At 74.9% G+C, this 230686-nt stretch carries 204 protein-coding genes and 3 pseudogenes (2 of these 207 only partly in view); 84 read left to right on the forward strand and 123 right to left on the reverse strand.

What is annotated here, in order from left to right; translation table 11 throughout:
- Positions 1-457 carry the final stretch of a M1 family metallopeptidase gene (locus tag ACIBPB_RS08785; protein WP_396838985.1) on the forward strand. 1079 nt of this gene lie to the left of the window's left edge, so the window shows 457 of its 1536 coding nt (coding positions 1080-1536); its start codon lies off the left edge, out of view; its stop codon occupies positions 455-457.
- A 186-nt stretch (positions 458-643) separates the two neighbouring features.
- Here ACIBPB_RS08785 and ACIBPB_RS08790 read toward each other — a convergent pair whose 3' ends face one another.
- The gene (locus tag ACIBPB_RS08790) at positions 644-2257 is read right to left on the reverse strand and encodes an MFS transporter (protein ID WP_396838986.1); all 1614 of its coding nucleotides are present in this window, start codon (positions 2255-2257) and stop codon (positions 644-646) included.
- Between the two features lie 270 nt (positions 2258-2527).
- Here ACIBPB_RS08790 and ACIBPB_RS08795 point away from each other — a divergent pair, with 270 nt between their 5' ends.
- The gene (locus ACIBPB_RS08795) at positions 2528-3508 is read left to right on the forward strand and encodes a squalene cyclase (protein ID WP_396838987.1); all 981 of its coding nucleotides are present in this window, start codon (positions 2528-2530) and stop codon (positions 3506-3508) included.
- A gap of 169 nt (positions 3509-3677) precedes the next feature.
- Here the strand turns inward: ACIBPB_RS08795 and ACIBPB_RS08800 are convergent, their stop codons facing one another.
- Both ACIBPB_RS08800 and gltB read right to left on the reverse strand, forming a co-directional pair.
- A complete protein-coding gene (locus ACIBPB_RS08800) occupies positions 3678-5186 on the reverse strand; it encodes a glutamate synthase subunit beta (RefSeq protein WP_396838988.1) in 1509 nt (502 codons plus the stop codon).
- On the reverse strand, positions 5179-9858 hold the full coding sequence (gene gltB, locus ACIBPB_RS08805) for a glutamate synthase large subunit (protein WP_396838989.1): 4680 nt from the start codon (positions 9856-9858) through the stop codon (positions 5179-5181). The genes ACIBPB_RS08800 and gltB overlap by 8 nt, the downstream gene beginning before the upstream one ends.
- A 146-nt stretch (positions 9859-10004) precedes the next feature.
- Here gltB and ACIBPB_RS08810 point away from each other — a divergent pair, with 146 nt between their 5' ends.
- Positions 10005-10850: a GNAT family N-acetyltransferase gene (locus tag ACIBPB_RS08810; protein WP_396838990.1), complete on the forward strand. Its 846-nt coding sequence runs from the start codon at positions 10005-10007 to the stop codon at positions 10848-10850.
- Positions 10851-10932: 82 nt separating this feature from the next.
- Here the strand turns inward: ACIBPB_RS08810 and ACIBPB_RS08815 are convergent, their stop codons facing one another.
- Both ACIBPB_RS08815 and lgt read right to left on the reverse strand, forming a co-directional pair.
- Complete coding sequence (locus ACIBPB_RS08815; protein ID WP_396838991.1) at positions 10933-12120, reverse strand: FAD-dependent oxidoreductase; 1188 nt, start codon at positions 12118-12120, stop codon at positions 10933-10935.
- Positions 12121-12131: 11 nt separating this feature from the next.
- On the reverse strand, positions 12132-13352 hold the full coding sequence (gene lgt / locus ACIBPB_RS08820; RefSeq protein ID WP_396838992.1) for a prolipoprotein diacylglyceryl transferase: 1221 nt from the start codon (positions 13350-13352) through the stop codon (positions 12132-12134).
- Positions 13353-13455: 103 nt separating this feature from the next.
- Between lgt and ACIBPB_RS08825 the strand changes: the two genes are divergently transcribed.
- The gene (locus ACIBPB_RS08825; RefSeq protein WP_396838994.1) at positions 13456-14013 is read left to right on the forward strand and encodes an NUDIX hydrolase; all 558 of its coding nucleotides are present in this window, start codon (positions 13456-13458) and stop codon (positions 14011-14013) included.
- Between the two features lie 375 nt (positions 14014-14388).
- On the opposite strand, the gene trpA is transcribed toward ACIBPB_RS08825, so the two are convergent.
- The 3 genes from trpA to trpC form a co-directional block, all read right to left on the reverse strand.
- Positions 14389-15192 (reverse strand): tryptophan synthase subunit alpha, encoded by an 804-nt coding sequence (gene trpA / locus ACIBPB_RS08830; RefSeq protein WP_396838995.1) that lies wholly within the window; start codon positions 15190-15192, stop codon positions 14389-14391.
- Positions 15193-15266: 74 nt separating this feature from the next.
- Positions 15267-16496: a tryptophan synthase subunit beta gene (trpB, locus tag ACIBPB_RS08835; protein ID WP_396838997.1), complete on the reverse strand. Its 1230-nt coding sequence runs from the start codon at positions 16494-16496 to the stop codon at positions 15267-15269.
- 35 nt (positions 16497-16531) lie between these two features.
- Positions 16532-17335, reverse strand: coding sequence for an indole-3-glycerol phosphate synthase TrpC (gene trpC, locus ACIBPB_RS08840; protein WP_357326952.1), 804 nt, complete (start codon positions 17333-17335; stop codon positions 16532-16534).
- 452 nt (positions 17336-17787) lie between these two features.
- On the opposite strand from trpC, the gene ACIBPB_RS08845 reads away from it, so the two are divergent.
- Complete coding sequence (locus ACIBPB_RS08845) at positions 17788-18063, forward strand: hypothetical protein (RefSeq protein WP_357326856.1); 276 nt, start codon at positions 17788-17790, stop codon at positions 18061-18063.
- Here the strand turns inward: ACIBPB_RS08845 and ACIBPB_RS08850 are convergent.
- The 6 genes and pseudogenes from ACIBPB_RS08850 to ACIBPB_RS08875 all read right to left on the reverse strand — a co-directional run bounded on the left by ACIBPB_RS08850 (position 18056) and on the right by ACIBPB_RS08875 (position 23080).
- Positions 18056-18634, reverse strand: coding sequence for a Trp biosynthesis-associated membrane protein (locus ACIBPB_RS08850; protein WP_396838998.1), 579 nt, complete (start codon positions 18632-18634; stop codon positions 18056-18058). The two genes, ACIBPB_RS08845 and ACIBPB_RS08850, sit on opposite strands and share 8 nt — an antisense overlap.
- On the reverse strand, positions 18631-20184 hold the full coding sequence (locus tag ACIBPB_RS08855; protein WP_396838999.1) for an anthranilate synthase component I: 1554 nt from the start codon (positions 20182-20184) through the stop codon (positions 18631-18633). Before ACIBPB_RS08855 ends, ACIBPB_RS08850 begins: the two co-directional genes overlap by 4 nt.
- The gene (gene hisI, locus ACIBPB_RS08860; RefSeq protein WP_396839478.1) at positions 20181-20615 is read right to left on the reverse strand and encodes a phosphoribosyl-AMP cyclohydrolase; all 435 of its coding nucleotides are present in this window, start codon (positions 20613-20615) and stop codon (positions 20181-20183) included. Before hisI ends, ACIBPB_RS08855 begins: the two co-directional genes overlap by 4 nt.
- A gap of 180 nt (positions 20616-20795) precedes the next feature.
- Positions 20796-21530: pseudogene (locus ACIBPB_RS08865) on the reverse strand (hypothetical protein); the annotation flags it as partial.
- 159 nt (positions 21531-21689) lie between these two features.
- Positions 21690-22694: an aldo/keto reductase gene (locus ACIBPB_RS08870; protein ID WP_396839000.1), complete on the reverse strand. Its 1005-nt coding sequence runs from the start codon at positions 22692-22694 to the stop codon at positions 21690-21692.
- Positions 22691-23080, reverse strand: a complete 390-nt coding sequence (locus tag ACIBPB_RS08875) for a MerR family transcriptional regulator (RefSeq protein ID WP_357315941.1) — start codon at positions 23078-23080, stop codon at positions 22691-22693. Before ACIBPB_RS08875 ends, ACIBPB_RS08870 begins: the two co-directional genes overlap by 4 nt.
- A gap of 103 nt (positions 23081-23183) precedes the next feature.
- Here ACIBPB_RS08875 and ACIBPB_RS08880 point away from each other — a divergent pair, with 103 nt between their 5' ends.
- The 3 genes from ACIBPB_RS08880 to ACIBPB_RS08890 are packed head-to-tail and all read left to right on the forward strand — an operon-like array spanning position 23184 to position 25257.
- Positions 23184-23909, forward strand: a complete 726-nt coding sequence (locus ACIBPB_RS08880; RefSeq protein WP_396839002.1) for an ABC transporter ATP-binding protein — start codon at positions 23184-23186, stop codon at positions 23907-23909.
- Positions 23906-24661 (forward strand): ABC transporter permease, encoded by a 756-nt coding sequence (locus tag ACIBPB_RS08885; RefSeq protein ID WP_396839003.1) that lies wholly within the window; start codon positions 23906-23908, stop codon positions 24659-24661. The genes ACIBPB_RS08880 and ACIBPB_RS08885 overlap by 4 nt, the downstream gene beginning before the upstream one ends.
- Entirely contained in the window at positions 24661-25257 is a 597-nt protein-coding gene (locus ACIBPB_RS08890) for a TetR family transcriptional regulator (protein WP_396839004.1), read from the forward strand. The genes ACIBPB_RS08885 and ACIBPB_RS08890 overlap by 1 nt, the downstream gene beginning before the upstream one ends.
- A 32-nt stretch (positions 25258-25289) precedes the next feature.
- On the opposite strand, the gene ACIBPB_RS08895 is transcribed toward ACIBPB_RS08890, so the two are convergent.
- Positions 25290-27077 carry an ABC transporter ATP-binding protein gene (locus ACIBPB_RS08895; protein ID WP_396839005.1) on the reverse strand — a complete coding sequence of 596 codons (1788 nt, stop codon included), beginning with the start codon at positions 27075-27077 and terminating at the stop codon, positions 25290-25292.
- Positions 27078-27193: 116 nt separating this feature from the next.
- On the reverse strand, positions 27194-29119 hold the full coding sequence (locus ACIBPB_RS08900; protein ID WP_396839006.1) for an ABC transporter ATP-binding protein: 1926 nt from the start codon (positions 29117-29119) through the stop codon (positions 27194-27196).
- Between the two features lie 218 nt (positions 29120-29337).
- Between ACIBPB_RS08900 and ACIBPB_RS08905 the strand changes: the two genes are divergently transcribed.
- From ACIBPB_RS08905 to ACIBPB_RS08915, 3 genes are all read left to right on the forward strand, one after another.
- Positions 29338-29967 (forward strand): TIGR03085 family metal-binding protein, encoded by a 630-nt coding sequence (locus ACIBPB_RS08905; protein WP_396839007.1) that lies wholly within the window; start codon positions 29338-29340, stop codon positions 29965-29967.
- A 164-nt stretch (positions 29968-30131) separates the two neighbouring features.
- Entirely contained in the window at positions 30132-31082 is a 951-nt protein-coding gene (locus ACIBPB_RS08910; protein WP_396839008.1) for a terpene synthase, read from the forward strand.
- 139 nt (positions 31083-31221) lie between these two features.
- Positions 31222-33048, forward strand: coding sequence for an AMP-dependent synthetase/ligase (locus ACIBPB_RS08915; protein WP_396839009.1), 1827 nt, complete (start codon positions 31222-31224; stop codon positions 33046-33048).
- A 66-nt stretch (positions 33049-33114) separates the two neighbouring features.
- On the opposite strand, the gene ACIBPB_RS08920 is transcribed toward ACIBPB_RS08915, so the two are convergent.
- The gene (locus tag ACIBPB_RS08920; RefSeq protein WP_396839010.1) at positions 33115-34422 is read right to left on the reverse strand and encodes a low temperature requirement protein A; all 1308 of its coding nucleotides are present in this window, start codon (positions 34420-34422) and stop codon (positions 33115-33117) included.
- A 95-nt stretch (positions 34423-34517) separates the two neighbouring features.
- Positions 34518-35975: a PLP-dependent aminotransferase family protein gene (locus tag ACIBPB_RS08925; protein WP_396839011.1), complete on the reverse strand. Its 1458-nt coding sequence runs from the start codon at positions 35973-35975 to the stop codon at positions 34518-34520.
- A gap of 58 nt (positions 35976-36033) precedes the next feature.
- Between ACIBPB_RS08925 and ACIBPB_RS08930 the strand changes: the two genes are divergently transcribed.
- Together ACIBPB_RS08930 and ACIBPB_RS08935 are read left to right on the forward strand one after the other, a co-directional pair.
- The gene (locus tag ACIBPB_RS08930) at positions 36034-36711 is read left to right on the forward strand and encodes a YitT family protein (protein ID WP_396839013.1); all 678 of its coding nucleotides are present in this window, start codon (positions 36034-36036) and stop codon (positions 36709-36711) included.
- Between the two features lie 163 nt (positions 36712-36874).
- Complete coding sequence (locus tag ACIBPB_RS08935; protein WP_357315977.1) at positions 36875-37336, forward strand: hypothetical protein; 462 nt, start codon at positions 36875-36877, stop codon at positions 37334-37336.
- A 60-nt stretch (positions 37337-37396) separates the two neighbouring features.
- Here the strand turns inward: ACIBPB_RS08935 and hisF are convergent, their stop codons facing one another.
- The 12 genes from hisF to hisD form a co-directional block, all read right to left on the reverse strand.
- The gene (gene hisF / locus ACIBPB_RS08940) at positions 37397-38164 is read right to left on the reverse strand and encodes an imidazole glycerol phosphate synthase subunit HisF (RefSeq protein ID WP_357315980.1); all 768 of its coding nucleotides are present in this window, start codon (positions 38162-38164) and stop codon (positions 37397-37399) included.
- A gap of 133 nt (positions 38165-38297) precedes the next feature.
- A complete protein-coding gene (locus tag ACIBPB_RS08945) occupies positions 38298-39296 on the reverse strand; it encodes an NADP-dependent oxidoreductase (RefSeq protein WP_396839014.1) in 999 nt (332 codons plus the stop codon).
- Entirely contained in the window at positions 39293-39718 is a 426-nt protein-coding gene (locus ACIBPB_RS08950) for an organic hydroperoxide resistance protein (RefSeq protein WP_357316565.1), read from the reverse strand. Before ACIBPB_RS08950 ends, ACIBPB_RS08945 begins: the two co-directional genes overlap by 4 nt.
- A gap of 5 nt (positions 39719-39723) precedes the next feature.
- Positions 39724-40170, reverse strand: coding sequence for a MarR family winged helix-turn-helix transcriptional regulator (locus ACIBPB_RS08955; RefSeq protein WP_396839015.1), 447 nt, complete (start codon positions 40168-40170; stop codon positions 39724-39726).
- 82 nt (positions 40171-40252) lie between these two features.
- Entirely contained in the window at positions 40253-40684 is a 432-nt protein-coding gene (locus ACIBPB_RS08960; protein ID WP_357315989.1) for a RidA family protein, read from the reverse strand.
- Positions 40681-41409: a bifunctional 1-(5-phosphoribosyl)-5-((5-phosphoribosylamino)methylideneamino)imidazole-4-carboxamide isomerase/phosphoribosylanthranilate isomerase PriA gene (gene priA / locus ACIBPB_RS08965; protein WP_046563879.1), complete on the reverse strand. Its 729-nt coding sequence runs from the start codon at positions 41407-41409 to the stop codon at positions 40681-40683. Before priA ends, ACIBPB_RS08960 begins: the two co-directional genes overlap by 4 nt.
- A 15-nt stretch (positions 41410-41424) precedes the next feature.
- On the reverse strand, positions 41425-41748 hold the full coding sequence (locus ACIBPB_RS08970) for a hypothetical protein (RefSeq protein WP_396839016.1): 324 nt from the start codon (positions 41746-41748) through the stop codon (positions 41425-41427).
- 7 nt (positions 41749-41755) lie between these two features.
- Complete coding sequence (hisH, locus tag ACIBPB_RS08975) at positions 41756-42379, reverse strand: imidazole glycerol phosphate synthase subunit HisH (protein ID WP_396839017.1); 624 nt, start codon at positions 42377-42379, stop codon at positions 41756-41758.
- Between the two features lie 58 nt (positions 42380-42437).
- Positions 42438-42608, reverse strand: a complete 171-nt coding sequence (locus ACIBPB_RS08980) for a hypothetical protein (protein WP_396839018.1) — start codon at positions 42606-42608, stop codon at positions 42438-42440.
- A 58-nt stretch (positions 42609-42666) separates the two neighbouring features.
- On the reverse strand, positions 42667-43278 hold the full coding sequence (gene hisB / locus ACIBPB_RS08985; RefSeq protein WP_046569734.1) for an imidazoleglycerol-phosphate dehydratase HisB: 612 nt from the start codon (positions 43276-43278) through the stop codon (positions 42667-42669).
- A gap of 55 nt (positions 43279-43333) precedes the next feature.
- A complete protein-coding gene (locus ACIBPB_RS08990) occupies positions 43334-44404 on the reverse strand; it encodes a histidinol-phosphate transaminase (protein WP_396839019.1) in 1071 nt (356 codons plus the stop codon).
- Between the two features lie 61 nt (positions 44405-44465).
- The gene (gene hisD, locus ACIBPB_RS08995; protein ID WP_396839020.1) at positions 44466-45788 is read right to left on the reverse strand and encodes a histidinol dehydrogenase; all 1323 of its coding nucleotides are present in this window, start codon (positions 45786-45788) and stop codon (positions 44466-44468) included.
- A 107-nt stretch (positions 45789-45895) separates the two neighbouring features.
- Here hisD and ACIBPB_RS09000 point away from each other — a divergent pair, with 107 nt between their 5' ends.
- Complete coding sequence (locus ACIBPB_RS09000) at positions 45896-46597, forward strand: LON peptidase substrate-binding domain-containing protein (RefSeq protein WP_396839021.1); 702 nt, start codon at positions 45896-45898, stop codon at positions 46595-46597.
- On the opposite strand, the gene ACIBPB_RS09005 is transcribed toward ACIBPB_RS09000, so the two are convergent.
- The 25 genes from ACIBPB_RS09005 to mraZ all read right to left on the reverse strand — a co-directional run bounded on the left by ACIBPB_RS09005 (position 46563) and on the right by mraZ (position 73245).
- Positions 46563-47405 carry a DUF2567 domain-containing protein gene (locus tag ACIBPB_RS09005; RefSeq protein WP_396839479.1) on the reverse strand — a complete coding sequence of 281 codons (843 nt, stop codon included), beginning with the start codon at positions 47403-47405 and terminating at the stop codon, positions 46563-46565. The genes ACIBPB_RS09000 and ACIBPB_RS09005 overlap by 35 nt on opposite strands.
- Positions 47406-48005: 600 nt before the next feature.
- Complete coding sequence (locus ACIBPB_RS09010; protein ID WP_396839022.1) at positions 48006-49445, reverse strand: ATPase; 1440 nt, start codon at positions 49443-49445, stop codon at positions 48006-48008.
- 140 nt (positions 49446-49585) lie between these two features.
- Positions 49586-50467, reverse strand: a complete 882-nt coding sequence (locus ACIBPB_RS09015; protein ID WP_396839023.1) for a hypothetical protein — start codon at positions 50465-50467, stop codon at positions 49586-49588.
- Between the two features lie 12 nt (positions 50468-50479).
- Positions 50480-51424, reverse strand: a complete 945-nt coding sequence (locus ACIBPB_RS09020; protein ID WP_396839025.1) for an RluA family pseudouridine synthase — start codon at positions 51422-51424, stop codon at positions 50480-50482.
- Positions 51421-52023 carry a signal peptidase II gene (gene lspA, locus ACIBPB_RS09025; RefSeq protein WP_396839026.1) on the reverse strand — a complete coding sequence of 201 codons (603 nt, stop codon included), beginning with the start codon at positions 52021-52023 and terminating at the stop codon, positions 51421-51423. The genes ACIBPB_RS09020 and lspA overlap by 4 nt, the downstream gene beginning before the upstream one ends.
- A gap of 68 nt (positions 52024-52091) precedes the next feature.
- Positions 52092-52511 carry a TraR/DksA C4-type zinc finger protein gene (locus ACIBPB_RS09030; RefSeq protein WP_046569752.1) on the reverse strand — a complete coding sequence of 140 codons (420 nt, stop codon included), beginning with the start codon at positions 52509-52511 and terminating at the stop codon, positions 52092-52094.
- A gap of 224 nt (positions 52512-52735) precedes the next feature.
- Positions 52736-54235 (reverse strand): potassium/proton antiporter, encoded by a 1500-nt coding sequence (locus ACIBPB_RS09035; RefSeq protein ID WP_396839027.1) that lies wholly within the window; start codon positions 54233-54235, stop codon positions 52736-52738.
- Positions 54236-54257: 22 nt separating this feature from the next.
- Positions 54258-54560: a DUF167 domain-containing protein gene (locus tag ACIBPB_RS09040; RefSeq protein ID WP_396839028.1), complete on the reverse strand. Its 303-nt coding sequence runs from the start codon at positions 54558-54560 to the stop codon at positions 54258-54260.
- Positions 54557-55204 carry a hypothetical protein gene (locus ACIBPB_RS09045; protein WP_396839029.1) on the reverse strand — a complete coding sequence of 216 codons (648 nt, stop codon included), beginning with the start codon at positions 55202-55204 and terminating at the stop codon, positions 54557-54559. The genes ACIBPB_RS09040 and ACIBPB_RS09045 overlap by 4 nt, the downstream gene beginning before the upstream one ends.
- Positions 55205-55279: 75 nt before the next feature.
- Positions 55280-56083, reverse strand: coding sequence for a DivIVA domain-containing protein (locus ACIBPB_RS09050; RefSeq protein WP_396839030.1), 804 nt, complete (start codon positions 56081-56083; stop codon positions 55280-55282).
- A 41-nt stretch (positions 56084-56124) separates the two neighbouring features.
- The gene (locus tag ACIBPB_RS09055; protein ID WP_046569758.1) at positions 56125-56430 is read right to left on the reverse strand and encodes a YggT family protein; all 306 of its coding nucleotides are present in this window, start codon (positions 56428-56430) and stop codon (positions 56125-56127) included.
- A 28-nt stretch (positions 56431-56458) separates the two neighbouring features.
- Positions 56459-57154: a cell division protein SepF gene (locus tag ACIBPB_RS09060; protein ID WP_357316048.1), complete on the reverse strand. Its 696-nt coding sequence runs from the start codon at positions 57152-57154 to the stop codon at positions 56459-56461.
- Between the two features lie 198 nt (positions 57155-57352).
- A complete protein-coding gene (locus ACIBPB_RS09065; RefSeq protein WP_396839031.1) occupies positions 57353-58099 on the reverse strand; it encodes a YggS family pyridoxal phosphate-dependent enzyme in 747 nt (248 codons plus the stop codon).
- Between the two features lie 9 nt (positions 58100-58108).
- Complete coding sequence (gene ftsZ, locus ACIBPB_RS09070) at positions 58109-59224, reverse strand: cell division protein FtsZ (protein WP_396839032.1); 1116 nt, start codon at positions 59222-59224, stop codon at positions 58109-58111.
- A 232-nt stretch (positions 59225-59456) separates the two neighbouring features.
- Positions 59457-60275: a cell division protein FtsQ/DivIB gene (locus ACIBPB_RS09075; protein ID WP_396839033.1), complete on the reverse strand. Its 819-nt coding sequence runs from the start codon at positions 60273-60275 to the stop codon at positions 59457-59459.
- A complete protein-coding gene (murC, locus tag ACIBPB_RS09080) occupies positions 60272-61759 on the reverse strand; it encodes a UDP-N-acetylmuramate--L-alanine ligase (RefSeq protein WP_396839034.1) in 1488 nt (495 codons plus the stop codon). The genes ACIBPB_RS09075 and murC overlap by 4 nt, the downstream gene beginning before the upstream one ends.
- 31 nt (positions 61760-61790) lie before the next feature.
- A complete protein-coding gene (murG, locus tag ACIBPB_RS09085) occupies positions 61791-62897 on the reverse strand; it encodes an undecaprenyldiphospho-muramoylpentapeptide beta-N-acetylglucosaminyltransferase (protein ID WP_396839035.1) in 1107 nt (368 codons plus the stop codon).
- The gene (locus ACIBPB_RS09090) at positions 62897-64312 is read right to left on the reverse strand and encodes an FtsW/RodA/SpoVE family cell cycle protein (protein WP_396839480.1); all 1416 of its coding nucleotides are present in this window, start codon (positions 64310-64312) and stop codon (positions 62897-62899) included. The genes murG and ACIBPB_RS09090 overlap by 1 nt, the downstream gene beginning before the upstream one ends.
- Positions 64313-64513: 201 nt before the next feature.
- Positions 64514-65641: a phospho-N-acetylmuramoyl-pentapeptide-transferase gene (mraY, locus tag ACIBPB_RS09095; RefSeq protein ID WP_396839036.1), complete on the reverse strand. Its 1128-nt coding sequence runs from the start codon at positions 65639-65641 to the stop codon at positions 64514-64516.
- Positions 65638-67083, reverse strand: a complete 1446-nt coding sequence (murF, locus tag ACIBPB_RS09100; protein WP_396839037.1) for a UDP-N-acetylmuramoyl-tripeptide--D-alanyl-D-alanine ligase — start codon at positions 67081-67083, stop codon at positions 65638-65640. The genes mraY and murF overlap by 4 nt, the downstream gene beginning before the upstream one ends.
- A complete protein-coding gene (locus ACIBPB_RS09105; RefSeq protein ID WP_396839038.1) occupies positions 67080-68654 on the reverse strand; it encodes a UDP-N-acetylmuramoyl-L-alanyl-D-glutamate--2,6-diaminopimelate ligase in 1575 nt (524 codons plus the stop codon). Before ACIBPB_RS09105 ends, murF begins: the two co-directional genes overlap by 4 nt.
- A gap of 53 nt (positions 68655-68707) precedes the next feature.
- Positions 68708-70912, reverse strand: a complete 2205-nt coding sequence (locus ACIBPB_RS09110; protein ID WP_396839039.1) for a peptidoglycan D,D-transpeptidase FtsI family protein — start codon at positions 70910-70912, stop codon at positions 68708-68710.
- Between the two features lie 3 nt (positions 70913-70915).
- Positions 70916-71506 (reverse strand): hypothetical protein, encoded by a 591-nt coding sequence (locus ACIBPB_RS09115; protein ID WP_396839040.1) that lies wholly within the window; start codon positions 71504-71506, stop codon positions 70916-70918.
- Positions 71503-72606, reverse strand: a complete 1104-nt coding sequence (gene rsmH, locus ACIBPB_RS09120) for a 16S rRNA (cytosine(1402)-N(4))-methyltransferase RsmH (RefSeq protein ID WP_357316574.1) — start codon at positions 72604-72606, stop codon at positions 71503-71505. Before rsmH ends, ACIBPB_RS09115 begins: the two co-directional genes overlap by 4 nt.
- Before the next feature lie 207 nt (positions 72607-72813).
- Complete coding sequence (mraZ, locus tag ACIBPB_RS09125) at positions 72814-73245, reverse strand: division/cell wall cluster transcriptional repressor MraZ (protein WP_046569779.1); 432 nt, start codon at positions 73243-73245, stop codon at positions 72814-72816.
- 355 nt (positions 73246-73600) lie between these two features.
- On the opposite strand from mraZ, the gene ACIBPB_RS09130 reads away from it, so the two are divergent.
- The 3 genes from ACIBPB_RS09130 to ACIBPB_RS09140 are packed head-to-tail and all read left to right on the forward strand — an operon-like array spanning position 73601 to position 76276.
- Positions 73601-74848, forward strand: coding sequence for a MurT ligase domain-containing protein (locus ACIBPB_RS09130; protein ID WP_396839481.1), 1248 nt, complete (start codon positions 73601-73603; stop codon positions 74846-74848).
- The gene (locus tag ACIBPB_RS09135; protein WP_396839041.1) at positions 74838-75560 is read left to right on the forward strand and encodes a type 1 glutamine amidotransferase; all 723 of its coding nucleotides are present in this window, start codon (positions 74838-74840) and stop codon (positions 75558-75560) included. Before ACIBPB_RS09130 ends, ACIBPB_RS09135 begins: the two co-directional genes overlap by 11 nt.
- Positions 75557-76276 (forward strand): TVP38/TMEM64 family protein, encoded by a 720-nt coding sequence (locus tag ACIBPB_RS09140; protein ID WP_396839042.1) that lies wholly within the window; start codon positions 75557-75559, stop codon positions 76274-76276. Before ACIBPB_RS09135 ends, ACIBPB_RS09140 begins: the two co-directional genes overlap by 4 nt.
- 112 nt (positions 76277-76388) lie before the next feature.
- Here ACIBPB_RS09140 and ACIBPB_RS09145 read toward each other — a convergent pair whose 3' ends face one another.
- Both ACIBPB_RS09145 and ACIBPB_RS09150 read right to left on the reverse strand, forming a co-directional pair.
- Entirely contained in the window at positions 76389-77060 is a 672-nt protein-coding gene (locus tag ACIBPB_RS09145) for a CHAP domain-containing protein (RefSeq protein WP_396839043.1), read from the reverse strand.
- Positions 77061-77086: 26 nt separating this feature from the next.
- Positions 77087-77485, reverse strand: coding sequence for a hypothetical protein (locus ACIBPB_RS09150; RefSeq protein WP_396839044.1), 399 nt, complete (start codon positions 77483-77485; stop codon positions 77087-77089).
- A 173-nt stretch (positions 77486-77658) separates the two neighbouring features.
- Between ACIBPB_RS09150 and ACIBPB_RS09155 the strand changes: the two genes are divergently transcribed.
- Complete coding sequence (locus ACIBPB_RS09155; protein WP_396839045.1) at positions 77659-80475, forward strand: BTAD domain-containing putative transcriptional regulator; 2817 nt, start codon at positions 77659-77661, stop codon at positions 80473-80475.
- A 40-nt stretch (positions 80476-80515) separates the two neighbouring features.
- Here ACIBPB_RS09155 and leuS read toward each other — a convergent pair whose 3' ends face one another.
- Entirely contained in the window at positions 80516-83371 is a 2856-nt protein-coding gene (gene leuS, locus ACIBPB_RS09160) for a leucine--tRNA ligase (RefSeq protein ID WP_396839047.1), read from the reverse strand.
- Positions 83372-83765: 394 nt separating this feature from the next.
- Here leuS and ACIBPB_RS09165 point away from each other — a divergent pair, with 394 nt between their 5' ends.
- Genes ACIBPB_RS09165 through ACIBPB_RS09175 form a run of 3 tightly spaced genes read left to right on the forward strand, consistent with a single transcriptional unit; the run spans position 83766 to position 88600 of the window.
- Positions 83766-84818, forward strand: coding sequence for an AAA family ATPase (locus ACIBPB_RS09165; RefSeq protein ID WP_396839048.1), 1053 nt, complete (start codon positions 83766-83768; stop codon positions 84816-84818).
- A 1-nt stretch (position 84819) separates the two neighbouring features.
- Positions 84820-86118, forward strand: coding sequence for a DUF58 domain-containing protein (locus ACIBPB_RS09170; protein ID WP_396839049.1), 1299 nt, complete (start codon positions 84820-84822; stop codon positions 86116-86118).
- 16 nt (positions 86119-86134) lie between these two features.
- On the forward strand, positions 86135-88600 hold the full coding sequence (locus tag ACIBPB_RS09175; protein WP_396839050.1) for a DUF3488 and DUF4129 domain-containing transglutaminase family protein: 2466 nt from the start codon (positions 86135-86137) through the stop codon (positions 88598-88600).
- A 204-nt stretch (positions 88601-88804) separates the two neighbouring features.
- Here ACIBPB_RS09175 and ACIBPB_RS09180 read toward each other — a convergent pair whose 3' ends face one another.
- The 5 genes from ACIBPB_RS09180 to ACIBPB_RS09200 form a co-directional block, all read right to left on the reverse strand.
- Positions 88805-89197 (reverse strand): DUF3040 domain-containing protein, encoded by a 393-nt coding sequence (locus ACIBPB_RS09180; protein ID WP_357316118.1) that lies wholly within the window; start codon positions 89195-89197, stop codon positions 88805-88807.
- 115 nt (positions 89198-89312) lie between these two features.
- The gene (locus ACIBPB_RS09185; RefSeq protein WP_396839051.1) at positions 89313-90572 is read right to left on the reverse strand and encodes a DNA polymerase IV; all 1260 of its coding nucleotides are present in this window, start codon (positions 90570-90572) and stop codon (positions 89313-89315) included.
- 38 nt (positions 90573-90610) lie between these two features.
- Entirely contained in the window at positions 90611-91774 is a 1164-nt protein-coding gene (locus ACIBPB_RS09190) for an alkaline phosphatase family protein (RefSeq protein WP_396839052.1), read from the reverse strand.
- The gene (locus tag ACIBPB_RS09195) at positions 91771-92520 is read right to left on the reverse strand and encodes a methyltransferase domain-containing protein (protein ID WP_396839054.1); all 750 of its coding nucleotides are present in this window, start codon (positions 92518-92520) and stop codon (positions 91771-91773) included. Before ACIBPB_RS09195 ends, ACIBPB_RS09190 begins: the two co-directional genes overlap by 4 nt.
- A 14-nt stretch (positions 92521-92534) precedes the next feature.
- Positions 92535-92711, reverse strand: a complete 177-nt coding sequence (locus ACIBPB_RS09200; RefSeq protein ID WP_357316133.1) for a hypothetical protein — start codon at positions 92709-92711, stop codon at positions 92535-92537.
- Between the two features lie 178 nt (positions 92712-92889).
- On the opposite strand from ACIBPB_RS09200, the gene ACIBPB_RS09205 reads away from it, so the two are divergent.
- Positions 92890-93609, forward strand: a complete 720-nt coding sequence (locus ACIBPB_RS09205; protein WP_396839055.1) for a sulfite exporter TauE/SafE family protein — start codon at positions 92890-92892, stop codon at positions 93607-93609.
- A 36-nt stretch (positions 93610-93645) separates the two neighbouring features.
- Here the strand turns inward: ACIBPB_RS09205 and ACIBPB_RS09210 are convergent, their stop codons facing one another.
- The 5 genes and pseudogenes from ACIBPB_RS09210 to ACIBPB_RS09230 form a co-directional block, all read right to left on the reverse strand.
- On the reverse strand, positions 93646-96933 hold the full coding sequence (locus tag ACIBPB_RS09210; protein ID WP_396839482.1) for an error-prone DNA polymerase: 3288 nt from the start codon (positions 96931-96933) through the stop codon (positions 93646-93648).
- A 420-nt stretch (positions 96934-97353) separates the two neighbouring features.
- A pseudogene (locus tag ACIBPB_RS09215) lies at positions 97354-97695 on the reverse strand (DNA polymerase Y family protein); the annotation flags it as partial.
- Between the two features lie 935 nt (positions 97696-98630).
- Positions 98631-99873: pseudogene (locus tag ACIBPB_RS09220) on the reverse strand (DNA polymerase Y family protein); the annotation flags it as partial.
- Positions 99870-100643 carry a hypothetical protein gene (locus ACIBPB_RS09225; protein WP_396839483.1) on the reverse strand — a complete coding sequence of 258 codons (774 nt, stop codon included), beginning with the start codon at positions 100641-100643 and terminating at the stop codon, positions 99870-99872. The gene ACIBPB_RS09225 and the pseudogene ACIBPB_RS09220, both read right to left, overlap by 4 nt.
- 133 nt (positions 100644-100776) lie before the next feature.
- Positions 100777-101274, reverse strand: a complete 498-nt coding sequence (locus ACIBPB_RS09230; protein ID WP_396839056.1) for an SAV_6107 family HEPN domain-containing protein — start codon at positions 101272-101274, stop codon at positions 100777-100779.
- Positions 101275-101890: 616 nt separating this feature from the next.
- Between ACIBPB_RS09230 and ACIBPB_RS09235 the strand changes: the two genes are divergently transcribed.
- The 9 genes from ACIBPB_RS09235 (at position 101891) to ACIBPB_RS09275 (ending at position 110080) form a co-directional block, all read left to right on the forward strand.
- Positions 101891-103288: a ferric reductase-like transmembrane domain-containing protein gene (locus ACIBPB_RS09235; protein ID WP_396839057.1), complete on the forward strand. Its 1398-nt coding sequence runs from the start codon at positions 101891-101893 to the stop codon at positions 103286-103288.
- Positions 103289-103308: 20 nt separating this feature from the next.
- On the forward strand, positions 103309-103827 hold the full coding sequence (locus tag ACIBPB_RS09240; RefSeq protein ID WP_396839058.1) for an FMN-binding protein: 519 nt from the start codon (positions 103309-103311) through the stop codon (positions 103825-103827).
- Between the two features lie 7 nt (positions 103828-103834).
- Complete coding sequence (locus ACIBPB_RS09245; protein WP_396839059.1) at positions 103835-104659, forward strand: FAD:protein FMN transferase; 825 nt, start codon at positions 103835-103837, stop codon at positions 104657-104659.
- A 158-nt stretch (positions 104660-104817) separates the two neighbouring features.
- The gene (locus ACIBPB_RS09250) at positions 104818-105306 is read left to right on the forward strand and encodes a YbaK/EbsC family protein (protein WP_396839060.1); all 489 of its coding nucleotides are present in this window, start codon (positions 104818-104820) and stop codon (positions 105304-105306) included.
- Entirely contained in the window at positions 105303-106049 is a 747-nt protein-coding gene (locus ACIBPB_RS09255; RefSeq protein WP_396839061.1) for a monooxygenase, read from the forward strand. Before ACIBPB_RS09250 ends, ACIBPB_RS09255 begins: the two co-directional genes overlap by 4 nt.
- Positions 106046-106618, forward strand: coding sequence for a GNAT family N-acetyltransferase (locus tag ACIBPB_RS09260; RefSeq protein ID WP_396839062.1), 573 nt, complete (start codon positions 106046-106048; stop codon positions 106616-106618). The genes ACIBPB_RS09255 and ACIBPB_RS09260 overlap by 4 nt, the downstream gene beginning before the upstream one ends.
- Complete coding sequence (locus ACIBPB_RS09265; protein WP_396839064.1) at positions 106615-107460, forward strand: carotenoid biosynthesis protein; 846 nt, start codon at positions 106615-106617, stop codon at positions 107458-107460. Before ACIBPB_RS09260 ends, ACIBPB_RS09265 begins: the two co-directional genes overlap by 4 nt.
- On the forward strand, positions 107457-108581 hold the full coding sequence (locus ACIBPB_RS09270; protein ID WP_396839065.1) for a glycosyltransferase: 1125 nt from the start codon (positions 107457-107459) through the stop codon (positions 108579-108581). The genes ACIBPB_RS09265 and ACIBPB_RS09270 overlap by 4 nt, the downstream gene beginning before the upstream one ends.
- 11 nt (positions 108582-108592) lie before the next feature.
- A complete protein-coding gene (locus ACIBPB_RS09275; protein ID WP_396839067.1) occupies positions 108593-110080 on the forward strand; it encodes a phytoene desaturase family protein in 1488 nt (495 codons plus the stop codon).
- Positions 110081-110236: 156 nt separating this feature from the next.
- Here ACIBPB_RS09275 and ACIBPB_RS09280 read toward each other — a convergent pair whose 3' ends face one another.
- Together ACIBPB_RS09280 and metF are read right to left on the reverse strand one after the other, a co-directional pair.
- On the reverse strand, positions 110237-110926 hold the full coding sequence (locus tag ACIBPB_RS09280; protein WP_396839068.1) for a CDP-alcohol phosphatidyltransferase family protein: 690 nt from the start codon (positions 110924-110926) through the stop codon (positions 110237-110239).
- 44 nt (positions 110927-110970) lie between these two features.
- Complete coding sequence (gene metF / locus ACIBPB_RS09285) at positions 110971-111888, reverse strand: methylenetetrahydrofolate reductase [NAD(P)H] (RefSeq protein WP_396839069.1); 918 nt, start codon at positions 111886-111888, stop codon at positions 110971-110973.
- Positions 111889-112114: 226 nt separating this feature from the next.
- Between metF and ACIBPB_RS09290 the strand changes: the two genes are divergently transcribed.
- Together ACIBPB_RS09290 and ACIBPB_RS09295 are read left to right on the forward strand one after the other, a co-directional pair.
- Positions 112115-113572, forward strand: coding sequence for a helix-turn-helix domain-containing protein (locus ACIBPB_RS09290; RefSeq protein ID WP_396839070.1), 1458 nt, complete (start codon positions 112115-112117; stop codon positions 113570-113572).
- Positions 113573-113581: 9 nt separating this feature from the next.
- Positions 113582-114664, forward strand: coding sequence for a polyprenyl synthetase family protein (locus ACIBPB_RS09295; protein WP_396839071.1), 1083 nt, complete (start codon positions 113582-113584; stop codon positions 114662-114664).
- A 244-nt stretch (positions 114665-114908) separates the two neighbouring features.
- Here the strand turns inward: ACIBPB_RS09295 and ACIBPB_RS09300 are convergent, their stop codons facing one another.
- Positions 114909-115280, reverse strand: coding sequence for an Rv2175c family DNA-binding protein (locus ACIBPB_RS09300; protein ID WP_396839072.1), 372 nt, complete (start codon positions 115278-115280; stop codon positions 114909-114911).
- 168 nt (positions 115281-115448) lie between these two features.
- Here ACIBPB_RS09300 and pknB point away from each other — a divergent pair, with 168 nt between their 5' ends.
- Entirely contained in the window at positions 115449-117431 is a 1983-nt protein-coding gene (gene pknB, locus ACIBPB_RS09305) for a Stk1 family PASTA domain-containing Ser/Thr kinase (RefSeq protein WP_396839073.1), read from the forward strand.
- Between the two features lie 59 nt (positions 117432-117490).
- Positions 117491-118351 carry a deoxyribonuclease IV gene (locus ACIBPB_RS09310; protein WP_396839485.1) on the forward strand — a complete coding sequence of 287 codons (861 nt, stop codon included), beginning with the start codon at positions 117491-117493 and terminating at the stop codon, positions 118349-118351.
- 169 nt (positions 118352-118520) lie between these two features.
- Here the strand turns inward: ACIBPB_RS09310 and ACIBPB_RS09315 are convergent, their stop codons facing one another.
- From ACIBPB_RS09315 to ACIBPB_RS09330, 4 genes are all read right to left on the reverse strand, one after another.
- Entirely contained in the window at positions 118521-119540 is a 1020-nt protein-coding gene (locus tag ACIBPB_RS09315) for a threonine aldolase family protein (protein ID WP_396839486.1), read from the reverse strand.
- A gap of 23 nt (positions 119541-119563) precedes the next feature.
- Complete coding sequence (locus tag ACIBPB_RS09320; RefSeq protein WP_396839074.1) at positions 119564-120970, reverse strand: class II 3-deoxy-7-phosphoheptulonate synthase; 1407 nt, start codon at positions 120968-120970, stop codon at positions 119564-119566.
- A gap of 117 nt (positions 120971-121087) precedes the next feature.
- Positions 121088-121579: a hypothetical protein gene (locus tag ACIBPB_RS09325; protein ID WP_396839075.1), complete on the reverse strand. Its 492-nt coding sequence runs from the start codon at positions 121577-121579 to the stop codon at positions 121088-121090.
- 215 nt (positions 121580-121794) lie between these two features.
- Positions 121795-123438, reverse strand: a complete 1644-nt coding sequence (locus tag ACIBPB_RS09330; RefSeq protein WP_396839076.1) for a glycosyl hydrolase family 18 protein — start codon at positions 123436-123438, stop codon at positions 121795-121797.
- Between the two features lie 145 nt (positions 123439-123583).
- On the opposite strand from ACIBPB_RS09330, the gene ACIBPB_RS09335 reads away from it, so the two are divergent.
- On the forward strand, positions 123584-124072 hold the full coding sequence (locus tag ACIBPB_RS09335) for a glutathione peroxidase (protein WP_396839077.1): 489 nt from the start codon (positions 123584-123586) through the stop codon (positions 124070-124072).
- Positions 124073-124243: 171 nt separating this feature from the next.
- Here the strand turns inward: ACIBPB_RS09335 and ACIBPB_RS09340 are convergent, their stop codons facing one another.
- The 11 genes from ACIBPB_RS09340 to ACIBPB_RS09390 all read right to left on the reverse strand — a co-directional run bounded on the left by ACIBPB_RS09340 (position 124244) and on the right by ACIBPB_RS09390 (position 133483).
- A complete protein-coding gene (locus ACIBPB_RS09340) occupies positions 124244-125047 on the reverse strand; it encodes an SGNH/GDSL hydrolase family protein (RefSeq protein WP_396839078.1) in 804 nt (267 codons plus the stop codon).
- Between the two features lie 357 nt (positions 125048-125404).
- Positions 125405-125887, reverse strand: a complete 483-nt coding sequence (locus ACIBPB_RS09345; protein ID WP_396839079.1) for a GNAT family N-acetyltransferase — start codon at positions 125885-125887, stop codon at positions 125405-125407.
- 106 nt (positions 125888-125993) lie between these two features.
- Entirely contained in the window at positions 125994-126344 is a 351-nt protein-coding gene (locus ACIBPB_RS09350; protein WP_357316215.1) for a DUF2203 domain-containing protein, read from the reverse strand.
- 57 nt (positions 126345-126401) lie between these two features.
- Positions 126402-128051 (reverse strand): ammonium transporter, encoded by a 1650-nt coding sequence (locus tag ACIBPB_RS09355; RefSeq protein WP_396839080.1) that lies wholly within the window; start codon positions 128049-128051, stop codon positions 126402-126404.
- A gap of 3 nt (positions 128052-128054) precedes the next feature.
- Positions 128055-128912: an urea transporter gene (locus ACIBPB_RS09360; RefSeq protein ID WP_396839082.1), complete on the reverse strand. Its 858-nt coding sequence runs from the start codon at positions 128910-128912 to the stop codon at positions 128055-128057.
- On the reverse strand, positions 128816-129100 hold the full coding sequence (locus ACIBPB_RS09365; RefSeq protein ID WP_396839083.1) for an urea transporter: 285 nt from the start codon (positions 129098-129100) through the stop codon (positions 128816-128818). Before ACIBPB_RS09365 ends, ACIBPB_RS09360 begins: the two co-directional genes overlap by 97 nt.
- Positions 129101-129116: 16 nt before the next feature.
- The gene (locus ACIBPB_RS09370) at positions 129117-130034 is read right to left on the reverse strand and encodes an urease accessory protein UreD (RefSeq protein ID WP_357316226.1); all 918 of its coding nucleotides are present in this window, start codon (positions 130032-130034) and stop codon (positions 129117-129119) included.
- A 276-nt stretch (positions 130035-130310) separates the two neighbouring features.
- The gene (gene proC, locus ACIBPB_RS09375; protein WP_357316248.1) at positions 130311-131129 is read right to left on the reverse strand and encodes a pyrroline-5-carboxylate reductase; all 819 of its coding nucleotides are present in this window, start codon (positions 131127-131129) and stop codon (positions 130311-130313) included.
- Positions 131130-131202: 73 nt separating this feature from the next.
- On the reverse strand, positions 131203-132231 hold the full coding sequence (locus tag ACIBPB_RS09380) for a 6-phosphofructokinase (RefSeq protein ID WP_357316594.1): 1029 nt from the start codon (positions 132229-132231) through the stop codon (positions 131203-131205).
- A 179-nt stretch (positions 132232-132410) separates the two neighbouring features.
- Positions 132411-132914 (reverse strand): pyridoxamine 5'-phosphate oxidase family protein, encoded by a 504-nt coding sequence (locus ACIBPB_RS09385; RefSeq protein ID WP_396839086.1) that lies wholly within the window; start codon positions 132912-132914, stop codon positions 132411-132413.
- Between the two features lie 71 nt (positions 132915-132985).
- Complete coding sequence (locus ACIBPB_RS09390; protein WP_396839087.1) at positions 132986-133483, reverse strand: polyadenylate-specific 3'-exoribonuclease AS; 498 nt, start codon at positions 133481-133483, stop codon at positions 132986-132988.
- Between the two features lie 247 nt (positions 133484-133730).
- Here ACIBPB_RS09390 and ACIBPB_RS09395 point away from each other — a divergent pair, with 247 nt between their 5' ends.
- Positions 133731-134423: a Crp/Fnr family transcriptional regulator gene (locus tag ACIBPB_RS09395; protein ID WP_046571116.1), complete on the forward strand. Its 693-nt coding sequence runs from the start codon at positions 133731-133733 to the stop codon at positions 134421-134423.
- 122 nt (positions 134424-134545) lie between these two features.
- Here the strand turns inward: ACIBPB_RS09395 and ACIBPB_RS09400 are convergent, their stop codons facing one another.
- Entirely contained in the window at positions 134546-134764 is a 219-nt protein-coding gene (locus ACIBPB_RS09400; protein ID WP_396839088.1) for a hypothetical protein, read from the reverse strand.
- A gap of 188 nt (positions 134765-134952) precedes the next feature.
- On the opposite strand from ACIBPB_RS09400, the gene ACIBPB_RS09405 reads away from it, so the two are divergent.
- A complete protein-coding gene (locus ACIBPB_RS09405; protein WP_396839089.1) occupies positions 134953-138534 on the forward strand; it encodes an ATP-binding protein in 3582 nt (1193 codons plus the stop codon).
- 193 nt (positions 138535-138727) lie between these two features.
- Here the strand turns inward: ACIBPB_RS09405 and ACIBPB_RS09410 are convergent, their stop codons facing one another.
- Positions 138728-139420: a lysophospholipid acyltransferase family protein gene (locus tag ACIBPB_RS09410; RefSeq protein WP_357316266.1), complete on the reverse strand. Its 693-nt coding sequence runs from the start codon at positions 139418-139420 to the stop codon at positions 138728-138730.
- Positions 139421-139749: 329 nt separating this feature from the next.
- Between ACIBPB_RS09410 and ACIBPB_RS09415 the strand changes: the two genes are divergently transcribed.
- Both ACIBPB_RS09415 and ACIBPB_RS09420 read left to right on the forward strand, forming a co-directional pair.
- Complete coding sequence (locus tag ACIBPB_RS09415) at positions 139750-140601, forward strand: DUF308 domain-containing protein (RefSeq protein ID WP_396839090.1); 852 nt, start codon at positions 139750-139752, stop codon at positions 140599-140601.
- Positions 140602-140763: 162 nt separating this feature from the next.
- Complete coding sequence (locus tag ACIBPB_RS09420; protein ID WP_396839091.1) at positions 140764-142182, forward strand: trehalose-6-phosphate synthase; 1419 nt, start codon at positions 140764-140766, stop codon at positions 142180-142182.
- A gap of 14 nt (positions 142183-142196) precedes the next feature.
- Here ACIBPB_RS09420 and ACIBPB_RS09425 read toward each other — a convergent pair whose 3' ends face one another.
- From ACIBPB_RS09425 to ACIBPB_RS09450, 6 genes are all read right to left on the reverse strand, one after another.
- Positions 142197-143021, reverse strand: a complete 825-nt coding sequence (locus ACIBPB_RS09425) for an alpha/beta fold hydrolase (protein ID WP_357316276.1) — start codon at positions 143019-143021, stop codon at positions 142197-142199.
- Between the two features lie 40 nt (positions 143022-143061).
- A complete protein-coding gene (locus ACIBPB_RS09430; protein ID WP_357316279.1) occupies positions 143062-144465 on the reverse strand; it encodes an NAD(P)-binding domain-containing protein in 1404 nt (467 codons plus the stop codon).
- 103 nt (positions 144466-144568) lie between these two features.
- Positions 144569-145270 (reverse strand): endonuclease/exonuclease/phosphatase family protein, encoded by a 702-nt coding sequence (locus ACIBPB_RS09435; RefSeq protein WP_396839092.1) that lies wholly within the window; start codon positions 145268-145270, stop codon positions 144569-144571.
- 1 nt (position 145271) lies between these two features.
- Positions 145272-146219 carry an ROK family glucokinase gene (locus tag ACIBPB_RS09440; RefSeq protein ID WP_357316287.1) on the reverse strand — a complete coding sequence of 316 codons (948 nt, stop codon included), beginning with the start codon at positions 146217-146219 and terminating at the stop codon, positions 145272-145274.
- 73 nt (positions 146220-146292) lie between these two features.
- Positions 146293-146946, reverse strand: coding sequence for a hypothetical protein (locus ACIBPB_RS09445; RefSeq protein ID WP_396839094.1), 654 nt, complete (start codon positions 146944-146946; stop codon positions 146293-146295).
- Between the two features lie 41 nt (positions 146947-146987).
- Entirely contained in the window at positions 146988-147443 is a 456-nt protein-coding gene (locus ACIBPB_RS09450; RefSeq protein ID WP_357316294.1) for an SRPBCC family protein, read from the reverse strand.
- A 177-nt stretch (positions 147444-147620) separates the two neighbouring features.
- On the opposite strand from ACIBPB_RS09450, the gene ACIBPB_RS09455 reads away from it, so the two are divergent.
- The 5 genes from ACIBPB_RS09455 (at position 147621) to ACIBPB_RS09475 (ending at position 154592) form a co-directional block, all read left to right on the forward strand.
- Positions 147621-149423 (forward strand): AMP-dependent synthetase/ligase, encoded by a 1803-nt coding sequence (locus ACIBPB_RS09455; RefSeq protein WP_396839095.1) that lies wholly within the window; start codon positions 147621-147623, stop codon positions 149421-149423.
- A gap of 14 nt (positions 149424-149437) precedes the next feature.
- A complete protein-coding gene (locus tag ACIBPB_RS09460; protein ID WP_396839096.1) occupies positions 149438-151129 on the forward strand; it encodes a GAF domain-containing sensor histidine kinase in 1692 nt (563 codons plus the stop codon).
- Positions 151130-151136: 7 nt separating this feature from the next.
- Positions 151137-151805: a response regulator transcription factor gene (locus ACIBPB_RS09465; protein ID WP_007072219.1), complete on the forward strand. Its 669-nt coding sequence runs from the start codon at positions 151137-151139 to the stop codon at positions 151803-151805.
- Between the two features lie 203 nt (positions 151806-152008).
- Positions 152009-152821, forward strand: coding sequence for an SAM-dependent methyltransferase (locus ACIBPB_RS09470; protein ID WP_357316303.1), 813 nt, complete (start codon positions 152009-152011; stop codon positions 152819-152821).
- Positions 152751-154592, forward strand: a complete 1842-nt coding sequence (locus ACIBPB_RS09475) for a putative bifunctional diguanylate cyclase/phosphodiesterase (RefSeq protein WP_396839097.1) — start codon at positions 152751-152753, stop codon at positions 154590-154592. The genes ACIBPB_RS09470 and ACIBPB_RS09475 overlap by 71 nt, the downstream gene beginning before the upstream one ends.
- A gap of 8 nt (positions 154593-154600) precedes the next feature.
- Here ACIBPB_RS09475 and ACIBPB_RS09480 read toward each other — a convergent pair whose 3' ends face one another.
- The gene (locus ACIBPB_RS09480) at positions 154601-155275 is read right to left on the reverse strand and encodes a response regulator (protein WP_396839098.1); all 675 of its coding nucleotides are present in this window, start codon (positions 155273-155275) and stop codon (positions 154601-154603) included.
- Positions 155227-156531, reverse strand: coding sequence for a histidine kinase (locus tag ACIBPB_RS09485; protein WP_357316309.1), 1305 nt, complete (start codon positions 156529-156531; stop codon positions 155227-155229). Before ACIBPB_RS09485 ends, ACIBPB_RS09480 begins: the two co-directional genes overlap by 49 nt.
- Before the next feature lie 160 nt (positions 156532-156691).
- On the opposite strand from ACIBPB_RS09485, the gene ACIBPB_RS09490 reads away from it, so the two are divergent.
- Positions 156692-158809, forward strand: coding sequence for an MMPL family transporter (locus tag ACIBPB_RS09490; RefSeq protein WP_396839099.1), 2118 nt, complete (start codon positions 156692-156694; stop codon positions 158807-158809).
- A gap of 126 nt (positions 158810-158935) precedes the next feature.
- Here ACIBPB_RS09490 and ACIBPB_RS09495 read toward each other — a convergent pair whose 3' ends face one another.
- The 4 genes from ACIBPB_RS09495 to ACIBPB_RS09510 form a co-directional block, all read right to left on the reverse strand.
- Positions 158936-160060 (reverse strand): glycosyltransferase family 4 protein, encoded by a 1125-nt coding sequence (locus ACIBPB_RS09495; RefSeq protein ID WP_396839100.1) that lies wholly within the window; start codon positions 160058-160060, stop codon positions 158936-158938.
- On the reverse strand, positions 160057-161316 hold the full coding sequence (locus ACIBPB_RS09500) for a M48 family metallopeptidase (RefSeq protein WP_396839101.1): 1260 nt from the start codon (positions 161314-161316) through the stop codon (positions 160057-160059). Before ACIBPB_RS09500 ends, ACIBPB_RS09495 begins: the two co-directional genes overlap by 4 nt.
- 429 nt (positions 161317-161745) lie before the next feature.
- Entirely contained in the window at positions 161746-161955 is a 210-nt protein-coding gene (locus tag ACIBPB_RS09505) for a hypothetical protein (RefSeq protein ID WP_396839102.1), read from the reverse strand.
- A 131-nt stretch (positions 161956-162086) separates the two neighbouring features.
- The gene (locus ACIBPB_RS09510) at positions 162087-163523 is read right to left on the reverse strand and encodes an NYN domain-containing protein (RefSeq protein ID WP_396839103.1); all 1437 of its coding nucleotides are present in this window, start codon (positions 163521-163523) and stop codon (positions 162087-162089) included.
- Positions 163524-163649: 126 nt separating this feature from the next.
- Between ACIBPB_RS09510 and ACIBPB_RS09515 the strand changes: the two genes are divergently transcribed.
- The 5 genes from ACIBPB_RS09515 to ACIBPB_RS09535 all read left to right on the forward strand — a co-directional run bounded on the left by ACIBPB_RS09515 (position 163650) and on the right by ACIBPB_RS09535 (position 169623).
- On the forward strand, positions 163650-165407 hold the full coding sequence (locus ACIBPB_RS09515) for a DEDD exonuclease domain-containing protein (protein ID WP_396839104.1): 1758 nt from the start codon (positions 163650-163652) through the stop codon (positions 165405-165407).
- Positions 165408-165536: 129 nt separating this feature from the next.
- A complete protein-coding gene (locus ACIBPB_RS09520) occupies positions 165537-167327 on the forward strand; it encodes a RelA/SpoT family protein (RefSeq protein ID WP_396839487.1) in 1791 nt (596 codons plus the stop codon).
- A 49-nt stretch (positions 167328-167376) separates the two neighbouring features.
- The gene (locus tag ACIBPB_RS09525) at positions 167377-167916 is read left to right on the forward strand and encodes an NUDIX hydrolase (RefSeq protein WP_396839105.1); all 540 of its coding nucleotides are present in this window, start codon (positions 167377-167379) and stop codon (positions 167914-167916) included.
- A gap of 506 nt (positions 167917-168422) precedes the next feature.
- Positions 168423-169283 (forward strand): sugar phosphate nucleotidyltransferase, encoded by an 861-nt coding sequence (locus ACIBPB_RS09530; protein ID WP_396839106.1) that lies wholly within the window; start codon positions 168423-168425, stop codon positions 169281-169283.
- A 52-nt stretch (positions 169284-169335) separates the two neighbouring features.
- Positions 169336-169623: an Lrp/AsnC ligand binding domain-containing protein gene (locus ACIBPB_RS09535; protein WP_357316341.1), complete on the forward strand. Its 288-nt coding sequence runs from the start codon at positions 169336-169338 to the stop codon at positions 169621-169623.
- A 123-nt stretch (positions 169624-169746) separates the two neighbouring features.
- Here ACIBPB_RS09535 and ACIBPB_RS09540 read toward each other — a convergent pair whose 3' ends face one another.
- The 5 genes from ACIBPB_RS09540 to ACIBPB_RS09560 all read right to left on the reverse strand — a co-directional run bounded on the left by ACIBPB_RS09540 (position 169747) and on the right by ACIBPB_RS09560 (position 174929).
- Complete coding sequence (locus ACIBPB_RS09540; protein ID WP_357316345.1) at positions 169747-170427, reverse strand: DUF4142 domain-containing protein; 681 nt, start codon at positions 170425-170427, stop codon at positions 169747-169749.
- Positions 170428-170636: 209 nt separating this feature from the next.
- Positions 170637-172268: a cytochrome b N-terminal domain-containing protein gene (locus tag ACIBPB_RS09545; RefSeq protein WP_396839107.1), complete on the reverse strand. Its 1632-nt coding sequence runs from the start codon at positions 172266-172268 to the stop codon at positions 170637-170639.
- Positions 172265-173356 (reverse strand): ubiquinol-cytochrome c reductase iron-sulfur subunit, encoded by a 1092-nt coding sequence (locus tag ACIBPB_RS09550; protein WP_396839108.1) that lies wholly within the window; start codon positions 173354-173356, stop codon positions 172265-172267. Before ACIBPB_RS09550 ends, ACIBPB_RS09545 begins: the two co-directional genes overlap by 4 nt.
- A gap of 67 nt (positions 173357-173423) precedes the next feature.
- A complete protein-coding gene (locus tag ACIBPB_RS09555; RefSeq protein WP_357316354.1) occupies positions 173424-174257 on the reverse strand; it encodes a c-type cytochrome in 834 nt (277 codons plus the stop codon).
- Between the two features lie 72 nt (positions 174258-174329).
- Positions 174330-174929, reverse strand: coding sequence for a heme-copper oxidase subunit III (locus ACIBPB_RS09560; protein WP_357316357.1), 600 nt, complete (start codon positions 174927-174929; stop codon positions 174330-174332).
- A gap of 108 nt (positions 174930-175037) precedes the next feature.
- On the opposite strand from ACIBPB_RS09560, the gene ACIBPB_RS09565 reads away from it, so the two are divergent.
- From ACIBPB_RS09565 to ACIBPB_RS09580, 4 genes are all read left to right on the forward strand, one after another.
- A complete protein-coding gene (locus tag ACIBPB_RS09565; protein WP_396839109.1) occupies positions 175038-175991 on the forward strand; it encodes a cytochrome c oxidase assembly protein in 954 nt (317 codons plus the stop codon).
- A 78-nt stretch (positions 175992-176069) separates the two neighbouring features.
- Positions 176070-176468 carry a hypothetical protein gene (locus tag ACIBPB_RS09570; RefSeq protein ID WP_396839110.1) on the forward strand — a complete coding sequence of 133 codons (399 nt, stop codon included), beginning with the start codon at positions 176070-176072 and terminating at the stop codon, positions 176466-176468.
- Positions 176469-176603: 135 nt separating this feature from the next.
- The gene (gene trpD / locus ACIBPB_RS09575) at positions 176604-177650 is read left to right on the forward strand and encodes an anthranilate phosphoribosyltransferase (RefSeq protein ID WP_396839111.1); all 1047 of its coding nucleotides are present in this window, start codon (positions 176604-176606) and stop codon (positions 177648-177650) included.
- Positions 177651-177777: 127 nt separating this feature from the next.
- The gene (locus tag ACIBPB_RS09580; RefSeq protein WP_396839112.1) at positions 177778-177987 is read left to right on the forward strand and encodes a hypothetical protein; all 210 of its coding nucleotides are present in this window, start codon (positions 177778-177780) and stop codon (positions 177985-177987) included.
- Positions 177988-178255: 268 nt separating this feature from the next.
- Here ACIBPB_RS09580 and ACIBPB_RS09585 read toward each other — a convergent pair whose 3' ends face one another.
- Positions 178256-178681 (reverse strand): cytochrome c oxidase subunit 4, encoded by a 426-nt coding sequence (locus tag ACIBPB_RS09585; protein ID WP_396839113.1) that lies wholly within the window; start codon positions 178679-178681, stop codon positions 178256-178258.
- Between the two features lie 10 nt (positions 178682-178691).
- Positions 178692-179663: a cytochrome c oxidase subunit II gene (gene coxB, locus ACIBPB_RS09590; RefSeq protein WP_396839114.1), complete on the reverse strand. Its 972-nt coding sequence runs from the start codon at positions 179661-179663 to the stop codon at positions 178692-178694.
- 170 nt (positions 179664-179833) lie between these two features.
- Here coxB and ACIBPB_RS09595 point away from each other — a divergent pair, with 170 nt between their 5' ends.
- Both ACIBPB_RS09595 and ACIBPB_RS09600 read left to right on the forward strand, forming a co-directional pair.
- Positions 179834-180985, forward strand: a complete 1152-nt coding sequence (locus ACIBPB_RS09595; protein WP_396839115.1) for a cysteine desulfurase family protein — start codon at positions 179834-179836, stop codon at positions 180983-180985.
- On the forward strand, positions 180982-181212 hold the full coding sequence (locus ACIBPB_RS09600) for a sulfurtransferase TusA family protein (RefSeq protein WP_396839116.1): 231 nt from the start codon (positions 180982-180984) through the stop codon (positions 181210-181212). Before ACIBPB_RS09595 ends, ACIBPB_RS09600 begins: the two co-directional genes overlap by 4 nt.
- A gap of 37 nt (positions 181213-181249) precedes the next feature.
- Here ACIBPB_RS09600 and ACIBPB_RS09605 read toward each other — a convergent pair whose 3' ends face one another.
- The 3 genes from ACIBPB_RS09605 to ACIBPB_RS09615 all read right to left on the reverse strand — a co-directional run bounded on the left by ACIBPB_RS09605 (position 181250) and on the right by ACIBPB_RS09615 (position 184191).
- Entirely contained in the window at positions 181250-182227 is a 978-nt protein-coding gene (locus tag ACIBPB_RS09605) for a carbohydrate kinase family protein (RefSeq protein ID WP_396839117.1), read from the reverse strand.
- Positions 182228-182429: 202 nt separating this feature from the next.
- Positions 182430-182798: an iron-sulfur cluster insertion protein ErpA gene (gene erpA / locus ACIBPB_RS09610; RefSeq protein WP_107079767.1), complete on the reverse strand. Its 369-nt coding sequence runs from the start codon at positions 182796-182798 to the stop codon at positions 182430-182432.
- Between the two features lie 232 nt (positions 182799-183030).
- The gene (locus ACIBPB_RS09615; RefSeq protein ID WP_396839118.1) at positions 183031-184191 is read right to left on the reverse strand and encodes a glycerate kinase; all 1161 of its coding nucleotides are present in this window, start codon (positions 184189-184191) and stop codon (positions 183031-183033) included.
- 44 nt (positions 184192-184235) lie between these two features.
- On the opposite strand from ACIBPB_RS09615, the gene nadA reads away from it, so the two are divergent.
- The 3 genes from nadA (at position 184236) to ACIBPB_RS09630 (ending at position 187656) form a co-directional block, all read left to right on the forward strand.
- A complete protein-coding gene (gene nadA / locus ACIBPB_RS09620) occupies positions 184236-185411 on the forward strand; it encodes a quinolinate synthase NadA (protein WP_357316391.1) in 1176 nt (391 codons plus the stop codon).
- A gap of 156 nt (positions 185412-185567) precedes the next feature.
- Complete coding sequence (gene murA, locus ACIBPB_RS09625) at positions 185568-186980, forward strand: UDP-N-acetylglucosamine 1-carboxyvinyltransferase (protein WP_357316395.1); 1413 nt, start codon at positions 185568-185570, stop codon at positions 186978-186980.
- A gap of 37 nt (positions 186981-187017) precedes the next feature.
- Positions 187018-187656 carry a DUF3043 domain-containing protein gene (locus tag ACIBPB_RS09630; RefSeq protein WP_396839119.1) on the forward strand — a complete coding sequence of 213 codons (639 nt, stop codon included), beginning with the start codon at positions 187018-187020 and terminating at the stop codon, positions 187654-187656.
- A gap of 152 nt (positions 187657-187808) precedes the next feature.
- Here the strand turns inward: ACIBPB_RS09630 and ACIBPB_RS09635 are convergent, their stop codons facing one another.
- The 3 genes from ACIBPB_RS09635 to ACIBPB_RS09645 form a co-directional block, all read right to left on the reverse strand.
- Positions 187809-188774 (reverse strand): ATP-binding cassette domain-containing protein, encoded by a 966-nt coding sequence (locus ACIBPB_RS09635; RefSeq protein ID WP_396839120.1) that lies wholly within the window; start codon positions 188772-188774, stop codon positions 187809-187811.
- On the reverse strand, positions 188771-189562 hold the full coding sequence (locus tag ACIBPB_RS09640) for an ABC transporter permease (RefSeq protein WP_396839488.1): 792 nt from the start codon (positions 189560-189562) through the stop codon (positions 188771-188773). The genes ACIBPB_RS09635 and ACIBPB_RS09640 overlap by 4 nt, the downstream gene beginning before the upstream one ends.
- A 76-nt stretch (positions 189563-189638) precedes the next feature.
- The gene (locus tag ACIBPB_RS09645; protein WP_396839121.1) at positions 189639-190490 is read right to left on the reverse strand and encodes an ABC transporter permease; all 852 of its coding nucleotides are present in this window, start codon (positions 190488-190490) and stop codon (positions 189639-189641) included.
- Between the two features lie 161 nt (positions 190491-190651).
- Between ACIBPB_RS09645 and ACIBPB_RS09650 the strand changes: the two genes are divergently transcribed.
- Positions 190652-195997, forward strand: a complete 5346-nt coding sequence (locus ACIBPB_RS09650) for a WG repeat-containing protein (protein ID WP_396839122.1) — start codon at positions 190652-190654, stop codon at positions 195995-195997.
- 59 nt (positions 195998-196056) lie between these two features.
- The gene (locus ACIBPB_RS09655) at positions 196057-197055 is read left to right on the forward strand and encodes an aldo/keto reductase family protein (RefSeq protein ID WP_357316410.1); all 999 of its coding nucleotides are present in this window, start codon (positions 196057-196059) and stop codon (positions 197053-197055) included.
- 102 nt (positions 197056-197157) lie between these two features.
- Here the strand turns inward: ACIBPB_RS09655 and ACIBPB_RS09660 are convergent, their stop codons facing one another.
- Together ACIBPB_RS09660 and ACIBPB_RS09665 are read right to left on the reverse strand one after the other, a co-directional pair.
- A complete protein-coding gene (locus tag ACIBPB_RS09660) occupies positions 197158-197955 on the reverse strand; it encodes a site-2 protease family protein (RefSeq protein ID WP_357316412.1) in 798 nt (265 codons plus the stop codon).
- Positions 197952-198152, reverse strand: coding sequence for a hypothetical protein (locus ACIBPB_RS09665; RefSeq protein ID WP_046564471.1), 201 nt, complete (start codon positions 198150-198152; stop codon positions 197952-197954). Before ACIBPB_RS09665 ends, ACIBPB_RS09660 begins: the two co-directional genes overlap by 4 nt.
- Positions 198153-198282: 130 nt before the next feature.
- Here ACIBPB_RS09665 and ACIBPB_RS09670 point away from each other — a divergent pair, with 130 nt between their 5' ends.
- The 4 genes from ACIBPB_RS09670 to ACIBPB_RS09685 all read left to right on the forward strand — a co-directional run bounded on the left by ACIBPB_RS09670 (position 198283) and on the right by ACIBPB_RS09685 (position 204588).
- Positions 198283-200364, forward strand: a complete 2082-nt coding sequence (locus ACIBPB_RS09670; RefSeq protein WP_396839123.1) for a protein kinase — start codon at positions 198283-198285, stop codon at positions 200362-200364.
- A gap of 51 nt (positions 200365-200415) precedes the next feature.
- On the forward strand, positions 200416-202467 hold the full coding sequence (locus ACIBPB_RS09675; RefSeq protein ID WP_396839124.1) for a bifunctional adenosylcobinamide kinase/adenosylcobinamide-phosphate guanylyltransferase: 2052 nt from the start codon (positions 200416-200418) through the stop codon (positions 202465-202467).
- Positions 202457-203230 carry an adenosylcobinamide-GDP ribazoletransferase gene (locus ACIBPB_RS09680; protein WP_396839125.1) on the forward strand — a complete coding sequence of 258 codons (774 nt, stop codon included), beginning with the start codon at positions 202457-202459 and terminating at the stop codon, positions 203228-203230. The genes ACIBPB_RS09675 and ACIBPB_RS09680 overlap by 11 nt, the downstream gene beginning before the upstream one ends.
- A gap of 65 nt (positions 203231-203295) precedes the next feature.
- Complete coding sequence (locus ACIBPB_RS09685) at positions 203296-204588, forward strand: DUF2314 domain-containing protein (protein WP_396839126.1); 1293 nt, start codon at positions 203296-203298, stop codon at positions 204586-204588.
- A 7-nt stretch (positions 204589-204595) separates the two neighbouring features.
- On the opposite strand, the gene ACIBPB_RS09690 is transcribed toward ACIBPB_RS09685, so the two are convergent.
- Entirely contained in the window at positions 204596-204931 is a 336-nt protein-coding gene (locus tag ACIBPB_RS09690) for a helix-turn-helix domain-containing protein (RefSeq protein WP_357316426.1), read from the reverse strand.
- A gap of 67 nt (positions 204932-204998) precedes the next feature.
- On the opposite strand from ACIBPB_RS09690, the gene ACIBPB_RS09695 reads away from it, so the two are divergent.
- Positions 204999-205304 carry a putative quinol monooxygenase gene (locus ACIBPB_RS09695; RefSeq protein WP_396839127.1) on the forward strand — a complete coding sequence of 102 codons (306 nt, stop codon included), beginning with the start codon at positions 204999-205001 and terminating at the stop codon, positions 205302-205304.
- A gap of 79 nt (positions 205305-205383) precedes the next feature.
- Here ACIBPB_RS09695 and gcvT read toward each other — a convergent pair whose 3' ends face one another.
- Complete coding sequence (gene gcvT, locus ACIBPB_RS09700) at positions 205384-206514, reverse strand: glycine cleavage system aminomethyltransferase GcvT (protein WP_396839128.1); 1131 nt, start codon at positions 206512-206514, stop codon at positions 205384-205386.
- A 164-nt stretch (positions 206515-206678) separates the two neighbouring features.
- On the opposite strand from gcvT, the gene ACIBPB_RS09705 reads away from it, so the two are divergent.
- Positions 206679-208247, forward strand: coding sequence for a leucyl aminopeptidase (locus ACIBPB_RS09705; protein ID WP_396839129.1), 1569 nt, complete (start codon positions 206679-206681; stop codon positions 208245-208247).
- A gap of 58 nt (positions 208248-208305) precedes the next feature.
- On the opposite strand, the gene ACIBPB_RS09710 is transcribed toward ACIBPB_RS09705, so the two are convergent.
- Positions 208306-208635 carry a hypothetical protein gene (locus ACIBPB_RS09710; protein WP_396839131.1) on the reverse strand — a complete coding sequence of 110 codons (330 nt, stop codon included), beginning with the start codon at positions 208633-208635 and terminating at the stop codon, positions 208306-208308.
- Positions 208636-208812: 177 nt separating this feature from the next.
- Here ACIBPB_RS09710 and lpdA point away from each other — a divergent pair, with 177 nt between their 5' ends.
- Both lpdA and sucB read left to right on the forward strand, forming a co-directional pair.
- Positions 208813-210204: a dihydrolipoyl dehydrogenase gene (gene lpdA / locus ACIBPB_RS09715; protein ID WP_396839132.1), complete on the forward strand. Its 1392-nt coding sequence runs from the start codon at positions 208813-208815 to the stop codon at positions 210202-210204.
- Between the two features lie 67 nt (positions 210205-210271).
- On the forward strand, positions 210272-212101 hold the full coding sequence (gene sucB / locus ACIBPB_RS09720; RefSeq protein WP_396839133.1) for a 2-oxoglutarate dehydrogenase, E2 component, dihydrolipoamide succinyltransferase: 1830 nt from the start codon (positions 210272-210274) through the stop codon (positions 212099-212101).
- Positions 212102-212159: 58 nt separating this feature from the next.
- Here the strand turns inward: sucB and ACIBPB_RS09725 are convergent, their stop codons facing one another.
- A complete protein-coding gene (locus tag ACIBPB_RS09725) occupies positions 212160-213104 on the reverse strand; it encodes an SDR family NAD(P)-dependent oxidoreductase (protein WP_396839134.1) in 945 nt (314 codons plus the stop codon).
- 150 nt (positions 213105-213254) lie between these two features.
- Between ACIBPB_RS09725 and ACIBPB_RS09730 the strand changes: the two genes are divergently transcribed.
- The 6 genes from ACIBPB_RS09730 (at position 213255) to ACIBPB_RS09755 (ending at position 217809) form a co-directional block, all read left to right on the forward strand.
- A complete protein-coding gene (locus ACIBPB_RS09730; protein WP_396839135.1) occupies positions 213255-213821 on the forward strand; it encodes a TetR/AcrR family transcriptional regulator in 567 nt (188 codons plus the stop codon).
- A gap of 45 nt (positions 213822-213866) precedes the next feature.
- On the forward strand, positions 213867-214529 hold the full coding sequence (locus tag ACIBPB_RS09735) for a low temperature requirement protein A (RefSeq protein WP_396839136.1): 663 nt from the start codon (positions 213867-213869) through the stop codon (positions 214527-214529).
- Entirely contained in the window at positions 214433-215197 is a 765-nt protein-coding gene (locus ACIBPB_RS09740) for a low temperature requirement protein A (protein ID WP_396839489.1), read from the forward strand. Before ACIBPB_RS09735 ends, ACIBPB_RS09740 begins: the two co-directional genes overlap by 97 nt.
- Positions 215198-215342: 145 nt before the next feature.
- Positions 215343-215804, forward strand: a complete 462-nt coding sequence (locus tag ACIBPB_RS09745; RefSeq protein ID WP_396839137.1) for a hemerythrin domain-containing protein — start codon at positions 215343-215345, stop codon at positions 215802-215804.
- A complete protein-coding gene (locus ACIBPB_RS09750; RefSeq protein ID WP_396839139.1) occupies positions 215801-216709 on the forward strand; it encodes an aldo/keto reductase in 909 nt (302 codons plus the stop codon). The genes ACIBPB_RS09745 and ACIBPB_RS09750 overlap by 4 nt, the downstream gene beginning before the upstream one ends.
- A 182-nt stretch (positions 216710-216891) precedes the next feature.
- Positions 216892-217809: an LLM class flavin-dependent oxidoreductase gene (locus ACIBPB_RS09755; protein ID WP_396839140.1), complete on the forward strand. Its 918-nt coding sequence runs from the start codon at positions 216892-216894 to the stop codon at positions 217807-217809.
- Positions 217810-218526: 717 nt separating this feature from the next.
- Here the strand turns inward: ACIBPB_RS09755 and ACIBPB_RS09760 are convergent.
- Positions 218527-218913: a MerR family transcriptional regulator gene (locus ACIBPB_RS09760; protein ID WP_396839141.1), complete on the reverse strand. Its 387-nt coding sequence runs from the start codon at positions 218911-218913 to the stop codon at positions 218527-218529.
- Between the two features lie 72 nt (positions 218914-218985).
- Between ACIBPB_RS09760 and ACIBPB_RS09765 the strand changes: the two genes are divergently transcribed.
- Together ACIBPB_RS09765 and ACIBPB_RS09770 are read left to right on the forward strand one after the other, a co-directional pair.
- Complete coding sequence (locus ACIBPB_RS09765; protein ID WP_396839143.1) at positions 218986-219996, forward strand: aldo/keto reductase; 1011 nt, start codon at positions 218986-218988, stop codon at positions 219994-219996.
- Positions 219997-220097: 101 nt separating this feature from the next.
- A complete protein-coding gene (locus tag ACIBPB_RS09770; protein ID WP_396839144.1) occupies positions 220098-220997 on the forward strand; it encodes a TIGR01777 family oxidoreductase in 900 nt (299 codons plus the stop codon).
- 27 nt (positions 220998-221024) lie between these two features.
- Here the strand turns inward: ACIBPB_RS09770 and ACIBPB_RS09775 are convergent, their stop codons facing one another.
- Positions 221025-222257 carry a PHB depolymerase family esterase gene (locus tag ACIBPB_RS09775; RefSeq protein ID WP_396839145.1) on the reverse strand — a complete coding sequence of 411 codons (1233 nt, stop codon included), beginning with the start codon at positions 222255-222257 and terminating at the stop codon, positions 221025-221027.
- 187 nt (positions 222258-222444) lie between these two features.
- Here ACIBPB_RS09775 and ACIBPB_RS09780 point away from each other — a divergent pair, with 187 nt between their 5' ends.
- The 5 genes from ACIBPB_RS09780 to ACIBPB_RS09800 all read left to right on the forward strand — a co-directional run bounded on the left by ACIBPB_RS09780 (position 222445) and on the right by ACIBPB_RS09800 (position 227092).
- A complete protein-coding gene (locus ACIBPB_RS09780) occupies positions 222445-224268 on the forward strand; it encodes a DUF3488 domain-containing protein (RefSeq protein ID WP_396839146.1) in 1824 nt (607 codons plus the stop codon).
- A 113-nt stretch (positions 224269-224381) separates the two neighbouring features.
- Positions 224382-225026 carry a lipoyl(octanoyl) transferase LipB gene (lipB, locus tag ACIBPB_RS09785; protein ID WP_396839147.1) on the forward strand — a complete coding sequence of 215 codons (645 nt, stop codon included), beginning with the start codon at positions 224382-224384 and terminating at the stop codon, positions 225024-225026.
- Between the two features lie 41 nt (positions 225027-225067).
- Positions 225068-225460, forward strand: coding sequence for a VOC family protein (locus tag ACIBPB_RS09790; RefSeq protein ID WP_357316480.1), 393 nt, complete (start codon positions 225068-225070; stop codon positions 225458-225460).
- A gap of 17 nt (positions 225461-225477) precedes the next feature.
- The gene (gene nadE, locus ACIBPB_RS09795) at positions 225478-226302 is read left to right on the forward strand and encodes an ammonia-dependent NAD(+) synthetase (RefSeq protein WP_396839148.1); all 825 of its coding nucleotides are present in this window, start codon (positions 225478-225480) and stop codon (positions 226300-226302) included.
- Positions 226303-226411: 109 nt separating this feature from the next.
- Complete coding sequence (locus ACIBPB_RS09800; RefSeq protein WP_396839150.1) at positions 226412-227092, forward strand: lytic polysaccharide monooxygenase; 681 nt, start codon at positions 226412-226414, stop codon at positions 227090-227092.
- A gap of 59 nt (positions 227093-227151) precedes the next feature.
- Here ACIBPB_RS09800 and aspS read toward each other — a convergent pair whose 3' ends face one another.
- A complete protein-coding gene (aspS, locus tag ACIBPB_RS09805; protein WP_396839151.1) occupies positions 227152-228438 on the reverse strand; it encodes an aspartate--tRNA(Asn) ligase in 1287 nt (428 codons plus the stop codon).
- Positions 228439-228849: 411 nt separating this feature from the next.
- Here aspS and lipA point away from each other — a divergent pair, with 411 nt between their 5' ends.
- A complete protein-coding gene (gene lipA, locus ACIBPB_RS09810) occupies positions 228850-229896 on the forward strand; it encodes a lipoyl synthase (RefSeq protein WP_396839152.1) in 1047 nt (348 codons plus the stop codon).
- 151 nt (positions 229897-230047) lie between these two features.
- Here the strand turns inward: lipA and ACIBPB_RS09815 are convergent, their stop codons facing one another.
- A protein-coding gene (locus ACIBPB_RS09815; RefSeq protein ID WP_396839153.1) for an AAA family ATPase crosses the window boundary here: on the reverse strand, positions 230048-230686 show its 3' portion. It continues 2334 nt past the right edge of the window; only the last 639 of its 2973 coding nucleotides appear in the window; the start codon falls outside the window, past its right edge — the gene reads right to left on this strand; its stop codon occupies positions 230048-230050.

Below are 230686 nucleotides of genomic sequence, written 5' to 3' on the forward strand. Positions count from 1 at the left end.
GGGCTTCGCCTCGTACGCCGAGTGGCTCTGGTCGGAGGAGCAGGGCGAGGGCACCGCCCAGGAGCTCTTCGACTTCACCTATGCGGCCTACCCGGCCGACGCGGAGTTCTGGCAGGTCCTCCCCGGTGACCCGGGCGCCGACCGGGTCTTCGACGACGCGGTCTACGACCGGGGCGCGATGGCGCTGCACCAGATCCGGCTGGCCGTCGGCGACGAGGCGTTCTTCCGGATCCTGCCGGCCTGGACCGCCCGGCACGCGTACGGCAACGGCACCATCGCCCAGTTCCAGGCCCTCGCCGAGCAGCTCTCCGGCCGGGACCTGGACGACGTCTTCAGTACCTGGCTGTTCACCGCCGGGCGGCCCGAGGTGGCCGCCGCGGCCCGCACCTCGCTCGCGCCGGCGCAGCCCCGGTCCTGGGCGAAGATCCAGGCGGCGCACCGGTTGCTGGACCGCTGATCCTCCCGGCCGGGTCCGCTCCTGCCCGGGCGGACCCGGCCGGTCAGGCGGTCGACGGGGCCGGGAACGGCCGCACCGCGCCGGCCCACAGCCCCGCCGCGGCGTGCCTCGACGGCCACGTCCGCGGCCTGCCGATGGTCTTCGTGCCGCCGGATCCCGGACGTGCCCGCACCGGGCTGACCTCGCTCACCCCGCGGGGAGCCTCAGGCGTGCGGACAGCCTTCGTGGTGCGCGGCCCGCCGGGCGGCGCCGGTCAGCCGGGACCGGCGCGGAGCCCGATGGGGCGCGCAGGCCGCGCAGTCCTGGGCCGCCCGGACGGCCCGGCTCGACCGGAACCGGCCGCTGCCGGGACGGGCCACCGGGGACGGACCGAATCCGGCCAGCGGCGACGGACCGGCCAGCGGCGCGGTGGCAGCCGCCGGCCCCACGCCGGACAGCCCTGCGGGCCGGAGCACGGACGCACGGCGCGGCGGCGCGGCCCACGCCCGCCGGCCACACCACCCGGGCGGCCGTCGAGGCGACCCGGCGTACCGGGCGGCGCACCGCGGGGGCGGCCAGCACCAGGGCGAGCCGGTGGCCCAGCCGGCGCTCCCGCAGCCGGTCCAGCGCGATCCCGGCCACCGCGGTGGCCACCGCCGTGATCGTGCCGGCCAGGACGAGGGTCTGCCGGGGCCCGGCGTGTTCGGAGAGCCAGCCGAGCAGGGGCGCGCCGACGGCGGCGGAGATGGAGCCGGTGACCGCGACGGCGGCCAGCACGCGGCCCCGCATGACGTAGTCGGTGTCGAGCTGGGCGCGGGTACCGACCGTGGTGTCGATGATCACGGCGGCGGCCGCCACCGGCAGGATCACGACGGCGAAACCGACCGTGCCGGGTGCCAGACCGGCCACGATCTGCAGGGTGCTGGCCAGCAGGCCGGCCCCGACCAGGATGCCGTAGCCCAGCTCGCGGCGACGGGCGGCGAGCAGCGCGCCGACCACCGTGCCGACGGCGAAGACCGTGGACAGGAGGCCGTAGCCGGAGGCGCCGGCGCGCAGCGGGCCCTCGCTCATCGCCGCCATGGTCACCTGGTAGTTGCGGCCCAGGCTGCCGAGCACGAACGACAGCCCCAGCGCGACCAGCACCACCGGCTGGCCGAGCAGGTAGCGGAAGCCGGCCCGGATGCCGCCGTCCGCCCGGGCCGAACCGGCCGCCGCCGGCTCGCCGGTGTGCCGCTCCCCCTCGCGTACGGCGAACAGGGCGACGACGACCGCGACGAAGCTGGCGGCGTTGCTCGCGAAGAGCAGCGCCGGCCCGACGGCGGCCACCACGACGGCGCCCAGGCTCATGCCGAGGATCCGGCCGGCGGAGTTGGTGAGCGAGCCGAGCGCCAGGGCGTTGCCGAGGCTCTCCCGGTCCACCAGGGTCGAGGACCAGCGGCCCGCCACCGGCCCCTCGATCGCCGAGACCGCCCCGGTGACCAGGGAGATCACGTAGATCGCCGGTAGCCCGCCGGCGCCGGTCACGGCGACCACGGCCAGCCCGGCCGCGAGGGCCGCGTGGGTCGCCTGGGCGGCGATCAGCAGCGGCTTGGCCGGCACCCGGTCGGCCAGCGCGCCGCCCCAGACGGAGAGCACCAGGGTGGGCAGCGCCTGGAGCAGGACGGTGAGCCCCATGGAGGTCGCCGACCCGGTGGCCGACATGACGTACCAGTTGACGCCCAGCACCTGCATCCAGGTCCCGATGACCGACACGAAGCCGGCACCGGCCCAGATCCGGTAGTTGCGGTGGCGCAGCGCGGCGAACGTGGCGCCGAGGGCCATGAGGATTTCCCCGTCCAGAGATGACACGACGAAGCCGGACCCGCACGGGTCCGGCCAGCGCACAAGTCTGGCGAGGGTCAAACCTCCTGACGACAGTTGGTGAGCGGGTTCACCGGCAGGGCCGGGCGCCGGGGACGGGTCGGCACGAACCGGACCCGGCCGGGCTCACGGTCCGCATCCGAGCACGGTCGACCAGGACGCCCACCGACGCGCCAAGGGCACCCCCGGCGGCCATCGTTCGCCTCCGATGGGTGCCGATATAGTCGCCGAATGGCAACCGAGGCTCTGACCACGTGGCTGCTCGACTCCGACGCGGCGCTCCGGTGGCAGGTGGAGCGCGACCTCCTCGGCGAACCGGCGGAGGTCTGGGAGGCGACCCGCGCGAAGGTCGCCACCGACGGCTTCGGCGCGCGCCTGCTCGCTGTGCAGGACCCGGACGGCCAGTGGGCCGGCGGCTCGTTCTTTCCCGCCGACTTCGACTTCGCGGGCGCGGAGGCGGCCGAGGAGGGCGCCCAGCCCTGGACGCCGACGACCTGGACGCTCAACTCGTTGCGGGAGTGGGGCCTCGACCCGGCCGTGCTGCGCGAGCGCCGCACCGTCGAACTGCTCGCGGAGAACAGCCGCTGGGACTACGAGGGCCGGCCGTACTGGGCCGGCGAGGTCGACTGCTGCATCAACGCTTGGACGCTCGCGAACGGCGTCTGGCTCGGCGCCGACGTCGACGCCATCGTGGATTGGTTCCTGGCGCACCAGATGGTCGACGGCGGTTGGAACTGCGAGTGGGTCGCGGGCTCGACCCGGTCATCGTTCCACTCGACGCTCAACTCGCTGAAGGGGTTGCTCGCCTACGAGAAGGCGACCGGCGGCACCGGCGCCACCCGCGCTGCGCGCCGCCGCGGTGAGGAGTACCTGCTCGAGCGCCGCCTGCTGCGCCGGCTGTCGACGGGCGAGCCGGTCGGGCCCTGGGTCAGCTTCTTCGAGTATCCGATCCGCTGGCGCTACACCGCGCTCAACGCCGCCGACTACTTCCGCCAGGCCGCGCAGGTCGACGGCCGCGCGCCCGACCCGCGCACCGCCGAGGCGATCGAGCTCATCCGCGCTGCCCGGCAGCCCGACGGCCGCTGGCTGCAGGGCGGTCGCCAACCGGGACGCGTCTGGTTCGAGGTCGACGTGCCGGCCGGGCAGCCGTCCAAGTGGCTGACCCTCTACGGACAGCGTGTGCTCGAGTGGTGGGATGCGGGGGCGCGGTAGCTCCCGCACCGGTTGACCGGACATCCGGCACGGCGACGGGTCGGCCGGTCGTCACGGTGCGGCTGCGCCGACACGCCGCACCCCTGCCTGGGTCAACGCGGCCCAGCCGGACGAGGGCGCAGCGACGGCCCGGACCCGTACCCCGGGTCCGGGCCGTCGCTGCTGCTCGTCAGCGGGCCGCGAGCGGCTGCCGCGCCGGGTCGACCGGGGCGGGCAGGCTCCCCACCCCACCCAGGTAGCCGTGGATGGCCGCCGCGGCGGCCCGCCCCTCGGCGATCGCCCAGACGATCAGCGACGCGCCGCGGTGCATGTCACCGGCGACGAAGACCCCGTCGGTGGCGGTCTGCCAGTCCGGCCGGGCGTCGATCGCGCCCCGGCCGTTGCGGGCCACCCCGAGCTGGGCCAGCAGCGGCTGCTCCTCGGTGCCCTCGAAGCCGATGGCCAGCAGCACCAGGTCGGCCGGCAGCTCACGTTCGGAGCCGGGCAGCACGGTGACGACCCGCCGGCCGTCGATCTTCTCCACGGTCACCTCGGCGATCCGGACCGCCCGGACCTGACCGGTGCCGTCGTCGACGAACTCCTGCACCGCCACCGCGAAGACCCGCTCGCCGCCCTCCTCGTGGGCCGGGTAGGAGCGCAGCACCCACGGCCAGGTCGGCCACGGATCGCGGGCGGCGTCCCGCTCGGCCGGCGGCTCCGGGTAGAGGTCCAGCTGGTGGACGCCGGCCGCGCCCTGCCGGTGCGCCACGCCGAGGCAGTCCGCCGCCGTGTCGCCGCCCCCGATGATCACCACGTGCTTGCCGGCCGCGTCGATCGGGGTGCCGTCCGGCAGGGTGGCCAGCGCCGGCCGGCCCGCCCCGGCCGCCGCGACCACCCGGTTGGCCGCGACCAGGTGCGCCATGGCCTGGTGTACGCCGCGCAGCGCCCGGCCCGGGGTCGCCGGGGTGTCCCGGCCCTGCAGCGCGCCGCAGGCGAGCAGCACCGCGTCGTGCTCGGCGCGCAGCTGATCGGCGGTCACGTCCACGCCGACGTTCACCCCGGTCCGGAAGCGCACCCCCTCGGCGGCGAGCTGCGCCAGCCGCCGATCGACGTGCTGCTTCTCCAGCTTGAAGTCGGGGATGCCGTACCGGAGCAGGCCGCCGAGGGCGTCGTCGCGCTCGTACACGGTGACGGTGTGCCCGGCGCGGGCCAGCTGCTGCGCGGCGGCCAGCCCGGCCGGGCCGGAGCCGACCACGGCCACGGAGCGCCCGGTGGGGACCGGCGCCGGCCGGGGCCGCAGCCCGCCGCCGGCCACCGCCGCGTCGGCGATCTCCACCTCGACCTGCTTGATGGTGACCGGCTGCTGCCCGCCGAGGCCGAGCACGCACGCCGCCTCGCAGGGCGCCGGACAGAGCCGGCCGGTGAACTCGGGGAAGTTGTTGGTGGCGTGCAGCGACTCCACCGCCGCGTCCCAGTTGCCCGTACGGACCAGGTCGTTCCAGTCCGGGATGCGGTTGCCCAGCGGGCAGCCGTCGTGGCAGAACGGGACGCCGCAGTCCATGCAGCGGGTGGCCTGCTCGCGGATCAGCTCCTCGCCGGCCGGCGGGTACACCTCCCGCCAGTCGGAGATCCGCACCGGCACCGGCCGGCGGGCGGGCAGCCGCCGGTCGTAGCGCAGGAAACCGTTCGGGTCAGGCACGAGCCACCTCCTGGGCGGCCGCCCGCGGGGCGGGCGGCACCGGCAGCGCCGGTTGGGCCGGCTCAGCCGGCGCCGTCAGTTCCTTCATGACCGCGTCGTCGACGTCGTGGCCGGCGGCTTCGGCGGCCCGCATGATCTCCAGCACCCGGCGGTAGTCCCGGGGCACCACCGCGGTGAACTCCTCCACCGCCTCCGGCCAGCGCTTGAGCAGCGCCTCGGCGACCGCCGAGTCGGTCTCGGCGAAGTGCCGCTGGACCAGCTCGTGCAGGCGGTCCCGCTCCTCCTCGCGCAGCGGCGACAGGTCGACCAGCTCGGTGTTGACCAGCCGGCGGTCCAGGTCGTGCACGAAGGCGGTCCCCCCGGACATGCCGGCGGCGAAGTTACGGCCGGTCGGGCCGAGCACCACCACCGTGCCGCCGGTCATGTACTCGCAGCCGTGGTCGCCGACGCCCTCGACGACGGCCACCGCGCCGGAGTTGCGCACCGCGAACCGCTCGCCGACCCGGCCCCGCAGGAACACCTCGCCGCCGGTCGCCCCGTACAGGATGGTGTTGCCCGCGATGATCTGGTCCTCGGCCCGCTCCCCCGGCCCGGCCGCGTCGTCGACGAACGGCGCGGCGGCGTGCGGGCGCACCACGAGCCGGCCGCCGGAGAGGCCCTTGCCCACGTAGTCGTTGGCGTCGCCGTGCAGGCGCAGGGTCACCCCGCGCGGCAGGAACGCGCCGAACGACTGGCCGGCGGTGCCGCGCAGCCGGAACTCGATGGTGTCGTCGGGCAGGCCCGTCCCGCCGAACCGGCGGGTCACCTCACCGCCGAGCATCGCGCCGACGCTGCGGTGCTCGTTGCGGACCGCCACCTCCAGCCGGACCGGGGTGCCGTCGCGCAGCGCCGGCTTGGCCAGGGCGATGAGCTGGTTGTCCAGGGCGGCCTCCAGGCCGTGGTCCTGGGCGCGGATGCCGCGCCGGGCCGCCCCCTCGGGCAGCTCGGGCAGGTGCAGCACCCGGCTGAGGTCCAGGCCGTGGCCCTTCCAGTGGTCGATCGCCTCGGTGACGTCGAGCAGCTCGGTGTGCCCGATCGCCTCCTCGATGCTGCGGAAGCCCAGCTCGGCCAGGTAGCCCCGGACCTCCTCGGCGAGGAAGAGGAAGAAGTTCTCCACGAACTCCGGCTTGCCGGTGAAGCGCTCGCGCAGCACCGGGTTCTGGGTGGCGATGCCGACCGGGCAGGTGTCCAGGTGGCAGACCCGCATCATCACGCAGCCCTCGACGATCAGTGGGGCGGTGGCGAAGCCGAACTCCTCGGCGCCGAGCAGCGCCGCGATCAGCACGTCCCGGCCGGTCTTGAGCTGGCCGTCGACCTGCACGGTGACCCGGTCGCGCAGCTTGTTCAGCAGCAGCGTCTGCTGCGCCTCGGCCAGGCCCAGCTCCCACGGGGTGCCGGCGTGCTTGAGCGAGTTGAGCGGGGACGCGCCGGTGCCGCCGTCGTGCCCGGAGATCAGGATGACGTCGGCCTTGAGCTTGGCCACCCCGGCCGCGACGGTGCCGACGCCGACCTCGCTGACCAGCTTGACGTGCACCCGGGCGGCCGGGTTGACGCACTTCAGGTCGTGGACGAGCTGGGCCAGGTCCTCGATCGAGTAGATGTCGTGGTGCGGCGGCGGGGAGATCAGGCCGACGCCCGGGGTGGCGTGCCGGGTCCGGGCGATCCACGGCCAGACCTTGTTGCCGGGCAGCTGGCCGCCCTCGCCGGGCTTGGCGCCCTGGGCCATCTTGATCTGGAGGTCGTCGGCGTTGACCAGGTATTCGCTGGTCACGCCGAACCGGCCGCTGGCGATCTGCTTGACCGCCGAGCGGCGCCGCGGGTCGTACAGCCGGTCGACGTCCTCGCCGCCCTCGCCGGTGTTGGACTTGCCGCCGAGGCGGTTCATCGCGATGGCCAGGGTCTCGTGCGCCTCCGCCGAGATCGACCCGTACGACATGGCGCCGGTGGCGAACCGCTTGACGATCTCGGTGGCCGGCTCCACCTCGTCCAGCGGCACCGGCGGGCGTACGCCGGTGCGCAGGGTGAACAGGCCGCGCAGCGAGCCGGCCCGGGCGGCCAGCTCGTCGACCTTGGCGGTGTACCGCCGGAACACGTCGTACTGCCGGCTGCGGGTTGCGTGCTGGAGCAGGAAGACCGTCTCCGGGTTGAACAGGTGCAGTTCGCCCTCGCGGCGCCACTGGTACTCGCCGCCGACGTCCAGCCGGTCGGTGACCTGCCCGCCGGGGGCCGGCCAGGCCAGCGCGTGCCGGGCGGCCACCTCGGCGTGGATCTCGGCCAGCCCGATCCCGCCGATCGTGCTCGGGGTGCCCCGGAAGTAGCGCTCGACCAGCCGGGTGTCCAGGCCGACCGCCTCGAAGACCTGCGCGCCGCAGTACGACGAGACCGTCGAGATGCCCATCTTGGACATGATCTTCAGGACGCCCTTGCCGAGCGCCTTGACGTAGTTGCGGACCGCCTTCAGCCGGTCGACGCCGGCCAGCACGCCGGTGGAGATCATGTCCTCGACCGACTCGAAGGCCAGGTACGGGTTGACCGCCGCCGCGCCGTAACCGATCAGCACGGCCGCGTGGTGCACCTCGCGGCAGTCGCCGGACTCGACGATCAGCGCCGCCTGGGTGCGCGTCTGTTCCCGGACGAGGTGCTGGTGGACCGCGGCGGTGAGCAGCAGCGACGGGATCGGGGCGAGGTCGGCGTTGGAGTCCCGGTCGGAGAGGACCAGGATGCGTACGCCGTCCTCGATCGCCTCCGAGACGTGCCGGCAGATCTCGGTGAGCCGGGCCTTGATCCCGGCGCCGCCGTCGCGGATCCGGTAGAGCCCGGAGACCCGGACCGCCTTGAAGCCGGGCAGGTCGCCGTCCTCGTCGATGGAGAGGATCTTCGCCAGCTCGTCGTTGTCGATCACCGGGTAGGGCAGCACGATCTGCCGGCAGCTCGCCGGGCCCGGGTCGAGCAGGTTGCCCTCCGGCCCGATGGTGGACGCCAGGCTGGTCACCAGCTCCTCCCGGATGGCGTCCAGCGGCGGGTTGGTGACCTGCGCGAAGAGCTGATGGAAGTAGTCGTAGAGCAGCCTCGGCCGGGTGGACAGCGGGGCGATCGGGGTGTCGGTGCCCATCGAGCCGATCGGCTCCGCGCCGTTGCGGGCCATCGGGCCGAGCAGGATCTTCAGCTCCTCCTCGGTGTAGCCGAAGGTCTGCTGCCGGCGGCGCACCGAGTCGTGGGTGTAGACGATGTGCTCGCGCGGCGGCAGCTCGTCCAGTTCGATCAGGCCGGCGTGCAGCCACTCGTCGTACGGCCGGGCGGCGGCCAGCTCGGCCTTGATCTCGTCGTCGGAGACGATCCGGCCGTTGACCGTGTCGACCAGGAACATCTTGCCCGGCTGGAGGCGGCCCTTGGCCACCACGGCGGCCGGGTCGAGGTCGAGCACGCCCGCCTCGCTGCCGAGCACCACCAGGCCGTCGGCGGTACGCCACCAGCGGCCCGGGCGCAGCCCGTTGCGGTCCAGCACCGCGCCGACGATCTCGCCGTCGGTGAAGGCGACCGAGGCGGGGCCGTCCCACGGCTCCATGAGGCTGGCGTGGAACCGGTAGAAGGCGCGCTTGTCGGCGCGCATGTCCGGGTCGTTCTCCCACGCCTCGGGGATCATCATGAGCACCGCGTGCGGCAGGCTCCGGCCGGCCAGGTGCAGCAGCTCGAGGACCTCGTCGAAGTTGGCCGAGTCGGACGCCGCCGGGGTGCACACCGGGAAGACCCGGCGGATGTTGCCGGGGATGCTCGGGCTGCGCAACAGCGCCTCCCGGGCCTGCATCCAGTTGCGGTTGCCGCGGATCGTGTTGATCTCGCCGTTGTGCGCGATGAACCGGTACGGGTGGGCCAGCGGCCAGGACGGGAAGGTGTTGGTGGAGAACCGCGAGTGCACCAGGGCGATGGCGCTTTCCACCCGCTCGTCGGTCAGCTCCGGGTAGAACTCGGGGAGCTGGTCGGGGGTGAGCATGCCCTTCCAGACCATGGTCCGCCCGGACAGCGACGGGAAGTACGCCGGCACGCCCCGCTCGGCGGTCTCCCGCTCGACCTGCTTGCGCAGGCAGAACGCCACCCGGTCCAGGTCGAGCCCGGTCAGCGGCGAGCCGGCCGGGCCGGCCGGCGAGTCGGTGAGCCGGTGCGCGGCCAGGAACAGCTGCCGGACCCGGGGCAGCACCGCGAGGGCGGTCTCGCCGAGCCCGGCCGGGTTGGTGGGCACCTCCCGCCAGCCGAGGATGTCGGCCCCCTCGACCAGCGCATACTTCTCCACCACCCGGCGGGCGCGCGCCTCGGCGGCGTCGTCGTCGGGGAGGAAGACCAGGCCGGTGGCGTACTGCCCGGCGGGCGGCAGGGGGAAGTCGACGACCGCGCGGAGGAAGCCGTCCGGCACCTGGATCATGATCCCGGCGCCGTCACCGGTGTTGTGCTCCGCGCCGCGGGCGCCCCGGTGGTCCAGCCGGCAGAGCGCCCCGAGGCCGTTCGCGACGACCTCGTGCGACCGGCGTCCGTGCAGGTCGGCCACGAAGGCGACACCGCAGGCGTCGTGCTCGTACGCGGGGTCGTAGAGCCCGGCCTGTGGGGCCGACTGCGGGCTGTGAGGGTACGGAAAGGCCACCGGGCCTCCTGTCGTCACTCAGGTTGGATCATGATCGGGACGACGTCGGCCCTCTGGGGTTTTATTGAGTCTACGTTAGGGCGTTGGGCGCAAGGCCAGTTCAGATTGATCACACTTCCAGAATCTGGGACATGTAGTCTCGCGCGGTGGATGTCGTACGCGCTGACGTGCTCGACCGGTTGGAGCGGTTCTACGACGCGGTGCCCCGGGATGCGGCCCGTGCGGAGGAATACGGCCCGCTGGTGCTCTTCGTCCGGGACGGCGACGGTTGGCCGTTCTATGCCCGACCCCGGCTGGACGCCACCGAGCCGCCGTCGCTCGCGGACGTGACCGCGGTCCGGGCCCGGCAGCGGGAGCTGGGCCTGCCGGAGGCGTTCGAGTGGGTGCACGAGGTCACCCCGGACCTGCTCACGGTGGCCCGCTCGGCCGGGCTGTCGGTGCTGGAGGCGCCGCTGATGGTGCTCGACCCGGCGAACCTGCCCGATCCGGCCACGCTCAGCGACGTACCGGTGCGGGTCCTCGATCCGGCGGCGCCCGGTTTCGCGGCCGACGTGGCGGTCCGTCGGGCCGTCGCGGCGGTGGGTTTCGCCAACGGCGGCACCACGCGCGGTGACGCCGGGCCGGCCGACCGCGACGCCGCGATCGCCCACCTCGACGTGGCCGCGCTGGAGGAGGAGGCCGTCCGGATCGGCGACGGCCGGCGGATCTCGGTGCTCGCCGATGCCCCGGAGCAGGGAGCGCTGGCCAGCGGGATGGCGATGCGGGTCGACGACGTCGCGGAGATCGCCGGGGTGGCCACCCTGCCGGCCGCCCGCCGGCGCGGCCTGGGCGCGGCGGTCACCGCCACCCTCGCCCACCGGCTCCGCGCGGCCGGCACCGACCTGGTCTTCCTCTCCGCGGGCAGCGAGGAGATCGCCCGGGTCTATCTGCGGGTCGGTTTCCGCCGGGTGGGCACCGCCTGCATCGCCGAGCCGGCCGCCGTGCTCGGCTGAGCCGGCCGGGTCAGGCCCCGCCCGGTCAAGCGCCCCGGGTCAGGCCCTGCCGGGTCAAGCGCCCCGGGTCAGGTCGGCCGGGTCAGGTCGGTGGCTGCCAGGAGGCCGCGGCGGAGGCGGCGGTGCTGCGCAGCCGGGGACTGATCGTGCCGAGCGCGGCGTCGCGGGCCCGCAGCGCCAGCCGGCCGCGGGTCTGCAGCACCGCCGACATCCGGCGGGTCTGCCGGACCATGGTCGCCGCGCGGGGCCGGCGCAGCCGGTCGTACGCGGTGACCGCGTCGGGGAGTCGGGATTCGCGCAGCAGCGAGGCGAGGGTGGCCGCGTCCTCGAAGGCGAGGCAGGCGCCCTGCCCGAGGTGCGGTGGCATGGCGTGCGCGGCGTCGCCGAGCAGCACCACCCCGCCCGGCCCGGCCGGGAAGCCGTACGCCCGGGGCAGCGGGCGCAGCTCGCGGATCTCCTGCTGCACCAGGTCCGCCGGGTCGGTGGCGTCGAGCAGTTCGGCGATGGGCGCCGGCCAGTCCGCGTACCAGCGCTTGAGCAGGGCCAACTGGGTCTCCGGCGGCTCCGGGCGAGGCGCTCCCGCGGCGGTGGCCACCCAGTAGACGCCGCCGCGGCTGGAGCCGCCGGCCGCGCCGCGCTCGCCGAGGGAGGCGGCCACGAACCGGTAGCCGGCGCCGAGCACCTCCCCACCGACCTGTTGCTCGGCGGCCAGCCGGGGCACCCGGTACCAGGGGATCACCGCCCGCCACGCGGCGCAGCCGGAGCTGACCACCTGCGCCTCGGGCGCGAGCCGGCGGCGGATCTCGCTGTCCGTGCCGTCGGCGGCGACGACCAGGTCGGCCTCGAGGGTGTGCCGCCCGTCACCGACCGCGGGGCGCTCGCCGGGGGTCGCGCGGACGGTCCGCACCGTCACCCCGGTCCGCAGCTCCACCTGGTCGCCGAGCCCGGCGATGAGCGCGTCGTGCAGGTCCTCGCGGTGCACCACGACCGGCATCCGCTCGGCCGGGGCGGGGCGGGGCTGGACCAGCCAGTGCCCGTCGGGGCGGCGTACCCCGCCGTCGGGCAGCGGGGTGGCGATCGCGTCCAGCCCGGCGCCGAGCCCGAGGGCGCGCAGCGCGCGTACCCCGTTGGGCCAGAGCACCACGGCGGTCGGTTCCGGGCGGACCCGGTCGGCGCGTTCGAGGAGGGTGACCCGCCACCCGGAGCGGGCCAGCACGCCGGCGACCGCCAGCCCGCCGAGGCCGGCGCCGACTACCACCGCGGTACGCATCGTCGCCCCGCTCAGCTGTCCCGGTCGGTGGGGCGGGCGCCGCCGGCGCCGGCCCGGTCACCGTCGCCCGGCGTCGCCGGGCCGTCTCCGTCGCCGTCCCGTTCGCCGGCGGTCGTCCCGTCCGTCGCGCCCGCCGTCCCGTCCGTCGCGTCCGCCGTGCCGGCCGCGGCGTCCGCCGACCCGCCGGCCGCGTCGGCGGCCGCCGGCTCCTCGTCGGGCAGGGCCCCGGTCTCCCGGTACGCGTCGAACTGCTCCTCGCTCACCACCCGGTAGCCCTCGGGCACGGCCGGGCGCGAGCCGGCCTCCGCGGCGGCGAGGTCGAGCTGCGACACGTCGCCGCCGGCGGGCGGGACCGGAGCGGCGGGGCCACCGATCGGGATCAGGTACTCGCGGGGCCCACGGACCCGCACGAAGTAGACCAGGGCGCCGAGGAAGACCAGCACCGCGGTCCACACGTTGAGCCGCAGGCCGAGGATGTGGTTGGCCTCGTCGGTGCGCATCAGCTCGATCCAGAACCGGCCGGCGGTGTAGCCCATCACGTACAGGGCGAACGCCCGGCCCCGGCCGAGCCGCAGCTTCCGGTCGAGGGCGAAGACCAGGACGGCGACGCCGACGTTCCAGAGCGCCTCGTAGAGGAACGTGGGGTGGTAGAGCCCCGGCTGGAGGACCGGGCTGCCGGCCTGGTCGCGCAGCGCGTGCCCGGGGTTGTCCGGGTCCATCACGTGCACCTCGAGCCCCCAGGGCAGGCTGGTCCGGCCGCCGTAGAGCTCGTTGTTGAACCAGTTGCCGAGCCGGCCGACCGCCTGCGCCAGCGGCATGCCGGGGGCCAGCGCGTCGGCCACCACCGACAGCGGGATGCCGAGCTGCCGGGCCGCGATCCAGGCGCCGATCGCGCCGCCGGCGACCGCGCCCCAGATGCCCAGGCCGCCCTCCCAGATGGCGAAGGCCTTCAGTGGCTCCCCGTGCGCGCCGAAGTACTTCTCCGGCGAGGTGATCACGTGGTAGATGCGTGCCCCGATGATGCCGGCCGGCACCGCCCAGACCGCGATGTCCAGCACCGCGCCGGGGGCGACCCCGCGGCGGCGCAGCCGGTACTCGGTCACCACGCAGGCCACCACGATGCCGAGGATGATGCAGAGCGCGTACGCCCGGACCGGAACGGGTCCGAGCTGCCAGACGGCGGTGCTGGGGCTGGGCAGGGCCGCCAGTGGGGTCATCGGGGCGAGGGTCACGGGTGCACACGCTACCGCTGCGAGGGCCCTTGGCGGCACCCCGGTCCGGCCGGCTCCGCGAGCCGGATGACTCGGGGTTTGCACCGCCGTACGCTCTTTGTCCATGAGCGCGCTCCGCTGGGCGGTCGCCGCGGTCGTCGTCGACCAGGGCGGTCGGGTGCTGCTCTGCCGCCGGTCCGGCGCCGGCCGACGGTGGGCGCTGCCCGGCGGCCGGCCGCGCCGCGACGAGAGCCCGCTCGCCGCCGCCGTCCGGGAGATCCGGGCGGAGACCGGCTGGGAGGTCGACCTGGTCGACCTCGTCGGCCTCTACCGACTCGGCGCCGCGGCACCCCCGCCCCCGGCCGGCCACTGCGGCGCCCCCGCGGAGGTGCTGGTCCACGTGTTCCGGGCCCGGGTCCGCACCGACCACCCGCCGGCCGCCCCGCCCGGCGGCTGCCACCTGGCCTGGCACCCGCCCGACGCGCTCCCGGCGGCGCTGACCCCGACCACCCGGGCCGCCCTCGCCGACGCCCTCGCCGGCCGCTCCGGCGTGCTCCGCGAGCCACCCCCGGAGACCGACCGCACCGCCGAGCCGGAGCCCACCGCCGGGACGGGGCCGAGCGGCGAGGCGGTTCCGCCTGGTCAGCGGGTCGCCGGCGACCTGCCGACCAGCAACCGCTGACACCCCCGAGGCTGGTCACGGCGGGGAGCCAGGTGCCCCCTTCAGCGCCTGTCGAGCTGATGTCGTGAACGACTCACACCCCCGCCCGCTTCGCCGCTCGACGTCGCCGTCCCCTGCCCGGCCAGCCCAGCACACGTCCGTTGAGCTGCGGATCGACGGCACGGACCAGCGCGGGCGCGCCGGCCCGCGCCCACCGAGCAACGGCCCGCACGCGGATCAACGTGCGCGCGGACCACCCACCTGCAGGTCAACCAACAGCCCACACACACCGAACGATCGTGCGGGCGGGTCGGGGGGCTGCGCGGACAGGGCTGCGCGCGGGCCGACGGCTCGTGCGGAGCAGCGGCCCGGGCGCGGGACGGCCAGGGTGGGGCGTCAGCGGACCGGGGTGCGGACGCCGTCGGCGAGTTCGGCGCTCAGGGTGCGCAGGGCGGCCAGGCCGGCGGACTGGTCGGGAGCGTCCAGCACGCAACGGACCAGGGCACTGCCCACGATCACGCCGTCGGCGTAGCCGGCGACGGTGCCGGCCTGCGTGCCGGTGCCCACGCCGAGGCCGACACCGACCGGCAGGTCGGTGACCTCGCGGAGCCGGGACACCAGGATCGGGGCGGCCTGGGAGGTCTGCGCCCGGGCACCGGTCACCCCCATCACGGCGGTGGCGTAGACGAAGCCGCGGCAGTGCTCGACGGTCATCCTGAGCCGGGCGTCGGTGGAGGACGGCGAGACCAGGAAGGTGCGGTCCAGGCCGTACGCGTCGGAGGCGGCCAGCCACTCGTCGGCCTCGTCGGGGATCAGGTCCGGGGTGATCAGGCCGGTGCCCCCGGCCGCGGCCAGGTCGCGGGCGAACGCGTCCACGCCGTACTGCTCGATCGGGTTCCAGTAGGTCATGGTGACCACCTGGGCGCCGGTCGCGGCGACCGCCTCGATGATGCGCAGCGTGTCGGCGGTGCGTACGCCGCCGGCGAGCGCGATGTCGCTGGCCCGCTGGATGACCGGGCCGTCCATCACCGGGTCGGAGTAGGGGATCTCCACCTCGATGACGTCCACGCCCGCCTCGACCATCGCCTTCATGGCGGCGATGCTGCCCTCGACGGTGGGGAACCCGGCCGGCATGCAGCCGACCAGGACGGCCCGCCCGTCGGCGCGGGCCTTGTCGAAGGCGACCCCGATCCGGCTCACGCCACCGCCTCGTTTCGCCCCGCGGCGGCGCGAGCCGCCAGGCCGCCGAGCTGAAGGGTTCGCTCGCTCACGCCTCACTGCTCCTTGTCGAGGATGCCGAAGTACTCGCCGGCGGTGTGCACGTCCTTGTCGCCCCGGCCGGAGAGGTTGACCACGATGACCGGCTCCCGGCCCAGCTCGGCCGCGAGCTGCGGGGCGATCCGGCGGGCGCCCGCCAGGGCGTGCGCGCTCTCGATCGCCGGGATGATCCCCTCGGTGCGGCAGAGCAGCTCGAACGCGGCCATCGCCTCGTCGTCGGTGACCGGCTGGTAGGTCGCCCGGCCGCTGTCGTGCAGCCAGGCGTGCTCGGGACCCACGCCCGGGTAGTCCAGGCCGGCCGAGATCGAGTGCGACTCGATGGTCTGGCCGTCCTCGTCCTGCAACACGTACGTCCGGGTGCCGTGCAGCACCCCGGAGGAGCCGCCGGTGATGCTGGCCGCGTGCCGGCCGGTCTCGACGCCCTCGCCGCCGGCCTCGAAGCCGTACAGCCGCACCCCGGCATCGGGGACGAAGGCGTGGAAGATGCCCAGCGCGTTGGAGCCGCCGCCCACGCAGGCCGCGACCGCGTCGGGCAGGCCGCCGGCGAGGTCGAGGCACTGCTGGCGCGCCTCCACGCCGATGCCGCGTACGAAGTCCCGGACCATCTCCGGGAACGGGTGCGGGCCGGCGGCGGTGCCGATCAGGTAGTGGGTGTCGTCGACGTTGGCGACCCAGTCCCGCATCGCCTCGTTCATCGCGTCCTTCAGCGTCCGCGAGCCGGTGGTGACCGGGACGACGGTCGCGCCCAGCATCCGCATCCGGGCCACGTTGAGCGCCTGCCGCCGGGTGTCGACCTCGCCCATGTAGACCACGCACTCGAGGTCGAACAGGGCGGCCGCGGTGGCGGTGGCGACGCCGTGCTGGCCGGCGCCCGTCTCCGCGATCACCCGGGTCTTGCCCATCCGCCTGGTGAGCAGCGCCTGACCGAGCACGTTGCGCACCTTGTGCGCGCCGGTGTGGTTGAGGTCCTCCCGCTTGAGCAGGACGCGCGCCCCGACCTCGGCGGAGAAGCGGCGGGCCTCGTAGAGCATCGAGGGGGTGCCGGCGTAGTCGCGCAGCAGGGCCTCGAACTCCGCGAGGAACTCCTCGTCGGTCATCGCCTTGCGGTACGCCGCGTCCAGTTCGTCGAGCGCGGCGACCAGCGCCTCGGGGACGAACCGGCCGCCGAACCGGCCGAAGTGACCGGCGGCGTCGGGAAGCTGGCCGGCCGGGGCGTCAGCGCTCATGGCGTGGTCCTCTCGCTGCGTGTCGGGCCGGAGCGTCAGCGCACCGGGCGGGGGGTGGCCGGGTGGTTACCGGCGTTGACCAGCTCGGCGACCGCCTCGCGCGGGCTCTTCTGGGTGACCAGGCCCTCCCCGACCAGGACCGCGTCGGCACCGGCCGAGGCGTACCGGATGAGGTCGTGCGGGCCGCGCACGCCGGACTCGGCGATCTTGACGACGCTGCTCGGCAGGCCGGGCGCGATCCGCTCGAACACCGAACGGTCGACCTCCAGGGTACGCAGGTTGCGGGCGTTGACCCCGATCACCTGCGCGCCGGCCTCCATCGCCCGGTCCGCCTCCTCCTCGGTGTGCACCTCGACGAGCGCGCACATGCCGAGCGACTCGATCCGCTCCAGCAGCCCCATCAGGACGTTCTGTTCCAGCGCGGCGACGATCAGCAGCACCAGGTCGGCGCCGTGCGCGCGGGCCTCGTGCACCTGGTAGCTGGAGACCACGAAGTCCTTGCGCAGCACCGGGATCTGCACGGCCGCGCGCACGGCGGCCAGGTCGTCCAGCGAGCCGCCGAACCAGCGTCCCTCGGTCAGGACGCTGATCGCCCGGGCACCGCCGGCCGCGTACTCGCCGGCCAGGTCGGCCGGGTCGGCGATCTCGGCGAGCCGCCCCTTCGACGGCGAGGAACGCTTCACCTCGGCGATCACCGCCACGCCGGGTCGGCGCAGGGCCGCGTACGCGTCCAGCGGCGGCGGCGCGGCGGCGGCCAACTCGCGGATCCGCTCCAGCGGAACCTCGGCCTGTCGCCGGGCCACGTCCTCGCGGACGCCGGCCAGGATCTCGTCGAGCACGCTTGCGGACGCCGCCGACCCGGCGTCGTCCCCCTCCGCGTGCGCATGCTCAGCAGTCACCAACGGACTCCCCTCTCCGGGCGTCATGGGCCGATGCTAGGTAACGCCGCCTGACGGCAAGTCCCGGGGGTATGGCGCTCCTCACGAAATGGGCTGTGGCATGATGACCGACTTCTGGTGAACGGGCTGTCACGCAGCGCCACGCTGTGCATCGAACACCCCCCATGCCCTATCTCAGCACGGCCACCCGGCATCCGCAGAACCGACGTCCGTCGATGCTGTGACCAAGCTCAAGGACCATCGACCCTGCCCAGCTCGGACCGGCCGGCAGAGTGTTGACCCGGACGTGACGACGCCGAAACGCGAGCCCGGAAGCATCCTCCTCGGGCAGACTCGACGAGGCGTCCGCCAGCGTCGCCGTACTTCGCCATCGATCACGTGCGGGGTGACCAATGACCAGCAACGGGCCGTACCAGACTCCCGGCATCACCACCATCTCCCGGACCGTCGCCTCGCTCGCGGTGGGCGTGGTGCACACCCTCGAACGCGCCGTGGTCGGCGACGGCCGGGTCCGCACCGCGCGGGGCAACGCGTGGGAGGCGGTCTGCGCCGACCGGGCCCGGGCCGCCCAGCGCCGCGAGCTGGACCGGCTGGTGGCCGAGCTGGCCGCCGCCCGCGCCGCGGCGCGGGAGCGCCGGGACGCGCGGGACGGCCAGCCGGTCAGCTGACCGTCGGGTCCTCGCCACGGTCGAGCGCCTCCCAGGCGTCCCGGGTGCCCCGCTCGACCGCGGGCCGGTCCGCGCCGGCCGGGGTCGCCGCCCGGGTCGGTCGCTCGTAGCGGGCGCCCATCGCCGGCCAGCCGGCGCCGCGCAGCGCGGTGAGCGCCCCGCCGGCCGCCGCGAGCAGCCCACCGGCGAGCACCAGGGCCGGCCACTGCCGGCTCACCCCGGCCGCACCGAGGCCGTAGCCGCCGCCGGCCGCCACGGCCAGCCCGACCAGGGTCAGCAGCGCGCCCAGCAGCCGCCGGAGCCAGCCCCGGGTGGCCAGCACCGCGCCGCCGCCGGCCAGCCCGACCAGCGCCAGCGCGGAGACCCACGGCAGCAGGTCCGCGCCGGTGCGGGCGTGCCGCGCCGCCGGCAGCGATCCCCGGGCGGTCAGCTCGACCGACCAGGTCCGGGTCACCGCCCAGAACGCCAGGCCCGCGCCGGCCAGGCTCAGCAGCACGGCGTACGTCAACTCGCGCCGGCCCCGCGCGGCGGGGGACCGGGTCGGGGTGGTCCCGACGGCGGGCCCGGTCATCGGGCCGGCCTGAGCGTCTCGGCGGCGGCGATGGCCGCGAGCACGGCGGCGGCCTTGTTCCGGGTCTCCTGGTCCTCGGCGGCCGGATCGGAATCGGCCACCACCCCCGCCCCGGCCTGGACGTACGCCCGGCCCTCGCGGATCAGCGCGGTCCGGATGGCGATGGCCATGTCGAGGTCGCCGCCGAAGCCGAAGTAGCCGACGGTGCCGCCGTAGACGCCGCGCCGGACCGGCTCCAGCTCCTCGATGATCTCCATGGCCCGCACCTTGGGCGCGCCGGAGAGGGTGCCGGCCGGGAAGGTGGCGGCGAGCGCGTCGAACGCGGTCCGGTCCGCGCGCAGCTCGCCGACCACGGTGGAGACGATGTGCATGACGTGGCTGTACCGCTCGATGGTGGCGAACTCGGGCACCTCGACCGTGCCCGGCCGGCAGACCCGGCCCAGGTCGTTGCGGCCCAGGTCGACCAGCATGACGTGCTCGGAGCGCTCCTTCGGGTCCGCGAGCAGCTCGGCGGCGAGCCGGGCGTCGGCCTCCGGGGTGCCGCCGCGCGGGCGGGTGCCGGCGATCGGGTGCAGCAGCGCCCGGCGCCGGCCGTCGGTCCCGGTGCTCACCTTCAGGTGCGCCTCCGGGGAGGAGCCGACGATGTCGAACCCGTCGAACCGCAGCAGGTACATGTAGGGGCTCGGGTTGGTGGTGCGCAGCACCCGGTAGACGTCGAGCGGGTCGGCGTGGGTCGGCCGTTCGAAGCGCTGGCTGAGCACGATCTGGAAGCACTCGCCGGCCCGGATCGCCTCCTTCGCCGCCTCCACCGCCTTCGGGTACCCACCGTCGGGGGTCCGGCTCACCACGTCGCCGACGCCCGGCCGGGCGACCGTCGAGATCATGGGCGGAATCGGTCGGGACAGCGCCGTGGTCATCGCGTCCAGCCGCCCCACCGCGTGGTGGTACGCCGCGGCCACCAGCGGCTCGCGGCCGGGCGCGTCGAGCGGGGGCAGCACCGCGTTGGCGACCAGGATCGCCGATCCGTCGTAGTGGTCGAGCACCACCAGGTCGGTGGCGAGCATCATGCCCAGTTCGGGCACGTCCAGCTCGTCCTCGGTCAGCTCGGGCAGCCGCTCGAAGCGGCGGACCAGGTCGTAGCCGAGGTAGCCGACCATGCCGCCGGTGAGCGGCGGCATCCCGCTGGCCGGGTCCCAGGCCGGGCCGGCCAGGGCGGCGACGGTCTCCCGGAGCACCGTGACCGGGTCACCGGCGGCCGGTACGCCGGCCGGCGGCGCCCCGGTCCAGAGCGCCGTGCCGTCCCGCTCGGTCAGCGTGGCCGCGCTGCGCACCCCGATGAACGAGTAGCGGGACCAGGCCATGCCGGCCGAGCCGACGCCCTGCTCGGCGGACTCCAGCAGGAAGGTGCCGGGGCCGCCGGCGAGCTTGCGGTAGACGCCGACCGGGGTCTCCGCGTCGGCGAGCAGCCGGCGGGTGACCGGCACGACCCGCCAGCGGGCCGCCAGCTCGGCGAAGGTGTCCGGGTCGGGGCTGACGCGGCCGTCGGTCATGCCCTCGCCTCCGGGGAGCTGACCGGCAGCTCGGTGAAGAAGCAGGTGCGGTGCCCGGTGTGGCAGGCGGGGCCGACCTGGTCGACGCTGATCAGCAGGGCGTCGCCGTCGCAGTCCAGGGCGACCGAGCGGACGTACTGGTGGTGGCCGGAGGTGGCCCCCTTGACCCAGTACTCCTGCCGGCTGCGCGACCAATAGGTGGCCCGGCCGGTGGTCAGGGTGCGGTGCAGCGCCTCGTCGTCCATCCAGGCCACCATCAGCACCTCGCCCGAGTCGTGCTGGCGCACCACCGCGGCCACCAGGCCGTCCGGGGTGCGGCGCAGCCGGGCCGCGATGGCCGGGTCGAGCCGGGTCGGGCGGGCCGGGCCGGGGGGCGCGGCGGGGCCGGGGTTGGCGGGAGCGCCGGTCACCGGCGCGTCAGAGGCGGGCACAGTGAACCATTGTCCCGCACGCGGCCCGGGCACCGGCGACGCGTCCCGGGTGGCGGGCGCCGGGCGGCCCAGCGCCCGGGTCAGTTGCTCCAGGTAGCGGTCCAGCCGGCCGTCGGCCAGGGCGGCGGCCAGGTCCGCGCCGGCCACCGCGGCGATCTCCTCGGCGTACGGGCGGACCAGCGGGACGATCCCGGTGACCAGTCGCCCGGCGGCGGCGGCCAGCTCGGCGGTGCCGCCGGGGCGCAGCCCGAGGCAGAGCAGCATGTCGTCGCGGAAGCCGGGCGGGGCGACCGGGAGGTCCAGCACGGCGGCCAGGGCGGCCCGGCGGGAAGCGACCCGGACCGACGGGTTGGCCAACCGCAGCACGGACGGGCAGAGCCGGGCCAGGTCCGCGGCGGCGAGCCGGACGCCGACCGGGTCGTCGGCCCAGCGGGCGCCGGCCACCTTGCCCAGGGTGCCGATCAGCTCCTCCAGCCGGGGCTCGTCGGCGGGCTGGCAGAGCACCGGCAGGTCGATCCGGCGGCGCCACTCCGGGTCCGCCCAGAGCAGCTGGGCCGGCGCGGTGACCGGCAGCCCGAACGCCCAGTCCGCCGGCTGGCCGAGCCGGTGCACCCAGGACCGCACGTCGCGGGCGGCCACCGAGACGTGCACCAGCCGCCCGTCGAACTCGGCGAGGTAGGCCAGCCGGGCCGCGTACGCGGCGGCGCCGGCCGGCGCGGGCGGCAGCTCCGGCCGGCCGACGCGCCCCGGGACCGGCTCGGCCCGGGACGGGTCGGCGGCCGGCTGAGCCCGGGGCGGGTCGGCGGCCGGCGCGCCGCCGGCGTGGACGGGCTCGTCGTCCAGGACGACCAGCACGTCCACGTCCACGTCGCTGTGCTCGGTGGCGGCCCGGCGGGCATGGCTGCCACGCAGCATGATCCCGACGACGGGACGGTCCGCGGCCTGCCGGAGACGGGCGGCCCAGTCGTCGAGGAATCCGGTCTCGGGCAACGGAGCGGGACCCACCGCGTCATCGTGCCGGACGTCCGATCTTCACCGCAATGACGGATGCCGGACGCGGTGTCCGGTGCGAACCTAGTGCCCGACCGTTCGCATTCCTGCCGGGGTGTACCTTTCCCCGGCGACCGAGTCGGCCGGGACCGCCGCGCCGAGCCGGTCCCGCTGCTGCGGGGTGAGCCGGATGCCGGTCGCGGCGGCGTTCTCCTCGAGGTGGCGGACCCGCTTGGTGCCGGGGATCGGCAGGATGTCCTCACCCTGGGCGAGCAGCCAGGCCAGCGCGGCCTGGGCGGGGGTGCAGCCGAGCTCGGCGGCCACCTCGCGTACCGCCTCGACCAGCTTCACGTTGGCGTCGAGGTTGCCCTCGGCGAAGCGCGGCACGGTCCGCCGCCAGTCGTCGGCGGCGAGCTGCTCGCGGCTGGTGATCGCCCCGGTGAGCAGGCCCCGGCCGACCGGCGAGTAGGCCACCAGGGACACTCCGAGCTCCCGGCAGGTGTCCAGCATCTCGGCCTCGACGTCCCGGGTGAACAGCGAGTACTCGATCTGCACGGCGGCGATCGGGTGCACGGCGTGCGCGGCACGCAGCGTCGCGGGACTGACCTCGGAGAGGCCGAGGAGGCGTACCTTGCCGGCCCGGACCAGGTCGGCCATCGCGCCGACGGTCTCCTCGATCGGCGTGTCCGGGTTGCGCCGGTGCAGGTAGTAGAGGTCGATGGTGTCCACGTCGAGTCGGCTCAGCGAGGCGTCACAGGCCTGCCTGGCCCAGGCCGCGCTGCTGTCCACGTACGCGCCGGGGGTGCCGGTGCCGGCGAAGCTGTCCCCGCTGGTCCGGTTGCCGAACTTGGTGGCCAGGAAGACCTCGTCCCGCCGCGCCCGCAGCACCGGGGCGAGCAGCCGCTCGTTGGCGCCCAAGCCGTACATGTCGGCGGTGTCGAGGTGGTCGATCCCCAGGTCGAGGGCCCGGTGCAGGGTACGCGTCGACTCGGCGTCGTCGGCGGTGCCGTAGGCGTAGCTCATGCCCATGCAGCCCAACCCGATCGCCGAGACCTCCGGCCCGGTCGCCCCCATCCGTCGCTTGATCAAGACAGCTCCTCCTCCGCCCGTCGGTACGCGTCGATCTTGTAATCGAGCACCTTGAGGTCCTCCGTCAGCTCGGCCATCCGGGCCAGCACCCGCCCCCGGTGCGCCTCGAAGAGCGCGCGCCGGGCGCCGAGTGTCCGGTCGCCCTGCCGGGCCAGTTCGGCGTAGCGGCGCATGTCCCGCACCGGCATCCCGGTGCGGCGCAGCCGGGTGAGCAGGAACAGCCAGTTGACGTCGGACTCGGTGTAGCGCCGCCGGCCCGCCGAGTCCCGCCCCACCGGTGCGACCAGGCCCTCCTGCTCGTACCAGCGCAGCGTGTAGGTGGTCAGGCCGACCCGTTCCGCCGCCTCACCGACGGTGAGGCTCATCTCCCGCGTGCTGATGTCCACCCGCCCAGGCTTCCAGTTCGAGGGCACTCGAAGTCAACCTTGTGCGGCGGGACACAATTCAACTACCGTTGAGTTCATCACCTGATGAGTTTCGGAGGCGGCCATGGACGACGCGGTGTCGGTCCGTGACCTGGTGGTCGACCGAGGGCGGCGGCGGGTGCTCCAGGGCATCTCGTGCGCGGTGCCCCGCGGCACGGTCACCGGGTTGCTCGGGCCCAGCGGCAGCGGCAAGACCACCCTGATGCGCGCGATCGTCGGGGTGCAGCGGGTCTCCGCGGGCACGGTCACCGTGCTCGGACGGCCCGCCGGCGCGGCCGACCTGCGCCGCCGGGTCGGCTACCTGACCCAGGCCCCCAGCGTGTACGCCGACCTCACGGTCCGGGAGAACGCCCGCTACTTCGCCGCCCTGCACGGGCGGGACCACGCCCACGCCGACCGGACGGTCGCCGACGTCGGGCTGGCCGGCGCCGCCGGTCAACTGGTCGGCAACCTCTCCGGCGGCCAGCGCAGCCGCGCCTCGCTGGCCTGCGCCCTGGTCGGCGACCCCGAGCTGGTCATCCTCGACGAGCCCACCGTGGGCCAGGACCCGGTGCTCCGGGCCGACCTGTGGGCCCGGTTCCACGCCATGGCGGCCGGGGGCACCACGCTGCTGGTCTCCAGCCACGTGATGGACGAGGCGGGCCGCTGCGACCGCCTGCTGCTCATCCGGGACGGCCGGCTGGTCGCCGACGACACCCCGGCCGCGGTCCGCGCCAGCACCGGCGTGGCCGACCTGGAGGAGGCGTTCCTCCGCCTGATCAAGGCGAGCGAGCAGGAGGCCAGCTCATGAACCCGGGCATCCTCGCCGCCACCACCGGGCGGATCCTGCGCCAGCTCCGGCACGACAAGCGGACCGTGGCGCTGCTCGTCGTGGTCCCCACCGTGCTGCTCACGCTGGTCTACTTCATGTACGTCGACCAGCCCACCCCGCCGGGGCAACCCACGCTCTTCGACCGGGTGGCGCTGGTCATGCTGGGCTTCTTCCCGTTCATCATCATGTTCCTGGTGACCAGCATCGCCATGCTGCGCGAGCGCACCACCGGCACCCTGGAACGGCTGCTCACCACCCCGCTGGGCAAGCTCGACCTGCTCTTCGGCTACGGCATCGCGTTCGGCCTGGCCGGTGTGGTCCAGGCCGGCGTCGCCTCGGCCGTGGCGTACTGGGTGTTCGACCTGACCACCGCCGGCAGCATCGGGCTCGTCATCATGATCGCCGCCGTCAACGCGGTGCTCGCCGTCGCGCTCGGGCTGTTCTGCAGCGCCTTCGCCCGCACCGAGTTCCAGGCCGTGCAGTTCATGCCGGTGGTGGTGCTGCCACAGCTGCTGCTCTGCGGGCTCTTCGTGCCCCGCGGCGAGATGGCCGGCTGGCTCCAGGCGATCAGCGACGTGCTGCCCCTGTCGTACGCCGTCGAGGCGCTCCAGGAGGTCGGCGCGCACGCCGATCCGACCGCCACGATGTGGCGCGACGTGGCGATCGTCGCCGCGGCCGCGGTGGCCGCCCTGGTGCTCGCCGCCGCGACGTTGCGCCGGCGCAGCGGGTGATGGCCCGGCGCACCGGCCGGCGGCCCGGCAACCCGGACACCCGGGAGGCCATCCTCGCGGCGGCCCGGACGGCGTTCGCCGAGCGCGGCTTCGACGCCGCCTCGATCCGGACGATCGCCACCGCCGCCGGGGTGGACCCCGCGCTCGTGCACCACTACTTCGGCACCAAGGAGGAGCTGTTCCGGGCCACCGTGGCGATCCCGGTGGACCCGGCCGAGCTGGTGCCCCGGGTGTTGGCCGGGGGCCGGGACGAGGTCGGCGAACGGCTGGTCCGCACCTTCCTGTCGGTGTGGGACTCCCCGGTCGGCCCCGCCGCGGTGGCGCTGCTCCGCTCGGCGATGAGCAACCAGTGGACGGCCCGCCTGCTGCGCGAGTTCCTGGTCACCCAGATCCTGCGCCGGGTCGTCGACCAGCTCGACCTGGACCCGGCCGAGGTGCCGCTGCGCGGCGCGCTGGTCGCCACCCAGGTCGCCGGCCTGGCCATGATGCGGTACGTGCTCCGCCTCGAACCGGTCGCCTCCGCGCCGGTGGACACCCTGGCCGCCACCATCGGCCCCACCCTCCAGCGCTACCTCACCGGCCCGCTCGACGCCTGAGGGGTGGCGACGGTCGGCGACGCCACGCGGCGCTAGCGGGTCTGTTCGAGCCAGGAGGCGTAGAGCAGGGCGTAGACGGAGTCCGGATCCCGGAGCAGCACGTCGTGCGGGCCGCGCTGCACGATCCGGCCCCGGTCCACCACGATCACCTCGTCCGCCGCCTGGGCGGTGGAGAGCCGGTGGGCGATGGCCAGCGTGGTCCGGCCCCGGGTGACCGCGTCCAGGGTGCGCTGCAGGCGTACCTCGGTGGCCGGGTCGACGGCGCTGGTCGCCTCGTCGAGCACCAGCAGGTCCGGGTCGGCCACGTACGCCCGGGCCAGCGCGACGAGCTGCCGCTCGCCGACGCTCAGCGCCTCGCCGCGCTCCCCCACCTGGGTGTCCAGGCCGGCCGGCAGCCCGTCCAGCCAGTCGGCCAGGCCCAGCTCGGTGAAGGCCGCGGTGAGCTGGGCGTCGGTCAGCTCCGGCCGGGCGAAGCGGACGTTCTCCCCCACCGTGGTGTCGAAGAGGAAGCCGTCCTGCGGCACCATCACCACCCGGGAACGCAGCGAGTCGAAGCGCAGGTCGCGCAGCGGGACGCCGGAGAGCAGCACGTCGCCCTCGGTGGGATCCATCAGCCGGGTGAGCAGCTTGGCGAAGGTGGTCTTGCCGCTGCCGGTCTCGCCGACCACGGCCACCCGGCTCTTCGCCGGGATCTCCAGGGCCACCTCGTGCAGCACCGGCGGCCCGCCGGGGTAGGCGAAGGTGACCCCGGCGAACCGGATGTCCAGCGGCCCGGGCGGCAGCTCCCGACCCTGCTTTCCCGGGTCCGCCACGTCCGGGGCGACGTCCAGCACGTCCAGCACCCGGCGCCAGCCGGCGATCGCGTTCTGCGCCTCGTTGAGCACCTCGGTGGCGATCTGCACCGGCTGGATGAAGAGCGTCACCAGGAACAGGAACGCGGTGAGCTGGCCGATCGACAGGGTGCGGTCCACGCCCAGGTTGACCCCCACCACCACCACGCCGGCCAGCGCCAGCCCGGCGGCCAGTTCCCCGACCGAGCTGCCCAGGATGCTGATCCGGATCGCCTTCTGCTGGGCCTGCCGCTGCCCCTCGATCGCCGTGTCGAGCCGTCGCGCGGTCCGCCCGGCGATGCCGTACGCCCGGATCACCGGGGCGCCCACCACGCTCTCGCCGATCGTCCCGAGCAGCGTACCCATCCGCTGCCGGACCAGGCCGTACGCGCCGGCGAGCCGGCGCTGCAGCAGCCGGATCACCAGCACCGCCGGGGCGAACGCGACGAGCACCACGAGGGTCAGCTGCCAGGAGTACGCGAGCATCACGGCGGTGGTGACCACGAGCTGGCCCAGGTTGACGATGAGGATCACGCCGCCCCACTGGAGGAACTGGGTGATCTGGTCGACGTCGCTGGTGACCCGGGAGACCAGCGAGCCGCGCCGCTCGGACTGCTGGTGCAGCATGGACAGGTCGTGCACGTGCCGGAACGCCCGGGTACGCACCGCGGCGAGGGCGGTCTCGCTGACCGTGAACAGCCGCCGCATCATCAGGTATCCGCAGGTGGTGGTGACCACCAGCACCGCGGCGGTGGCGATCACGGTCAGCGACACCACGTTCAGGTCGAGCCCGCCCACGATGCCGTGGTCGATGCCGCGCTGCACGGCCACCGGCACGGCGACCCGGCCGACCATGTAGATCAGCGCCAGCACCAGCGTGCCGGCCAGGCCGGTCCGCAGCTCCGGGGAGAGGGCCAGGCCGCGGCGCAGGGTCCGCCAGGTCGACTCGGTCGCCTCGGCCGGCCGGTCCGCCTCCGCACTCGCGCTCACCGTGTTGGTCTCCGTTCGCGACTGCGGGGCTCGCAGGCCCGGCTCACTCCTCGCGCTCACCGGGTCGGTCTCCGTTCGCGACTGCGGGGCTCGCAGACCCGGCTCCCTCCTCGCGCTCACCGGTCAACCTCGATTTCCAGGCCGGAGGTCAGCGGGGTGACCTCGTCGTAGGTGTGCTGCTGCTCGCGTTCCTGCTCGGCCTGCTCGTACGCGGTCACCAGGTCGGCGTAGCCGGGCACGGTGGCCAGCAGTTCGGTGTGGGTGCCGCGGGCGAGCACCCGCCCGTGCTCCATGTAGATCACCTCGTCGGCGAGGGCGATGGTGGCCCGCCGGTAGGCGACCACCAGGATCGAGGCGGGCGCGCCGCCGCCGCCGTGACCCGGCGTCGGCGACCGGTGCTCCGGATCGACCGACGTCCGCCCGGCCGGGGCGCGCAGCCCGGCCAGGATGGCCGCCTCGACCCGCGGGTCGACGGCGCTGGTGGCGTCGTCGAGCACCAGCAGCCGGGGGCGGCCGGCGAGCGCCCGGGCCAGGGTGAGCCGCTGCCGCTGCCCGCCGGAGAGCGAGGTGCCCCGCTCGCCGACCATGGTGTCCAGCCCGTCGGGCAGGGCGGCCACGAACCCGTCCGCCTCGGCCAGCCGCAGCGCCGCCCAGACCTCGTCGTCGCCGATGCCGGGACGGTCCAGGCTGATGTTGGCCCGGACGGTGTCGTCGAAGACGAACGGCACCTGGGCCACCAGGGCCACGGTCGAGGCGAGCGACGCGGCGGTCAGCTCCCGCACGTCGACCCCGTCCACGGTGACCGTGCCGGCGCGCGGGTCGACCAGGCGTACCGCCAGCGAGGCGATGGTGGACTTCCCGGCCCCGGTCGGCCCCACCAGGGCGACGGTCCGGCCGGCCGGCACGGTGAAGCTGACCTCGCCGAGCACCTCGGTGCCGGGCAGGTGCGCCTCGGCCGGCTCGTAGCCGAAGTGCACGTCGTGGAAGGCCAGCGTGGCCGGCGTCGGGGTGCCCGGGTCGAGGGTCCGGGTGCCGTACGGCATCTCGCCGGTGGCGTCGAGCACCCGGCGGACCCGGTCCCAGCCGGCGACGCTGCGCGGCAGCTCGGCCAGCACCCAGCCGATGGCGCGGACCGGGAAGGCCAGCACGGTGAAGAGGAAGGCGACGCTGACCAGTTCGGTGACGTCGATCGCGCCCTGCCGCAGGCGCACCGCGCCGACCACGAGCACGGCGAGGGTGCCGAGGCTGGGCAGGGTCTCCAGCATCGGGTCGAAGACGCCGCGCAGCTTGCCGACCGCGATCAGCGCGTCGCGCAGCTCGCCGGCGCGGGCGGCGAACCGGTCGGTCTCCTGGGCCTCGCGGCCCATCGTCTTGACCACCAGGGCGCCGTCGAAGCTCTCGTGCGCGATGCCACTGACCTCGGCACGCAGCCGCTGCGCGCGGGCCTGGCGCGGGGCCATCCGGCGCGAGTAGACCACGTTGAGCGCGAACAGCGCCGGGAAGACCGCGAGGCCGACCAGGGCGAGCGCCCAGTCGGTGAGGAAGAGCGAGACCACCGCGCCGACCAGCATCACCAGGGTGCCGACCGCGAACGGCAGCGGCGCGATCGGGTACCAGGCCGCCTCCACGTCGGAGTTGGCGTTGGAGAGCAGGGTCCCGGTGGCGTTGCGGTGGTGCCAGGCCAGCGGCAGCTCGAGGTAGCGGCGGGTGACCCGGCGCCGGTACGCGGCCTGGAGCCGGTACTGCATGTAGCCGGCGCCGAGCCGGCGGCCGAAGATGCCGACCACCCGCAGCAGGCTGATCCCGAACAGCGCGGCGGCGGCCAGCGCGAGGGTGCCGCCGGCCACCGAGCCGCGGGCGATGGCCGGCACCACGACCTTGCCGACCACGGTGCCGACGACGTACGCGCTGGCGATGACCATGAGGCCGAAGAGCACGCTGCCGGTCACCGCGACCGCGAAGATCCGCGGTTGTTCCCGGATCGCCCGGCCGAGCACCCGAAACCCGCTGCCGAGGACGTCCCGACTTGTCCCGCTCGCCAACGTTCTCCCCCGCCGTAAGCCGCAATTTTGCCCCCTCATCCTTACCGGTCGAGGCGACATCCGCCGACCCGGCAGGGATATGTCCACCGTCACGTCCCGCCGCGGACCCGCGGCGAGCAGGGCCGCGGGTGCGCCGCCGGGCGCCTGCCCCGATCCGGCGGTGCGGGTGCCGCCGCGCCGGGCGAGCCGCCGGCCCGGTCCGGCCGTACGATCGGTGGATGCCGCGGTACGCCCGATCGGAGCGCGAGGCGCTGGCCGATCTGCTGCTGGACCTGGGACCGGAAGCGCCGACGATCAACGACGGGTGGACCACCCGCGACCTGGCCGCGCACCTGGTGGTGCGGGAGCGCCGGCCGGACGCCGCCGGGGGGATCGTGCTGCCGCCGCTGCGCCGCTACGGCGAGGCGGTCCGCCGGCGGCTGGCCGCCGGGCCGTATCCGGAGCTGGTGGCGCGGGTCCGGCGGCCACCCCGGTGGAGCCCGGTGAGCAACCCGCTCACCGACGAACTGGTGAACACCCTGGAGTTCTTCATCCACCACGAGGACGTGCGGCGGGCGCAGTCCGGTTGGCACCCTCGGGACCTGCCGGCCGGGCTGGACGCGGCGCTCTGGCGGCGGGGGGCGCTGCTGGCCCGTACGGCGCTGCGCCGCTTCCCGGCGGACCTGCTGGTGCAGGCGCCCGGCTTCGGCGAGCGCAAGGTCGGCCGGGGCGGCGAGCGGCTGCGGCTGGTGGGCGCCCCGGGCGAGCTGGTGCTCTTCCTCTCCGGTCGGCAGCGGGTGGCCCGGGTACAGGTGGACGGGCCGGCGGCGCCGGCCGAGCGGCTGCGGAGTGCCCCGCTGGGCTTCTGACCAGGGCGCTCGGGGATCGGCCGGCCGCCGTGGTCGCCGGGTCGGGGGCCGCCGCCCCGCGGCGGAATGTGAAACCACCTCGCCCCCATCGACTGTGCCGAATACCGGTGCCGTACGCTCCTGCCCGGCCGCCCACCGCCGGGCGGCGGGACGAGGGAGCACGGATGCGGAGCTTCGCGGTCTCGGCCCTGCGCGAGCCGCCCTTCCCGGCCCGCCGGCACGCCGCCGTCGAGCTGGTCGCCGGGGCGAGCCTCGGGTGGGCGCGCGACCTGGGCCTGGTCGGCACTCCGGACGCCCTGCGCCGCCTCGGCGGGGCCAGCCCCGCGGAGTTGGCCGCGCGGGCCTGCCCGGACGCGCCGGTGGATCGGCTGTGCCTGCTCAGCGACCTGATCACTTGGCTGTTCGTGCTGGACGACGCCTGCGACGAGGACGGCCTGGCGGCCAGTCCGACCCGGCTCGCGCCGGTGGTGGCGGGACTGCTCACGGTGCTCGACCGGCACGGTGACCCGGACGTGCCGCGGCCGACCGGGTCCGGCCCGCTCGGGCTGGCCCTGGACGACCTCTGCCGGCGGGCCCGCGCCCGGCAGCGGCCCACCCTGCTGCTGCGCCTGGTCAGCGAGCTCCGCCAGTACCTGCTCGCGCTGCTCTGGGAGGCGGCCAACCGGGAGCGCCAGCGGGTGCCCGGGGTGGCCGAGTACGTCCAGATGCGCCGGCACACCGGCGGGGTGGCACCCAGCTTCACCCTCACCGACCTGGCCCACGACGCGCTGCCGGGCGCCGGGCGCCGGGCCGATCCCGCCCTGACCGCCCTGGACGCCCTCGCCGCCGACCTGGTCTGCTGGTGCAACGACCTCTTCTCGTACGGCAAGGAGCGCACCGGGGAGTGGGACGGGCACAACCTGGTCGCCACGATCATCGCCGAGGGCGGGCAGGACGAGCAGGACGCGCTGCACGCCGCGGCCGCCCGGTTCAACGAGGCGCTGGCCGGATACGCCGAGCGCGAGGCCGTGCTGGCCGCCGAGGGTGACGAGGGGGTCCGGGCCTTCCTCGCCACCCGCCGCAACTGGATCCGGGCCACCTACGACTGGTCGCTGGCCGCCACCCGGTACGCCTGATCTGCGCTCCCCGCCGGTGGCGGGCGGTCGACGCAGGCCAGGAGGGCTAGCCGCTGCGCGGGTCGAGGCAATACTCTTCGGTAACCGCAGAACGGCGTGACCCCCGTCACGTCCCTCCACCCTGAAGGCGGCTACAGCGATGGCTCTCGATGTACCGTACCGTTCCGTACCCGATATGTTTCTCAAGCGCGTGGCGGACTCCCCCGACCGGCACGCCTTCGCCCATCCCGCCCCGGACGACTCGGGGCCGGTCTGGCTGACGTGGGAGCAGGTCGGGCAGCGCGCCAAGGCCATCGCGGCCGGGCTGCACGGGCTCGGTGTCGGCCTGGAGGATCCGGTGGCGATCCTGGCGAACACCCGGCTCGACTGGGTGCTCGCCGACTTCGGCATCATGTGCGCCGGCGGCGCCACCACCACCGTCTACCCGACCACCGAGCCGGAGGACGCGGCGTACATCATCGCCGACTCCGGCTCGAAGGTGGTCTTCGCCGAGAACCCGGCCCAGGCGGCCAAGCTCGCCGGCGCGGCCCTGCCGGCGCTGACCCACGTGGTGCTCTTCGACGGCGAGCCGGACCCGGCCGCCGCCGTCGCGCAGCTCACCCTGGCCCAGCTCGAGGAGCGGGGGGCGCAGGCCCTGGCCAACGAGCCCGACCTGATCGACATGCTGGTGGCCGGGATCGGCCCGGACCACCTGGCCACCCTGATCTACACCTCGGGCACCACCGGCCGGCCCAAGGGCGTCGAGCTGCTGCACGGCGGCTGGTGCTGGGAGGGGGTGGCGCAGGCCGAGCTGGGCCTGCTGCACGTCGACGACCTGCAGTACCTCTGGCTGCCGCTGTCCCACTCGTTCGGCAAGACGCTGCTCTGCGGCGCCACCCACGTCGGCCTGCCCACCTACGTCGACGGCCGGGTGGACAAGCTGGTCGAGCTGCTCGGGGTGATCCGCCCGACGCTGATGTGCGGCGCGCCCCGGGTCTTCGAGAAGGTCTACAACAAGGCGGTGACCACCGCGCAGAGCGCCGGCGGCGCGAAGGCCAAGATCTTCGCCTGGGGCGTCCGGGTGGGCAAGGAGAAGGTCGCGCTGGAGCAGGCCGGCAAGCCGGTGCCCGGCGGCCTCAAGCTCAAGTACGCGCTGGCCGAGAAGCTGGTCTTCAGCAAGCTCCAGGCCCGGCTCGGCGGCCGGATGCGGGTGCTGGTCTCCGGCGCGGCGCCGCTGAGCCAGGAGATCGCCACCTTCTTCGCGGCCGCGAACCTGCCCATCTCCGAGGGGTACGGCCTCACCGAGACCAGCGCCGGCGCGTTCGTCAACCCGCCCGACGGGCTGAAGATCGGCAGCGTGGGCCGGGCCATGGGCGACCTGGAGTGCCGGATCGACACCGACGGCGAGATCCTGGTCCGCGGCAAGCCGGTCATGCGCGGCTACCACAACCTCCCCGAGGAGACCGCCGCGGCCTTCACCGAGGACGGCTTCTTCCGTACCGGGGACATCGGCAGCCTCGACGACGACGGCTACCTGCGTATCACCGACCGGAAGAAGGACCTGGTCAAGACCTCCGGCGGCAAGTACGTCGCGCCGTCGCACATCGAGGGCATGTTCAAGGCCGTCTGCCCGTACACCTCGCAGGCGGTGGTGATCGGCCAGGCCCGCAACTACTGCACCATGCTGGTCACCCTCGACCCGGACGCGATCAAGGGGTGGGCCGCCGGCACCCCGTTGGAGGGGCGCGACTACGCCGACATCGTCACCTCGCCGGAGGCGCAGGCGATGGTCGAGGGGTACGTGGCCGAGCTGAACGCCAGGCTCAACCGCTGGGAGACGATCAAGAAGGTGACCATCCTCCCCCGGGATCTCACCATCGAGGACGGCGAGGTCACCCCGTCGCTGAAGATCAAGCGCCGGAGCGTGGAGACCAACTTCGCCGGCGAGATCGACAAGATGTACGCCGGCAGCCTGGCCGAACTGTAGGAAGCGCCACGGCGGCCGTGCCCCTCCGTCCCGGGGTACGGCCGCCGTGGCCTTCCTCGGGCCCGGTCACAGGTTGCGTCGGCGCCAACGGCTCTCCTCCGCCTCCACGGCGAGCCGCTCCTCCAGCGCGAGGTGCCGGACCTGGCGCCGCCAGCCGTCCTCGCGGAACGTCTCGACGATCACCCCGGCGGTGGTGATCAGCGCGAGCAGCGCGAGCGCGATCAGCTCGGGGATCGGGGCGACGATCGGGGCGGTGACGACCAGCACCGCCACGGTGATGACCAGCGGCCAGCGCACCTCGCGCAGCGCCACCAGCGCGCACAGGACCAGGCTGAGCAGGTAGAGGATCACCCCGCCGAAGAAGATGGCGACCCAGAAGCCGCCCAGTGGCGGTCCCCAGGTGGGGGTGGCCGGGTCGGCCGCGTCGGCGAGCAGGTCCTTGAGGCCGAGCGCGAAGAGGATCTCGCCGCTGATCAGCAGCAGGTGCAGCAGCGTGTAGACGTCGCGGGCCAGCCGGCGCCGGACGGCCGGGTCCCGGGCCCGGTGCAGCGCCTGTTCCAGGGCGTCGGCCAGGCTGTCGAAGTAGGCCCACCAGAGCACCACCACGATCGTGATGCCGAGCAGCGCGGCGATCGCCACCGGGCCGGTGAGCGGCAGGCCGGTCTTCGGGCCGAGCCCGAGCGCGATGATCGACTCGCCGAACGCCACGAGCACCATGAGGGCGTGCCGCTCCGCCCAGTGCCCGGCCGACGTCACCACCCACCACCGCCGGGCCAGGACCAGCCCGCCGGTGTATTCCACGGCGAGCGCCACGGTCCACAGGGACAGTTGCAACGGCACGGCGAAACGCTGGTCGGCGAGCCGGGGAGGCACGGTGCCGGCGACCACCAGCAGCGCGCTGGCCGTCGTCGGCACCATGATGCGCAGGGGCAGCCTCCGGAGCTGGACCGGGTCGGCCCGCTCCACCCAGGAGAGGATCGCGATCTGGGTCAGCCGGATCAGGAGGTAGCAGGAGGCGAAGACCAGCGGGCCGTGCAGCCCGCCGGGGCGGTCGACGAACGCCGACGGCACGCTCAGCGCGAGCAGGAAGGTGGCGCCGATCGTGAGGAAGCCGGCCACCGGCAGCACGCCCTCGTCGGCGCGGATCGCGTTGCCGACCCGCACGGAGCTGCTCCACGTCCACCAGAGCAGGGCCAGCACCAGCAGGCAGCGGTAGAGGTTGGCCGGCGAGAGCAGAGTGGCGGTCAGGCTGGTGACGTTGAGGAACGCGAAGACGAAGACCAGGTCGTAGAAGAGCTCCACCCGACTGGTCCGGGCACCCGGCCCGGCGAGCCGCACGACCCGCGACCACCGGCCACCCCCGCCGTTCCCCACCCCGGCAGTCTGCACATCGTCGGCCCCGCCCCGGCGCCGGTGCGGGGAACCGTACCGGAAGGGGGTTCACCGACCGGGCGGAGCGCCGGGTCGGGTCAGGCGATGACCGAGGGTTCCCGCCACTGGGGGCGGCCGGTGCGGTCCAGGTCGTAGCGGACCGCCGCGAGCCGGCCGACCGCCTCCACCAGGTCCCCGGCGGGCAGGGTGAAGGGCAGCCGCAGGAACCGTTCCAGGGTGCCGTCCAGGCCGAACCGGGGTCCGGGCGCCAGGCGTACGCCGACCTCCTCGGCGGCCCGGGCCAGCGCGCTGGAGATCGGGCCGTCCAGCTCGGCCCAGAGCGTGACCCCGCCGCGCGGGCTGCTGACCCGCCAGTCCGGCAGCCGCTCGCCCAGCGCCCCGACCAGGGCGTCGCGCTGGGCGGCGAGCTGGGCCCGCCGGGCGGCCACGATGGCCGGCGCGTCGCCGAGCAGGTGCACCGCGACGAGCTGGTCGAGCACCGGGCTGGCCATGTCGACGCCGACCCGGGCGGCGGCCAGCCGTTGCACCTGCGGCGCGGAGGCCCGCACCCAGCCGATCCGCAGCCCGCCCCAGTACGGCTTGCTCATCCCGCCGATGCTGATCACCCGGCTGTGCCGGTCGTAGGTGGCCACCGGCGGGGGCAGCTCGGTGCCGTCCAGCGGCAGGTCCACGAAGGACTCGTCGATGACCAGGTCGGTACCGGCCGCGTGGGCCGCGCCGACCAGCCGCTCGCGCAGCTCGGCGCCCATCAGGTGGCCGGTGGGGTTCTGGAACTCCGGAATCAGGTAGGCCAGCTTCGGCCGGCCCTGCCGGATGCTGCCCAGCAGCAGGTCGGTGTCCCAGCCGTCGCCGTCGGTGGCCAGCCCGTGGGTGGTGATCCGGGCCCGGCGGGCGGCGAGCGCGGCGAGCGCGTTGGGATAGGTCGGCGACTCCACCAGCACCCCGCCACCGGGCGCCAGGGCCAGCCGCAGCACCAGGTCCAGCGCGTGCTGGGTGCCGTTGGTGACCATGATCTGCTCCGGGCTGGTCGGCAGCCCTCGGGCGGTGTACGACCGGGCCACCGCCTCGCGCAGCTCGACGATCCCGGTCGGGTGGTAGCCCGCGCCACCGAGGTAGCGGGGCAGGTCCTCGGCGGCGGCGCGGGCCGCCGGCACCAGCTGCGGTGGGGCGGCGAGCGCGGCCACCCCGAGGTCGATCATGTCCCGGTCGTCGAGCGGGGTCCACAGCCCGGTGCTGGCCACCCGGTGGGTGCCGGGCAGCATGGTCCAGCTCCCAGCGCCCCGGCGGCTGGCCAGGTGCCCGCTCTCGCGCAGCTCCCGGTAGGCGGCGGTGACCGTGGTCCGGCTGATCCGCAGCGCCTCGGCCAGCTCCCGTTCGGCCGGCAGGCGTACCCCGAGCGGGAGCCGGCCGTCGGCGAGCAGGCCCCGGACGGCGGCGGCGAGCGCCGCGTAGTCGGGGCTGCGCCGGCGGCCCGGGAGCGCATGCCACTGACCCAGGAGCCGCGCCAATTGGCTGCCGCGCACCTGACTGGTCATGGCCACCCCTCCCAAATTGGCTATGTCTCGACCGAGATTGGCACCTAGGGTGGCATGCATGGCAGCGATTGGCAATCAGCGGTACCGGCCGGCCCGGCGGCTCACCCAGCTCTACGCCGGGCTCATCCTGTACGGCGTCAGCATGGCGCTGATGGTCCGGTCCGGTCTCGGCCTCGACCCGTGGGACGTCTTCCACCAGGGGCTGGCCCGCCAGACCGGCCTCACCATCGGCACCGTCACCATCGCGGTCGGCGCCCTGGTCCTGCTGCTCTGGATCCCGCTGCGGCAACGCCCCGGGCTCGGCACGGTCAGCAACGTGGTGGTGATCGGCCTCGTGGTGGACGCCACCCTGGCCCTGCTGCCCGCCGGCGGTGGACTGCCGGTCCGGATCGGCCTGCTGGTCGTGGGGATCGTCGCCAACGGCGCGGCCACCGGGCTCTACCTGGGCGCGGCGCTCGGGCCCGGCCCGCGCGACGGCCTGATGACCGGGTACGTGGCCCGCCGCCCCGGCCGCTCGATCCGGCTGGTCCGCACCGCCATCGAGGTCACCGTGCTCGCGCTCGGCTGGCTGCTCGGCGGCACCGTCGGCGTCGGCACGGTGGCGTACGCGCTGGCCATCGGGCCGCTCGCCCAGCGGTTCATCCCGCTCTTCGCGGTGCCGCCGGAGCCGGCCGGCCCCACCGCCGGGCAGCCCGTGCTGGGCCGGGCCACCCGGCCGGCCGGCGAGGCGGCCTGACCGTCGCGGGCCCGCCGCCGTTTCCGGCGATCGCCACGCTGGGTGACCGCCGGCGGGCCGAACGCCACCGGATGGGACGGCACACACCCCCGGTGAGCTGCGGTGACGTCCCGGGGTGAAACCGGGTGTTTTCTCCGCCGTCAACGCCGGGCATCATTCGTTCATGACGGAGAACGGATGGCGCTGGACCGACGCCTGGATCTTCGTCTCGCTGGTGATCGCGAGCGGAGCCGGACGGCACCGACGCTCGGCCACCACCCGGCGGCCCGAGGGGGTCCGGTTGGCCGACGTCCTCTCCACGGCCGACCATCTCAACCGGGCCATCCCCGAGCGGCACGAGGTGGAGAGCGCGGTCCGCCGGCTGGTCGGGGCCGGCCTGGTCAGCGTCTCGGACGGCTGGTTCCGGATCACGCCGGACGGCGAGCAGCTCTGGCGCAGCCGGCCCAGCGCCGGCTACGGGACGATGGTGGACACGGTGCAGGGTGTGCTCACCCGGCGGCACAGCCCCGGTGAGGCCGACTGGTGCCTCGACGAGGACGACCACGCCGCCGCCGTGCAGGAGTACGCGGTCCGCTCGATCCCGATGCCGCGCCGCTCCCCCGAGGGGCACTCCGGCCGGCCCTGACCCACCCGGGTCCGACACCGCCCCGGCCGCGCCGGCTGTTCACCAGGCCGCGGTACGCGGTCAGCGGACCGGGTGGCCGGCGCCGCGCAGCGCGTCCTTGACCTCGCCGACGGTGAGCTCGCCGAAGTGGAAGACGCTGGCCGCGAGCACCGCGTCGGCGCCCGCGCCGATGGCCGGCGGGAAGTGCGCGACCCGGCCGGCGCCACCGCTGGCGATCACCGGCACGTCCACCACGGCCCGCACGGCCTGGATCAGCGGCAGGTCGAAGCCGGCCTTGGTGCCGTCGGCGTCCATCGAGTTGAGCAGGATCTCCCCGGCGCCCAGCTCGGCCCCCCGCCGGGCCCACTCCACCGCGTCGAGGCCGGTGCCGCGCCGGCCGCCGTGGGTGGTCACCTCGAAGCCGCTGGGCGTGCCGCCGGCCGGGGCGCGGCGCACGTCGAGGGAGAGCACCAGCACCTGGCGGCCGAACCGCTCGGCGATCTCGGCGATCAGCTCGGGGCGGGCGATCGCGGCGGTGTTCACCCCGACCTTGTCGGCCCCGGCGCGCAGCAGCGTGTCGACGTCGGCGACCTGACGGACGCCGCCGCCGACGGTGAGCGGGATGAAGACCGACTCGGCGGTACGCCGGACCACGTCGAGCATCGTCCCGCGGTCGCTGGCGGAGGCGGTGACGTCGAGGAAGGTGAGCTCGTCCGCGCCGGCCCGGTCGTACGCCGCGGCCAGTTCCACCGGGTCGCCGGCGTCGCGCAGGTCGAGGAAGTTGACGCCCTTGACCACCCGCCCGGCATCCACGTCCAGGCAGGGGATCACGCGTACCGCCACGGTCATGCCGGGAAGCCTATCCAATCGGAGCGGGGCGGCGGCCGGCATGGGTGGCCGGCCACCGCCCCGACGGGCGCGCCAGGTGCCTACGGCGGGGCCCCGGCGCCGCCGCGGACGACGAGGCGCGGGGGCCCTTTCCTCACACCCGGACGAGCATCTTGCCCAGGTTCTCGCCGCGCAGCATGCCGAGGAACGCCTCCGGGGCGTGCTCGATGCCGTCGACCACGGTCTCGTCGTAGCTGAGCTTCCCGTCGCGCAGCCAGCCCGCCGTCTCCCGGACGAACTGCTCGCGCAGGTGGTTGTGGTCGCCGACCAGGAAGCCGCGCAGGGTCAGCCGCTTGCCGATCAGCAGGGCCAGGTTGCGCGGGGCGGCGGGCGGCTCGGTGGCGTTGTACTGCGCGATCATGCCGCAGATCGCGGCCCGGCCGTGCAGGTTCATCGCCCCGATGGCGGCCTCCAGGTGCTCGCCGCCGACGTTGTCGAAGTACACGTCGATCCCGTCCGGGGCGGCGGCCTTGAGCTGCCGGTACACCGGGCCGTCGTGGTAGTCGAAGGCGGCGTCGAAGCCGAGCGCCCGCAGCCGCTCGACCTTGGCCGGCGAGCCGGCGCTGCCGATGACCCGGCCCGCGCCGCGCAGCTTGGCGATCTGGCCCACCATGCTGCCCACCGCGCCGGCCGCGCCGGAGACGAAGACGGTCTCGCCGGGCCGCATGGCGGCCACGTCGAGCAGCCCGGCGTACGCGGTGAGCCCGGTCATCCCGAGCACGCTCAGGTACGCGCTGACCGGCGCGAGGTCCGGGTCGATCTTCCGGGCGGCCCTGGCGTCGAGCAGCGCGTACTCGCGCCAGCCGAGACCGTGCAGCACGGTGTCGCCGGGGGCGAAGCCCTCGGCCTCGCTGGCCAGCACCTCGCCGACCGCGGCGCCGTCGAGCGGGGCGTCGAGCGCGAACGGCGGCACGTACGACTTGACGTCGTTCATCCGGCCGCGCATGTAGGGGTCGACGGAGATGAACCGGTTGCGGACCACGAGCTGGCCGGGGCCGGGGGTCGGCACCTCGGTGGTGACCAGCCGGAAGTTCTCCGCGGTCGGCCAGCCCTGCGGGCGGGAGGCCAGGTGGATCTCCCGGTTGCCACTCATCGGGTCTCCCGCAGCGTCAGGGCGACGTCGAGGTTGCCCCGGGTCGCGTTCGAGTACGGGCAGACCTGGTGGGCCGCCTCGACCAGCCGCTCGGCGGCGTCGCGCTCGACGGCGGGCAGGTCCACCACGAGGGTGACGGCCAGGCCGAAGCCGCCGGCGCCGTTCGGGCCGATGCCCACCTCGGCCTCGACGACCGAGCCGGCGACGTCCGCCTTGGCCCGGCGGGCGACCAATCGCAGGGCCGAGTGGAAGCAGGCCGCGTAGCCGGCGGCGAAGAGCTGCTCGGGGTTGGCCGCGCCGCCGGCGCCGCCCATCTCCTTCGGCACCGCCAGGTCGAGGTCGAGCGTGTCGTCGGAGGTGCGGACGTGGCCGTCGCGGCCGTCGCCGGTGGCCCGGGCGGACGCGGTGTAGAGCACCTGCATGGTGGTCACTGCTCCTTCTGTCGGTGGATCGTCTCGGTGACCCGGGTGAGGGTGTCGCGCAGGGCGACCAGCTCGGCCTCGGTGAGGCCGGTGGCGCGGGCCACCCGTCGGGGCACCTCGTCCATCCGCTCGCGCAGCGCCCGACCCGCCCCGGTGAGGTGCACCTCGACCCGGCGCTCGTCCCGGGCGGCGCGGACCCGCGCCACCAGGCCGGCCGCCTCCAACCGCTTGAGCAGCGGGGAGAGCGTGCCGGAGTCCAACCGGAGCCGGTTGCCCAGCTCGGAGACGGTGGGCGGGTCGTCGCCGCACTCCCAGAGCACGAGCAGCACCAGGTACTGCGGGTAGGTCAGGCCGTGCGCGTCGAGGATGGGCCGGTAGACGTCGGTGAGGGCGCGCGACGCCGCGTAGAGGGCGAAGCACACCTGCCGGCGCAGCACCAGGTCATCGATCACCCGACGAACAGTAGTGCACAATCGAGTTGTGCACAACTGATCTGGGCGCGGAGTGACCTCCCCCACCCCGGCGCCGCCCGGCTCAGCGACCGTCCGGCAGGTACGCCTCCAGTTCGACCTCCACCAGGTGATCGGGGTCGATCAGGCCGGCCACCACCACCATGGTCGCCACCGGGCGGACCGCGCCGAAGACCGCGTTGTGCGCCAGCCCCACCTCGTCGGCATAGAGCCGGTCGGTCACGTACATCCGGGTCCGGATCACGTCGCCCGGCTCCGCGCCCACCTCGGCCAGCGCGTCCAGGCCGATCCGCAGCGCCTGGGCGGTCTGCGCCGCCGCGTCCCCGACGTGCGCCACCCGGCCGTCCACCGTGGCCGTGCAGCCCGCGGTGATCGCCAGGTTCCCGACCCGCACCACCCGCGCGTAGCCGTACCGCGCCTCCCACGGGCCGCCAGAGCCGAGCCGGGTCACGATCGCGTCCGCCGGCCCGGCGGCGCCGCCCGCGACGGCGGTCACGCCCCGGCCCGCAGGGTCGCCAGCGCCTCGGCGACGGTGAACGCGCCCGCGTAGAGCGCCTTGCCGGCGATGACCCCCTCCACCCCGATCGACTCCAGGGTGGCCAGCGCGCGCAGGTCGTCCAGGGTGGACACCCCACCGGAGGCGATCACCGGGGCGTCGGTGCGGGAACAGACCTCACGCAGCAGGTCCAGGTTGGGCCCGCGCATGGTGCCGTCCTTGGTGATGTCGGTGACCACGTAACGCGCGGCGCCGGCCTTCTCCAGCCGCTCCAGCACCTCGTACAGGTCACCGCCGTCGCGGGTCCAGCCGCGCGCGGAGAGGGTACGGCCCCGCACGTCCAGCCCGATCGCCACCCGGTCGCCGTACTCGCCGCAGACCCGGTCACACCACTGCGGGTCCTCCAGCGCGGCGGTGCCGATGTTGACCCGGGCCGCCCCGGTGCCCAGCGCGGCCTGCAACGACTCGTCGTCCCGGATGCCCCCGGAGAGCTCGACCTTCACGTCGAGCTGCCGGACCACCTCGGCGAGCAGGTGCGCGTTGCTGCCCCGGCCGAACGCGGCGTCCAGGTCGACCAGGTGGATCCACTCGGCCCCGTCCGCCTGCCAGGCGAGGGCGGCCTCCAGCGGGTCGCCGTACGCGGTCTCACTGCCGGCGGCGCCCTGCACGAGCCGGACGGCCTGGCCGTCGGCGACGTCCACGGCGGGTAACAGGGTCAAGCTCAACGTTCTCTCCTCGCATCAGGTACGACGGTCCAGCGCGATCACCACGATCGCCGGCAGGACCAGCAGCAACAGCACGACCAGCGCCAGACGCAGCGCCAGGTCGTCGACGAAACTCCAGATGCCGGCCAGCGCCGCCGCGGTGAGCAGCACGATGGCGGCCCGTTCCCCCCGGCTGTGCCGGCGCAGCCGCCCCGTCCGGCCACGCCGCAGCGCCGGCGTCAACCGGCGGGCCAGCGCCCGGCGGCGCGCCCGCCGGGCCTCCCGGCGGGCGCGAGCGGCCCGCTCGGCCGCCAACCGGGCCTCGCGGGCCTCCCGGCGGCGGGCCCGCTCCCTGCTCACCGCGCGCTCACAGCGCGGCGAGCCAGTTGCGCAACAAAACGGCCCCGGTGTCGGCCGACTTCTCCGGGTGGAACTGGGCCGCCGAGAGCGCGCCCCGCTCCACCCCGGCGACAAAATCGGCGCCGTGATGCGCCGTGGTGACGGTGGCGCCGGCCGCGGCCAGCCCGGCCGGGTCGGTCACCCCGTAGGAGTGCACGAAGTAGAACCGGGCGTCGGCCGGCAGGCCGGCGAAGAGCACCGAGCCCGCTGGGGCGTCGACGGTGTTCCAACCCATGTGCGGCAGCCGGGCGGCCGGCAGCTTCGTCACGCCACCCGGCAGCAGCCCGAGCCCCTTGGTCACCACGCCGTGCTCGTCGCCGTGCTCGAAGAGCACCTGCATGCCGACGCAGATGCCCAGGACCGGGCGGCCGGCGGCCACCCGCTCGGCGATGACCGGGCCGGCACCCAGCGTCTCGATCCCGGCCATACACGCGGCGAACGCGCCGACGCCCGGCACCACCAGGCCGTCCGCCCGGGCCGCCGCGGCCAGGTCGTCGGTCACGGTGACCTCCGCGCCGGCGCGCGCCAGGGCCCGCTCGGCCGAACGCAGGTTGCCCGAGCCGTAGTCGAGCACCACCACCCGCCGGCTCATCCGGTCACCCCGCTCCGCCCGCCGGCCGCCCCGGCGGTCCGGCCACCACGCCCGCTCATCAGCCCTCCCCGGGCAGCAGCCGGAGCAGCCCGCCGACCGTGGCCAGCACGGCCAGCAGGCCGGTGATCACCACGGCCGCCCGCGGCGCGCCCTGCCGGTACAGCGACCACGTGCCACCCACCAGCACCCCGGCCAGGATCAGCAGCAACGTGGTCAGCAGCGGCGCCATCAGCGCTCACCTCCGTCAGCGACCGCGGGGCTCCGCTGCGCTGCACTCCTCGCGCTCATCAGAGCGCGCCCTTCGTGCTGGGGATCGCGCCGGCGTTGCGCGGGTCGATCCCGGTCGCCTCGCGCAGCGCCCGGGAGACCGCCTTGAACTGCGCCTCGACCACGTGGTGGGCGTCCGGGTGGCCGCCCGGCCGGGCCGCCCGCAACACATCCACGTGCAGGGTGATCCGGGCCGCCTGGCCGAACGACTCCCAGATGTGCCGGGTCATGCTGGTCGGGTAGACCGGCCCGATGTACGGCGCGAGCACCGGCTCGTCGTGCAGCACGTACGGCCGGCCGGAGAGGTCGACCGCGGCCCGGACCAGCACCTCGTCCATCGGGACGGTGGCCGAGCCGTACCGCCGGATGCCGGCCTTGTCCCCCAGCGCCTGGTCGAACGCGGCGCCCAGGGCCAGCGCCGTGTCCTCCATCGTGTGGTGGGCGTCGATCTCCAGGTCGCCGAGGGTGTGCACGGTCAGGTCGAAGCCGCCGTGCCGGGCGATCTGGTGCAGCATGTGATCGTAGAAACCGACGCCGGTCTCGATGTCGGCCTTGCCGGTGCCGTCGAGGTCGATCTCGACGAGGACCTTGGTCTCCTTGGTGATCCGCTCCACCCGGGCGGTCCGGCTCATTGCTCGCCTTTCGGTCGCGACTGCGGGGCTCGCAAGCTCACTCCTCGCGCTCCCACTACAGCTCCTCCATTGCGGACAAGAAGGCATCGGTCTCGGCGGGGGTGCCGGCGGTGACCCGCAGCCAGCCGGGCAGGCCGACGTCGCGAACCAGCACACCGGCGTCGAGCAGGGTACGCCAGGCGGCAGCCTGGTCGCTGCCGACCTCGAAGAGGACGAAGTTGGCGTCGCTGTCGGCGACCCGGTGCCCGCGGGCGCGCAGCTCGGCCACGATCCGGTCCCGCTGCCGCATGATCGCGGTGACGGTGCCGAGCAGGGCTTCCCGGTGCGCCAGCGCCGCCCGCGCGGCGGCCTGGGTGAGCGCGGAGAGGTGGTACGGCAACCGGACCAGCTGCACCGCGGCCACCACCGCCGGGTCGGCGGCCAGGTAGCCCAGCCGGCCGCCGGCGAACCCGAACGCCTTGCTCATGGTGCGGGTGACCACCAGCCGCGGATGGCCGGGCAGCACGGCGAGCGCGCTGACCGTGCCCGGCCGGGCGAACTCGGCGTACGCCTCGTCCACGATCACCATGCCGGGCGCCTCGGCCAGCACGGCGGCGACCACCGTGGGGTCGAGCGCGGTGCCCGTCGGGTTGTTCGGCGAGCAGAGGAAGACCACGTCGGGCCGGTGCGCCCGGACCTGGGCCACCGCCTCGTCGGCGGTCAGCCCGAAGTCGGCGTCGCGGGCGGCCGGGATCCAGCCGGTGCCGGTGCCGAGCGCCAGCAGCGGATGCATCGAGTACGCCGGGGTGAAGCCGAGCGCGGTGCGGCCCGGCCCGCCGAACGCCTGGAGCAGCTGCTGCTGGATCTCGTTGGAGCCGTTGGCCGCCCAGACCTGGTCGACGGTGAGCCCGTGGCCGAGGTATTCCGCCAGGTCGGCGCGGAGCGCCACGGCGTCGCGGTCCGGGTAGCGGTTGAGGTCGCGCAGTTCGGCGGAGAGGGCCTTGCCGATCGCCTCCACCACCGGCTCCGGCACCGGGTAGGAGTTCTCGTTGGTGTTCAGCCGGACCGGCACGTCCAGCTGCGGCGCCCCGTACGGCGTCAGGCCCCGCAGGTCGTCCCGGATCGGCAGGTCGTCCAGGGCGGTCATGCCGCCACCTCGCTCCGGTCGAGGACGCCCGGCGGCGGGCCGGGCCGGCGGGTACGCCCGGTCACGAGCCGGCCCCCGGGAAGCGCGCGCTGACCGCCTGGCCGTGCGCCGGCAGGTCCTCGACCCCGGCCAGGGTGACCACGTGCGGGGCCACCTCACGCAGCGCCTCCTGGCTGTATTCCACCAGGTGGATGCCGCGCAGGAAGGACTGCACCGACAGCCCCGAGGAGTGTCGGGCGCAGCCGCCGGTGGGCAGCACGTGGTTGGAGCCGGCGCAGTAGTCACCGAGCGACACCGGCGACCACGCGCCCACGAAGATCGCCCCGGCGTTGCGGACCCGCAGCGCCCACTCGCGGGCGTCCACGGTCTGGATCTCCAGGTGCTCGGCCGCGTACGCGTCGACCACCCGCAGCCCCGCCTCGAGGTCGTCGACGAGGACCACGCCGCTCTGCTCGCCGCCCAGTGCGGTGCCGATCCGCTCGGCGTGCTTGGCGGCCGGCACCTGCCGGGCCAGCTCGACGTCGACCGCGTCGGCGAGCGCCACCGACGGGGTGACCAGCACGCTGGCGGCGAGCGGGTCGTGCTCGGCCTGGCTGATCAGGTCGGCGGCCACGTGCACCGGGTCGGCGGTGTCGTCGGCCAGGATGGCGATCTCGGTGGGGCCGGCCTCGGCGTCGATGCCGACCACGCCGCGCAGCAGCCGCTTGGCGGCGGTGACCCAGATGTTGCCCGGACCGGTGATCATGTCGACCGGCTCGCAGCGCTCCGCGCCGTCCGGGTCGACGTCGGCGCCGTACGCCAGCATGGCCACCGCCTGGGCGCCGCCGACGGCGTACACCTCGTCGACGCCGAGCAGCGCGCAGGCGGCGAGGACCCGCTGGTCGGGCAGCCCGCCGTTCTCCTTCTGCGGCGGGCTGACCACCACCAGCGAGCGCACCCCGGCCGCCTGGGCGGGGACCACGTTCATCACCACGGTCGACGGGTACATGGCCAGGCCGCCCGGGACGTAGAGACCGACCCGGTCGACCGGCACCCAGCGCTCGGTCACCGTGCCGCCCGGCACCACCTGGGTGGTGTGGTCGGTGCGCCGCTGGTCGGCGTGCACCCGGCGGGCCCGGGTGATCGACTCCAGTAGCGCGGCCCGGACCTGCGGATCGAGGCTGCCCTCGGCGGCGCGGATCGTCTCGGCCGGCACCCGCAGGCGCTCCGGGGAGACGCCGTCGAACCGTTCGCTCGCCTCGCGGATCGCCGGGTACCCATGCTCCCGGACCGCCTCCACGAGCGGGCGGATCCGCTCGACGGCCACGGAGACGTCGAGCTGGGCACGGGGCAGCAGGTGGCGCGGGTCACGGAACCCGCCGCGCAGGTCGATCCGGTTCAGCACCCTTGCGAGTCTAGGCGGCCCGCCGCCGGCGCCGCCCACGCCGCCCGCACGGCGGGACGGTGAGCCGGGACACGCCCGCGCGGCGCGTGCGGGATACCCTCGATCACGTGACCGCACGGCTGCCGGTGTTCCCGCTGGGGACGGTCCTGTTCCCCGGGTTGGTCCTCCCGCTGCACATCTTCGAGGAGCGCTACCGGGCGTTGGTGCGCCACCTGGTCGGCCTGCCGGAGGGGGCCACCCGGGAGTTCGGGGTGGTGGCCATCCGGGCCGGCTGGGAGGTCGCCCCGGCCGGGTCGCCGGACCGGCCGGCGCCCGACGGCGAGGTGACCCTGCACGAGGTAGGCTGCACCGCCGAGCTGCGGCAGGTCACCGAGCTGGCCGACGGCGGGTTCGACATCGTGACCGTGGGGCGGCGGCGGTTCCGGATCGCCGACGTGGACTCCGACGCCGCGCCCTACCTGACCGCCGCGGTGGAATGGCTGCCCGAGCCGGCCGGCCCGGACGAGGGCGCCGGCCTGCTGGCCGCCCGGGTGATCTCGGTGTTCCGGCAGTACCTCGGCCTGGTCCGGCCCGACCCGCAGGAGATCTCCGAGCAGCTGCCGGAGGACCCGACCGTGCTCTCGCACCTGGTCGCCGCGACCGCGGCGCTGACCGTCGACGACCGGCAGCGGCTGCTCGCCATCGACGACACCGCCGCCCGGCTCCGCGCCGAGCTGCGGCTGCTGCACCGGGAGACGGCGCTGCTGCGCCACGTGCGGGCGGTGCCGGTACCGCTCAGTGAGCTGGCCGGTCCTCCGGCCCCGAACTGATCCCGGGCCACCCCGCGGCCGGTTCCGGGCCGGGCGGCGGCCAGCCGGCCGCCGGCTCCGGGCCGGGAGGCGGCCAGGCGGCCGCCGGCTCCGGCCGCAGCGACGGCCACCGCGACCAGCCGGCCAGCAGGGTGTACATCACGGCCGCGCCGAACGCGGCCAGCAGCAGGTCGCCGTGCGGCACGGGCAGCAGCCCGAGATACCAGTCCACGCCGCCGGCGCGCAGGTCGGCGGGCTTGGTGAAGTCCGTCCCGTCCGGCGCGCCGGCCAGCAGCCGCTGGTAGGTGCCGAGCCCGATCCGGCGGCCGACCTGCCAGGCCAGCACGGCCGCGCCGAGCCCGCCCAGCACCCCGGCGAACAGGCCGACCGGGCCGCGCCGGCGGCGCAGCAGGATCCAGAGCCCGATCGCGACGAGCACCCCGAAGCCGAGGCCGAGCAGGCTGAACCAGCCGTCGGCGGCGATCGGCTGCTCGGGCTGGCTGGTGGCGTAGACCGCGCCCTCGGCGGTCTTGCGTACCGGGGTGTCCGGCGCGACGGCCGCCCAGAGCAGCCCCAGCGGCGCGCCGAGCACGCTCACCAGCAGCGCGGCCACGACGGTGGTGGCGACCGCCCGCAGCCGGCCGGTCCGGCGCGCGGCGGTCGGCGCCCCGGGCACCAGGCCGGCGACCCCGGGATGGCCGGCGAGCGGGTCGGCCCCGGGCGCGGTCACCGGGGTGCCGGCGGCCACCGGCAGTCCGGCCGGCCAGCCGGGCAGCTCGGCCGACGCGGACCCGGGCCGCTCGGCCGCCGGGCCGTGCCCCGGCGACAGCTCGGGCCGCTCGCCGGCACCGGGCGCAGCGGCACGGTCGGTCTGGCCCGACGCGCCGACACGGTCAGCGGCGCCGACCTCGCCGGCACGGTCAGCGGCACCCGGCGCAGCGGCACCCGGCGCAGCGGGTCCCGGCGCGGCGGCACGGTCAGTCACGCCCGGCGCGCCGACACGGTCAGCGGTGCCCGGCAAGGCACGGTCGACGGCGTCGGCCCCGCCGGCACGGTCAGTCTCGCCCGGCGGGGCGGCACGGTCAGCGGCACCGGGTCCGCCGGTACGGTCGGCGGCCCGCTCGGGATCAGGGGTGTCCGGACTCACCCGGTGATCCTCTCAGGCGAGCGCCCGCCTCGGGGCCGCGGTGGCGGCGTCGGCGCGGACGGTGGCGTCCCGGGCTGGGCGCGGCGCGAGTTGCGGCAGGTCGTGGCTTCGGGCGGGACGGATACCCCGATCTGCCGCAAGCGGAGTCGATCACGCCAGCCCCGCCGGCAGGGGGACGGCGGGGCGGCAGGGCGGCGGGCGGCGGGGCGGCCACAGCGGGCGGCCACAGCGGTCAGCGGGGTCAGCGGCCACAGCGGGTCAGCGGGTCAGCGGGTCAGCGGGTCAGCGGGTGAAGGGTTCCAGCATCACGGCGGCCGCCTTCAGCCACGCCTCCCGGGTCTCCGCCTGGAGTTGGTGGTACTCGATCGAGGAGCCGGTCTCCAACGCCGGGTCGTACGGCACCACGGCGACTGCCCGGGTCCGGGTGGCGAAGTGCCGCTCCAGGTCGTCCTGGAGCGGGCTGCGCCCCGGCGTCGGGCAGGAGATCAGGGTGACCGCGTTGTCGGCCAGCTCGCCCATGCCCACCTCGTGCAGCAGGTCGAGCATCCAGTCCGCGCTGAACGCGGCGTCCTCGCGCGGCACGGTGGTCACCACGAGCTGGTCGGCGGCCTGCATGACGGTGCGCCAGTTGGCGCTCTCCACGTTGTTGCCGGTGTCCACGCAGACCACCTCGTGGGTACGCCGCAGCAACTCCAGCACCCGCTTGACGGTGAACTGGTCGAGCCGCTGGGCGAAGCGCGGGCTCTCCTCGCCGGCGAGCACGTCGTAGGAGCCGTCGGAGGCGTGCCGCAGGTAGTCGTCGAGGTGGGACAGCAGCGTGTTGCCCTCGAGGATCTCGATCTGGGCGAGATCCTGGACCAGGTGCCGGATGGTGCGGGCGTGCCGGGCGCTGCCGGCGCGCAGCCCGAGGGTGCCGCGCAGCTCGTTGTCGTCCCAGGCGAGCACGCCCCGCCCGCGCACGCTGCCGACGGTGGCCGCGCCGAGCACGGTGGCCGTGGTCTTGTGCACGCCGCCCTTGGGGTTGGCGAAGGCGAGCACCCGGGGGGCGCCCAGCTCGCGGCGGAGCACGCCGGTCGCCCGCTCCAGCTCGGCGTCCGGTTCGGGGGCGCGCCACTCGACCCGGGCCGCGGCAGGGTAGCCCGGGGCGGGGGCGGCCGGCTCCGGATAGGACGGTTCGACCGGCCGGTAGCGGCCGCGCTCCAGCAGCGCGTACCGGGACTCGACCGGGGGCGGCGGCTCGGGCCGGTAGCCGCCGTCGTCGAGCAGCGAGTAGCGGGACTCGACCGGGGCGGTGGCCCGACCGCGCGGTTCCGGCGGCGCCGGCTCGGCCCGGTACGCCGGCTCGGCCCGCCAGGTCGGCTCGGGGCGGTGGTCGGGCTCCGGGCGGTAGGCCGGCTCGGCCCGGTAGGCCGGTTCCCCGGCGTACCCGGGTTCGACCCGGTAGGCCGGCTCGACCCGGTAGCTGGCCTCGACCCGGTACGCCGGCTCGGCGTCGTACGGCAGCTCGCCGGGCGGGGCGGCCGACGCCCGGCCGGTCCAGCCGCTGCCGGCGGGGCGCCGGGGCAGCGGGGCGGCGGGTGGGCGTGCCGGGGCCTCGTCGGGGTGCCGCTCGGCGTCGCTGTGCTCCGCGCCGCGGCCGCCGAGCCGGGCCCGGTCCAACAGCGCCCGCCACCGCGGTGCCGGCTCAGTTTGCCGACCCCAGCCGGTCTCGCTGCCGTCCAAGGCTCCGTCCTCCCCCAGCCCATCGATCTACGCCTGACAGGCTACGAACGAAACCCTATTCGGACCACACCCCTATCCGCACATCCCCCGGGGGGTCTGCGCACCGCCGGCCCGGGTGGCCGGCCCCGAGCAGGCATGTCTCAGGAGGTGGGAGCCGGATTCGGCCGCTCGCGGCCGGTCGACGCCGCGCCGGGGGTGCGTGAGAATCCGCTCACCGTCGGTGCGGCTTCCGACGAATCGCCCACCTCCGGGGCGGCCAGCCCGGTGTCGACCGGGGGCCGGGCCACGTCCCGCTGCTCGGGCAGCGGCGGGGTGAACACCGCGCGGTCCAGCCGGGTCACCTCGGGCGCCGGGTCGACCGCCCGTACGCCGGGCCGGCCGGTGAGGGCCCGCAGCGCGTCCGGGGCGGCCCGCACCACGGCCGCGTACACGCAGGCGCAGCCGGCCCGGTAGGCGGCCGCCTCGCGGGCCGCGACCGCGGCGCCGGTCGCGTACACCCGGCCCGCCTCGGGATCGGCGGAGGCCGCCGGGGCGGCGGCGCGGGCCCGGTAGTCGGCGGCCTCCCGGTCCTTGCGGGTGGCCACCTCGGCCATCCCGGCGACCACGTCGTCGGGCAGCCGCAGGGCGGCGATCCGGACGATCTCGGTCTGCCGGCCGACCAGCGGCACCCGGGCCAGCACCGCGGCGACCGGGGTGTCGCCGAGCGCGGCGGCCGCCCGGGCGGGTGTCAGGTACGTACCGAACGAGACCAGGGCGTAGTCGCCCGGTCCGGGGGTGGCCGGGGCGGCGAGCCCGGTCAGCTCGGCCGCCGCGGCCCGCAGATAGTCCGGGACCGAGCCGCCGTCGGCCACGCCGACCCGGGTCACCTCGCCCACGGTGCGGTCGCCGGTCGGCGCGTCCCGCCGCTGCGCGACCGCGACCAGCAGCACGGCGAACGCGCAGGCCAGCGCGATCCAGGTGAGCGCGGCGGGGCGCCGGGGCGGGCGCGCCGGCGGCTCGGGGGGCAGCGGGTTGCGGGTCATCGGCCGGGCCGGTCAGTCGCGCAGGATCTCCAGCGCCCGGGCCAGGTCGTCCGGGTACTCGCTGACGAAGGTGACCTCCTCGCCGGTGCGCGGGTGCACGAAGCTCAGCGAGCGGGCGTGCAGCCACTGCCGGGCCAGCCCGAGCCGGGCCGAGAGGGTCGGGTCGGCGCCGTAGGTCAGGTCGCCCACGCAGGGGTGCCGCAGCGTGGAGAAGTGCACCCGGATCTGGTGGGTCCGGCCGGTCTCCAGCCGTACGTCGAGCAGGCTGGCCGACGGGAAGGCCTCGATGGTGTCGTAGTGGGTGATGCTCGGCTTGCCGCCGGAGACCACCGCCCAGCGGTAGTCGTGGTGCGGGTGCCGGTCGATCGGCGCGTCGATGGTGCCGCGCAGCGGGTCCGGGTGGCCCTGCACCACGGCGTGGTAGCGCTTCTCCACCTCGCGGTACTTGAAGGCGCGCTTCAACGCGGTGTACGCCTGCTCGCTCTTGGCCACCGCCATGATCCCGGTGGTGCCCACGTCGAGCCGGTGCACCACGCCCTGCCGTTCGGCGGCCCCGCTGGTGGAGATCCGGTGGCCGATCCCGGCCAGCCCGCCGATCACCGTGGGGCCGGTCCAGCCGGGGCTGGGGTGGGCGGCCACCCCGACCGGCTTGTCCACCACCACGATGTCGTCGTCGGCGTAGACCACGGTCAGCCCCGGCACGGCCTGCGGCACCACGGTCGGCGGGGCGGCCGGCGCGGGCAGCGTCACCTCCAGCCAGGAGCCCGCCTTGACCTTGTGCGAGTTGGGCCGGGCGACCCCGTCGACCAGCGCGTCCCCGGCGTCGATCAGGCCGGCCGCGGCGGTGCGGGAGAGCCCGAAGAGCCGGGACACGGCCTGGTCCAGGCGCAGCCCGTCGAGACCGTCGGGCACGGGCAGGGAGCGGTGGTCGCCGCCGGCGGCGAAGGCGGCGGTCACGCGGCCTCCCGCCGGTCGGCCGGGGTCTCGCCGGCCGGCTGCTCGGCGGCGGCCCGGGAGCCGTCCCGCTGCCGGCCGGTCAGCTCCAGGAAGATCGCCAGCAGCACGCCGCAGACCAGCGAGCTGTCGGCCAGGTTGAACACCGGCCAGACCTGCCCGTACGGGTCGAAGAGGCTGACCATGTCGACCACGTGGCCGACGAAGTGGCCGGGCGCGCGGAAGATCCGGTCGGTCAGGTTGCCCAGGGCGCCGCCGAGCACCAGCCCGAGCGAGACGGCCCACGGCAGCGACCGCAGGCGCAGCGCCATCCAGGCGATCCAGCCGACCACACCGATGGTGATCAGCGGGAACACCCAGGTGTGGTCGGAGCCGATGCTCCACGCCGCACCGCTGTTGCGGGTCAGGGTGAGATAGACCGCGCCGCCGAGCAGGGACAGCGGACCCCGGCCGCTGAGCGTGCTGAGGGCGAGCTGCTTGGTGGCCAGGTCGGCGAGGAGCGCGACCACGGCGACGCCGAGAAGGATCCCGACCGCCTTACGGCGGGGGGTACGGCCATCCGATTGCACGGTGCCGGTTCCGGCGGGTGGTGCTGCGGTCATCTGCTCCCCATCGACGCTCTCCGACGGTGGGCCTCACCGTCTGCCGTACGGCCGCCGGGGAGCGGACGTCAGCGCCGCTCCTCCAGCTGCTTGCAGGTCACGCAGAGGGTGGCCGACGGGAACGCGGCGAGCCGCTCCACCGGGATCGGGTTGCCGCACCGCTCGCACCAGCCGTACCCGCCCTCGTCGAGCCGCTCGAGGGCGCGCTCGACCTGCGTGATCCGCTCCTTGATGCTGTTCGCGAGAGAGATCTCCTGCTCCCGCTCGAACGTCTTGGTGCCGGTGTCGGCCTGGTCGTCCCCGGCCGAGTCGGTCAGCCGATCGCGCTGCAGCTCGGTGATCTCGCTCAGCGTCTGATCGTACTCGGCATTCAGCTCGTCCCGCCGTGCCGCCAGGGCGGCCCGGATCTTCTCGGTCTCCGCCGCGCTGCGGGTGGCCTTCGCCACCGGCTTTCGGCCGGCGGTCTTGGTGTCGGCTGGCTTCGCCATCGTCAGCTCCCTCGGCCGCTTGCCGCGGCGGTCGGCGGTGCCCGGGCAGGGGTCACCTGCCGGGGCGGTCCCCATGTACGGAACGGGCGCACGGCATGGACGGCCGTGCACTCCGGAGGGTGGCAAGAATACGGAACGTACAGGCGTCCGACAACGTGCCGCACCGTCGCACCGTTTTTCAGCCCCGAACAGCCACCAATTGGGGCAAAAGGAACGCTAGCAGATCAGGCGTCCTGATCCTCGCCGTACTCGCCAAACCAGCGGGCCAACCGGCCCCGGCGGCTCACCGCGCGCAACCGCCGCTCCGCCTCGTCGCGCACCTCGGCGGTGGCCACGATGAGCAGGCTGTCCCCCACCTTCAGCCGGGTGTCGAGGCCGGGCACGAAGCCGGTGCCGTCGCGCAGCACCAGGGTCACCGAGGCGCCCACCGGCAGCCGCAGCTCGTCCACGTGCACACCGCCCAGCCGGGAGCCCGGCGGCACCTCGACCTGGAGCAGGTCGGCGCGCATCCGCTCCAGCGGCGCGGTGTCGACCCGGATCTCGGCGGCCTCGGCGGGCGCGGTCACCCGGAGCCGGCGGGCCGCCGGGGCGAGCGTCCCGGCCTGCAGCAGCGTGAAGATCACCACCAGCACGAAGACCGCGTCGAAGAGCCGGTCCGCGCCCGGCACCCGCAACGAGAGCGGGATGGTGGCCAGCACGATCGGCACCGCCCCGCGCAGCCCCGCCCAGGAGAGGAAGAGCTGCTCGCGCAGCCCGAACCGGAACGGCAGCGCGGAGACCATGACCGACAGCGGGCGGGCCAGCAGCAGCAGGGCCAGCCCGGTCACCACGGCCGGCAGCAGGGCGGCGTCCAGCCGGCTCGGCGACACCAGCAGGCCCAGCAGCACGAAGAGCCCGATCTGGGCCAACCAGGCCAGCCCGTCGGCGAAGCCGAGGATGGCCTGCCGGTGCGGGAGCCGGGCGTTGCCGAGCAGCACCCCGGCGACGTAGACGGCGAGGAAGCCGGAGGCGTGCAGCACCGAGCCGGCCGCGTACGCCAGCACCGTGAAGCCGACCACCGCGATCGGGTAGAGCCCGGCCGAGGGCAGCGCGGCGCGGCGCAGCGCGTACCGGCCGGTGATGCCGGCGGCCACCCCGACGGCTGCCCCGACGCCAAGCTCGTAGCTGACCAGGGCGACCTCGTACCACCACGGGTGGGCGGTGACGTCCCGGGACAGCAGCAGCACCAGGATCACCACCGGGGCGTCGTTGATGCCCGACTCGGCCTCCAGGGTGGCCACCAGCCGCGGTGGCAGCCGCAGCCGGCGCAGGGTGGCGAAGACCGCCGCCGCGTCGGTGGAGGAGAGCACCGCGCCGTAGAGCAGCGCCAGCCGCCAGTCGAGGCCGAGCAGCAGGTGCACCACCACCCCGACCACCACGATGCTGACCACCACGCCGGCGGTGGAGAGCGCGGCCGCCATGCCGAGCACCGGGCGCAGCGTGCTCCACCGGGCGCTCAACCCGCCCTCGGCGATGATCACGATCAGCGCGCAGAAGCCGAGCACCCGGGTCAGTTCGACGTCGTCGAAGCGGATGCCCAGCCCGCCTTCGCCGATGGCCACCCCGAGCGCCAGGTAGACCAGGAGACTCGGCACGCCGAGCCGGGTGGAGAAGCGCACCGCGCCCACGGCGACGAGCAGCACGGCCGCGCCGACCAGCAGCGCGACGTCGAGCCCGGCCGTCATCGGTTACCGGCCCGCGCGGGCCTCACTCGGCCGATCCGTCGCGCAGCCGGCGCAGCGCCTCGGGCGCCCCGGGGGCCGCCGGCTCGACCAGGAAGAGTTTGTCGCGGCTGGCCGCGCCGGCGCGCAGCGAGACCGCCGCCGGCCGGACGCCCAGGGCGGCGGCCAGCGCCCGGCGGGCCGCCTCGGTGGCCCGCCCGTCCACCGCGGGCGCGTGCACGGCGATCACCAGGGCCGGCCCGTGTGGACCGTCGAAGCGGCCACCGACCCGGGCCCGGGAGGCGCCGGGCTTCACCCGGACGGCGACGGTGAGCGGCTCCCCGGTCACCAGGACCGGTCCCGCGGCGGGTCGGGCAGCAGCGCGGTGGCCGGCGCGCAGTCGGCACACGGGGTGAAGCCCAGCTGCACCGCCTCGCCGACCGGCAACGGCTCGTCGTCGCGGCCGATCAGGTGCGGGCAGTCGGGCAGGTGGAACCGCGGGTGGCCGTCGACCACCTGGACGTCGGCGAAGACCTCGGCCAGGCGTGCGGCCTGTGCCGGCGACAGCGGCTGCGCGGGTGGCTCGCCGTCGAACCCGCCCCCGGCGGCCGGCGAGGTGGGCGCCGGGGCGTCCGACGCCAGGCCGGCGTCGTCGAGGGCCGACTCACGCGGGGAGTACGCCGGCTCCGGCGCCTCGGGTGGTTGCCGCCACCCCGACGTGCCGGTGCCGACCGTCGACGGCGTGTGCTGGACCGGGATCTCCGGCTCCCCCGGCGGGGGGCCGTACCCGGAGTCGCCGGGACCGGTGCGTTCGTGCGGCCGGCCGGTCGTGGCCCGGGTGGCGGCCGCCTGGCGGGCACCCGCGACGAGGGCCACAGCGGCCAGCACGCTGGCCGCGATGGAGGTGATCAGCAGCGGACTGGAGCCACCGGCCAGCCCGGCCACCAGGAGCACGACCGCCACGACGATGAGCAGGATGCTGGCGACTATCACGGCCCACCCCTCGCCGCCTCGTGTCGGTCTGCGCCGTGCCGGCGGCCGCCCGGGGGCGGCCGCCGACGGGCGGGATCAGCGGCCGGACTCGAGCGAGCCGGCGCGACCGCCGCCGCCGTAGGAGCCGGCGAGGCCGGCGGCGGCGAGGCCGTTGCTGCCACCGGCGGCACGGTTGCCCTCGCGGTTCATCTCGACCTCGAGGCCCTGGCCGCGACCGTCGAGGTCACGCAGCTGGCTCTCCAGGTACGCCTTGAGCCGGGTGCGGTACTCGCGCTCGAACTGCTTGAGCTCCTCGATGTGCTTCTGCAGCGCGGTGCGCTTGGCGTCCAGGCCGCCCATCGCCTCCTGGTGCCGCTGGCGGGCGTCCCGCTCGAGGGCGTCGGCCTTGGCGCGCGCCTCCCGGGTGACCTCCTCGGCCTTGGAACGGGCCTCGGAGAGGAGCTGGTCGGCCTCGCGGCGGGCGTCGGACACGTGGTCGTCGGCGGTGCGCTGGGCCATCATGAGCACCCGCAGCGCCTGCTGCTCGCCGTCGGCGCCGGCGGCCGGAACGCCCTGGGTGCGGACCTGCTCCAGCTCGGCCTGCATCGCGCGGGCCGCCTGCTCGGCGGCCGCCTTGTCGCGCTGCACCCGGTCGAGCTGGGCCTTGACGTCGTTGAGCTCCGCCGCGAGCCGGGCGTCGCCGCCGGGGCCGGCGGGCGCGCCACCCCGACCGCCGCGCTCCACCTGGGCGCGCAGCTCGTTGTTCTCCTCGATGAGACGGGCGAGCTCGCGCTCGACCTCGTCCAGGAAAGCGTCGACCTCCTCCTCGTCATAGCCCCGCTTGCCGATCGGCGGCTTTTTGAAGGCGACGTTGTGGACGTCGGCCGGGGTCAGCGGCATCGAAACTCCTCGGGTCAGTTGCGGCCGCGAAAGCAGCCTGATCAGGCAAACGCCTGGATCAGCTGCCCTAACACGAACTCCATCAGCACGAACAGGATAACCAGGAGCACAAGAGAGGCCAGGTCGATGCTCACGCTACCAATTCGTAGTGGTGGAATCACACGCCTCAACGCGCGCAGGGGCGGATCAGTGACGCTCCACACGAGTTCCAATCCGGCCGATGCTCCGCGTCCGGGTTGCCAGCGCCGACCGTAGGCCAGGACGGCGCTGAGGACAAATCGGGCCAACAGCACAAGCAGGAACAGGTAGAGGACCAGGTAGAGCACCTGGAACAGGATCGACAACACGGCAGGCGACGCCCCTCGGTCGTGCGGGCTAGCTCAGGCTGAAAAAGCCGCCCTCAGCGATCTTGGCCTTGTCCTCCGCGGTGACCTGGACATTGGCCGGTGAGAGCAGGAACACCCGGTTGGTCACGCGCTCGATCGTACCGCGCAGCCCGAACGCGAGCCCGGCGGCGAAGTCCACCAGCCGGCGCGCGTCCGCCTCGTCCATCTCGGTGAGGTTGATGATCACCGGCACACCGTCCCGGAAGTGCTCACCGATGGTGCGCGCCTCCCGGTAGGTGGTCGGGTGCAGCGTGGTGATCTGGTAGCGCTGCTCGTCCTCCGGCGCGGCGACCCGCTCCCGCGGCTGCACCTGCGGTGCCAGGGCCAGGTTGTCCCGGGTGTGGTAGGTCAGCGCGCCGGACGACTCCCCACCACCCGATCGGGTGATCGACCGCACGCTGGAGCGCTCGGTCCGCTCCGGACGGTCGTGGTCGGCCCGCTCGGTGTCGACGGCGCGGCTCGAGGCGCGCTCGCTCAGCCGGCCCCGGTCACCCGCGCGGCCGCGGGTCGCCGGCGGCTCCTCGGACTCCTCGTCCTCGTCGTCGGCGAACTCCTCCGCGTACCGGCTGGACCGGTAGCGCGACTCGCGGTAGCCGCCCTTGTCGTAGGCAGCGTCGTCGTACGCCCGCTCGTCATCCTCCTCGACGAGTCCGAGCCATACCCCCGCCTTGCGCAGTGCACCCATCCCCGCGCCCTTCCGTCCGCCGTGCGGCACGCGCCCCCGTGCCGTGTCGCTTTGATCACGAGTGGACAACGCAATGCCCACCGGACCGGATCGGCAATCCCCTGACGGGCGGTTTCGCGGTCCGCCCGCCACGGCCCCCGGCTACGGGAAACGCCGTCCTGAACAACACTGATGTAATTTGCTTCTTTCGCGGTCAGGCTACCGCAGCGTGGGGCGCATTCCGAGCAACGCGCTGCCGACGCGGACATGTGTTGCGCCGTACCCGATCGCGCTTTCCAGATCCCCACTCATCCCGGCCGACAACACGGTCGCGCCCGGATGCCGGGCCCGGAACCGCTCCGCCACCTCGGCCAGCCGGGCGAAGGCCCGCTCCGGCTCCCAGCCCAACGGCGCCACCGCCATCAGGCCGGCCAGCCGCAGCCCGGCCGAGCCCGCCACCGCCTCAGCCACCGGATCCAGCCCGCGGTCCGGATCCCCGGCGCCGGGCAGTGCCCCGCCCCGCGCCGGGTCGCCGTCGATGCTCACCTGCACCAGCACGTCCAGCGGCCGGTCCCGGACGGCCGCCGCGGCGGCGTCCAGGGCGGCGGCCAGCCGGACGCTGTCCACCGACTGGACCACGTCGGCGTACCGGACCACCGAGCGGGCCTTGTTGCGCTGCAACTGCCCGATGAAGTGCCAGCGCGGCGTGGCCCCGGCCGCCGCCACCTCGGCCGCCTTCGCAGCGGCCTCCTGGTCCCGGTTCTCCCCCACGTCGGTCACCCCGAGCCCGCTGAGCGCCACCACGTCGCCGGCCGGATACGTCTTGGTCACCGCGATCAGGGTGACCTCGCCCCGGTCCCGGCCGGCGGCCGCGCAGGCGTCCGCGATCCTGGCCCGGACCTGAGCCAGCCCGGCCGCGAGCTCGGCGCGCCGGTCCGGTCGCACCGCGCCTGGTGTGTCGGTCATCGGCGCCGCTCAGGAACCGTTCTTGAGGAAGTCGGGCACGTCGACGTCGTCGAAGAGCACCCGCCGCGGCGACTGCTGCGGCGCCGGCACGGTGGTCGGCGGGCTGACCGGGGTGCTGGGCTGGGCCGGCTGGTTCTGGTTGGTCTTGCGGGCCGGCTCCACCGCCTTGTACGCGGGCGCGCCCCCGTCGAAACCGGCGGCGATCACGGTGACCCGCACCTCGTCGCCGAGCGCGTCGTCGATGACCGCGCCGAAGATGATGTTGGCGTCCGGGTGGGCCGCGTCGGTGACCAGCTGCGCGGCGTCGTTGATCTCGAACAGGCCCAGGTCGGAGCCGCCGGCGATGGAGAGCAGCACGCCGCGCGCGCCGTCCATGCTCTGCTCCAGCAGCGGGCTGGAGATGGCCGCCTGGGCCGCCTCCACCGCCCGGTTCTCGCCGCGGGCGCTGCCGATGCCCATGAGCGCGCTGCCCGCGCCGCTCATCACGCTCTTGACGTCGGCGAAGTCCAGGTTGATCAGACCCGGGGTGGTGATCAGGTCGGTGATGCCCTGGACACCGGAGAGGAGCACCTGGTCGGCGGTCCGGAAGGCGTCCATCATGGAGATGTTGCGGTCACCGAGGGCGAGCAGCCGGTCGTTGGGGATCACGATGAGCGTGTCGCACTGGTTGCGCAGCTCCTCGATGCCGGCCTCGGCCTGCACCTGGCGCCGCTTGCCCTCGAACGAGAACGGCCGGGTGACCACGCCGATGGTGAGCGCGCCGAGCTTACGGGCGATGTTCGCCACCACCGGCGCGCCGCCGGTGCCGGTGCCGCCGCCCTCGCCGCAGGTCACGAAGACCATGTCGGCGCCCTTGAGCACCTCCTCGATCTCGTCGCGGTGGTCCTCGGCGGCGTTCTTGCCGACGTCCGGGTTCGCGCCCGCGCCCAGCCCTCGGGTCAGCTCCCGGCCGACGTCGAGCTTGACGTCGGCGTCGCTCATCAGCAGCGCCTGCGCGTCGGTGTTGATCGCGATGAACTCGACGCCCTTGAGCCCAACCTCGATCATCCGGTTGACGGCGTTGACGCCGCCGCCCCCGATGCCGACGACCTTGATGACCGCCAGGTAGTTGTGCGGAGGTGTCATCTCCGGTCCTTTCCCTTCGAGATTGGCATGGGCCGACCCCACACGGCTTGGCCGGACCAGCGGCGGAGCACTTCCCTGCGGGTCCTGAAACCCTCACCCTCTACTAGAGGCTTAGAGTTATGTCAACCACTGATCTCTTCGGGGCAACGTATGCGCCACCGCCCGATGAGCCAAGGACCCTTCCGGCGTGTCGCCGGCCGGAGCGGGCCGGCTCACGTTCCGGACCGCCGGCTCACTGGTAGGTGACCACGTCCGGCGCGCTGACGTCGATCGTGTCGACCTTCCGACCGAGCAGGGCGGTGGCCACAGTGGACTTGTCCGCGCCCCGGGTCGCGTCGCCCCAGAACACCGTCCGGTCACCGCGCAGCCGCAGGGTGATCCGGGCCAGCCCGGCCACGTCCACCGAGACCAGCTCGGCGCGCAGCCGCGGGCTGAGCGCGGCGAGCACCGCCAGCCCGGCCCGGGTGCCCGGGTCGTCCGGCGCCGGCGCGCCGACCCGGATCTCCGGCAGCCCGGCGGGGGCCCGGGGCAGATCCTGGAAGACCACCCCGGTGCGGTCCAGCACGACGAACCGCTCACCCTTCGGCACCACCGCCACCGGGGTCCGCTCCACCACCCGGATGACCAGCGTCCCCGGCCAGTCCCGCCGCACCGTGACCCGCTCCACCGGGGCGAGGGCCCGGACCCGGCGGGCGGTCGCGGACAGGTCCACCCGGGCCAGCGGCGCGGCGTCGGGCACCGCCGCGGCGTCGCGTACCTCGACCGGGGTGACCAGGTGCGCGCCGACCACCCGCACCTCGCGGACCCCGAACAGGCCGGTGCCGAGGACGGTCCAGGCGACCAGCCCGGCCAGCGCGAGCACACCCGCGGCCACCGCCCAGGGCAGCGCCGCCCGCATCCGGCGGCGCCGGGCCCGGGCCATGAACCGCCGGGTCGACGGGGGTACGGCGTCCGCGCCGGCCCGGACCAGCTGCCACTGCCGGACCGGGTTGCGCCGGCCGCCCCCGCCCTCCTGGCCGGGGGTCCGGCCGCGGGCCGGGCCGGGGCTCATCCGGCCGTGGCGGCCGCGCCGTCCGGGTCGACGCCGGTGCCGAGCGCCGCGCCTCCCGCGGCGCCGGTGCGGGCCAGCAGGGCGTCGAGGAGCTGGTCGCCCATCAGCGAGATCGGCGGCGCGCCCATGGTGACCACCACGTCGCCGGTACGGGCCCGGCGGGCCACCTCGGCCGGCACGTCGTCCCACGCCTCGACGAAGACCTTCCGGTCGGCCGGCAGCGGCACCGCCTCGATCAGCGCGGCAGCGCCCTCCCCCGGCTGGCGCAGCTCGCCGGGGCCGAAGACCTCCAGCAGTACCAGCTCGTCGGCGATGGCCAGGGCCGCGGCGATCTCCGCCTGGAGGTCCCGGGTGCGGTAGAGCCGGTACGGCTGGAAGACCACGATCAGCCGGCCCTCGCCGGCCACCTCGCGCAGCGTCTGCAGCGCCAGGGTCATCGAGGTCGGGTGGTACGCGTACTCGTCGTAGACCAGCACGCCGTCGGCGACGCCCTTGCGCTCGAAGCGCCGGCGCACCCCGGGGAACGCGCCGAGCGCCGCCTCGGCCGCCTCGACCGGCAGCCCGAGCAGGTACGCGGTGAGCACCGCCGAGGCGCTGTTCAGTCCCATGTGCCGGCCGGGCACCGGCAGCCGGATCTCGCCCAGCGACCGACCCTCGATCTCGGCCAGGAAGCGCACCCCGCGGGCGGAGGAGGCCATCGCGCTCAGCCGCAGGTCGGCGTCGGGCGCCTCGCCGTACGTCCAGACCCGGCGCCCCTCGGCCCGCAGCGTCTCGGCCAGCCGCCGGCCGCCCGGGTCGTCGGCGCAGGTGACGATGAACCCCTCCGGGTCGGTCAGCCGGGCGAACTCGGCGAAGGTCGCCTCCAGGTTGGCCAGGTCGCCGTAGGTGTTGAGGTGGTCCGCCTCGATGTTGGTGATGACCGAGACGTACGGGCGGTAGATGAGGAAGGAACGGTCGCTCTCGTCGGCCTCGACCACGAAGTACTCGCCGGTGCCGTGGTGCGCGCCCGAGCCGACCTCGGAGATCTCGCCGCCGATCACGAAGGACGGGTCGGTGCCGGCCTGCTGGAGCACCATGGTGACCATCGAGGTGGTGGTGGTCTTGCCGTGCGTGCCGGCGACCGCCACGGTCCGCCGGCCGGTCATCGCGGCGGCGAGCGCCTCGGAGCGGTGCAGCACCCGCAGCCCGCGCCGGCGCGCCTCGACCAGCTCCAGGTGGTCCTGCGGGATCGCCGAGGAGTAGACCACGGTGTCCACCCCGTCGAGGTTCGACGCCTCGTGGCTGGAGTGGATGGTCCCGCCGAGCGCCCGCAGGCCGGCCAGGGACGGCCACTCCCGCAGCTCGCTGCCGGAGACCGGCAGGCCCCGGGTGAGGAAGAGCCGGGCCAGGCCGCTCATGCCGACCCCGCCCACCCCGATCAGGTGGATCCGGCCCAGGTCCTCCGCGGTCATCGTGCCGGCGGGGGTGAACTGCGCGGTGTTCATCAGCGGTACCTTCCCGTCGCGGCGCCCGGCGTCATCGGGCCACCGCCTGGTAGACGAAGTTCAGCAGGGCGACGTCGCCGTCGCGCCGGCCGTACCCGGCCGCGGCGGCGCCCATCGCGGCGAGCCGCCGCGGGTCCCGGATCAGCGGGATGACCGTGCGCTCCAACCAGTCCGGGGTCACCTCGGCGTCGTCGACGAGCAACCCGCCGCCGGCCTCCACCACGGGCAGCGCGTTGCGCTTCTGCTCCTGGTTGCTGTGCGGGTAGGGCACGTAGATGGTGGGCAGCCCGATGGCCGCCACCTCGGCGCAGGTCATCGCGCCGCCCCGGCCCAGCATCAGGTCGGCGGCCGCGTAGCCCAGCTCCATCTCGGACAGGTAGGGCAGGGTCACGTACGGCACCGGCAGGTCGGTGGGGACGGAGACCGGCTCGTTGCGGGCGCCGATGACGTGCAGCACCTGCACGCCGTTGCGGGCCAGTTCCTTGGCCGCCCCGGCCACCGCCAGGTTGATCGAGCGGGCGCCCTGCGAGCCGCCGGCGACGAAGAGCACCGGCAGGTCGGGCCGGAGGCCGAAGTGGGCCCGGGCGGCGTCCCGCATGGCGGCCCGGTCCAGCCCGGCGATGCCCCGGCGCAGCGGCACCCCGACCACCTGGGCGTCGCGCAGCGACTCGGCCTGCGCCGGCTGGTGCGGGAAGCCCACCGCGACGTGCTTGGTGAACTTCATCCCGAGCCGGTTGGCCACCCCCGGCGGCACGTTCACCTCGTGGATGACGATCGGCAGCTCGCGCCGCCACGCGGCCAGGTAGCCGGGCACCGAGACGTACCCGCCGAAGCCGACCACGACGTCGGCCTGCACCTCGTCGATCACCTTGCCCGCCGCGCGGGCCGCCTTCCACATCCGGTCCGGGGTGCGGACCAGGCTCATGTTGACCGACCGGGGCAGCTGGTAGGCGGGGATCTGGCGCAGCTCGTAGCCGGCCGGCGGGATCAGCTCGTTCTCCAGGCCCTTCGGGGTGCCCAGGCAGGTGATCCGCACGCTGGGGTCGTGTCGGCGCAGGCAGTCGGCGAAGGCCAGCAGCGGGTAGATGTGCCCACCCGTACCACCTCCGCAGAGCACCACCGAACGCAGCGGACCCATCAGCGTCTCCTCTCGCTCGCCGTGCCGGCGCGGGCCCGGCCCGGCCGGGCGCCGCGGACCGCGGCCTGGTCGTCGGACCGCCGCGTCCGGGACCGGGGTACGGACCCACGGTCCGGCGGTGGCGACGCCGGGCGGCGACGCCGGCCGGGTAGCGGCGGCAACGGGGCCCACACTAGTCGGACCCAGCGCGCCGGGGGACGGGCATGCAGGGCTCGGGCCGCGTCCGGCTCGGCGCGGGCGAAGGAGGCGAGCATGCCGACCGCGGCCAGGGTCACCACCAGGGCGCTGCCGCCGTCGGAGATGAACGGCAGCGGCACGCCGGTCAGCGGCAGCAGCCCGGTCACCCCGCCGATGTTGATCACGGCCTGGCCGACCAGCCAGGCGGTCACCCCGGCGGCGGCGAGCCGGCGGAACGGGTCCTCCACCCGCCGGGCGATCCGCAGCCCGGTGTACGCCAGCACGGCGAAGAGCACCAGCACCACGGCGCAGCCGACCACGCCCAACTCCTCGGCGATGATCGCGAAGATGAAGTCGTTGTGCGCCTCGGGCAGCCAGCCGAACTTGAAGCTGCTCTTGCCCAGCCCGACCCCGAACCAGCCGCCGTGCTCGACCGCGTACCGGGCCTGGACGAGCTGGTAGCAGCCCTCGAGCTGCTCCTCGAAGCAGGTCTTCGGGTCGGGCGGGTCGAGGAAGGAGGTGAGCCGGGTGAGCCGGTAGTTGGTGTCGTCGCGCGCGCCGGACCCGGCGCCGAGGGAGGCGGCGGCGACCAGCAGGCCGACGCCGGCCAGGCCGACCGCGGTGAGGGTGGCGAACACCCGCATCCGCACCCCGGCCGCCCAGAGCATCCCGACCACCAGCGCCAGCAGGCAGAGCATGCTGCCCAGGTCGTTGTAGCCGACCAGCACGAAGAGCAGGCCGACCACCGGGAACAGCGGGGTGGCCAGCTCCTTCCACCAGCCGAGCGCGGCGCCCTTGCGGGCCAGCACGTGCGCGCCCCAGAGCACCAGCGCGAACTTGGCCACCTCGACCGGCTGCACCGAGATCGGCCCGAGGTAGAGCCAGAGCAACTGGGCCTTGAGCGGGCCGATCGACTTCACCCGGAACAGCGACTCCAGCGCGACCAGCAGGTTGAGCACCAGCAGCAGCACCACGGCCACGCCCAGGAAGGGGCGGCTCACCGCCCGGAAGGTCCGGGCCGGCAGCCGCTGGCAGGCCCAGAACGCCACGATGCCGATCACCGCGAAGATCGTCTGCTTGACCAGCGAGGCGGACGCGTCGCCCTGGTCGGCGTAGTCCTTCACGCTGGTCGCCGAGAAGACCATGGTGAGGCCGATCAGCAGCAGCAGGCCGGCGCTGGAGAGCAGCAGGTAGTAGGAGGCCAGCGGCCGGGCCAGCAGACCCTGCAGCGCGGCCAGCCCGCCGGCCGCGTCGAAGCGTGCCGGCGGGGCCGGTGGCTCCGCCGGCCGGTCCTCCGCGGGTGGCCGCCGGGGCGGCGTGTCGGTCGTGCCGTCGGTGTCTCGTCCCTCCCCCACGTGCCCATCATGCTGGCTGCGCCGGCCCGCCCGTGGCGCAACCGCCCGCTCGGCGTGTCGGGCCCGCCGTGGCACCCGGCCGGCTCAGCTGACCGCGGCGAGGAACTCGCTGTAGAACAGGCCGAGCGCGATGGCCACCCCGATGCCCGCGATGATCCAGAACCGGACCACGATGTTGACCTCGCTCCAGCCGGCCAACTCGAAGTGGTGCTGCAACGGCGACATCCGGAACACCCGTTTGCCGGTGGTCCGGAACGAGATGATCTGGATCACCACCGACATCGTGATGATCACGAAGAGGCCGCCCAGGATGGGCAGCAGCAGGATGGTCCGGGTGGACATCGCCATGCCGGCGATCAGGCCGCCCAGGCCGAGCGCGCCGGTGTCGCCCATGAAGATCCGGGCCGGCGAGGTGTTCCACCAGAGGAAGCCGACACAGGCCCCGGCCGCGGCCCCGGCGATCAGCGCGATCTCCAGCGGGTCGCGCACGGTGTAGCAGTACTCCCCGGCCGGGTAGTTCGGGTCCGCGCACCAGTGCCGGTACTGCCAGAACGCGATCAGCGCGTACGCCGCGAGCACCATCACCGAGGCGCCGGTGGCCAGGCCGTCCAGCCCGTCGGTGAGGTTCACGCCGTTGGTCGCCGCCATCACCACCATGATGATCACGATCACCGAGCCGATCTTGCCGATCTCCAGGAACGGGATGTCCCGGATGAAGCTCAGCGTCGTGCTGCCGACGGTCTCGGTGTTGGTGGCCGCGCCGCTGGCGTCGGTCATGCTGCTCGGGAAGTAGAGCGCCACCACGCCGAAGATCGCGCCGACCAGGATCTGGCCGGCGAGCTTGCCGCGCTTGTTCAGGCCGCCGCTGTGCCGCTTGCGGACCTTCAGGAAGTCGTCGATGAAGCCGACCGCGCCGGAGAACACCATCAGCCCCAGCAGCACCAGCGCCGTGATGGTCGGCTCCACCTGGGCGATCTGCGCGTCCGGCAGGGTGGTCAGGGCCAGGTGGCCGGCGACGTACGCGATCACCGTGGCCAGGATGAAGACCACGCCGCCCATCGTCGGCGTGCCCTTCTTGCCCTGGTGCATGGCCGGGCCCTCGGCCCGGATCGGCTGGCCGGCCTTGAGCCGGGTGAACACCTTGATCGCGATCGGGGTGCCGAGCAGGGAGATGAGGAAGGCGACCCCGATGGCGACGATGACCGCCCTCACGCGGCGCCGCCCTCGGTCCCGGCCGGGCCCGACAGCGGGCTTCCCGCGCCGTCCGGGCTCTTCCCGGTGGCCCCGCGCAGCGCGTCGACCACCTCCCAGGTGCGGTACCGGGAGCCCTTCACCAGGACCACGTCACCCGGACGCAGGTCACCCCGCAGCACCTCGACGGCCGCCGCCTGATCGGTGAGCAGCACCGACTCTCCTCCCCAGTTACCTACCGCTGTGGCGCCCTCGTGGATCGGCGCCGCCGGCTCGCCCACCACGAGCAGCCGGTCGACTCCCAGCTCGGCCGCGAGCCGGCCCACCTGCTGGTGTCCCTCCGCCTCGAAGTCGCCCAACTCGGCCATGTAGCCGAGCACCGCGACGGTACGCCCCCGCCCCCGCATGCTCGCCAGCGCCCGCAGCGCGGCGCTCATCGATGCCGGGTTGGCGTTGTACGAGTCGTCGATCACGGTGACCCCGTCGGCGCGCTCGAAGACGTCCATCCGCCGGGTCGAGACCAGGCCCAGCTCGCCCAGCGCGACGGCCAGCTCGGCCAGCGGCATGCCCAGCTCCCGGGCGACCGCCGCGGCGGCCAGCGAGTTGGAGACCTGGTGCCGCCCGGTCAGCCCGAGCCGCACCGGCGCGCTCCCCTCGGGCGTGACCAGGGTGTACGACGGGCGGCCCCGCTCGTCCAGGGTCACCTCCGTGGCGCGCACCTGGGCCCGCTCCGACTCGCCGTACCGGACCACCCGGGCCACGGTGCGCGCGGCCATCGCGTCGACCAGCGGGTCGTCGGCGTTGAGCACGGCCAGCCCGTCGGCGGGCAGCGCCTCGACCAGCTCCCCCTTGGCCAGCGCGATGGTCTCCCGCGAGCCGAACTCGCCGAGGTGCGCCACGCCGACGTTGAGCACCACCGAGATCCGCGGCGGCACCACGTCGCACAGGTAGCGCACGTGCCCCACCCCGCGGGCGCCCTTCTCCATGACCAGGTACCGGGTCTCCGGGCCGGCCTGCAACGCCGTGTACGGGTGGCCCAGCTCGTTGTTGAACGAGCCGGGCGGCGCCACGGTGGGGCCGAGCCGCGTGGTGAGCTGGGCGATCAGGTCCTTGGTGGTGGTCTTGCCGGAGGAGCCGGTCAGCCCGATCACGGTGAGCCCGGGCAGCCGGTCGACCACCGCGCGGGCCAGCCGCCCCATCGCGGCGAGCGCGTCGGCGACCAGCACCATCGGCACGCCGGGCACCTCGCGGGTGCCGAGCACCGCCACGGCTCCCGCCGAGACGGCGGCGGCGGCGTAGTCGTGCCCGTCCACCTGCTCGCCGGGGAACGCCACGAAGAGTCCGCCCGGGGTGACCTTGCGGGAGTCGAACTCCACGGTGCCGGTGACCCGGGCCGCCGGGTCGGCGGCGACCAGCCGGCCGTCGACGGCGCCGGCCACCTCGGCCAGGCTCAGCGGGATCACCGCTGCCCCGCCCGGTCACCGAAGCGGGCCCGCAGCGCCTCCGCCAGCTCCACCCGGTCGTCGAACGGCAGCACCTCGCCGTTGACCTCCTGGCCGCGTTCCTGACCCTTGCCCAGCACCGCCACCACGTCCCCCGGTTCGGCCAACCGGACCGCCTCCTCGATCGCGGCCCGCCGGCCGGGCACCTCGATGATCCGCGCGCCGACGTTCGCGGCGTACGCCCCGGCCAGCACCTCGGCCCGGATCGCGGCCGGGTCCTCGGTGCGCGGGTTGTCGTCGGTCACCAGCACCACGTCCGCGCCGGTGACCGCGGCGGCGCCCATCACCGGCCGCTTGCCCCGGTCCCGGTCGCCGCCGGCGCCGAGCACGCAGACCAGCCGGCCGGCGCTCAGCCCGCGCAGCGCGGCCAGGACCGCCTCGATCGCGTTGGCCTTGTGCGCGTAGTCGACCACGCCGCGTACCGGGGCGTCCCCGCTGACCAGTTCCAGCCGGCCGGGCACCCCGCCGCAGGCGGCCACCCCGGCCGCCGCGGTGGCCGGGTCGACGCCGGCGGCCACCAGCACGGCGATCGCCAGCAACGCGTTGGCCACGTTGTGCCGGCCGGGCAGCGCCACGCCGGTGGGCAGGGTCAGCCCGTCCGGGCCGTGCACGGTGAAGCGCTGGGCGTAGCCCTCGCCGTCGATCCCGTCGGCCCACCAGGTGGCGGCCGGGTCGCCGGCCGCCGAGTAGGTGACGGTGGCCGGTTTCCGCAGCGGCCGCAGCGCCGGGTCGTCGTGGTTGAGCACCTCGACCGCGCAGCGCCCGTCGAAGAGCTTGGCCTTGGCCGCGAAGTAGTCCGCCTCGTCGGCGTGGAAGTCCAGGTGGTCGGAGCCGAAGTTGGTGTAGCCGCCGACGTCGAACCGCACCCCGCCGACCCGGCCCATGGCCAGGGCGTGGCTGGACACCTCCATGACCACGGTGTCGACCCCCCGCTCGCCGGCCACGGCCAGCATGGCGTGCAGGTCGGTGGCCTCCGGGGTGGTCCGGACGCTGTCGATCACCAGGTCGCCCAGCCGGGTCTCCACGGTGCCGATCAGCCCGGTGCTGCGCCCGGCGGCGCGCAGCCCGGACTCGATCAGGTAGCTGGTGGAGGTCTTGCCGGCGGTGCCGGTGACCCCGATCATGGTCAGCCCGGCGGTGGGGTCGCCGTAGACGGTGGCCGCGACGTCGCCGAGCACCGCCCGCGGGTCGTCCACCACCAGCACCGGCAGGCCCGCCGCGGCGGCCCGCTCGGCGCCGGCCGGGTCGGTCAGCACGGCCACCGCGCCGGCCTCGGCCGCGCCGGCGGCGAACTCCGCGCCGTGCCGGCGGGCGCCGGGCAGGGCCGCGTACAGGTCGCCGGGGCGGACCTCCTGGCTGGCGTGGGTCACCCCGGTGACCTCGACCGCCGCCGGGTCGCCCGCGAGGCCGCTCCGCGCGCTCGCCGGCAACCGGACGGCGAGGTCACCGAGCCGGACGGGATGCACGGTACGGGGACGTGGATTGCCGGACACGGCGTCAGACCCTACCCGGTCGTCCGGTTCCGGGCGCACAGCCCGCCCCGGTGGTTCGTCCCCACTCACCGATGATGTCCCGCCGTGCCCGCTCAGCGCGGAAAGACCTCGAACTTGGGCGACCGGTCGGTCGCGGACGGCGGCACCCGGTAGTGGCGCAGGGTGAAGCCCATCATGTCGCGGAAGGCCGGCGCGGCCAGCGCGCCGCCCTCGCCGCCCGGGCTCCAGACGAAGACCGCCACCACGTACCGGGGCTTCTCCGCCGGGGCCATGCCGATGAACGAGGCCACGTCGCCGGGCTGGCGCTTGCCGTTGTCGTACCGCAGGCCGGTGCCGGTCTTGCCGGCCACCCGGTAGCCGGGGACGGCGGCGGCCAGGCCGGTGGCCCGCCCGTCGGGGCCGTCGACCGTGGTGACCGCCTCCAGCATGGTGCGCAGCGCGGCGGCGTTGGCCGGGCTGAGCACCGAGCGGGTGACCGGCTTCGCCGGGGTCGTCTTCTTCCCGTCCGGGCTGATCACGTTCCGGATCAGGTGCGGCTGGACGTACGTGCCGTTGTTGGCGATCGCGTTGTACGCGGCGGCCATCTGCAGCGGGGTGGCGTCCACGCTGTGCCCGATCGGCACCGACCCGTACGACGACCCGCTCCACTGGTCGGCGGGGAGCAGCCGGCCGGGGGCCTCCCCCGGCATGCCCTCCCCGGTGGCCTGCCCGAGCCCGAACCGCTTCTGGTAGTCGATCAGCCGCTCCTTGCCCAGCTTCTCGGCGATCTTGATGGTGCCGATGTTGGAGGAGAAGGCCAGCATGCCGGGAATGCTCATCGTCCGCCCGTTCGCCGGGTGGGTGTCGCTGAACGGGACGCCACCGAGGGTGATCGTGTTGGCGACCGGGAACGCGGTGTCCGGGGTGATCACGCCCTCCTGCAGGGCGGCGCCGTAGGTGATCGCCTTGTGGATCGAGCCCGGGTCGACGATGAAGCTGGTGGCCGCGTCCTCCCGGTCCCGCGGCGAGGCGACCTTCTGCGGGGCGGCGGCGTTGTAGCCGGGGTAGCTGGCCTGGGCCAGCACCTCGCCGGTGGGCACGTCCATGATCACCGCGGCGCCGACGCTGCCCCGGGTCTGGGCCATCCGGCTGGACAGGATGCGCTGCGCCTGGAACTGGAGGTCCCGGTCGACGGTCAGCTGCAGCGAACCGCCCGGCTTGGCCGGGGTGGTCTCGCTGTAGCCGCCGGGGATCGGCGCGGCCAGGTCGCCCTGCCCGATCTCGTAGCGCTTCTTGCCGGGCTTGCCCTCCAGCAGGTCGTCGTACTTGGCCTCCAGGCCCTCCAGGCCGACCATGTCCTGGCTCACGAAGCCGATCAGGTTGGCGGCCAGGTCGCCGCCGGGCACCTCGCGCCGCTCGTCCCGGTGCACGTTGATGCCGACGAGGTCCAGCGCCATGATCTGCTTGGCCTTGTCGATGTCGACGCCGCGGGCCAGGTACTCGAACTGGGACGGGACGCCGGTGGGCAGCTTGCGCGGCTTCATCCGGTCGGCCAGTTCGCTGGCGGGCACGCCGAGCAGCGGGGAGAGCAGCTTCGCGGTGGTGAGGCGGTCCTTCACCCGGGTCGGGTCGGCGAAGACGTACCGGGCCTCGACGCTGTGCGCCAGCGGGGCGCCGGTGCGGTCGTAGATGGCCCCGCGCGGGGCGGGCAGCTCGACCACGGCCAGCCGGCTGTTCAGCCCACCGTCGGCGTACGCCGGGGTGTTGACGGTCTGCAGGGCGACCAGCCGGATGCCGATGGTGGTGAAGAGCGCCAGCGCGAGCAGGGTGCCCAGCCGCAGCCGGCGGCGCGGGTCGGCGAGCTTCGGCGGGCGTGGCGGCTTGCGGGACGGTCGCCGGGCGGCGGCCGGGCGCGCCGGGCGGCGCGGGCCGGGCCGGCGGCGCGGCGGCGGCGCGTCGTCGTCGTCGAAGGGCTCCCGGGCGGGCCGGGCGGAGACGGTCCGCACCACGCCGGCCCGGCCGCCCGCGGCGCTCTCCCGGCGGCCGGCGCGGGCGGCCCCGGCCCGGCCACCGTCGAGCACCTGCAACGCCGGCCGGAACGGGTCCCCGGAGCGGTTGCTGCGCGGGGTACGCCGCTGCTCGGCGCCGGCGCCGGTGCGGGCGGCCGCGCCGCCCTCGCGGATGGTCCGGCCCCGCGGGGTGTACGCCCGGGCGTCGGAGATGCCGCCGACGCCCGGTTCCCGCGGCTCGCCACCCCGCGACGATCCGCGCCGGGAGCCTGTGGCGTCCCGGCGCGGATCCTCCGATCTCGGCGGCATCGATCAGCCTCCGTTGCCCTGCTGGCTGGTGATGGCCGGCGCACCCTCCGCCGGGTGCGGGATGCCGATCGTTTTGCCGTCCGGCAGCCGGATGTACGCCGGGTCGTCCGACTCCACCAGGCCCAGCTTGCGGGCGTTGGCGGTCAGGTTGCCGGGCGCCTTCTGGTCGGCGATCTCCTTCTCCAGCTGCTGCTGGTCGACGTCGAGCTTGGCCTGCTGCTGCTGGAGCTTCTCCAGCTTGAAGGCGTTCTCGTTGATCTTGGTGTTGACCGCCAGGATGCCGAGCACCCCGCCGACCACGAGCACCAGGATCAGCCCGACGAACGGCGCCCGGGGCACCCGGACCGGCGGCGGCGGGGCGACCCGCAGCCGGGGCGCCGGGGCACCGGCGGCGCGGGTCCGCTCGGCCGGCCGCAGGGCGGCGCTGCCCTGGGTGGGGAACTCGCGCGCCCCCCGGGCGCGAGCCTCCCCCCGGCGGTCGAGCCGGTCGGCCCCCGTCGTCGTACGCGTGGTGCGCTGCGCCGTGGTCCGGCCCCCCGACCGCGGTGCGCGCTGCCCGACGGCGTCCCGGCCGTCGCGCTGGTCAACGTTCATGTCCCCTCCCCCTCTTCGTCCGTCCCGTCCCTCGGGGCCGCCCCCGGGTCCCGCTCGGACCCCGGTGACCCCGTCCCCGGTTGGTGCATCGCCTTGACCCGGCGGCGGTACCGTTCGCGGTCGGTACGCCCCTGCCGGGCCGCCTCCGGGTCGAGCCGTTCCGCGGCCCGCAGCCGCACCGAGGCGGCTCGCGGGTTCGCCGCGACCTCGGCCTCCCCGGGCAGCTCCGCGCCCCGGCTGAGCAGCCGGAACGTCGGACCCGACCCGGGCAGTTCGACCGGGAGGTCGATCGGGCCCTTACTGCGGACCCGATCGGCGAGCGCCTGCTTGGTGAGCCGGTCCTCCAGCGAGTGGTAGGACAGGACCACCATGCGGCCGCCCACGGTGAGCTTGTCCAGAGCGGCCGGCAGCGCCGTCTCCAGCGCTGCCAGTTCTCTGTTTACCTCGATCCGTAAAGCCTGAAACGTTCTCTTTGCCGGGTGTCCCCCGGTTCGTCGGGCTGGTGCCGGAATGCTCTCCCGGACCAGCTCGGCCAGTCGCGCCGACGACGTGATCGGCGCGCGCTCGCGCTCGCGGATGATCGCCGAGGCGATCCGCCCGGCGAACTTCTCCTCGCCGTACACCCGCAGCACCCGGGCCAGGTCCGGGTGGGCGTAGGTGTTGACCACCTCCTCGGCGGTCACCCCCCGGGTCTGGTCCATCCGCATGTCCAGCGGCGCGTCCTGCGCGTACGCGAACCCGCGGTCGGGCGCGTCCAGTTGCAGGGACGACACGCCGAGGTCGAACAGCACCCCGTCGACCGCCGGATAGCCCAACCGGTCGAGCACCTCGGGCAACTCGTCGTAGACCGCGTGCTCGAGGTGGATCCGGTCGGCGAACCGGGCCAGCCGGACCCGCGCGTGGGCCAGGGCCTCGGTGTCCCGGTCCAGACCCACCAGGACCGTCTGCGGATGCGCGGCGAGCACCGCCTCGGCGTGCCCGGCCAGGCCGAGCGTGGCGTCGACGTGGACGGTGCGGCCGTTCCGACCCAGCGCGGGGGCCAGCAACTCGAGACACCGCTCGAGCAGCACCGGCACGTGCGTGCCGCGTAGCTCCCCCATCTCGACCCCCACTGGTTGAAACCCGCTTCCGTCCATCTCGCGTCCGTACTCGTCACGGCGCCTCGTCATACCGCCAGATCCCCATCCGCTCCCGCCCGCCGGAGGCCGCGGCCCTCCGTTACGGATCGTGCGCCTGGCACCGGGGAAGGGGTGCCAGGAACTCGAAAGCGGGTGGAGATCTCGCAGTACGTCGGGCGCCGTCACGCCCTACAGACCGCCGGGCAGCACCCCCTCCTCGATGTCGGCGAAGTCGTCTTCGCTGTCGGTGAGGTAGGCCTCCCAGGCCGCCTTGTCCCAGATCTCCACCCGGGTGCTCGCGCCGATCACGACCAACTCCCGGTCGAGCGCGGCGTAGGACCTCAGGTGCGCGGGGATGGTCACCCGGCCCTGCTTGTCCGGCACCTCGTCGTGCGCGCCCGCGAAGAAGACCCGGCTGTAGGCGCGGGCCGCCTTGCTCGTCATCGGCTGCGCGCGCAACTGCTCGGCGATCCGCTGGAACTCGGGCATCGGGAAGACGTAGAGGCAGCGCTCCTGCCCTTTGGTGATCACGACACCCCCCGCCAGCTCGTCCCGGAACTTGGCCGGCAGGATCAACCGGCCTTTGTCGTCCAGGCGCGGAGTGTGGGTGCCGAGGAACATCGGCCCAACCCCCTCGCCCTGAGCGGCGTTCGCGGCGCCGCTGACCCCCCGGGCCGGTGTGGCCCTCCCGGCCTCACCATCGCGCCCCACTCTACTCCACTTCCCTCCACCCGCAACCAGAAACGCCCGCGTGGCGCGGCGTTTCCGCGCGCAAAAGAGCACGTCAGAAGGGGTGGAGCGGAGTGGAGGGCCGCAGCGGCGCGGCGCGCCGGTCCGCTACCCGACATTGATCGACTCCATCCGGCGGACCGCCCGCTGGCCGTCCGCCGGGCCGTCCCGGCCGAACGGTTCGCCGTCGGCGGCGGTCTGGTGGGCCCCGGGGTCCGGTAACCTCGCTCGCGTGACGGACGCGAAGATGCCCATGCGGGCAAAGGTGGCCAGCTCCGTGTCGCGGACCGCCGCGGCGCTGTCGCGGGCCGCGGGCCGTGGCGACGGCTCGGTGATCGGCGGGTGGATCGGCCTCAAGATCGACCCGGACCTGCTCGCCCATCTCTCGTCGGGCCGGGCCATCGCCCTGGTGTCCGGCACCAACGGCAAGACCACCACCACCCGGCTCACCACCGCCGCGGTCGGCGTGCTCGGCCGGGTCGCCACCAACTCCTTCGGCGCGAACATGCCCACCGGCCACACCTCGGCCCTGGCCAAGGCCGGCAGCACCCCGTACGCGGTGCTGGAGGTCGACGAGCACTACCTGGCCCAGGTCCTCGAGGCCACCGAGCCACACGTGGTGGCGCTGCTCAACCTCTCCCGCGACCAGCTCGACCGGGCCAAGGAGGTCGCCATGATGGCGCAGCTCTGGCGCGCCGCGCTGGTCCGGCACCCCGACGTGCGGGTGGTCGCCAACGCCGACGACCCGATGGTGGTCTGGGCGGCCAGCCCGCCGGCCGACCCGGCGCACGGCCACGTCCCGCCGCACGTCACCTGGTTCAGCGCCGGCCAGCGCTGGCACGACGACTCGTGGGTCTGCCCCGAGTGCGGCTCCACCATCGAACGCTCCGGCGAGCAGTGGTGGTGCACCGGCTGCCCGCTACGCCGCCCCGAGCCGCAGTGGACCGTCGAGGACGACGGCGTGCTCGACCCCACCGGCGCCTGGCACAAGGTGCAGCTCCAGCTCCCCGGCAAGGTCAACCTCGGCAACGCGGCCACCGCGCTCGCGGTGGCCGCCGAGTTCGGCGTACGCCCGGTGGACGCGGTCTCCCGGCTCGGCGCGGTCAGCTCGGTCGCCGGCCGCTACGCGCAGGTCGACCGGGACGGGCGCAACATCCGGCTGCTGCTGGCCAAGAACCCGGCGAGCTGGCTGGAGGCGTTCGACATGGCCGACGAGGCGCCGACACTGCTCTCCATCAACGCCCGCGACCCCGACGGGCTGGACACCTCCTGGCTCTTCGACGTCGACTTCTCGCCGCTGCGCGGCCGGCAGGTGCTGATCACCGGCGACCGGGCCTACGACCTGGCCGTCCGGCTGGACGTCAACGCCGTCCCGTTCCAGCACGTGCGGAGCTTCGACGAGGCGGTCCGCGCGGTGCCGCCGGGCCGGCTGGAAGTCATCGCCAACTACACCGCCTTCCAGGACATCCGAGCGGAGCTGGACCGTGTCAACTGAGAGCCTGCGCATCGTCTGGATCTACCCCGACCTGCTCTCCACCTACGGCGATCGCGGCAACGCGCTGATCCTGGCCCGCCGGGCCCAGCTGCGCGGCATGCCGGTCGAGGTGCTGGAGGTCCGCTCCGACCAGCGGCTGCCGGCCACCGCCGACATCTACCTGCTCGGCGGCGGCGAGGACGGCCCGCAGGCGCTCGGCGCCCAGCGGCTGATCGCCGACGGCGGCCTGCACCGGGCGGTGGCCCAGGGCTCGGTGGTCTTCGGCGTCTGCGCCGGCTACCAGCTCCTCGGCACCTCCTTCTTCGCCAAGGGCACCCAGTACGCGGGGCTGGAGCTGCTGGACATCTCCTCCGACCGGGGCCCCACCCGGGCCGTCGGCGAACTGGCCGGCGAGGTCGACCCGCGGCTGGGCATCCCGCACCTGACCGGGTTCGAGAACCACGGCGGGCGGACCCGGCTCGGCGCCGGCGTGTCGCCGCTGGCCCGGGTGACCGCCGGGGTGGGCAACGACGGGGCCACCGAGGGGGCGTGGCGGGGCAAGCTGCTCGGCACCTACTCGCACGGACCGGCGCTGGCCCGCAACCCGGCCCTGGCCGACCTGCTGCTGCGCTGGGCGACCGGCATCCACCAGCTCCCCGCGCTCGACGACACCTGGGCCGACCGGCTCCGGTCGGAGCGCCGCACCGCGGTGGCCGCGGCCGCGAGGGCATGACCGGCGCCGCCCGACTGCGGCGGCGACCACCGGGCCTGCGCCGGTGCGTCCGGTTGCTCCGGCAGCCGTCCGCGCGCCGGTTCGCGCTGCTGCTCGTGCTGCTCGCCGGGTTCGGCGTCGCGCTGCTGCTGGTTCCCCGCCCGGACCTGGGCGAGCTGCCCCGGCTGGCCGACTCGCTCGGCGGGTACGCGCCGGTGGCTGCCGTGGTGGGCGGCGCGCTGCTGCTCGTGGCGCTGGTCCCGCGTACCTTCGTCACGCTGGCCGCCGGGGCGATCTTCGGGCCGGTGCAGGGCGCCGCGTACGCCCTCGGCGCGGCGCTGCTCGCGGCGGCCCTCGGCTTCGCGGTCGGCCGGCTGCTCGGCCGGCAGTTCGTCGCCGAGCGGGTTCGCGGCCGGCTGGCCCGGCTGGACGGCTGGTTCGCCCGGCAGAGCGTGTTCGGCGTGCTGACCGTCCGGCTGCTGCCCATCGCCGGGTTCGGCCTGGTCAGCTACGGCTACGGCACCACCGGGGCGCGGCTGCTGCCGTTCCTGGCCGGCAGCGTGATCGCGGCCGCCCCCACCGCCATCGGCTACGCGGCGATCGGCGCGGCGGTCAGCTCCCCCGACTCGATCAACTGGTACGCCGCGGCCCCGGCCAGCCTCGGCCTGATCGCCAGCGCGATCATCATCCACCGCTGGTGGCGGGCCGAGCGCCAGCGGCGGGCCGGGGCGAGCTGAGGCGACCGGCGCCGGGCAGCGGCCGGCCGGCGGCGTCCCGGCCGGCGCGCCACCCACGCGGGACCGGCCCGGGCCACCAGGCACCGGACCGGTCGCGCGTTCCGAGCGGGTGCTACTTCTTCGCCGGCGAGGCGTAGCCGACGACGCTCGACTCCCAGTTGCGGTGCAGGACGTGCGTCACCGCGTTCGACTGGTTACCACCGACCACGTAGTAGTCGCCGTCCGTGGTGGTGTCGTAGTAGGAGGTCACGATCGCCACGTGGTCCATGGTCCCGTTGCCGTCCCAGTCGAAGACCGCCGCGTCCCCCTTGCGCGGGATGTAACCGCTGCCGCGACCGTGCCAGGTGCCGTTGTTGATGCCGTAGGTGCGGAAGCTGGCGGCGGCGGCGTTGAGCCCGGTGTACTTCGCGCCGCCCCAGTAGAAGGCGAACTTCGCGAAGTCGGCGCACCACGCCCGGGCGCGCCACTTCACGTCGTCCCAGGTCTTCGACCCGTTCCGGTACATGTAGCCCGGGCTCACCGGCCCGCAGGTGCCGGTCCCGCTGTTGTCGTACCGGTCGTTGTTCGGGTCGGCCCAGAAACCGGTGTAGAAGTTGCAGTCCCCGCCGCTGCGCTCCTGCAGCCGGTAGACCACGTCGGAGTTGGTGGAGGTGTACTGCTCCCAGGCGATGTTCCCGACGTCGATGCCGAGCTGGGTGTCGGCGGCCTGCGCGACGCCGGGGACGGCGACGAGGCCGGCGGCGGCGACGACCAGGGCCGTCAGCGCCGTACGGATGGTCTTCATAGGGGTTCGAATCTCCAGTCCGCGGTTCACAACCAGGAACCGCAACGTCGGTTGGTGTTGGCGTCACTCGTGCAGACCTTGAGGTAGACGCCGGAGCTGAACGGGCCGTACCACTCGTCCTCGGCCCAGTCGCCGACACCGCCGGTCGCCTCGTCGAGCTTGACGCCGCTGGACGAGGTGCTCGGCGTGCGGATCCACACCTCGGCACGGCGGCCGTCCTTGGCGGTGTCCTCCAGGAAGTAGCTGAGTCCCGTGGTGTACGCCTCGGGACAGATCTGATACTGCAGGCGCGCGCCGGAGATGCTGTCCGTGCCGCCGCGGCAGGCCGCCGCCGAGGCCGCCGTCGGCGACAGGACCACCGCGGCGGATCCGACGAGTCCGGTGGCGACGGCGATCCGCAGGCCGCGGTGCCAGGTACTGCTCACACTGGTCCTCCCGTGGGAATGTGGCGACCCTCTGCCGCCCCCCGTGCAACCACCGTCCCGGCAACCGGTGGAACCGGCGTGGAAGACGGGTGCAGACCGGGTTCCACGGCGATCGGCCCGGATCGATAAACTGGGTGGCCGGAGCGACGCTCAGCGGCACGGAGGGCTCTCGGATGGCGCAGTTGCGGATCGCCGTACTCGGTCCGCTCGAGGTCGAACGCGACGGTGCCGCCCTGCCGCTCGGGCCCCGGCAGGCGGAACTCCTCTCGGTGCTGGTCCTCACGCTGGGCCGACCCGTGCTGGCCAGCCGCCTGGTCGACCTGCTCTGGGGCGCCCGGGCCGGCGACGGCGCCGCGGCGACCCTGCGCAGCCACGTCTCGCACCTGCGCCGCACGCTGGCCGGCGGTCGGTGCGCGGACGACCGGGACCCGGTCGTGGCCACCGTCGGTGCCGGCGCCGGCCTGGCGTACCGGCTGGACCTCCCGCCCGACGGGCTCGACGCCCACCACTTCGAGCGGGAGATCACCCAGGGGCGGCGGCTGCTCGACGACGGTGATCCGGCGGGCTTCGCGCGCGCCGCGGAGCTGTTCGCCGCCGCGCTGGCCCGCTGGCGGGGCCCGGCCTTCGCCAACGTCGCCGACCGGCCGTACGCCCTGTCCGAAGTGGCCCGGCTGGAGGCGCTCTGCCGCACCGCCCGGCGGGGCTCCGCCGAGGCGCTGATCGCGCTGGGGCGGCACGACGCGGCGATCGGCGACCTGACCGGCGCGGTCGCCCAGTTCCCGTACGACGAGAGCCTGCGCCGCCTGCTCGCCCTGGCCCTCTACGCCGAGCAGCGGGTGGACGAGGCCGCCGAGGTGTGCCGCCAGGGCACCGCCCTGCTGCGGGAACGGGGCATGGACGCGCCCCAGTTGCAGCGGCTGCACGCCGCGATCCTGCGTCGCGAGGAACTGCCCGGCGCGGTGCGCGCGCCGGCAGCCGGCCCGGTGCCGGCGGCGCCGGTGAACCTGCTGCCGCCGGACCCGCCGCACTTCGTCGGCCGGGCCGCCGAGCTGGACGACGCCCGGCGGCACTGCGTGGCCCCGGACCGGCGCCGGATCCTGCTGGTCAGTGGACCGGCCGGGGTCGGCAAGACCAGCTTCGCCGTCCGGCTGGCGCACCTGCTGGCCCGCGACCTGCCGGACGGCTGCCTGTACGTCAACCTCCGCGGTTTCGACCCCGGTGGCGCGGCGCTCTCGGGCGACGAGGCGGTGCGCCTCTTCCTGGACGCGTTGCACGTGTCACCCGGCCGGATCCCCGCGAGCGAAGAGGGCCGGGCCGGTCGCTTCCGCTCCCTGGTGTCGACGCGACGGATGCTGATCGTGCTGGACAACGCCCGGGACGCCGAGCAGGTGCGCCCGCTGCTGCCCGACGCGTCGGGTTGCGCGGTGGTGGTGACCAGCCGCTCGCAGCTACCCGGCCTGGTGGCCGCCGAAGGCGCGCATCCGGTCACGCTCGGCCTGCTCACCATGACCGAGGCCCGCGAACTGCTGCGGACGCGACTGCGCGACGGCCGGGTGGCGGCCGAGCCGGGCCCGGCCGACGACATCATCGAGCGGTGCGCCCGGCTGCCCTTGGCGCTGGCCGTCGTCGCGGCCCGTGCGGCCGCCCACCCCGGCTTCTGCCTCACCGCGCTCGCCCGGGAACTCGTGGCGTCGCAGGGCAGCCTCGACGGCTTCGCGGCCGGGGATCCCGTCACCGACCTCCGCTCCGTCTTCTCCTGGTCCTACCAGGCCCTCGGCGAGCCCGCGGCCCGGATGTTCCGCCTGCTCGGGCTGCACCCCGGCCCGGACCTGTCGGTGCCGGCCGCGGCCAGCCTCGTCGCCCGGCCCGAACGGCAGGCGCGAGCCGCGCTGGCCGAGCTGGCCCGCGCGCAACTGGTGACGGAACGGGAGCCCGGCCGGTACACCTGCCACGACCTGCTGCGCGCGTACGCGACCGAGCTGGTGGAGTCGGAGCCCGCGGAGATCCGCCAGGCCAGCCGGCTGCGGATCGTGGACCACTACCTGCACAGCGCCCGCGCCGCCGACGCGCAGCTGTCCCCGCTGCGCGAGCCGACCGCGCCGTCGCCGCCGCCGTCCGGGGTGACGCCCGAGGAACCCGCGGACAACGCGGCGGCGCTGGCCTGGTTCGCCGAGGAACACGAGGTCCTCGTCCGGGCGGTCGGCATGGCCGGGCGGCACGGCCTGCACCGACACGTCTGGCAACTGGCGTCCTCGCTCACCACGTTCCTGAGCCGCCGCGGCTACTGGGAAGATCTGATCGTCGTCCAGAACCACGCGCTGGCCGCGGCCGAGCGGACCGGCGACCCGACGGCGTCGGCCCAGGCGCACCGCGACGTCGCCGCCGCCTACTCGGAGACGGGCCGGCTGCCGGCAGCCCGGGCCCACCTGAAGTCGGCGCTGCTGCTGCTCGACGGGCAGGCCGACCTGGTCGGCCAGGCGCACACCCTGCTGAGCCTGGGCTGGGTCAGCGAGAAGGAGGGCGACCAGGCGACGGCGCTGGGCCACGACCAGCTCGCGCTGCGGCTCTTCCAGGCCGCCGGCGACGAGGCAGGGGAGGCTCGGGCGCTGAACGCGGTCGGCTGGGACCACGCCGTGCTGGGCAACTACCCGGAGACGGTCCGGCACTGCCAGCGGGCGCTGATGCTGCAACGACGCCTCGCCGACGCGGTCGGCGAGGCGAACAGCTGGGACAGCCTGGGCTATGCCCTGCACCACCTCGGTCACCACCGGACGGCGGCCCGCTGCTTCCGGCGGGCCCTGGCGCTCAACCGCGAGTTGGGGCACCGCTACAACGAGGCCGAGGCGCTGCAGCACCTCGGGGACAACCACGCAGCCCTCGGCGACCCGGTGACCGCTCGACGCTGCTGGCGGGACGCGCTGGAGATCCTCACCGAGATCGCGCATCCGGCGGCCGAGACGCTCCGCGACAAACTCGCCCCGGCGCCCTGACCGGGCGCGGGCGCGCTCACCCGAGCGCGCCCGCCCCTGTTCAGACGACGACCGAGACCATCCGGCCCTTCACCACGATCACCTTGCGGGGTTCCTTGCCGGCCAGCGGGCCGGCGACCGCCTCGAGCGCGGCCGCGCGGACCACGTCCTCGGCCGCGTCGGCCGGCACCTCGACCCGGCCGCGCACCTTGCCGTTGACCTGCACCGGGTAGGTGACGGTCTCCGCCACCAGCAGCGCCGGGTCGGCGGTCGGGAAGTCCGCGTACGCCAGCGAGGTGTCGTGACCCAGCCGGTGCCACAGCTCCTCGGCGATGTGCGGGGCGAACGGGGCCACCATCAGCACCAGCGGCTCGGCCACCTCGCGCGGCGTCTCCACCAGCCGGGTCAGCCCGTTGGTCAGCTCGATCAGCTTGGCGATCGCGGTGTTGAACCGGATCCCCTCCATGTCGCCGCGGACCCCGTCGATCACCTTGTGCAGCAGCCGCCGGGTCGCCTCGTCGGCCGGGGCGTCGGTGACCCGCAGCTGACCGGTCTGCTCGTCGACGATCGCCCGCCAGACCCGCTGCAGGAACCGGTACGAGCCGACCACCGCCCGGGTCTCCCAGGGGCGGGAGACCTCCAGCGGACCCATCGACATCTCGTACACCCGGAAGGTGTCCGCGCCGAACGCCGCACACATCTCGTCCGGGGTGACCACGTTCTTCAGCGACTTGCCCATCTTGCCGTACTCGCGCGTGACCTCGGTCTCGCCGTGGAAGTACCGGCCGTCGACCTCGACGACCTCCTCGGCCGGCACGTAGGCGCCCCGGGCGTCGGTGAACGCGTACGCCTGGATCATGCCCTGGTTGAACAGCCGGCGGAACGGCTCGAACGAGCTGACGTGGCCCAGGTCGTACAGCACCTTGTGCCAGAAGCGGGCGTACAGCAGGTGCAGCACGGCGTGCTCGGCGCCACCGACGTACAGGTCGGTGCCCCCGCAGTCAGGTCGGCCGCGGTCCCCGGTGTCCCGAGGGCCCATCCAGTACGCCTCGTTCGCCGGGTCGGCGAAGCGCTCGCCGTCGGTCGGGTCCAGGTAGCGCAGTTCGTACCAGCAGGAGCCGGCCCACTGCGGCATCACGTTGGTCTCCCGGGTGTAGCGCTTCGGCCCGTCACCCAGGTCCAGCTCCACCTCGACCCAGTCGCGCCGCCGGGACAGCGGGGTCTCCGGGTTGCTGTCGGCGTCCTCCGGATCGAACGTCTTCGGCGAGAAGTCGTCCACCTCGGGCAGCTCGACCGGCAGCATCGACTCGGGCAGCGCGATCGGCGCACCGGTCTCGTCGTACACGATCGGGAACGGCTCGCCCCAGTAGCGCTGCCGGGAGAACAGCCAGTCCCGCAGCCGCCAGGTCACCGCCCCGACGCCGTACCCGTTGGCCTCCAGCCACTCGATGATCCGCGCCTTGGCGTCGGCCACCCCCAGGCCGTTCAGGTCCAGGCCGCGGTCGGGCGCGGCGCTGTTGACCGCCGGGCCGTCCCCGGTGTACGCCTTGCCGGTGAAGCCCTCCGGCGGCTGCACGGTCCGCACGATCGGCAGGTCGAAGACCTCGGCGAAGTCCCAGTCCCGCTCGTCCTGGGCGGGCACCGCCATGATCGCCCCGGTGCCGTAGCCGGCCAGCACGTAGTCGGCGATGAAGATCGGCACCCGCGCGCCGTTGACCGGGTTGGTCGCGTACTCGCCGATGAAGACGCCGGTCTTCTCCTTGGTCTCCGCCTGCCGCTCCACGTCCGTCTTGGCCGCGGCGGCCTTCCGGTACGCCTCGACGGCCGCCCGGGGGTTGGCGTGCCCGCCGGTCCAGGACTCCTTCGTCCCCGCCGGCCACTCGGCCCGCACCAGCACCTCGACCAGCTCGTGCTCGGGCGCCAGCACCAGGTAGGTGGCCCCGAAGACGGTGTCCGGCCGGGTGGTGAAGACCCGGATCGGGGCGGCCTCGGTCGGGAAGTCGATGTGCGCGCCGGTGGACTTGCCGATCCAGTTGCGCTGCTGCAGCTTGATCGGCTCGGGCCAGTCCAGCGTGTCCAGGTCCGCCAGCAGCCGGTCCCCGTACGCGGTGATCCGCATCATCCACTGCTTCAGGTTCCGCTTGAAGACCGGGAAGTTGCCCCGCTCGGAGCGGCCGTCGGCGGTGACCTCCTCGTTGGCCAGCACGGTGCCCAGCCCCGGGCACCAGTTCACCGGCGCCTGCGACACGTACGCCAGCCGGTGGTCGTCGACGATCCTCCGCCGCTCGCCCACGGTCAGCTCGGACCACGGCCGGCCGTCCGGCGTCGGGCGGGTGCCCCCCTCGAACTCGGCGATCAGCTCGGCGACCGGCCGGGCCTTCTGCGCGTCCGGGTCGTACCAGGAGTTGAAGATCTGCAGGAAGATCCACTGGGTCCAGCGGTAGAAGTCGGTGTCGATGGTGGCCACCGACCGTCGCTCGTCGTGGCCCAGCCCCAGCCGGCGCAGCTGCGCCTTGTACCGCTCGATGTTGGCCACCGTGGTGGTCCGCGGGTGGGTGCCGGTCTGCACCGCGTACTGCTCGGCGGGCAGCCCGAACGCGTCGAAGCCCATCGCGTGCAGCACGTTGCGCCCGGCCATCCGCTGGTAGCGGGCGTAGCAGTCGGTGCCGATGTAGCCCAGCGGGTGCCCGACGTGCAGGCCGGCGCCCGACGGGTAGGGGAACATGTCCAGCACGTACAGCTTCTCGGCGCCCGCCCGCGGGTGGTCCGGGTCGGCCAGCGGGCCGGTCGGGTTGGGCGCGTGGAAGGTGCCCGCCCGCGCCCAGCTGTCCTGCCAGCGGTGTTCGATCTCCTCGGCCAGGGCCGCGGTGTACCGGAACGGGGGAATGTCGGTCGCCGGTGCGGCTGCCTCACTCATGGCGTGTCTCCTCGGCGCGGGTCAGGTCGGAAATGGGAGGTCTGCTGCGGGCACAAAAAAGCCCCTCGCGCAGGAGGGGCGGCCGTGCTGTCGCGCGTTCAACGCATCAGCACGGCTCGGTAAGAAGCAGGAAGACTCCGGCCATGACCGGCAGTGTACCCCGCCTACCCCTGGACCATCTCGCCCGCACCATCGGTCGGGACATTCCCCCGGTCCGGCGAATATTCCGGGCGTAACCGACCGACCGCCTGCGGGGGTCGGCGACAACGAGAAACATGGTTAGCCTGAGAGACCAGTGAGATTTTTGCGGCAGACGAGGCTCGGCGTCGCGAACCCAACGGCGGGTCCAGGTGCTCTATAAAGAGCTGCCGTCCAGGCGACGAGGAGGAGGCCCGTGACACAACAGACCTGGGACGAGGTGGGCGGTCTGCTGCCGCACGACGAGTTCCGCGCCGCCAGCGAGGCCATCGTGGCCAACATCGAGCAGGTCATCGAGGGCAAGACGGCCACCGTCCGGCTCGCCCTGGCGGTGCTGCTCGCCGAGGGCCACCTGCTGATCGAGGACGTGCCGGGCGTCGGCAAGACCAAGCTCGCCAAGGCGCTGGCCCGCTCCATCGACTGCTCGGTGCGCCGCATCCAGTTCACCCCCGACCTGCTGCCCAGCGACGTCACCGGGGTCAGCGTCTACAACCAGGAGACGCACGACTTCGAGTTCCGGCCGGGCGCCGTCTTCGCCAACCTGGTCGTCGGCGACGAGATCAACCGGGCCTCGCCGAAGACCCAGTCGGCGCTGCTGGAGTGCATGGAGGAGCGGCAGGTCACCGTCGACGGGGTGACCTACCAGCTGCAGACCCCGTTCATGGTGATCGCGACGCAGAACCCGATCGAGATGGAGGGCACGTACCCGCTGCCGGAGGCGCAGCGCGACCGGTTCACCGCCCGGATCGCGATGGGCTACCCGGACGCGGGCGCCGAGCTGGCCATGCTGGACGGGCACGGCGCCGCCGACCCGCTGAACGGGTTGCGCCCGGTCTCCGACGCGGCCATCGTGCGCCGGCTGATCGGCCACGTCCGGCAGGTGCACGTGGCCGACGCGGTCAAGCAGTACGCCATCGACCTGGTCACCGCCACCCGCGAGGCCAACGACCTGCGGCTCGGCGCGTCCCCGCGGGCCACCCTCCAGCTGCTGCGCACCGCCCGCGCGGTGGCCGCCCTGGAGGGGCGGGACTACGTCCTCCCGGACGACCTGCAGGCCCTCGCGGTGCCGGTGCTGGCGCACCGGATCATCCCGACCGCCGACGCCCAGCTGGCCCGCCGCACCACCGACGCGATCGTCGCCGAGCTGGTGCACCGGCTGCCGCTGCCGCACGACCGCAAGCGCTCGCCGTACGACACCCGGCCCGCCCCGAACAACGGCCGCGGGCCGTACGAGCCGCGGAGGCCGTGACGTGCGCGACGGGCTGCGCGGGCTGACCACCCGCGGCCGCTCCTTCCTGGCGGCCGCGGTCGCCGCCGCCATCTCCGCCGCCATCCTCGGCGAGAAGGACCTGCTCCGGGTCGCCATCCTGCTCGCCGTCCTGCCCCTGCTCGCCGCGGCCTACGTCGGCCGCAGCCGCTACAAGCTGGCCTGCAGCCGCTCGCTGGAGCCGCACCGGGTGCCGGTCGGGGCCAGCTCCCGGGTGGTGCTGCGGCTGCAGAACCTGTCCCGGCTGCCCACCGGCACGCTGCTGCTGGAGGACCGGCTCCCCTACGCGCTGGGCAGCCGGCCCCGGGTGGTGCTGGAGCGGCTCGGCGCGCACCAGGCCAGCTCGGTGGCGTACACGGTCCGCGCCGACGTGCGCGGCCGGTACGAGGTGGGGCCGCTGGTGATCCGGCTGACCGACCCGTTCGGGCTCTGCGAGCTCAGCCGGGCCTTCCCCAGCACCGACCACCTGACGGTGATCCCGCAGGTCACCCCGCTGCCCCCGGTGCGCCTGCCCGGCGAGTACGCCGGCAGCGGCGACAGCCGGGCCCGCTCGGTGGCGGTGCACGGCGAGGACGACGCGGCCACCCGGGAGTATCGGATGGGCGACGACCTGCGCCGGGTGCACTGGAAGTCGACGGCGCGCACCGGCGAGCTGATGGTGCGCCGGGAGGAGCAGCCCTGGGAGAGCCGGGCCACCGTGGTGCTGGACACCCGGGCCTTCGGCCACCGGGGGGACGGCCCGACGGCCAGCTTCGAATGGGCGGTCTCCGCCGCCGCCAGCATCGCCGTGCACCTGCGCCAGGCCGGGTACAAGCTGCGCCTGGTCACCGGCGACGGCGCGGACGTGGACGCCGCCGAGGCGGGCGGCGACGGGCTGCTCCTCGACCACCTGGCCGAGGTGCGGCTGGACAAGCGCGGCGAGATCACCTCGCTGGTGCAGCAGGTCCGGCAGCGGGCCGACGGCGGCCTGATCATCGCGCTGTTCGGCACGCTGAGCACCGCCGAGGCGGAGCTGCTGGCCGGGCTGCGCGGCAACGGCGCCACCTGCGTCGGGTTCCTGCTGGACAGCACCACCTGGCTCAACCTGCCGGACAAGGCGCGGGCGGAGGCGGCGCACGCGCACGGCACCGCGGCGCTCACCCTGCTGCAGAGCGGATGGCGGGTGATCGGGGTGTCGCACGGCGGCCGGCTGCCGGTGCTCTGGCCGCAGGCGGCCCGCGGCTCCCAGGGCTTCGCGCTGCGCGCGGCGCTGGCCGAGACGGTGGCCGGAGGCGTGCGATGACCGGAAGGGTGGTCCCGTGACCGCGACCCGCAACCTCGGCTTCGTCGCGGCGGCGGCGACCCTGCTGGCCGCGGCACCGCTGTCGGCCATCTTCGAACGCTGGACCTGGCTGATCCAGGCGGCCATCGCGGTCGTCGTGGTGGCCGGGGCCGCCGCGCTGAGCCGGCTGGCCCGCTTCCCGCTGTGGGGGCAGGTCCTCGCCATGCTCACCGGCCTCCTGCTCGCGCTGACCTGGATCTTCCCGGGCGGCACCGAGCTGCTGGCGTTCGTGCCCACGCCGGGCACGTTCAGCCACTTCGGCGACCTGACGGGCGCGTCGTTGCAGGACATGCGCACGTACGGGGTGAAGGTCCCGGACGTCGACTCGCTGCTCTTCCTCACCGTGCTGGGCATCGGCGCCGTCGCGGTGGTGGTGGACGTGCTGGCCGTCGGGCTGCGCCGGCCGGCGCTGGCCGGGCTGCCGATGCTGGCCATCTACTCGGTGCCGGTGGCGGTCTACGTCGACAGCGTCCCGGCCACCCCGTTCGTGGTGGGCGCCTGCGGCTACCTGTGGCTGCTGGTCACCGACAACGTCGACCGGGTGCGCCGGTTCGGCCGCCGGTTCACCGGCGAGGGCCGCGACGTCGACGTCTGGGAGGCGTCGCCGCTGGCCGCGGCGGGCCGCCGGCTGGCCGTGGTCGGGGTGGCCGTCGCGGTCGCCCTGCCGCTGGCCGTGCCCGGGATGACCGGTGGGCTGATGGAGGCCGTCGGCAACGGCACGGGCGACGGCAACGGACGGCCCGGCCAGGGCGGCAGCCCGGGCCGGATCGACCTGTTCGCCGCGCTCAGCGGCCAGCTCAACCAGTCCGAGGTGGCCGAGATGGTCAAGGTCACCACCAACGAGCCCACCCCGTTCTATCTGCGTTTCGGGGTGGCCGACGAGCTGCGCCCGGACGGTTTCCGGGTACGGGTGCCGACCGGCCGGTCGGTGAACCGTGGCCTGCCCGACCCGACCGAACGCACCGGCCGGGCCGTGGACCAGCGCCGCTACCGGGCCACCGTCGAGGTGAAGAACCTCAACATGCCGCTGCTGCCGGTGTACGCCGAGCCGGTGAAGACGGAGGACCTGAACAGCAGCTGGCTCTACGACCAGAACCTGCAGATCCTCTTCTCCAACCGGGAGAACTCGCGCGGCAAGCGCTACGCGTTCGACTACGTCCGCTCGACGTACAGCCCGGCGCTGCTGCGCGGGACGCCGTCGCTGCCGGCCGACGACCCGGTGCTGCGCCAGCAGACCGTCACGCCGGCGGTCCGGGCCGTCGACCGGCTGGTCGACCGGCTGGTCAAGGGCAAGCAGAACGACTACGACAAGGTCCGGGCGATCTACGACTACTTCTCGGTGGAGAACGGCTTCAGCTACTCGCTCTCCACCCGGGGCGGCACCAGCGGGGACGACATCACCGACTTCCTCGCCACCAAGGCCGGGTTCTGCCAGCAGTACGCCGCCGCGATGGCCTGGCTGGTCCGGGCCGCCGGCATCCCGGCCCGGGTGGCGTTCGGCTTCACCAACGGCAACAACTCCGACGGCGGCACGTACGTGCTGACCAACCGCAACCTGCACGCCTGGACCGAGGTCTACTTCGCCGGGGTCGGCTGGGTGCCGTTCGACGCCACTCCGGCGGCGAGCGTCGCGGGATCGGTCCGGTCCGCCTGGGCCCCCGACACCGACGCCCCCGAGGAGACCACCCCGCTGCCGGGCAGCACCGCCGCGCCGAGCGGGGCCGACCCGTCGGCCGGCGCGAACGACCCGGACCGGTTGGACAAGGACGCCGACCAGGGTCTGAGTGTCGGCGGCGGCGGCCCGGCCCAGCAGAACCCGGTCTGGCCGTGGTGGCTGGCCGGGGTGCTGGTCCTGCTGGTGCTGCTCGCCCTGCCGGCGTTGCGGCGCTCCGCGTTGCGCCGGCGCCGCCGGGTCCGGGCGGTCGCGCCGGCGGCCACCGCGGTGGCGACCGTGCCCGGCCCGCGGGGCGCGGTCCGGGACCTCACCGTCGGAGTGGACCCCGAGCGGGCCCGGGCGGACGCCCACGCGGCCTGGGACGAGTTGCTGGACACGCTGGTGGACTACCACGTCCGGGTGGACCGGACGGAGACCCCGCGGGCCACGGCCGAGCGGCTGGTCCGGGAGGCCCTGGTCGAGGACGCCGGGGCGGTCACCGGGATCCGGCTGCTCGGGCGGGCCGAGGAGCGCGCCCGGTACGCCCGCGACCCGCTGACCGGGGAGCCGCTGCACCCGGCCCTGGGTTCGGTACGCGGCGCGCTCGCGGCCCGGGCCGACCGGCGTACCCGGATCATGGCGGCCCTGCTGCCGCCGTCGGTGCTGCTGCGCTGGCGCACCGCGGTCACCGACCGGTCGATGGGGCTGGTGGCCACGTCGGGGCAGGTGCGCGACCGGCTGTTGCGCTGGAACCCGCGCCGCCTGCTGGCGGGCCGGGCGGCCCGCTGACGGTTGGGTCCGCCGGCGCTCCCCCGCCGGCGGACCGGCCGCCCTCGGTCGGGACCGGCCGCCCTCGGTCACGCGGGCCTGCGCACGTGCTGGTGAGCCCGCCGCCTCGCGGTCGGGTGGCGGGTGTTCGGGGCGCGTGTCAGCCACCACGGTCGCCGGCCGTCCCGGCGTCCCGTCGTGGCCCCGGCCCTCAGTGGGACCTGGTCAGCGGTGCCCCTCCGGGCGATGCCGCCAACGGTCCTCCATCCGGTCGAGGAACGAGCCCCGCCGGCCGGCCCGGCCGCGGGGGCGGCGGCTGGTCGTGCCGCCCACCACGTGCAGGTCCGGCGACTGGGAACGCCGGTGCGACTGCACCGCGTAGCCCAGCGAGGCCAGCATGACAACGAAGCCCGCCACGGCAACGGCGGGAAGCGCGATCACGGCCCCGTAGATCAGCAGGGCCAGACCAGCGATGACCACGCCGGCAGCGACGAGCACGCGACGCCGCGCGTGGAATCGCGGGTCGCTGGCGCGCACGGCCGAGGCGAATTTGGGGTCCTCGGCAAGCGACCGCTCGATCTGCTCGAACAGCCGCTGCTCGTGCTCCGAGAGCGGCACGGCACTCCTCCCCGGTCACGTTGGTCGACCCGGGCGGGCCGACAGACCGTGGCAGCCAACCGGCTGCTTACCCGCAAGTCTACGAGGGGGCTCGCGCGTCGGAAAGCGGGACGACCTACGGCCGGGTCGGTTTTTCCACGCGGCGCGGATCGCCCCGGCCGAGAAGACTGGCCGGACCTATGACGGACCGCCCGAATCGGGCGGCCGCCGCGTCGGCCGCCACCTCCGCCTCCCGCCAGCCGCGCTCGGGGGCACCCAGGGTGAGCTGCTGGGGCGTCTCCTCGACACCGGCCAACCCCTCCATCCGGACGCCGACCAGCCGGACCGGCTCACCGGGGGCCAGGGCGGTCCAGAGCGCCCAGGCCGTGTCGAACATCTCCCGGGCGGTATCGGTGGGCACGGTCAGCGTGCGGGACCGGCTGACGGTGCGGAAGTCGGCCAGCCGCACCTTCAGCGCCACGGTCCGCCCGACCTGGCCGGCGGCGCGCAACCGGGCACCGACCTTCTCGGCGAGGGCCAGCAGCGCGCGGCGGATCTCCACCGGGTCGGTCACGTCGACGTCGAAGGTCACCTCGGCGCCGATCGACTTCTCCACGTGCTCCGGGGAGACCGGACGCGGATCCCGCCCCCAGGCCAGCTCGTGCAGGTGGGTGGCGGACGCCTCGCCGACCGCCCGGCGCAACAGGCCCGGCGGCGCCTCGGCCAGGTCGCCGACGGTGCGCAGCCCGAGCCGGCGCAGCGCCTCCGCGGAGCGCTCCCCCACCCCCCAGAGCGCGCCCACCGGCAGCGGGTGCAGGAACTCCAGCACCCGGGCGGCGGGCACCACGAGCAGCCCGTCCGGCTTGGCCCGGGTCGAGCCCAGCTTGGCCACGAACTTGCTCGGGGCCACCCCGACCGAGCAGGTCAGGCTCTGCTCCTCGGCGACCCGGCGGCGGATCAGCCGGGCGATCTCGGCCGGCGCGCCGAACAGCCGCCGGGCACCGGTCACGTCGAGGAACGCCTCGTCCAGGGAGAGCGGCTCGACCAGCGGGGTGACGTCCCGGAAGATCCGCATCACCGCCCGCGAGGCGGCCGAGTATTGCGTGAAGTCCGGCGGCAGGTAGACCGCGTCCGGGCAGAGCGCCCGGGCCCGGGCGGTGGGCATGGCGCTGCGCACGCCGTAGCGGCGAGCCTCGTAGCTGGCCGAGCTGACCACCCCGCGCGGACCGATGCCGCCCACCACGACCGGCCGGCCGCGCAGCTCGGGACGGCGGCGCACCTCCACCGAGGCGAAGAAGGCGTCCATGTCGACGTGCAGGATCGGGCAGCCGGTGTCGTCGGCGTCCGGCCCGAAGCGCGGATCACCGCCCCGGGGCAACGACTGGCTGCGGCCCATTCCGGCAGGCTATCCGGCCGGTCCGACAACCCGGCCGGTCAGCCCCGCAGCACCAGCAGCGGGACGGTCATCTCGGCCGCGGTGTCCGAGCCGTGGTACGCCACCAGCCGGGACGCCATCGGCGGCTCCGAACGGGTGGCCAGGACCGCGTAGGTGTCCCGGCAGACCACCACCACGTCGCCGATGCGGGCCAGGTGCTCCTCGGGCACCGGGCCGAACCAGCCGGTGGCCACCGCCTCCTCCCGGGTGGTCACCCAGGCCGCCCGGCCGAGCACCGCCGACCAGGCGGCCACCACGTCGGCCTCGGCGCCGGGCTCGACGTGCAGGTAGCGGACCCGGGGCTCGCCGGCGACCACCCGTACGCCGGCCCGCAGCCGGGGGTCGGTGTCCAGGTCGAACCGGTGCCCGGCGGGCACGTCGAGCTGGCCGTGGTCGGCGGTGACCAGCAGCCCGGCGTCCGGCGGCAGCCCGTCGACCAGCCGGGCGAGCAGCCGGTCGACGGTGGCGGCGGCGAGCCGCCACGGCGCCGAGTCGACGCCGCTGAGGTGCCCGTGCCGGTCCAGGTCGGGGTGGTAGCCGGAGACCAGGGTCGGCCCGCTGCCGGCCGCGAGCGCGGCGAGCATCCGGACGGCGAGCGCGTCCGCGTCGGCCGCGCCCCGGTAGTCGCCGCCCCGGTTCGCGGCCAGGGTCAGGCCGCTGCCGGCGAACTCGGGACGGCTGACCACGGTCACCGCCACCCCGGCCGCGCGGGCCCGCTCGTACCAGGTCGCGACGGGCTGCCAGCGCAGCGGCTCCGGGTCGCCGCGCCACTCGATGTGGCTGAGCACCCGGTCGGTGCCGGGCACCCGGACCGTGAAGCCGAGCACCCCGTGCGCGCCCGCCGGGGTGCCGGTGCCGAGGCTGACCAGGCTGGTCGGGGTGGTGGACGGGAAGCCGGAGGTGACCGGGGTGCCGGCGGTGGCGGCCAGCCCGGCCAGCGTCGGGGCGTACGGCGCGGCGGTGGGGATCTGGTACCAGCCGAGCCCGTCGACCAGCAGCACGGCGATCCGGCGCACCCCGGCCAGCCGCGGGTGCAGGCCGAGCAGGTCGACCGCGCCGGGCACGCCGAGCAGCGCGCACGCGCTGGGCAGCACGTCGGCCAGGCTGCCGCCGCCGAAGCGGGGGGCGACCGGTTCGAGCGGGCCCGGTACCGGCCCGGTCATGCCGGGCGACGGGCGAACAGGTGCAGCTGGGCGGCGAGGTCGCGGTACGGCGAGCGGGCCGCCAGGGCCCGCTCCAGCTCGACCAGGGCGGCCGGTTGGCCGTCCGCCACGGCGGCGGGAAGCAGGTCGGCCAGCACGCGTACCCCGTGGATCTCCTCGACGGTGAGCCCGCCGGCGGAGAGCAGCGCGGCGGCGGCCTCGACGTCGTACCGGCGGCGCAGCGTGTCCCGGGGGCCGGCGGCCCCGGCCGGGTCGGCGGCGAGCGTGGCCGCCACGTCCAGGTGCCCGTTCATCGCCCGGGCCAGCACGGCGGCGGCCCGGCCGGCGACCAGGACACTGGCCGCGCCTCCGGGGCGCAGCGCGGCGGCCAGGGCGGCCACCACCGGCGCCGGGTCGTCGACGACCTCCAGCACCGAGTGGCAGAGCACCAGGTCGGCGCTGGCCGGCTCGACCAGCCCGGCGAGCGCGTCGCCGTCGCCCTGCACGGCGCGTACCCGATCGGCGACGCCGGCCTCGGCGGCCCGGCGGGTCAGCGCGGCGAGCGCGTCGGGGCTGGCGTCGACCACGGTGACCCGGTGGCCGGCCTCGGCGAGCGGGACGGCGAAGCCGCCGGTCCCGCCGCCGACGTCGAGCACGGTGAGCTGCTCGCCGGCCCGCCGGTCCAGCTCGGCCCGGAGCACCGCCCAGATCACGGCGGTACGGGGGGTCAGGGTTCGGGTCTGCTCCACCCCGCCGAGCCTAGTCACCCGCGCCCGTGCGGTCAGGACTCGCCGCCTCCGGCGGGGTCCTCCTCGGCGTGCGAGCGGCGGGGGTTGGCGACCGGCCCCTCCGTCACCGGGTATTCGTGCACCTCGGTGTCGTGCGCCGGGACCCAGTCCGCACCGAGTCGGGTCCGTCGGGCGTTCGCGACGCGCCGGTAGGTGTTGCTCCCCGTCATCGTTTCCACCTTTCCCGCGTGGGCCGCTCTGCCCACGCCGCCGGACCGTATCTCCGGGCCGCCGATCGATGAAACGGTGATGTGGCCCACGCCATGCCCGCTACCGGCCCGTTGTGGCGAAGATCTCCGCCAGCTGGCCCTGTTGCCGGACCACCGTCGACCGGATCAGGCTGGCCGCGTGGTCGTCCTGTTCGCCGCCTTCGGCATCGTGCTGCTCGGCACCGTCGCGCAGGCCGTCACCGGCTTCGGGTACGCGCTGGTGACCGTCCCGCTGCTGACCGCCGCGGTGGACCCGCGCAGCGCCGTGGTGGTGTCCGCCCTGACCGGCATCGGGTCGACCCTGATCACGGCGGTACGCGAACGCGGGTTCGCCCGCTGGCCGGTGGCGCTGGCGCTCACCGGGGCCGGCCTGCTCGGGCTCCCGGCCGGCCTGCTGGTCCTCGCGTACGCCCCGGAGCGGCTGCTCAGCGCGGTGATCGCGGCAGTGGTGCTCGGCTGCGTCGCGCTGGTCTGGTCGGGCGCCCGGATCCGTACCGGCCGGATCGGGCTCGGAGTGATCGGCGTGCTGGTGGGCACGCTCACCGCCGCCACCGGCACCAACGGGCCGCCGCTGGTCGCCGCCTTCCACTCGCTCGGCTACGACCCGCGCACCTTCCGGGCGACCATCGCGGCGACCTTCGCCGGCACCGGCCTGATGGGGCTGGCCGGGTTCGCCGCCACCGGCCAACTGCACACCGAGGTGATCCGCACGGCCCTGGTCGCGCTGCCTGCGGTGCCGCTGGGCTGGTGGCTGGGCAACCGGCTGTTCCACCGGCTCGACCCGGTGCTGTTCCGCCGGGTCGTGCTGGTCGGGCTGCTCGGCAGCGCCGGCGTGGCGCTGGCCGGCCTGGCCGGGTGACGCCCGCCGGCCGGGCCCCGTAGTGACCGCGACGGGTCAGCGGAAGTCACGGGACGCCGGGGTGACCGGCGGGTCGATCGCGTCCAGCCGGTCCGCGGTGAGGGTGGTGACCCCCTCGTACCGCTGCAACCGCCCCCGCACCACCAGGGCCGCGCTGGTCCGGGCCACCCGCCGGTAGCGCTGCCAGAGCCCCGGGGAGCAAGTGACATTGAGCATCCCGGTCTCGTCCTCCAGGTTGAGGAAGGTGACCCCGCCCGCGGTGGCCGGCCGCTGCCGGTGGGTGACGATCCCGCCGACCCGGATCCGCCGGCCGGGCTCCACCCGCCCGAGCCGGGCGATCGGCACCGCGCCGAGGGCGTCCAGCCGGTCCCGGATGAACCGGGCCGGGTGGCTCTCCGGGGACAGGCCGGTGGCCCAGACGTCGGCGACCAGGCGGTCCACCGCCTCCATCCCGGGCAGCGTGGGCGGGGCCGTGCCGGTCACCGTGCCGGGCAGCCGGCCGGGCCGGTCCTGTGCCGCCGCGCCGGCGGCCCAGAGCGCCTGCCGCCGGGTCAGCCCGAAACAGGCGAACGCGTCCGCGGTGGCCAGCGCCTCCAACTGCGCGGCCGTCAGGCCGACCCGGCGGGCCAGGTCCGGCATGTCCCGGTACGGCCCGTGGGCGGTCCGCTCCGCCTCGACCCGCTCGGCCACCTCGTCGCCGAGGGTACGCACGCTGCCCAGGCCGAGCCGGACCGCCGGGCCGCCCAGCCCCCAGGCGTGCGGCGGCTCCCCCGGCACGCTGCCCCACCGGGTCTCCGCCGTGGACTCCAGCACCGCCTTCGCGCCGCTGGCGTTGATGTCCGGCCGGCGGACCTCGACGCCGTGCCGGCGGGCGTCGTCGACCAGGGTCTGCGGCGAGTAGAAGCCCATCGGCTGGGCGTTGAGCAGCGCGGCCAGGAACGGGCCCGGGTGGTAGCGCTTGAGCCAGGAACTGGCGTACACCAGGTAGGCGAAGCTCATCGCGTGGCTCTCCGGGAAGCCGTAGCTGGCGAACGCGGTGAGCTTGCGGTAGACGTCGTCGGCCAGCTCGCCGGTGATGCCCCGCTCGGCCATCCCGGCGTAGAGCCGGTCGGCGATCTGCGCCATCCGCTCCACCGAGCGTTTCGCCCCCATGGCCCGGCGCAGCTGGTCGGCCCCGGCCGCGTCGAAGCCGGCCAGGTCGATGGCGAGCTGCATGAGCTGCTCCTGGAACAGCGGCACGCCGAGGGTCTTCTCCAGCGCGTTGCGCATCAGCGGGTGCGCGAAGGTCACCGGCTCCTGGCCGTTCTTGCGCCGGATGTACGGGTGCACCGAGCCGCCCTGGATCGGGCCGGGACGGATCAGCGCCACCTCCACCACCAGGTCGTAGAACTCGCGGGGCTTGAGCCGGGGCAGGGTGGCCATCTGGGCGCGGCTCTCCACCTGGAACACCCCGACCGAGTCGGCCCGGCAGAGCATGGCGTAGACCTCGGGGTCGTCCAGGGTCATGTCGCCCAGGTCCAGGCTCATCCCGATCAGGTCGTAGCCGTAGTGCAGCGCCGACAGCATGCCCAGACCGAGCAGGTCGAACTTGACCAGGCCGACGGCGGCGCAGTCGTCCTTGTCCCACTGGAGCACGCTGCGGCCGGGCATCCGCCCCCACTCCACCGGGCAGACCTCGATCACCGGCCGGTCGCAGATCACCATGCCGCCGGAGTGGATGCCCAGGTGCCGGGGGAACGTCTGCAGCTCGTTGGCGTACGCCACCACCTGCTCGGGGATGTCCTCGACGTCGACCGTGGCGACCGAGCCCCAGCGGTCGATCTGCTTGCTCCAGGCGTCCTGCTGACCGGGCGAGAACCCGAACGCCTTGGCCACGTCCCGCACCGCCGACCGCGGCCGGTACGAGATCACGTTGGCGACCTGGGCGGTGTGCTCCCGGCCGTAGCGGGCGTAGACGTGCTGGATCACCTCCTCCCGGCGGTCGGACTCGATGTCCACGTCGATGTCGGGCGGGCCGTCCCGCTCCGGGGCGAGGAACCGCTCGAAGAGCAGCCGGTGCCGTACCGCGTCCACGTTGGTGATCCGCAGCGCGTAGCAGACCGCCGAGTTGGCCGCCGAGCCCCGGCCCTGGCAGTAGATGTCCTGCTCGCGGCAGAACGCGACGATGTCGTAGACCACCAGGAAGTAGCCGGGGAAGCCCAGCTCCTCGATCATCCGCAGCTCGTGCTCCAGCTGCGCGTACGCCTCCGGGTGCGCCTCGGGCGGGCCGTAGCGTTCCCGGGCGCCGGCCAGCGTGAGGTGGCGCAGCCAGCTCATCTCGGTGTGCCCCGACGGCACCGGGTACGCCGGCAGCTGCGGCGCCACCAGTTGCAGATCGAAGGCGAGTTCCGCGCCGAACTCGGCGGCCCGGGCCACCGCCCCCGGGTACGCGGCGAACCGCGCCGCCATCTCCGCGCCGCTGCGCAGGTGGGCGGTGGCGGCGGCGGGCAGCCAGCCGTCGATCTCGTCGAGGCTGCGCCGGGCCCGCACCGCCGCCACGGTGGTGGCCAGCCGGCGGCGGGCCGGGGTGGCGTAGTGCACGTTGTTGGTGGCCACCGTGGGCAGTCCCGCCGCGGCGGCCAGCTCGGCCAGGGCGTCGTTGCGGTCGGCGTCGACCGGGTGGCCGTGGTCGGTCAGCTCCACCGCCACCGTCTCGGCGCCGAACAGCGCGGTGAGCCGGTCCAGTTCCCGGGCTGCCGCGTCGACCCCCTCGGTGAGCAGCGCGGTCGGCACGTGCCCCTTGCGGCAGCCGGTCAGCACCAGCACGTGGTCGCGCAGCTCCTCCGCGACCTCCTCCAGCTCGCCGTAGACCGGGCGGCCCTTCTCGCCGCCGCGCAGCTGGGCCCGGGAGATGGTGGCGGCGAGTCGCGCGTACCCCTCGTGGCCGTGGGCCAGCACCAGCAGGTGCCGGCCGAGCGGGTCGGGCTCACCGTTCTGCGGACCGGGCAGCCCGAGGGACAGCTCCGCGCCGAAGACCGTCGGCAGGTGCAGCGCGCGGGCCGCCTCGGCGAAGCGCACCACCCCGTAGAAGCCGTCGTGGTCGGTGACGGCGAGCGCGGTGAGCCCCAGCCGGGCGGCCTCCTCGGCCAGCTCCTCCGGGTGGCTGGCGCCGTCGAGGAAGCTGAAGTTGGAGTGCGCGTGCAGCTCCGCGTAGGGCACCGCGCCGTCCGGCCGGGGCAGCTCGGGCGGCGCGTACTGCTGCCGCTTGCGGCTCCACGCCGGGGAGTCACCACCGTCGGCGTCGACCGCGAGCGGGTCGACGACGTGCAGGTGCCGCTCGCTCAGGGCCTTCCGCCCGCCACCGGCCTGCTTACTGCCAGCCGGCCTGCCGCTGGCATCCTCCGCGCCGGCCCGCCCGGAGCCGGTGCCGCCGCCGGATCCTTCGGAGCTGCTGCCACCAGAACTGGCGCTGGTGCGGCTGGAGCTGGCGCCGCCGGAACTGGCGCCGCCGGAACTGGCGCCGCCGGAACTGGCGCCGCCGGAACTGGCGTCGCTGGAGCTGGCGCGGCTGGTGGGGCGGTTGCTGCCCGAGCTGGTGCGGCTGGCAGGGCGCCCGGAGAGCACCTGCTCCAGCTCCCACCAGGGCATCTTCGGATTGTGGAAGCTCACCAGGCCATCCCTCGCCCGGCTCCCGCCGAGATCTTGGAAGCTTTCGGCCCCCAGAAGGGCCTCAATCCTCCAAGATCTTTCGCGCTCTCCCGACGCTCAGTCATAGATCGCCTCCACCAACCACTGGCCGCCCTCGATCGCGAGCAGCAGGGCTGCGCCATCGGCCAGGCAGACCTGGAACCGGGCCCGGCGGCGCGCCTCGGCCGGCGCCCACCAGCGCTCGTCCACCGGCCACGGGCCGGCCCAGCCGACGATCTCGGCTGGCCGGCCGGCGCCGACGGTCAGCCGCGCGGGCGCGGCGCTCAGCACCAGCCGGGCGCTGACCGCGACCGGCTCCCCGGCGTCGTCGTGCACGGTGGCGAGGAGCGGGTTGGGCAGCACCACGGCCGGCGCGGGCGGTGGCATCCGCCCCGGCCACGGCGGGTCGACCGGCACCCCGGTGGACCGCACCCCACCGGCCCGCCCACCACCACCGGCCCGCCCACCGCGGCCAGCCCGTCCACCACCCCCGACCCGCTCGCCGCCGCCGGCCCGTCCACCACCCCCGACCTGCTCCCCGCCGCCGATCCGCTCACCGCCGGACGCACCGCCGCCCGCTCGCAGCGCGCCATCCGACCCGGCCACGCCATCCGACCCGGCCACGCCACCCGACCCGGCCACGCCACCCGACCGCGCCGCCCCACCCGACCGCGCCACCCCTGACCCGGCCGGATGGCCCACCCCCGCCACACCGCCCGTCGCCGCCAACGGTGCTGCACTCGGGATGCGGCAAGTCGGGCCTTCCATAGCGGGAAAGGCCACGGTTTGCGTCCATCCTGTGTGGATCAAGGGCTGCCTGCCGGGCCTGGTCGGCTCCGACCCTTCCGGCAGGGCCATCTCGGCCGTCGAGGCCGTCGAGGCCGCCGAGGATGGGGACACCACCGAGGGCAGGGACGCCGGAGACGCCGCCGAGGATAGGGACACCACCAGGGCTGGGGACGCCACCGGTGCCGCGGACGCCGCCGAGGCCAGGGACGCCGTCGAGGCCGGGGACGCCGTCGAGGCCGGGGACGCCGTCGAGGCCGGGGACGCCGTCGAGGCCGGGGACGCCGTCGAGGCCGGGGACGCCGTCGAGGCTGGGGACGCTACCGAGGGCAGGGACGCCGGAGACGCCGCCGAGGATAGGGACACCGCCAGGGCCGGGGAGGCCGTCGGGACCGGGGACGCCGCCGAGGCCAGCGACGCCGGGGACGCCGCCGAGGGCGGGACAGCCAGGACCTCCGGAACAGCCAGAACGACAGGGACGACAGGGACGACAGGGACGGTAGGGACGGCAGAGACGGCAGGGACAGATGGAACGGCCGGGACGGCGAGGACACCCGGGGCGGGTGGGACGGGCGGTGGGCCGGGGCGGGCGGGGCGGCGTTCGTCGCCCCAGGGGACCAGGCGTACCTGGTCGGCCGGGGAGCGTCCGCCGCCGAGCACGGCGGTGACCACCGCCTCAGGGCCGAGGATGCCCTGCACCCGGCTCAACGCGCGGTGCGCCCGCTCCCGCTCCTCGCCGGTCTCCCCCCACAACCCGGACTGCAGGCCGGCCTGGGCGAGCACCCCGTCCGGCACCAGCCGCAGCCGGATGATGCCGGCGGTGGGCCGGGCCGGGCGGGCGCCGCCCCGACCGTTGCTGCCGGAGAGCCAGCCGTCCAGTTGCCAGCGCACCCGGTCGGCGATGGCCGCGGCGGTGAGCAGACCGTCGTGCCGCCAGACCCGGTGCAGTTCCTGGCCGTGCGCGGTGACCGCCTCGATGCCGAGCCGGGTGCAGGCCAGCCCGTACCCGGCGAGCCGCTCGTGCAGGTGCTCGGCGAGGGTGCGGGCGGCGAACGCCGCGGCGTCGACCCGGTCGACCGGGTCGTCGTAGTCGGCGGTGACGGTCAGGTCGGCCGGCGGTTGCCGGACCGCGAGCGGCCGGTGGTCCCGGCCGGCGGCGAGCCGGTGCGCCAGCGCGCCGTCGAACCCGAACCGGGCCAGCACGTCGCCGGCGGGCAGCGCGGCGAACTCGCCGAGGGTACGCACCCCCAGCCGGCGCAGCAGGTCGGCCAGCGCCGGCCGGCCGAGCGCCTCCACGGGCCGGGTGGCCAGGAACTCCGGGCTCCCGCCGGGCGGCACGATCCGCCCCTCCCGGGCGGCCAGGCCGGCGGCGAAGACCCCGTCGGCGACACCGGCCTGGCTCTCCACGGCGCAGGTCTGGGCGACGTGCTCGACGATCCGCTCGGCCGCCGCCTCCTCCCCGCCGAGGTACCGGCTCGGCCCCCGGGCGGCCAGCGCACAGGCGCCGGGGCGGAGCACCTCGACCCCGGCGGCCACCTCCTCGACGGCCGCCACCACCGGTTCGAACGCCCGGGCGTCCCGGTCGGGGTCGTGGTCGACGACGGTGAGCTGCGGGCAGCGCCCCTGCGCCTCCCGCCGGCGCAGCCCTCGGCGTACGCCCTCGGCACGGGCCCGCTCGGAGCAGGCGACCACCCGGTTGGCGTGCAGCACCACGACCGGGTCGGTGGCCGGCACCCCGTCGACGATCTCGGCGGCGAGGACCGGCCAGTCCGGGCACCAGAGCAGCAGGGTCCGCACCGGCGCACCGGTCATGCCGGCCCGACCATGGTGCGGGACCGGGCGGCCGGGCCGCCCGTCACCACCCGGAACCGCGGCGGCGCAGGGGTGGTGGTGGCACCCGCGACGCCGCCGGCCGTCCGGGGGATGACCCGGGTCAGCTCGTCGCCGGGCAGCCAGACCTTGATCTCCTTGGGGCGGGCCGCGGCGCCCCGCCCGCGCGCGGAGACGGTGACCTCCCGCCGCCGCAGCCGCCCCCGGCCCGCCCCGAGCCCCTCCCAGACCCCGCGGACCACCTGGAGCGTGACGTCCGCGCCGTCCCACCGCCCGTACGGGACGAGCACGCTGCCCCGCTGCCGGGCCCGGGCGGCCAGCCGGTTGGCGACGGAGGCGGAGACCGTGGTCGGCACGGCGGTGACCACCACGTCGACCCCGTCGATGAGCGCGGCGACGACGGTGGGCCACTCCGGGCCGGGGTTCGGCACCAGGGCGAGCCGGTCCAGGACGATACCGGCCTCGGCCGCCGCGCCGGCGCCGAAGGTGGGCACGCCGACCACGGCGCACCAGGAACCGGCCCGGGACGCCTCGGCGAGCAGGGCGAGGATCAGCGACGTGCCCCCGCTGCGCCGGGGCTGCCCGACGCCGACCGCGATCGTGCTGCCGCGCCGCAGCCCGCGGTGGGGCAGCAGCCCGGTCAGCTCCGGCCGGACGGGCAGCACCCGGTGGCCGCCGGCCGGGTCGGGTGCGCTCGCCGGGCGCACCAGCTCGGCCAGCGCGGCGGAACCGACCACCATCCGGCCCGCCATCGGACCTACCCCCTGTCGTGTTCGCCACGGGTACCGGCCCGTGGGTGGTGCTGTGGTTGTGCTGGTGCGAGCCGCCGCGCTCGGGCGACGTCCGGCCACCCTGGGTCCCGCCATGGTGGCCGGACGCCACGACTCAGGCCGCGGCCGCTCCGGACGCGGCGTCGGAGCCGCCGAGCCGGGCCGGCCGGTGCAGACCATCGAGCGTCGGCTGGTGTGCCAGGCCGAGCGCGGTCTCCACCACGGTCACGAACTGTTCGGCGGCGCGGAGCAGGTCGTCGGCCTCCCGGGCGGTGACCACCCGGAGGATGCCGGCTTCGGCGGCGGCCCGCTTGCTCGCCCCGGCGGCGAAGTAGGTGGCCCACTCGTCCAGCTCGGGGGCGACGCTGGCGAGCAGGATCCAGACGCTGGTGATCCGGTTGCGCCGGGTGGGCGCGGGGCGGGCGCGGGCGGCGAGCAGGGCGGCGGCGGCGCGCAGCGCCGCGAGGTGGGCGGCGGCGTACCGGAGGCCGTCGGGCCGGGTGCGGGCGGCCTCGGCCAGCCCTTGGCGGGCCACCACGAGCAGTTGGGCGGGGGTGCGGTGCGGCAGCACGTGCGCGGGCACCGTCGGGGCCTGGGCCGGACTGGTCGGCATGGGTCTCTCCTCCGCGTGGACCGGGGCGGGCGGGCCGCCCGGCGGATCGGATCCACCGGCGGGACGCCCGGAGCGGGTGGTGCGGAGGAAGACGCACCGGGTGTGGCCGGCCGGGTGTGGAGCTTCCCCACACCACACCCGGCCGGCGTACCGGCGGGTTCGTCGCCCGCCGCCCGGGGGTCGTGGGCGGCGAGCGACGATCCTGCCTTGACGGGACCGGACTCGCGACTGTCCGGTGCCCCGGTGCGGTCCGCGGAACCGCACCTCCCGGGAGTCGGCGCCGCGAAACACCTCTCCCAGGCGATCGTTGGAACGAGAGTACGAGTGAATCGAACATTCGTTCTAACTGCTCTGACAGTACACCTCCCCTCCGACGAAAATGCAACGTGTGGCGCGCCGGCGGTCACCGATCGCCGGCTGGCCGGCGGGACCCGCCGGGCGACGGTGGGACCCGCCGGCCGGCGGGCGGTGCGATTCTCAGCCCGGGCACAGCACCGGCAAAGGGGGCGCAGAGCTCGCCCGGCCACGGTTGACGCATGAACGTCAGCCGTACCGAAAGGCGACCGGCCCCCCGGCGGGGTCCGGCCGGACACGGGAAACCGGCGGGGGCGCGCCGGTGACCGCCGGCGCCGACCGGCGGGTGGCGGCCCGCCGCGCCCTGCCGCCGGTCCCCGGCTGGTGGGCCGACCTGGCCGGCGGAGCCGCGGTGCTCAGCCTGCTGGTCGTCACCGCGCTCTGGGCCGCCGACCGCGGCGTGCCGGAGCTGCTCGCCGGCCCGGCCCCCGGGCTCACCTCGGCCGGCCGGCTCGCCGGCCTGGTCAGCGCCGACCTGATGCTGGTCCAGGTGGTGCTGATGGCCCGGGTGCCGCTGATCGAGCGCCGCTTCGGCCAGGACCGGCTCGCCCGCTGGCACCGGCTCACCGGCTTCACCTCCCTGCACCTGCTCCTGGCCCACGTGCTGCTCACCGTCCTCGGCTACGCCGGCACCGCCCGGCAGGGCGTGCTCGCGCAGACCTGGGAGCTGGTCGTCACGTACCCGGGGATGCTGCTGGCCACCGCCGCGTTCGGGTTGCTGGCGCTGGTGGCGGTGACCTCGGTACGGGCGGCCCGCCGCCGGCTGCGCTACGAGTCCTGGCACCTGCTGCACCTGTACGCGTACCTGGGCATCGCGCTGGCGCTGCCGCACCAGCTCTGGACCGGCGCCGACTTCCTCGCCTCGCCGGCCGCCCGCGCCTACTGGTGGACCGTCTACCTGCTGGCGCTGGCCAGCGTGCTGGTCTACCGGTTGGGGCTGCCCGCCTGGCGGTCGCTGCGGCACCGGATCGAGGTGGCCGCCGTGGTCCCCGAGGCGCCCGGGCTCACCTCGGTCTGGCTGCGCGGACGCGACCTGCACCGGCTGCCCGCCCGGGCCGGGCAGTTCCTGCTCTGGCGGTTCCTGGACGGCCCCGGCTGGTCCCGGGCCCACCCGTACTCGCTGTCGGCCCCGCCGACCGGGGAGCTGATGCGGATCACCGTGAAGGACCTCGGCGACGGCAGCGCCCGGGTGGCCGCCCTGCGCCCCGGCACCAGGGTGCTGGTCGAGGGGCCGTACGGGCGGCTGACCGGGGAGCACTGGCGCGGCGGCGGGATCACCATGCTGGCCTGCGGGGTCGGCATCACCCCACTGCTGGCGCTGCTCTGGGAGCTGCCGTACGCCCCCGGCGAGGCGGTGCTGCTCTACCGCGCGCGTACCCCCGACGACCTGGCTTTCCGGGCGGAGCTGGACCGGCTCGCCGCGGAGCGCGGGCTGGTCGTGCGGCACCTGGTCGGCCCCCGGGCCCGGCGACCGGCGTGGCTGCCGGCCCACGCCGACGGGCTGCCCGACGTCGAGGCCCTGCGCCGGCTCTCCCCCGACATCGCCGATCACGACGTCTTCCTCTGCGGCCCGGACGGCTGGGTCGACGCCGCCCGGGCCGCGATCCGCGCGGCCGGAGTCCCCGACGCGCGCGTCCACCACGAACAGTTCGCCTGGTGACAGGCGCGAAGGGAGGTTCCGTGCGACGGATCACCATCTGGTTGCTCTCCACGGTGGCCGCGCTGGTGCTGCTGTTCAGCTACCGGACCAGCACCATGGGCGCGGGCGGGCCGGGCAGCGCGACCGCCTCCGGCCCGGACGGCTCGGCCGGCGGCGGCAGCTCGTGGACCGGCACGGACGACGCCACCGGCCCGGACCCGTCGGGCGGCGGCACGCCGGCCGGCCGGGGCGGCCCGTCGGGCCCCGGCCGGCCGGGCGGCACCGGTACGGCGACCGGGGCGGTGGCGCAGACCCGGTGGGGGCCGGTGCAGGTGCGGATCACCGTCGCCGGCGGGAAGATCACCGGCGTCAGCACCCTCCGGGTGCCCGACGGCAACCGGCGGGACCAGCAGATCAACGGGTACGCGGTGCCGATCCTGCGGCAGGAGACGCTGGCCGCGCAGAGCGCCCGGATCGACACCGTCTCCGGCGCCACCGTCACCAGCGACGGTTACCGCGAATCCCTCCAGTCCGCGCTCGACGCGGCGCACCTGGACTGAGGACGCGATGGACGTGACCGCGGAACTCGACCGGCGCGCCTGGGTGGCGCAGGTGATGGGGCTGCCGGTCAGCGTGCACCTGCGCGGTCCGCGGGTGCGCGCCGACGACGTGGCGCGGCGGGTGGCGCGGGTCTTCGCCGAACTGCGCGAGGCGGACGCGACGTTCAGCACGTACCGGCCGGACAGCGTGCTGGGCCGGCTCGGCGGGGCGGCGCCCGACCCGGCCACCGCCCCGCCGCCGGTGCGCGAGGTGGTGGAGCTCTGCGAGCGGGCCCGGGCGCGGACCGGCGGCTGGTTCGACGCGCGCCGCCTGCCGCTGCCCGGCGGCGGCACCGGTTTCGACCCGTCCGGCCTGGTCAAGGGCTGGGCGGTGGAGCGGGCCGCGCGGCACCTGACCGGCCTGCCCGGGCACGACCTGTGCCTGAACGCCGGCGGGGACGTGCTGCTGCGCACCGCGCCGGGCCGGCCGGCGTGGCGGGTCGGGGTCGAGGACCCGGGCCGCCCGGACCGGCTGCTCGACGTGGTCGAGCGAGCCGGCGGCGCGGTCGCCACCTCGGGCACCGCGCGGCGCGGCGCGCACATCACCGACCCGCGCGCCGGCCGGCCCGCCGACGCCGTCCGGTCGGTCACCGTGGTCGGCCCCGAGCTGCTCTGGGCCGACGTGTACGCCACCGCGGCCGTCGCCCGCGGCGCGGACGCGCTGGACTGGCTGGCCACCCTGGACGGGTACGCGGCCCTGCTGGTGGACGCCGCCGGCCGGGTCCGGGCCACCCCGGACTGGCCCGGATCCCGGCCGGCCGGACGGAGCCCCGCCGCCGGACCGACCCGGTGACGGGGTCGCCCTCGCCCCGGCGGGTGGGGACAGCTCCGGGATCGACCGGATCCGGCGGGCAGGGCGACGCGCCGGGTGGGGCGAGGGCCGGCGGGCGGGGCGACGCGCCGGGTGGGGCGGGGGCCGGGGGGCGGAACGCGGCGGGGAGAATGGGCGGCATGCAGCCACACCCGAACGTGCAAGCGGTGCAGCGCGCGCTCGACGAGGCGGGCGCGCGGGACGGCTCCGGCGGCGCCAGCCAGGTCCGCCTGCTGCCCGAGGCGGTGCACACCGCCGCCGCGGCGGCCGAGGCGCTCGGCGTCGGCGTCGGCGCCATCGCCAACTCGCTCGTCTTCGACGCCGACGACGCGCCGCTGCTGGTGCTCACCTCCGGCGCGCACCGGGTCGACACCGCCGGCCTGGCCGCCGGCCTCGGCGTCACCCACCTGCGCCGGGCCACCCCCGAGTTCGTCAAGCGGCACACCGGGCAGGTGATCGGCGGGGTCGCCCCGGTCGGCCACCCCCGCCCGCTGCGTACCCTCGTCGACACCGCCCTCGACGGGCACGCCGAGGTGTGGGCGGCCGGTGGCGTACCGCAGGCGGTCTTCCCCACCACGTACGCCGAGCTGCTGCGGATCACCTCCGGCACCCCGACCGAGGTGGCGTGAGCCAGCCCTCCGAGGACCCGCCCGGACTGGTCACGCTGCACGTCTGGCGGATCCCCCGGGCGGCCGTGCCGCGGGCACTGGCCCGGATGGCGACCCACCCGGCGCGGCTGCGCCGCCGCCCCGGCGTCCGGTTCGCCAAGCTGCTCGGCACCGGGACCGGCACCGGCTTCGGCCCCGGCGACGTCGACCTGACCCGCTGGGCCGCCCTGGTGGTCTGGGACTCCCCCGCCGCCGCGGCCGGCTTCGACGCCTCGCCGGTCGGCCGCTCCTGGGCCCGGATCGCCCGCGCCGCCGTCCGGGTGGAGCTGCGCCCGCTGACCAGCCGGGGCGAGTGGTCCGGCCGGCGGCCGTTCGGCGACCCGCCCGGCGGGCGGGCCACCGGGCCGGTGCTGGCGCTGACCCGGGCCCGGCTGCGGGCCCGCCGGGCGGTCACCTTCTGGCGGGCGGTCCCCCCGGTCGCCGCCGCCCTGGCCACCGCGCCCGGGCTGCTCGCCCGGTTCGGCGTCGGCGAGGCCCCGCTGGGCTGGCAGGGCACGGTGAGTGTGTGGCGGGACCCGGCGGACCTGGTCGCGTTCGCGTACCGTCACCCGGAGCACCGGGCCGCGATCACCCGCACCCCCACCGAGGGCTGGTACGCCGAGGAGCTGTTCGCGCGCTTCGCGGTGGGCGACGTCGTCGGTGACCGGACGGTGCTCGGATGGGCCGCCGAGGGCGGCCCGGACACGGCGAGAGGACACGCATGAGGTTGGTGCGCTGGACGCCGGACGACCTGGTCCGGCGGCTGGACGACGTGGTGGCCGTCTACGGCGAGGCGATGGGCTACCGGACCGACCTGCTGGAGGCCCGGCGCGGCTACATCGCCACCCACGTCCGCCGCCCCGGCTTCCGCGCCGTCGCCAGCCTCACCACCGAGGGACACCTGGCCGGCTTCGGGTACGGCTACCTCGGCGCCGCCGGCCAGTGGTGGCACGACCAGGTGCACCGGGCGCTGGACGCGCCGGCCCGGCAGCGCTGGCTGCCCGACTGCTTCGAGGTGGTCGAGCTGCACGTCCGGCCGCCCGCGCAGGGGCACGGCCTCGGCGCCGGGCAGCTGCGGGCGCTGCTCACCATGGCCGAGGGGAGCACCACCCTGCTCTCCACCCCGGAGGCCGACGAGCAGACCTCCCGCGCCTGGCGGCTGTACCGGCGGTTCGGCTTCGTCGACGTCCTGCGCCACTTCCACTTCCCCGGCGACGAGCGGCCCTTCGGGGTGCTCGGCCGGGACCTGCCGCTGCCCCCGCCGGGCCCCGGCGCCGCCCCGGCCGCGTCGTGACCCGACGGCTGTCCTGGGCGCTGCTGGCCGTCCTGGTCCTCACCCAGATCTGCTATCCGCTCACCGCGGGCGCCACCCGGGCCGGGCTGACCGTCGCCACGGTCCTGCTCGGCTGGCTGCTCTCCGTCGGCCACGCCCTGCTGACCCGGGGTACGCGTACCGCGCTCGCGCTGGTCGCGGTGGCCACCGGCGGCGGGTTCGCGGTCGAGGCGCTCGGGGTGGCCACCGGCGTGCCGTTCGGCAGCTACGACTACTCCGGTGAGCTGGGCCCGAAGCTGGCCGGGGTGCCGCTGATCATCCCGCTGGCCTGGACCTGGATGGCCTGGCCGGCGTGGCTCACCGCGGTCCGGCTGGTCCGCCCGGCCGGCGGCGGCACCGGCTGGCCGGGTCCGGCCCGGCACGCCGCCCGGATCGGGCTGGCCGCGATCGGGCTGGCCGCCTGGGACCTCTTCCTCGACCCGCAGATGGTGGCCGAGGGCTACTGGGTCTGGCGGGACGCCACCCCGGCGCTGCCCGGCCTGCCCGGCGTACCGGTCAGCAACTACCTCGGTTGGCTGCTCTTCGCGCTGTTGGTGGCAGCGGTGCTGCGCCCGCTGGCCGGGCCGGCCGTCGACCGCGCCGGCCGGCCCGACGCGCCGATGTTCGCGCTCTACCTCTGGACGTACGCCTCCAGCGTGCTGGCGCACGCGGTCTTCCTCCGGCTGCCCGCCTCGGCGCTCTGGGGCGCCGCCGGCATGGCGCTGACCGCCGTGCCGCTGGCGGTGGCGCTGCTGCGCGGTCGCCGGACCGACACCGGCCGCCCGACGGTGGACCCGGCCCGGCGGGTCGACGCGCCGGCATGACCGCGCTGCTCGTGCTCGCCGGCGCGGTCGCCGTGCTCACCGCGCACACCCTGGTCAACGCCAGCCGCTGGCTGCGCCGGCCGGCCACCGGCCCGGTCGAGGTGACCGAGCCGGTGGCGGTGCTGCTGCCGCTGCGCGACGAGGCCGCGCGGGTGACGCCGTGCCTGCGCGCACTGCTCGCCCAGCGGGGCGCACCGGAGCTGCGGATCGTGGTGCTCGACGACGGCTCCACCGACGGCACCGCCGACGTGGTGCGCGCGGTGGCCGGCGACGATCCGCGGGTCACCCTGCGCACCGGGGCCGCCCCGCCGCCGGGCTGGCTGGGCAAGCCGCACGCCTGCTGGCAGCTGGCCACCGGCACCGACCCGACCCGCACCGCGCTGGTCTTCGTCGACGCCGACGTGGTGCTCGGCCCGTACGCGGTCGCCGCGGCGGTGACCGAGCTGCGCGCGGCGGGCGCGGCGCTGCTGTCGCCGTACCCCCGGATCGTGGTGCGGACGGCGGCCGACCGGCTGGTGCAGCCGCTGTTGCAGTGGTTGTGGCTGACCTTCCTGCCGCTGCTGGCGATGGAACGTTCGCGGCGGCCCTCGCTGGCCGCGGCGGGCGGGCAGTTCCTGGTCGTGGACCGGGCCGGCTACCTGCGGGCCGGCGGGCACGCGGCGGTCGCCGACAAGGTGCTGGAGGACATCGAGCTGGCCCGGGCGGTCAAGCGGGCCGGCGGCCGGATCGCCCTCGCCGACGGGTCGCGGCTGGCCACCTGCCGGATGTACGACAGCTGGCCGGAGCTGCGCGACGGCTACACCAAGTCGCTGTGGGCCTCGTTCGGGCACCCGGCCGCCGCGGCCGTGGTGGTGACCCTGCTGCTCCTGCTCTACACCGCGCCCCCGCTGCTCGCCGTCGGCCTCGCCCCGTTCGCGCCGGGGGTGTCCGGGGTGGCGCTGGCCGCCTACCTGCTCGGGGTCGCGGGACGGGCGGTCAGCGCCCGGGCCACCGGCGGGCGGGCCTGGCCCGACGCGCTGGCACACCCCGTGTCGGTGGTGGTCCTCGGTTGGCTGACATTTCGGTCGTACCATCTGCGGAAGCGACACCGGCTCACCTGGCGGGGTCGCCCGGTCAGCTAGGGGGACGCGGCATGGCGCGAATCGTGGTCGTCGGCGCCGGCGTGGGCGGGCTGGCCGCCGCCGCCCGGCTGGCCGTCACCGGGCACCAGGTCACCGTCCTCGAGCGGGCCGACACCGTCGGCGGCAAGCTCGGCCGGTACCAGCACGACACGGCCGAGGGCGGGTGGCTGTTCGACACCGGACCGAGCCTGCTCACCCTGCCGCAGGTCTTCCACGACCTGTTCGAGGCGACCGGGGCCAAGCTCGACGAGTACCTCGACCTGGTGCCGCTGGACCCGATCGTCCGGCACGTCTTCCCCGGCGGCGGCCCGGCGCTGGACTCCTGCGCCGAGCCGGCCGAGTTCGCCGCCCGGATCGGCGCGGCCTTCGGGGACCGGGCCGCCGCCGACTGGCAGCGGCTCTGGCAGCGGGCCGCCCGGGTGTGGGCGGCCTCCCAGCGGGACATCCTGGGCCGCACCATCGACTCCCCGCGGGACCTGGCCGCGCTGGCCTGGCGCCTCGGTGACCTGGCCGCCATCGCCCCCGGCCGCACCCTGCGCGGCCTCGGCCGCCGCCAGCTGTCCGACCCGCGGCTGCGGATGCTGCTCGACCGGTACGCCACCTACACCGGCGCCGACCCGCGCCGCGCGCCGGCCGCGCTGGTCGCCGTGCCCTACGCCGAGCTGACGTACGGCGGCTGGTACCTGCGCGGCGGGCTGGGCAGCCTGGCCGACGCGCTGCTGTCGCGCTGCCTGGACCTGGGCGTGGTGGTGCAGACCGGCGCCACCGTCACCCGGATCGACGCGGCCGGCGGCCGGGTGCACGGGGTACGCGTCGCCGGGGCGGCCGCCCCGCTCCCCGCCGACGTGGTGGTGGCCAACGTCGACGCGCTCACCCTCTACCGGGACCTGCTGCCCAGCCCGCGCCGGCTGGCCGGGCTCACCGACCGCAGCCTGGCCGGCTTCGTGCTGCTGCTCGGCGTACGCGGCGACTCCGGGCTGGCCCACCACAACGTCTTCTTCCCCCGCGACTACGACGCCGAGTTCGACGCCGTCTTCGGCGACCCGGGGCGCGGGGTGCGGGCCCGGCCGGCCGTGGACCCGACGGTCTTCGTCACCGTGGCCGACGACCCGGCGGTCCGGCCGGACGGGCACGAGGCCTGGTTCGTGCTGGTCAACGCCGCCCGGCACGGCACGGCGGCGGACGCCGTGGACTGGCGGCGCCCCGGCCTGGCCGAGGCGTACGCGGACCGGATCCTCGACGTGCTCGCCGAGCGGGGGGCGGACGTGCGGGACCGGCTGGTGTTCCGGGAGATCCGCACCCCGGCCGACCTGGACGCGGCCACCGGCGCGCCGGGCGGGGCGATCTACGGCACCGCCGGCGGGCTGCTCCGCCCGGCCAACCGTGGCCCGGCGGCCGGGCTCTGGCTGGTCGGCGGCTCCACCCACCCCGGCGGCGGCCTCCCCATGGTCACCCTCTCGGCGCAGATCGTCGCCGACGAGATCGGCCCCGCCTGGTAGGGCGGGAACCGTCGGGCGCGGGCGTCCGCCGGCACCGACCAGGAGGCGGCGCGGACGTCAGCCGGCACCGACCAGGACGCGGCGCGGACGTCAGCCGGCACCGACCAGGACGCGGCGCGGACGTCAGCCGGCACCGACCAGGACGCGGCGCGGGCGTCAGCCGGCGTCGATCAGAGCGCGGCGGACGGCGGAGAGCAGCTGGCCCAGGCCGAAGCCGGCCAGCAGCACCCAGACCGTGGTGACCATGGTGCTGGTGCCGGCGACCAGGTCGGCGTCGATCAGCCCGGTGAGCCCGGCGACCACCAGCCCGACCAGGGCCACGCAGACCCGGGTGGGCCGCTCCCCCACGGTCACCGCGCCGATCTCCCGCATCCCGGCGGAGACCGCCCGGGCCCGCACGTACTCGTGCAGCCAGGACAGGCCGCCGGCCGCGGCGACCAGCGCCCCCGGCGCGCCGAGCAGCCAGAACGCGACCAGCCAGGCCACCTCGCCGAGCCGGTCGGCGACCGAGTCGTAGACGTAGCCGAGCCGGGTGGTCCGGTTGGTGGCCACCGCCACCGCACCGTCCACGCTGTCCGCCACCGCGGCGAGCAGCACGAACAGCGCCCCCAGGAACGGCCCGTCGCCGACCCGCCCGACCAGCAGCGGTACGCAGAGACAGAGCAGCACCCCGACCACGGTCACCGGGGTCGGGCCGATCCGCAGCCGGCCCAGCAGGTAGCCCAGGTGGTAGGCGAACCGCAGCCAGGCGCGGACCACCGGCGCGGCCACCCGGGGGTCGAAGCCGCCGTGCAGCCGCGCCCACGCGGTCGCGTACTGGTCCCAGTTCAGCTGTGTGCCCACCACGGGTCAACCGTAGAAGGGCGACGCGGGTGTCGTGGGCCGGGTCGTCACACCCGGGCGTCGGCCTGGAGGTGCTGCCACACCTCGCGGGTGGCGGTGGACCGGTTCAAGGTGATGAAGTGGATGCCCGGTACGCCCTCGTCGAGCAACTTCGCGCACATCTCGCTGGCCTGCTCGACGCCGAGCCGGCGGACCGCCTCCGGGTCCTCGGCGACCCGGGCGAACCGCTCGGCCAGCGCCGGCGGGAACGGCGCGCCGGAGAGCTGCACGGACCGCTCGATGGTGCCCAGCTGGGTCACCGGCATCACGCCGGCCAGGATCGGGGTGTCGCAGCCGGCGGCCGCCACCCGGTCCCGCAGCCGCAGGTAGTCGTCGGCGTCGAAGAACATCTGGGTGATCGCGAACTCGGCGCCGGCCCGGCACTTGCGGATGAAGTTCGCCGTGTCGCTGGTCACGTCGGGCGAGCGCGGGTGCTTGTACGGGAAGGCGGCCACCCCGACGCTGAAGTCGCCGGCGTCGCGGATCACCCGGACCAGTTCCTCGGCGTAGCGCACGCCCTCCGGGTGCTTGACCCACTCGCCGCCCGGGTTGCCCGGCGGGTCGCCGCGTACGGCGAGCACGTTGCGGACGCCCACCGAGGCGAGCCGGCCGATGACGTGCCGCAGCTCGGCGACGGAGTGGTCGACCGCGGTCAGGTGCGCCATCGGCAGCAGGGTGGTCTCGGTGGCGATCCGCTCGGTCACCGCGACCGTGGTGTCCCGGGTGGAGCCGCCGGCGCCGTAGGTGATCGAGACGAACGAGGGGCGCAGCGATTCCAGCTCGCGGATGGCCTGCCAGAGCAGGCGCTCCCCGGCCGGGGTCTTCGGCGGGAAGAACTCGAAGGAGAAGGTCGGCCGACCGGCACGGATCAACTCCCCGATCGCCGGCTGGGGATTGGGGAGGACCGAGGGAAGACCGAGCGCCACGCCCCGACTCTAGCGGCGTGCGCCCGCCGTACCCAGGAGCTTCCCAGCCCGCGAGCACGGCCGGGCGGAGCGTCGTACCCCGGGGGTAGAAACGGTGCCGCGCGGTGGGGCCGGCCGGTGGCCGGCGCCGGGGGCCCGCGCGGGGGTCAGCACGACCGGCGGCGCGCCGGCCCGGCACGGCCGGGCCGCCTCCGTCGCCATCCGCGCCGAGGCCCACGGAGGACCGATGATCCCGTTCCCGCCCCCCGATCCGCGTCCGTTCGGGCCGGTCCTGGCCGAGCTGCGGTCCGCGCGCGGCTGGAGTCAGCAGCGGGTCGCCGCCGCGCTCTGCGCCGCCTCCGGCGTGCCGACCCTGACCAGGAACGAGATCTCCCGGTGGGAGCGGCAGCGCCGGCTCCCCGGCGACTTCTGGCTGGGCTGGCTCGCCGTGGTGCTCGGCGTGCCGGGCGAGTTGCTCGCCGGGGCCGCGGCGCGGAGCCGCCGGCTGGGGGTGGTGCCGGCGGCGATCGACCGGTCCGGTTCCCGGATCCGCACCGCCCTGCTCACCCTGGCCCACCGCTGGTCGGCGAACCCGGCCGGGGTCCGCCCCGGCAGCCCGCTCGCCGACCTGGCCCGGCCCCGACCGCCCGCCGGGCCCGGATCCCGGCCGCCGCGCACCGGCGGGCCCCCGTCCGGCCGGGCGGCGCCGGCGGCTTCCGGCGGGCGGTGGCCGGACCCGGCCGGGCTGGCCGAGCTGCGGCGCTGGGACGACCTGCTCGGCGGGGCCGACCTGGCCGGGCACGGGGCGCGCCGGCTGCGCCGCGCCGCCCGCGCCTACCGCGCGGCCGGACCGGCCGACCGCCGCCGGCTGCTGCCGGCGCTGGCCGAGGCCGCGCAGCTCGCCGGCTGGCTCGCCGCCGACGCCGGGCAGGTCACCGGCGGTCTGCACGGCTACCGGCTGGCGCTGCGGGCGGCGGTGGCCGCCGGGGACCGGGCGTTCGCCGGGCACGTGCTCGGCGCGGCGAGCCATCTGCTGGCCGGCGTCGGCGATCCGGCGGGGGCGCTGGCGCTGGCCCGCTCGGGGTACGCCGGCAGCCGGGCGGTCGCCTCGCCGGGGCTGCGGGCGCTGCTGCTGCACCGGGTGGCGTTCGCCGCCGCGCTCGCCGGGCGCTCCCGCGCCGCCCGGCAGGCCCTGGCCGCCGCCGCCGGGTGCGGCGGGCCCGAACCCGGCCGGGAGCCACCCTGGCTGTACTGGCTCGACGAGGCCGAACTGGCCGCGCTGACCGGACGCACCCTGGTCGCGCTGGGCCGGCCCGGGCCCGCGGTGCCGCTGCTCGCGCCGGCCGCCCGGGCGCCCGGCCGGCCCCGCCGCGCGGCCCTGTACGGCGGCTGGCTGGCCCGCGGGCACCTGCAACTCGGCGAGGTGGAGCCGGCCTGCGCGGTGGCCGGGGCGGCGCTGCTCGACGCCGTCCGGTCCGGTTCGCCCCGGGCGGTCGGCCAGCTCACCGAGGTCCGCCGCCGGCTGGCCGGGCAGCACGACGAGCCGGCCGTCCGGCGGTACGCCGACCTGCTCGCCGCCGCCCGGCCGTACCTGCCGGTGGGGGCGGCGGCCGGCGCCGGGGCGCCCGGCCCTGGTCGGCCGCGCCGGGCGGGTCGCACGCCACGCCGACCCGGGGGTACGGCGGGACGGACGGGGACCGGCTAGCGTCGTGGCGTGACCCACGCTGCTCCCGTCTCTCCCGTCGACCGCGCCGGCCTGCGTCAGCGGGTCGAGAAGTCGCTCACCGAGTTCCTGGCCGGCCAGCGCGGCTGGCTGACGACCCTCGACGAGGGTCTGGTGCCGGTCGCCGAGGCGATCGAGGCGTTCGTGCTGGGCGGCGGGAAGCGGCTGCGCCCGGCCTTCGGCTACTGGGGCTACCGGGGCGCCGGCGGGGTCGACTCCGACCAGGTGGTGGCGGCCCTGGCCGCGCTGGAGTTCGTGCAGGCCAGCGCCCTGATCCACGACGATCTGATGGACCGTTCGGACACCCGCCGGGGTGAGCCCGCGGTGCACCGGCGGTTCGCCGCCCGGCACCGGGAGGCCGGCTGGGGCGGCGACCCGGACGGCTTCGGTGACGCCGCCGCGATCCTCCTCGGCGACCTCTGCCTGGTCTGGTCGGACGAGCTGCTGCACTCGGCGGGTCTGGACCCGCGGACGGTGGCCCGGGCGCGGCCGGTCTTCGACGAGATGCGCACCGAGGTGACCGTCGGGCAGTACCTCGACGTGCTGACCCAGGCCACCGGGGACACCTCGCGGGAGCGGGCCGGCAAGGTGGCGCGGTACAAGTCGGCGAAGTACACCGTCGAGCGGCCGCTGCTGCTGGGCGCCGCGCTGGCCGACGCGCCGGCCGAGGTGATCGCCGCCTACTCGGCGTACGGGCTGCCGCTGGGCGAGGCGTTCCAGCTCCGCGACGACGTGCTGGGCGTCTTCGGCGACCCGGAGCGCACCGGCAAGCCGGCCGGCGACGACCTGCGCGAGGGCAAGCGGACCTATCTGGTGGCGGCGGCCCTGGAGACGGTCGACGAGGCCGGCCGGGAGTTGCTGCTCGCCGGGCTCGGCGACCCCGGACTGGACACCGAGGGCGTGCGCCGGCTACGCGAGCTGATCACGGCGAGCGGCGCCCTGGACCGTACCGAGCAGCGGATCACCACCCTGACCGAGAACGCCCTGGCCGCCCTCACCACCGTCGACCTGGACACCGAGGCCCGCCAGTCGCTGGTGGACCTGGCCATCGCCGCCACCCGCCGCACCGACTGATCCGCTGCCCTCCCCCGTCCCCGGGCGTCGATCATGAGGTTGTCGGCGAGTCGATCTTCAGAGCGCCAACAACCCCATGATCGACCACGCCGGACGCGGGCCGGCCGGGACGCGGGCCGGGCCGGCCGGGACGCGGGCCGGGCCGACCGGGCGCAGGTCGGGCCGACCGGGCGCGGGCCGGGCTGGGCCGACCGGGCGCGGGAGCCCAGGGGTGGGGTAGGGCCCGGGTCGATCAGGCCGAGGGCTAGAAGCCGAGGGCTTGGGCGCGGCGTTTGACCTCGCGGGCCTGGTCGCCGCCCAGGGCGGCCGCCGGCGTGCCGCCGGCGAGGGTGGGGTCGGCCTGGTAGAGCCAGCGCAGCGCCTCCTCGTCGTCGTAGCCGGCGTCGGCGAGCAGGTTGAGCACCCCGGGCAGGTGCTTGAGCACGGTGTGGTTGGCCACCAGGTCGGCCGGGATGCGGCGGACGCCGTCGCGGCGTACCGCGATCAGCTCCCGGTCCCGGATCATCTGGTGCACCTTGCTGATCGACACGTCGAGGCGCTCGGCCACGTCCGGCAGGGTCAGCCAGGCGGCCGGGTCGCTGGGCCCCGGCAGGTCGGCGGGTACGGAATCGGTCACCCGACCACCCTGCCACGAGCCCGGCGCGTCCCCGCAGCGGCACCCCGTCGGACCTCCCGGACGCCGGTGAACGCCGCCCCGCGGGGGCGCGCGTTTTCCCGCCCGGTCGCATCCCGGCTGTAGCATCCTGTTCAACCTTCACCCGATGGACACATAGACTCCCTGCCGATGGACACACAGGTCGCCGACACGTTGCTGGGCTCGCTGATCGACGGGCGCTACCGCATCCGCGGTCGCGTGGCCCGTGGCGGCATGGCGACCGTGTACACCGCCACCGACGAGCGCCTCGAGCGCACCGTGGCGGTCAAAATCATTCACCCGACCCAGGCGCCCGAGACCCGGGCCCGGATGGCCGGCTTCGTGGAGCGGTTCACCGACGAGGCGAAGACCATCGCCCGGCTGACCCACCCCAACGTGGTGGCGGTCTACGACCAGGGCATCCACGCCGGCCTGCCCTACCTCGTGATGGAGTACGTCCGGGGCCGCACCCTGCGCGACGTGCTCACCGAGCGGCGCCGGCTCAACCCGGACGAGGCGCTGGCCATCGCCGAGCAGATGCTCGCCGCGATCGCCGCCGCGCACCGGGCCGGCCTCGTGCACCGCGACGTCAAGCCGGAGAACGTGCTGGTCGCCGAGGCGCCCACCGGCGGCGTCGCCAACCTGGTGGACAGCGTGGTCAAGGTGGCCGACTTCGGGCTGGCCCAGGCGGTCGAGGCCAGCGCCGAGGAGGAGCACGGCAACCAGCTGATGGCCACCGTCGCGTACGTGGCCCCGGAGCTGGTCACCGAGGGCCGGGCCGATCCGCGCACCGACGTCTACTCCGCCGGGATCGTGCTGTTCGAGATGCTCACCGGCCGGGTGCCGTACGACGGCGACCGCCCGGTCGAGGTGGCCTGGCAGCACGTCGACCGGGACGTGCCCGCCCCGTCGACCCTGGTCCCGAGCCTGCCCACGGCCCTCGACGACCTGGTCGGCCGGGCCACCCGGCGGGACCCGGGCGGCCGGCCCACCGACGCCGGCGCGCTGCTGGCCGAGGTGCAGGTGGCCCGGGACGACCTGGGCAACAGCAACTCGCACACCGCGGTGCTGCGCCAGGTGTCCGACGAGACCACCCCGATGGCCCAGCCGACCATGATGGTGGCGGCGGTCCAGCCGGCCCAGCGGCCGGCCTGGGCCCGGCTGCCGGAGGGCGGCGGGCAGCGCCCGCACCGCCGCCGGGCCGCCGAGCAGGAGGGCCTGGGGGCACGCCTCGCCGAGCTGCGTACCCGGGTGATGGGCTCGCCCCGCGGCCGGCTGGCGGTCGCCGCGGCCGTGGTGGTGCTCGGCCTGGTCGCCGCTGTCGGTGGCTGGTGGTTCGGGGTGGGCCGGTACACGGTCGCTCCGCAGCTGGTCAGCCTGACCAAGGCCGAGGCGGAGGGGCAGGCAAATCGGGGCGGCTTCACCCTCCGGTACGCCGAGCCCCGCTACGACGAGAAGATCCCGAAGGACAGCGTGCTCGGGCAGCAGCCGGGTTCGGCGGCGCGGATCCTCAAGGGCGGCACGATCACCCTGACCCTGTCCCTGGGCCCGGAGCAGCTGCCGGTGCCGGACGTGGTGGGCAAGGAGTTCGAGCTGGCCCAGGCCGAGCTGACCAACGCCAAGCTGGTCGCGGTCAAGGGCCCGTCCCGGTACGACGACGAACTGCCGGCCGGCGTGGTGATGGCCACCACCCCGAAGGTGGGCACGGTGGTCAAACCGGGCGCGAAGGTGACGCTGATCCTGAGCAAGGGCCGCGCCCCGGTGACCGTGCCGAACCTGGTCGGCAAGAACCTCAACGAGGCCCGCACCATCCTCGGCCAGCTCGGGCTCAAGGCGGTCGAGACGTACAAGGACTCGGACAAGCCGCGCGATCAGATCCTCGGGCAGAGCCCGGCCGACGGCGCCGGGGTGGAGAAGGGCACCGAGGTCAAGCTGGACGTCAGCAAGGGCCCGCCGCAGGTGGCCGTCCCCCGGGTCGTCGACCTGCCCTGCCAGCAGGCCAAGCAGGTGCTGGAGAGCCAGGGCTTCCCGGTCACCATCCAGCTCAACCCCAACGGGGTGGCCCGCTTCCAGAACCCGGCCGAGAACACTCCGGTGCCGCCGGGCACCCCGGTCACGGTGACCTGCCTGTGAGCGAGCGGATCAGTGGGCTCGGCGGTGCGGCACGGGACGCCGCCGCCGAGCGGAGCGGGGTGACGGCCCGGCGCCGGGTGGGCTCGCACACCCCCACCTCCGGCGGCCTGGCCCGGGCGGTGCTGCCGTACGCCGACGCGGCCGGCTCCGAGGTGGTGCAGGTCTACGTCTCCAACTCCCGCGGCTGGGCGCTGCCGGCGGGCGACCCGGCCCAGGACACCCTGTTCCGCGACGGCTGCAGCGAGCGCGAGCTGCCGGTCTTCATCCACGCCTCGTTGCTGGTCAACCTCGGCTCGCCCACCCCGGCCACCGTCGAGCGGTCGGCGCAGACCCTGGCGCACGCGCTGCTCCGGGGCCGGGCGATCGGCGCCGAGGGCGTGGTCTTCCACGCCGGCAGCGCGGTGGACGCGGGCCACGCCGAGGCGGCCATGCGGCAGGTACGCGAGGCGCTGCTGCCGCTGCTGGACGAGACGGCGGCCGTCGGCGGGCCGATGCTGCTGGTCGAGCCGAGCGCCGGCGGCGGGCGGTCGCTGGCCTCCCGGGTCGAGCACCTGGGCCCCTACCTGGACGCGGTCGACCGGCACCCGATGATGGCCGTCTGCTTCGACACCTGCCACGCCTGGGCGGCCGGGCACGACCTGGCCGCCGAGGGCGGCATGACCGCGACGCTGGACACCCTGGTCGCCACGGTCGGCGCGGACCGGTTGCGGCTGGTGCACGCGAACGACTCGAAGGACCTGTGCGGCTCGACCCGGGACCGGCACGAGAACATCGGCAAGGGCACCATCGGCGAGCCGGCGTTCGCCGAGCTGATGCGCCACCCGGCCACGGCCGGCATCCCGGTGCTGGTGGAGACCCCCACGGAGAAGCACGTCGGCCACGCCGCCGACATCGCCACCCTCAAGCGCCTCCACCCCTAACCCCCACCCCCCTCGCCCTCCCGCCCTCGCGCCCCCGCCCCCTCCTGCGTCGATCAAGGAGTTGTGGCGGTGGACAAAGGGGAGATTGCCGGCGTTCGGGGCGCCACAACTCCATGATCGCGGGAGCGGGGGGGGGCGGGGGGCGGGGCGCGGGGCGGGGGTGGGGTGGTTAGGCGCGGAGGAGGGTGGTGAGGACGTCGGCGGCGCGGTCGACCTCGGCGTCCGACACGTCCAGGTGGGTCACCAGGCGGGCGGTACGGGGACCGAGCACCGAGATCAGCACGCCCTGCTCCCGGGCGGCGGCGGCCAGGGCCTTCGCGTCCAGCGGGTGCTTGGTCAGGTCGAGCGGGACGATGTTGGTCCGCGCCGCCGTGGCGAGCACGCCGTGCGGGGCGACGGCCTCGGCGAGCCGGGCCGCCTTCGCGTGGTCCTCGGCGAGCCGCTGCACGTGGTGGGCCAGGGCGTACCGGCCGGCGGCGGCGAGCACGCCGACCTGCCGCATCCCGCCGCCCATCCGCTTGCGGACGAACCGGGCCCGGGCGATCCGCTCAGCGCTGCCCACCACCAGGGAGCCGACCGGCGCGCCGAGGCCCTTGGAGAGGCAGACCGACAGGGTGTCGAAGAGCGCGCCGTACTCGGCCAGCGGCACCCCGTCGGCCACGTGCGCGTGCCAGATCCGGGCACCGTCGCAGTGCAGGGCCAGCTCGTGGTCGTCGGCGACGCGACGCAGCTCGCGCAGGGTGGACAGCGGGATCACCCCGCCGCCGCCCCGGTTGTGGGTCTGCTCCACGGCGATCGCCCGGGTGGGCACCGCGAAGTAGCCGTCGGGGCGGATCATGCCGGCCACCACGTCCGGGTCGATCTGCGCGCCGACCGCCGGCCAGGTCCGCGAGGAGATGCCGCCGTACACGGCGGCGGCGCCGATCTCGTACGTCACGACGTGCGCGTCGGCGTCGCAGAGCAGCTCGTCGCCGGGCGGGACGAGCAGCTGGAGGGCGATCTGGTTGGCCATCGAGCCGCTCGGGGCGAAGAGCGCGGCCTCGTGCCCGAACAGCGCGGCGACCTCGGCCTCCAGCGCGGTGACGGTCGGGTCCTCGGCGTAGACGTCATCGCCGACCTCGGCGGTCGCCATGGCCTCCCGCATCCCGGCGGTGGGCCGGGTGACGGTGTCCGAACGGAGATCGATCAGGTCAGCCACGTTCACTCCTCGGGTCAGCCACGGAGCATCTCCGCGACCAGGAAGGCCAGCTCCAGCGACTGCTGGGTGTTCAGTCGCGGGTCGCAGGCGGTCTCGTACCGGCCGGGCAGGTCGAGGTCCTCGATGCCCTGGGCGCCGCCGAGGCACTCGGTGACGTCCTCGCCGGTCAGCTCGACGTGCAGGCCGCCCGGGTGGGTCTCCAGGCCGCGGTGCACCTCGAAGTAGCCGAGCACCTCGTCGACGATCCGGTCGAAGTGCCGGGTCTTGTAGCCGTTGGAGGACTCGTGGGTGTTGCCGTGCATCGGGTCGCACTGCCAGACCACCTTGGCGCCGGCCGCGGTGACCTTGGCGACGATCGGGGGCAGCGCGTCGCGGACCCGATGGTTGCCCATCCGGCTGATCAGGGTCAGCCGGCCGGGGACGTTGTCCGGGTTGAGCTTCTCGCACAGCTCGATGGCCTCGTCCGGGGTGGTGGTCGGGCCGAGCTTCACCCCGATCGGGTTGGCGATCCGGGAGATGTAGTCGATGTGCGCGCCGTCGAGCTGCCGGGTCCGCTCGCCGATCCAGAGGAAGTGCCCGGAGAGGCCGTACGCCCGGTCGCCGGAGATCCGGGTGAGCGCGCGGTCGTACTCCAGGGCGAGGGCCTCGTGCGAGCAGTAGAGGGTGACGGTGCGCAGCGCCTCGTCGTCGGTCATCCCGCAGGCGCGGATGAAGGCGATGGCCCGGTCGATCTCCCGGGCGATCGCCTCGTAGCGCTCGCCGGCCGGTGACTGCTTGACGAAGTCCTTGTTCCAGTCGTGCACCGCGTGCAGGTCGGCCAGCCCGCCGGCCAGGTAGGCGCGGAGCATGTTCATGGCGGCGGCCGAGTTGGCGTACGCCCGGATCATGCGCTGCGGGTCGGCGACCCGGGCCTCCGGCGTGGTCTCCAACGAGTTGATCATGTCGCCGCGGTAGGCCGGGAGGCCGCGCGCGTCGGTCGGCAGCGACCGGGGCTTGGTGTACTGGCCGGCGACCCGGGCCACCTTCACCACCGGCAGGGACGCGCCGTAGGTCAGCACGATGGCCATCTGGAGCAGCGTGCGGGCGTTGGCCAGCAGGTGGCTCTCGGTGTTGTCGGCGAAGGTCTCCGCGCAGTCGCCGCCCTGGAGCAGGAACGCCTTGCCCTCGCAGACCAGCGCGAGCCGCTGCCGGAGCTGGTCGACCTCGTACGGGGCGACCACCGAGGGCACCGTGTCGAGCACCTTGCAGACCTGGGCGACCTGGGCCGGGTCCGGCCAGGGCGGGGTCTGCGCGCGGGGCAGGTCCCGCCAGCGGTCCAGGCCGAGGGCCGCGTCCTCGGCGGAGTCGGCCGTCGGACGACTGGTCTGCAGGCTGGGGCTGCCCACCGCGGGATGACTCAGCTGGTGCCACTCATGGCGCATGACCCAAAGCGTACGGCGACCGCCGGGGCGGCCCGTCGGCGAGGGGGACGGTTCCGGCCTCTGGGAGGGGGCACCCGCCACACCGGCGGAGCGCCGCTGGTCACGCCGGGTGGCCGGTCACGGGGTGACGGCCGGCTCCGGGCTGTTCCCGCCGGGCGCCTCGCCGGTGATGCACCAGTCGGCGCCGCTGCGGGTGACCGTGAACAGCAGCGCCCGGGTGGCCTTGCGGGACCCGACGGCGACCGTGACGGCCGTGCTGACCTCCTGGCCGTGCGGGCCGGAGCGGACGTCGGTGATGGTGGCCTGCGGGACGGTGAAGTGATCGGCGAAGTCGCCGTTGGGGCCGGTGGCGTCGGCGTCGAAGCGGGCCTGCAACGGCGCGCAGAGCTGGCTGCGCCCGGCGTCGGCGTCCTTGGCGGCCATCGCGTCGAGGTACGCCTGCACCCGCTCCCGGCTCTTGGCCGCCGCCTCGTCGGCGGGCGCGCGGTTCGCCTCGGTGGCCGGGCCGCCGGCGGTGTCGTCGCCGCCGAGGCCGCAGCCGGCCAGGGTGAGCGGCAGCAGGGCGAGCAGGGTGACGGCCGTCACCGTTGCCCGGTGCGTCTGGCCCATCGCGGTCCCTCCCCCTCGACGTACGGCGGCGCGGCACGCCGGACGGCGAGTCTGCCACATGGGCCGTCCGGTGCCCACCCATCCTCGCCCGGCCCCGCCCGGGTGGGCCAGCGCGGCACGCGGCACGACACCCCGATCGGTGCGGAACACGCGGGCGGGGAGGGGCCGGTGCGTGGCCCCTCCCCGCCGGGTGGGTGGTGCGTCGGCGCTCGGCGTCAGCCGAGCCCGCCCTTGATGGCGCCGATCAGCTCACCGTTGCTGGTGTCACCGGAGAGCTCCCAGAAGAAGGCGCCACCGAGGCCCTGGTTCCTGGCGTAGGTCATCTTGCCGCCGATGGTGGCCGGCGTGTCGTAGCCCCACCAGTTCGAGCCGCACTTGGCGTACGCCGTGCCGCCGATGGTTCCGGTGGTCGGGCAGCTGTTCTTGAGCACCTTGTAGTCCTCGATGCCCTGCTCGTAGGTGCCCGGCGCCGGGCCGGTGGCGGTGCCGCCGGGGGCGGTCTGGGTCACCCCGGTCCAGCCCCGGCCGTAGAAGCCGATGCCGAGCAGCAGCTTGTCCGAGGGGATGCCCTTGGACTTGAGCTTCTGGATCGCCGCGTCCGACCAGAAGCCCTGCTGCGGGATGCCGGTGTACGAGGTGAGCGGCGAGTGCGGCGCGGTCGGCCCCTGGGCGTTGAAGGCGCCGAAGTAGTCGTACGTCATCGGCATCAGCCAGTTGAGGTACGGCGCGGCGCCGGCGTAGTCGGTCGCGTCGATCTTGCCGCCGTTGCTGCCGTCGGCGGTGATCGCCGCGGTGACCAGGGCGCTGGAGCCGAACCTGCTGCGCAGCGCGCTCACCACGTTCTTGAAGGCGTTCGGGCCGCTGCTGTCGCACTGCAGGCCGCAGGCGTTCGGGTACTCCCAGTCGACGTCGATGCCGTCGAAGACGTCCGCCCAGCGCGGGTCCTCGACCAGGGAGTAGCAGGAGTCGGCGAACGCCGCCGGGTTCTGCGCGGCCTGGGTGAAGCCGCCCGACCAGGTCCAGCCACCGAAGGACCAGATCACCTTCAGGTTCGGGTACATCTTCTTCAGCTTGCGCAGCTGGTTGAAGCTGCCGCGCAGCGGCTGGTCCCAGGTGTCGGCGACGCCGTCGACGCTGTCCGCCGCGGTGTACGCCTTGTCGTAGTCGGCGTAGCTGTCGCCGATGCTGCACCGGCCGCCGGTGGTGTTGCCGAAGGCGTACAGGATGTGGGTGAGCTTGGCGGCGGACCCGCTGGTGTGGATGTTCTTCACGTGGTAGTTGCGGGCGTAGACGCCCCACTCGGCGAAGTAGCCGACCACCTTCTTGCCTCCGGTCGAGGGCGGCGGCGTGGTGGGCGGGGCGGTGGTCGGCGGGGCCGTGGTCGGCGGTGCCGTGGTGGGCGGCGCGGTGGTCGGGGCGGCCGTGGTCGGGGCGGCCGTGGTGGTCGGAGTGCCGCCGCCGGAGCAGGACGCCCCGTTGACGGTGCAGGTCACCGGCGCCTTGTACGCCCCGGTGCCGTTGTATCCCCAGCTGAAGCTGGCGCCGGGGGCGAGCGAGCCGGCCCAGCTCTTCTTCACCGCGACGTAGTGGCTGCCGCTGCTGGTGACGTCGGCGTCCCAGAAGCTGCTGATCGTGGTGCCGGCGGGCAGGTCGAACTCGATGCGCCAGGTGGCGACGCTGGCGCTGGTGCCGTTGGTGATGGTCACCTTCGTCTCGTGACCGGTCCCCCAGTCCTGCACCTTGGTGAAGGTGGCGGTCACGCTGCCCGCCGCGGAGGCGGTCGCCAACGGCGCACCCGCGGCCACCAGCGCGACCACGGCGCCGGTGGCCCACAGGGCCCGGCGGAGCGATCTCTTCATACGGCGTCTCCTTTATTAGTTAGGAAACTTTCCTTATTGAATGCTGAGACGCTACTCACGCCGTCATCACTTCGTCAAGATGTAGATGCTTCGATCCGTCGCGCCGCCGCCGGGCCGGCCCGGCGGGTGCGCGTAGCCTCGGCGCATGAGCGTTTTCGACGTGAAGATCGATGCCCTGGGCGGGGGCCCGGCCGACCTCGCGCGCTACCGGGGCCGCGCCCTGCTGGTGGTCAACGTGGCCTCCCGATGCGGGCTGACCCCGCAGTACGCCGGACTGCAGGCCCTCGCCGACACCTACGCCGACCGAGGGCTGACCGTGCTCGGGGTGCCGTGCAACCAGTTCGCCGGCCAGGAGCCGGGCACGGCCGCCGAGATCGAGGAGTTCTGCCAGGTCAACTACGGAGTCACCTTCCCGCTGACGGAGAAGGTCGACGTCAACGGGCCGGACCGCCACCCGCTCTACGCCGAACTGGTGTCCACCCCGGACGCCGAGGGACACACCGGGGACATCCGGTGGAACTTCGAGAAGTTCCTGGTGGCGCCGGACGGCAGCGTGGCGGACCGGTTCGCCCCGCAGGTCACCCCGGACTCCCCCGAGCTGCGCGCGGCGATCGAGAAGGTGCTGCCCGGCTGAGTCCTCCCACCGGCAGGTGCAGCTTGGCCAGCGGCGACCGGGCCGGGCGGGTGCCAGCCCCACGCCGAGATGGTGACCTGGGCCGAGAAGATCCCCACGGGTGCGGGCCCGGGACGCGCCCCGGGCCCGCCGGTCACCGGTCCGCGCGGGCGGCGCGGACCGGTGACCGGATCAGCCCGCCGCGGAGCGGAAGACCGGGTAGTAGCCGCCGGACTGGCCCGCCGCCGTCGGGTGGTACGAGACGGTGAGGTTGAGGTAGTTCAACGCGTGCAGCCACTTCTCCCCGTAGCTGCACAACTGGTGGCCGACGAAGATCGAGCGCACGTCGGCGAACGTGAAGCCGGCCGCGCTGGCCGCCGACCGGGTGATGTCGTCGACCAGGTTGATGCCCTCGTTGATCTTCGCGCGGGAGGTCGCGCTGAGCCCGACGCAGACCGTGCCGAGCTGGTAGAAGACCGGGTAGCCGACGACCACCACCCGGGCCGAGGGCGACCGGCTCCGGATGCCGTTGTAGACGTTGGCGAGCTTGCCCGGCAGCTCGGTCCGGGCCTTGTTCTCGGCCGCCTGCACGGCCGACACGCACTGGCTCTCCCCCTGCAGCACGCAGGTGCTCATGATGCTGGAGAAGCCGACGTCGTTGCCACCCACCGTCACGCTGACCAACGTGGTGGTCGAGGAGAGCGCGGCGAGCTGACTGTTGATGACGGTGGCCGTGGTGGCGCCCGAGCAGGCCACCGAGCGGTACGAGGCGGGCTTGATGTTGGTGTTGTAGAGCGCGGGGTACGCGTTGGTGCTGCGCATGCAGGACCCGCTCTCGGAGGTGTAGCTGTCGGCGCCGACGCCCGAGGCGTACGAGTCGCCGAGCGCGACGTACCGGTCGGTGGCGGCGGCCTGCGCCGGGGCGGCCAGCGTCAGGACGGCCCCGAGGGACGAGGCCAGGGTCAGGGCGAGGGTGGCAAGACGGGATCTCCGCACGTCGCACTCCTGGGGGGTGGAGGAAGTGGTGGTGCGAGATAGATATCAATAAGATCGGGAGCTGGGGAAGATCATTGATTCGCGGAGGATGCCGATAGATACTAATGGATACAAACCTCTGCCGGCCCGCAGCTACGCGGTGAAGGATTCCGCCACTACTGTCCGTTAGCGATCGCCCGTCCTTCGTGCGCGGACCCCAGCCGGCGGACGCCGTTTCGCGGCATGTCGGCGTCTCACGCGCGCCGGACGCCCCACTTCGCGGCAAGTCGGGGTATCACGCACGGCCGCCGCCCCACTTCGCGGCAAGTCGGCGTGTGAGGGCACGGCGGACCACGACGCCCGGCGCGTCCCGGCGGGTCAGGTCCGGTCGGCCGGGACGGTGAGCCGCATCGTCGGCTCGGCGGTCTCCCGGAAGCCGAGCGAGCGGTAGAGCGGCCGACCTGCCTCCGACGCCCGCAGGTCGATCTTGCGCACGCCCCGTTCCCGGAACCAGTGCAGCAGGGCGGTCATGCAGGCCCGGGAGTGGCCGCGCCGGCGGTGGGCGGGATCGGTGCTGACGTTGAAGACGTACCCGCAGAGGCCGCTCGGGTTGGCTGGTCCGCCGAGCCGGCGCTCGATCGTGCCCACGGCGCAGGCCGCCAGCCCGCCCGCCGGCGCGTCGACGACGAACGCGGCCAGCCACGGTTCCGGCCCGGCCAGCCAGTCTCGCAGGTTGTCCCGGGCCAGGTCCTGCCATGCCCCCGGCTCCGGGTCCGAGCCGGCCATCGCGGCGAGCATCAGCCCGCGCAGGCGAACCAGTTCCGTGGCGTCCTCCGGGGTGGCCCGGCGAGCGTCGACCATGGACCGCACGATAGCGACCGGCCGTGCCACGCCCACGAGGCGGGCGGCACAGCAGGCAGATCGGGCGACGGCCGCGCCACGCCCACGGAGCGGGCGGGACGGCAGGTCAGATCGGGCGGCGGCCGGCGAAGCCACACTCGGCGCGGTGGTACCAGCGGACGTCCTCGTCCCCCTCCAGCCAGCACCAGAGCACCGCCCGGCCGGCCCGCTCGCCGGGGAAGTCCAGCAGCAGCGGCGCGATCCCCTTGACCTGGATGCCGTGCTGGTGCAGCTCCTCCAGCACCGCGTGCAGCCGCGCCTCGATCGCCTTCACCTCGGCCCGGCCGCCGAGCACGCTGACCCCGTGGTCGGCCAGGTCGGCGCGGAGTTCGGCGAGGTCGGCGCGGAGCCGGATCAGCTCCTCGACGCGCGGCCGCAGGGTGGCCACCAGGTGTCGCGCCTGGGCGAGTGTGAACACCGCGCCAGTATGCGGCACGCCGGGTGGTCGGCTCCGCCGGCGGCACCGGGTCGACCGTCAGGACGGCATCCGTTCCGCCTCCTGCACGTAGGTTTCCGCGCGGCCGGCGCCGAGCCGTTCGAGTTCGTCCAGCACGCCGCGCACGGCGTCGCTGCCGACCAGCACGGTGACCTGTAGCCGGGCCAGCAGGGGTTGCTCCTGCCAGTACCCGCGCGGAAGCAGGCGGCGCTCCGGTTCGCTCGTGGCGGCGGCGGTGTCGGTGACGATGACCGAGATCGCCCCGGCGCGCAGCAGGGCGTCGCGCAGTTCGCCGGTGTTCGTCACCCGGTTCGGCTCCAGCAGCGCGCTGACCAGCCTGGTCCGGGCCCCGGGCTGGGGTGGGGCCGGCGGGCCGGCCCGGTCGGCCGCGGGCCCGGGCCGCCGCTGCGGGCCGCCGGGTGCGACCAGGCTGGTCACCCCGCCCAGGTGGTACGCGTCGGCGCCCTGCTGCGCCTGGTCCAGGCGCTCCTGGGTGTCGGCGGGCGCGCGGAGCCCGACCAGCGCCTGGATCGCGGCGGCGATCAGCCAGGTCAGTACGAAGGAGAACGCCACCACGCACACGACGCCGACGAGCTGGTGCCAGAGCAGGGATCCGCCGCCACCGAGGAGCAGACCGTCCTTGCCGAGCGGGTTCACCCCGCTGTTGCCGAAGAACCCGAGCAGCAGGGTGCCGAGCATGCCGCCGACGAAGTGCACGGCGAGCACGTCCAGCGCGTCGTCCAGGCGCAGCAGGTACTTCAGCTTCAGCGCGAGGTGGCAGACCAGGCCGGCGAGCGCGCCGATCGCGACGGCGGAGAGCACGTTGACGTAGCCGGCGGTCGGGGTGACCGTGGCGAGACCGGCGACGGCGCCGGAGACCCCACCGACGACGGTGCTGTGCCCGTCGGTGACCCGTTCCAGCGCCAGCCAGACGAGCATGGCGGCGGCCGCGGCGAGATGGGTGTTGATCAGGGCCTGGGCGGCCACCCCGTTGGCCTGGAGGCCGTCGCCGCCGTTGAACCCGAACCAGCCGAACCAGAGGATGCCCGCCCCGACGATGGTCAACGGGATCGAGTTCGGCGGCGCCGCGGTGTGCGGCCAGTCCCGCCGCCGGCCGACGACCAGCAGCACGGCCAGGACGGCGGCGCCGGCGCTGGCGTGGACGACCAGGCCGCCGGCCCAGTCCTGGGTGCCGAACCGGGCCAGCCAGCCGTCCGGGTGCCAGAGCCAGTGCGCCACCGGCGCGTACACCACGATGGACCAGACGGCGAGGAACAGCACCCAGCCGGCGAACCTCAGCCGGCCCGCGGTGGCGCCGGTGACCAGCGCGGGCGTGATCACCGCGAACATCATCTGGAACGCCACGAACGCCAGCGTCGGGATGGTGATGCGCCCGTCGACCACGTGCAGGTTGGGGGCGGGCGGCACCTTCAGGCCGGTCAGGCCGAACAGCTCCAGGTTGCCGAAGAGGCCGCTGCCGGCGTCGTCGCCGAAGGCGATGGTGTAGCCGACCAGCACCCAGGTCAGGCTCACCACACCCAGCGCGATCATGTTCTGTTGCAGCATCGCGAGGACGTTGCGGGTACGGACCATGCCGCCGTAGAAGGCGGCGAGGCCGGGCGTCATGAACAGGACCAGGCCGGCGCAGACCAGCACCCAGGCCGTGTCACCCGCGCTCAGAGTGGACACCAACTACCCCTCTCTTCCCGGGCGCTCGACGGAGCGCCGGACGGCGGACACGACGGTGTCCTTGACCCGTTCGTGGTTGGGCACCGGCGCGAAGTGCCGGTCGGGCAGCAGCAACAGCCAGGTGGCGATGTTGAACGGTCCGGTCAGCACCGGGATGCCCAGCGGGGTGAGCATGGTGGTCAGCGCCATCTGCACGACCAGCGTCAGCGCGATGCCGAACAGGGTGTAGACCGTCGCCAGCGGGCCGGGGCGGTGGGCCACCGCACCCACCACGATCGCGGTCAGCACCGCGTTGAAGGCGAACAGCCCCTTGTCCAGCGACGCGCCGTCGGCGCCGAACCAGAGCGCCAGCAGGGTCGCGCCGACGCTGCCGATGACCGCGAACAGCGCCGACCACCGGGAGTTGATCAGCAGGGCGACGAGGATGAGCAGGCCGGTGACCCAGCTCTCGATCAGGTAGATCTGGGACACGCCGTGCAGGAAGCTCGGCACCAGCCCCCAGTCGAAGGTGCCGCCGGTCGACGACCCCTCGCCGGGGAACTTCGGGGTCAGCTTCGTCAGCACGGTGAAGCGGTCGAACTGGTACGCCGCCATCAGCAGGAACCAGGTGGTGAGCACGAACGGGAACGTGTAGGCGGTCAGGTTCCAGCGTTTGAAGACCGCGTTCAGCGCGAGCGTGACCACCACGGTCGCCGCCGCGCCGAGCACGAGGTAGAGCCACATCAGCGGGCGTTTGTCGAGGAACGTCGGCACCGCGAGTCCGGTCAGCAGCGGGCTGAAGCCGAACAGCCCCTTGCGCCAGCTGGCCAGGTCGACCCGGAGCGCCAACGCGGTCGCGGTGCCCACGACCAGCCCGAGCACGCCGCCGCCGAAGACCCGGGGCTGCCGCTCTCGACCGCTCCCCAGGCGAGTCCGGCGAGGATGAGCAGGCCGCTCAGTGGGTTGTTCTGGAGCACCACCTGTGCGGCGCCGCGCAGGCAGGCGTCGACGAATCCGACCAGGGGGTTCCGGTCGGCCAGGTGGTGCCAGCCTCGTCCGATGTCGGCCATCTCGATGCCCTCGGTCTCAACGCCAACTGAAGACCGGCGGGAAGGTGCAGCCGGTCACCTCTTCGCGGGCGGCCACGCAGAACGCGCGTACCGCGGCCCGGACCGGCTCGGTCTCCTGGCCGAGCACCTTGAACACCAGGCCGGCGTCGTTGGGCAGCCGGCTGACGGCGCTGGCCAGCGGCGTCACCTCGTCCCACACCGGCGTCGCGGTCCGGGCGTACACCCGGGCGGCCCGGTCCGGGTCGGTGAGCAGCACGGCGGTGCCGTAGACGTGGAAGCGGTCCATCATCCCGATCCGGGAGACCGGGAACCGGCCGGGAGTGATCACGAACTTCTCCACGAACAGGCGCCGGCCGTCGGGCCGCTCCGCCCGGACCGTGGCGGAGAAGAGGTCGTACGCGAAGATCTCGCCGTCGCGGTAGTACTTGCGACCGGGCTGGAGCACCTCGGCGTAGAGCATGGTCGCGCTCTCCGGCAGCCGTACCCGGGTGTCGGAGACGAACCGGCTGCGCCGGAACGGGATCACCGGCTCGGGCAGGAACTCCAGGTAGGCGTCCTCGGCCAGGGTGAAGCTCTGGCTCTGCGTGCCGTAGTTGGCGTCCATCTCCTGGATCTTGGTGGCGGCCTGGGTGACCAGGTGGGCCTGCGCGCCGGGCCCCAGGTCGACGTCCATCCGCAGCCGGTCGCCCTGGAGCACGCCCCCGGAGGTGGTCAGGATCATGACGCACGGCAGGTCCGGCATCTCCTGGTCCCAGTAGAGCGCCCCCTGCACCAGCAGCGGCGACTGCCGGTAGACGTCGCGGAGGATGGTCCGCTCACCGCGCCGCTGGAAACCCAGCCGCAGCACGCCGACCTTGCCGTTCGACGCGGCGGGCAACTGGGCCGGCTGGTCCTGGTACGAGGCCAGTTCCCGGACGGTGTCCAGAGAGGTCATGCGGGCACGGCCCGACCTCCCGCGCGGTGCTCGCCGCGACCGGGGCGTTCGCCATGGGAAGCACTCAACGCGCCGGGGCCCACCGGCGCCGCGACAATCGCCGCGACCAGGACGACCGGCGCCGACACTCCGCAGCCGGGCCGACCGGCGCCGCGGCACTCCGCGGCCGGGCTGATTGGCGCCGCGGCACTTCCCGGCCGGACTGACGGGCGCCGCGACACTGCGCGGCCGGGCCCCGGCGGGGCCCATCCCGGCCGGGTCCGGACGGCCGTGGGCTCAGTCGGCCTGGGCGGCGAGTTCGCGGGCCCGGTCCCGGGCCGCTTCCAGGGCCGCCAGCATGGCCGCGCGTACGCCGTGGTTCTCCAGCTCACGGATGGCGGAGATGGTGGTGCCGGCCGGCGAGGTGACCGCCTCGCGCAGCTTGACCGGGTGCTCGCCGGAGTCGCGCAGCATCACCGCCGAGCCGATCGCGGTCTGCACGATCAACTCGTGCGCCACCTGACGCGGCAGGCCGAGCAGGATGCCCGCGTCGATCATGGCCTCGACCAGGAGGTAGAAGTAGGCCGGGCCGGAGCCGGAGAGCGCGGTCACCGCGTCCTGCTGGGACTCGGGCACCCGGAGGGTGGCGCCGAGCGGCTTGAACATCTCCTCGGCCAGGGCCAGGTGCGCGCCGGTGGCGTACGCCCCCGGGGAGATCGCGCTCATCGCCTGGTCGACCAGGGCCGGGGTGTTGGTCATCACCCGGACCACCGGGGTGCCCTCGGGCAGCCGGCGGTTGAAGAAGGCGGTGGGCAGGCCGGCGCAGAGCGAGATGACCAGCTTGTCGGCCGGCACCTTGGGGCCGATCTCGTCCAGCAGCGCCCCGGCGTCCTGCGGCTTCACCGAGACGGCGAGCACCTCCGCCTCGTCCACCGCGGTGAGGTTGTCCACCACCCGGACGCCGTAGCGGGCGGTCAGCTCCTCGGCGCGGGCCGGCCGCCGGGCGGTGGCGAGCAGCCGCTCGACCGGCCAGCCGGAGCGGAGCAGCCCGGAGAGCATCAGCTCACCGATCTTGCCCGCGCCGATCACCGCGACCGTGTGCACCTCGGGTGCCATGACGCCGTACCCCTCTCGCCGTGCGGCGGGGCGCGGCGGCCCGCTCCGGGTCCGCCGCGCCACCGGCCGTCGCTCAGCTGCCGAAGAAGACCTCGGCCTCGGCGTACCGCTCCAGCGGCACGGTCTTCAGCTCCCGGGTGGCCTCCGCGAGCGGGACCCGCACGATGTCGGTGCTCTGCATCGCGACCATCTTGCCCCAGTCGCCCTCGTGGGCGGCGTCGATGGCCTGCAGGCCCAGCCGGGTGGCCAGCACCCGGTCGAACGCGGTGGGCGTGCCGCCGCGCTGGATGTGGCCGAGCACCACGGTGCGGGCCTCTTTGCCGGTCTTCGCCTCCAGCTGCTCGGCGAGCCACTGGCCGATGCCGCCGAGGCGGACGTGGCCGAACGCGTCGAGCTCCTGGTTGTGCAGCACCATCTGGCCCTCCATCGGCTGGGCGCCCTCGGCGACCACCACGATCGGGGCGTACTGGTGCTGGAAGCGCTTCTCGACGTAGCCGGCGACCTGCTCGACGTCGAACTGCCGCTCCGGCAGCAGGATCACGTTGGCGCCACCGGCGAGGCCGGCGTGCAGGGCGATCCAGCCGGCGTGCCGGCCCATCACCTCGACCACCAGGGTGCGGTGGTGGCTCTCGGCCGTGGTGTGCAGCCGGTCGATCGCCTCCATCGCGATGTTGACCGCGGTGTCGAAGCCGAAGGTGTAGTCGGTGGCGCCCAGATCGTTGTCGATCGTCTTCGGCACGCCGATCACGTGCACGCCCAGCTCGTGGAGCTTGGTGGCCACGCCGAGGGTGTCCTCGCCGCCGATCGCGATCAGGGCGTCCACGCCCTGCGCGGCGAGGTTCTCCTTGATCCGCTCGACGCCGTTCTCAATCTTGAAGGGGTTGGTCCGGGACGAGCCGAGGATGGTGCCGCCGCGCGGCAGGATCCCGCGCACCTCCGCGATGCCCAGCGGCTTGGACAGGCCCTCCAGCGGGCCCTTCCAGCCGTCCCGGAAGCCCACGAACTCGTGACCGTAGGTGGCGACGCCCTTGCGGACGACCGCCCGAATCACCGCGTTGAGACCTGGGCAGTCGCCGCCGCCGGTGAGCACGCCGATACGCATGATCTGCTCATCCTCCTGGAGCATCAGGTGAAGCCCGGATAAGCCCCAGGATATGTGTCAGGTCAGACCATCGGCGCCGTTGCCGGCCCGGGGCGGGCCGTCACTGCGCACTGTAGTCGGCGCCGGGGTCCGCCGACACCGCGCCCCGGCCCGCGGCGCGCCCATCGGACGGCTACCGGTCAGTAGCCGACCTCGCGGTTCTCGCCCGGCTGGGGCGGCCGCCCGGTCACCGCCGCCCGGGCGAGGCCGACCAGGGTGACCATCGCGCCGCCCGGCGAGTCCCAGTACTCGGCCGTGCCGGCGTGCACCTTGAGCAGGGTGAGCCCGGGGGTGTCGGGGCCGTCCGGGAACCAGGTCCGCAGCAGCGGGTGCCACAGCCGCTCGGCGCGGTCGCGGTCCCACTCCTCGGCGGCGGTGCCGGCCACCGACACCCAGGCGTGCTGCCGCTGGTCGGAGAAGCCGACATTGACCTGCGGGTTCACCCGGATCTGACGGATCTTGGCCGAGTTGGCGTAGGTGAAGAACCAGAGGTCACCGTCGAACTCCGCCGCCTGCAGCCCCATCGGGCGACTGACCAGCCGCCCGTCCACGGCCGTGGTGGTCAGCAGGCAGATGCGGGCGTCCCGGATGAGTTCGGTGACCCGGTGGCGGGCGTCCTCGACGCCGGTCGCTCGGTTGCTCATGGCGGCTCTCCCTCGGCTCGACTTGATCTCGACCCGTGCCCAGGACAGAACCGGTCAAACCTGCCGACAGGTCACCGCGCGGTCATGGCCCGCCAGCGGGCCAGGTTGTGCCGGGCGTCGACCAGCGCGTCGTGCCGGTCCGCCTCGGCCTCAGGCAGCCGCGGCCGGCCCCGGTCGTCCCAGAGCTGGCGCAGCTCCTTGGTGAACCGCGGGATCTCCCGGGGCAGCGCCGGCATCGCCCCCCACAGCTGCGCCAGCACCACGTGGTCGTACGCGGCGTACCAGGCCCAGAGTTCCAGTTGCTCGCCCGGCCGGTCCCGGACCGGGGCCATGAGGAACTCGTGGAGGTCGTCGCGGATCCGCTCCCGGGACCGCCAGGCCCGGTCGGCCGGCGAGGGGAGCTTGTCGAGGACGTTGCGGCGCACCCAGGGCACCGCCCGGGAGTCGTCGAACTCGGTGGAGACCGCGTAGAACTCGCGGCCGTGCTCGTCGACGACGCCGATCGACACCAGGTCGACGATCCGGCCGTCCTCGATGAACTCGCAGTCGTAGAAATAGCGGTAGACCATCCCCACCATCCTCGCCCACCGCCGCCGCCCGCCCGCCGCCGGGGCGTCCGTCGAGGTCATCGGCCCAGCGCCGAGGGCCCGCGCAGGGTCACGGAAGTGTTTCCAGGGGTGTACAGCAAGCGACCGGACCGTCATGATCTGATGTGTACCGCTACCGGACGCCGAACCGGTTCTGATGCCTCGTACCGGGGATGACAGGTTCACCCGGTGTGCGAGTTGGGGTCCTTGACCGGGGAGGGGTTGGGCCGTGGAGGTTCGCCTGCCGGAGCCGGGTGACGCGCTCACGGGCGTGGAGATGTTCGCCGGGCTCGAGCCGGAGGTGCGGCAGCGGGTCATCGCCGCGGCCGTGCCGCGTACGTACCGCAAGGGTCAGTTGCTCTTCGTGGAGAACGACCCCGGCGAGTCGCTGATCGTGCTGCGGCGGGGCGCCGTGGCCGTGTTCCGCACCGCGCCGACCGGCGAACGCGCCGTGCTGTCGGTGATCCGCCCGCCGGACGTGCTGGGCGAGGTGTCCCTGCTGGACGCCTCCACCCGCTCGGCGTCCGCCGAGGCGATCGAGGACTGCACCGCGCTCGCGCTGTCCCGCCCCGCCTTCATGGAGCTGGTGCACTCCAACCCGCGCATCCTCGACGCGGTGATGCGCTCGCTCGGCCAGCTGATCCGCCGGCTCACCGAGCAGAACGCCGACCACGTCTTCCTCGACCTGCCCGGCCGGGTGGCCAAGACGCTGGTCCGGCTGGCCGGCGAGAGCCAGGCCCCGATGATCACGATCGAGCTCAACCAGAGCCAGCTCGCCGAGATGGCCGGCGGTTCCCGGCAGAGCGTCAACCAGGCGATCGGCTCGTTCGCCAGCCGGGGCTGGCTGCGTACCGAGGGCCGCCGGATCGTGGTGACCGATGTGGCCGCGCTGCGCCGCCGCGCCGGGATGAACGACCGCTGAACGCACGACCCGGCCGGTGAACGCGCGACCCGGCCGGTGAACGCACGACCCGGCCGGTGAACGCACGACGCGGCCGGGGCGTCGAACGCCACGGCCGCGTCGTCGGGCTCACCCGCGCGCTGTCACGGGGTGGTGCTGGTCGGCCCCGCCCAGTTGGTGGTGGTGCCGGTCGGGCCGGCCCAGTCGGTGCCGTCCTTGCCGCCGCCACCGAACCCCTCGCTGACGATGCCCTCGGCCTGGAGGGAGGCCAGGGTGGCCGCGTCCACGTCGACGGACTCGCCCGCCGTGTGCGGCACTCCGTCGGCGTCGGTCCAGTCGCTCTCCAGCTTCACGTACACCATGGTGTCCCCCTTGATCGCGGTCGTCGTCGTCCCGGCGGCATGAATGTAGTCCGCGTACCGCCGCACTGACTGCCCGGACGAGTGTCCACAAGCCAACAGCCCGGTACCTGACAGTCCCGCCAGCCGCGATACTCACCGGAGAGACGCCGCGGGGGGTGGCGTCCCGGCCGGGCCCGGCCGGAAGATCAGTGGAGGCTGTCATCTCCGCCCTGTGTGACCGTTGTGGACGTACCGCCGCCGACGGCGACCGCTTCTGTGGGGGCTGCGGCGCGGAGCTGGGTGCCGTCTGCCCGCACTGCCTGCGCCCGCTCGCCGCCGACGTGACGTTCTGCACCTCGTGCGGGGCGCCCCGGACCGGCGCCAAGCAGCCGGTGCCGGCGCCGCAGGAGGACCGCCGCCGGGTCAGCGTGCTCTTCGTCGACCTGATCGACTTCACCCCGTACGTCGAGCGGGCCGACCCAGAGCAGGTCCGCGGCATGCAGACCGGCTTCTTCTCCGCCGCCCGCCGGGTCGTCGGGCAGTACGGCGGGGTCGTCGAGAAGTACATCGGGGACGCGGTGATGGCGCTCTTCGGCGCCCCGGTGGCCACCGAGACCGACGCGCTGCGCTGCGTACGGGCCGGGCTGGAGTTGCAGCGGGTGCTCACCCGCTTCGCCCCGACCGGCCACGACGAGCTGCGCTTCCGGGTCGGCGTGGCGACCGGCGAGGCGCTGGTGGACGTGGCCGCGGCCCGCGACGGCGGGCAGGCGATCGTGGCCGGCGACGTGGTCAACACCGCCTCCCGGATGCAGTCGGTGGCCCCGCCCGGCGGGGTGCTGGTCTGCGGCGCCACCCACGCGCTGACCAAGGACGCCATCCGCTACGAGGAGCAGCCCCCGATCACCCTGCGCGGGCGCTCCACCCCCACCGAGGTCTGGCTCGCCCTCGCCCCGGTCCGTCGCCAGCCCACCGAGCGGGAGCCCGACACCACACCGCTGATCGACCGCGAGCACGAGCTGGGCATGCTGGTCAACGCCCTGCACCGGTCACTGCGGGACCGCCTGCCGCAGGTGGTCACCGTGTTCGGCCGGGCCGGCCTGGGCAAGAGCCGGCTGGTACGCGAGCTGCACCGGCACGCCGAGCGGCTGGTCGACGAGCCGCTCACCTGGCGTACCGGGCGGTGCCCGCCGTTCGGGGAGAACGTCACCTTCGCCGCGCTGGCCGACATCGTGAAGACCGAGGCGGGCATCCTCGACACCGACCCGGCGTCCGCCGCGGCGCAGCGGCTCACCAGCGCGGTCGCCGAACTGGTCGGCACCGCGGAACGGGACCGGGTGGTCGACGCGCTGCGCCCCCTGGTCGGGCTGGCCGGGCCCGCCCTGCCGGCCGAGGAGGCCGAGTCGGCCTGGCGGCGCTTCCTGCTCGCCCTCGCCGCCCGGCGCCCCACCGTGCTGGTCTTCGAGGACCTGCACTGGGCCGACGACGCGATGCTCCGCTTCGTCGACCTGCTCGGCGCCGCCGCCCGGGACGCGCCGCTGCTGCTGCTCTGCACCGCCCGCCCGGAGCTGGTCGACCGCGACCCGACCTGGGCGGGGACGATCACCGGCTCGGTGACCATCACCCTGCCGCCGCTGCGGGACACCGGCATCGCGGCGCTCTACGCGCACATGTTCGGCCAGGCCGCGTTCCCCGCCGAGATGCTCACCCCGCTGGTCGAGGTGGCCGGCGGCAATCCGCTCTACGCCCACGAGTACGTCCGGATGCTCATCGAGCAGGGCGCGCTGCGCCAGTCCGGCCGCGGCTGGTCGCTGGAGAAGCACCTCGACCTGCCGATGCCGGAGAGCGTGCACGCGGTCATCGCCAACCGGGTCGACCTGCTCGACGCGAAGGACCGGGCCGTGCTGCTGGCCGCCTCGGCGGTGGGCGTGCAGTTCTGGCCGGGCGCGGTGGCCGCCGCGCTGGGCCAGCAGGTGGAGTCGGTGGAGCGGGCGCTGCGCCGGCTGGAGCAGCGCGACTTCGTGCACGAGCAGGCGGCGTCCACGATGGCCGGGCAGCCGGAGTTCCGGTTCCGGCACGTACTGGTCCGGGACGTCTGCTACCAGCGGTTGCCGCGTACCGAGCGGGTGGCCCGGCACGAGCGGACCGCGGACTGGCTGGACGCGCTGTCGGAGAGCCGGGACACCGACCTGGCTGAGGTACTCGCGCACCACCGGTGGGCCGCCCACGAGATCGCCCGCACCCTCGGCCTGGACACCCACCGCTACGCCGGTCCGGCACGCGCCGCGCTGCACCGGGCCGCCCGGCGGGCGTACGCCCTGCACGGGCTGGACGCGGCCGCCGCGCACGCCGGCCGGGCGTTGGGCCTGGCCGACGACAGCGACCCGGTCGGCCGGCTGCAACTGGAGCTGCTGAGCACGGAGATCTCGTTCTACCGGGACGGCAACGGCTTCCTCTCCGGCGGCGGGCCGGAGCAGCTGCACGCGCTCGCCGGCCGGCTGCTCGCGCACGGTGACGACGCCTGCGCGGCCCGGGCCTGGACACTGCTCGGCCAGGCCGCCTGGCTGCGCGCCGACCACGCCGCCGCGGTGGCCTGCCTGGACCGGGCGGTCGCCCTGTTCGAGCCGCTGCCGGACAGCGCCCAGAAGGCGGACGCGTACGCGGAGCTGGGCCGGCTGCACATGCTCAACTACGAGCGGGACGCGGCGGTCGTCGCGGCCGAGGCGGCGGCCGGGATCGGGGCGCGGCTCGGGCTGGTCGAGGTCAACGTCAGCGCCCGGATCACCGCGGCCACCGCCCGCTACCAGTCGGGCGACCGGTCCGGCCTGGACGAGCTGCACGCGCTGGTCGAGTCGAGCCGCGCCCAGCAGTTGCTCGCGCTGCCCCGGGCCCTGCAGAACCTGGCGTACGCGGTCCGCGAGGAGGGCGACTGGCTGCGCTCGGACGCGCTGCTGTCCACCGCGCCGGCGGCCCGGGGCAGCGGGCAGACCCTGGCCACCAGCTACTCCGGCGAGGCGATGCGGGCCTACTTCGACGGCGACTTCGGCCGGCTGATCGCCGCCGCCGACGCGTTTCTGGACACCCCGACCGGGGGCTGGGACATGCAGGTCCGGGGCCTGCGCTCGTGCCTGCTGGTGCTGCGCGGGCAGCTGGTACCGCCGGCGCCCCGGCCGGCGCCGACCCAGCGTGGCGACGCCGCGCCGGAGTCGCCCCGGCACCGCGACGACGTGGCCGCCGCGCTGGACAGCGCCCGACGCAGCGGCTTCCACCGGCCGCGCTGGACCATGCTCGGCATGGCCGCGCTCTGCCGGGCGTTGCAGGGCCGGGCCGACGAGGCCGCCGAGCTGATCGACGAGCTGGCCGACGCGTGGTCGGCGGTGCCGGCGCTGGCCAGCGGCGAGTGGATCGCCGCGGCGGCGTACGCGGCCGCTCTGGCCGGCCGGGACGCGGCGGTGCGGGTCCGCGCCATGCTGGACCGGATCGAGCACCGCACGCCCTGGTCGGAGGCGGCGCTGCGGACCGTGACCGGGGCGGTGGCCGCGGCCGACGGCGACCACCGGCGGGCCGGCGAGCTGCACCTGGCCGGCGCCGAGATCTACGCCCGGATTCCGGACGTCACCGACCGGATGCTGGCGCTCGCCCTCGCGGCGGGCGAGTTGGAGCTGGCCGGCGACACCGCGGCCGCCGCGCCGCTGGCCGAGGTACGCGCCTTCGCCCAGCGCAACGAGGCGCCCGGCCTGCTCGCCCTGGCCCGCCGCCCGGTGCCGGACACCGGCCCCGCCGTCGCCTGCTGACCCGCCCGGCCGGCCCGCCCGGGCGGAAGGTGGTCGGGCGGAAGGTGGTCGGACGGTAGGCACGCTCTCCCGCAAATCGGCCCTACCCGGCGCGGGATGGGGCCGGTTCGCCGCAATCCGCGCCCCACGCCCGGGACACCCCGGCGCCCGGACGGGCGGCGGAGGGCGGGGGCGGGGGCGGACGGGGCGGGGGTCAGGCGGGGACGGGTTGGCGGGGGGTGGCCTTCACCTTCTGGGCGTACGTGTCGACGTACTCGCGGCCGGAGAGCTCCATCAGCTCGTACATGATCTCGTCGGTCACGGCCCGCTCGACGAACCGGTCGCCGGACAGCCCGGCGTACCGGGAGAAGTCCAGGGGCCGGCCGAAGCGGATCCGCACCCGGCCGAGGTTGGGGATGAGCTGCCCGGTGGGCTGGATGGCGTCCGAGTTGAGCATCGCCATCGGCACCACCGGGGCGCCGCTCTCCAGCGCGAGCCGGGCCACCCCGGTCTTGCCCCGGTAGAGCCGGCCGTCGGGCGAGCGGGTGCCCTCCGGGTAGATGCCGGCGATGCCCCCGGCCCGCAGCACCCTGAGCTGGGTGTCCAGCGCGGCGCGGGCGGCCCGGCCGCCGGAGCGGTCGACCGGGATGGTCCCGGAGCCGACGAAGAACATCCTGGTCAGCCAGCCCTTGAGGCCCTTACCGGTGAAGTACTCCGCCTTTGCGATGAATGTGACTTTTCGCTTGACGATGAGCGGCGTGAAGATCGAGTCCGAGAACGAGAGGTGGTTGCTGGCCAGGATGACCGGGCCGGACTCCGGCACGTGCTCGAGCCCGTCGACCTGCGGGCGGAAGATCAGCCGCAGCAGCGGGCCGAGGATGATGTACTTCAGCAGCCAGTACAGCACCGGGGTCCTTCCGCAGCCGGGAACGGTGACGCCCGGGCCGCCGGGACCCCCGGTGCGGGCCGCCGGGCCACGCCCGGACCGTGCCCGGGGCGCCGTCGGCGAGCGGGACTGTCGGGGAGAAGCCTACGAACCGGGAGCGGCACGCCACAACGCACTCCCGGAACCGGGTCCCGACGTGTCACGATTCAAAGCACGACCACCTCGGGTCGTGGCGGGGCGTCGGGCCGGCCCTCATCCGGTCCGGGAACATCGCCCGCCGGGCCGAGGTTGTCGCAGGCGTATCGAGCGCCGGAGCGGACGCACGACGGTGCGGCGAGGGAGGGTGTCCGGTGTCAGCGGGTGGGGCACGCCGGGGGCGGCGGGACAACGGGCTCGACGCGGCCGAGTACGCGGTCGCGGGCGACGTCGACCCGCGCGTCGGCGAGCACCTGCTCGACGTGCTGGCCGCCGGCGGCATCGCCGCGTACCTCCAGCCCTCCGCCGACCTCAACCCGGTCACCCGCACCACCACGGTGCCGCCCCGCCCGGTCGACCGGCTCTACGTCGACCGCTCGCACCTGACCACCGCCCGGGACTACCTCACCCAGCTGGCCGACGAGGGGGGCCGGGAGCCCGCCCGCGACGACGAGCCGGACATCGAGGCCGAGTGGGCGCGGATCGTCGCCGGCTTCCACACCACCCCGGCGGCCGGCAGCCATCCGTGGCCCGCCGCCGAGGACGTCGACGACGACGATGACCCGGTCGACCCGGCCGGGCCGGGCCCGGGCGCCGGCGGCCGCGCCGAGGAGACCGCCGGCCCGACCGCGACCGACGTGCGCCGCCTGCCGTACGCGGCGGACATCTCCGGCGTGTCGCTCGGCCGGGGCCAGGCCGACGAGCCGTCGCTGCTGGACGGGCTGGACACCTTCGGGGCGGACCTGCCGGGCGGGGAGGATGACCACTACACCCCGCCGCCACCGCCGCCGCTGCCCCGCTTCTCCAAGTACGCCGTGGTCGGGGTGCTCTGCATCGTCCTCGGCTTCCTGCTCTTCCTCTCCCCCGCCCTGCTGTCGGTGGTGGACCCGTCGCTGGTGACCCTGTTCGGCTTCACCGGCATCCTGGCCGGGTTCGTGATGCTGATCTGGCGGCTGCGCCCCGGCGACCCGGAGGACCACGACCCGGACGACGGCGCGGTCGTCTGACCGCCGCCCGGATCGCGGGACGCCCGCGCCCCCGGCCGATCGCGTAACAGGGGTGTAACTTACGGTCAGTAGGAATACCGCTGTCCGTCACATCCCGCACCGGCTGTCCGGATCGCTCCTCGCCGCGTCGGCCGGTCCCCCCTGCTGATCGGAACGCCCGAGATGCGACAGAGCCCCCTCGTGGTGGTGGCCAACCGGCTGCCCATCGACGACAGTGTGGCGCCGGACGGCGCCTTCGAGTGGCGCCGCAGCCCCGGTGGCCTGGTCAGCGCCCTGCACCCGCTGCTGCGGCACACCCCGGCCACCTGGGTCGGCTGGGCGGGCGGCACCGGCCCGGCGCCGCACCTGCCCGCCGTGGACGGGGTGCGGATGCACGCCGTGCCGCTCAGCGGCGAGGACCTGCGCGACCACTACGAGGGCTTCGCCAACGCCACCCTGTGGCCGCTCTACCACGACGCCGTCGAGCAGCCCGAATACCACCGCCGCTGGTGGGAGGCGTACCAGCGGGTCAACCAGCGGTTCGCCGCGGCCGCCGCCGAGGTGGCCGAGCCGGGCGGCCTGGTCTGGGTGCAGGACTACCACCTCCAGCTGGTGCCGGGGCTGCTCCGCGACCTCCGCCCCGACCTGCGGATCGGCTTCTTCCTGCACGTGCCGTTCCCGCCGCCGGAGCTGTTCATGCAGCTCCCCCGCCGGGCCGAGCTGCTGCGCGGGATGCTCGGCGCCGACCTGATCGGCTTCCAGCGGGCCCAGGCCGCGCACAACTTCGCCCAGCTCGTGACGAAGGTGCTGGAGCTGCCGGCCACCGACCGGCGGATCGGGGTCGGCGACCGGGTGGTGCGGATCGGCGCGTTCCCGGTCTCCATCGACACCGCCGAGATGGCCGCGCTGGCCACCCGGCCCGAGGTCGCCGAGCGGGCCCGCCGGCTGCGCCAGGACCTCGGCGACCCGGAGCACGTCATCCTCAGCGTCGACCGGATGGACTACACCAAGGGCATCGAGCAGCGGCTCAAGGCGTACCGGGAGCTGCTGGCCAGCGGGGACGTGAAGATCCCGGGCACCGTGCTGATCCAGGTGGCGGTGCCGAGCCGGGAACGGGTCGGCCAGTACCAGATCCTGCGGGAGCGGGTGGAACACCAGGTCGGCCGGATCAACGGCGAGTTCGGTCGGGTGGGCGAGCCGGCCATCCACTACCTGAGCCAGCCCTTCGACCGGGCCGAGCTGGTCGCCCTCTACCGGATCGCCGACGTGATGGCGGTGACCCCGCTGCGCGACGGGATGAACCTGGTGGCCAAGGAGTACGTGGCCGCCCGGGTGGACGACACCGGGGCGCTGCTGCTGTCCGAGTTCGCCGGGGCCGCCGCCGAGCTGGAGCAGGCGTACCTGGTCAACCCGCACGACCTGGAGGGGCTCAAGCAGGCGCTGCTGGCCGCGCTGCGGGCCACCCCGGAGGACGTCTCGGCCCGGATGCGGGCGATGCGGGCGCACCTGCACCACCACGACATCCACGCCTGGGCCCGGTCGTACCTGCGGGCGCTGGACCACACCGGCTCGCTGCTCAGCCGGCTCGCGACCGTCGACTGACCGCGCGCCGGCGGTCAGCCCGCCGCCGGCGCCGGGTCCTTCTCCAGCCAGTCCAGGATCGCGTCGATCGGCTCCCGCCAGCGGGCGTCGAGCATCAGGTCGTGCCCCATCCCGGGGAAGAGCAGCGGCGCGGAGGCGTACCGGCGGGCGGCCCGGGTCAGCGCGGCCGGCGGCACCACCCGGTCGTCCGGGCTGCCCAGCACCAGCACCGGCGGGCGGCCCACCGCCGGCTCGGGCCCCGGGCCGGTGAGCAGCTGCCACTGCGCCCGCCGGCTGGCCCGGCCCAGGCGGGCGGCGTACCGGCGGGCGTCGGCGTCGGGCAGCTCCCGGCTGAACAGCTGCCGGCGGTTCAGCCGCAGGCCGGCCCCGAGGACCGCGGGCAGGGTGCCGAGCGGGTTGCGGCGCAGCGCCGTGCCGAACGTCGCCCAGTCGCCGAGCACCGGCGCCACCAGCACCGCGGCCCGGGCCGGGTAGCGGGCCAGGGCGTGCGCGACGACCCGGGCGCCGGCGCCGTGCCCCACCAGCACCGCCTGCCGCGGCAGGCCCGCGGCCACCTGGACCACATCATGGGTGTACGACCGCAGCGTCGCGCCCGGCGCCGGCTCGCTGCCGCCGTGCCCGCGCAGGCTCACCGCGTACGCCGGGAAGCCGCGGGACGCGGCGTGCTCCAGCCAGTGCTCGGCGAAGGCCCACGCGCCGTGCCCGAAGCCGGGCACGAAGAGCAGCGGCGGTTTCGCCTGCTCCAGCGGGGGCAGCGCGGAGAGCACCTCGCGGCGGGCGGCGCGCTCCGGGCGGGCCCACTCCCAGGCCCGGACGACCCGGACCCGCTCGGCGCTCACTGCGCCGCTCCCTCGGTCACGACCGTGGCACGCACCCGGGTCACTTGCCCTCCAGCTCGTACAGGGCGCGCTGGAGCGCGCGCAGGTAGTCGGCGTGCCCGACCTCGAACCAGTGCCGGGTGCTGTCCTTGACCTTCCCCGAGTAGCGCTCGCCGACGCCGGCGGTGACCCGGCGGGCGAACGCGCCGGCCCGCTCCGGCCGGCTGGTGCGCAGCGCGAGCAGCCGGGCGAAGAGCACGCTCTGCCAGTGCGCGATGGGGAAGATGCCGGAGTCGGGCTGGACCAGGCCGACCACGGCCAGGGTGGGGTGGCCGGCGGCGAACGCGTTCAGCCAGAGCCGGGGCCGCCCGGTGCCCTCCTCGTCGCCGAGCACGCCGCCGCCCAGGAACTCGAAGCGCGGCAGGTAGCCGGTGGCGAAGACGACCAGCTCGGGGTCGATCTCCCGGCCGTCGGTCAGCTCCACCGTTCGGTCGTGGAACCGGGCCACGTCCGGCACCGGGGTGATCTCCCCGTGCCCGACGTAGTAGACGAGCTGGCTGTTGGCGATCGGGTGGGTCTCGTAGACGCGGTGGTCCGGCTTGGGCAGACCGAACCGGGTCAGGTCGCCGACGGTGAGCCGCAGCGTCCAGTGGTAGAGCCACTGCCGTACCCGCAGCGGCACGCGCAGCGCCAGCAGGGTGTCGTTGACCTGGTCGGCCGGGCGGCCGAAGACGTACTTCGGGGCGTACCAGTAGCCGCGGCGGGTGGAGTGCCAACAGCGGGAGGCCTGCTGGGCCGCCTCGACGGCGATGTCGCAGCCGGTGTTGCCGGCGCCGACCACCAGCACCCGCTTGCCGCGCAGCTGGGCCGGGTCCTTGTAGGACGAGGCGTGCATGACCTCGCCGCGGAACTGCTCCAGCCCCTCGTAGCGGGGCAGCTTGGGCGACCAGTTGTGCCCGTTGGCCAGCACCACCGCCGCGTAGCGCGAGGTGCGCTCGGGGCCGTACCCGCCGGTGCTGCGGGTGGTGACGTCCCAGCGGTCCCCCTCGACCGGCTCCACCCGGACCACCTCGGTGCCGAACCAGACGTGCTGGCGCAGGTCGAAGTGGTCGGCGTACCGCTCGAAGTAGGACAGCAGCTGGGCGTGGTGCGGGTAGTCCGGCCAGTCGTCCGGCATCGGGAAGTCGGGGAACTGGGTGAACGGCCGGGACGAGATGAGGTGCGTGCTGGCGTACACCGGGCTGCGGTCGTGCCGCCAGTTCCAGGCCCCACCGACGCCGGTCTCCCGCTCGTAGCAGTCCACGCCGAAGCCGTGTTCGCGGAGGTTCTTCACGGCGGTGAGGCCGCTGGCGCCGGCGCCGATCACGCAGACGGTGTCGCCCCGGTCGGAGACCGGGCGGCCGTCGCGGGTCAGGGCGACCGCCGAGTCCGGGTCGGGGCGGCCGAGGTCGGTGGAGGAGGGCACCGGGGGACATCTCCTTTGTGCGGCACGCGGGCCGGGTCGGTGCGAAATCCTGCCGAGAATGCCCGCCGTTGTCCAGCCCCGCCCGCGCCCGGCGGGGCGGGGCTCAGCCGGCGGCGGGCAGCAGCAGGTCGACCAGGATCGGGAAGTGGTCGCTGGCCCGCCGGGTACGCGGGGTGTCCAGCACGTCGTAGTCGACGACCGTGACGCGCGGGTCGACGAAGAGCCCGTCGATGCGGTGACGGGGGTTCGCGCAGGAGTAGGTGTGCCGGTCGGCCCGGTCCATCGCCACCGCCGCGTCGGTCAGCCCTTCGGCGAGCGTCCGCCAGGCCGGCCCGTCCGGCCCCTCGTTCAGGTCGGCGCCGGCCACCACCGGCAGCGTCGCGGCGGCCAGTTCCCGCTTGAACGCGGCGGCCTGCGCCGGCCGCTCCGCCGGGTCGGTGGACAGGTGCGAGCCGGCCAGCAGGAACCGGCTCCCGCCGACCCGGCACTCGGCGTACGCGGCCCCGCGCAGGTGCCGGCCGGGAGTCAGCGGGTAGCGCTGGCAGCGGGTGCCGGTGACCCGGACCCGGAGGCTGGTGAGCAGCACGTTGCCCAGCGACGGCAGCCCGCCGGCGGCCACCACGAGGCCGAACGAGTCGGCCAGCGTGGCGGTCTTCTGCCGCCACCGGAACCGCCGGGGGCCCTCCTGCACGATGACCACGTCGGGCGTGGCGGCCCGGACCACCTCGGCCAGCGCGGCCGTGTCGTCCCGCTGGCTGTGGATGTTGTACGACACCACCCGCAGCGGCACGCCCCCGCCGGGCACCTCAGATCCGCCGGGCGAGGTCGGCGGCGCCGATCACGCCGGCGGTGTTGCCCAGCTCGGCCGGGCGTACCTCGGCCACGGGCAGCCGGCTGCGCTGGGCCAGGGCGTCGGTGTACGACCGGCGGGTGGGGCCGAGCAGCAGCTCACCGGCGTCGATCACGCCGCCGCCGACCACCAGCACCTGCGGGTCGAGGATCTGTGCCATGTCCGCGAGGCTGGTGCCCAGCCAGCGGCCGACCTGGGCGAACGCTTCGGTCGAGACGGGGTCGCCGCCCTTGGCCGCGGCGGTCACCATCGGGCCGGTGACCGCCTCGGCCTCGCCGCCGGCCAGCTCGAGCAGGGCGACGGCGCGGTGCGGCTCCTGGCGGGCGGCGGCGCGGGCGAACCGGACCAGGGCGCTGCCGCTGGCGTACTGCTCGATGCAGCCCAGCCGGCCGCAGCCGCACTGGTGCCCGTCGGGCACGGTGAGCATGTGGCCCAGCTCGGCCGCGATGCCGTTGGCGCCCCGCAGCAGCTCACCGCCGAGCACGATGCCGCCGCCGACCCCGGTGCCGATGGTGAACATGACCATCGAGTCGTCGGCGTGCCGGGCGGCGCCGTAGCGGAACTCCGCCCAGGCGGCCACGTTCGCGTCGTTCTCCACGACCACCGGCAGGCCGGTGGCGTTGCTGACGTACGCGCGCAGCGGCTCGTCCCGCCACGCCAGGTTGGGGGCGAAGAGCACGGTGGACCGGGAGGCGTCGATCCAGCCGGCCGCGCCGATCCCGACCGCCTCGACCGTACGGCCGGTGGCCAGTTCGGCGACCACCTCGATGATGACGTCCCGGGTCTTGGCCACGTCGTCGGCGGGGGTGTCCCGTCGCGTCTGCACGAGCACTGTGCCGGTGTCGTCCACGACACCGCCGGCCACCTTCGTGCCACCGACGTCGACTCCGATGGTCAGCGTCACCGCTGCCAACTCCCCTCTGCTGTGCTGCCCGACGTCGGCCGGACCGGCCGTGCGACGTCAGGATGTCCGGTGCTCAGGCCCCGTCGCCTGGTGCGTCCTCGCCCACCTCGCCGGACGCCCGCGAGGCGGGCACCGCGGGTCGGCCGGCCGGCGGCCGGCGGGTGGCCGGCACGTCCGGCCCGGCGACGTCGACGGGCTCCGGCTCGGCCGCCTCCTCCGCGCGGGTGGCGGCGGACCAGACGTCCTGCTCGGGCGCCGGCTGAGAATCATGCCCGGTACGGGTCGCCTCGCGCCACACGTGGTCCCCGCTCGGCTGCCCGGCGGTCGCCTGGTCGGTGCCCGGCCCGGTCGGGGCGGCGGGACCGTCCGGGGCGAACGCGCGCAGCAGGCTGGCCACCCCGGCCGCGAGATCACCCGCGCCGGTGGCGAGGCGTTCGGCGAATTCGGGACTCGGGTCACGCAGCGCGGCGATACCCCGGCAGACCGGGCAGACGCAGCACTCCGCCGATCCGGTGGCGAATCGCCCCGGACCGCCGCCCGCCGCCGGGTCCCGGTCGCCGACGCCGGCCGCGTCGGGGGTGTGACCGAGCACACCGGAGAGGATCCCACCGAGCGGACCCCAGGGACCGGCCCCGGGCGAGGCGGCGGCCAGCCGGGCGCTGGCCAGCAGCATGGCGACGAGACGCTCGGCCTCTTCCCGGGCCGAACCCGGATCAGTGGTGCCCATGGGTCGGCTCCTCTACCGTGGCGACCGGTCGGCCGGTCGGGTCAGTGGGCCGCACCGGGTGCTTCTACCCGGCGCTTGAGCTGCTTCAACGCCGCATCCATGATCATTTTCTCGGCCTTGCGGCGAAACATGCCGAGCATGGCCACGGAGAGCTCCACCTCCAGGGTGTAGGTCACCGTGGTCGTGCCGTCCGGATTCCCGGCCAGGTCGTACGAGCCGCGCTGGGACTTCTGCATCTTCGAGGGCGCCACCAGGTGCCACTCGATCCGGGAGATGTCCTCGGCGTACTCGTAGGCCAGCACGTACTCGTCGGCCATCACGCCCGCGTCGATGGTGAACCGGACCTGGCTGGCGTACCCGTCCTCGTACTCCTCGATCACCTCCGCGCGCCGCACCGCCTCGGCCCACTCCGGGTACCGGGGGAAGTCGCAGATGACCGCCGCCACGTCGTCCGGTGACGCGCCGACGATGATCGACTGGGTGGAGGAGTCCGCCATGGGGGGAGGCTACCCGGCGGGCGCCCGCCCCGCGCCGCTCCACCCCACCCGGGCGCGCGCGGGGTGTCCCAGCAGCCGGGCGGGCAACCTCCCTCCGGCACTCGGCGACGGCGCCGGGTAGGTTTCGACACAGCCGTCCATGGCCGGCCCGGCCAGTGCGAGCACGAGGGAGTGCAGGTGCGCGAGTTCTCCGTCCCGCCGATCGTCACCGTCGGCGACGCGGCCAACCTGACCGACCCGGTCTGGGACAACGCCGAGGTCGCCCCGGACGCCGTGCAGTTCGCCCGGCGGGCCGGCGACGGCGGCGCGTGGACCGACGTGACCTGCCGGCAGTTCCGGGACGAGGTGGTCGCGGTGGCCCGCGGCCTGGTCGCGGCCGGGGTCAACCCCGGCGACCGGGTCGCGCTGATGAGCCGCACCCGCTACGAGTGGACCCTGCTCGACTACGCCATCTGGGCCGCCGGCGGGGTCACCGTGCCGATCTACGAGACCTCCAGCGCCGAGCAGGCCGCCTGGATCCTGGCCGACTCCGGCGCGGTCGCCGTGGTGGTGGAGACCACCGGGCACGCCACCCTGGTCGCCGGCATCCGGGACCGGCTGCCCGCGCTGCGTGAGGTGTGGCAGATCGAGCTGGGCGCGGTGGACCAGCTGGTCACCGCCGGCGACGCGGTCGACCCGGCCGACATCGAGGTACGCCGCAGCACGCTCCGGGCCGACGACATCGCCACCATCATCTACACCAGCGGCACCACCGGCCGCCCCAAGGGCTGCGTGCTGACCCACCGCAACATGTACGCCGACATCGCCAACGCGGTGCCGGTGCTGCCGAACCTGTTCCGCCCGGGCGCCTCCACCCTGCTCTTCCTGCCGCTGGCGCACGCCTTCGCCCGGCTCATCCAGATCGGCGTGGTGCAGGCCCGGGCCACCATGGCGCACTGCGCGGACACCAAGAACCTGGTCGACGAGCTGCAGGAGTTCCGGCCGACCTTCGTGCTCTCGGTGCCCCGGGTCTTCGAGAAGGTCTACAACGGCGCCCGGCAGAAGGCCGAGGCCGACGGGAAGGGCGGCATCTTCGACCGGGCGGAGAAGGTCGCCATCGCGTACAGCGAGGCGCTGGAGACCGCCGACGGGCCGAGCGTGGGGCTGCGCGCCCAGCGCGCCGTCTTCGACCGGCTGGTCTACCGCAAGCTGCGCGCCGCGATGGGCGGCCGGTGCCGGGACGCGATCTCCGGCGGCGCGCCGCTCGGCGCGCGGCTCGGGCACTTCTTCCGGGGCATCGGGGTGACCATCTGCGAGGGGTACGGCCTCACCGAGACCTCCCCCGCGGCCGCGGCGAACCTGCCGTCGGCCACCCGGATCGGCACGGTCGGGCGGCCGCTGCCGGGCGTCACCATCCGGATCGACGACGACGGCGAGATCCTCATCTCCGGGGAGATCATCTTCCGGGGGTACTGGCACAACGAGGCGGCCACCGCGGAGGCGATCAGCGCCGACGGTTGGTTCCGCACCGGCGACCTGGGCGAGCTGGACGAGGACGGCTACCTGCGGATCACCGGCCGGAAGAAGGAGATCATCGTGACCGCCGGCGGCAAGAACGTCGCCCCGGCGGTGCTGGAGGACCAGGTCCGGGCGCACCCGCTGATCAGCCAGTGCGTGGTGGTCGGCGACCGGCAGCCGTTCATCGCCGCGCTGGTCACCATCGACGAGGAGGCCCTGCCGAAGTGGCTGGCCGGGCACGGCCGCCCGGAGACCACCGACGTCGCCGGGCTGCGCGACGACGAGGCGCTGCGGGCCGAGATCCAGGACGCGATCGACCGGGCCAACCAGTCCGTCTCCAAGGCCGAGGCGATCAAGGTGTTCCGGATCCTGCCGCAGGACTTCACCGAGGCGACCGGCGAGCTGACCCCCTCGCTGAAGGTCAAGCGGCAGGTCGTGCACAAGACGTACGCCGCGGAGATCGCGGATATCTACCGGGGCTGACTACGATCCGTCACGTGCCCGCCTCCACACCCAGCCCGCCCCAGACGCAGCCGCTCGCCGCGGCCGCCCGCCTGGTCCTCCTCGCGCTGGTCGCCGCCCTGACCCTGTTCGCCACCCGCGACGCCGCGGCGCTGTGGTGGATCGCCCTGCTGGGCGTCGCCGGGCTGCCCGCCGTGCTGGCCCCGCAGCACCGGCTGCTCGGGCTGCTCAGCCGCTTCGCCGAGGTGGTGGTGCTCGGGCTGGCCGCCAGCCAGATCGCCGCCGACACCCGGCTGACCGGGGTGACCGGCGGCCTGGGCGCCTCGGCGGTGCTGCCGTACCTGGCCGTGCCGGTCACCGTGACGGCGCTGCGCCGGCGGTTCCGGGAGGGCGCCGCGCTGCTCGCGGTGGCGGCCGCCACCCTGCTGGTCAGCGCCGCGTTCACCGAGGTCGGCGGCGAGCCGCAGCTCGGCCAGCTCGGCTACCTGGCGGTCTGCGCCCAGTGGCTGATCCTGGCCGGCCTCGGCCTGTACACGGCCGGCACCTTCCAGCGGGTGGTGCGGGTGCGCGGCGAGAGCAAGCCCCAGCCGTACGCCGAGGCCACCCGGCTGCTGACCCAGCTGCGCACGGTGGCCCGCCAGCTGCCCGGGGCGACCCTGGACCCGGGGGGCATCTCCGAGCACCTGCTGGAGGAGCTGCGGACGGTGGCCAAGACCGACCGGGGCGCGGTGCTCTCCGCCTCCGGCGGCGGCCGGCTGGTGGTGCTCGCCCAGATCGGCGCGGACCGGGTCGACTGGGAGACCACCCTCGACGCGGACTCCGCCATCGCCGACGCGTGGGCCAGCCAGCAGCCGCAGACCGCCGCCCGCTCGCAGGCCCGCTCCCGGCATACCGGTGAGGTCTCCGCGCTGATCGTGCCGCTGGTCGCCGGGGTGCGGACGGTCGGCCTGGTGGTGGTCGAGGCGGACGCCCCGCACGCGTACCCGCCGGCGGTGGTGTCCCGGGTGACCGCGCTGACCGGGCCGGCGGCGCTGCGGCTGGAGGCCGCGCTGCTCTTCGACGAGGTGCGCTCGCTGGCCACCAACGAGGAGCGGCAGCGGCTGGCCCGGGAGATCCACGACGGGGTCGCCCAGGAACTGGTGATGGTCGGGTACGGCATCGACAACGCCCTGGCCACCGTGCACGACGACGCCGAGGAGACCGCCGAGTCGCTGCGGACGCTGCGGCAGGAGGTCACCCGGGTGATCACCGAGCTGCGGCTGAGCCTGTTCGAGCTGCGCAGCGAGGTGGACCGGCACGGCGGCCTGGCCGCCGCGATCGCCGAGTACGCTCGCACCGTCGGCGCGTCCGGCGGGCTGCGGGTGCACCTGTCGCTGGACGAGTCCACCGCCCGGCTGCCCGCGGCCACCGAGGCGGAGCTGCTGCGGATCGCGCAGGAGGCGGTCACCAACGCGCGCAAGCACGCCGGCGCGTCGAATTTGTGGGTCACCTGTGAGGTCGACCCGCCGTACGCGCAAATTGAAGTGTCGGATGACGGTCACGGCATCGGTGACCAGCGCCCCGACGGGCACTATGGTCTTGCGATCATGGCGGAGAGGGCGGAACGTATCCGGGGCCGGTTGGAGATCAGGCCGCGGCGACCCAGCGGCACGACCGTGGCGGTGGTACTCGGCTCCTCGCCCCGGCGCGATAAGGTGCGCGGCAGCGCAGCAGCAGAAGGGGAGTAACCCGAGGATGACCACTAGTCCGACACCGGCCACCCGTACCAAGGTTCTCCTTGTCGACGATCACGACCTGATCCGCAAGGGACTGCGGCACGCCTTCGAGCGGGACCGGCAGTTCGAGGTCGTGGGCGAGGCCGCCACGGCCGCCGAGGGTGTGCGCCAGGCCGGCGCCCTCCAGCCGGACGTGGTGATCATGGATCTGCGGCTCCCCGACGGCAGCGGCCTGGAGGCCACCCGCGCGCTGCGCAAGTCCAGCGCCTCGATGGGCATCGTGGTGCTCACCATGTACGCCGGCGACGACCAGCTCTTCGGCGCCCTGGAGGCGGGGGCGAGCGCGTTCGTGCCGAAGACCGCCCCGGCCGACGAGGTGGTGGCCGCCGCCCGGCACGCCGCCTCCTCCCCCAGCGCGTTCACCGCCGCCGACCTGGCCGAGGCCATGAAGCGCCGGCTGGCCCCGTCCGGCCCGCAGCTCTCCCCACGGGAGGGCCAGGTGCTGCGGCTGCTCGCCGACGGCATGAGCGTCGCCGGCATCGCCAAGCAGCTCTTCGTCAGCGAGTCCACCGCCAAGACGCACATCTCGAAGCTCTACGAGAAGCTGGGCGCCGCCAACCGGGCCCAGGCGCTGATGACCGCGCTGCGGCTGGGCCTGCTCGAGGCACCGGACGCCCCCAAGTTCTGACCCGCACCGACGCCCGTCGGCCAGCGGCCCGCGTACCCGCCCGGGGCGCGGGCCGCTCCGGCATGCCGGGCAACCCCGGCCGCGTACCGTGATCGGACAGTGACGCAACGACGGTGGTCTTTGCACCACGACCGCGGGCGGGCAGAATACCCGGGTGGTCGCGCGGGCGGGACCCCGCGCGCTGTGAACAAAGGGGCAGAGGCATGCAGCGGCCGGACTGGGCACCCGACTCGATCGACATGGAGCGCCCCAGCGTCGCCCGCATGTACGACTACTACCTCGGCGGCTCGCACAACTTCGCGGCCGACCGGGCCGCCGCCCAGGCGATGATGGCGGCCGTGCCGGAGGCCCCGCTGATGGCCCAGGCCAACCGCGCGTTCCTGCGCCGGGCGGTGCAGTTCCTCGCCGAGTCCGGGGTGCGCCAGTTCCTCGACATCGGCTCCGGCATCCCCACCGTCGGCAACGTGCACGAGGTCGCCCAGCGGATCGACCCGGAGTGCCGGGTGGTCTACGTCGACGTCGACCCGGTCGCGGTGGCGCACAGCCGGGAGATCCTGGCCGGCAACGACCGGGCCACGGTGATCCAGGAGGACCTGCGCCGCCCGGCGGCCATCCTCCAGCATCCCGAGGTGACCTCGCTGCTGGACCTCAGCCAGCCGGTGGCCGTGATGATCGTGGCGGTGCTGCACTTCGTGCCCGACGAGGACCGCCCGGAGGAGATCCTGCGGACCCTGCGGTCCGCGCTGCCCCCCGGCAGCTACCTGGTCATGTCGCAGGCCAGCGACGACGACCGGGGCGAGACGGGCGAGCGGGCGGAGGCCGAGCGGGTCTACCGCCGCACCGACAGCCAGCTGTTCATCCGCAGCCGCGCCGAGCTCACCGCGCTCTTCGCCGGCTTCGACCTGGTCGAGCCGGGCGTGGTCTGGGTGCCGCAGTGGCGGCCGGATGCCCCGGAGCAGGCGGAGGACGCGGCCAAGGCGGTCTTCATCGGCGGCGTCGGGCGGCTCGGTGACTGAGCCGGCCGGGCGGGGCCGCTCCTGCCCGGGCACCTTCGCCCGGGCCTGGGCCAAGGCGGTCGCCGGCACGAGCTACCTGCCGATGACCCAGGCCCAGCTGGAGGCGCTGCTGCAACGGCTCACCGAGCGGCTGGCCGCGGCGCTCCGGTCCGAACCGTTCGACCTGCGCATCGGCCAGCAGGTCGGCGCGGAACTGGTCCGCGCGCACATCGCCTCCGCCGAAGGGCTCGGCCGCACCGTGGAGGTCATCCAGCTGCGCCTGGTCCGCGACCTCGGCCTGGTCGCCGAGGACGTCGAGGACCGGATGGCCCGGCTGCTCGCCACCGTCGCCACCGGGTACGCCCGCGCGCTGCGCGACCGCACGCTGGACGAGCAGGAGACCATCCGGCGGGCCGCCATGATGGCCCGGGCACAGGCCGAACGGGCGCTGCGGGACAGCGAGGCGCGATTCCGGCACCAGGCCACCCACGACCCGCTGACCGACCTGCCCAACCGCACCCTGTTCACCGAGCGGCTCACCGCCGCGCTGACCCGACCGGGCCGCGACGCCGACCGGGTCGGGGTCTGCTTCCTCGACCTGGACCGGTTCAAGGTGGTCAACGACTCCCTCGGCCACCAGGTCGGCGACCGGCTGCTGATCGCCGTGGCGGAGCGGCTGCGCGGCGCGCTCGGCGAGCACCTGGTGGCCCGGCTGGGCGGCGACGAGTTCGTCATCCTGGTGGAACGGACCGCGGGCACCGACGACGCGGTCCGGGTGGCCGAGGCGGCGCTCGCCGCGGTGAACGAGCCGGCCCTGGTCGACGGGCACGAACTGACCGTCTCGGCCAGCATCGGCATCGTGGAGCGGCAGGTGGCCGACACCACGCCGGTGGAGCTGATGCGGGCCGCCGACAGCACCCTGCACTGGGCCAAGGCGGCCGGCGGCGCCCGCTGGTCGCTCTTCGACGCCGACCGCAACCGCCGCGAGCTGGCCCGGTACGCGCTCTCCGCGGCCATCCCCACCGCGCTGGAGCGAGGCGAGTTCTACCTCGACTACCAGCCGCTGACCGCGCTGCGCGACGGCCGGGTGCTGGGCATGGAGGCGCTGGTCCGCTGGCGCCACCCGGAGCTGGGCGTGCTGCGGCCGGACAGCTTCATCGGGCTGGCCGAGGAGACCGGGCTGATCGGGCGGCTCGGCGGCTGGGTGCTGGCCGAGGCGTGCCGGGAGGCCCGGACGTGGGCCGACCAGGCCGGCGACGCCCCGTTCGTCAGCGTCAACCTGGCCGTGCAGCAGGTCCGCCGGCCCGGGCTGGTGGACGAGGTGCGCGCGCTGCTGGGGCGTACCGGCCTGCCGCCCGGGCGGCTCCAGCTGGAGATCACCGAGAGCACCATGATGAGCACCGCCGAGGAACCGGTACGCGCCCTGCGGGTGCTGGCCGACCTCGGCGTCCGGATCGCCATCGACGACTTCGGCACCGGCTACTGCAACCTCGCGTACCTGCGGGGCCTGCCGGTGACCGAGCTGAAGGTGGCCGGCGAGTTCGTCACCGGGCTGCGCGCCCCCGCCGACGACCCGGCCAGCCGCACCGACGAGCGGATCCTCGCCGCGCTGGTGTCGCTGGCCCACGCGCTGCGGGTGACGGTGACCGCCGAGGGCGTGGAGACCGCCGAGCAGGCCGCCCGGCTGCGGGCGATCGGCTGCGACGCCGCGCAGGGCTGGCACTTCGGCCGGCCCGGGCCGGCGCGGCAGCACCTGGACCGCTCCCCCGCCCTCTCCGGCACCGGCGCCTGACCGCCGGCTCAGGCAGGCGCGCGGGGCTGGCGGCCGTCCTCCCCGTCCAGGTACGCCAGCACGGCGAGCACCCGCCGGTTGTCGTCGTTGGACGGCGGCATCCGCAGCTTGCTGAAGATGCTGTTGATGTGCTTGCTGACCGCCTTCTCGGTGACGAAGAGCCGGCCGGCGATCGCCGCGTTCGAGCGCCCCTCGGCCATCAGGCCCAGCACCTCCCGCTCCCGGGCGGTCAGTTCCGCCAGCGGCTCCGCGCCGGCCCGGCTGGCCAGCAACTGGGCGACCACCTCGGGGTCCATCACCGTGCCGCCGGCGGCCACCCGGCGCACCGCGTCGACGAACTGGTCGACGTGCGACACCCGGTCCTTGAGCAGGTACCCGACGCCGCCGCGCCGGTCGGAGAGCAGCTCCCGGGCGTACAGCCGCTCGACGTGCTGGGAGAGCACCAGCACCGGCAGCCCGGGCAGCTCGGCCCGGGCCCGGATGGCCGCCTGCAACCCCTCGTCGGTGAAGGTGGGCGGCAGCCGTACGTCGACCACCGCGACGTCGGGGCGGTGCGTGGTGAGCGCGGGCAGCACCGACGGTCCGTTGTCGACGGCCGCGACCACCTGGCAGCCGAACGCCTCGAGGATGCGGGTCAACCCGTCCCGGAGGAGGGCGAGATCCTCGGCGATGACAACTCGCACGGCAGCTCCATGGTGACGACGGTGGGTCCACCGACCGGACTGGTCACCGTCATCGTTCCATCGAAGGCCGCCAGACGGCGCCCGACACCCGCCAGGCCGCTGCCCGCCGCCGGGTCGGCGCCGCCCCGCCCGTCGTCACCGACCACCAGGGTCAGTCGCCCGTCGGCGTACCGCACGGTGATCCACGCCCGGGACGCCGCGCTGTGCTTCGTGACGTTGGCCAGCCCTTCCGCCACCGCGAAGTACGCCGCCGACTCCACCGGCGCCGGCGGCCGGCCCGGCAGCTCCGCGCTCACCGCCACCGGCAGCGGCACGGACAACGCCAACGCCCGTACCGCACCGTCCAGCCCGCGCTCGGCGAGCACCGGCGGGTGGATGCCCCGGACCAGCCCGCGCAGCTCGGCCAGGGCCTGCCCGCTGGTCTCCCGGGCCTCGGCGAGCAGGCGGCGCACCGCCTCCGGGTCGCGCTGGACGAGCTGCTCGGCCAGCCCGATGCTCATGCTCAACGCCACCAACCGGGCCTGCGCGCCGTCGTGCAGGTCCCGTTCGATCCGGCGCAGCTCGGCCGCCTGGGCGTCGACCGTCTCGGCCCGGGTGACGGTGAGCTGGCGGACCCGCAACGCCAGCGCGGCGGCCCGGGTCGGCGGCAGGAAGAAGCCGGCGAAGGTCAGGTGCAGCCAGACCAGCCAGCGCCCGGCGGCCAGCCCGGCGGCCAGGACCAGCACCCCCAGCGGGACGCAGAGCACCGCCTGGAACAGGTTGTCGATCGGCCAGAACGGCCCGTAGCCGTACCAGACGTCGGCCAGGTGCAGCAGCACCGGCACCCCGAGCGCGCCCTCCAGGCCGTACAGCGGGAGCGCGAACGCGGCCAGGCACACCGCGCCGGTCACCGCGCCGGGCAGCAGCCAGGACAGGTCCCGCCAGGTGGCCGGGTCGGTCACCACCCAACGGAACCGCCGCCACGTGGCGACCTGCGCGCCGGGCGGGGCCGGCAGGTACGGGGTGGGCAGCTCCACCCCGCTCCACCGGGCCAGCCGCCGGTGCAGCCCGGTGCAGAGCCGGACCAGCGCGGTGACCACCGGGAACAGGGCGAACCCCACCCCGAAGGCCGGGATGAGCAGCAGCGCCACCAGCGACAACACGACCAGCAGCACGTGCGTGGTCAGCGACAGCAGGGCGATCAGCAGCCCCTGCGCGGCGGTGACCGCGGCGGGCCGCAGGCCGGCGCGGATTCGGTCGGGTACCCGGCTGTCCACGGCGCCCATTCTCCGGCACCGCCGCGCCGGAAGCGGTGGTGCTGGCACCACCCGGGTCGGCGGGATGACACCCCTGACCGGGGGCGGCCCGGGCCGAAGGATCGGGGATGAGACGGGGGCCGTGCCGGTTCCCGACGGTGACCGACCGAGAGGACAACCGATGTCACCACAACGACTGGCCGGCCTGCCGTCCGGCCGCCGGGGCAGGTACGCCGTGCTGCTGTTCTGGCTGGTGCTGCTGGCGGTGGCCGGGCCGCTCGCGCTGAAACTCGGCGACGTGCAGGACAACTCGACGCTCGGCGCGTTGCCCGCCGGGGCGGAGAGCAGCCGGGCGGCGCAGCGGGCCGCCGACGCCTTCCCCGAGTCGCGGCGGCAGCTCGCCATCGCCGTGTACGTCCGGGACACCGGCCTGACCGACGCCGACCGGGCCCGCGTCGACGCCGACCGGGCGGCCTTCGCCCGGTACGCCGAGGGCGGCGTGGTCTCCCCACCGGTGCCCGCCGCCGACGGCCGGGCGCTGCTGTTCTCCCTGCCGGTCAGCATGGACGAGGACCGGCGCGCCGAGGCGGTCGGCGCGTTGAAGGACCGGCTGACCGACGGCGCCCCGCCGGGCCTGCGCATCGCACTGACCGGCGACGCCGCCGCCGAGCACGACGTCTTCGACGCGTTCGGTGGGATGGACGGCGCGCTGCTGCTGGCGACCGCGCTCACCGTCGCCCTGCTCCTGCTGGTCACCTACCGCAGCCCGGTGCTGTGGCTGATCCCGCTGCTCGCGGTCGGTGCGGCCAACCAGCTCGCCGGCGCGGTGGTCTATCTGCTGGCCAAGCACGCCGGGCTGGCCGTGGACTTCCAGAGCCAGACCATCCTGACCGTGCTGGTGTTCGGCGTCGGCGTGGACTACGCCCTGCTGCTGATCGCCCGCTACCGCGAGGAGCTGCGCCGGCACGCCGACCGGCACCGGGCGATGGCGGCGGCACTGCGCCGCTCGTACGGCGCGGTGTGCGCGTCGGCGGCCACCGTGGCGATCGGGCTGCTCTGCCTGCTCGCGGCGGACGTGCCGGCCACCCGTGGGCTGGGCCCGGTCGGCGCGGTCGGCATCGGCGCGGCGCTGCTGGCCATGACCACCCTGCTCCCGGCGGTGCTGGTGCTGCTCGGCCGGTGGCTGTTCTGGCCGTTCGTGCCCCGCTACAGCGCCGACGCGGACACCCGCGACCGGACCGCCGACCACGGCGGCTGGCGGCGGGTCGCCAACCTGGTCGCCAGCCGGCCCCGCGCGGTCTGGCTCGGCACCGCCGCCGTGCTGGTCGCGCTGACCTTCGGCATCGGCAACCTCAGCGTCGGCCTGACCGACGACGAGTCCTTCACCACCGAGGTCGGCTCGGTCACCGGGCAGCGTCTGATCGCCGCCCACTATCCGGGCGGCTCGGCGGCGCCCGCCGAGATCCTGGCCGCCGCCGGGGCGGCCGACCGGGTGGTGGCCGCCGCCCGCGCGGTGCCCGGTGTCGCCGAGGTGGCCGCGCCGCAGCGGTCGGCCGACGGCCGGTGGGTGCGCGTGACGGCGGTGCTCGCCGACGCCCCGGACAGCGACGCCGCCTGGGACGCGGTGACCGGACTGCGGGCCGCCGTGCACGCGGTGCCCGGGGCGCAGGCCGTGGTGGGCGGACGGACCGCGACGCTGCTCGACGAGCGGCGCACGGTGGACCGGGACAACCTGGTGGTCATCCCGCTGGTGCTCCTCGTCGTCCTGGCGGTGCTGGTGCTGCTGCTGCGGTCACTGGTCGCGCCGCTGCTGCTGATGGCGAGCGTGGTGCTGTCGTTCGCCGCCGCGATGGGGGCCGCCGGGCTGCTGCTCGACGCCATGGGGCACCCCCGGCTGTTCGTCGGGGTCCCGTTGCAGACGTTCCTGTTCCTGGTGGCCCTCGGCGTGGACTACACCATCTTCCTGATGACCCGGGCCCGGGAGGAGACCGCGCTGATCGGGCACCGGCCGGGCGTGCTGCGCGCCCTCACCGTCACCGGCGGGGTGATCACCAGTGCCGGCATCGTGCTGGCGGCCACCTTCGGGTCGCTGCTGGTGCTGCCGCTCGTGCCGTCGGTGCAGGTGGGCGTCATCGTGGCGGTCGGCATCCTGCTCGACACGCTGCTGGTACGCAGCCTGCTGATCCCGGCGCTCACCCTCGACCTGGGCGTCCGCACCTGGTGGCCGGGGCGGCTGTCCCGCCGCTCCCCGCAGCCCACCCCGCCGCCGCCCGCCCCCGAACCGGCCCTGACCGCGTGACAGCAGCGGCCCCCGGTCAACGCCCGCCGTTGTGCCGGGGGCCCGCTCGACGTCGGACGGTGCCCGGGCCCGCTCGACGTCGGGCGTCGTGCTCGTGGGCGCCGCTGGGCTGCCGGCGGGGGCCGGTCAGCCGGCGAGCAGGGCGGCCATCCGCTCGGCCTGGGTCTCCCACCGCCACTCCCGCTCCACCCAGGCCCGGCCGGCCGCACCGAACTGGCGGGCCAGGTCCCGGTCGGCGAGCAGGGTGGCCACCCGGTCGGCGAGCTGGGCGACGTCCCGGCCACGCACCACGTACCCGGTCTCCCCCTCCCGGACGGCGTCCGGCGCGCCGCCCGAGTCGCCCGCCACCACCGGGAGCCCGGTCGCGCTGGCCTCCAGGTAGACGATGCCCAGACCCTCCACGTCCAGGCCGCGGTTGCGGGTCCGGCAGGGCATCGCGTACACGTCACCGGCGGCGTAGTGGGCGGGCAGCTCGGCCGACGGCACCGAGCCGGTGAAGACCACGTCGCGGTCCACCCCGGTCTGCCGGGCCAGCTTCTCCAGCACCGCCCGGTACGGCCCGCCCCCGACGATCAGCAGCGCCGCGTCCGGCACCCGGCGGCGGATCTCCGGCAGGGCGCGGATCAGCATGTCCTGCCCCTTGCGGGGCACCAGCCGGGACACGCAGACCACCACCGGCCGGTCGGCCAGCCCGAGCCGCACCCGCACCCGTTCCCCGTCCACCGCCGGGTGGTAGGTATCCACGTCCACGCCCGGGGCGAGCCGGCGCAGCTCGGTCACCCCGTCCAGCACCCGGGCCAGCCGGACCCGGGTGTACTCGCCCAGGTAGGTGGTCACGTCGACGCCCCGACCGATGCGGCGCAGCGCCGACCGGGCGCCGGGCAGCGTCGCCCAGCCGGCCTCGTGACCGTGGGTGAGGGCCACCGCGCGCCGGATCCCCGCCCGGCGGCGCAGCCCCGCCGCCAGCAGCCCCAGCGGGGCCGCCGCGCCGAACCACACGGTGTCGCAGTCGTACGCCCGGGCCAGCTTCGCGGCGCGCCGGGCGATCAGCGGGGTGGGCAGCAGCACCTTGGTGCGCTCCCGGACCACCTCGAACGGCTGATCGGCGTCGAACTTCGCCGCCCCGCGCCAGCTCGACGCGTAGACCACCACCGAGCCGGCGGGCTGGCGGATCGCGAGGTGATGCACGAACGACTGGATGCCGCCCGGGCGCGGCGGGAAGTCGTTGGTGATCAGCAAGGTCCGGCTCATCCGCCGCTCCCCCTGGCGTAGGCGCGGGCGGCGGCCATCCGCTCCACGGTGGACGGATGGCTGGCCGACCAGAGGTACTCCCAGCGGGGCGGGTCCGGGTCGGCGAGGTTCACTCCGGCCAGACGGCGCTGCATCGCCTCGAAGGTGCCCGGGTCGCCGGTCAGGGCGAGCGCGTGCGCGTCCGCCCGGGCCTCCACCTGCCGCGACACCAGGGCCTGCACCGGGGTGGCCACCAGCCCGGCGATGGTGATCAGCGCGATGAGCAGCGGGAACGCCCGCGGCTGGGCGATCCCGTCGACGCCGGCCAGCCGCAGCAGCGGCGGCCACGAGCCGATCAGGAACAGCGCCACCACGGCGGCGGCCGCGCCGAGCGCCCCCAGCACGGTGCCGGTCCAGACGTCCCGGTCCCGGGCGTGCCCCAGCTCGTGCGCCACCACGCTGGTCACCTCCTGCGGGGTGGCCTCGCGCAGCAGCGTGTCGTAGACCACCACCCGCCGGGTCGGCCCCAGCCCGGAGACGTACGCGTTGACCGCCCGGGTCCGCCGCGAGGCGTCGGCGACCAGCACGTCGCGCACCGGCACCCCGTCCCGGTCGGCCAACGCGATCAGCTCGGCGCGCAGCGGGCCGGGCTCCATCGGGGTGAACTTGTTGAACACCGGCTCCACCAGCACCGGCAGCACGAACGACAGCAGCACGACCAGCAGCGCCGCCCCGGCCGCGCCGAGCGCCCACCACCAGCGCGGGGCGAGCCGGACCACCGCGTAGAAGCCGAGCAGGACGAGGGCGCCGATGATCGCGCTGACCGCGTACGACTTGACCAGGTCGACCGCCCAGCCGCTCCAGCCCTGGGTGCTCAGCCCGTACCGGACGAGCACGGTCTGCCGCCAGGCCGCGAAGGGCAGGGTGAGCAGGTCGGCCAGGAGCAGCACGGCGAGCCCGCCGAGCACCGCCTGGGCGATCCAGTGGTCCCCGAAGGGGCGGCCGGCCAGCTCGACCAGGCGACCGCCCAGCGGGGTGAACCCCAGCACCAGGGCGACCAGCAGGCCGACGGCCAGCGCGGACCACGCGGCCGGGCGCAGCGCGCCGTGGAAGGCACGTCCCCGGGTCACCTGCTCGACCGGCAGGGACCGCAGCGCGGCCAGCTGGTCGGCGCGGGGGGCCGGTGGCCGGCCCCACGGGATCAGCACCGCGCCGGCCACGACCAGCGCGACGACCAGCCCGGCCAGGGTGAGCACCGCCCAGCCGCGCGGGGTCACCGCGCCCCGCCGTCGTATCGCGCCCGAGTCATGCCGTTCCCTTCCGCCGTGACCGCTCATCCTAAGCCCGACCGGCCGCCGCCGAACCCAGCGCCCGCGCCCACCGAACGACCACCCGACGCCCAGCCGGCCGACGGGCGGGCGGCCGACGGACGGGCGGGCGGCCGGCCGCCGGGCGACGGCCGGACGGCGGTGGCGACCGCGCGAGTCGCGGCAAAACGTGGCCTCCACGCCCACGGAAGCCCCGATATGCCGCAACCTGAGCCGATCACCCGCCCGACCCGGGACGCCGGCCGGCCCGGCCAGGCTGGCGCGCTGCCGGCCCACTGCCGCGCGCGGCCTGGCCCGACCGACGCACGGCCCGACCGACGCACGGCACGGCGGCCGGGCCGCGCGTCGGTCGGCGCACGTGGTGGTCGGGGATGGTGGTCAGGCGACCCGGCGGCGGGGCCGGCGGGTGGGCCGGGCGGTCGGCGGCAGCACCTCCACCTCGAAGCCGGCCCGGGCGAACACCTCGATCGCCCGGTGCTCGGCGGGGCCGAGGTCGGCCGCCGGCGAGCCGGTGTCGAGCAGCGCGGTCACCAGGCAGCCGGAACAGCCGGCGCCGCGGATCCCGCAGCTGTCGCAGTCGATGCGCATCAACGCCTCCTGACGCGTCGCCGGTGGCGGACGGGTGACCCCCGACCACCGTCGGTCACCACGACGCTAGGCCAGGGGTGTGACAGAACCGGACAACGAGGCAGCAGCCGCCCCGAACCCGAGCATCGCGCTCAGGAACGGGCGAGCCGGCGCACCAGCGAGTCCGCGCCCAGCGGGTAGGCGCCGTGCCGGCGTACCCCGTCGGCGACCTCCCGGTCGGAGGAGACCACGACGACCGGCCGCCCGGCCGGCTCGGCCCGGACCAGCCGGCGGATCAACTCGTCGGCGGTCTCTCCCTTGCGGGAGAAGAGCACCCGCACGCCGCGCGGGGCGGGCGGTAGCCCATGGATGCGCTCGGCGCCGTCGAAGACCACGGTGACCTCGTCCCCGGTCTGCGCGGCGATCCCGCCCAGCCCGCTGATCAGCCGCTTGCGCTGCTGCTCCAGGGACATCTCGCCGAAGCCGCGCTTGGTGACGTTGTAGCCGTCGACGACCAGGTGCGCCTTCGGCAGCGCGAGGAGCTGGTCGAGCCGCGCCGGGTCGTCGGTGTCCCGGGCCCGGGTGGCCGCGCCGGCCTGGGTGGTGGCCGACTGGTCGGCGAACGCGTCGGCCACGAAGTCGGCGGGCATTCGGTCGACCGGCTCCAGCGCCAGCTCCCGGCGCAGCCCCACGGCGGCCTGCCCGATGGTCTCGAGGAGCAGCCAGAGCTTGGCGTCGTCGACCGAGCGGGCCTCCTTGGCGCTGGCCCGGGCCAGCCCGGCCGCGGCCTCCGCCTCGGCCAGCCGGGCCCGCGCCCGGCGCAGCTCGGCGTCCGCGTCGGCCACCGCCCTCGCGGCCCGGCCCCGCTCGGTGGCCAGCATCTCGCTGGCCTTGCGCTCCCGGGCCTGGGTCTCCCGGAGGGTACGCGCCAGCTGGCGGGCCTCCTCGCGGAGCTGCCCGAGTTCCTCCCGGACCCGGGCCAGCTCGTCGCGGAGCTTCTCCGCCTCGACCCGGGCCACCGCCCGGTCGTGCTCGGCGCGGCCGGCCCGCTGCTCGGCCTCCCGGACCAGCTCGGCGACCACCGCGCTGTCCGCCTCGGCGCGCACCGCGGCCCCGCTGGCCTCGATCAGCTCGCGCCAGCCGCGCGGCCGGGCCAGGTAGGCCAGGGCGGCCACCTCGACCGGGTCGGCGGCGGCGGGTGCGGTCCCTTCGACGACCGCGGCACCGAGGTCACCGGCGTCGGCCAGCACCCGCGCGGTGACCCGCTGCCGGAACAGCGGATCGGCGGTGAGCTGGGCGGCGATGGCCGCGGCGCCGAGCCGGGCCCGCCGGTTGGGGGCGAACTTGGCGACCCGGCGCAGCGGGACGGGCACCTCGTCGGCGGGCAGGCCGGGCAGCACGGTGGCGGTCAGCGTGACGATCCGCTGGCGCACCGGCTCGGGGAGGACGGGCTCCGGCTCGGGGGCGGCGGCCGGGGCGTCCGGGCCGGCGTCCGCCGGTGGGTCGGGCGGGGTCTCACCGATCTCGGGCCCGCCGACCACCGGCTCCTCCGCGGAGAAGCGGTCGTCGTGCGGCTCGGTGAGGGGCATGTGGCAAGTCTCCCACCCCGAACGGGCCCACCGCCCGGTGAGTGAGCCGATCTCTCATCCTACCCCGCTGTGACGCTTGGGACCGCTGGGACGGGAGTGTCGGACCCGGCCGCTAGCGTCCCGCGGGTGACCGCAGCGGAGTACGTCCAGGAGGCGCTGGCCGGCCTGGACCGGGTGGCGGGCGGCGGGGTCGACCCCGCGCTGCCGCTCTACGCGACCACCTTCGTGGTGGTCGACCTGGAGACCACCGGCGGCGCGCCCGACGGCGGCGGCATCACCGAGATCGGCGCGGTCAAGGTACGCGGCGGCGAGGAGCTGGGCGTGCTGGCCACCCTGGTCAACCCGGGGGTGCCGATCCCGCCGTTCATCACCGTGCTGACCGGCATCACCCAGGCCATGCTGCTGCCCGCCCCGCCGATCGAGCAGGTGCTGCCGAGTTTCCTGGAGTTCATCGCCGACGCCGTGCTGGTGGCCCACAACGCCCCGTACGACGTGGGTTTCCTCAAGGCCGCCTGCGTCAAGCACGGTTACCGCTGGCCGAACCCGCGGGTGCTGGACACCGCGGCGCTGGCCCGCCGGGTGCTGACCCGCGACGAGGTGCCCAACCGCAAGCTGGGCACCCTGGCGGCCTACTTCCGCACCGCCACCCAGCCGACCCACCGCGCGCTGGACGACGCCCGGGCCACTGTCGACGTGCTGCACGGGCTGATCGGGCGGCTCGGCGGGCACCGGGTGGACACGGTCGGCGAGGCGATCGAGTTCGCCCGGGCGGTCACCCCGACCCAGCGCCGCAAGCGGCACCTCGCCGACGGGCTGCCGAAGGTGCCCGGGGTCTACATCTTCCGGGCCGCCGACGACCGGCCGCTCTACGTGGGCACCTCCGGCGACATCGCCACCCGGGTGCGCAGCTACTTCACCGCCGCGGAGAAGCGGGCCCGGATCTCCGAGATGCTGGCCGCCGCCGAGCGGGTGCAGGCGGTGGAGTGCGCCCACTCGCTGGAGGCGGAGGTGCGCGAGCTGCGGCTGATCGCGGCGCACGCGCCGCCGTACAACCGCCGCTCGAAGTATCCGGAGCGGCAGGTCTGGCTGAAGCTGACCGACGAGGCGTACCCGCGGTTGTCCATCGTGCGCGACCTCGCCCCGACCGACACCGCCTACCTCGGCCCGTTCCGGTCCAAGCAGGCCGCCGAGCTGGCCGCCGCCGGCTTCCACGACGCGGTGCCGCTGCGCCAGTGCACGCACCGGCTCTCCCGGCGCACCACCATGCCGGCCTGCGCGCTGGCCGAGCTGGGTCGCTGCCCGGCGCCGTGCGAGCACCGGATCAGCCCGGCGGAGTACGAGGACGTCGCCGCCGCCCCGTTCCGCACGGCCACCACCGACGACCCGCGGGTGGTGGTGGACGCCCTGCTCACCCGGATCGAGGCGCTCTCGGCCGCCCAGCGCTACGAGGAGGCCGCGGTGGTGCGTGCCCGGCTGGCCGCGGTGCTGCGCGCGGCGGTGCGGATGCAGCGGTTGGCCGCGCTGACCGGGATCGCCGAGCTGGCCGCCGCCCGCCCGGCCGCCCGGGGCGGCTGGGAGCTGGCCCTGATCCGGCACGGCCGGCTGGCCGGCGCGGGCGTCTCCCCGCCCGGCGTCCACCCGCGACCGACCATCGCCGCGATCCGGGCCACCGCGGAGACGGTGCTGCCCGGGCACGGTCCGGTCCCGGCGGCCACCGCCGAGGAGACCGAACGCATCCTGTCCTGGTTGGAGCGACCGGAGACCCGGCTGGTGGAGGCCTCCGCCGGCTGGGCGTCCCCGATCACTGGCGCGGGCCGGTTCCGGGCCCTGTTGGCGAAGGCGGAGAACGGAGGGTCCCGGCAACTCTCGACCGAACGCTCATGACCAACTGTCCGATCGGACGACGTCACCTCGCTTAGGCTGTTGGAGAAGTGCAGTCCTGCCCGATTCGCGGGCCTGCTCCCGGTCGCCGGTCAGGGCGGCCCTGGGGGCCCGGGTGAGGAGGTGTCCCAGGTGGACGTCGACGCCGGACACGGCGCCGCCCTGGGCGGCGCCCTTCCGACCCAGCCCGGCGACCTGCCGCTGACCCGCCGGCTGCGCTCCCTGCTCACCTGGCCCACCACCGACAACGACCCGGTCACCGCGCTGGTCCGCGCGCACCGCGGGATCCACGCCAACGCCGACGCCTCGGTCCTGCGCCGGGCCTACACGATCGCCGAGAACATGCACCGCGGCCAGTTCCGCAAGAGCGGCGAGCCGTACATCACCCATCCGCTCGCGGTCGCCCAGATCTGCGCGGACCTCGGCATGGACACCACCACCCTGGTCGCCGCGCTGCTGCACGACACCGTCGAGGACACCCGCTACACCCTCCAGGCGCTCCAGGAGGACTTCGGCGGCGAGGTGGCCCACCTGGTCGACGGGGTGACCAAGTTCGACAAGGCGTTCTACGGCACGGCCGCCGAGGCGGAGACGGTCCGCAAGATGATCGTCGCGGCCGGCAAGGACGTCCGGGTGCTGATCATCAAGCTGGCCGACCGGCTGCACAACATGCGCACCCTCGGCGTGCGGTCCGCCGCCTCCCGGGAGCGGATCGCGCGCAAGACGCTGGAGGTGCTGGTCCCGCTCTGCGACCGGCTCGGCATCCAGACCCTCAAACGCGAACTGGACGACGTGGTGCTGCTGCACCTGCGCCCCGAGGAGCACGCCCGGATCGCCCGGCACGTGCACGACCGGCCGGGCTGGGACGCGTACCTCGACGACGTGGTGGCCCGGACGAAGGTGGCGTTGCGCCGCAACCGGGTCGACGCCGAGGTCTCGCCCCGACCCCGGCACCTCTACTCGATCTGGAAGGACACGGTGGCCGGAGGGCACGCGGCCCCGTACGACCTGCCCCGCATCGCGATCGTGGTGGACGGTCCGGCGACGGATTGCTACGCCGCGCTCGGTGCGGTGCACGGGTTGTGGCGGCCGGTGCCGGGCCGGTTCAAAGACTTCATCGCCTCGCCGAAGAACAACCTCTACCGGTCCCTGCACACCAGCGTCTGCGGTCCACACGACCGGACCGTGGAGGTGCTGATCCGCACCGAGGAGATGCACCGCGACGCCGAGTACGGCATCGCCGCGCACTACCGCTTCCCGCGGTCGACCGGCCGGGCCACCGACCGCGCCGACGAGCTGGCCTGGTTGCGCCGGGTGCTCAACTGGGAGCAGGAGACGGTCGACCCGACGCAGTTCATGGAGTCGCTGCGCTGCGACCTGGCGGAGGCCCAGATCCAGGTGGTCGCCGACGGGCGGCAGGTGGTCCTGCCGGCCGGCGCCACCCCGGTCGACCTCGCGTACGAGTTGGGCACCGAGCGGGGCGACCACTGCCTCGCCGCGCGGATCAACGGGCGGCTGGCGCCGCTCTCCTCCGAACTGGAGGACGGCGACGTGGTGGAGATCTTCACCGAGAACGACGCGGAGAGCGGGTTCGAGGCCGACGCGGCCCCGCGCGGGCCGCGCCGCGAGTGGTTGGGCTTCGTCAAGTCACCGCACGCCCAGATGCAGATCAACCGCTGGTTCGCCGAGCACACCGAGCCGGGCATCTCGATCGCCGACAAGGTACGCCTGGGCCGGGCCACCATCGGCCTGACCCTGCGCAAGCACAACCGAGGGCTGGCCAGCGACCTGCCGCTGCTGCGTCTCTCCGAGGAGCTGGGCTACCCCGACCTGGAGACCCTGCTGGTGGCGGTCTTCGACCGGGCGGTCGAGCCGGACGCCGTGGTCGAGCAGTTGATCGATCTGGTCGACCACCGCCAGTAGGTGAACGCCCGTCGCCCGGGCGGGCCGCGCGGCAACTAGCCTTACGGGCATGATCCCCCGCGCGCGTGCCACCGGACGGGCCCTCGGCTACCAGCTCTTCTACCGGCTGCCCGTGCCGCTGCGGCGGCGGCTGGTCCGCCTCGCCGTGCCGAAGTACATCGTCGGCGCGGTCGCGCTGGTCCGGGACGCCGAGGCCAAGGGGGCGGGGCGGATCCTGCTGCTGCGCCAGCCGCCCGGACACAGCTGGACCCTCCCGGCCGGCCTGCTCCAGCGCGGCGAGGCCCCGGTGGTCGGCGCGGCCCGCGAGCTGTACGAGGAGTCCGGCGTCCGGCTCGCCCCGGAGCGGCTCCGCCCGGCGGTGCCGAACGCGGTGGTGCACGCCAAGGGCTGGGTGGACGTGGTTTTCGAGGCCGAGGTGCCGGCCTCCACGACGGAGTTGACGGTGGACGGCGCCGAGGTCTACGAAGCGGCCTGGCACCCGCTGGACGACCTGCCCCGGCTGAGCCGGGCCACCGCCAACCTGCTCGCTTACTACGGCATCGGCCCGCGCGCCGGCGACACGCCGCCGGTGCCGCCGTCCGGCTCGTGACCGGCCCCGGCCCGCGCCGGCCGGGCGGCGCGCGACGGGCGACCGGCCCGGCCGGCCCGGACCGACCCGCGGGCCCGGCCGGCCGGGCCGGCACCGGCCCCGCCGGCGGCGAGCGCCCCACCGGCCCCGACGGCCCGAACGACCTGGACCACCGCGACGACCGGGGCGGTTCCGCCGACGCCGGCGGGCAATCCCCCGGCCCAGCCGCCGGCCCGAACCGCCCGGATCGCCCGGGCGAGCGCGACAGCCCGAGCCGCCCCGACCGACCGGACCGACGCGACGGCCCGGACCGACCCGACGGCCCGCACCGGCCCGACCGACCGGACCGGCGCGACGGCCCGGACCGACCCGACGGCCCGCACCGATCCGACCGACCGAACGGGCGCGACGGCCCGGACCGACCCGATGGCCCGGACCGGCCCAGCAGGTCCGCCGGACCCGGTGGTCCGGACGGCGCGGGCGGGTCCCGGGGCACGGGGTCGAGCGGTCCGGGCTGGCGGGCGGCGGTGGACGTCTGCGCGGTGGTGCTCGCCGCCGGCGAGGGCACCCGGCTGCGACCGCTGACCGAGCGGGTGCCCAAGGCGCTCTGCCCGGTCGGCAACGTGCCGCTGCTGGACCGGGCCCTGGACCGGCTCGCCGGGCTCGGCCTGACCGGCCCGGGGCGGGTCGCGGTGAACGCCTGCTACCTGGGCGGGCAGGTGGTCGCCCGGGTCGGCGACCGGGCCCGGCTCTCGGTCGAGCCGGGTGCGCCGCTGGGCACCGCGGGCGGCCTGGGCAACCTGCGGGACTGGATCGCCGGCCGGGGCGTGCTGGTCGGCAACGCCGACGCGTACCTGGCGGATCCGGACGCCCCGCCGGGGCCGGACGTGGCGGCGCTGCTGGACGGCTGGGACGGGCGGAGCGTACGCCTGCTCGGCCAGCCGGCCGACGACCCGGCGGCGCCCGGCACCTTCAGCGGCCACCGGTTCGTGGGGTTCTCGCTGCTGCCGTGGCGGCTGGTCCGGGACCTGCCGGCGACCTTCGGTGACCTGGTCCGGGCGGTGTGGCGGCCGGCGGAGGCCGCCGGCGCGCTGGAGGTGGTGCCCTACCGGGGGGTCTTCGTCGACACCGGCACCCCGGCCGACTACCTGGCGGCCAACCTGCACGCGGCCGGCGACGGCTGCCTGGTCGACCCGTCAGCGACGGTGACCGGGCCGGTGCGCCGGGCGGTGGTCGGGGCGGGCGCGATCGTGCGCGGCGCGGTTACCCGGGCGGTGGTCTGGCCCGGCGCGACGGTACGGGCGGACGAGCGGCTCACCGACGCGATCCGGGTCGGCGCGGACCTGACCGTGCCGGCGGGGCGGATCGAGCGGCCGGGGACGGCGTGAACGGCACAACCTCTAGCATGGGCGACGACGCCGACGAACGGAGAAATGTCCCGTGATCACCGCGATCGTGCTGATCGACTGCGCCACCGACTCCATTCCCGAGGTGGCCGAGACCCTGGCCAACCTGCCCGGTGTCAGCGAGGTCTACTCGGTGGCCGGGCACGTCGACCTGATCGCCATGGTGCGGGTCCGCGAGTTCGACCAGATCGCCCAGGTCATCGCCGGCAGCATCTCCAAGGTGCCGGGCGTGATCAACACGCAGTCGCACATCGCGTTCCGGGCGTACTCGCAGCACGACCTGGAGGAGGCGTTCGCGATCGGGCTGGCCAACGCCGACTGAGCACGTCGGTAGGCCGGACCAACCCGGCTGAGCACGCCGGTGGCCGGGCCGACCCGGGCTGAGCACGCCGGTGGCCGGCCCACCCCGGCGGGGCGAGCCGGCCACGGTCGGCCGTGCGGTGGGTCAGCTCTGGCCGGGCACCGGGGTCTCCGTGGTGCCCGGAGCGGGCTCCTCGGTGCCGGTGCCACCCGGAGCCGGCGACTCGGTCTCGGTGCCACCCGGAGCCGGCGACTCGGTACCACCCGGGCTGGGCGTGCCGCTGGCGCTGGCCTGCGGGACCGGGACACCCAGGGTCTGGGCCAACGCCACCAGGGCGTCGTAGTGCGCCTGGAGCACCGGCAGGGCGTCCTGGGCGATCTGGACCACCGACTGCTCGGAGCCCTGCGAGATCTCCGTCTGGGTGGCCTGGATGGCCTGGACGTGGCCGGCCAGCTGGGCGGTCACCCACGCCTTGTCGAACTCGGCGCCGCTGACGTTGTTCAGCTTGTCGAGGACCTTCTGCTGGTCGGCCGTCGGGTCGCCCGGCAGCTGGACGTTCAGCTGCTGCGCGGTGGACTGCACCGTCTGGTCCAGCTGCGTGTGGTCCGTGACGAACATCTTGCCCAGGTCCTTGACCTGCTGGTTCTTGCCCTTCTGCTGCGCCAGGTTACCTGCCGTGATCTCGAACAGGTTGACCTGGTGCACCGCCTGCAGGTACTGGGTGTCCTGCGTCGACGGCTGCGCCGCGGCCTGCGCGGCCGCTGCGGGTGCCAGGCCGACGAGCACCAGCGCGGCCAGCAGGCCCAGGCGTTTGATTCCCAACATGCTTTCCCCCCCTTGAGACGTTGGACCGCACGGATACCCGGCTGACCGGGGTTATTCCTGCGATTCCACCCGTCCGTGTCGGGGAGCGGCGAGGTGGCGGAGCGGCACCGCCGGTCACCCGACGGGCGGGACGGGACGAACGGCCCGGAAACGGGCCGTGGCGCCCGCCGGAGATCCGGCGGGCGCCACGGTGTGTCGGCTCTCGGGGGTCAGCGCCGGCTCTCGCCGCTGCCAATCTCCTCGCGCTCCGCTCGGGGCTCGACCGGCGGGTGCCCCGGCGAGACCGGCGCCTCGGCCGGCTTCTCGATCGGGTAGAAGAAGCCCCGGATGGCCGGGCCGAGGGCCCCCAGCCGGTTCATCTTCTTGGGGACGACCCAACCGACGTAGTCCAGCGCCGGGCCGTGGCCGTCGTGCCCGTCGACCGCGGTGAGCGGCTGGTGGACCTCGACGAACCGGCCGTCGGGCAGCCGCTTGATGATGCCGGTCTCCACGCCGTGGGCCAGCACCTCCCGGTCGTGCTGCTGGAGACCCAGGCAGAGCCGGTAGGTGAAGTAGTAGGCCAGCGGCGGGACGACCAGCAGCCCGATCCGGCCCGCCCAGGTCATCGCGTTCAAGCTGATGTGGAACTTGTCGGCGATGACGTCGTTGGCGCCGGAGAGGGTCAGCACGATGTAGAAGGCGACCGCCATGGCGCCCACGCCGGTCCGGGCCGGTACGTCCCGGGGCCGCTGGAGCAGGTTGTGGTGCTTGTAGTCCTTGAGGCGGCGGGCCTCCAGGAACGGGTACATCGTCGACAGGCCGACCAGGATGCCCGGCAGCACGACCGTCGGCCAGAACAGCGGCGGGATGACGTACCCGTCGCCGATCGGGATGGAGATCTCCCAGGCCGGCATGAGGCGGGTCGAGCCGTCGAGGAACATGACGTACCAGTCGGGCTGGCTGGCCGCCGAGACCACCCACGCCTCGTACGGGCCGAAGTACCAGATCGGGTTGATCTGGAACAGGCCGCCGAAGAGCGCGATCACGCCGAAGACGACCATGAAGAAGCCGCCCTGCTTGAGCGCGTAGCGCGGGAACATCCGTTCGCCGACCACGTTCTCGTTGGTCCGGCCGGGGCCGGGCCACTGGGTGTGCTTCTGCTTGAACACCAGGCCCAGGTGCACGCTGATCAGCGCCACCAGCAGGGCCGGGATGAGCAGCACGTGGGCGATGAAGAAGCGGCTGATGATGATGGTGCCCGGGAACTCCCCGCCGAAGATCGACGAGCTGACCCAGGAGCCGATCACCGGGATCGACAGGATGATGCCGGAGGCGATCCGCAGGCCGGTGCCGGAGAGGCCGTCGTCCGGCAGCGAGTAGCCGGTGAAGCCGGCCAGGAAGCCGACCCAGAACAGCAGCGAGCCGATGATCCAGTTCGTCTCCCGCGGCTTGCGGAACGCGCCGGTGAAGAAGACCCGCAGCATGTGCACCACGATCGCGGCCATGAACAGCAGCGCCGCCCAGTGGTGCATCTGCCGCATGATCAGACCGCCCCGGACATCGAACGAGATGTCCAGGCTGGAGGCGTACGCGGCGGACATCGGGGTGCCGCGCAGCGGCGCGTAGCTGCCGTCGTAGGTCACCTCGGTCATCGCCGGCTCGAAGAAGAAGGTCAGGAAGACACCGGTCAGCAGCAGGACGATGAACGAGAAGAGCGCGATCTCGCCCAGCAGGAAGGACCAGTGGTCGGGGAAGACCTTGTTCAGCAGCTTGCGCAGCGGGGTGGCCACCTGGAAGCGGTCGTCCACCGCCCCGGCGGTCTTGGCCGGCAGCGCGGCCGGATCAAACTTTCGGCGCTTCATGGCCGCTCCCAGAAGTCGGGACCGATGGTTTCGGTGTAGTCGGACTTCGCCACGAAGAAGCCCTCCTCGTCGACCTCGATCGGCAGCTGCGGCAGCGGCCGGTTCGCCGGGCCGAAGACCGGCTTGGCGTTGTCGGTGATGAGGAACTGCGACTGGTGGCAGGGGCAGAGCAGGCGGTTGGTCTGCTGCTCGTAGAGGCTGGCCGGGCAACCGGCGTGCGTGCAGATCTTGGAGAACGCGACGAAGTTGCCCCACATGTAGTCGCCGTGTCCCTTGGTCGCGTTCGCCGCGCGGGACTTCTGCGCGTCGTCCTCGCGCAGGTGGATCAGCAGGGTGGGCGAGTCGGCGTACTTGTTGCTCACTCCGCCGTCGACGCCCGGGAAGACCGTGAGCTGGCCGCCGACGCTGACGTCGGCGGGCCGGATCGGCCGGCCGTCCTCGCGGATCAGCCGGATCTTGGTCTTGCCGCCGTCGGCCGGTGCGAAGCCGGTGGTGAACATCTGGTTGTTGTCGTGCGGGTTCTTGATCAGCCCGCCGATCAGCGGCGCCGCGGCGACCGCGCCGACCGGCGCCAGGCCGGCGAGCAGCGAGATGCCGAGCAGCGGACGGCGCCGCACGCCCATCTCGTCGGCCATGTAGAGCATCGTCTGGCCGGTGATCGTGCGCTCCTCCGGGGGGCCCGGCTGGTCGTGCCGGTCCTGGATCGAGACCTCCTTGGGCAGCAGCTTCTTGCCCCAGGTGAGGATGCCGAAGCCGATGCCGAGCAGCGCGACGCCGAGGGTCAGGCCGAGCAGCGGGGTGTAGAGCTTGTCGCCGCCGCGACCGGCCTCCCACTGCCAGGGCCACCAGATGTAGATGATCAGGAACGCGGTGGCGGCCAGGCCGGTCAGCAGGAAGAACGAGGCGACGGTACGGGTAACCCGGCGCTCGGCCCGGCTGCCGGCGACCACCTGCGGCTCGTAGTGGACGATCTCGATGTCGTCCCGCCGGGCGCCCTCCTGGACGATGTCGAACCGGGACACCCGGGGGTCGTTCACGTCGAGCGGCTCCCGGCCCTGCGGGGCCTGGTGCTCGGTGTGGGTGCTCATGCCGTCACCTCGCTACGGGTGACGCCGGGGGTCGGCGTCACAGCACTGAAACGAATGATCCGCTCGGTCACGACTTGCCCGCAATCCACAGGCTCGCGAAGACCAGCGCGACGATGCCGACCAGGAAGATCGCCAGACCCTCGGTCGACGGGCCGTACCGGCCCAGGTTGAAACCGCCCTGGTCCTGGTCGTGCTTCAGGGTCTCCTGGATGTAGGCGATGATGTCCGCCTTCTGCTCCGGAGTGATCTGGTTGTCACCGAACACCGGCATGTTCTGCGGGCCGCTCAGCATCGCGGCGTAGATCTGCCGGTCGCTGGCCGGGTGCAGGCTCGGCGCGTACTTGCCGGAGGAGAGCGCGCCCCCGCCGCCGCCGAAGGCGTGACACTGCGAGCAGTTGATCCGGAACAGCTCGCCACCGGTGGACACGTTGGCGCCCTCGCGCAGGTTGCCGTTCGGCACCTGCGGGCCACCGCCCAGCTCCTGGATGTACTGGCCGAGCTGGCGCACCTGCTCGTCGGTGAACTGCGGAGGCTTGCGCATGGCCTGGGCCTCCTGCCGGGCCATCGGCATGCGACCGCTGCTGACCTGGAACTCGACTGAGGCCGATCCGACGCCGATCAGGCTCGGACCGCGACCCTCGACGCCCTGGGCGTTGCGACCGTGACACGTCACACAGCTCACGTCGAACAGCGCCTTGCCCTCGTTCGCGGCGGCGCTCAGGGGCGGGTTGTCCTGCGCCTGCACACCGGGGGCGAAGGCGGTGTAGGCGCCGCCGGCCAGCATCAGCGCGGCGGCCAGCCGGACCGCGGCACCCAGCCGGCGGCGGCCCCTGCTGCGCGCTACGGGCCGCCCGCGCAGCCGCGCGAGCAGACCGCGTCGGCGGTCGTTGTCAGAAGTCATGACCTGTGTCCTTAACCGGTTGGACCTTGTCTCAGGGGACGGAGCAGCGGCGCGGTTCGTGACGCGCCAAGATCACTGGAGCCAGTAGATCATGGCGTAGAGCCCGATCCACACGACGTCGACGAAGTGCCAGTAGTAGGACACGACGATGGCGGACGTCGCCTGCGCCGGGGTGAACCGGCCCATGGTCGTACGGACCATGAAGATGATGAAGGCGATCAGACCGCCGGTCACGTGCAGGCCGTGGAAGCCGGTGGTCAGGTAGAACATCGACCCGTACCCGTCGGCGTTGATCTTCACGCCCTCGTGGACCAGGTTGCGGTACTCGTTCGCCTGGCCGAGGACGAAGATCAGACCCATCACGAAGGTGAGGGTGAACCACCGGCGGAGGGCGTGCACGTCGCCCTTCTCGGCCGCGAAGACACCGAGCTGGCAGGTCACCGAGGAGAGCACCAGGATCACCGTGAAGGTGGTCGCATAGGGGATGTTCAAGATCTCGGTGTGCTTCTCCCACTGCTCCGGCGCCGCCGCGCGGATCGAGAAGTACATCGCGAACAGCGCCGCGAAGAACATGAGTTCGCTGGAGAGCCACACGATCGTCCCGACGCTGACCATGTTGGGTCGCGTCAGGGAGTGGATCCGGCTCTTGTCAATGGCTGGGGCCGCAGTCACGCGGTCATTATTGCCCTTGACCGGGACCGACGATCAGCGGGGTGGCAAACCTGCGCCAACAGTGGCCCGATCGGGGTGGTCCGCTTCGCCTGACCTACCCTGAAAAGCGTGCTGCACGTCGATCCGATCTTCGCCGCCACCTCGGGTGCCGTCGCGACCACCCTGGCCGACGGCGGTGGGAGCGTCCCACCGTTCACCGTCGCCCGGGTCTTCACCGAGGCCCAGCTCGACAACTGGCTCGGCCTCGCGCTGGTGCTCGCCGCGGGCGTGTACCTCTACGGGGTGTACCGGCTGCGGTTGCGCGGCGACCGCTGGCCGGCGATCCGTACGATCTGCTTCCTCGGCCCGGGCCTGGGCGGCATCGCCGCGGTGACGCTCAGCGGCCTGGGCGCCTACGACACCACGCTGCTGTCGGTGCACATGGTGCAGCACATGGTGCTCGCCATGGTCGCGCCGATCTTCCTGGCCCTCGGCGCGCCGATCACCCTGGCCCTGCGCACCCTGCCGCTGCGGCCCCGCAAGCGGCTGCTGGCGATCGTGCACAGTCGGGTGGCCCGGGTCTACAGCTTCCCGCTGGTGGCCTTCGCCATCTTCGTGGTGAACCCGTTCGCGCTGTACTTCACCGACCTGTACGGGTACACCCTCGCGCACGACTGGGCGCACGAACTGGTGCACGCCCACTTCATCGCCACCGGCTGCGTCTTCTTCTGGCCGCTGCTCGGCCTGGACCCGCTGCCCGGGCGCTGGCCGTACCCGGCCCGGGCGCTGCTGATGGTGCTCTCCGTGCCGTTCCACACCGTGCTCGGGCTCACCATCATGCAGAGCACCACCCTGTTCGGCGGCGACTGGTACCCGTCGCTGCACCTGAGCTGGTCGGACCCGTGGAACGACCAGGTGGTCGCCGGCGGGGTGCTCTGGGCCGGCGGCGAGTTCGTCAGCGTCACCATGCTGGCCGTGCTGGTGGTCCAGTGGATCAAGCAGTCCGAGCGGGAGGCCCGCCGGCTGGACCGCGAACTGGACCGCCAGGAGGCCCGCGAGCGCGCCGCGGAGGCGAGCGCCTGACCGACAGGGCGGAGCGACGGGCCGGATGTGACGCCCGCTACGATCAGCGGGCAGCTACGAGGTGGGAGCAAGTAAGGCATGAGCGATCGTCTGTGCACCGTCCTGCTCTACAGCGACGACCCCAAGGTCCGCGACCGGATGCGGCTCGCGGTCGGCACCCGACCCGCGCCGGGGCTCCAGATCGAGTTCGCCGAGGCGTCCGAGTACGCCGAGTGCATCCGGCTGGTCGACGACTACGAGATCGACCTGCTCCTGCTCGACGGTGAGGCCAGTCCCGGCGGCGGCATCGGGATCGCCCGCCAGATCAAGGACGACCGGGACGACGCCCCGCCGACCTGCGTGGTGATCGCCCGGGCCGCCGACCGTTGGCTGGCCGCGTACGCCGAGGTCGATGCCACCCTCACCTACCCGCTCGACCCGGTGACCGCCGGCACCACCGTCGCGGAACTGCTGCAGCGCACCGCCGCCGCCGCCTGACCCGGCACCCTCGGCGCCACGGCGACGCGGCCGTGGCACCCCTCCGGCCATGATCCGGTCCTGAGCCGCCGCCCGGCGGCGCCGCCGGGCGGATCGGCCGCCACACCCGCCCTCCACGCGCTCGGGAGGCCCGCCATGGGCGAACGGACCTGGCCGCTGCTGCTCAACGCGCTGCTGCGCGGTGAGGAGCTCTCCACCACCGACGCCGCCTGGGCGATGGACGAGATCATCTCCGGCGCCGCCAGCCCGGCCCAGGTGGCCGGCTTCGTGGTGGCGCTGCGGGCCAAGGGCGAAACCCCGGCCGAGCTGGCCGGCCTGGTGGCGGCGATGCTCAACCGGGCGGTGCTGGTCGAGCTGCCCGAGGAGGTCCGGGCCACCGCGCTGGACGTGGTCGGCACCGGCGGCGACCTGGCCCACACGGTCAACATCTCCACCATGGCCGCCCTGGTGGTGGCCGGCGCCGGGGTCCGCGTGGTCAAGCACGGCAACCGGGCCGCCTCCTCCTCGTGCGGCACCGCCGACCTGCTCGAACACCTCGGCGTGCCGCTGGACCTGACGCCCGAGCAGGTGGCCCGGTGCGTCACCGAGGCCGGCATCGCCTTCTGCTTCGCGGGCCGCTTCCACCCGGGCATGCGGCACACCGGCCCGGTCCGCCGGGAGATCGGCGTGCCCACCGCGTTCAACTTCCTCGGCCCGCTGACCAACCCGGCCCGCCCCCGGGCCGGCGCGGTCGGCTGCTTCGACCTGCGGATGGCACCGGTGATGGCGGCCGTCTTCGCCGCCCGCGGCGACTCGGTGGTGGTGATGCGCGGTGAGGACGGGCTGGACGAGTTCACCACGGCCGCCCCCACCCGGCTCTGGGTGGCCCAGCAGGGCACCGTCAGGGAGGCGCTGCTGGACGCGGTGGACCTCGGGGTGCCCCGGTCCACCCTGGCCGACCTGCGGGGCGCTGACGCCCCGTACAACGCCGGCGTGGCCCGGCGGCTGCTGGCCGGCGAGACCGGCCCGGTACGCGACGCCGTGCTGGTGAACGCCGGCGTGGCGTTGGCCACCCAGGGCCCGCTCGACGGCGACCTGCACGAGGCGGTACGCGCCGGCATGGCCCGGGCCGCGGAGTCCATCGACTCGGGCGCGGCGGCGGCCACCCTGGAGCGCTGGCTCGAGGTCACCCGCTCCCTCTGAGCCGGCGACGGAGGGCGGGTCCGGCCGGACGTGTCGGACCCGCGTGCCAAACTACACGGGAGTAATTCTCCGTTTTCCGCCGAAAGGGCACCGTCCCCGGCGGACACCGGAACGAGAGGAGAGGCCCGTGTCGGACCGCGAACTCCACTGCGACGCCTGCCAGGACGTCGTGCCGTTCGAGGCTCCGCCCTGCGTCGACGGGCACGGCGCCGACTGCCCCGAGCTGGTCTGCACCGGCTGCGGCGCGGCCGTGCTGATCGCCACCTTCGCCTTCCGCCCGCCGCGCCTGCGCCGCCGCCCGGGCGGCTCCCGCGAGACCCACTCCCGCGCCGCCTGACCACCGCCCCCCGGCGTCCGCCCGCCGCCGGGCGCCCTCGGCGTCCGCCCCCGGCATCCGCCCCGGCGTCCGCCCACGCAGGGCGCCCCCGGCGTCCGCCCACGCCGGCGCCGCGCGAGCGGCCAGCCGACGCCTGAGCCCTCAAGCCGACGCCCGAGCGTCCAGCCGACGCCCGAGCGTCCAGCCCGGGGCCGACGCCGACCGGGTCGGCGGGAAAGACGCAACGGCCCGCGTCCGTCGGGACGCGGGCCGTTGCGGGTGTCGTCGGTCAGTGCTCGGCGGTGCGGCGGGTGCCGGTGTAGTACTCGAAGAGCAGGCCGCAGGCGGCCAAGATCACCGCGACCAGGCCCACCGCGAGCAGCCACATCTGCCAGTACACCAGGCCGAGGCCGGCGATCGACGCGGCCAGGGCCAGGCCGAACGGCCAGTAGCTGCCCGGGCTGAAGAAGCCGATCTCCCCCGCGCCGTCGGCGATCTCGCCGTCCGCCCGGTCCTCCGGGCGCAGGTCGATCCGGCGCGAGACGAACCAGAAGAAGCCGCCGCACATCGAGGTCAGCAGGCCGGAGAGGAGCAGCGCCACGGTGCCGACCCACTCCACCCGGCCGCCCTCGCCGTACGTCCAGGCGCCGTAGAGGATCGCGACGCCGAAGAGGAACGTCGAGACGATCAGGAAGATCTTCCACTCGGTCTTCATGCCGAACCCCTCAGCTTCCCGCGCCGGCCGTCGCGTCGGACGGGTTGAAGTTGGCCGTGTTCCGCCGCGTCTTGAACGGCTCGGTCTCGGTGGCGTACGGGTCCTCGCCGATCGCCTGGAGCGCCTCCTGCGTCGACTTGCCAGCCTTCTTGGCCGCCAGGAACTGCTCGTACTTCTCCGGGGAGACGACCCGCAGCTCGAAGTTCATGAAGGCGTGGTAGCTGCCGCACAGCTCGGCGCAGCGGCCGACGTAGTGGCCCTCCTGGTCGAGGCTGGAGACCTCGAAGGTGTTGCGGATGTTGCCCGGCATGACGTCGCGCTTGAACAGCAGCTCCGGCACCCAGAACGAGTGGACGACGTCGCGGCTGTGCTCCTCGAACCGGATCGACTTGCCGGTCGGCAGCACCAGGATCGGGATGACCTCGCTGGTGCCCAGCACCGAGGCGACCGTGTTGGCGTCGGCGCCCTGACCGTCGCGGTAGTTGAACTGCCAGTTCCACTTGAAGGCGACGACCTCGACGGTGACGTCGGGGTTCTTCGACTCCTTCACCACGTCGGTCTGCACCACCGCGGTGTAGTAGAAGAGCACGGAGACCACGAGGACCGGCGCGATGGTGTAGAGGAACTCCATCGGCAGGTTGTAGCGGGTCTGCACGGGCAGCTGGTTGCCGCGCTTCCGGTAGCGGATCACGCACCAGAAGATGAGGCCCCAGACGAACACGCCCACCGCGAGAGCCGCGATGCAGGACGCGATCCACAGGTCGTACATGCGGTGCGACTCGGGGGTGATGCCCCCCTGCGGCCAGCCGAAGCCGCCGAACGCCTTGCCGACGTCGCAGCCGGTGAGCAGAACCAGCAGCGCCGCTCCGCCGAGACCGAGCCCGGCGAGTCGACCAGCACCACGCCGCCGGCGTCCACCGACCCCCGGGGAAGCGCTGTGCCGTACGGCCGACGGCCGTACCTCCGAACTCCTTGCGACCACCTGGTCCTGCCTCCCTAGCGCGCCGCGGTGGTTGTTTCGTCAACACCGACGGCAAAGGCGTCACCGACGGTCGCAGATTACTCGACCATGACTGGCCGGACCGTCTTGGGGTCACTGTCCGCCCCCATCGGGGGGATCTTGACCATACCGGCGCGATAGCGTCGGTACTCGTGAACGCTGCCCCGGTCTACCTGGACGCGGCCAGCGCCGCCCCGCTGCACCCGGTCGCGCGACAGGCGCTGCTGGCCGCGCTGGACGACGGCTGGGCCGACCCCGCCCGCCTCTACGGCCAGGCCCGCCGGGCCCGCCAACTGCTCGACGCCGCCCGGGAGGCCGCCGCGCAGGCCCTCGGCGTCCGCGCCGACGAGCTCTCCTTCACCCCCAGCGGTACGACCGCGGCGCACGCCGCCGTGCTGGGCGGGCTGGCCGGCCGGCGCCGGGTCGGTGCGCGGCTGGTGCACTCCGCGATCGAGCACTCGGCGGTGCTGCACGCCGCCGAACGGCACGTGGCCGCCGGCGGCACGGCGGTCTCCGTACCGGTGGACCGGCTCGGCCGGCTGGACCTGGACGCCTGGGCGGCGGCGGTGGCCGCGCCCGGGGTGGCCCTCGCCGCGCTGATCGGGGCGAGTCACGAGGTGGGCACGGTGCAGCCGGTACCCGCGGCGGCGGAGCTGTGCGCCGAGGCGGGGGTGCCGCTCTACGTCGACGCGGCCCAGCTGGTCGGCCGGGCGCCGCTGCCGGCCGGCTGGTCGGTGCTGAGCGCCAGCGCGCACAAGTGGGGCGGGCCGCCCGGCGTGGGGCTCCTGGTGGTGCGCAAGGGCACCCGCTGGGAGTCGCCGTTCCCGGCCGACGAGCGGGAGTCGGGGCGTACCCCCGGGGTGGTGAACCTGCCCGCGGTGGTCGCGGCGGCGGCGAGCCTGCGCGCGGCGGCGGCCGACGCGGCGGCGGAGGCGGCCCGGCTGGCGCCCCTGGTGGACCGGATCCGGGCCCGGGTGGCCGCCGAGGTGCCGGACGTGGAGGTGGTCGGCGACCCGGTGGACCGCCTCCCCCACCTGGTCACCTTCTCCTGCCTCTACGTCGACGGCGAGGCGCTGCTGCACGCGCTGGACCGGCGGGGCTTCGCGGTCTCCTCCGGCTCGTCGTGCACCTCCTCGACGCTGCGCCCGTCGCACGTGCTGGAGGCGATGGGGGTGCTGTCGCACGGCAACGTCCGGGTGTCGCTGCACCGGGAGACCACCGAGGCCGACGTCGAGCGGTTCCTCGCCGAGCTGCCCGGGATCGTCGCGGACCTGCGCGCCGAGGCGGGAGTGACCGGCCTGTGAGCGCGAGGAGTGAGCCGGAGGAGACGCTCGACTGCCGGGGCCAGCGCTGCCCGCTGCCGGTGATCCACCTGGCCCGCCGGCTGCCCGAGCTGCCGGTCGGCGCGGTGGTCCGGGTGCTCGCCGACGACCCGGCCGCGGCCGTGGACATCCCGGCCTGGTGCCGGATGCGCGGCCAGGAGTTCCTCGCCGCGCACCCGGACGCCTACGACGTCCGCCGCGTCCGCTGACCGGACCGGTCGCCCGCCGGGGCGGGCCCGGCCGGGATCACGGCAGCAGGTGCGGGCGGACCTCGTCGGCGGCCTCGTCGCCGTAGGACTCGGCGAGCCGCTTGACGAACAGGTCGCGGCGGACGTCGTACTCCTGGCCGCCGAAGTTCTCCAGCACCAGGGTGGCCAGCAGGCAGCCCACCTGGGCGGCGCGCTCCAGGCCGACCCCCCAGTTCAGGGCGGCGAAGAAGCCGGCCCGGAAGCCGTCGCCGACGCCGGTCGGGTCGATCGCGTGGATCTCCCGGGCGATCGGGACCCGGATCGGGTCGACGTCCCGGCCGGCGATCTCCACGCCCTGCTTGCCGAGCGTGGTGACCCGCACCTTCACCCGCTCCAGCAGCTGCGCGTCGGACAGGCCCGCCTTGCTCTGCAGTAGGGACTTCTCGTACTCGTTGGTCATCAGGTAGTCGGCGCCGTCGATCAGGCCGAGCACGTCGCCGCCGTCCATCCGGGCGAGCTGCTGGGACGGGTCGGCCACGAAGGCGTAGCCGCGCTCCCGGCACTCCGCGCTGTGCCGGAGCATCGCGGCCGGGTCGTTGGCGCTGACCAGCACCAGGTCGAGGCCGCCGAGCCGCCCGGCGACCGGGGCCAGCTCGATGTTGCGGGCCTCGCTCATCGCGCCGGCGTAGAACGAGGCGATCTGGCACATGTCGGTGTCGGTGGTGCAGACGAACCGGGCGGTGTGCGCCACCTCGCTGACGTGCACCGAGTCGCAGTCCACGCCGTGCCGCTCCAGCCAGGAGCGGTAGTCGGCGAAGTCGGCGCCGACCGCGCCGAGCAGCACCGGGCGCAGCCCGAGCTGCGCCATCCCGAAGGCGATGTTGGCGGCGGTGCCGCCGCGCCGGAGCACCAGCTCGTCGACGAGGAAGGACAGCGAGACCTTGTCGAGCTGGTCGGCGAGGAGCTGGTCGGCGAACCGGCCGGGGAAGCTCATCAGGTGGTCGGTCGCGATCGAGCCGGTCACGGCGATCTTCATGTCAACCCTCGTGGTCGGGAGCACGGCGCCGGTCAGCCTACCGGTCGGTCCGGACGGCCGGACGGAGGAAGGTCGCCCGCCGGCCCGGCCCCGCCGATCCGGACGTCACCGGACGGACACCCACCGGTACGACAAAACGGCGGGACCACCCCATGCTGGGTGGTCCCGCCGTTCGGGCAGGTGCCGTCGCGCCGGCGTCGACTCAGCTGAACGAGTCGCCGCAGGCGCAGGAGCTGCCGGCGTTCGGGTTGTCGATGGTGAAGCCCTGGGCGTCGATCCGGTCGGCGAAGTCGATCGTCGCACCGGCCAGGTAGGGCGCGCTCATCCGGTCGACGACGACCTCGACGCCACCGAAGTCGGTGACGACGTCACCGTCGAGCGAGCGCTCGTCGAAGAAGAGCTGGTACCGCAGGCCGGAGCAGCCGCCCGGCTGCACGGCGACCCGGAGCCGCAGGTCGTCACGGCCCTCCTGCTCGATCAGGGCCTTGACCTTCTGCGCCGCGACGTCGGTGAGGACGACGGTGCTGGGGGCCTTGGCCTCGGTCGACTCGGTCTGCGCTGGCGTGGTCACGTGGAAATCTCCCTGCGCGGTATGGGTCCGGACGCACTGGCCAACGTCCCGCGTCCGCCAGTGATTCCCGGTGTGGTCCAGATCCGATCGTACGCCGCTCCCGGCCGGGTCACCCGGCGGCGTGACCACGGACTCCTCGGGCGGCGCCGCGCCGACCGACGCCGCGCGGGCCCGACGCTCGCCCTGGACCGACGCCTCGACGGCACGGCCGGACCGCGCGGCGCTGCCGGGGTCAGCGGCTCCACTGCCGGGCCAGCCGGGCGCCGAGCGCCCGCAGGCCTTCCGCGGGCCGGCCCATCGCCGCCTCCAGCCCGCCGTGTTCCTCGCCGCCGAAGTGCTCCACCAGGCTGTACGCGTCGGTCACCCCGGCCGCGGCCGCCTCCCGCCGCCCGGTGCTCACCCGGCCGGCCAGCACCACGCAGGGCAGCCCGCGGTCCCGGGCGGCCCCGGCCACCCCGGCGACCACCTTGCCGCGCAGCGACTGATGGTCGAACGAGCCCTCGCCGGTGATCACCAGGTCGGCGGAGTCCAGCGCGGCGTCCAGCCCGATGGCCCGGGTGACCAGCCCGATGCCCGACTCGCACCGCCCGCCCAGCGCGAGCACGGCCCCGCCGAGACCGCCGGCGGCGCCGGCGCCGGGTAGCGCGGCGAAGCCGGGCGGGCAGCCGGGCAGGTCGCGTTCCAGCACCGCGGCCCAGCGCTCCAGCGCGGCGTCGAGCAGCAGCACGTCGGCCCGGCTCGCGCCCTTCTGCGGGCCGTACACGTTGCTGGCCCCGTGCAGCCCGAGCAGCGGGTTGTCCACGTCCGTGGCGGCGACCAGGGCAGCGCCACGGATCCGGGGCGCGCCGTCCAGCGCGGCCACCGCCGCGAGGACCGCCCCGCCGTACGGCAGGGCCCGGCCCGCCTCGTCCAGCGGGGTGACACCGAGCGGGATGAGCATGCCGGCGCCCCCGTCGTTGGTGGCGGAGCCGCCCAGCCCGACGACCACGGTGCGCGCTCCCGCCTCGACGGCGGCGGCCACCAGCAGCCCGAGCCCGTACGAGGTGGTCGCCTTCGGGTCCCGCTCGGCGGCCGACAGCAGGTGCAGTCCGCAGGCCTGGGCGCTCTCCAGGTACGCGCTGCCGTCGTCGGTGAGCAGGATCTCACCGGCGGCCGGGCGGCCCAGCGGGTCGACGGTGGGCACCGCCAGCCGCCGCCCGCCGAGCGCCTCGGCGAGCACCGCGACGAAGCCCGGCCCGCCGTCGGCGAGCGGTCGGACCAGCAGTTCGTCGCCGGGGGCGACCTCCCGCCAGCCCTCGGCCACCGCGGCGGCCACCTCCGGGGCCGGCAGCGTGCCGGCGAACTTGTCCGGGCAGAGCAGCACGCGCATGCCGAGCAGTGTGGCAGGCCACATCGGGGACGCCGGCACGGCCACCGCGCTGTGGGACGATGGGAGGCGTGACTTCGACCTGGGTTGAGCCCTCCAACACCGCCACTGCGCTGCTGCTCCTCGGCCGCGGCAGCGATCCCGCCACCGAGCGTGGCGTGGAGTGTCCGGGTGACCTCCCCGCGCCGAGCGATCCGGACCTGGTGGCCCGGGCGGCGGCGGCCAAGGCCGCCCTCGGCACGAAGGTCTTCGTGCTGGGGCACCACTACCAGCGCGACGAGGTGATCCAGTTCGCCGACGTGACCGGCGACTCGTTCAAGCTGGCCCGGGAGGCGGCCGCCCGCCCCGACGCGGAGTACATCGTCTTCTGCGGCGTGCACTTCATGGCCGAGTCCGCGGACATCCTCACCACGGACAACCAGAAGGTGATCCTGCCCGACCTGGCCGCCGGCTGCTCGATGGCCGACATGGCGGTGCTGTCCCAGGTCGAGACCGCCTGGGACGTGCTCACCGACCTGGGCGTCGCGGCCGACACCGTCCCGGTGACGTACATGAACTCGTCGGCGGACATCAAGGGCTTCGTCGGCCGGCACGGCGGCGTGGTCTGCACCTCGTCGAACGCGAAGCGGGCCCTGGACTGGGCGTTCGAGCAGGGGCGGAAGGTGCTGTTCCTGCCCGACCAGCACCTGGGCCGCAACACCGCGGTGCGGGAGATGGGCTTCTCGCTGGACGACTGCGTCCTCTACGACCCGCACAAGCCGGGCGGCGGGCTCACCCCGGAGCAGCTGCGCGACGCCAAGATGATCCTCTGGCGGGGGCACTGCTCCGTGCACGGCCGCTTCACGCTGGACAGCGTCAACGACGTCCGGGAGCGGGTGCCGGGGGTCAACGTGCTGGTCCACCCGGAGTGCCGGCACGAGGTGGTCACCGCCGCCGACCACGTCGGCTCGACCGAGTACATCATCCGGACCATCGAGGCGGCCCCGGCCGGCTCGGCGTGGGCGGTCGGCACCGAGCTGAACCTGGTCCGCCGGCTGGCGCTGGCGCACCCGGACAAGCAGATCATGTTCCTCGACCGGGCGGTCTGCTACTGCTCCACGATGAACCGGATCGACCTGCCGCACCTGGTGTGGGCGCTGGAGGAGCTGGCCGCCGGGCGGGTGGTCAACCAGATCACCGTCGACCCGGAGACCGCGCACCACGCCCGGGTCGCGCTGGACCAGATGCTGGCCCTGCCCGGCGCCTGATCACGGACGGTCACATCACTGGCACGCATGAGCGTCGGTATCCCCGGTTCATGCCGTCGCAGGTGATGTGACCGATTCCATTTTCGTCACAGAGGGCTATGCTGCCGGGCGAGGACACCTGCGGGCCGTTTTCATCTGGCCGCACTTCGGGTAGCGATGCAGATCGTGCACCCCACCCATCCACACGGCAGCACCAACGCGCTGGAGGTTGCGTTGACCGACGACGTCCTGGTCGTACACGGAGGCACTCCGCTCGAAGGGCGGATCCGCGTGCGCGGCGCGAAGAACCTCGTGTCCAAGGCGATGGTCGCCGCCCTCCTGGGCGACACCCCGAGCCGGCTGTTCGACGTGCCCCGCATCCGCGACGTCGAGGTCGTCCGTGGCCTGCTCGGCCTGCACGGGGTGAAGGTGAGCGACGGCGAGGAGGACGGCGAGCTGGTCTTCGACCCGTCCAACGTCGAGAGCGCCAGCACCGACCAGATCAACGTGCACGCCGGTTCCAGCCGGATCCCGATCCTGTTCTGCGGTCCGCTGCTGCACCGGCTCGGCCACGCCTTCATCCCCGACCTGGGCGGCTGCCACATCGGGCCGCGCCCGATCGACTTCCACCTGCAGGCGCTGCGCGAGTTCGGCGCGACCGTCGACAAGACCCCCGAAGGGCTGCACCTGTCGGCCCCGAACGGGCTGCACGGCACCAAGTTCGCGCTGCCGTACCCGAGTGTGGGCGCCACCGAGCAGGTGCTGCTCACCGCGGTGATGGCCGAGGGCGTCACCGAGCTGCGCAACGCGGCGGTCGAGCCCGAGATCGTCGACCTCATCTGCGTGCTGCAGAAGATGGGCGCGATCATCAAGGTGCACACCGACCGGGTGATCGAGATCCAGGGCGTCAAGAAGCTGCACGGCTACACCCACCGGCCGATCCCGGACCGGATCGAGGCCGCCAGCTGGGCGGCCGCCGCGCTGGCCACCCGCGGCCACGTCGAGGTGCTCGGCGCCCAGCAGGCCGACATGATGACCTTCCTGAACATCTTCCGCTCGGTCGGCGGCGAGTACGAGGTCACCGACCTGCGCCCGCCGCGCGGCGGCGGCCCGGGCCAGGAGGGCGGGATCCGCTTCTGGCACCCGGGCGGGGAGCTGAACGCGGTCGCCCTGGAGACCGACGTGCACCCCGGATTCATGACCGACTGGCAGCAGCCGCTCGTGGTGGCGCTCACCCAGGCCCGCGGCCTGTCGATCGTGCACGAGACGGTCTACGAGCAGCGGCTCGGCTACACCGAGGCGCTGAACTCGATGGGCGCCAACATCCAGGTCTACCGGGACTGCCTGGGCGGCACCCCGTGCCGGTTCGGCCGGCGCAACTTCAAGCACTCCGCGGTGATCGCCGGCCCCAGCAAGCTGCACGCGGCCGACCTGGTCATCCCGGACCTGCGGGCCGGTTTCAGCCACCTCATCGCGGCGCTCGCCGCCGAGGGCACCTCCCGGGTGTACGGCGTTGACCTGATCAACCGCGGCTACGAGGACTTCGAGGCGAAGCTGGCCGACCTGGGCGCGCACGCCGAGCGTCCGTAGCGTCAGCCCCGCTCTCCCCGCGCCCGGTGCACCCGCGATGTGCACCGGGCGCGGCCGGTTGGCTACCCTTGCCGGCGTGCCGTCGCTGTTTCGCCGCAAGCCCGCCGACCTCGTCGAGGAGTCAGTCACCCAGGTGACGACCGACGAGGAGTCCACCGCTACCCGATCCCGGGGCTACACGCCGGCGAAGGGGCGGGAGACCCCGAAGCGGCCGAGCGCCGGCCGGCGCCCCGGCACGCCGACCAAGCCGCTGAACAAGGAGGAGGCGCGCGAGCAGCGCCGCGCCGCCCGCGCCGAGGCCGCCGCCGAGTTCCGGCGCGAGGGTGGCCCGCGCGACCGCGGTCCGGAGCGGCTGCTGGCCCGCAACGTGGTGGACTCCCGGCGTACGGTCGGCACCTGGTTCTTCGGCGGCGCGCTGATCGTGCTGATCGGGTCCAACCAGGCCATGCCGCCGATCGTCCGGCTCCTCTCCAACCTGCTGTGGGGCCTGCTGGCCCTCGGCGTGGTGGTCGACTCCGTGCTGATCGCGCGGAAGATCAAGAAGCTGGTACGCGAGCGCTACCCGAAGAGCACCGAGCGGCTCGGCTCGCTCTACTTCTACGCGATCATGCGGTCGATCACCTTCCGCAAGATGCGCGCCCCGGCACCGCAGGTGGCGATCGGCGACAAGGTCTGAGCCGAGCCCGCCCGGGGCGCCGACGGCTGCGGCCCCGGCCGGCGGGCGGCTGAGCCGGTCAGCCGCCCGGGCGGTGCGTCGGCCGGCGGGCGGTGCGTCAGCCGGCGGGCGGGCGGGCGGGTCACGCGTCGGCGGGCGGGCGGTAGAGCCGGTCACGCGTCGGCCGGCGTGCGGTAGAGCCGGGCCACCACCTCCTCGATGTCCGGCTCCACGATCGAGATGTCCCGGAGCGTGGCCAGCCCGGCCAGCCCGGCGACCACCTCGGCGACGCTCGCCGACTCCAGCGCGAAGACCAGCCGGCGCCCGTCGGCCTCCAACCGGTGCAGCGGGGCGCCCGGCAGCACCGGGGGCGCCGGCAGCGCGGCGTCCAGCTCGGCCACCACCATCCGGCGCGACCCGTACCGGCGGTGCAGCTCGGCGATCGGGCCGTCGTGCACCACCCGGCCGTGGTCGATGACCACCAGCCGCCCGCAGAGCCGCTCGATGTCGGCCAGGTCGTGGGTGGTGAGCACCAGGGTGGTGTCGCCGGCCCGGCCCAGCTCGGCCAGGAACCCCCGGACCGCCTGCTTGCTGACCACGTCCAGGCCGATGGTCGGCTCGTCCAGGAAGAGCACCTCCGGGCCGTGCAGCAGGGCGGCGGTCAGCTCGCCGCGCATCCGCTGGCCCAGGGAGAGCTGCCGGACCGGGGTGTCCAGGAACCCGTCCAGGTCGAGCAGGCCCCGGCACCGGGCCAGCCGGGCCGCATGCTCGGCCGCCGGCACCCGGTAGATGTGCCGCAACAGCGCGAACGTGTCGCGCAGCGGCAGGTCCCACCAGAGCTGCGACCGCTGCCCGAACACCACGCCGATGCGCAGCGCCAGCCGGGTCCGGTCGGCCACCGGGCGCAGCCCGCAGACCGTGGCCCGGCCCGCCGAGGGCATCAGCACGCCGGTGAGCATCTTCAGCGTGGTCGACTTCCCGGCGCCGTTCGGACCGATGTAGCCGAGCATCTCCCCGCGCTCCACCCGCAGGTCGATCCCGTCGACCGCGCTGACCGTCCGCTTCTCCCGGCGTAGCCGCCCGGTCTTCACCCGGACCGTGAACTCCTTGCGCAGGCCGCTCAGCTCGATGACGCTCATGACCCCGTGCTCCGGTAGTGGCGGATCCCGACGCGCCAGGCCAGGGCGGCCACCGCGGCCGCGACCGCCGCGACGCCGGGCGCGGCCCAGCCGACCCAGCCCGGCAGGCCGAGCGGGTCGGCCCGGCCGAGCAGCGCCAGCGCCGGGTGATAACTGACGAAGGCGAAACCCAGCCCGTACGCGAAGAGCGCCCGGAACCAGCTGCCGTAGATGGTGGCCGGGTACGAGGTGAAGTCCCGCCCGCCGTAGGTGACCGAGTTGGCCAGCTGCCCCGAGTCGATCCAGTAGAACGAGACGGTGGCGGTGATGACGAAGACCGCGCCGAAGAAGACGATCCCGGCCAGCGGGGCGACCACCGCCAGCGCGACCCGCCCCGGGGTCCACTCGATGCCGGCCGAGGCAAGCGCCGTCAGCAGCACGGCCAGCCCGAAGACCACCCGGGAGACCTTGCGCACCGGCAGGTCCATCAGCAGCAGCTGGGGCAGCGCGGCCAGCGGCCGGACCAGCACGGCGTCGAAGAGACCGGTCCGCACGTACCGGGACAGCCGTTCGATGTTGCCGACCAGCAGGTCCGCGGCGGCGAACGCGAACGACGACAGCCCGACGATGACCAGCGTCTCGCGCAGCGTGAAGCCGCCCAGCTCCCGGGTCACCCCGTAGAGCACCAGCACGGTGACCACGTCGAACGCGGTCGCCCCGACGTTGCCGACCAGGTCCACCACGAACGACGTCCGGTAGGCGGTCTGGGACCGCGCCTGCGCGCCGAACAGCGCCCGGTACGCCCGCAGCGCGCCCCCCGGGCGGCGCCGCGCCCCGGGCCGCGGCCGCTGCGCCGGGGCGGCCGGCCCGGTCAGGGTTGCCGGCTCAGCCACCCTGCACCACCAACCGGCGCTCCGCCCGGCGCTGGACCAGCCGGCAGAGGGCGAGCAGCGCGACCGCCCAGCCCGCCTGCACCGCGACCAGGCCGAGCTGGGCGGGCATCGGCTCCCGCTCGACCAGCACGTCGAGCGGGATCTGCAACAGGCTGGGGAACGGGGTGCCGTAGCGCAGCAGCGCCTCCACGCCGCCGGGCAGGAAGCTGAGCGGGAAGTAGAGCCCGCCCAGCACGTTGCCGGCGAGCATCCAGAGCGTCATCGGTCCCCGGACGTCCTGCAACCAGTACGCGGTGGCGTTGACCAGGTAGCGGCAACCGAAGCAGACGACCAGCGCCAGCAGCACGGAGAGCACGGCCAGCGGCAGGGTGGCCGCCCGACGGGGCAGGTACACCTCGAACAGAAGCACGCCGACCAGCACCGGCGGTACCAGCCGGCACAGCGCGGCGAAGCCGGCCCGGCCCAGGTCGGCGGCGAGGTAACTGGTCACCGGGTGGACCGGCCGGAGCAGGTCGGCCGCGATCTCGCCGGTGCGGATCCGGTCGGCCAGCTCGGTCCAGCCCCAGATGGCGATGACCGCCAGGAGCCCCTGCCCCACCCAGACGTAGGTGGCCAGCTGGGTGCGGTCGTAGCCGGCCACCTGGCCCGCCGTACCGGCCGCGGCCAGGAAGACGTAGTAGCGCAGGAAGCCGAAGACGGTGTTGGTGACCAGCCCGGCCAGGGTTGCCTGGCGGTAGGTGGCGTGACGCCGGAAGCCGGCTACCGCTATCGCACCGAATGTCCGAAACGATGGGGTAACGTTTGAACCCGTGGGCGGTGCCACAGTGGCGGTGAGAGAGCCCACGCCGCTACCCTCCATCCGCAGCCATGACGTGCAGGACCGGGCGACTCTACCGGCACGTCGGGGCCCCAGCGCGACAATTTCCAACGAGGTGACATCGCCGTGAGCGAGCGACGCGAGCCGGCCCCGGGGCCGCGCCGCGCGGGCGGCGACAGGATGCGACGATGAGCGGCTGGGACCGCTGGCGCGAGCTGGCCGAACCGTCCTGGGCCGCCGAACCCACCCACGAGTGGCGTCCGCAGTTCCCGGGGCAGCGCTACCCGGGCGACATCGGCCTCGAACACCTGGCCCCGCCCGCCCCGCGCGGCCGGGCCGCCGTGGTCGGCCGCGCCGAGGTGCACCCGGACAGCCACGCCCCGGACGACGCGTACCCGGTCAGCCCGGCCGGCCCCGACGGGCGTGGCACCTACCCGGCCGGCCCCGACGGACGCGGCACCTACCCGGTCAGCCCGGCCGCACCCGACGGGCGCGGCACCTACCCGGTCAGCCCGGCCGGCCCCGACGAGCGGCGCCGCACCCACCCGGCCGGCCCGGAGGAGCGGCGCGGCACCGACCCGGTCGGCCCGGACCAACGGCGCGGCACCCACCCCGGCAACCCCGACGAACGGCGGGGCAGCTACCCCGTCAGCCCGGCCGGACCCGACGAGCGGCGCCGCGGCTACCCCGGCAACCCCGACGAGCGGCGCGGCACCTACCCCGTCAGCCCGGCCGCCGCTGACGGCCGGCGCGGCACGTACCCCGTCCGCCCCGCCGGGCCGGACGACCGGCGCGGCACCTACCCGATCAGTCCGGCCGGACCGGCTGGAGGGCGCGGGACGTACCCGGTCAGCCCGGCACCGGGCGACCGGGCCGGCGCGTACCCGGACGACCGGCGCCACCACGACGAGCCGCGCCCGGACGGGCGGCGGTCCTGGTCCGATCGGCGGGGCGACCAGCGCGATCCGCAGCGGCGGCCGGACCGGGAGCAGCCCGCGGCCTGGCGGGAGGAACGACCCGACCAGCGCTGGGTCCGCCCGGAGCCGGGGCGACGCACGCCCGACGGCGGCCCGCACCGGCCGGTCTCCCCCGCGGCCGAGCCCGGCTGGCTCCCCGAGCCCGACGAACTGGCCCACCGGCCGCAGCAGCGCCAGGGCGCCCAGGACGGGCGACCGGCCGTGGGGCCCCGGGAGCGGCCCGACGCAACGCCCGAGGGCTGGGCCGACCGGCGCGAACCCGGCCTCGGCCGACCGGCGGACCGGCGCGAGCGAGGCTACGAGGGTCCGGCGGAGCGAGGCTTCGACGGCCGCGAGCCCGACCGCCCGGCCGACCGGCGCTATGACGGCCCCGGCGGCCGGCCCGAGCCCGGATCCGACCGCCGGCCCGACCGGCCCTACGACGGCCCCGGCGGCCGGCCCGAGCCCGGACCCGACCGCCGGGCCCCGCGGCGCGACCCCGGGTTCGACGGTCCGCCGCCGCGTGAGCGCGACCCGCGCCGGGAGGCCGCCGGGCGCGCCGAGGTGTACCGCGACGCACCGGACGCGCCGCGCGGTCCCGTGGACCCGTACCGCGCCGAGCCCGGTCGCCACCCTGACCCGCGTCCCGCCCCACAGGGCCCGGACGAGCGGTGGAACGGCCGGCGGCCGGCGGCCGGACCCGGTGGCCCGCGCCCCCAGGAGTGGCCGGCCGTGGAACGGCGGCCCCGGACCGAGCCGGCGCCGTACCGCCCCGACGAGCGGCCCCGCCCACCCGTCGTCCCGGCCGGGTCCGGCCCCGACGGCCGGCCGCCGCGCCCGGCGGACGAGCCGGTGGGCCGGCCCGACGTAGCCGCTCGCCGCCCCGACGGTCCCCGCCGCGACCCGGTCCCGCCGCAGCCGCAGGTCGGCCCGCGCCCCGGCGCGACCCCGGCCCGACCCGAGACTCCCCAGGAGCGGCCGGGCCTCCGGCCGCAGCCAGAGGAGCGGGCCGGTCGGCCGGCCCACCCCGGCCAGGGGTGGCGGCCGCCCGTCGAGCCGGCCGCCCGGACCCGACCGGACGACCTGCGGGACCGCTCGACGGCTCCCACCCGCCCCGACGCCGGCCGTCCGCCGGCCCCGGCGCCGGCGCACGACCAGCCCCACCGGGTGGTACCGCCCGCGCCGCGGCCGGACCGGCCGGCGGCGGTCCGCCCCGACGAGCTACGCCGCCCGCCCACGCCGGGACCGGAGCACCGCCCGCCGTCAGCCGTCCCGGACCGGCCGGTCTCCAGCGCGCCCACCTCCGGGCAGCCCGTGCACGGCGCACCCACCTCCGGGCAGCCCGTGCACGGCGCACCCACCTCCGGGCCCCCCACGCACGGCGCGCCCACCTCCGGGCAGCCCGTCCCCGGCGCGCCCACCTCCGGGCAGCCCGTTCCCGGCGCGCCCGAGTCCAGCGCGCCGGTTTCCGGTGCCCCCGTGTCCGGGGTCCCTGTCTCCGGCGCGCCCTTCCCCGGCGCGCCCGTGTCCGGGCCGCCAGCGGCCAACCTGCGGGTGGAGTTCCTGCCCGGCCCCGCCGCCGCGCCGGCGGACCCCCGCGCCACCGACGCGCCGGCCCAGCCGGAGCCCGCCGGTCCCGCCGCGCCGGCCCCGACCGCCACCGGGGCGGACGGTCGCTCTGCCTCCCGGCCCGACGGTCCGGTCGTCCAGGACGCGGATCCGGCCGCCTGGTTCCGGCCCGGACACCGGGACGGCGACACGAGCGCCCCGACACCCACAGACACGCCGGCCTCCCAGGCGCCGCTCTCCCAGGCGCCGGTCCCCCAGGCGCCGGCCTCCCCAACGCCGGTCCCCCCAACGCCGGCCCCCAAGGCGCCGGTCGCGCCTCCATCGGTCTCCCCTGCGCCGGGCCCCCAGGCGCCGGTCTCCCCCGCGCCAGCGGGACCGGCGGCGGGACGGCCGGTCAGCGCACCGCCGGCGGACGCCGCCCCGCCCACGGCCCGCCCGGTCTCCGCCCCACCGGCCTGGACCGGCGACCCGGCCGCGCCGGCACCCGACGCGGCGCGGCCGGCCGCGCGCCCGGTGTCCGCCCCACCCGCCCGGAGTGCGGCTCCGGCACCGGACCGGGACCACCCGGCCGCGCCCGCGGCCCGTCCGGTCTCCGCCCCACCGGCCTGGACCGGCGACCCGGCCACGCCGGCACCCGACGCGGCCCCATCCGCTGCTCGGCCCACACCGGTGCCCGCCCCTCGGCCGGAGCCGGGCCCGCCGGCTTGGGCACCGGACACGGCGGCGAAGCCAGATCCGGCGGCAGCCCCCGCGCGGCCGGTGTCGGCGCCGCCCGCCTGGACCGCCAATGCGATGACCGGGACGTCCGACCCGGCCGACCGGGGCCAGCGGAACGACCAGGCTGACCGGGCCCGCGCCAACGGTCTGGCCGGCCGGCCGACCGACGCCGGACCGGTGTCCACCGCACCCGTTCCGGCCCCGCCGACGGCCACCGCACCGGCCACAGCGGCATCCGGCCCGGTCGCGCCGCCGCCCGCGTACGCGCCCCCGGCGGCCGTCCCCGAGCCGCCCTCGGAGCCCGACCCGACCCCGGCGGCACCGGTCTCCGCGCCTCCGGCCACCGCGGCGTCCGCGGCTGCCGTGTCCGCGCCGCCCGGGTCCGCGGCGCCCGCGTCGGTGCCGCCCGCGTCCCCGCCGCCGGGGTCCGCGGCACTCGCTTCGGCGGTGCCCGTGTCTGCCGCACCTGGCGGCGACGAGGACCGGGGAGGGCAGCAGCGGTCGGTGCCGGACGGTTCCCCCGCGCAGGACGAGCCGGCCGCCCAGGACCGGTTCGTCGAGCGGGACATGCCGGACGCCGACGGCTCGCCCGCTGAGCGGGCCGAGCAGGTCGAGCGGGCCGAGCAGGTCGAGCGGGCCGAGCAGGTCGAGCAGGACCCGTCCGCCGAGCGGCACGGGTCAACCGAGCAGGCCGAGCGGGAAGCCCTGGCCTCGCCCGCCGAACAGGACCGGCAGAACGAGCAGGACCAGGAGGCCAGCCAGGCCGGGCAGGACCAGCGGCCCGAGCAGGGCCAGCAGGCCAGACAGGCCGAGCAGGTCGAGCAGGTCGAACAGGCCGAGCAGGACCAGCGAACCGAGCAGGACCAGCCGGCCGAACAGGCCGCACCGGACCAGCGGGCCGAAGCGGCCGTACCGGACCAGCCGGCCGAAGCGGCCGCACCGGACCAGCCGGCCGAGCAGGTAGAGCGGCCGGCGGAACGGCCGGCGGATCCGGAGCAGGCGCTGGCCGCGGTCCGGTGGCGGCTGAACCCGGAGACCCTGCGCGAGGAGGCGCCCGAGCCGGAGGCGCTGCGGGAGATCCGGGACGGGCTCACCGCGAAGCTGGGCAGCTCGCTGGACAACCGGAGCCGGGCCCGGCTGCTGAGCCTGCGGTCGGTGGCGTCCCGGGTCCTCGGCGACCTGGACGACGCTCTCGCCGACGCCCGGCTGGCCCACACGTACGCCGAGGCCACCGGCGAGTTGCGGCGGACCGCGCTGGTCCGGGCGCGGCTGGCCGAGGTGCTGCGCTGGCGGGGCGAGTACGCGGAGGCGGACCGCCTCTTCGCCGCGGCCAACTCGCCGGAGCTGCCCGACCGGCTGCGCGCGGTGCTGCACGAGCACGCCGGCCGGTGCTGCTACGACCAGGGCCGGCTGACCGAGGCGTGCCTGCACTTCGAGCGGGCGTTGGACCTGCGTCACGGGGACGACGCGGAGCTGAACGCGCGTACCGCGCTGGCGCTGGACGCGGTCGCCGAGCGGGCCGTGACCGGCGGGTTCGGGCCGAAGCCGCGCTCCCGGGAGACGGTCCTCGGCGAGGAGCGTTACCCGGTGCCGACCCGCGACGAGGAGCAGCAGCTCTGGGGCTACGCGGACGCCGAGGGCAACCTGGTGGTCGACCACCGGTACGCCGAGGTGCAGCCGTTCCGGGAGGGGATGGCCTGGGTACGCCGGCCGGAGGCGTCCCGGTGGGCGTTGATCGACACCACCGGGGCGGCGCTGATCGAGGCGAACAACGGCTACCGGGCGGTGGGCTCGTTCTCCGAGGGGCTGGCCTGGGTGTCGATGGACGGCAAGGGCCGGTGGATGGCGGTGGACCCGACCAACATCGTGAAGATCCCGCCGGGTTTCGAGGACGTCCGGCCGTTCCGGGGCGGCCTCGCGGCGGTACGGCAGAACGGCGGCTGGGGCGCGGTCGACCGGACCGGCCAGGTGGTGGTGCCCACCCGCTACCACGGCCTCACCACGGCCCTCGCGGACGGCCGGCAGGTGGACGGGTTCACCGAGGAGGGCCTGGCCGGCGTGGAGCTGGCCGGCCGCCGGGGGGTGGTGGACCGGACCGGGCGGGTGCTGGTGACACCGGCGTACCCGGCGCTGGTCGTGCACCCGGTGGCCTTCCTGGTCAGCCACGACTCGGGCCGCTGGGGCGCGCTGGACCGGCGGGGCGGGCCGCTGATCGACCCGGTGCACCCGAGCCGGGCCGCGGTGGTCGCGGAGATCGATCAGTTGCTTGCCGACACCAGCCCGGTCCTCTGACGAGCGCGGCCGGCGAGCGTCGCGGCAGCGCGATGATCGGGCGGCGTTAGGGTCAAGGCATGGAATTCCGACACCTAGGCCGTTCCGGCCTGATGGTCAGCGAGATCTCGTACGGCAACTGGATCACCCACGGTTCGCAGGTCGAGGAGGACGCGGCGACCGCCTGCGTGCGGGCCGCCCTGGAGACCGGCATCACCACCTTCGACACCGCCGACGTCTACGCCGGCACGAGGGCCGAGGAGGTGCTCGGTCGCGCGCTGAAGGGCGAGCGGCGCGAGGGGCTGGAGATCTTCACCAAGGTGTACTGGCCGACCGGGCCGGGCCGCAACGACCGCGGCCTGTCCCGCAAGCACATCATGGAGTCGATCAACGGCTCGCTGCGCCGGCTGCAGACCGACTACGTGGACCTCTACCAGGCCCACCGCTACGACTACAGCACCCCGCTCGAGGAGACGATGGAGGCGTTCGCCGACGTCGTGCACTCCGGCAAGGCGCACTACATCGGCGTCTCCGAGTGGCGGGCGTCGCAGCTGCGCGAGGCCCACGCGCTCGCCCGCGAGCTGCGCATCCCGCTGGTCTCCAACCAGCCGCAGTACTCGATGCTGTGGCGGGTCATCGAGACCGAGGTGATCCCGACCAGCGAGGAGCTGGGCGTCGGCCAGATCGTCTGGTCGCCGATGGCCCAGGGCGTGCTCTCCGGCAAGTACCTGCCGGGCCAGCCGCCGCCGGCCGGCTCCCGGGCCACCGACGAGAAGTCGGGCGCGAACTTCATCGCCCGGTTCCTGACCGACGAGGTGCTCACCCGGGTGCAGCGGCTCAAGCCCCTCGCCGAGCAGGCCGGGCTGAGCATGCCGCAGCTCGCCATCGCCTGGGTGCTGCAGAACCCGAACGTCTCCTCGGCGATCATCGGGGCGTCCCGGCCCGAGCAGGTGCACGACAACGTGAAGGCGGCCGGCGTGAAGCTCGACGCCGACCTGCTCAAGGCCATCGACGAGATCGTCGAGCCGATCACCGAGCGGGACCCGGCCAAGACCGAGAGCCCGGCGCAGCGTCCGTGACGCTCTCCCCGGGCCGGCGCGGCCACCGCGCCGGCCCGGGCCCTGCCGGGGGTACGCGCATCCCGGGCCGACCGCCGCGCCGCGGCGGCTCCCGCCGGCCGGTCAGCCCTGCCAGAAGCGGATCAGGTCCAGCCCGACGACGTAGAGGCCGGGCGGCAGGCCCAGCGCGTCGCCCACGGTGAACACCGCCGAGAAGAACCACCCGCCGATCCGCGGGCTCCACAGCAGCGCGAAGAGCAGCAGGAAGCCGTACGGGGCGAACAGGTCGTACATCCGCCGGTAGTTGGGGCTCAGCCAGGGCTGGATCATGTTGCCGCCGTCCAGGCCCGGCACCGGCAGCAGGTTGAGCGCGCTGGCGGTGAGCTGGAGGAACGCCAGCAGCCCCAGCCCGGCCCAGAACTCGATCGGCCCGCCGGTGCCGAAGCCGACCCGCAGCGCCACGACCAGCAGCAGGGTGAACAGCACGTTGGTGGCCGGCCCGGCCAGGCTGACCAGCGTGTGCCGCAGCCGGCCGGGGATCGCGTGCCGGTCCACCCAGACCGCGCCGCCGGGCAGGCCGATGCCGCCGAGCAGCACCACGACCACCGGCAGCACGATCGACAGCAGCGGGTTGGTGTACTTGACCGGGTTGAGCGTCAGGTAGCCGCGGTGCGCGATGTCCCGGTCGCCGGCCCGGTAGGCGACCACCGCGTGCGCGTACTCGTGCAGGCAGAGCGAGACCAGCCAGCCGGAGACCACGAAGAGGAAGACGTCGAACCGGACGTTGCCGAACCGCTGCCAGGTCATCACCCCGCTGGCCACGAAGAGCGCGACCAGGGCGAGGAAGACCGGGCTGGGCCGGAAGGCCGCTCGGGGCACCCCGAGCACCAGCGGGTCGCCGGGGCGGTCGTAGCCGGTCATTCGGCCGGCGGCAGCAGGCTCATCCGGTATTCCACCCGGTCGTCCTCGACGAGCGCGACGGAGGTGACGCCGGACGCCGCGAGCTCCCGCCAGGCCTGGCCGATCCACGACTCGGCATCCGCCTGGCTGCCGAACGACTCGGCCGGCCCGTCGACCGACTCGCGGTTCTCGCCCTCGTACCGCCAGCTCCACGCCATGCCGCGTCTCCCCTCGCCGCCGTCGTCCCCCTGGGACGCCAATGCCCCGCAAGCGTAGTCGGCCCGGCGGGTGACGGCCCCGGCGGCCACATGGATCATGTGCCCGCGCGCCGGTCGGTACGGTGGCCCGGTGCTGACTGAAGGAGTCATGCTCAGCGAGCGGTACCGGCTGAGCGAGCGGATCGCGACCGGCGGCATGGGCGCCGTCTGGCGCTGCACCGACACCCTGCTCGGCCGGGAGGTCGCGGTGAAGGTGCTGCTGCCGTCCCTGGTCGCCGACCCGGAGTTCACCACCCGGTTCCGCGCCGAGGCCCGGATGCTGGCCGCGGTGCGCCACCCCGGCATCGTGCAGGTGCACGACTTCGGCTCGGCCGCGCTGGCCGACGGCAGCCAGGTCAGCTACCTGGTGATGGAGTACGTCGACGGGGAACCGCTGGTCACCTGGATCCGCCGGGCCGGCCGGCTCGACCCGGCCTCGACCATGTCGGTGGTGGCGCAGGCCGCCCACGCGCTGCACACCGCGCATCTCGCCGGGATCGTGCACCGCGACGTGAAGCCGGGCAACCTGCTGGTCAAGCGGGACGGCACGGTGGTGCTGGTCGACTTCGGCATCGCCCGGGCCAGCAGCATGGCCGGGATCACCGCCGCGCACACCGTGCTCGGCACCGCCTCGTTCATGTCGCCGGAGCAGGCCACCGGCCAGCCCGTCTCGGCCGCCACCGACGTGTACGCGCTCGGCGCGGTCGCGTACTTCTGCCTCGCCGGCCGGCCGCCGTTCGAGGGCGACAACCCGCTCCAGGTGGCCATGCGGCACGCCCAGGACGAGCCGCCGCCGCTGCCCGCGGAGACGCCACCGGCGGTGGTCGAGGTGGTCCGGCGGGCGCTGGCGAAGAGCGCCGCGGAGCGCCACCCGAGCGGGCTGGCCCTGGCCGAGGCGGCCCAGGACGCCCGGGACGCCACCCTGGCCCGGCTCCCCGTGCCGCCCCGCCCACCGTGGGCGGTGGCCGGTCCGGCCGTGCCCGGGCCCGCCGCGCTCCCCACGCCGGCCGTCCCCGGCCCGATCGCCCCGGCCCCGACCGCGGGCGCGCCGGCCGACGGCCACGTCCCGCACGCCGTCGACCCGGCCGGCGGCGCGCGGCCGGGCCCCGGTCCGAGCGCAGGCCCTCCGCCGGGCCTCGTCCCCACCGCGGACCCTCAACAGATCGTCGGCCCGCCCGCGGGCCCCCCGCTGGGTTTCGGCTCGGGCGCGGGCCCGGCGGCCGGCGGTGGCACCGGTTCCGGCCGGGCTGCGGGCGGTGCCCCGCAGGGCTTCGCGCCCGGCGGCACCCCGGGCCGGTTCGCGCCCGGCCGGGCCGCCCCGGGCGGGGCGGTCGGTGGCTTCGGCGAGCCGCCCGGCTCACCGGCCGGCGGCCCGCCCGGTCCGGCCTGGGCGGTCGGCGCCGCGGGTCCGCGTCCCGGCGGGTACGGGTCGGCCCAGGAGCGGCACGCCGGCTCCGGGGTGCCGCCGACGCTGGAGGGGCCGACCGGTGGCGGGAGGGGGCGTGGCCGGCTGCTCGCCCTGGCGGGGGCGGCCGCCGTGGTCCTTGTCGCGTTGCTGACCGCCGTGGCCGTGACCACGCTGCGGTCCCCGGACGGCCCGGATCGGCGGCCGGCCACCCTGGCCGGCGAGTCCGCGCTGGCCGACCCGGCCGGTTCCGGCCCGCCGGCCGCCGGGGCCGCCACGCCCGGGCACAGCGGCCGGCCCGGCCGGTCGCCGTCGGCCACGCCGAGCCGCCCGGTGGCGACCGGCGGCCCGTCGACCGGCGCGCCGGCCCCGACCGGGAGCGGTCCGGGCGCGCCGGCGCCGACGAGCGCCTCGGCGGCGGCCGAGCAGCCCAACCCGTACACGGCCCGGCAGGTGTGCGGCAGCGGCTTCCAGGTCGTCGACTCGGCGACGCTGACCGCGAACGGGGTCCGCACGGGCCGGGTGTACCTGCTCTACAACAGCGCCACCGGGGCGAACTGCGCGGTCACCCTCAAGGACACCGACGTCGGCCGGGCCACCGCCGTCTCGGTCCACCTGGAGGTGCAGGGGAAGGCCCGGCAGGCCGACAGCGGGGCGTTCAAGTACTACGCCGGGCCGCTGCGGACCAGCGCCGCCGGGGTCTGCGTGAAGTGGGGCGGCTCGGCCGGCGGGGCCAGCTACGGCAGCCCGTTCGAGCACTGCGGTTGAGCCGGCCGGGCCGGCGGGCGGTGAACGGCCCGTCGGCTCTAAGGTACGGGCATGTCCGTTGACGGGTGGAACACACTCCTGGTGCTCGGCGGTATCCGGTCCGGCAAGTCCGAGTTCGCGGAGTCGCTGGTCGCCGACGCGCCCACGGTCCGGTACGTGGCCACCGCTCCCGAAGGGGACCCGGAGGACACCGAGTGGGCGGCCCGCCTGGCGGTGCACCGGGCCCGCCGGCCGGGCAGCTGGACCAGCGAGGAGACCGCCGCGGATCCGGGCCGGCTGGCCGCCGTGATCGCGGCGGCCGGGCCGAACGACACGCTGCTCGTCGACGACCTGGGCGGCTGGGTGACCGTGCTGCTCGATCCGGCGCACCAGCCCGCCGACGACACCGCCACCATCGCCGAGCTGGCCGCGGCGGTACGCGCCAGCGCCGCCCGGCTGGTCCTGGTCAGCCCCGAGGTGGGGCTGTCCCTGGTGCCGACCACCCCGCTGGGGCGGGCGTTCGTCGACGCGCTCGGCGCGACCAACCGCGCGGTCGCCGACGCCTGCGACGCGGTCGTGCTCGTGGTGGCCGGCCAGCCCACCCGGTTGAAGCCGGCCGAGGCGGCGCTGCCCACCGTGCTGGCGCAGGCCGGCTCCGGCCCGGCGGGCACCCCGCCGGCGGCCCCAGCGGCGACCACGGCGGCCACCATGGCGGCGGCCGCCGCGCCGGCGACCGGCGGCGCGGCCGAGGCCGAGGCCGAGGCCACGCTGCCCGAGGTGTTCACCCCGGCTGCGCCGCCCGCGCCGGCCGCCGATCCGGCCACGGCGGGGGCCGCCTGGGCGGCACCGACCATGGCGCTGCCGATGGTCGCCACCGGGCTGATCATCCAGCCGGGCATGGAGCTGCCCATGCCCGACGACTACGCCGGGCCGCAGGCCGTCGACCGGCTGGCCACCCTGGACCTGCCCGGCGCCGGCCTCGGGGTGCTGGAACGGGTGGTCGGCTTCGCCGCCGCCACCCAGGGCACCACCGTCCCCGCGCCCTGGGCGTCGGTGCGCGTGCTGCTGCTGCACGGCGACCACGCGGGCGGGGCGTCGGCCGGCGCGACCCCGGGCGGGTCGGCCCGCCGGGCCCGGCAGGCGCGCGCCGGCAAGGGCCCGCTGGCCCGGCTCGCGGCCGAGAACGGCGCGAGCCTCCAGGTGGTCGAGGCGCCCGCCTCCGCCGCCATCGAGGACGGCCCGGCGCTCACCCTGGACCAGGTCGAGTCGGCCCTGCGCTACGGCTGGCGGCTGGCCGAGCAGGCCGCCGACGCGGGCGTACAACTGCTGGTGCTGGCCGCCTGCGGCGCCGGCACCGAGACGGCGGCCGCGGCGGTGCTGGCGGCCACGGCCGGGGCCGAGCCCCCGGCGGTGCTGGGCCGGGTGGTGACCGAGCACGGCGAGATCGACGACGCGGCCTGGATGGTCCGCTGCGCGGCGGTCCGGGACGCCCTGCACCGCACCCGGCGCGCCCCGCGCGAGGCCAAGGACATCCTCGCCGAACTGGGCGGCGGCGACGTGGCGGTGGCCACCGGCGTGCTGCTCGGCGCGACCGCCCGGCGGATCCCCGTGCTGCTCGACGGCCCGGTCGGGGTGGCGGCCGGCATGGTCAGCCGGGACCTGGCCGGGCAGGCCCGGCACTGGTGCCTGCTGCCCGACCACGGCGGCCAGCCGGCGGTCCGGCTCGCCGCCGACGTGCTCGGCCTGACCCCGCTGGTCGACCTGCGGCTCGACCTGGGCGAGGGGGCCACCGCGCTGGCCACGCTGCCGCTGCTGCGCTCGGCGCTGGCGCTCGCCGCCAACCTGCCGGTGCACCCGTCACTGGGCGGCGAGGAGGACGACGAGGAGTTCACCGAGCCCGAGCCGGCCGGTCCCGGCCCGACCAGCACGGAACCGGACTTCACCGAACCCGAGCCCGCCGGACCGGGCCCCACCAGCACCGAACCGGACTTCACCGGGCCCACACCCGCCGGTAGCGGCCCGACCGGCACCGGAGGGGACTTCACCGAGCCGGAGCCCGCCGGTCCCGGGCCGACCACCACCGGGCCGGACCAGCCGGTCTTCCCCGGCCCGCGTGCCGACTGAGTCGCGGCTCGGCGCGGGGCTCCGGCTGGCGCTCACCACCTTCACCACGCTGCCGGTGCGCGCCGGCCGGATCGACCGGGCGGTGGCGGGCACCGCCATGGGGCTCGCCCCGGCGGTCGGGGCGCTGCTCGGCGCGGTGCTCGGCGCCGTCCTGCTGCTCGCCGGCACGCTCGCTCCCCCGCTGGTCGCCGCCGGGGTGACCGTCGGGCTCGGCGCGCTGCTCACCCGGGGGCTGCACCTGGACGGGCTGGCCGACACCGTGGACGCGCTGGGGTCGTACCGGCGCGGCGCGGCCGCGCTGGAGATCATGAAGAAGCCGGACGTCGGCCCGTTCGGGGTGGTCGCGCTGGTGGTCGTACTCCTGCTGCAGACCGCGGTGCTCGCGGAGCTGGCCGGGCGGGCGGCGCCGGCCGCGCTCGCGGCGCTGGTGGCCGCCACCGCGGCCGGCCGGCTCGGCGTCGGCCTGGCCTGCCGGCGGGGGGTGCCGGCCGCCCGGCCGGACGGGCTGGGCGCGCTGGTGGCCGGCACGGTGGGGCCGGTCCCGTTGGTGGCCGGCGCGGCGGCCGTCGCGCTGCTGGCCGTGCCGGCGGTGCCGGGCCGCCCGTGGCAGGGTCCGGTCGCCGTCCTGGCCGCGCTCGCCGTCGCGGCGGGGCTGCTGCGGCACGTGGTACGCCGGCTCGGCGGGATCACCGGTGACGTGCTGGGCGCCACCGTGGAGATCGTCACCACGCTGTCCTACCTGGGACTGGTGCTGTCCGGCTGAGCGTCCCCCGTCCGGCCGGGTAGCGTTCTCAGGCGAGGTGCGACGGCGCGGTCGAGGGGGACGGCATGCTCATCACGGACGACTTCCTGCCCGTACCGGTCCCGGAGTCGCTGGACGCGACCTACCTGGTGCCGATCAGCGGGCTGCCGAAGGTCAGCCCGAAGGCCGCGGTGGAAGGGCTCGCCGGGCGGCTCGCCGAGCCGGTGCACGGGCTGGCGAAGCAGATGCTGGACAGCCCGCTGATGACCGTGGACACCCGGCCGATCAGCGAGTTCCCCGAGCTGCCGCCGGACCTGCTCACCGCGTTCGGCGCCACCGAGGCGCAACTGGCCCGGCTGGCCGCCGCCACGCACCTGGTGGTGGTGCAGGCCGAGTACCGGCCGGGCTGGCCGCCGGCGCACGAGTGGGCGGCCCGGGCGGTCGCCGCGGCGGTCGCCGAGACGGTCGACGGGGACGTGGTGGACGTCTTCGGGTTGCAGTTCCTCGACCCGGCGGCGGCGCTGCGTTCACTGCCCGACGCCGAGGGCCGGATCCGGCTGGTCGACTGGGTGCTGGTGCCGTACTCGTCGGACGCCGACGGGCTCTGGTTCACCACCAAGGGGCTGCGCCGGTTCGGGCTGCTGGAGTTGCAGGCCCAGGGGGTGCCGGACCATCTCACCCGGGCGTGGGGCGCGGTGATGACCGGGGCCGCACGGCGGCTGCTGCGGGACTGGACCGAAGGGCTGGCCGGTGCGGAGGTGCCGGCGTTCGTGCAGCTGCCGGTGCTGGCCACGGTGACCGGGCACGACATCGCGGTGGCGTACGGCAACCCGGAGCAGCACGGGGCGACCGCGCCGGTGCTGCTGGCCCTGGAGCTGGACCCGGCGACGGACCCGGACGCCGACTCGTTCCTCACCCTGCGCCCGCCGCCGGGGCACCCGGGACCGGCCGGCCGCTACTTCGCGGCGGCCTGCGCGACCCTGTTCAACGGCATCCAGCCCGACGTCCGGTACGCCCGACCCGGCGACGCGATGAGCAAGGCGATCGCCACCGCCCGGGCCGGGCTGGGTGACATCCGGGCCCGCTTCCTCGCCGGCGGGCTCCCCGCAGAGAGCCAGCTGGTGGTCAAGTACGGCCTGCCCGGCGACGACGGCCCCGAGTACGTCTGGGCCGGGGTGACCTCGTGGGACGCCCCGGAACGGATCGTCGGCGCCAGCGCCAGCGACGCCAGCAGTGACCCGACCGTCCGCATCGGCGCCCCGGTGGTGGTGGAGGCCGCCGACGTCGTCGACTGGGCGGTCCTCGACGGGACGGGCGTCATCGAGGGCGGCTGGACCCAGGCCGTCCTCGACGCGGGCGAGCGCCCCGCCACCGACTGACCGGGCGTCAGGGCTCGATCGGGGTGCCGGTCCGGGCGGCCCGGGCCAGGCCCCAGGCGTGCAGCGCCGCCAGCACCGGGACGAGGCTGCGTCCCTCCTCGGTGAGGTGGTACTCGACGTGCGGGGCCTTCGGGGTGCCGAGGTCGCGCCGGGCGACCAGGCCCTCCGCCGCCAGCTCGCGCAGCCGCTGGGCGAGCATCTTCTCACTGACGTCCGGCATGCGTCGGCGCAGTTCGCCGTAGCGGTGCACGCCCTCCTTGAGGTGGGCGAGGATCACCGGCCGCCACCGGCCGCCGAGCACGTCGACGGCCACCTCCACCGCGCAGTGGTAGCGCCTCGGCACGCGATCCCCCTACTCACCGGAAAGTGCGTACTTGAACCCGCGCCGGCCCGGGTGTGGGCTGGTGGGCATGATCGTTGAGTACATCAGGTACCGGGTGCCGGTCGAGCGGCAGGCGGAGTTCGTCCCGGCGTACGGCCGGGCCGCGAAGGCGCTGGACGCCGCGCCCGAGTGCCTCGACTACGAGCTGAGCCGCTGCGTCGAGGACCCGGCCGGGTACGTCCTGCGGATCCGTTGGACGTCGGCCGAGGACCACCTCCGGGGCTTCCGCACCGGCCCGCACTTCCCCGGGTTCTTCCGCGAGATCCGCCCCTACGTCCACGACATCGAGGAAATGCGCCACTACACCCCGACGGAGGTCGCCAGCACGGCCTGACCACCGCCGATCATGAGGTTGGCGGCGGTGTCGACCTCGCCGGGTGCCGCCAACTTCATGATCGACGCGCGGGCCGCCGTCAGCGGACGGAGGGCTCCACGAAGGGTGGGCGGGTCAGGCGCATCTGGGCGCGGCGACCGCGGATGTCGACCTCCAGCGTCTCGCCGTCGGCGAGCTTCGGGTCGGTGTCGATCAGGGCCAGGGCGATGCCCTGCTTCAGGGTGGGGCTGAAGGTGCCGCTGGTGATCGTGCCGGCCTGCCTGTCGCCGGCGTACACGGCCATGCCGGGGCGCGGGATGGCCCGGTCGACCGCCACCAGTCCGCGCAGCGTACGGGCGGGGCCGGCGGCCTTCTCGGCGAGCAGCGCGTCCCGGCCCCAGAACGCCGGCTTGTCCCAGCCCACCGCCCAGCTGGAGCGGCCCTGCAGCGGGGTGATCTCCAGTGACAGGTCCTGCCCGTGCAGCGGGTAGCCCATCTCGGTGCGCAGGGTGTCCCGGGCGGCCAGCCCACAGGCCCGCAGCTCGTACCCGGCGCCGGCGGCGAAGAGCGCGTCCCAGACGGCGGGGGCGTGCTCGGCCGGGACGACCAGCTCGTAGCCGAGTTCGCCGGTGTAGCCGGTGCGGCACACGGTCAGCTCGGCGCCGTCCAGCGAGGCGGTCGAGAAGCTCATGTAGTCGTGCCCGGTGGGCAGGCCCAGCGCGCCGAGCAGCTCCGCCGAGCGCGGCCCCTGCACCGCGAGCACCGCGTACGCCTCGTGCTCGTCGGTGACCAGCACGCCGGCCGGGGCGGCGGCGCGCAGCCGGCGCACCACCTCGGCCGTGTTCGCCGCGTTCGGGACGAGGAAGACGTGGTCGTCGGCGTGCAGGTAGGCGATGATGTCGTCCACCACGCCGCCGGTGGCCTGGTCGCAGCAGAGCGTGTACTGCGCCTGGCCGGGCCCGATCCGGCGCAGGTCGTTGCTGAGGCAGGCGTTGACGAAGTCCGCCGCGCCCGGCCCGGAGATCCGCGCCTTGCCCAGGTGCGAGACGTCGAAGACACCCACCCCGGTACGCACCGCCGTGTGCTCCTTGAGCACGCCGCCGCCGGCGTACTCCAGGGGCATCTCCCAACCCCCGAACGGGGCGAACTTGGCGCCGAGCGCGGTGTGCCGCTCGTGCAGGGGGGAACGGCGCAGCCGGGTCGCGGCGGCGTCGGAGGTCACCTCGGTCATGGGTGGCAACTTACCGTCACCAGCTGGCCTGGTTAGCATCGGCGGGACCCCCGCCTGCACCCATCGGCGGGACAGCCACTGCTCCGACGGGTAGGTTGCCGCCGGAGACCTTCATCGCCGGCACGCCACGACGCGGCCGGCCCGGCCCGCCCGGAGTAGCTTTCGTGACATCGCCCCGCACCACCCTCAGCCTGGTCGACACCGACCCCGCCGAACTCGCCGTCGACGCGATCGTGATCGGCGTGCACAGCCAGACCACCGAGCAGGAGGCCGGCTCACCCGCCGGCGCCCTGCTGCTGGCCAGCGGCGCCGAGAGCATCGCCGCCGCGTTCGACGGCAAGCTGACCGCGACCCTCGCCCTGCTCGGCGCGACCGGCGGCGCCGGCGAGGTGATCAAGCTGGCCACGCTGGGCACGATCACCGCGCCGGTGGTCGCCGCCGTCGGGCTCGGCCCGGAGCCGTCCGGCGCCGCCCCCGCCCCGGAGACCCTGCGCCGGGCCGCCGGCGCGGCGGTCCGCGCCCTGGCCGGCGCGTCCCGCGTCGCGCTGGCCCTGCCGCTGCCCGACGACGCCGACGCCCCGGCCGCGCTGCGCGCGGTGGCCGAGGGCGCACTGCTGGGCGGTTACCGGTTCGCCGGTTACAAGACCAGGCCGCAGCCGGCCCGCCGGGAGCCGGTGGCCGAGGTGCTGGTGGCCGTGCCGGACGCCGGCGAGGCGACCGCCCAGGCCGAGGTCACCCGGGCCCTGGCGGTCACCGGCGCGGTGCTGACCAGCCGGGACTGGGTCAACACCGCCCCGAACGAGCTGCGCCCGCCGGCGTTCGCCGACGTCGTGGCCGCCGCCGCCCGCGAGGCCGGCCTCGGCGTCGAGGTGCTCGACGAGGCGGCGCTGCGCGAGGGCGGCTACGGCGGCATCATCGCCGTCGGCCAGGGCTCGGAGGCCCCGCCGCGGCTGGTCAAGCTCACCTACACCCCGGAGGGCGGCGGCAGCGGCAAGCGGGTCGCGCTGGTCGGCAAGGGCATCACCTTCGACACCGGCGGCATCTCGATCAAGCCGGCCCAGGGCATGTGGGAGATGAAGTCCGACATGGCGGGCGCGGCGGCGGTCGGCGCGGCCATGCTGGCGGTGGCGGCGCTCAAGCCGTCGGTGGCCGTCACCGGCTACCTGCCGATGGCGGAGAACATGCCGTCGGGCACCAGCTACCGGCCGGGCGACGTGATCAGCATGTACAGCGGCAAGAAGGTGGAGGTGCTCAACACCGACGCCGAGGGCCGGATGATCCTGGCCGACGCCATCGCCCGGGCCTGCGAGGACGGCACGGACTACCTGTTCGAGACCTCCACGCTGACCGGCGGCCAGGTGATCGCGCTGGGCAAGCGGATCGCCGGCGTGATGGGCACCCCGCAGCTGTGCGAGCGGGTCAGGGCGGCCGGCGAGGCGACCGGCGAGCCGGCGTGGCCGATGCCGCTGCCGGATGACGTGCGCAAGGGCATGGACTCCGAGGTCGCCGACATCTCGCAGGTCAACGCCGTGATGGACCGGGCCGGTCACATGCTGCAGGGCGGCGTGTTCCTGCGCGAGTTCGTCACCGACGACGTGGCCTGGGCGCACATCGACATCGCCGGGCCGGGCTACCACGCGGGTGAGCCGACCGGCTACTGGACCAAGGGCGGCACCGGCGTCCCGGTCCGCACCCTGCTGCACCTGATCGACGACGTCGCCGCCAACGGCTGACGGCGACCACCGCGACGGGGCGCCCTCCACGGAGGGCGCCCCGTCGTCGGGGTACGGGTCAGAAGAGTTCCGGGCGCCGCTTGCGGCGCTCGTTGTAGTCGCGCATCCGCTGCGGGTAGCCCATCAGCCGCACGTCGTAGATCGGGATGGCGGTCCGGTGGGCCCAGCGCCGGGCGTCCTCCGGGCTGCCGACCCGCCGCCGGGTCCACTCGCCGTCGTCGGCGATCAGCATGACCGTGGTCTCGGTGACCGTGGTCCGCGGTTCCAGGTACGCCTCGACGCCCCGCCGGGTCCGGACGAAGTTCTCAAGGTGGTCCAGATCGGCGCGATCGGCGGCCCGGTCGCGGCTCCCCGCGGCCACCCGCTTGCGTCGTCGGAACAGCGCCACCGGACCCACTCCTCCCCCGGACGTCATCGAAGACGATGCCAAGGGTACGTGCCGGCGACGTGTCGTTGGGCACCTCGGTACGCGCTCGGCCGTCGGTGGTGACAAGATGACCGAGGTGGGGTGTGCCTGTTACTCCGCCGTAACCCCCGATGCAGTGACGCGACCTGGGAGTTGGATGTGAGCGAGCCGAACGACACGACCTTCGACATCGTCATCCTCGGAGGTGGTAGCGGCGGCTACGCGGCGGCGCTGCGTGCCGCCCAGCTGGATCTCTCCGTCGCGCTCATCGAGAAGGGCAAGCTCGGCGGCACCTGCCTGCACAACGGCTGCATCCCCACCAAGGCGCTGCTGCACGCCGCCGAGGTCGCCGACCAGACCCGCGAGTCCGAGCAGTTCGGCGTGAAGGCCGAGCTGGTGGGCATCGACATGGCGGCGGTCAACTCGTACAAGGACGGCGTGATCTCCCGCCTCTACAAGGGCCTCCAGGGCCTGGTGGGCAGCAGCAAGAAGATCACCTTCGTGGCCGGCGCCGGCAAGCTGGTCGGCAAGAACGTGGTCGAGGTCGACGGCAAGCGCTACACCGGCCGCAACGTCGTGCTGGCCTCCGGCTCGTACGCCAAGACCCTGCCCGGTCTGGAGATCGACGGCGAGCGGATCATCACCAGCGACCACGCGCTGACCATGGACCGGATCCCGGCCTCGGTGATCGTGCTGGGCGGCGGTGTGATCGGCGTCGAGTTCGCCAGCGTCTGGAAGTCCTTCGGCGTCGACGTGACCATCGTCGAGGCGCTGCCCCGCCTGGTCGCCGCCGAGGACGAGGAGTCGTCGAAGGCGCTGGAGCGGGCGTTCCGCAAGCGGAAGATCAACTTCAAGGTCGGCAAGCCGTTCGAGAAGGTCGAGAAGACCGACAAGGGCGTGAAGCTGACCATTCAGGGCGGCGACGCGGTCGAGGCCGAGCTGCTGCTGGTCGCCGTCGGCCGCGGCCCGAACACCGCCAACCTCGGCTACGAGGAGCAGGGCGTCAAGATGGACCGCGGCTACGTGCTGACCGACGAGCGGCTGCGCACCAGCGTGCCGAACGTCTACGCGGTCGGCGACATCGTGCCCGGCCTCCAGCTCGCGCACCGCGGCTTCCAGCAGGGCATCTTCGTCGCCGAGGAGATCGCCGGCCAGAACCCGGCCGTGATCGACGAGGTCGGCATCCCGCGCGTCACCTACTGCGATCCCGAGCTGGCGTCGGTCGGCCTGACCGAGGCGAAGGCCAAGGAGCAGTACGGCGCCGACAAGATCAAGAGCTACAACTACAACCTGGGCGGCAACGGCAAGAGCCAGATCCTCAAGACCACCGGCTTCGTGAAGCTGGTCCGGGTCGAGGACGGCCCGGTGGTCGGCGTGCACATGGTCGGCGCCCGGGTCGGCGAGCTGATCGGCGAGGCGCAGCTCATCTACAACTGGGAGGCCTACCCGGCCGAGGTGGCGCAGCTCGTGCACGCCCACCCGACGCAGACCGAGGCCCTGGGCGAGGCGCACCTGGCCCTGGCCGGCAAGCCGCTGCACTCCCACGCCTGATCACGACAACCGCGGCGTCCGGCGACGGGCGATGATCCCACCAGGGGAATGAAGGAGTCTGGAGAACATGCCGGTATCGGTCACCATGCCCCGGCTCGGCGAGAGCGTCACCGAGGGCACCGTCACGCGCTGGCTCAAGCAGGAGGGCGACACCGTCGAGGTCGACGAGCCGCTGCTTGAGGTCTCCACCGACAAGGTGGACACCGAGATCCCGTCGCCCGCGGCGGGCGTGCTGAGCCGGATCGTGGTCGGCGAGGACGAGACCGCCGAGGTCGGCAGCGAGCTGGCGGTCATCGCCGGTGAGGGCGAGGAGGCCGGCGGGGCCGCCCCGCAGGAGCAGGCCCCGGCCGAGCAGGAGCAGGCCCCGGCGGAGCAGGCCGAGCAGGCCGCCGCCGAGCCGCAGGCGGAGGCGGAGCAGTCGGCCGTCGAGGAGCCCACCCCGGCCGCCGCGCCGTCCGGCGAGGGCACCCCGGTGACCATGCCGGCCCTGGGCGAGAGCGTCACCGAGGGCACGGTGACCCGCTGGCTCAAGCAGGTCGGCGAGACCGTCGAGGTCGACGAGCCGCTGCTGGAGGTCTCCACCGACAAGGTGGACACCGAGATCCCGTCGCCGGTCGCCGGCACGCTGTTGGAGATCAAGGTCCCCGAGGACGAGACCGCCGAGGTCGGCGGCGTCCTGGCGATCGTCGGGGCGGCCGGCGCCGCGCCGGCCCAGCCGCAGGCGCAGCCGAAGCCGGAGCCCAAGGCCGAGGCGAAGCCCGAGCCCAAGCCGGAGCCCAAGCCGGAGCCGAAGGTCGAGGAGCCCACCCCGGGCCTGTCGTACAACGAGCCGGCCGCCGAGGCCGAGCAGGCCGCCCAGCCGGCCAGGGCCGAACAGGCCGCGACCCCGCCCGCGCCGGCCACCACGACGCAGCGACCGACCGCCCCGGCCCCGGCCGGTGGCGAGGAGGCCGCCGGCTACGTGACCCCGCTGGTGCGCAAGCTGGCCGCCGAGCACGGCGTGGACCTCTCCTCGGTCAACGGCAGCGGCGTCGGCGGGCGGATCCGCAAGCAGGACGTGCTGGACGCGGCCGAGAAGGCCAAGGCCGCCAAGGCCGCGCCGGCCGCCCAGCCGGCCCCGGCCGCCGGGGCGCCCGCCCCGGCCAAGCCGGCCGCGAAGCCGCAGCCCAGCGGCAAGCGGGGCACGATCGAGAAGCTGCCCCGGATCCGCAAGGCCATCGCCACCCGCATGCACGAGTCGCTGCACGAGATGGCGCAGCTGACCACGGTGATCGAGGTGGACGTCACGCGGATCGCCAAGCTGCGGGCCCAGGCGAAGGACTCCTTCCAGCAGCGGCACGGCGTGAAGCTGTCCTTCCTGCCGTTCTTCGCCCTGGCCGCCATCGAGGCGCTGCAGACGTACCCGATCCTCAACGCCCAGCTGGACCTGGCCGGCGGGACGATCACCTACCCGGAGGCCGAGCACCTGGGCATCGCCGTGGACACCGAGCGCGGCCTGCTCGTGCCGGTCATCCACAACGCCGGTGACCTCAACCTGGGCGGGATCGCCAAGCGGGTGGCCGACCTGGCCGAGCGCACCCGGACCAACAAGATCAGCCCGGACGAGATCGCCGGCGCGACCTTCACGCTGACCAACACCGGCAGCCGGGGCGCGCTCTTCGACACCCCGATCGTGCCGTCGCCGCAGTCGGCGATGCTCGGCACGGGTGCCGTGGTGAAGCGCCCGGTCGTGGTCAACGACCCGGAGCTGGGCGAGGTCGTCGCGGTCCGCTCGATGGTCTACCTGGCCCTGTCCTACGACCACCGGCTGATCGACGGCGCGGACGCGGCCCGCTTCCTGGTCGCGGTCAAGGAGCGGCTGGAGGCCGGCAACTTCGAGGCCGAACTGGGGCTCTGACCCCCGGACGGCAGCGGGGCGCGCGGCGGAAGCCGCGCGCCCCTTCGTCGTTTCCGGGTCAGCCGCGCAGGTGCTCCGCGGAGACCGCCCAGAGCCGCTCGGCGGCCGCCGGGTCCCGCGCGTACGGGGCGTACCCGGTGCGGGTGCCCGGCTGGTTCGGCCCGGCCTCCTGGCAGTCCTCGAAGTACCGGCCGCCGACGCCGGCGACCAGCGGCGAGGCGGCGACCAGCACCGAGGTGGCCGCACCCTGCTCGGGGTTCTTCCAGTACGCCGCGCCGCCGCCGCTCTGGGTGCGCATCCGGTCGAGTTCCTCCTCGCTGATGTAGCGCTGGAGGTTGGTCCGGATCGCCCCCGGCATGAGGGCGTTGGTGTAGATGCCGTCGTCGGCCCAGCGCCGGGTGGCCTCCACCGCGAAGAGCACGTTCGCGGTCTTCGACTGGCCGTACGCCTGCCACGGGTCGTAGGGCCGCTGCCGGAAGTGGATGTCCTCGAAGACCACCGGCGAGCGCAGGTGGGCCGCCGAGCTGACCGAGACGATCCGCGCGCCCTCGGCCGCGACGAGGGCCGGGTGCAGCCCGGTGGCCAGCGCGAAGTGCCCGAGGTGGTTGGTCGCGAACTGCATCTCCCAGCCCTGTTCGGTGCGCAGCTCGGGCGAGGCCATGATGCCGGCGTTGTTGACCAGCATGTGCAGCGGCCCGTCCCAGCTGCGGACGAAGGCGGCCACCGAGGCGAGGTCGGCCAGGTCGAGCGGGGCGACCAGGACGCGGTCGTTGCCGGTGCTGCCGGTGATGTCGGCGGCGGCGCGCTGGCCGGCCTCGGTGTTGCGGACCGCGAGGGTGACGTCGGCCCCGGCGGCGGCGAGCGCGCGGGCGGTTTCGACGCCGATGCCGGAGGCGCCGCCGGTGACGACGGCCCGCCGGCCGGTCAGGTCGAGGTCACGGACCACCTCCAGGGCGGTCGTCTCGCGGGAGAACGGGGTGCTGACGGGTGTGCTGGTGGTCATGATCCATCCTTGTCGGCGGCGGCACGGACCGATCGTCCGAGCGCTACGATGAGAAGCGGAGGATCCTCCGTTACTCCGACCTTAACCGGAGGCCCCTCCGGTTGCCAAACCCGGCCGGGCCCGCGCCCCCGGTCGAGCCGAGGAGGGAACGTGCCCGACCGACCGCTGCGCGCCGACGCGCTGCGCAACCGGCAACGCCTGCTGGACGCCGCGGTCCGCACGTTTTCCCAGGCCGGCGCGGAGGTAACGCTGGACCGCATCGCCAAGGAGGCCGGCGTCGGGATCGGCACCCTCTACCGCCACTTCCCCACCCGGGAGGCGTTGATCGAGGCGGCCTACCGCAACGAGCTGGCGAAGCTCTGCGACGGCGTCCCGGACCTGCTCGCGAGCCGACCCGCCGAGGAGGCGGTTCGCGCCTGGATGGACCGGTTCGTCGACTACCTCGCCACCAAGCGCGGCATGGCCGACGCGCTGCGGCTGGCCATCGCCTCCGGCGCCAACCCGTACGCGCACAGCCGGGACCGGCTGCTCGCGGCGCTGGGCGACCTGCTGGCGGCCGGCGCCGCCGCGGGCACCGTACGCGCCGACGTGGCCCCCGCCGACGTGCTCGCCGGGCTGAGCGGCGTATCCCTGGTGGCCGGCGAGCCGGAACAGCGCGCCCAGGCCGGTCGTCTGCTCGACCTGCTCATGGACGGGCTGCGCCGCCGCCCGGGCTGAACCCAATCCGACCCGCCGCCGACCCGCCGCTGACAGACTCGGTCGGTGAGCGGCTTCGGGTGGCGGGGGCGCCTCGGGCCGGCGGTGCCGGTGGCGCCCGGGGCCCGGGTGGACCGGTTCGAGGTCTTCTTCGACCTGGTCTTCGTCTTCTCGTTCTTCATCATCACCCGGGCCACCGCGCTCCAGGTCAACGGCGGCGCGCTGCTGCACGCGCTGCTGGTCCTCGCGGTGCTGTGGTGGGCCTGGGTGGTGCACAGCATCGTGGCCACCCGGATCCGGCTCGGCGAGGGCTTCGTCCCGGTCCTCATGACGGTCGGCATGGCGGCCCTGTTCACCTTCGCCCTGTCCCTGCCGAACGCCTTCCGGGACCCGCGCGGCAACGCGGCCGGGCCGATCGTCGCGGCGATCAGCTACACCGTCATCCGCGGCGTGCACCTGCTGCTCTACCTGCACGCCGTGCGGGACAGCCCGGCGGAGCGCCGTCAGCTGCTCCGGTTCACCCCCGAACTGGTGGGTAGCACCCTGCTGCTGGGGGTCGCCGCGCTGATCCCGCCGAAGATCGACGACTCGTCTCGGCCGCGGTGGTCCGGGACGGGCTGTGGGCGATCGTCGTGCTGCTCCAGTACTCCACCGGCCTCATCGCCGGCACCTGGGGCTGGGGCGTCGCCTCCGCCGAGCACTGGACCGAACGCTACGACCTCATCCTGATCATCGCGCTGGGCGAGTCGGTCATCTCCGTGGGCGTCGGCAGCAACCTGCTCGGCCACCCGCCGACCTGGCCGGCCGTGGCGGCGGCCGTGCTCGGCATCTTCTTCACCGCCGCGCTCTGGTGGGCGCACTACGACATGATCGGGCCGGCCGCCCGGATCGCCCTGCACGCCGCCGAGGACGGCCCCCGCGTCGCCATGGCCCGGGACGCCTACGGCTACCTGTTCCTGCCGATGATCGCGGGCATCATCCTGTTCGCGCTCGGCGCGGAGATGATCGTGCACCAGATCGCCGACCCGGAGGTGCCGCAGCACCTGCCGACGCTCGGCCCGGGCGTCCCGCTGCTCTTCGGCGGGGTGATCTGCTACCTCTGCGGCAACATGCTGTTCCAGCTCCGCACCCTGCGCACGGTCAGCTGGACCCGGGTCGTCGCCGTGCTGCTGCTCGCGGTGAGCATCCCGGTGGCCGTACACCTGCCCGCGCTGGCCGCCCTGACGCTGCTGACCGCCGTCACCGTCGGCATGGTGGCCGCCGAGGTGGTGATCTTCGACGAGGGCCGGCGGGCGCTGCGGGGGTTGGTCTTCGAGGAGCGCACCAGCCACGAGGCCCACGAGGCGGAGTACCGCGCGCGCTGGCACGAGCCCCGCCAACCCGACGAGGGCGAGTGAGGACAGCGGGTGTTCTAGACTGCCGGGCAGCGTCGCGGTGCACCCGGCACACGGGCCGCCGTGGGCATGGAGGCGCGGGACAGCAGGGGACCATGTGCACCCAGCCCACCCGTCGAGCGGCCGGCTGACCGCCCTCGGTATTCAGTTGATCGAGATCCACGACTGGCTCCGCGAGGAGCTGGCCCGGCTCCGCGCGAGCCTCGACTCCCCCACCGGCGGTGGCGCCCTCACCCGGGAACTGCGCGCGCACTGCGTCGGTTTCTGTGCCGCGCTGGACCGGCACCACACCGGCGAGGACGGCGGCGCGTTCCGGGCCCTGGCCGACCAGGCGCCCGAGCTGCGTCCCGTGCTGGCCGAGCTGAGCGCCGACCACCGGGTGGTCGCCGACCTGCTGCGCCGGATCGACGCGCTGCTCGCCGACCCGGCCGACGGCCGGTCCGTCCGGGCCGAGCTGGACGGGCTGGCCGGGCTGCTGGAGTCGCACTTCGGCTACGAGGAGCGGAAACTCGTCGCCGCGTTGAACCGGCTGGCCGGCGACCCCGTGGAACTGCTCGGCAGCACGCCACCCGGGAACGGGGAGAACCTCCAACGGACGGAGACCGCATGACCATCGACACCGTCAACGCCGCGGCGGCGGGCACCTGGCAGCTCGGCGACCTGACCGTCAACCGGATCGGCTTCGGCGCGATGCGGCTGACCGCCAACGCCGACGGCAGCCCCAGCGACCGGGACCGGGCGGTGGCGGTGCTGCGCCGCGCGATCGAGCTGGGCGTCAACCACATCGACACGGCGGCGTTCTACTTCTCGCCGCTGCGCTCGGCCAACGAGCTGATCAACCGGGCGCTGTCGCCGCACCCGGAGGACCTGGTCATCGTGGCCAAGGTTGGGCCGGGCAAGGACCCGTCCGGCCAGTGGCTGCCGATGGCCCGACCGGACCAGCTCCGCGGCCAGGTCGAGGAGAACCTGCGCCAGCTCGGCCGCGACCACCTCGACGTGGTCTACCTCCGGGTGTACGGCCCGGAGCCGCTGGCCGAGCACTTCGGCGCGCTCGCCGACCTGCGCGCCGCCGGCCTGATCCGGCACCTCGGCGTCTCCGCCGTACGGGCGCACCAGGTCACCGAGGCGCGGACCATCGCCCCGGTCGTCTCGGTGTCGAACTCGTACGGCCTCGGCTACCGCGCCAGCAACGACGCGTTGATCCAGGACTGCGCCGCGCACGGCACCGCCTTCGTCCCGTTCTTCTCCCTGGTCACCGGCGGCCGCGAGGCCGGCGCGACCGGGGCCGAGCACGACGAGGTCCGCGCCGTCGCCCGGGAGCACGGGGTCAGCCCGGCCCAGGTCCGGCTCGCCTGGACGCTGAGCCAGGGCCCGAACGTGCTCGCCATTCCCGGCACCGGCAACCCGGACCACCTGGTGGAGAACGTGGCGGCGGGCGCGCTGCGCCTGTCGGCGGAGGACCTGGCCCGGCTGGCGGCCGTGCACCGGGCCGCGGCCACGCAGCCCGCCGGCTGAGCCCGGCGCGACGCTCCGCCGGCCGGCCTGGGCGGAGATCCGCCGGTCAGCCGGGCACGGCGATTCGCCGGCCGGCCTGGGCGGGGCGATTCGCCGGCCGGCCCGGGCGGGGCGATTCGCCGGTCAGCAGAATCGGCCGTGCCGGGCTGGCCGGCGCGCGCCGGCGCGGCCATGCTGGCCCGATGGCGATCTTCTCCGTCCAGGCCAGACCCACGGACGCGGCGAGCTGGACCGGGCTGGCCCGGCGGGTCGAGGCGGCCGGCTTCGACGCGCTGCTGGCGGCCGACCATCCCGGTCACGGCGCGTCGCCGTTCGTGGCGCTGGCCGCCGCCGCGGCGGTGACCTCGACGCTGGGCCTCGGCTCGTACGTCTCCAACGCCGGGGTCCGGGAGCCGATCCTGCTCGCCACGGACGTAGCCACCCTGGACGTGGTCTCGGGCGGGCGGGCCCGGCTCGGGCTGGGCGCCGGCCACACCCCGGCCGAATGGCGGGCGGTCGGGCGGGAACGCCCCGACGTCGCCGGCCGGGTCCGCCGGTGCGTCGCCGTGGCCGAGGCCGTCCGGGCCCTCCTGGCCGGCGAGGAGGTCACCGTGGACACCCCCGACCTGGCCGCGTATGCCGCCCGCCTCACCGGGCTGCGGCCGGTCCAGGACCGGATCCCGCTCACCATGGGTACGGCCAACTCCACCCTGCTCTGCTGGGCCGGCGCGCACGCCGACGTGGTCGGCCTTACCGGCTTCGGCCGTACCCTGCCCGACGGTCACCAGCACGAGGTCCGGTGGCGGTCCGACCAGATCGAGGCGCAACTCGCCCAGGTGACCGCCGGGGCGGCCGGCCGGGACCGCCCGCCGGCCCTGGAGGCCCTGGTCCAGCAGGTCACCGTCACCGACGACGCCGAGGCCGCCGCCGCGGTGATCGCCGCCGAGACCGGCCTCACCGCCGCCGCCGTGCTGGCCACCCCGTTCGTGCTGATCGGCACGGCCGACGAGATCGTCGCGGCCGTCGGCCACCACCGGCGCCGCTGGGGGATCACCCGCTTCGTGGTACGCGTCGACGCCGTCGAGGCGTTGGCCCCCGTCCTCCCCCGGCTCGCCGCCTGATCGACCCCGGCCACGCCGGCCCGTCGCGGTGACCCCGTCGGATGCCCGCGTGGCGCCGTGCCACGGCCTCGTGGCCCGGGCGGCCGAGCCCGAGCCACGGCCTCGCGGCCCGCGCGGCCGAGCCCGTGCCACGGCCTCGCGGCCCGCGCGGCCGAGCCCGTCCGGGATCCGGCACGGGGCCGCCTCGGCGTCGCGGAGCCCGGCCCGATGCCGTTCCCGACGGCGACGGTGCCGAGCCGCGCCCGGTGCCATGGCCGATGGCGGAGTGCCGAGCACGTCGGATTGCCACCGTGCGCGCGGGAGAAGACTGCCCTGGAAAGCGATATGCCTCTGCGGCATGAATATGCCGGAGAGGCATATCGCTCTCGGGTACTGTCGCGCGCCCACGGAGCCGGCTGGCTGAGACGGCGGGTGGGCCCGCCAGTGAGCCGGGGGTGGCCGGCGGGTGAGCCGGCGGGTAGGCCGACCAGTGAGCCGGGGGTGGCCGGCGGGTGAGCCGGCGGGTGGGCCGACCAGCGAGCCGGCGGGTGAGCCGGCCAGCGAACCGGCGGGTGAGCCGGCCAGCGAACCGGCGGGTGAGCCGGCCAGCGAACCGGGGGTGGGCCGGCGGGTTAGGCAGCCGCAGAGCAGGTCAGACGGCCAGCAGGCCACCGCCGGCCGCCACCGGCCACCACGCCAGGGACGGCGAGGTCGGGAGCGGCCGGCGGGGTCGGGCGGTCAGCTGGCCGGGACGGCGGTGGCGGCGACGACGCCCTCGTAGTAGCGGATCTTGTCGCGCAGGTGGTCGTACTGGCGGCGGAGCAGGGCCATCTGCTCCTCGACCCGCCCGGCGTGCCGTTCCAGCAGCTCCTGCCGTTCCCGGGCGGTGTGCTCACCGTCGCGGGCCAGCTCGGCGTAGCGGCACATCTCGGCGATCGGCATGCCGGTGTCGCGCAGGCAGCGGAACACCTCCAGCCAGCCCAGGTCCTCGTCGGTGAAGACGCGGCGCCCGCCGGCGGTGCGGCCGATGCCGCTGAGCAGGCCGATCTTCTCGTAGTAGCGGAGGGTGTCGAGGCTGAAACCGCTGCGTCGGGCCGCCTCCGAGGGCGAGTATCGTCCGCTCACATCCCGCAGGGTAGCCGTCGGTCCGCGCCCCGCGCTTGACCTGGAGTGCGCTCCAGGTTGAACAGTGGTCCCATGACGACGACACGACGACTGGGTCGCAGCGGGATCGAGGTCAGCGCCATCGGCATGGGCTGCTGGGCGATCGGGGGGCCGCTCTGGGAGGGCGAGCAACCGCTCGGCTGGGGCGAGGTGGACGACGACGAGTCGATCCGTACGATCCACCGGGCGCTCGACCTCGGGGCCACCCTCTTCGACACGTCCAGCAACTACGGCGCGGGGCACAGCGAGCGGGTGCTCGGTCGCGCGCTCGCCGGCCGCCGCGACCGGGCGGTGATCGCCACCAAGTTCGGCTACCCCACCGACGAGGCGACCCGGCAGGCCACCGGTGAGGACGCCAGCCCGGCGTACGCCCGGCGCAGCCTGGAGGACTCGCTGCGCCGGCTCGGCACCGACCACGTCGACCTGTACCAGCTGCACGTCAACGGGCTGCCGGTGCCAGCGGCGCTGGAGCTGGTCGACACGCTGGAGGACCTGGTCAGCCAGGGCAAGATCCGGGCGTACGGCTGGAGCACCGACGACCCCGCCTCGGCGCGGGCGTTCGCCGCCGCCGGCCCGCACTGCACGGCCGTCCAGCACGACCAGTCCGTGCTGCGGGACAACGCCGCGATGCTCGCGGTCTGCGACGAGTTCGACCTGGCCAGCCTCAACCGGGGCCCGCTGGCGATGGGCCTGCTCACCGCCAAGTACCAGGGCACGCCGGCCGCCCGGGGCGGCGACGACGTGCGTGGGATCGCCCCCGAGTGGCTGCCCTGGTTCAGCGGCGGGGTGCCGCGGGCCGAGTGGGCCGACCGGGTGGCCCGGGTCCGGGCGGTGCTCACCGCCGACGGCCGGACCCTCGCCCAGGGGGCGCTGGGCTGGCTGCTCGCCCGCAGCCCGCGGACCCTGCCCATCCCCGGCTGCCGGACGGTGGCCCAGGCCGAGGAGAACCTGGGCACCCTGGCGTGCGGCCCGCTCCCCGACGCGGCCTTCGCCGAGGTGGAGCGGCTCCTCGCCGAGCTGCGCACCGCGCCGGCGCAGGCCTGACCCGCGGGCCGGGCCGCGCGGCCATGAGGGACGCCGGCGTGAGGAGGTGAGTGATGTCGCTCAACGCATCCGCCCGCGGCTCCGTACCCGAAGATATGCACATGCGGATCCTCATGGCCGGTGTGTCCGGCTTCCTCGGCACCCGACTGGTCGACCGGCTCACCGCGGACGGGCACCAGGTCACCCGCCTGGTCCGCCGCCCACCCCGGGGCAGCGACGAGCGGCAGTGGAACCCGTCCGCGGCGCAGCTCGACCCGCAGCTCGTCGCCGAGTCCGACGCCGTGGTCAACCTGGCCGGGGCCGGGGTGGGTGACAAGCGCTGGGACGCCGCGTACCAGGGGTTGATCCGGAGCAGCCGGGTGGACAGCACCACCACGCTCGCCATCGCCATGGCCGGCCTGCCCGCAGCGGACCGGCCGGCGGTCCTGCTCAACGCCTCCGCGGTCGGCTGGTACGGCAACACCGGCGACCGGGCGGTCGAGGAGGACTCGCCGGCCGGCGACGGCTTCCTGGCCGACGTGTGCCGGGTTTGGGAGGCCGCGACCCGGCCGGCCGAGGACGCCGGCGTGCGGGTGGTCCGGCTGCGCATCGGGCTGCCGCTGGACGGCGCCGGTGGCCTGCTCAAGCCGCTGCTGCTGCCGTTCCGGTTGGGCGTCGGCGGCCGGCTGGGCAACGGCCGGCAGTGGCTGCCGTGGATCTCGATGCGGGACTGGCTGGACGCGCTGACCTTCCTGCTCGACCGCGCGGATCTCGCCGGGCCGGTCAACGTGGTCGGCCCGGCGCCGGTGACCAACGCCGAGTTCAGCCGGGAACTGGGCCGGCAGCTGCACCGGCCGGCGGTCATGTGGGTGCCGGCGCTGGCCTTGAAGGTCGCCCTGGGCGGCTTCGCCCACGAGGCGCTGACCAGCGCGCGGGTCCTCCCCGGGGTGCTGGACCGGGCCGGGTTCCGGTGGACCCATCCCGACCTGCCGGGCGCGCTGCGCGCCGCTCTCGCCGGCTGAGCCGGTGGGAGCGGCGCGGGCCGCGGGTCAGCAGCCGATCACCCAGTAGCCGGGGCCGGTCTGCTTGAGGGTGGACGTGTAGAAGGTGTTGTAGAGGCCCATCCGCTGGTTGCTGCCGAGGGCGTAGGCGTAGCCGCCGGACTGGTAGGCCCGGCCGGCGGTCACGTGGGCATAGTTGCTGGCCGTGACGCAGACCGGCGCCGCGGTGGGCGACGGCGAGGACGAGGGCGACGCGGTCGCCGTCGGGGTCGCGGTCGGGCTGGTGGTCGGGCTCGGCGTCACCCCGCCGTCGAGGCCGAAGAAGAGCGCGTCCCGGTAGGTCGAGCAGATGGTGTCCAGGAAGTACGCGGCGGTGCTGCCGCACTGGTCGGTGGCGGAGCCGGGGTCGACCGGCGTGCCGTGGCCCATCCCGGAGACCCGGTAGAGCCGGACCTGGTCGGCGCCGTACACCTCGAGGCTGGTGCCGCCGGGCAGGGTGCCGGTGCTGGTCGGGGTCGACGGGACGCCGAGCACGTTGGTCCACTGGTCGCGCGACTCGGCGGCGTTCAGCGGCGCGACCGTGGTGTCCGAGGTGCCGTGCCAGATGGCCACCCGGGGCCGCTTGCCGCCGTAGCCGGAGTAGGCGTTGCGGACCAGGTCGCCCCACTGCGCCGGGGTCTTGTCCACGCCCGGGTTCATGCAGCTGAAGGCGTTGACCATGCTGGTGGCGCAGCGGTAGGGCAGGCCGGCGATCACCGAGCCGGCGGCGAACACGTCGGGGTAGGTGGCGAGCATGACGGCGCTCATCGCCCCACCGCCCGACAGGCCGCTGACGTAGACCCGGCCCGGGTCGGTGCCGTAGGTGGTCTTCGCGTGGTCGACCATCTGCTTGATCGACAGGGCCTCGCCCTGGCCGCGGGCGGTGTCGCCGGTCTCGAACCAGTTGAAGCACGAGTTGGCGTTGTTGGCCGAGGGCTGCTGGGGCACGATCAGGGTGAACTTCCACCGGTCGGCGTACTTCTGCCAGCCGGAGTTGGTGAAGTAGCCGGTGGCGTTCTGGGTGCAGCCGTGCAGCAGCACCACGGCGGGCGCGTTGGCCGGCAGCCCGTCCGGCCGGTACGCGTACATGGCCAGGTTGCCGGGGTTGGAGCCGAAGCCGGTGACCTGGGTGAGCGCGGCGGCCTGGGCGGGCAGCGCGGCGGTGAGGACCGCGGCGGCGGCCAGCACCACGCCGGCGGCCGCCCCGGCGAGTCGGGTGAGCAGGGTCGAGGAGCGGCGCACGGCGACCTCCCTGGTGGCGGAATGTGAACTGGGTCACCTTCGAGTTGCCGAGACGTTACGACGCCGTTTCCCCGCGCCGGAATGGCGTCCGCTCACACATTCACGGACGCCGAAGTGTTGACCGCCGGGTGAGGAAAGGTTAGGAGTCTGACCGGCCTGTCCAGATCCGGTTGGTAACGTCCGCTCCGTGCCGTCCTCCCCGTCCCAGGTCCCGGGCCCGTCGCCCACCCCCGAGCCCGGCCACCGGGACCGGCGGGCCGACCTCGTCGTGGTGCTCGCCGCGCTGGCCCTGGCCTGCTGGGTGACCAGCGGCCTGTGGTGGGGCCCGAACACCCGGGCCATCACGGTCAACTCCAGCGACCAGGCGCTCTTCGAGTGGCTGCTGGCCTTCGGCGGGCACGCGCTCACCCACGGCGAGAACCCGTTCTTCACCGACCTGATCAACGTCCCGGACGGGGTCAACCTCGCGGTCAACACCTCGATCACCGCGTACGCCGTGGTCTTCGCGCCGCTGACGTACCTGATCGGGCCGCCCGCCACCTTCCTGGTGATCCTCACCCTCAACCTCGCCGCCACCGCGGTGGCCTGGTACTGGCTGCTCAGCCGGTACCTGGTCGGCAGCCAGCTGGCCGCCGGGGTGGGCGCGCTCTTCATCGCTTACTGCCCGGCGATGGTCTCGCACGCCAACGCGCACCTGAACTGGACCGCCGGCTGGCTGGTGCCGCTGCTGATCTGGGGCGTGTTCCGGCTGCGCCGACCCGGCCGGGCGATCCGCGGCGGCATCGTGCTCGGCGTGCTGGTGGCGGTCGCGTTCTCGATCGCCGCCGAGGGGCTCTTCTTCACCGCCCTGGCGCTCGCCTTCTTCCTGCTGGTCCGCGCGGTGCACCCGGCCCGGCGGGCCGAGGCCCGGGCGGACCTGCTCCCCTTCCTGCGCGGCCTGGGGGTGACCGCGCTGGTGGCCGGCGTGCTGTTGGCGTACCCGCTGTGGCTGCACTTCGCCGGCCCGCAGCGCTTCCACGGCACCGGCTTCGACCCGATGATCCACTCCGAGGACATCGCGGCGTTCGGGTCGTACCCGCGCCGGTCCCTGGCCGGCTGGGCCGGGCTGGGCACCTCGCTGGCCCCCAACCCGACCGAGGAGAACTCCTTCTTCGGCATCCCGCTGCTGCTGCTCGCGGCCGGCTGCTTCACCTTCCTCTGGACCCGGGCGGACCGGGCGTTCCGGGCCACCCTCACCGCGCTGGGCCTGACCGCCGTGGTCTTCGCGGTGCTCTCCTGGGGGCCCCGGGCCAAGTGGAACGGCCGGCGCACCGATCAGCTCCTGCCGTTCGGGGTGCTGGACAACCTGCCGGTGATCAACGCGGCGCTGCCGTCCCGGCTGGCCCTGGTGGCGGCCCCGGTGATCGGCCTGCTGCTGGCGTACACGATCGACCGGCTGCGCGCCCGGCCACCCCGGCACCGCTGGACCGAGCTGGCCTGGGCGCTCGGCTTCGCCGCCGCGCTGCTGCCGCTGCTGCCCACCCCGCTGCTCACCAGCGTGCGCGAGCCGATTCCCGACTTCATCACCAGCGGCACCTGGCAGCGCTACGTCTCGCCCGACGGGGTGCTCACCCCGCTGCCGGTGACCGTCGACCTCTACCCCGACGGCCAGCGCTGGCAGGCGTACGCGCTGGCCCACCAGCAGCGCACGTTCCGCATCCCGGCCGGGTTCTTCCTCGGCCCCGGCGGGCCGGACGGCCGCGGGCGGATCGGGCCGGTGCCGCGCAGCTTCAGCGCCCTGATGGACCAGGCGGGGCGGACCCGCCTGGTGCCGATCATCACCGACGGCAGCATCAAGGAGGCCCTGGCCGACCTGCACTACTGGCGGGTCGAGACGGTGGTGCTGGCCGACCGGGTGCACGGCGCCAAGTTCGACGTCGACGAGGAGACGGTGCGCCGCACCGCCACCGCGCTGCTCGGCCCGCCCGAGCGGGTGGACGACGTCTGGCTCTGGCGGGTCCCGCCCGGGTGACTCGGCGCACCCGGTCGGGAAGGCGCTCGACCCGCCGGCGCAACCGCCCACCCGGGCCGGACGCGACGAGGCTCACGCCGCCCGCCCACCCGGGGCGGGACTAGGCTGGACGGGTGAGCGTGACGACTTCCGGGTTGACCACCGTCCGTGCCGGGGTGCTGGACTACCAGGCCGCGTGGGACGAGCAACGCCGGCTGCACGAGGCCGTGGTGGCCGGCGAGCGCGGCGACACCGTGCTGCTGCTGGAGCACCCCAGCGTCTACACCGCCGGCAAGCGGACCGAGCCGTGGGACCGCCCGATGGACGGCACCCCGGTCGTCGACGTCGACCGCGGCGGCAAGATCACCTGGCACGGTCCGGGGCAGCTCGTCGGCTACCCCATCGTCACGCTGCCCGACCCGGTCGACGTGGTCGCCTACGTGCGGCGCGTGGAGCAGATGCTGATCGACGTCTGCGCCGAGTTCGGGCTGGCCGCCGGCCGGGTCGAGGGGCGCAGCGGCGTCTGGGTGCCGGAGGACGACCGGGGGCCGGCCCGCAAGGTGGCGGCCATCGGCATCCGGGTGGCGCGCGGCGTGACCCTGCACGGCTTCGCGATCAACTGCGACTGCGACCTGACCTACTTCGACCGGATCGTCCCGTGCGGGATCCGGGACGCCGGGGTCACCTCGCTCAGCGCCGAGTTGGGCCGCCCGATCACGGTGGCCGACGTGCTCCCGGTCGTCGAGCGGCACCTCGCCACCATCGTCGCGGCCGGCTGACCACGTCCCGAGGGGTCCGGGCCGCCGCGTAGGCTCGTGCGGTGCGGATCGATCTCGTCACCCTGGTCGTCGCCGAGTACGACCCGGCGATCACCTTCTTCACCGAGGTGCTCGGCTTCGAGCTGGTGGAGGACAAGCCGTCGCTGACCAACGACGGCCGCCCCAAGCGCTGGGTGGTGGTCCGCCCGCCGGGCGGCGGCACCGGCCTGCTGCTGGCCCGCGCCGACGGCCAGCACCAGCAGGCCGCGGTGGGCGACCAGACCCACGGCCGGGTCGGCTTCTTCCTCCAGGTCGACGACTTCGACGCCACCTACCGGCGGATGGTCGAGGCGAAGGTCGAGTTCGTGCGGCCCCCGCGCACCGAGCCGTACGGCCGGGTCGCCGTCTTCCGGGACCTGGCCGGCAACCCCTGGGACCTGCTCGGCCCCGCCTGACCCGAGAGAGGACCTCGATGACCGACGTGCTGCCGACCCAGCGACGGATCGCCGCGGAGCTCCAGGTGCCGGCGACCTTCGACGCCGCCGAGGAGATCGAGCGACGGCTGGTCTTCCTCGCCGACCGCCTGGTCGACACCGGCCTGGCCACGCTGGTGCTCGGCATCAGCGGCGGCGTCGACTCCACCACCGCCGGACGGCTCTGCCAGCTCGCCGCGGCCCGGGCCCGGGAGGCCGGCCACCGGGCCGAGTTCGTCGCCATGCGCCTGCCGTACGGGGTGCAGGCCGACGAGCAGCACGCCCGGGCCGCGCTGGATTTCATCCGCCCGGACCGGGTGCTCACCGTCGACGTCAAGCCGGCCGCCGACGCCGCCCTGGACGCGCTGGTCGCCGGCGGGCTGGCGTTCCGCGACGCGGCCCAGCGGGACTTCGTGCTCGGCAACATCAAGGCCCGGCAGCGCATGATCGCCCAGTACGCGGTCGCCGGCGCGACGGGCGGGCTGGTGGTGGGCACCGACCACGCCGCCGAGGCGGTCACCGGCTTCTTCACCAAGCACGGCGACGGGGCGGCGGACGTGGTGCCGTTGACCGGGCTGACCAAGCGCCGGGTGCGGGCGCTGGCCGAGGCGCTCGGCGCCCCCGCCGAGCTGGTCGGCAAGGCGCCCACCGCCGACCTGGAGAGCCTGGCTCCGGGCAAGCTCGACGAGGACGCGCTCGGCCTGGCGTACGAGCAGATCGACGACTACCTGGAGGGCCGGCCGGTGCCCGCGCAGGTCGAGGAGAAGCTGGTCGCCCGCTACCGGGCCACCGACCACAAGCGCCGGCTCCCGATCGCCCCGTAGGGCAAATCGGTCCACCATATAGACATCGATTGATATTCGTATTCATGGATGCAATTCTGGCTTGGAAGCGCTCCCATCACCGACTCCACGCGCCGAAGGAGGACGTACCGTGCGTTCCCACAAGCCCGAGCAATCCGGCCGGCAGCCCCGCTCAGCCGTCCACCACCCCGTTCGAGCGCTCGCCGTGGTGCTGACCATGCTGGTCGGCATGCTGGCCGCGCCCGGCGCGGCCGAGGCCCACGGCACCATCGTCAGCCCGGGAACCAGGGCCTACAAGTGCTGGCAGAACTGGGGGAACAACCACACCAATCCGGCCATGCAGCAGCAGGACCCGATGTGCTACCGGGCGTTCCAGGCCAACCCCGACACCATGTGGAACTGGATGAGCGCGTTGCGGGACGGCCTCGGCGGGCAGTTCCAGGCCCGCACGCCCGACGGGCAGCTGTGCAGCAACGCACTCTCCCGCAACGACAGCCTGAACCAGCCCGGGCCGTGGAAGACGACCAACGTCGGCCGCAGCTTCACGGTCCAGCTCTACGACCAGGCCAGCCACGGCGCCGACTACTTCCGGGTCTACGTGAGCAAGCAGGGGTTCAACCCGACCACCCAGCGCCTGGGCTGGGGGAACCTCGACTACATCACGCAGACCGGCAGGTACGCGCCGGCGCAGAACATCAGCTTCACCATCTCGACCTCCGGCTACACCGGACACCACATCCTCTTCGTCATCTGGCAGGCATCCCACCTCGACCAGGCGTACATGTGGTGCAGTGACGTGAACTTCAGCTGACCGGCCCGGCCGCACTCCGGCCCAGGGCGTGCGCGTCCTGGGCCGGAGTCCGCCGGCGGTCAGGGTGTGAGCCGGTGCAGGTCCCGGGGGAAGGCGGTCACCTCCCGGACGTTGGCCGCGCCGGTCAGCCGGGCCACGAACCGTTCCAGCCCGATCGCGAAGCCGCCGTGCGGCGGCATGCCATGCCGGAACGCGTCCAGGTAGCCGGCGTACGGCTCGACCGGCTCGCCGCGGGCCGCCAGGGCGGCCAGGTAGTCCTCGTACCGGTGCAGCCGCTGCCCGCCGGTGACCAGCTCCATCCCCCGGAACAGCAGGTCGAAGCCGTTGGAGTGGCCCGGCCGGGCCGGGTCCGGGTGGGTGTAGAAGGGCCGCTTCGCCATCGGGTAGCCGGTGACGAAGAGGAAGTCGCTGCCGTGCTCGGCCCGCGCCCACTCGCCCAGTGCCCGCTCGTGGGCCGGGGCGAGGTCCGGCTCGTCGGCCGGCGCCCCGGCGATCGCCAGCGCCTCGGTGAAGTGCACCGCGGGGATCTCGGCGGGCACCCCGGGCAGGGTCAGGCCCAGCGTGCCGAGCGCGGTGCCGGCCCGGTCCGCCACCGCCGCCAGCATCCCGGCGAGGACGTCCCGCAGCACCGCCATCACCTCCCGGTGGTCGGTGACGAAGCCCAGCTCGACGTCGAGCGAGGTGTACTGGGCCAGGTGCCGGACCGTGTCGTGCGGCTCGGCGCGGAACACCGGCCCCACCTCGTACACCCGCTCGAAGACGCCGACCATGAGCTGCTTGTAGAACTGCGGCGACTGGGCCAGGTACGCGGGCCGGCCGAACCAGTCCAGCGCGAAGACGTTCGCCCCGCTCTCGGTGGAGGTGGCGACCACCTTCGGGGTGTGGATCTCCACGAAGCCGCGCTCGTCCAGGGCGGCCCGGAAGCCGGCCACCGCCGCCGCGGAGATCCGCAGCGCCGCCGCGCGGGTGGGGTGGCGCAGCGCGGTCGGGGCATGGTCGAGCTGGGTGGGCAGGGAGGCGGTGAGCGCCGGCCGGTACAGGTCGAACGGCGGCGGCACGGCGGGCGGCCCGAGCGGTCGTACCGTGGGGTCGACGACCTCGACCCCGGCGGGCGCGGTCGGGTTCGCGACCGCCGTGCCGGTGACCTCGACGACGCTCTCCTCGGGCAGCGCCTCGACGGCGGCGCGTACGGCGGGGTCGGTGACCACCACCTGGGCCAGGCCGGCCGCGTCCCGGACGATCAGGAAGGCCACCGACTTGAGCAGCCGGCGGCGGTGCGTCCAGCCGGCGATCCGGACGGATTCGCCGACATGGTGGTTGAGCTGGGAAGACAGGATGCGTTGCATGGTGGCTACCTCCTTGATCAATCGCAACGCGATCCCCAGGGAGTGTGGGCGAGCGGGATCCTCGCGGTGCCACCACACCTTCGCCCCCGCTCGCGCGGAGGCCTCGTTCGTCGCCTTTTCACCGGGGCCAGCCGGGCGGGTTCTACTGGGTGCGCCTGTCCGGCCGGGCCCTCGCGTATCGCAGGCGTTCCCGCCGGGCCCTGCCGTGCACCGCACCGTTCTTCCCGCAGCTCGGGAGGGTCTTCGCGCACCGGCGCCAGACCGCCTCTCAGCAACCGGCGGCTCTCTGCGCTGGCGGGTCGGCGCGCTACTCGGCTCCGTCGCAGCTCTGCCGGCCACGCTAACACCCGCAGCCGGCCACTGTGACGGCCATTTTTCGCCACTGGTGTCCGGTGTCACAACCTCTGGCGCGTGACGCCCGTCGCCCGAAGTCCATCGACGGCCACCGACCGGCGTACGCTCGGCGTTGTGACGATCGAGCACTCCGCGCCGACGACTGAGCAGGCCGCGCGCCCCGCAACCGTCGCCCCCGAGGGGCGGCGGATGCTGCGGATCGAGGCGCGCAACGCCGAGACGCCGATCGAGCGCAAACCGCCGTGGATCAAGGTCAAGGCCAAGATGGGCCCGGAGTACACCCAACTGCGCGGGCTGGTCTCGCGCGAAGGGCTGCACACCGTCTGCCAGGAGGCCGGCTGCCCCAACATCTACGAGTGCTGGGAGGACCGGGAGGCCACCTTCCTCATCGGTGGCGACCAGTGCACCCGGCGCTGCGACTTCTGCCAGATCGACACCGGCAAGCCGGCCGAGTTCGACGCCGACGAGCCGCGCCGGGTCGCCGAGTCGGTGGCCGCGATGGGCCTGCGCTACGCCACCATCACCGGCGTGGCCCGCGACGACCTGCCCGACGGCGGCGCCTGGCTCTACGCCGAGACGGTCCGGCAGATCCACGCCCTCCAGTCCGGCTGCGGCGTCGAGCTGCTGATCCCCGACTTCAACGCGGTGCCCGAGCAGCTCGCCGAGGTCTTCGGCTCGCGTCCCGAGGTGCTCGCACACAACGTGGAGACGGTGCCGCGGATCTTCAAGCGGATCCGCCCGGCGTTCCGCTACGACCGCTCGCTCGACGTGATCCGGCAGGCCCGCGCCGCCGGGCTGGTCACCAAGAGCAACCTGATCCTCGGCATGGGCGAGGAGCGGGCCGAGGTCTCCCAGGCGCTGCGCGACCTGCACGACGCCGGCTGCGAGCTGATCACCATCACCCAGTACCTGCGCCCCTCCCCCCGGCACCACCCGGTCACCCGCTGGGTCAAGCCGGAGGAGTTCGTCGAGCTGCGCGAGGAGGCCGAGGAGATCGGCTTCGCCGGCGTGATGAGCGGGCCGCTGGTTCGCTCCTCGTACCGGGCGGGCCGGCTCTACCAGCAGGCCCTGTCGGCCCGCGAAGCGGTCACCGCCGCCGGCTGAGCCGCCCACCTGCCGCGTCACCCGTCGCCCCGGCCCGGTCCCCGGTCCGGGGCGATCGACGTACTGGCCGGCCCGCTCACGCGGACCGCGCCCGTCCTCCGGCCCGCTCCGCGGCCACCGGCCGCGCCCGTCCTCCGGCCCGCTCGCCCGGCTACCGGCCGCGCCGCTGGTCCGGCGGGCCCGCCGGCGGCTCCAGCAGGCCGAGGCGGTGGGCCAGGGCAGCCGCCTCCACCCGGTTGCCGACGTCGAGCTTCGCGATGATCCGGGACACGTGCACGCTCGCCGTCTTCGGCGAGATGAAGAGCTGCTCGGCGATGCGGCTGTTGCTGTGCCCCTCGGCGACCAGCCGCAGCACCTCCTGCTCGCGGCTGGTGAGCAGGTCCGGCCCGGGGCGACCACCGCCGCGCAACCCGACCCGGCGGGCCAGGGTGGCGGCCTGCTCGGCCAGCGGGACGGCACCGAGCCGCCCGGCGATCTCGGCTGTTTCGCCTACCGCCGCGGCGACCTCGTCCCGCTCCCCCACCGCGGCGGCGGCCTCGGCCAGCCCGAGCAGCGCGCGGCCCAGCGGGTACGGCGGCCCGGCCGCACGCCACGCCGCCACCGCCGCGCGCCACGCCGCCAGCACGGCACCGGCCCCGGCGACCCGCGTGCCGGCCACCGCTCCCTCGCCGGCCCGGACCCGCCCACCGGTGCCGTCGATGCCGGCGAGGATCGCGGGGATCTGGGCGGCGTGCGCCCGCTCGGCCGGATAGCGGGCCGGCAGCGCGGCGGCCACCTCGGCCACCTCGGC

Origin of the sequence: Micromonospora sp. NPDC049836, from assembly GCF_044465125.1 — a bacterium.
GTDB lineage: Bacteria > Actinomycetota > Actinomycetes > Mycobacteriales > Micromonosporaceae > Micromonospora.

Excerpts from the sequence above, each read along its gene's own strand:
- gcvT (WP_396839128.1), bottom strand. The coding sequence starts at position 206,514 with ATGACCGAGGTGACCTCCGACGCCGCCGCGACCCGGCTGCGCCGTTCC.
- ACIBPB_RS09145 (WP_396839043.1), bottom strand. The coding sequence starts at position 77,060 with ATGAAGACCATCCGTACGGCGCTGACGGCCCTGGTCGTCGCCGCCGCC.
- ACIBPB_RS08925 (WP_396839011.1), bottom strand. The coding sequence starts at position 35,975 with ATGACCAGTCAGGTGCGCGGCAGCCAATTGGCGCGGCTCCTGGGTCAG.
- ACIBPB_RS09270 (WP_396839065.1), top strand. The coding sequence starts at position 107,457 with ATGACCGCGCTGCTCGTGCTCGCCGGCGCGGTCGCCGTGCTCACCGCG.
- ACIBPB_RS08850 (WP_396838998.1), bottom strand. The coding sequence starts at position 18,634 with ATGACCGGGCCCGCCGTCGGGACCACCCCGACCCGGTCCCCCGCCGCG.
- ACIBPB_RS09630 (WP_396839119.1), top strand. The coding sequence starts at position 187,018 with ATGTGCACCGGGCGCGGCCGGTTGGCTACCCTTGCCGGCGTGCCGTCG.
- ACIBPB_RS08915 (WP_396839009.1), top strand. The coding sequence starts at position 31,222 with ATGGCTCTCGATGTACCGTACCGTTCCGTACCCGATATGTTTCTCAAG.
- ACIBPB_RS09545 (WP_396839107.1), bottom strand. The coding sequence starts at position 172,268 with ATGAAGCGCCGAAAGTTTGATCCGGCCGCGCTGCCGGCCAAGACCGCC.
- ACIBPB_RS09065 (WP_396839031.1), bottom strand. The coding sequence starts at position 58,099 with ATGACCGACACACCAGGCGCGGTGCGACCGGACCGGCGCGCCGAGCTC.
- ACIBPB_RS09290 (WP_396839070.1), top strand. The coding sequence starts at position 112,115 with ATGATCCCGTTCCCGCCCCCCGATCCGCGTCCGTTCGGGCCGGTCCTG.
- ACIBPB_RS09450 (WP_357316294.1), bottom strand. The coding sequence starts at position 147,443 with ATGGCGGACTCCTCCACCCAGTCGATCATCGTCGGCGCGTCACCGGAC.
- ACIBPB_RS09755 (WP_396839140.1), top strand. The coding sequence starts at position 216,892 with ATGGCGATCTTCTCCGTCCAGGCCAGACCCACGGACGCGGCGAGCTGG.
- ACIBPB_RS08890 (WP_396839004.1), top strand. The coding sequence starts at position 24,661 with ATGGCCCGGCGCACCGGCCGGCGGCCCGGCAACCCGGACACCCGGGAG.
- ACIBPB_RS09260 (WP_396839062.1), top strand. The coding sequence starts at position 106,046 with ATGAGGTTGGTGCGCTGGACGCCGGACGACCTGGTCCGGCGGCTGGAC.
- murC (WP_396839034.1), bottom strand. The coding sequence starts at position 61,759 with ATGAACACCGCGCAGTTCACCCCCGCCGGCACGATGACCGCGGAGGAC.
- ACIBPB_RS09015 (WP_396839023.1), bottom strand. The coding sequence starts at position 50,467 with ATGACCCGCAACCCGCTGCCCCCCGAGCCGCCGGCGCGCCCGCCCCGG.
- ACIBPB_RS08935 (WP_357315977.1), top strand. The coding sequence starts at position 36,875 with ATGACGGAGAACGGATGGCGCTGGACCGACGCCTGGATCTTCGTCTCG.
- murG (WP_396839035.1), bottom strand. The coding sequence starts at position 62,897 with ATGGGTCCGCTGCGTTCGGTGGTGCTCTGCGGAGGTGGTACGGGTGGG.
- ACIBPB_RS08885 (WP_396839003.1), top strand. The coding sequence starts at position 23,906 with ATGAACCCGGGCATCCTCGCCGCCACCACCGGGCGGATCCTGCGCCAG.
- ACIBPB_RS09650 (WP_396839122.1), top strand. The coding sequence starts at position 190,652 with ATGAGCGGCTGGGACCGCTGGCGCGAGCTGGCCGAACCGTCCTGGGCC.
- ACIBPB_RS09750 (WP_396839139.1), top strand. The coding sequence starts at position 215,801 with ATGACCATCGACACCGTCAACGCCGCGGCGGCGGGCACCTGGCAGCTC.
- aspS (WP_396839151.1), bottom strand. The coding sequence starts at position 228,438 with ATGCAACGCATCCTGTCTTCCCAGCTCAACCACCATGTCGGCGAATCC.
- ACIBPB_RS09675 (WP_396839124.1), top strand. The coding sequence starts at position 200,416 with ATGTCCGTTGACGGGTGGAACACACTCCTGGTGCTCGGCGGTATCCGG.
- ACIBPB_RS09470 (WP_357316303.1), top strand. The coding sequence starts at position 152,009 with ATGCAGCGGCCGGACTGGGCACCCGACTCGATCGACATGGAGCGCCCC.
- ACIBPB_RS08980 (WP_396839018.1), bottom strand. The coding sequence starts at position 42,608 with ATGGCGCCGCTGCTGACCACGTTGCTGCTGATCCTGGCCGGGGTGCTG.
- sucB (WP_396839133.1), top strand. The coding sequence starts at position 210,272 with ATGCCGGTATCGGTCACCATGCCCCGGCTCGGCGAGAGCGTCACCGAG.
- ACIBPB_RS08880 (WP_396839002.1), top strand. The coding sequence starts at position 23,184 with ATGGACGACGCGGTGTCGGTCCGTGACCTGGTGGTCGACCGAGGGCGG.
- ACIBPB_RS08855 (WP_396838999.1), bottom strand. The coding sequence starts at position 20,184 with ATGACCGACGGCCGCGTCAGCCCCGACCCGGACACCTTCGCCGAGCTG.
- ACIBPB_RS09365 (WP_396839083.1), bottom strand. The coding sequence starts at position 129,100 with ATGGCCGACATCGGACGAGGCTGGCACCACCTGGCCGACCGGAACCCC.
- pknB (WP_396839073.1), top strand. The coding sequence starts at position 115,449 with ATGGACACACAGGTCGCCGACACGTTGCTGGGCTCGCTGATCGACGGG.
- ACIBPB_RS08795 (WP_396838987.1), top strand. The coding sequence starts at position 2,528 with ATGGCAACCGAGGCTCTGACCACGTGGCTGCTCGACTCCGACGCGGCG.
- leuS (WP_396839047.1), bottom strand. The coding sequence starts at position 83,371 with ATGAGTGAGGCAGCCGCACCGGCGACCGACATTCCCCCGTTCCGGTAC.
- ACIBPB_RS09465 (WP_007072219.1), top strand. The coding sequence starts at position 151,137 with ATGACCACTAGTCCGACACCGGCCACCCGTACCAAGGTTCTCCTTGTC.
- ACIBPB_RS09685 (WP_396839126.1), top strand. The coding sequence starts at position 203,296 with ATGCTCATCACGGACGACTTCCTGCCCGTACCGGTCCCGGAGTCGCTG.
- ACIBPB_RS09335 (WP_396839077.1), top strand. The coding sequence starts at position 123,584 with ATGAGCGTTTTCGACGTGAAGATCGATGCCCTGGGCGGGGGCCCGGCC.
- trpB (WP_396838997.1), bottom strand. The coding sequence starts at position 16,496 with ATGAGCGCTGACGCCCCGGCCGGCCAGCTTCCCGACGCCGCCGGTCAC.
- murA (WP_357316395.1), top strand. The coding sequence starts at position 185,568 with ATGCAGATCGTGCACCCCACCCATCCACACGGCAGCACCAACGCGCTG.
- ACIBPB_RS09185 (WP_396839051.1), bottom strand. The coding sequence starts at position 90,572 with ATGGGCCGCAGCCAGTCGTTGCCCCGGGGCGGTGATCCGCGCTTCGGG.
- ACIBPB_RS09050 (WP_396839030.1), bottom strand. The coding sequence starts at position 56,083 with ATGCCGCTGACCCCGGCCGACGTCCACAACGTCGCCTTCAAAAAGCCG.
- ACIBPB_RS09380 (WP_357316594.1), bottom strand. The coding sequence starts at position 132,231 with ATGCGTATCGGCGTGCTCACCGGCGGCGGCGACTGCCCAGGTCTCAAC.
- ACIBPB_RS08905 (WP_396839007.1), top strand. The coding sequence starts at position 29,338 with ATGCCGCGGTACGCCCGATCGGAGCGCGAGGCGCTGGCCGATCTGCTG.
- ACIBPB_RS08910 (WP_396839008.1), top strand. The coding sequence starts at position 30,132 with ATGCGGAGCTTCGCGGTCTCGGCCCTGCGCGAGCCGCCCTTCCCGGCC.
- ACIBPB_RS09330 (WP_396839076.1), bottom strand. The coding sequence starts at position 123,438 with ATGAAGAGATCGCTCCGCCGGGCCCTGTGGGCCACCGGCGCCGTGGTC.
- ACIBPB_RS09495 (WP_396839100.1), bottom strand. The coding sequence starts at position 160,060 with ATGAGCCGGACCTTGCTGATCACCAACGACTTCCCGCCGCGCCCGGGC.
- ACIBPB_RS09525 (WP_396839105.1), top strand. The coding sequence starts at position 167,377 with ATGATCCCCCGCGCGCGTGCCACCGGACGGGCCCTCGGCTACCAGCTC.
- ACIBPB_RS09155 (WP_396839045.1), top strand. The coding sequence starts at position 77,659 with ATGGCGCAGTTGCGGATCGCCGTACTCGGTCCGCTCGAGGTCGAACGC.
- ACIBPB_RS09030 (WP_046569752.1), bottom strand. The coding sequence starts at position 52,511 with ATGGCGAAGCCAGCCGACACCAAGACCGCCGGCCGAAAGCCGGTGGCG.
- ACIBPB_RS09725 (WP_396839134.1), bottom strand. The coding sequence starts at position 213,104 with ATGACCACCAGCACACCCGTCAGCACCCCGTTCTCCCGCGAGACGACC.
- ACIBPB_RS09225 (WP_396839483.1), bottom strand. The coding sequence starts at position 100,643 with ATGGCGGGCCGGATGGTGGTCGGTTCCGCCGCGCTGGCCGAGCTGGTG.
- ACIBPB_RS09385 (WP_396839086.1), bottom strand. The coding sequence starts at position 132,914 with ATGAGCAACCGAGCGACCGGCGTCGAGGACGCCCGCCACCGGGTCACC.
- ACIBPB_RS08950 (WP_357316565.1), bottom strand. The coding sequence starts at position 39,718 with ATGCAGGTGCTCTACACCGCGTCCGCCCGGGCCACCGGCGACGGCCGC.
- ACIBPB_RS09505 (WP_396839102.1), bottom strand. The coding sequence starts at position 161,955 with ATGCGCATCGACTGCGACAGCTGCGGGATCCGCGGCGCCGGCTGTTCC.
- ACIBPB_RS09635 (WP_396839120.1), bottom strand. The coding sequence starts at position 188,774 with ATGAGCGTCATCGAGCTGAGCGGCCTGCGCAAGGAGTTCACGGTCCGG.
- ACIBPB_RS09445 (WP_396839094.1), bottom strand. The coding sequence starts at position 146,946 with ATGGGCACCACTGATCCGGGTTCGGCCCGGGAAGAGGCCGAGCGTCTC.
- ACIBPB_RS09550 (WP_396839108.1), bottom strand. The coding sequence starts at position 173,356 with ATGAGCACCCACACCGAGCACCAGGCCCCGCAGGGCCGGGAGCCGCTC.
- ACIBPB_RS09390 (WP_396839087.1), bottom strand. The coding sequence starts at position 133,483 with ATGGTCTACCGCTATTTCTACGACTGCGAGTTCATCGAGGACGGCCGG.
- ACIBPB_RS09140 (WP_396839042.1), top strand. The coding sequence starts at position 75,557 with ATGACCGGCGCCGCCCGACTGCGGCGGCGACCACCGGGCCTGCGCCGG.
- ACIBPB_RS09060 (WP_357316048.1), bottom strand. The coding sequence starts at position 57,154 with ATGGGTGCACTGCGCAAGGCGGGGGTATGGCTCGGACTCGTCGAGGAG.
- ACIBPB_RS09190 (WP_396839052.1), bottom strand. The coding sequence starts at position 91,774 with ATGACCGGGCCGGTACCGGGCCCGCTCGAACCGGTCGCCCCCCGCTTC.
- ACIBPB_RS09540 (WP_357316345.1), bottom strand. The coding sequence starts at position 170,427 with ATGTTGGGAATCAAACGCCTGGGCCTGCTGGCCGCGCTGGTGCTCGTC.
- ACIBPB_RS09570 (WP_396839110.1), top strand. The coding sequence starts at position 176,070 with ATGAGCGATCGTCTGTGCACCGTCCTGCTCTACAGCGACGACCCCAAG.
- ACIBPB_RS09475 (WP_396839097.1), top strand. The coding sequence starts at position 152,751 with ATGCCCCGGAGCAGGCGGAGGACGCGGCCAAGGCGGTCTTCATCGGCG.
- hisB (WP_046569734.1), bottom strand. The coding sequence starts at position 43,278 with ATGAGCCGGACCGCCCGGGTGGAGCGGATCACCAAGGAGACCAAGGTC.
- ACIBPB_RS09400 (WP_396839088.1), bottom strand. The coding sequence starts at position 134,764 with ATGGTGTACGTGAAGCTGGAGAGCGACTGGACCGACGCCGACGGAGTG.
- ACIBPB_RS09245 (WP_396839059.1), top strand. The coding sequence starts at position 103,835 with ATGGACGTGACCGCGGAACTCGACCGGCGCGCCTGGGTGGCGCAGGTG.
- proC (WP_357316248.1), bottom strand. The coding sequence starts at position 131,129 with ATGGCACCCGAGGTGCACACGGTCGCGGTGATCGGCGCGGGCAAGATC.
- ACIBPB_RS09320 (WP_396839074.1), bottom strand. The coding sequence starts at position 120,970 with ATGCGCCATGAGTGGCACCAGCTGAGTCATCCCGCGGTGGGCAGCCCC.
- ACIBPB_RS09605 (WP_396839117.1), bottom strand. The coding sequence starts at position 182,227 with ATGAAGATCGCCGTGACCGGCTCGATCGCGACCGACCACCTGATGAGC.
- ACIBPB_RS09345 (WP_396839079.1), bottom strand. The coding sequence starts at position 125,887 with ATGGTCGACGCTCGCCGGGCCACCCCGGAGGACGCCACGGAACTGGTT.
- ACIBPB_RS09555 (WP_357316354.1), bottom strand. The coding sequence starts at position 174,257 with ATGACTTCTGACAACGACCGCCGACGCGGTCTGCTCGCGCGGCTGCGC.
- ftsZ (WP_396839032.1), bottom strand. The coding sequence starts at position 59,224 with ATGACACCTCCGCACAACTACCTGGCGGTCATCAAGGTCGTCGGCATC.
- ACIBPB_RS09230 (WP_396839056.1), bottom strand. The coding sequence starts at position 101,274 with ATGCCGACCAGTCCGGCCCAGGCCCCGACGGTGCCCGCGCACGTGCTG.
- ACIBPB_RS09130 (WP_396839481.1), top strand. The coding sequence starts at position 73,601 with ATGCCCATGCGGGCAAAGGTGGCCAGCTCCGTGTCGCGGACCGCCGCG.
- ACIBPB_RS08815 (WP_396838991.1), bottom strand. The coding sequence starts at position 12,120 with ATGCGTACCGCGGTGGTAGTCGGCGCCGGCCTCGGCGGGCTGGCGGTC.
- ACIBPB_RS09370 (WP_357316226.1), bottom strand. The coding sequence starts at position 130,034 with ATGACCTCTCTGGACACCGTCCGGGAACTGGCCTCGTACCAGGACCAG.
- mraZ (WP_046569779.1), bottom strand. The coding sequence starts at position 73,245 with ATGTTCCTCGGCACCCACACTCCGCGCCTGGACGACAAAGGCCGGTTG.
- ACIBPB_RS09585 (WP_396839113.1), bottom strand. The coding sequence starts at position 178,681 with ATGAAGACCGAGTGGAAGATCTTCCTGATCGTCTCGACGTTCCTCTTC.
- ACIBPB_RS09200 (WP_357316133.1), bottom strand. The coding sequence starts at position 92,711 with ATGACGGGGAGCAACACCTACCGGCGCGTCGCGAACGCCCGACGGACC.
- ACIBPB_RS09420 (WP_396839091.1), top strand. The coding sequence starts at position 140,764 with ATGCGACAGAGCCCCCTCGTGGTGGTGGCCAACCGGCTGCCCATCGAC.
- nadE (WP_396839148.1), top strand. The coding sequence starts at position 225,478 with ATGACCGACGTGCTGCCGACCCAGCGACGGATCGCCGCGGAGCTCCAG.
- ACIBPB_RS09770 (WP_396839144.1), top strand. The coding sequence starts at position 220,098 with ATGCGGATCCTCATGGCCGGTGTGTCCGGCTTCCTCGGCACCCGACTG.
- lspA (WP_396839026.1), bottom strand. The coding sequence starts at position 52,023 with ATGACCGCAGCACCACCCGCCGGAACCGGCACCGTGCAATCGGATGGC.
- hisF (WP_357315980.1), bottom strand. The coding sequence starts at position 38,164 with ATGACCGTGGCGGTACGCGTGATCCCCTGCCTGGACGTGGATGCCGGG.
- ACIBPB_RS09275 (WP_396839067.1), top strand. The coding sequence starts at position 108,593 with ATGGCGCGAATCGTGGTCGTCGGCGCCGGCGTGGGCGGGCTGGCCGCC.
- ACIBPB_RS09490 (WP_396839099.1), top strand. The coding sequence starts at position 156,692 with ATGTCACCACAACGACTGGCCGGCCTGCCGTCCGGCCGCCGGGGCAGG.
- ACIBPB_RS09510 (WP_396839103.1), bottom strand. The coding sequence starts at position 163,523 with ATGCCCCTCACCGAGCCGCACGACGACCGCTTCTCCGCGGAGGAGCCG.
- ACIBPB_RS08790 (WP_396838986.1), bottom strand. The coding sequence starts at position 2,257 with ATGGCCCTCGGCGCCACGTTCGCCGCGCTGCGCCACCGCAACTACCGG.
- ACIBPB_RS09655 (WP_357316410.1), top strand. The coding sequence starts at position 196,057 with ATGGAATTCCGACACCTAGGCCGTTCCGGCCTGATGGTCAGCGAGATC.
- ACIBPB_RS09075 (WP_396839033.1), bottom strand. The coding sequence starts at position 60,275 with ATGAGCCCCGGCCCGGCCCGCGGCCGGACCCCCGGCCAGGAGGGCGGG.
- ACIBPB_RS09695 (WP_396839127.1), top strand. The coding sequence starts at position 204,999 with ATGATCGTTGAGTACATCAGGTACCGGGTGCCGGTCGAGCGGCAGGCG.
- ACIBPB_RS08990 (WP_396839019.1), bottom strand. The coding sequence starts at position 44,404 with ATGACCGCCCTGGACGACCTGCCGATCCGGGACGACCTGCGGGGCCTG.
- ACIBPB_RS09035 (WP_396839027.1), bottom strand. The coding sequence starts at position 54,235 with ATGACGGCCGGGCTCGACGTCGCGCTGCTGGTCGGCGCGGCCGTGCTG.
- ACIBPB_RS09615 (WP_396839118.1), bottom strand. The coding sequence starts at position 184,191 with ATGTGGCCTGCCACACTGCTCGGCATGCGCGTGCTGCTCTGCCCGGAC.
- ACIBPB_RS08945 (WP_396839014.1), bottom strand. The coding sequence starts at position 39,296 with ATGAGTGGCAACCGGGAGATCCACCTGGCCTCCCGCCCGCAGGGCTGG.
- trpD (WP_396839111.1), top strand. The coding sequence starts at position 176,604 with ATGGGCGAACGGACCTGGCCGCTGCTGCTCAACGCGCTGCTGCGCGGT.
- ACIBPB_RS09325 (WP_396839075.1), bottom strand. The coding sequence starts at position 121,579 with ATGGGCCAGACGCACCGGGCAACGGTGACGGCCGTCACCCTGCTCGCC.
- ACIBPB_RS09110 (WP_396839039.1), bottom strand. The coding sequence starts at position 70,912 with ATGCCGCCGAGATCGGAGGATCCGCGCCGGGACGCCACAGGCTCCCGG.
- hisH (WP_396839017.1), bottom strand. The coding sequence starts at position 42,379 with ATGAGCCGGCGGGTGGTGGTGCTCGACTACGGCTCGGGCAACCTGCGT.
- ACIBPB_RS08845 (WP_357326856.1), top strand. The coding sequence starts at position 17,788 with ATGACCAGCAACGGGCCGTACCAGACTCCCGGCATCACCACCATCTCC.
- ACIBPB_RS09660 (WP_357316412.1), bottom strand. The coding sequence starts at position 197,955 with ATGACCGGCTACGACCGCCCCGGCGACCCGCTGGTGCTCGGGGTGCCC.
- ACIBPB_RS09115 (WP_396839040.1), bottom strand. The coding sequence starts at position 71,506 with ATGAACGTTGACCAGCGCGACGGCCGGGACGCCGTCGGGCAGCGCGCA.
- ACIBPB_RS09250 (WP_396839060.1), top strand. The coding sequence starts at position 104,818 with ATGCAGCCACACCCGAACGTGCAAGCGGTGCAGCGCGCGCTCGACGAG.
- ACIBPB_RS09765 (WP_396839143.1), top strand. The coding sequence starts at position 218,986 with ATGACGACGACACGACGACTGGGTCGCAGCGGGATCGAGGTCAGCGCC.
- rsmH (WP_357316574.1), bottom strand. The coding sequence starts at position 72,606 with ATGGGGGAGCTACGCGGCACGCACGTGCCGGTGCTGCTCGAGCGGTGT.
- ACIBPB_RS08930 (WP_396839013.1), top strand. The coding sequence starts at position 36,034 with ATGGCAGCGATTGGCAATCAGCGGTACCGGCCGGCCCGGCGGCTCACC.
- ACIBPB_RS08825 (WP_396838994.1), top strand. The coding sequence starts at position 13,456 with ATGAGCGCGCTCCGCTGGGCGGTCGCCGCGGTCGTCGTCGACCAGGGC.
- ACIBPB_RS09665 (WP_046564471.1), bottom strand. The coding sequence starts at position 198,152 with ATGGCGTGGAGCTGGCGGTACGAGGGCGAGAACCGCGAGTCGGTCGAC.